The organism is Arenibacter aquaticus, from assembly GCF_003957295.1.
In the GTDB taxonomy this organism is placed as follows: domain Bacteria; phylum Bacteroidota; class Bacteroidia; order Flavobacteriales; family Flavobacteriaceae; genus Arenibacter; species Arenibacter aquaticus.
Genome location: NZ_RQPJ01000021.1, coordinates 392,237 through 622,922, shown reverse-complemented (window position 1 = coordinate 622,922; position 230,686 = coordinate 392,237). Strand labels below are relative to the sequence as shown.

At 39.9% G+C, this 230,686-nt stretch carries 178 protein-coding genes (2 of these 178 cut by a window edge); 102 read left to right on the top strand and 76 right to left on the bottom strand.

Features of this window, described 5'->3' with window-relative positions:
- Both EHW67_RS18475 and EHW67_RS18470 read right to left on the bottom strand, forming a co-directional pair.
- A protein-coding gene (locus EHW67_RS18475) for an MBL fold metallo-hydrolase (protein WP_126163863.1) crosses the window boundary here: on the bottom strand, positions 1 to 462 show its 5' portion. Its footprint begins 339 nt before the window's first position; the window shows 462 of its 801 coding nt (coding positions 1-462); its start codon is at positions 460 to 462; its stop codon lies beyond the left edge, outside the window.
- Positions 463 to 475: 13 nt separating this feature from the next.
- Complete coding sequence (locus tag EHW67_RS18470; protein WP_126163862.1) at positions 476 to 940, bottom strand: GNAT family N-acetyltransferase; 465 nt, start codon at positions 938 to 940, stop codon at positions 476 to 478.
- Between the two features lie 173 nt (positions 941 to 1,113).
- Here EHW67_RS18470 and EHW67_RS18465 point away from each other — a divergent pair, with 173 nt between their 5' ends.
- Entirely contained in the window at positions 1,114 to 2,001 is an 888-nt protein-coding gene (locus tag EHW67_RS18465; protein WP_126163861.1) for a hypothetical protein, read from the top strand.
- Between the two features lie 71 nt (positions 2,002 to 2,072).
- Here EHW67_RS18465 and fumC read toward each other — a convergent pair whose 3' ends face one another.
- The 3 genes from fumC to EHW67_RS18450 all read right to left on the bottom strand — a co-directional run bounded on the left by fumC (position 2,073) and on the right by EHW67_RS18450 (position 6,274).
- The gene (gene fumC / locus EHW67_RS18460) at positions 2,073 to 3,473 is read right to left on the bottom strand and encodes a class II fumarate hydratase (RefSeq protein WP_126163860.1); all 1,401 of its coding nucleotides are present in this window, start codon (positions 3,471 to 3,473) and stop codon (positions 2,073 to 2,075) included.
- Positions 3,474 to 3,669: 196 nt separating this feature from the next.
- Positions 3,670 to 4,083, bottom strand: a complete 414-nt coding sequence (locus EHW67_RS18455) for a thiol-disulfide oxidoreductase DCC family protein (protein WP_126163859.1) — start codon at positions 4,081 to 4,083, stop codon at positions 3,670 to 3,672.
- A gap of 10 nt (positions 4,084 to 4,093) precedes the next feature.
- Positions 4,094 to 6,274: an endonuclease MutS2 gene (locus EHW67_RS18450; RefSeq protein ID WP_126163858.1), complete on the bottom strand. Its 2,181-nt coding sequence runs from the start codon at positions 6,272 to 6,274 to the stop codon at positions 4,094 to 4,096.
- Positions 6,275 to 6,669: 395 nt separating this feature from the next.
- Between EHW67_RS18450 and EHW67_RS18445 the strand changes: the two genes are divergently transcribed.
- Both EHW67_RS18445 and EHW67_RS18440 read left to right on the top strand, forming a co-directional pair.
- Entirely contained in the window at positions 6,670 to 7,719 is a 1,050-nt protein-coding gene (locus EHW67_RS18445; RefSeq protein ID WP_126163857.1) for a DUF6340 family protein, read from the top strand.
- A 240-nt stretch (positions 7,720 to 7,959) separates the two neighbouring features.
- On the top strand, positions 7,960 to 8,919 hold the full coding sequence (locus EHW67_RS18440; protein ID WP_158285144.1) for a DUF6340 family protein: 960 nt from the start codon (positions 7,960 to 7,962) through the stop codon (positions 8,917 to 8,919).
- A gap of 71 nt (positions 8,920 to 8,990) precedes the next feature.
- On the opposite strand, the gene EHW67_RS18435 is transcribed toward EHW67_RS18440, so the two are convergent.
- Genes EHW67_RS18435 through EHW67_RS18420 form a run of 4 tightly spaced genes read right to left on the bottom strand, consistent with a single transcriptional unit; the run spans position 8,991 to position 14,081 of the window.
- Entirely contained in the window at positions 8,991 to 10,811 is a 1,821-nt protein-coding gene (locus tag EHW67_RS18435) for an ABC transporter ATP-binding protein (protein WP_126163855.1), read from the bottom strand.
- The gene (locus EHW67_RS18430) at positions 10,811 to 12,520 is read right to left on the bottom strand and encodes a phospho-sugar mutase (protein WP_126163854.1); all 1,710 of its coding nucleotides are present in this window, start codon (positions 12,518 to 12,520) and stop codon (positions 10,811 to 10,813) included. Before EHW67_RS18430 ends, EHW67_RS18435 begins: the two co-directional genes overlap by 1 nt.
- A gap of 44 nt (positions 12,521 to 12,564) precedes the next feature.
- On the bottom strand, positions 12,565 to 13,521 hold the full coding sequence (locus tag EHW67_RS18425; protein WP_126163853.1) for a glycosyltransferase family 2 protein: 957 nt from the start codon (positions 13,519 to 13,521) through the stop codon (positions 12,565 to 12,567).
- Between the two features lie 35 nt (positions 13,522 to 13,556).
- Positions 13,557 to 14,081: a DUF4199 domain-containing protein gene (locus EHW67_RS18420; RefSeq protein WP_126163852.1), complete on the bottom strand. Its 525-nt coding sequence runs from the start codon at positions 14,079 to 14,081 to the stop codon at positions 13,557 to 13,559.
- A 168-nt stretch (positions 14,082 to 14,249) separates the two neighbouring features.
- On the opposite strand from EHW67_RS18420, the gene EHW67_RS18415 reads away from it, so the two are divergent.
- From EHW67_RS18415 to mtaB, 3 genes are all read left to right on the top strand, one after another.
- Complete coding sequence (locus EHW67_RS18415; protein WP_126163851.1) at positions 14,250 to 14,501, top strand: type B 50S ribosomal protein L31; 252 nt, start codon at positions 14,250 to 14,252, stop codon at positions 14,499 to 14,501.
- Positions 14,502 to 14,568: 67 nt separating this feature from the next.
- Positions 14,569 to 15,744 (top strand): GlmU family protein, encoded by a 1,176-nt coding sequence (locus tag EHW67_RS18410; protein ID WP_126163850.1) that lies wholly within the window; start codon positions 14,569 to 14,571, stop codon positions 15,742 to 15,744.
- A 266-nt stretch (positions 15,745 to 16,010) separates the two neighbouring features.
- Entirely contained in the window at positions 16,011 to 17,342 is a 1,332-nt protein-coding gene (gene mtaB / locus EHW67_RS18405) for a tRNA (N(6)-L-threonylcarbamoyladenosine(37)-C(2))-methylthiotransferase MtaB (RefSeq protein ID WP_126163849.1), read from the top strand.
- An 87-nt stretch (positions 17,343 to 17,429) separates the two neighbouring features.
- Here the strand turns inward: mtaB and EHW67_RS18400 are convergent, their stop codons facing one another.
- Positions 17,430 to 17,723 (bottom strand): GNAT family N-acetyltransferase, encoded by a 294-nt coding sequence (locus EHW67_RS18400; RefSeq protein WP_126163848.1) that lies wholly within the window; start codon positions 17,721 to 17,723, stop codon positions 17,430 to 17,432.
- 164 nt (positions 17,724 to 17,887) lie between these two features.
- Here EHW67_RS18400 and EHW67_RS18395 point away from each other — a divergent pair, with 164 nt between their 5' ends.
- The 3 genes from EHW67_RS18395 (at position 17,888) to cls (ending at position 21,098) form a co-directional block, all read left to right on the top strand.
- The gene (locus EHW67_RS18395; protein ID WP_126163847.1) at positions 17,888 to 18,565 is read left to right on the top strand and encodes an alpha/beta fold hydrolase; all 678 of its coding nucleotides are present in this window, start codon (positions 17,888 to 17,890) and stop codon (positions 18,563 to 18,565) included.
- Positions 18,566 to 18,678: 113 nt separating this feature from the next.
- Positions 18,679 to 19,635, top strand: a complete 957-nt coding sequence (locus EHW67_RS18390) for a lytic transglycosylase domain-containing protein (RefSeq protein ID WP_126163846.1) — start codon at positions 18,679 to 18,681, stop codon at positions 19,633 to 19,635.
- Entirely contained in the window at positions 19,635 to 21,098 is a 1,464-nt protein-coding gene (cls, locus tag EHW67_RS18385; RefSeq protein WP_126163845.1) for a cardiolipin synthase, read from the top strand. The genes EHW67_RS18390 and cls overlap by 1 nt, the downstream gene beginning before the upstream one ends.
- 104 nt (positions 21,099 to 21,202) lie before the next feature.
- On the opposite strand, the gene EHW67_RS18380 is transcribed toward cls, so the two are convergent.
- A complete protein-coding gene (locus EHW67_RS18380) occupies positions 21,203 to 21,718 on the bottom strand; it encodes a DUF2892 domain-containing protein (protein WP_126163844.1) in 516 nt (171 codons plus the stop codon).
- 2 nt (positions 21,719 to 21,720) lie between these two features.
- On the bottom strand, positions 21,721 to 22,605 hold the full coding sequence (locus tag EHW67_RS18375) for a DUF6263 family protein (RefSeq protein WP_126163843.1): 885 nt from the start codon (positions 22,603 to 22,605) through the stop codon (positions 21,721 to 21,723).
- A gap of 207 nt (positions 22,606 to 22,812) precedes the next feature.
- Between EHW67_RS18375 and rpmH the strand changes: the two genes are divergently transcribed.
- Positions 22,813 to 22,974, top strand: a complete 162-nt coding sequence (gene rpmH, locus EHW67_RS18370) for a 50S ribosomal protein L34 (RefSeq protein WP_126163842.1) — start codon at positions 22,813 to 22,815, stop codon at positions 22,972 to 22,974.
- Between the two features lie 102 nt (positions 22,975 to 23,076).
- The gene (carB, locus tag EHW67_RS18365; protein ID WP_126163841.1) at positions 23,077 to 25,929 is read left to right on the top strand and encodes a carbamoyl-phosphate synthase large subunit; all 2,853 of its coding nucleotides are present in this window, start codon (positions 23,077 to 23,079) and stop codon (positions 25,927 to 25,929) included.
- A 163-nt stretch (positions 25,930 to 26,092) separates the two neighbouring features.
- On the opposite strand, the gene EHW67_RS18360 is transcribed toward carB, so the two are convergent.
- The 3 genes from EHW67_RS18360 to EHW67_RS18350 form a co-directional block, all read right to left on the bottom strand.
- Positions 26,093 to 27,940, bottom strand: a complete 1,848-nt coding sequence (locus EHW67_RS18360) for a Xaa-Pro dipeptidyl-peptidase (RefSeq protein ID WP_126163840.1) — start codon at positions 27,938 to 27,940, stop codon at positions 26,093 to 26,095.
- Between the two features lie 119 nt (positions 27,941 to 28,059).
- Positions 28,060 to 28,803: a YoaK family protein gene (locus EHW67_RS18355; RefSeq protein WP_126163839.1), complete on the bottom strand. Its 744-nt coding sequence runs from the start codon at positions 28,801 to 28,803 to the stop codon at positions 28,060 to 28,062.
- A 249-nt stretch (positions 28,804 to 29,052) separates the two neighbouring features.
- Complete coding sequence (locus EHW67_RS18350; RefSeq protein ID WP_126163838.1) at positions 29,053 to 29,739, bottom strand: arylesterase; 687 nt, start codon at positions 29,737 to 29,739, stop codon at positions 29,053 to 29,055.
- A gap of 71 nt (positions 29,740 to 29,810) precedes the next feature.
- Between EHW67_RS18350 and EHW67_RS18345 the strand changes: the two genes are divergently transcribed.
- Positions 29,811 to 30,500, top strand: coding sequence for an ABC transporter ATP-binding protein (locus tag EHW67_RS18345; RefSeq protein ID WP_126163837.1), 690 nt, complete (start codon positions 29,811 to 29,813; stop codon positions 30,498 to 30,500).
- A gap of 47 nt (positions 30,501 to 30,547) precedes the next feature.
- Positions 30,548 to 33,049, top strand: a complete 2,502-nt coding sequence (locus EHW67_RS18340; RefSeq protein WP_126164146.1) for an ABC transporter permease — start codon at positions 30,548 to 30,550, stop codon at positions 33,047 to 33,049.
- Between the two features lie 99 nt (positions 33,050 to 33,148).
- Here EHW67_RS18340 and EHW67_RS18335 read toward each other — a convergent pair whose 3' ends face one another.
- The 3 genes from EHW67_RS18335 to EHW67_RS18325 form a co-directional block, all read right to left on the bottom strand.
- Positions 33,149 to 33,610, bottom strand: coding sequence for a MepB family protein (locus EHW67_RS18335; RefSeq protein ID WP_238389986.1), 462 nt, complete (start codon positions 33,608 to 33,610; stop codon positions 33,149 to 33,151).
- 47 nt (positions 33,611 to 33,657) lie between these two features.
- Positions 33,658 to 34,620, bottom strand: a complete 963-nt coding sequence (locus EHW67_RS18330) for a metallophosphoesterase family protein (RefSeq protein ID WP_126163836.1) — start codon at positions 34,618 to 34,620, stop codon at positions 33,658 to 33,660.
- A 110-nt stretch (positions 34,621 to 34,730) separates the two neighbouring features.
- Positions 34,731 to 35,696 carry a D-2-hydroxyacid dehydrogenase gene (locus EHW67_RS18325; protein ID WP_126163835.1) on the bottom strand — a complete coding sequence of 322 codons (966 nt, stop codon included), beginning with the start codon at positions 35,694 to 35,696 and terminating at the stop codon, positions 34,731 to 34,733.
- 926 nt (positions 35,697 to 36,622) lie between these two features.
- Here EHW67_RS18325 and EHW67_RS18320 point away from each other — a divergent pair.
- Both EHW67_RS18320 and EHW67_RS18315 read left to right on the top strand, forming a co-directional pair.
- Positions 36,623 to 37,312, top strand: a complete 690-nt coding sequence (locus EHW67_RS18320) for an alpha/beta hydrolase (RefSeq protein WP_317126892.1) — start codon at positions 36,623 to 36,625, stop codon at positions 37,310 to 37,312.
- Positions 37,313 to 37,561: 249 nt separating this feature from the next.
- On the top strand, positions 37,562 to 39,040 hold the full coding sequence (locus EHW67_RS18315; RefSeq protein WP_126163833.1) for a potassium/proton antiporter: 1,479 nt from the start codon (positions 37,562 to 37,564) through the stop codon (positions 39,038 to 39,040).
- A 242-nt stretch (positions 39,041 to 39,282) separates the two neighbouring features.
- Here EHW67_RS18315 and EHW67_RS18310 read toward each other — a convergent pair whose 3' ends face one another.
- The 5 genes from EHW67_RS18310 to nirB all read right to left on the bottom strand — a co-directional run bounded on the left by EHW67_RS18310 (position 39,283) and on the right by nirB (position 45,223).
- Positions 39,283 to 39,657: a DUF7009 family protein gene (locus EHW67_RS18310; RefSeq protein WP_126163832.1), complete on the bottom strand. Its 375-nt coding sequence runs from the start codon at positions 39,655 to 39,657 to the stop codon at positions 39,283 to 39,285.
- Between the two features lie 94 nt (positions 39,658 to 39,751).
- Positions 39,752 to 41,590 carry a sensor histidine kinase gene (locus tag EHW67_RS18305; RefSeq protein ID WP_126163831.1) on the bottom strand — a complete coding sequence of 613 codons (1,839 nt, stop codon included), beginning with the start codon at positions 41,588 to 41,590 and terminating at the stop codon, positions 39,752 to 39,754.
- Positions 41,591 to 41,617: 27 nt separating this feature from the next.
- Positions 41,618 to 42,208: a DUF4202 domain-containing protein gene (locus tag EHW67_RS18300; RefSeq protein ID WP_126163830.1), complete on the bottom strand. Its 591-nt coding sequence runs from the start codon at positions 42,206 to 42,208 to the stop codon at positions 41,618 to 41,620.
- A 24-nt stretch (positions 42,209 to 42,232) separates the two neighbouring features.
- Positions 42,233 to 42,610 carry a nitrite reductase small subunit NirD gene (gene nirD, locus EHW67_RS18295; protein WP_126163829.1) on the bottom strand — a complete coding sequence of 126 codons (378 nt, stop codon included), beginning with the start codon at positions 42,608 to 42,610 and terminating at the stop codon, positions 42,233 to 42,235.
- Between the two features lie 96 nt (positions 42,611 to 42,706).
- A complete protein-coding gene (gene nirB / locus EHW67_RS18290) occupies positions 42,707 to 45,223 on the bottom strand; it encodes a nitrite reductase large subunit NirB (RefSeq protein ID WP_126163828.1) in 2,517 nt (838 codons plus the stop codon).
- Positions 45,224 to 45,348: 125 nt separating this feature from the next.
- On the opposite strand from nirB, the gene cobA reads away from it, so the two are divergent.
- The 11 genes from cobA (at position 45,349) to EHW67_RS18235 (ending at position 60,408) form a co-directional block, all read left to right on the top strand.
- Positions 45,349 to 46,119 carry a uroporphyrinogen-III C-methyltransferase gene (cobA, locus tag EHW67_RS18285; RefSeq protein WP_126163827.1) on the top strand — a complete coding sequence of 257 codons (771 nt, stop codon included), beginning with the start codon at positions 45,349 to 45,351 and terminating at the stop codon, positions 46,117 to 46,119.
- A gap of 199 nt (positions 46,120 to 46,318) precedes the next feature.
- On the top strand, positions 46,319 to 47,728 hold the full coding sequence (locus EHW67_RS18280) for an MFS transporter (protein ID WP_126163826.1): 1,410 nt from the start codon (positions 46,319 to 46,321) through the stop codon (positions 47,726 to 47,728).
- Positions 47,729 to 47,735: 7 nt separating this feature from the next.
- Positions 47,736 to 48,494 (top strand): Crp/Fnr family transcriptional regulator, encoded by a 759-nt coding sequence (locus EHW67_RS18275; protein ID WP_238389985.1) that lies wholly within the window; start codon positions 47,736 to 47,738, stop codon positions 48,492 to 48,494.
- Positions 48,495 to 48,820: 326 nt separating this feature from the next.
- Entirely contained in the window at positions 48,821 to 50,191 is a 1,371-nt protein-coding gene (locus EHW67_RS18270; RefSeq protein ID WP_126163825.1) for a CmpA/NrtA family ABC transporter substrate-binding protein, read from the top strand.
- Positions 50,192 to 50,210: 19 nt separating this feature from the next.
- Positions 50,211 to 51,317 carry an ABC transporter permease gene (locus EHW67_RS18265; RefSeq protein ID WP_126163824.1) on the top strand — a complete coding sequence of 369 codons (1,107 nt, stop codon included), beginning with the start codon at positions 50,211 to 50,213 and terminating at the stop codon, positions 51,315 to 51,317.
- Between the two features lie 16 nt (positions 51,318 to 51,333).
- Positions 51,334 to 52,179: an ABC transporter ATP-binding protein gene (locus EHW67_RS18260; RefSeq protein WP_126163823.1), complete on the top strand. Its 846-nt coding sequence runs from the start codon at positions 51,334 to 51,336 to the stop codon at positions 52,177 to 52,179.
- A gap of 17 nt (positions 52,180 to 52,196) precedes the next feature.
- Positions 52,197 to 53,024: an ABC transporter ATP-binding protein gene (locus tag EHW67_RS18255; RefSeq protein WP_126163822.1), complete on the top strand. Its 828-nt coding sequence runs from the start codon at positions 52,197 to 52,199 to the stop codon at positions 53,022 to 53,024.
- Between the two features lie 35 nt (positions 53,025 to 53,059).
- The gene (locus EHW67_RS18250) at positions 53,060 to 54,343 is read left to right on the top strand and encodes an alginate export family protein (protein WP_126163821.1); all 1,284 of its coding nucleotides are present in this window, start codon (positions 53,060 to 53,062) and stop codon (positions 54,341 to 54,343) included.
- Between the two features lie 198 nt (positions 54,344 to 54,541).
- Positions 54,542 to 55,213 carry a response regulator transcription factor gene (locus EHW67_RS18245; RefSeq protein ID WP_126163820.1) on the top strand — a complete coding sequence of 224 codons (672 nt, stop codon included), beginning with the start codon at positions 54,542 to 54,544 and terminating at the stop codon, positions 55,211 to 55,213.
- A 209-nt stretch (positions 55,214 to 55,422) separates the two neighbouring features.
- Positions 55,423 to 58,956: a nitrate reductase gene (locus EHW67_RS18240; RefSeq protein WP_126163819.1), complete on the top strand. Its 3,534-nt coding sequence runs from the start codon at positions 55,423 to 55,425 to the stop codon at positions 58,954 to 58,956.
- A 12-nt stretch (positions 58,957 to 58,968) separates the two neighbouring features.
- Positions 58,969 to 60,408 carry a rubredoxin gene (locus tag EHW67_RS18235; RefSeq protein WP_126163818.1) on the top strand — a complete coding sequence of 480 codons (1,440 nt, stop codon included), beginning with the start codon at positions 58,969 to 58,971 and terminating at the stop codon, positions 60,406 to 60,408.
- 23 nt (positions 60,409 to 60,431) lie between these two features.
- Here the strand turns inward: EHW67_RS18235 and EHW67_RS18230 are convergent, their stop codons facing one another.
- The 3 genes from EHW67_RS18230 to EHW67_RS18220 all read right to left on the bottom strand — a co-directional run bounded on the left by EHW67_RS18230 (position 60,432) and on the right by EHW67_RS18220 (position 65,078).
- Entirely contained in the window at positions 60,432 to 62,540 is a 2,109-nt protein-coding gene (locus EHW67_RS18230; RefSeq protein WP_126163817.1) for a PAS domain-containing protein, read from the bottom strand.
- A 106-nt stretch (positions 62,541 to 62,646) separates the two neighbouring features.
- A complete protein-coding gene (locus EHW67_RS18225) occupies positions 62,647 to 63,069 on the bottom strand; it encodes a response regulator (protein WP_126163816.1) in 423 nt (140 codons plus the stop codon).
- A gap of 356 nt (positions 63,070 to 63,425) precedes the next feature.
- Entirely contained in the window at positions 63,426 to 65,078 is a 1,653-nt protein-coding gene (locus tag EHW67_RS18220; RefSeq protein WP_126163815.1) for an ArnT family glycosyltransferase, read from the bottom strand.
- A gap of 489 nt (positions 65,079 to 65,567) precedes the next feature.
- Between EHW67_RS18220 and EHW67_RS18215 the strand changes: the two genes are divergently transcribed.
- The 12 genes from EHW67_RS18215 to EHW67_RS18160 all read left to right on the top strand — a co-directional run bounded on the left by EHW67_RS18215 (position 65,568) and on the right by EHW67_RS18160 (position 94,969).
- Positions 65,568 to 73,106: a PKD domain-containing protein gene (locus EHW67_RS18215; protein ID WP_126163814.1), complete on the top strand. Its 7,539-nt coding sequence runs from the start codon at positions 65,568 to 65,570 to the stop codon at positions 73,104 to 73,106.
- A 2-nt stretch (positions 73,107 to 73,108) separates the two neighbouring features.
- Positions 73,109 to 74,107 carry a PorP/SprF family type IX secretion system membrane protein gene (locus EHW67_RS18210; RefSeq protein WP_126163813.1) on the top strand — a complete coding sequence of 333 codons (999 nt, stop codon included), beginning with the start codon at positions 73,109 to 73,111 and terminating at the stop codon, positions 74,105 to 74,107.
- A 387-nt stretch (positions 74,108 to 74,494) separates the two neighbouring features.
- On the top strand, positions 74,495 to 75,103 hold the full coding sequence (locus EHW67_RS18205) for an RNA polymerase sigma-70 factor (protein WP_126163812.1): 609 nt from the start codon (positions 74,495 to 74,497) through the stop codon (positions 75,101 to 75,103).
- A gap of 71 nt (positions 75,104 to 75,174) precedes the next feature.
- Entirely contained in the window at positions 75,175 to 76,308 is a 1,134-nt protein-coding gene (locus EHW67_RS18200; protein ID WP_126163811.1) for a FecR family protein, read from the top strand.
- A 141-nt stretch (positions 76,309 to 76,449) separates the two neighbouring features.
- Positions 76,450 to 79,848, top strand: a complete 3,399-nt coding sequence (locus EHW67_RS18195) for a SusC/RagA family TonB-linked outer membrane protein (protein WP_202912009.1) — start codon at positions 76,450 to 76,452, stop codon at positions 79,846 to 79,848.
- 4 nt (positions 79,849 to 79,852) lie between these two features.
- Positions 79,853 to 81,523 carry a RagB/SusD family nutrient uptake outer membrane protein gene (locus tag EHW67_RS18190; RefSeq protein WP_202912008.1) on the top strand — a complete coding sequence of 557 codons (1,671 nt, stop codon included), beginning with the start codon at positions 79,853 to 79,855 and terminating at the stop codon, positions 81,521 to 81,523.
- A 13-nt stretch (positions 81,524 to 81,536) separates the two neighbouring features.
- A complete protein-coding gene (locus EHW67_RS18185) occupies positions 81,537 to 84,062 on the top strand; it encodes an alkaline phosphatase D family protein (RefSeq protein ID WP_126163810.1) in 2,526 nt (841 codons plus the stop codon).
- Positions 84,063 to 84,159: 97 nt separating this feature from the next.
- Entirely contained in the window at positions 84,160 to 85,722 is a 1,563-nt protein-coding gene (locus tag EHW67_RS18180) for a sulfatase family protein (RefSeq protein WP_126163809.1), read from the top strand.
- A 166-nt stretch (positions 85,723 to 85,888) separates the two neighbouring features.
- The gene (locus EHW67_RS18175) at positions 85,889 to 87,415 is read left to right on the top strand and encodes a sulfatase family protein (RefSeq protein ID WP_126163808.1); all 1,527 of its coding nucleotides are present in this window, start codon (positions 85,889 to 85,891) and stop codon (positions 87,413 to 87,415) included.
- 551 nt (positions 87,416 to 87,966) lie between these two features.
- Entirely contained in the window at positions 87,967 to 91,191 is a 3,225-nt protein-coding gene (locus tag EHW67_RS18170) for a SusC/RagA family TonB-linked outer membrane protein (protein WP_202912007.1), read from the top strand.
- 19 nt (positions 91,192 to 91,210) lie between these two features.
- The gene (locus EHW67_RS18165) at positions 91,211 to 92,986 is read left to right on the top strand and encodes a RagB/SusD family nutrient uptake outer membrane protein (RefSeq protein WP_126163807.1); all 1,776 of its coding nucleotides are present in this window, start codon (positions 91,211 to 91,213) and stop codon (positions 92,984 to 92,986) included.
- Positions 92,987 to 93,082: 96 nt separating this feature from the next.
- Entirely contained in the window at positions 93,083 to 94,969 is a 1,887-nt protein-coding gene (locus EHW67_RS18160) for a heparinase II/III domain-containing protein (protein ID WP_126163806.1), read from the top strand.
- A gap of 219 nt (positions 94,970 to 95,188) precedes the next feature.
- Here EHW67_RS18160 and EHW67_RS18155 read toward each other — a convergent pair whose 3' ends face one another.
- From EHW67_RS18155 to EHW67_RS18140, 4 genes are all read right to left on the bottom strand, one after another.
- Positions 95,189 to 96,208, bottom strand: coding sequence for a hypothetical protein (locus EHW67_RS18155; RefSeq protein ID WP_126163805.1), 1,020 nt, complete (start codon positions 96,206 to 96,208; stop codon positions 95,189 to 95,191).
- Positions 96,205 to 97,380, bottom strand: coding sequence for a M20 family metallopeptidase (locus tag EHW67_RS18150; protein WP_126163804.1), 1,176 nt, complete (start codon positions 97,378 to 97,380; stop codon positions 96,205 to 96,207). Before EHW67_RS18150 ends, EHW67_RS18155 begins: the two co-directional genes overlap by 4 nt.
- Positions 97,377 to 97,988 (bottom strand): flavin reductase, encoded by a 612-nt coding sequence (locus EHW67_RS18145; RefSeq protein ID WP_126163803.1) that lies wholly within the window; start codon positions 97,986 to 97,988, stop codon positions 97,377 to 97,379. Before EHW67_RS18145 ends, EHW67_RS18150 begins: the two co-directional genes overlap by 4 nt.
- A gap of 142 nt (positions 97,989 to 98,130) precedes the next feature.
- Positions 98,131 to 98,592 (bottom strand): Lrp/AsnC family transcriptional regulator, encoded by a 462-nt coding sequence (locus EHW67_RS18140; RefSeq protein WP_126163802.1) that lies wholly within the window; start codon positions 98,590 to 98,592, stop codon positions 98,131 to 98,133.
- Between the two features lie 171 nt (positions 98,593 to 98,763).
- On the opposite strand from EHW67_RS18140, the gene EHW67_RS18135 reads away from it, so the two are divergent.
- Both EHW67_RS18135 and kbl read left to right on the top strand, forming a co-directional pair.
- Positions 98,764 to 99,726 carry an NAD-dependent epimerase/dehydratase family protein gene (locus tag EHW67_RS18135; RefSeq protein WP_126163801.1) on the top strand — a complete coding sequence of 321 codons (963 nt, stop codon included), beginning with the start codon at positions 98,764 to 98,766 and terminating at the stop codon, positions 99,724 to 99,726.
- Positions 99,727 to 99,731: 5 nt separating this feature from the next.
- Complete coding sequence (kbl, locus tag EHW67_RS18130) at positions 99,732 to 100,922, top strand: glycine C-acetyltransferase (RefSeq protein ID WP_126163800.1); 1,191 nt, start codon at positions 99,732 to 99,734, stop codon at positions 100,920 to 100,922.
- A gap of 270 nt (positions 100,923 to 101,192) precedes the next feature.
- Here the strand turns inward: kbl and EHW67_RS18125 are convergent, their stop codons facing one another.
- The 5 genes from EHW67_RS18125 to EHW67_RS21035 form a co-directional block, all read right to left on the bottom strand.
- Positions 101,193 to 102,146: a 2-dehydro-3-deoxygalactonokinase gene (locus EHW67_RS18125; protein WP_126163799.1), complete on the bottom strand. Its 954-nt coding sequence runs from the start codon at positions 102,144 to 102,146 to the stop codon at positions 101,193 to 101,195.
- Positions 102,147 to 102,390: 244 nt separating this feature from the next.
- Positions 102,391 to 103,275: a dienelactone hydrolase family protein gene (locus EHW67_RS18120; protein WP_126163798.1), complete on the bottom strand. Its 885-nt coding sequence runs from the start codon at positions 103,273 to 103,275 to the stop codon at positions 102,391 to 102,393.
- 12 nt (positions 103,276 to 103,287) lie between these two features.
- Positions 103,288 to 103,995: a LytR/AlgR family response regulator transcription factor gene (locus tag EHW67_RS18115; protein ID WP_126163797.1), complete on the bottom strand. Its 708-nt coding sequence runs from the start codon at positions 103,993 to 103,995 to the stop codon at positions 103,288 to 103,290.
- The gene (locus tag EHW67_RS18110; protein WP_126163796.1) at positions 103,992 to 105,020 is read right to left on the bottom strand and encodes a sensor histidine kinase; all 1,029 of its coding nucleotides are present in this window, start codon (positions 105,018 to 105,020) and stop codon (positions 103,992 to 103,994) included. Before EHW67_RS18110 ends, EHW67_RS18115 begins: the two co-directional genes overlap by 4 nt.
- A gap of 77 nt (positions 105,021 to 105,097) precedes the next feature.
- Positions 105,098 to 105,334, bottom strand: coding sequence for a hypothetical protein (locus EHW67_RS21035; RefSeq protein ID WP_394343596.1), 237 nt, complete (start codon positions 105,332 to 105,334; stop codon positions 105,098 to 105,100).
- On the opposite strand from EHW67_RS21035, the gene EHW67_RS18105 reads away from it, so the two are divergent.
- From EHW67_RS18105 to EHW67_RS18085, 5 genes are all read left to right on the top strand, one after another.
- Complete coding sequence (locus tag EHW67_RS18105; protein ID WP_202912022.1) at positions 105,237 to 107,588, top strand: TonB-dependent receptor domain-containing protein; 2,352 nt, start codon at positions 105,237 to 105,239, stop codon at positions 107,586 to 107,588. The genes EHW67_RS21035 and EHW67_RS18105 overlap by 98 nt on opposite strands.
- 384 nt (positions 107,589 to 107,972) lie before the next feature.
- Positions 107,973 to 108,404, top strand: a complete 432-nt coding sequence (locus tag EHW67_RS18100; protein WP_126163794.1) for an SRPBCC family protein — start codon at positions 107,973 to 107,975, stop codon at positions 108,402 to 108,404.
- A 66-nt stretch (positions 108,405 to 108,470) separates the two neighbouring features.
- The gene (locus EHW67_RS18095; protein WP_126163793.1) at positions 108,471 to 109,460 is read left to right on the top strand and encodes a 2-hydroxyacid dehydrogenase; all 990 of its coding nucleotides are present in this window, start codon (positions 108,471 to 108,473) and stop codon (positions 109,458 to 109,460) included.
- A 174-nt stretch (positions 109,461 to 109,634) separates the two neighbouring features.
- The gene (locus EHW67_RS18090) at positions 109,635 to 110,522 is read left to right on the top strand and encodes an MBL fold metallo-hydrolase (protein WP_126163792.1); all 888 of its coding nucleotides are present in this window, start codon (positions 109,635 to 109,637) and stop codon (positions 110,520 to 110,522) included.
- Between the two features lie 52 nt (positions 110,523 to 110,574).
- Positions 110,575 to 111,513: a hypothetical protein gene (locus EHW67_RS18085; RefSeq protein WP_126163791.1), complete on the top strand. Its 939-nt coding sequence runs from the start codon at positions 110,575 to 110,577 to the stop codon at positions 111,511 to 111,513.
- Positions 111,514 to 111,579: 66 nt separating this feature from the next.
- Here EHW67_RS18085 and EHW67_RS18080 read toward each other — a convergent pair whose 3' ends face one another.
- The 6 genes from EHW67_RS18080 to EHW67_RS18055 all read right to left on the bottom strand — a co-directional run bounded on the left by EHW67_RS18080 (position 111,580) and on the right by EHW67_RS18055 (position 121,015).
- Complete coding sequence (locus EHW67_RS18080) at positions 111,580 to 112,830, bottom strand: mechanosensitive ion channel family protein (RefSeq protein WP_126163790.1); 1,251 nt, start codon at positions 112,828 to 112,830, stop codon at positions 111,580 to 111,582.
- A gap of 254 nt (positions 112,831 to 113,084) precedes the next feature.
- Positions 113,085 to 114,890: an acyl-CoA dehydrogenase family protein gene (locus EHW67_RS18075; protein ID WP_126163789.1), complete on the bottom strand. Its 1,806-nt coding sequence runs from the start codon at positions 114,888 to 114,890 to the stop codon at positions 113,085 to 113,087.
- A gap of 73 nt (positions 114,891 to 114,963) precedes the next feature.
- Positions 114,964 to 116,154: an acetyl-CoA C-acyltransferase gene (locus EHW67_RS18070; RefSeq protein WP_126163788.1), complete on the bottom strand. Its 1,191-nt coding sequence runs from the start codon at positions 116,152 to 116,154 to the stop codon at positions 114,964 to 114,966.
- 107 nt (positions 116,155 to 116,261) lie between these two features.
- Positions 116,262 to 118,652 carry a 3-hydroxyacyl-CoA dehydrogenase/enoyl-CoA hydratase family protein gene (locus EHW67_RS18065; RefSeq protein ID WP_126163787.1) on the bottom strand — a complete coding sequence of 797 codons (2,391 nt, stop codon included), beginning with the start codon at positions 118,650 to 118,652 and terminating at the stop codon, positions 116,262 to 116,264.
- Positions 118,653 to 118,684: 32 nt separating this feature from the next.
- Positions 118,685 to 119,116 (bottom strand): MarR family winged helix-turn-helix transcriptional regulator, encoded by a 432-nt coding sequence (locus EHW67_RS18060; RefSeq protein WP_126163786.1) that lies wholly within the window; start codon positions 119,114 to 119,116, stop codon positions 118,685 to 118,687.
- A 126-nt stretch (positions 119,117 to 119,242) separates the two neighbouring features.
- Positions 119,243 to 121,015, bottom strand: a complete 1,773-nt coding sequence (locus tag EHW67_RS18055; protein ID WP_126163785.1) for an AMP-dependent synthetase/ligase — start codon at positions 121,013 to 121,015, stop codon at positions 119,243 to 119,245.
- Between the two features lie 456 nt (positions 121,016 to 121,471).
- On the opposite strand from EHW67_RS18055, the gene EHW67_RS18050 reads away from it, so the two are divergent.
- Complete coding sequence (locus EHW67_RS18050) at positions 121,472 to 122,581, top strand: glycoside hydrolase family 10 protein (RefSeq protein WP_126163784.1); 1,110 nt, start codon at positions 121,472 to 121,474, stop codon at positions 122,579 to 122,581.
- A gap of 204 nt (positions 122,582 to 122,785) precedes the next feature.
- On the opposite strand, the gene purL is transcribed toward EHW67_RS18050, so the two are convergent.
- On the bottom strand, positions 122,786 to 126,469 hold the full coding sequence (gene purL / locus EHW67_RS18045) for a phosphoribosylformylglycinamidine synthase (protein ID WP_126163783.1): 3,684 nt from the start codon (positions 126,467 to 126,469) through the stop codon (positions 122,786 to 122,788).
- 614 nt (positions 126,470 to 127,083) lie between these two features.
- On the opposite strand from purL, the gene EHW67_RS18040 reads away from it, so the two are divergent.
- A complete protein-coding gene (locus EHW67_RS18040) occupies positions 127,084 to 128,895 on the top strand; it encodes an acyl-CoA dehydrogenase (RefSeq protein ID WP_126163782.1) in 1,812 nt (603 codons plus the stop codon).
- 106 nt (positions 128,896 to 129,001) lie between these two features.
- Positions 129,002 to 129,442: a hypothetical protein gene (locus tag EHW67_RS18035; RefSeq protein WP_126163781.1), complete on the top strand. Its 441-nt coding sequence runs from the start codon at positions 129,002 to 129,004 to the stop codon at positions 129,440 to 129,442.
- Between the two features lie 70 nt (positions 129,443 to 129,512).
- Here EHW67_RS18035 and EHW67_RS18030 read toward each other — a convergent pair whose 3' ends face one another.
- On the bottom strand, positions 129,513 to 130,730 hold the full coding sequence (locus EHW67_RS18030; RefSeq protein WP_126163780.1) for an RsmB/NOP family class I SAM-dependent RNA methyltransferase: 1,218 nt from the start codon (positions 130,728 to 130,730) through the stop codon (positions 129,513 to 129,515).
- Between the two features lie 71 nt (positions 130,731 to 130,801).
- On the opposite strand from EHW67_RS18030, the gene EHW67_RS18025 reads away from it, so the two are divergent.
- Entirely contained in the window at positions 130,802 to 131,833 is a 1,032-nt protein-coding gene (locus tag EHW67_RS18025) for a WD40/YVTN/BNR-like repeat-containing protein (RefSeq protein ID WP_126163779.1), read from the top strand.
- Positions 131,834 to 132,023: 190 nt separating this feature from the next.
- Here the strand turns inward: EHW67_RS18025 and EHW67_RS18020 are convergent, their stop codons facing one another.
- From EHW67_RS18020 to EHW67_RS18010, 3 genes are read right to left on the bottom strand one after another with little or no spacing between them, the layout of a single operon-like run.
- Positions 132,024 to 132,467 carry a hypothetical protein gene (locus EHW67_RS18020; RefSeq protein WP_126163778.1) on the bottom strand — a complete coding sequence of 148 codons (444 nt, stop codon included), beginning with the start codon at positions 132,465 to 132,467 and terminating at the stop codon, positions 132,024 to 132,026.
- Positions 132,460 to 132,972, bottom strand: coding sequence for a hypothetical protein (locus tag EHW67_RS18015; RefSeq protein ID WP_126163777.1), 513 nt, complete (start codon positions 132,970 to 132,972; stop codon positions 132,460 to 132,462). The genes EHW67_RS18020 and EHW67_RS18015 overlap by 8 nt, the downstream gene beginning before the upstream one ends.
- A gap of 33 nt (positions 132,973 to 133,005) precedes the next feature.
- Complete coding sequence (locus EHW67_RS18010; protein ID WP_126164140.1) at positions 133,006 to 133,548, bottom strand: RNA polymerase sigma factor; 543 nt, start codon at positions 133,546 to 133,548, stop codon at positions 133,006 to 133,008.
- A 223-nt stretch (positions 133,549 to 133,771) separates the two neighbouring features.
- On the opposite strand from EHW67_RS18010, the gene EHW67_RS18005 reads away from it, so the two are divergent.
- Both EHW67_RS18005 and EHW67_RS18000 read left to right on the top strand, forming a co-directional pair.
- Positions 133,772 to 134,449, top strand: coding sequence for a uracil-DNA glycosylase (locus tag EHW67_RS18005; RefSeq protein ID WP_126163776.1), 678 nt, complete (start codon positions 133,772 to 133,774; stop codon positions 134,447 to 134,449).
- A gap of 215 nt (positions 134,450 to 134,664) precedes the next feature.
- Entirely contained in the window at positions 134,665 to 135,084 is a 420-nt protein-coding gene (locus EHW67_RS18000) for a response regulator (RefSeq protein ID WP_126163775.1), read from the top strand.
- 34 nt (positions 135,085 to 135,118) lie between these two features.
- Here the strand turns inward: EHW67_RS18000 and EHW67_RS17995 are convergent, their stop codons facing one another.
- The 6 genes from EHW67_RS17995 to EHW67_RS17970 all read right to left on the bottom strand — a co-directional run bounded on the left by EHW67_RS17995 (position 135,119) and on the right by EHW67_RS17970 (position 139,963).
- Entirely contained in the window at positions 135,119 to 135,976 is an 858-nt protein-coding gene (locus EHW67_RS17995) for a substrate-binding domain-containing protein (RefSeq protein ID WP_126163774.1), read from the bottom strand.
- Between the two features lie 32 nt (positions 135,977 to 136,008).
- Complete coding sequence (locus EHW67_RS17990; protein ID WP_126163773.1) at positions 136,009 to 136,881, bottom strand: nucleoside phosphorylase; 873 nt, start codon at positions 136,879 to 136,881, stop codon at positions 136,009 to 136,011.
- A 1-nt stretch (position 136,882) separates the two neighbouring features.
- A complete protein-coding gene (locus EHW67_RS17985) occupies positions 136,883 to 137,815 on the bottom strand; it encodes a DUF1835 domain-containing protein (protein WP_126163772.1) in 933 nt (310 codons plus the stop codon).
- Between the two features lie 74 nt (positions 137,816 to 137,889).
- On the bottom strand, positions 137,890 to 138,216 hold the full coding sequence (locus EHW67_RS17980; RefSeq protein ID WP_126163771.1) for a translation initiation factor: 327 nt from the start codon (positions 138,214 to 138,216) through the stop codon (positions 137,890 to 137,892).
- 111 nt (positions 138,217 to 138,327) lie between these two features.
- The gene (locus EHW67_RS17975) at positions 138,328 to 138,933 is read right to left on the bottom strand and encodes a DinB family protein (RefSeq protein WP_126163770.1); all 606 of its coding nucleotides are present in this window, start codon (positions 138,931 to 138,933) and stop codon (positions 138,328 to 138,330) included.
- A 79-nt stretch (positions 138,934 to 139,012) separates the two neighbouring features.
- Complete coding sequence (locus EHW67_RS17970; protein WP_126163769.1) at positions 139,013 to 139,963, bottom strand: isopenicillin N synthase family dioxygenase; 951 nt, start codon at positions 139,961 to 139,963, stop codon at positions 139,013 to 139,015.
- 128 nt (positions 139,964 to 140,091) lie between these two features.
- Here EHW67_RS17970 and EHW67_RS17965 point away from each other — a divergent pair, with 128 nt between their 5' ends.
- The 14 genes from EHW67_RS17965 (at position 140,092) to EHW67_RS17900 (ending at position 153,652) form a co-directional block, all read left to right on the top strand.
- Positions 140,092 to 142,068 carry an alpha-ketoacid dehydrogenase subunit alpha/beta gene (locus tag EHW67_RS17965; RefSeq protein ID WP_238389984.1) on the top strand — a complete coding sequence of 659 codons (1,977 nt, stop codon included), beginning with the start codon at positions 140,092 to 140,094 and terminating at the stop codon, positions 142,066 to 142,068.
- Between the two features lie 13 nt (positions 142,069 to 142,081).
- Positions 142,082 to 143,173 (top strand): sensor histidine kinase, encoded by a 1,092-nt coding sequence (locus EHW67_RS17960; protein ID WP_126163768.1) that lies wholly within the window; start codon positions 142,082 to 142,084, stop codon positions 143,171 to 143,173.
- A 4-nt stretch (positions 143,174 to 143,177) separates the two neighbouring features.
- Positions 143,178 to 144,512: a sigma-54-dependent transcriptional regulator gene (locus tag EHW67_RS17955; protein ID WP_126163767.1), complete on the top strand. Its 1,335-nt coding sequence runs from the start codon at positions 143,178 to 143,180 to the stop codon at positions 144,510 to 144,512.
- 367 nt (positions 144,513 to 144,879) lie between these two features.
- Positions 144,880 to 146,163 (top strand): Glu/Leu/Phe/Val family dehydrogenase, encoded by a 1,284-nt coding sequence (locus EHW67_RS17950; protein WP_126163766.1) that lies wholly within the window; start codon positions 144,880 to 144,882, stop codon positions 146,161 to 146,163.
- A 21-nt stretch (positions 146,164 to 146,184) separates the two neighbouring features.
- The gene (locus EHW67_RS17945) at positions 146,185 to 146,604 is read left to right on the top strand and encodes a GreA/GreB family elongation factor (protein ID WP_126163765.1); all 420 of its coding nucleotides are present in this window, start codon (positions 146,185 to 146,187) and stop codon (positions 146,602 to 146,604) included.
- Positions 146,605 to 146,607: 3 nt separating this feature from the next.
- The gene (locus EHW67_RS17940) at positions 146,608 to 146,985 is read left to right on the top strand and encodes a hypothetical protein (RefSeq protein WP_126163764.1); all 378 of its coding nucleotides are present in this window, start codon (positions 146,608 to 146,610) and stop codon (positions 146,983 to 146,985) included.
- 335 nt (positions 146,986 to 147,320) lie between these two features.
- A complete protein-coding gene (locus EHW67_RS17935) occupies positions 147,321 to 147,818 on the top strand; it encodes a lipocalin family protein (protein ID WP_238389983.1) in 498 nt (165 codons plus the stop codon).
- A 114-nt stretch (positions 147,819 to 147,932) separates the two neighbouring features.
- Positions 147,933 to 148,628 carry an OmpA family protein gene (locus tag EHW67_RS17930; RefSeq protein ID WP_238389982.1) on the top strand — a complete coding sequence of 232 codons (696 nt, stop codon included), beginning with the start codon at positions 147,933 to 147,935 and terminating at the stop codon, positions 148,626 to 148,628.
- Positions 148,629 to 148,703: 75 nt separating this feature from the next.
- Positions 148,704 to 149,843, top strand: coding sequence for an NAD(P)/FAD-dependent oxidoreductase (locus EHW67_RS17925; protein ID WP_126163762.1), 1,140 nt, complete (start codon positions 148,704 to 148,706; stop codon positions 149,841 to 149,843).
- Positions 149,824 to 150,549: a methyltransferase domain-containing protein gene (locus EHW67_RS17920; protein WP_126163761.1), complete on the top strand. Its 726-nt coding sequence runs from the start codon at positions 149,824 to 149,826 to the stop codon at positions 150,547 to 150,549. Before EHW67_RS17925 ends, EHW67_RS17920 begins: the two co-directional genes overlap by 20 nt.
- Entirely contained in the window at positions 150,542 to 151,597 is a 1,056-nt protein-coding gene (locus EHW67_RS17915; protein ID WP_126163760.1) for a type III polyketide synthase, read from the top strand. The genes EHW67_RS17920 and EHW67_RS17915 overlap by 8 nt, the downstream gene beginning before the upstream one ends.
- Positions 151,598 to 151,673: 76 nt before the next feature.
- Positions 151,674 to 152,120, top strand: a complete 447-nt coding sequence (locus EHW67_RS17910) for a 3-hydroxyacyl-ACP dehydratase FabZ family protein (protein ID WP_202912006.1) — start codon at positions 151,674 to 151,676, stop codon at positions 152,118 to 152,120.
- Positions 152,113 to 153,399 (top strand): beta-ketoacyl-[acyl-carrier-protein] synthase family protein, encoded by a 1,287-nt coding sequence (locus tag EHW67_RS17905; protein WP_126163758.1) that lies wholly within the window; start codon positions 152,113 to 152,115, stop codon positions 153,397 to 153,399. Before EHW67_RS17910 ends, EHW67_RS17905 begins: the two co-directional genes overlap by 8 nt.
- Positions 153,389 to 153,652: an acyl carrier protein gene (locus EHW67_RS17900; RefSeq protein ID WP_238389981.1), complete on the top strand. Its 264-nt coding sequence runs from the start codon at positions 153,389 to 153,391 to the stop codon at positions 153,650 to 153,652. The genes EHW67_RS17905 and EHW67_RS17900 overlap by 11 nt, the downstream gene beginning before the upstream one ends.
- Here EHW67_RS17900 and EHW67_RS17895 read toward each other — a convergent pair.
- Positions 153,649 to 154,602 (bottom strand): TerC family protein, encoded by a 954-nt coding sequence (locus EHW67_RS17895; protein ID WP_126163757.1) that lies wholly within the window; start codon positions 154,600 to 154,602, stop codon positions 153,649 to 153,651. The two genes, EHW67_RS17900 and EHW67_RS17895, sit on opposite strands and share 4 nt — an antisense overlap.
- A gap of 243 nt (positions 154,603 to 154,845) precedes the next feature.
- Here EHW67_RS17895 and EHW67_RS17890 point away from each other — a divergent pair, with 243 nt between their 5' ends.
- Positions 154,846 to 155,187 (top strand): hypothetical protein, encoded by a 342-nt coding sequence (locus EHW67_RS17890; protein ID WP_126163756.1) that lies wholly within the window; start codon positions 154,846 to 154,848, stop codon positions 155,185 to 155,187.
- 105 nt (positions 155,188 to 155,292) lie between these two features.
- On the opposite strand, the gene EHW67_RS17885 is transcribed toward EHW67_RS17890, so the two are convergent.
- A complete protein-coding gene (locus tag EHW67_RS17885) occupies positions 155,293 to 155,595 on the bottom strand; it encodes an HPF/RaiA family ribosome-associated protein (RefSeq protein WP_126163755.1) in 303 nt (100 codons plus the stop codon).
- Positions 155,596 to 155,839: 244 nt separating this feature from the next.
- On the opposite strand from EHW67_RS17885, the gene EHW67_RS17880 reads away from it, so the two are divergent.
- From EHW67_RS17880 to EHW67_RS17870, 3 genes are all read left to right on the top strand, one after another.
- Positions 155,840 to 157,198 (top strand): DEAD/DEAH box helicase, encoded by a 1,359-nt coding sequence (locus EHW67_RS17880; protein WP_126163754.1) that lies wholly within the window; start codon positions 155,840 to 155,842, stop codon positions 157,196 to 157,198.
- 53 nt (positions 157,199 to 157,251) lie between these two features.
- On the top strand, positions 157,252 to 157,470 hold the full coding sequence (locus tag EHW67_RS17875) for a VF530 family protein (RefSeq protein ID WP_126163753.1): 219 nt from the start codon (positions 157,252 to 157,254) through the stop codon (positions 157,468 to 157,470).
- Between the two features lie 280 nt (positions 157,471 to 157,750).
- Entirely contained in the window at positions 157,751 to 159,310 is a 1,560-nt protein-coding gene (locus EHW67_RS17870) for a DEAD/DEAH box helicase (RefSeq protein ID WP_126163752.1), read from the top strand.
- 156 nt (positions 159,311 to 159,466) lie between these two features.
- Here the strand turns inward: EHW67_RS17870 and EHW67_RS17865 are convergent, their stop codons facing one another.
- From EHW67_RS17865 to EHW67_RS17855, 3 genes are all read right to left on the bottom strand, one after another.
- Positions 159,467 to 160,933, bottom strand: a complete 1,467-nt coding sequence (locus EHW67_RS17865; protein ID WP_158285143.1) for a c-type cytochrome — start codon at positions 160,931 to 160,933, stop codon at positions 159,467 to 159,469.
- A 220-nt stretch (positions 160,934 to 161,153) separates the two neighbouring features.
- Positions 161,154 to 162,035: a pirin family protein gene (locus EHW67_RS17860; RefSeq protein ID WP_126163750.1), complete on the bottom strand. Its 882-nt coding sequence runs from the start codon at positions 162,033 to 162,035 to the stop codon at positions 161,154 to 161,156.
- 62 nt (positions 162,036 to 162,097) lie between these two features.
- Positions 162,098 to 162,811 carry a pirin family protein gene (locus EHW67_RS17855; protein WP_126163749.1) on the bottom strand — a complete coding sequence of 238 codons (714 nt, stop codon included), beginning with the start codon at positions 162,809 to 162,811 and terminating at the stop codon, positions 162,098 to 162,100.
- A gap of 280 nt (positions 162,812 to 163,091) precedes the next feature.
- On the opposite strand from EHW67_RS17855, the gene EHW67_RS17850 reads away from it, so the two are divergent.
- From EHW67_RS17850 to EHW67_RS17835, 4 genes are all read left to right on the top strand, one after another.
- Positions 163,092 to 164,021, top strand: a complete 930-nt coding sequence (locus tag EHW67_RS17850; protein WP_126163748.1) for a nuclear transport factor 2 family protein — start codon at positions 163,092 to 163,094, stop codon at positions 164,019 to 164,021.
- A gap of 213 nt (positions 164,022 to 164,234) precedes the next feature.
- Positions 164,235 to 164,795, top strand: coding sequence for a LemA family protein (locus EHW67_RS17845; protein ID WP_126163747.1), 561 nt, complete (start codon positions 164,235 to 164,237; stop codon positions 164,793 to 164,795).
- Positions 164,795 to 166,489 (top strand): DUF2207 domain-containing protein, encoded by a 1,695-nt coding sequence (locus tag EHW67_RS17840; protein ID WP_126163746.1) that lies wholly within the window; start codon positions 164,795 to 164,797, stop codon positions 166,487 to 166,489. Before EHW67_RS17845 ends, EHW67_RS17840 begins: the two co-directional genes overlap by 1 nt.
- Before the next feature lie 192 nt (positions 166,490 to 166,681).
- Positions 166,682 to 167,623 (top strand): EamA family transporter, encoded by a 942-nt coding sequence (locus EHW67_RS17835; RefSeq protein ID WP_126163745.1) that lies wholly within the window; start codon positions 166,682 to 166,684, stop codon positions 167,621 to 167,623.
- 728 nt (positions 167,624 to 168,351) lie between these two features.
- Here EHW67_RS17835 and EHW67_RS17830 read toward each other — a convergent pair.
- Positions 168,352 to 171,210, bottom strand: a complete 2,859-nt coding sequence (locus EHW67_RS17830; protein WP_126163744.1) for a TonB-dependent receptor — start codon at positions 171,208 to 171,210, stop codon at positions 168,352 to 168,354.
- Between the two features lie 468 nt (positions 171,211 to 171,678).
- Here EHW67_RS17830 and EHW67_RS17825 point away from each other — a divergent pair, with 468 nt between their 5' ends.
- From EHW67_RS17825 to EHW67_RS17800, 6 genes are all read left to right on the top strand, one after another.
- Positions 171,679 to 172,134 carry a cold-shock protein gene (locus EHW67_RS17825; protein WP_126163743.1) on the top strand — a complete coding sequence of 152 codons (456 nt, stop codon included), beginning with the start codon at positions 171,679 to 171,681 and terminating at the stop codon, positions 172,132 to 172,134.
- A gap of 371 nt (positions 172,135 to 172,505) precedes the next feature.
- The gene (locus tag EHW67_RS17820) at positions 172,506 to 173,789 is read left to right on the top strand and encodes a serine hydrolase domain-containing protein (protein WP_126163742.1); all 1,284 of its coding nucleotides are present in this window, start codon (positions 172,506 to 172,508) and stop codon (positions 173,787 to 173,789) included.
- A 149-nt stretch (positions 173,790 to 173,938) separates the two neighbouring features.
- Positions 173,939 to 174,367 carry an FKBP-type peptidyl-prolyl cis-trans isomerase gene (locus EHW67_RS17815; RefSeq protein ID WP_126163741.1) on the top strand — a complete coding sequence of 143 codons (429 nt, stop codon included), beginning with the start codon at positions 173,939 to 173,941 and terminating at the stop codon, positions 174,365 to 174,367.
- 618 nt (positions 174,368 to 174,985) lie between these two features.
- The gene (locus EHW67_RS17810) at positions 174,986 to 175,432 is read left to right on the top strand and encodes a 3D domain-containing protein (RefSeq protein WP_202912005.1); all 447 of its coding nucleotides are present in this window, start codon (positions 174,986 to 174,988) and stop codon (positions 175,430 to 175,432) included.
- 39 nt (positions 175,433 to 175,471) lie between these two features.
- Entirely contained in the window at positions 175,472 to 176,128 is a 657-nt protein-coding gene (locus tag EHW67_RS17805; RefSeq protein WP_126163740.1) for a peptidoglycan recognition protein family protein, read from the top strand.
- 8 nt (positions 176,129 to 176,136) lie between these two features.
- Entirely contained in the window at positions 176,137 to 177,606 is a 1,470-nt protein-coding gene (locus tag EHW67_RS17800) for a M14 family metallopeptidase (RefSeq protein ID WP_126163739.1), read from the top strand.
- A 6-nt stretch (positions 177,607 to 177,612) separates the two neighbouring features.
- Here the strand turns inward: EHW67_RS17800 and EHW67_RS20420 are convergent, their stop codons facing one another.
- Positions 177,613 to 177,780, bottom strand: a complete 168-nt coding sequence (locus tag EHW67_RS20420; RefSeq protein WP_158285142.1) for a hypothetical protein — start codon at positions 177,778 to 177,780, stop codon at positions 177,613 to 177,615.
- A gap of 301 nt (positions 177,781 to 178,081) precedes the next feature.
- Between EHW67_RS20420 and EHW67_RS17795 the strand changes: the two genes are divergently transcribed.
- Positions 178,082 to 179,884, top strand: coding sequence for an alkaline phosphatase (locus tag EHW67_RS17795; RefSeq protein WP_126163738.1), 1,803 nt, complete (start codon positions 178,082 to 178,084; stop codon positions 179,882 to 179,884).
- Positions 179,885 to 179,956: 72 nt separating this feature from the next.
- Here EHW67_RS17795 and EHW67_RS17790 read toward each other — a convergent pair whose 3' ends face one another.
- Positions 179,957 to 180,784: an OmpA/MotB family protein gene (locus tag EHW67_RS17790; RefSeq protein ID WP_126163737.1), complete on the bottom strand. Its 828-nt coding sequence runs from the start codon at positions 180,782 to 180,784 to the stop codon at positions 179,957 to 179,959.
- 156 nt (positions 180,785 to 180,940) lie between these two features.
- Positions 180,941 to 182,032: a vWA domain-containing protein gene (locus tag EHW67_RS17785; protein WP_126163736.1), complete on the bottom strand. Its 1,092-nt coding sequence runs from the start codon at positions 182,030 to 182,032 to the stop codon at positions 180,941 to 180,943.
- Positions 182,033 to 182,323: 291 nt separating this feature from the next.
- On the opposite strand from EHW67_RS17785, the gene EHW67_RS17780 reads away from it, so the two are divergent.
- From EHW67_RS17780 to EHW67_RS17730, 11 genes are all read left to right on the top strand, one after another.
- A complete protein-coding gene (locus tag EHW67_RS17780) occupies positions 182,324 to 182,785 on the top strand; it encodes a (2Fe-2S)-binding protein (RefSeq protein WP_126163735.1) in 462 nt (153 codons plus the stop codon).
- Between the two features lie 87 nt (positions 182,786 to 182,872).
- Positions 182,873 to 185,101 (top strand): xanthine dehydrogenase family protein molybdopterin-binding subunit, encoded by a 2,229-nt coding sequence (locus EHW67_RS17775; RefSeq protein WP_126163734.1) that lies wholly within the window; start codon positions 182,873 to 182,875, stop codon positions 185,099 to 185,101.
- Position 185,102: 1 nt separating this feature from the next.
- Complete coding sequence (locus EHW67_RS17770) at positions 185,103 to 185,357, top strand: MoaD/ThiS family protein (RefSeq protein ID WP_126163733.1); 255 nt, start codon at positions 185,103 to 185,105, stop codon at positions 185,355 to 185,357.
- 29 nt (positions 185,358 to 185,386) lie between these two features.
- Positions 185,387 to 186,370: a GTP 3',8-cyclase MoaA gene (gene moaA, locus EHW67_RS17765; RefSeq protein WP_126163732.1), complete on the top strand. Its 984-nt coding sequence runs from the start codon at positions 185,387 to 185,389 to the stop codon at positions 186,368 to 186,370.
- 66 nt (positions 186,371 to 186,436) lie between these two features.
- Positions 186,437 to 187,030 carry an NTP transferase domain-containing protein gene (locus tag EHW67_RS17760; protein ID WP_126163731.1) on the top strand — a complete coding sequence of 198 codons (594 nt, stop codon included), beginning with the start codon at positions 186,437 to 186,439 and terminating at the stop codon, positions 187,028 to 187,030.
- Between the two features lie 33 nt (positions 187,031 to 187,063).
- Positions 187,064 to 188,134 carry a HesA/MoeB/ThiF family protein gene (locus EHW67_RS17755; protein ID WP_126163730.1) on the top strand — a complete coding sequence of 357 codons (1,071 nt, stop codon included), beginning with the start codon at positions 187,064 to 187,066 and terminating at the stop codon, positions 188,132 to 188,134.
- A 42-nt stretch (positions 188,135 to 188,176) separates the two neighbouring features.
- Positions 188,177 to 189,043, top strand: coding sequence for a polysaccharide deacetylase family protein (locus EHW67_RS17750; protein ID WP_126163729.1), 867 nt, complete (start codon positions 188,177 to 188,179; stop codon positions 189,041 to 189,043).
- 31 nt (positions 189,044 to 189,074) lie between these two features.
- A complete protein-coding gene (locus EHW67_RS17745) occupies positions 189,075 to 190,274 on the top strand; it encodes a molybdopterin molybdotransferase MoeA (RefSeq protein ID WP_126163728.1) in 1,200 nt (399 codons plus the stop codon).
- Between the two features lie 2 nt (positions 190,275 to 190,276).
- Positions 190,277 to 191,287 (top strand): XdhC family protein, encoded by a 1,011-nt coding sequence (locus EHW67_RS17740; protein ID WP_126163727.1) that lies wholly within the window; start codon positions 190,277 to 190,279, stop codon positions 191,285 to 191,287.
- A complete protein-coding gene (locus EHW67_RS17735) occupies positions 191,287 to 191,892 on the top strand; it encodes a nucleotidyltransferase family protein (protein ID WP_126163726.1) in 606 nt (201 codons plus the stop codon). Before EHW67_RS17740 ends, EHW67_RS17735 begins: the two co-directional genes overlap by 1 nt.
- A gap of 519 nt (positions 191,893 to 192,411) precedes the next feature.
- Positions 192,412 to 193,506, top strand: a complete 1,095-nt coding sequence (locus EHW67_RS17730) for an amidohydrolase family protein (RefSeq protein ID WP_126163725.1) — start codon at positions 192,412 to 192,414, stop codon at positions 193,504 to 193,506.
- Positions 193,507 to 193,525: 19 nt separating this feature from the next.
- Here EHW67_RS17730 and EHW67_RS20585 read toward each other — a convergent pair whose 3' ends face one another.
- Entirely contained in the window at positions 193,526 to 193,666 is a 141-nt protein-coding gene (locus tag EHW67_RS20585; protein ID WP_202912004.1) for a hypothetical protein, read from the bottom strand.
- Between the two features lie 297 nt (positions 193,667 to 193,963).
- Here EHW67_RS20585 and EHW67_RS17725 point away from each other — a divergent pair, with 297 nt between their 5' ends.
- Together EHW67_RS17725 and EHW67_RS17720 are read left to right on the top strand one after the other, a co-directional pair.
- Positions 193,964 to 194,422, top strand: coding sequence for a hypothetical protein (locus EHW67_RS17725; protein WP_126163724.1), 459 nt, complete (start codon positions 193,964 to 193,966; stop codon positions 194,420 to 194,422).
- A gap of 193 nt (positions 194,423 to 194,615) precedes the next feature.
- Positions 194,616 to 196,847, top strand: a complete 2,232-nt coding sequence (locus EHW67_RS17720; RefSeq protein ID WP_126163723.1) for a TonB-dependent receptor — start codon at positions 194,616 to 194,618, stop codon at positions 196,845 to 196,847.
- 217 nt (positions 196,848 to 197,064) lie between these two features.
- Here EHW67_RS17720 and recQ read toward each other — a convergent pair whose 3' ends face one another.
- Entirely contained in the window at positions 197,065 to 199,182 is a 2,118-nt protein-coding gene (gene recQ, locus EHW67_RS17715) for a DNA helicase RecQ (protein ID WP_126163722.1), read from the bottom strand.
- A 183-nt stretch (positions 199,183 to 199,365) separates the two neighbouring features.
- Between recQ and EHW67_RS17710 the strand changes: the two genes are divergently transcribed.
- From EHW67_RS17710 to EHW67_RS17700, 3 genes are all read left to right on the top strand, one after another.
- On the top strand, positions 199,366 to 200,445 hold the full coding sequence (locus EHW67_RS17710) for a metallophosphoesterase (RefSeq protein ID WP_126163721.1): 1,080 nt from the start codon (positions 199,366 to 199,368) through the stop codon (positions 200,443 to 200,445).
- A gap of 183 nt (positions 200,446 to 200,628) precedes the next feature.
- Positions 200,629 to 201,402, top strand: coding sequence for a hypothetical protein (locus EHW67_RS17705; protein WP_126163720.1), 774 nt, complete (start codon positions 200,629 to 200,631; stop codon positions 201,400 to 201,402).
- 533 nt (positions 201,403 to 201,935) lie between these two features.
- Positions 201,936 to 202,274 carry a hypothetical protein gene (locus EHW67_RS17700; RefSeq protein WP_126163719.1) on the top strand — a complete coding sequence of 113 codons (339 nt, stop codon included), beginning with the start codon at positions 201,936 to 201,938 and terminating at the stop codon, positions 202,272 to 202,274.
- Positions 202,275 to 202,498: 224 nt separating this feature from the next.
- On the opposite strand, the gene EHW67_RS17695 is transcribed toward EHW67_RS17700, so the two are convergent.
- Positions 202,499 to 204,073, bottom strand: coding sequence for a CHRD domain-containing protein (locus EHW67_RS17695; RefSeq protein WP_126163718.1), 1,575 nt, complete (start codon positions 204,071 to 204,073; stop codon positions 202,499 to 202,501).
- A 182-nt stretch (positions 204,074 to 204,255) separates the two neighbouring features.
- Between EHW67_RS17695 and EHW67_RS17690 the strand changes: the two genes are divergently transcribed.
- Positions 204,256 to 205,113, top strand: coding sequence for a DMT family transporter (locus tag EHW67_RS17690; protein WP_202912003.1), 858 nt, complete (start codon positions 204,256 to 204,258; stop codon positions 205,111 to 205,113).
- A 968-nt stretch (positions 205,114 to 206,081) separates the two neighbouring features.
- Here EHW67_RS17690 and EHW67_RS17685 read toward each other — a convergent pair.
- From EHW67_RS17685 to EHW67_RS17675, 3 genes are all read right to left on the bottom strand, one after another.
- On the bottom strand, positions 206,082 to 211,643 hold the full coding sequence (locus tag EHW67_RS17685; protein ID WP_126163717.1) for a hypothetical protein: 5,562 nt from the start codon (positions 211,641 to 211,643) through the stop codon (positions 206,082 to 206,084).
- A 569-nt stretch (positions 211,644 to 212,212) separates the two neighbouring features.
- Positions 212,213 to 212,812: a DUF6642 family protein gene (locus EHW67_RS17680; protein WP_126163716.1), complete on the bottom strand. Its 600-nt coding sequence runs from the start codon at positions 212,810 to 212,812 to the stop codon at positions 212,213 to 212,215.
- 332 nt (positions 212,813 to 213,144) lie between these two features.
- Positions 213,145 to 213,774 (bottom strand): hypothetical protein, encoded by a 630-nt coding sequence (locus tag EHW67_RS17675; RefSeq protein ID WP_126163715.1) that lies wholly within the window; start codon positions 213,772 to 213,774, stop codon positions 213,145 to 213,147.
- A gap of 395 nt (positions 213,775 to 214,169) precedes the next feature.
- On the opposite strand from EHW67_RS17675, the gene EHW67_RS17670 reads away from it, so the two are divergent.
- Positions 214,170 to 214,865: a hypothetical protein gene (locus EHW67_RS17670; RefSeq protein ID WP_126163714.1), complete on the top strand. Its 696-nt coding sequence runs from the start codon at positions 214,170 to 214,172 to the stop codon at positions 214,863 to 214,865.
- Positions 214,866 to 215,066: 201 nt separating this feature from the next.
- Here EHW67_RS17670 and EHW67_RS17665 read toward each other — a convergent pair whose 3' ends face one another.
- The 3 genes from EHW67_RS17665 to EHW67_RS17655 form a co-directional block, all read right to left on the bottom strand.
- Entirely contained in the window at positions 215,067 to 216,044 is a 978-nt protein-coding gene (locus EHW67_RS17665) for a phosphotransferase (protein ID WP_126163713.1), read from the bottom strand.
- Positions 216,045 to 216,052: 8 nt separating this feature from the next.
- The gene (locus tag EHW67_RS17660) at positions 216,053 to 217,036 is read right to left on the bottom strand and encodes a nucleoside hydrolase (protein WP_126163712.1); all 984 of its coding nucleotides are present in this window, start codon (positions 217,034 to 217,036) and stop codon (positions 216,053 to 216,055) included.
- 353 nt (positions 217,037 to 217,389) lie between these two features.
- The gene (locus EHW67_RS17655) at positions 217,390 to 218,178 is read right to left on the bottom strand and encodes a hypothetical protein (protein WP_126163711.1); all 789 of its coding nucleotides are present in this window, start codon (positions 218,176 to 218,178) and stop codon (positions 217,390 to 217,392) included.
- Positions 218,179 to 218,512: 334 nt separating this feature from the next.
- Here EHW67_RS17655 and EHW67_RS17650 point away from each other — a divergent pair, with 334 nt between their 5' ends.
- Positions 218,513 to 219,514, top strand: a complete 1,002-nt coding sequence (locus tag EHW67_RS17650) for an RES family NAD+ phosphorylase (RefSeq protein WP_126163710.1) — start codon at positions 218,513 to 218,515, stop codon at positions 219,512 to 219,514.
- A 335-nt stretch (positions 219,515 to 219,849) separates the two neighbouring features.
- Here the strand turns inward: EHW67_RS17650 and EHW67_RS17645 are convergent, their stop codons facing one another.
- Positions 219,850 to 222,054, bottom strand: coding sequence for a hypothetical protein (locus EHW67_RS17645; RefSeq protein WP_126163709.1), 2,205 nt, complete (start codon positions 222,052 to 222,054; stop codon positions 219,850 to 219,852).
- A gap of 756 nt (positions 222,055 to 222,810) precedes the next feature.
- Positions 222,811 to 223,356 (bottom strand): hypothetical protein, encoded by a 546-nt coding sequence (locus EHW67_RS17640; protein ID WP_126163708.1) that lies wholly within the window; start codon positions 223,354 to 223,356, stop codon positions 222,811 to 222,813.
- Positions 223,357 to 223,729: 373 nt separating this feature from the next.
- On the opposite strand from EHW67_RS17640, the gene EHW67_RS17635 reads away from it, so the two are divergent.
- Together EHW67_RS17635 and EHW67_RS17630 are read left to right on the top strand one after the other, a co-directional pair.
- Complete coding sequence (locus EHW67_RS17635; protein WP_126163707.1) at positions 223,730 to 224,590, top strand: sigma-70 family RNA polymerase sigma factor; 861 nt, start codon at positions 223,730 to 223,732, stop codon at positions 224,588 to 224,590.
- Positions 224,591 to 224,865: 275 nt separating this feature from the next.
- Entirely contained in the window at positions 224,866 to 225,117 is a 252-nt protein-coding gene (locus EHW67_RS17630) for a hypothetical protein (RefSeq protein ID WP_126163706.1), read from the top strand.
- Positions 225,118 to 225,137: 20 nt separating this feature from the next.
- On the opposite strand, the gene EHW67_RS17625 is transcribed toward EHW67_RS17630, so the two are convergent.
- Together EHW67_RS17625 and EHW67_RS17620 are read right to left on the bottom strand one after the other, a co-directional pair.
- A complete protein-coding gene (locus EHW67_RS17625) occupies positions 225,138 to 226,490 on the bottom strand; it encodes a transglutaminase-like domain-containing protein (RefSeq protein WP_126163705.1) in 1,353 nt (450 codons plus the stop codon).
- A 297-nt stretch (positions 226,491 to 226,787) separates the two neighbouring features.
- The gene (locus EHW67_RS17620) at positions 226,788 to 227,402 is read right to left on the bottom strand and encodes an SDR family oxidoreductase (RefSeq protein ID WP_126163704.1); all 615 of its coding nucleotides are present in this window, start codon (positions 227,400 to 227,402) and stop codon (positions 226,788 to 226,790) included.
- A 300-nt stretch (positions 227,403 to 227,702) separates the two neighbouring features.
- On the opposite strand from EHW67_RS17620, the gene EHW67_RS17615 reads away from it, so the two are divergent.
- On the top strand, positions 227,703 to 228,101 hold the full coding sequence (locus EHW67_RS17615; RefSeq protein ID WP_126163703.1) for a DoxX family membrane protein: 399 nt from the start codon (positions 227,703 to 227,705) through the stop codon (positions 228,099 to 228,101).
- 177 nt (positions 228,102 to 228,278) lie between these two features.
- Here EHW67_RS17615 and EHW67_RS17610 read toward each other — a convergent pair whose 3' ends face one another.
- Together EHW67_RS17610 and EHW67_RS17605 are read right to left on the bottom strand one after the other, a co-directional pair.
- Positions 228,279 to 229,754 (bottom strand): CotH kinase family protein, encoded by a 1,476-nt coding sequence (locus tag EHW67_RS17610; RefSeq protein WP_126163702.1) that lies wholly within the window; start codon positions 229,752 to 229,754, stop codon positions 228,279 to 228,281.
- Between the two features lie 351 nt (positions 229,755 to 230,105).
- A protein-coding gene (locus tag EHW67_RS17605; RefSeq protein WP_126163701.1) for an aspartate/glutamate racemase family protein crosses the window boundary here: on the bottom strand, positions 230,106 to 230,686 show its 3' portion. 175 nt of this gene lie beyond the right edge of the window; only the last 581 of its 756 coding nucleotides appear in the window; the start codon falls outside the window, past its right edge; the stop codon is at positions 230,106 to 230,108.

Here is a 230,686-nt window from a genome sequence, read left to right as displayed (position 1 = left end):
CTCCCGTAGGTTATACATGGGTATAGCTTCAATGGTTATCCCATAGCGCACTTTAGAGTTGCCATTATCCAATATATCCAACTGTGGTGTAAACTCGGCCGGTATCTTATCAGCAACAGCCTGTGGTACAACTATTTTAGCTTTTTGGGTATTTAGGGATTGTAAAGTTTCCAAACTAAAATGATCCCCGTGTATATCTGTAATCAATATTAAGTCAGGTTCCTTATACGAATCAAACGCTTCTTTACCTCCCACAGGATCGATATAAATAATTGTTCCATCCCAGTCCAACACAGCAGTAGCATGTTCTATTGGGGAAATATCAAGGTTAGTAGCTTTATTTTCAGCAATTAGGGGTACCGACTGATCCTTGTCAACGGTAGTTTTATTCTTCTCCTTACAACTTAGGCTCCAAAGAGCGTTGAGCAGTATAAAACAGATAACAAAATTTGAATAGCGCATAATTTTAAAATATTTAGTTAAGCAATAATTCCATTTTTATATCACTCCTAGCGTAGGGTAGGTTTTTCTCAATTGGGACTTCCTTAAACCCAAATTTTTTATAGATATAAATGGCGTTCACCAATTTAGTGTTGGAATACAATACTAATTTATTCCAACTATTTCCTTTGGCAAGATCTATGGCAAAACTTAAAAGGGCCTGGCCTATTTTTAACCCTTGGAATTTTGCCTCTACTGCCATTTTCCCCAATTCGTATTCCCCACTACCCAATTTTAGCAATGCAAAGCAACCTGCAATTTCATTATTGTACTGGGCAAAATAAATGAAACCATCTTTGTCTATAATATTAGCTTCGCTATTGTCCAAAAGCTGGGTGTCCTTTGGTTCAACATAAAAATATTTTTCCAACCACTCAACATTCAGCTCCTTGAACCTCTCACTGTATTCGGATGTAAAGGGGATTATTCTTAAGGACATTTTGTTAAGATCAGTGATTTCCTTATGTTAAGGTAATCATTTTGGAATTTTTAAGAGGTAATTTATTTTTTTTAACCCAAAAAATCTAAAATTGAACGTGGATCGTATATAAAATGATACAAACAAATACTATTTTAGACTTTAAGAAAATTAAATAATTAATATTTAGAATTATGACTGAAACAAAAAGTAATAATGGACTGAAGGTTATTGCAGGTTTATTAGGGGTAATTTTGCTTGGTGTGATTATCTACACAGTAAGTTTATACCAAGATAAACAAAAGACTACTGCCTTACTTACCAAGGAGAAAGAATTGGTAGTAGAAGACCTTACCAGTTTAAAGTCGGAATATGACAAGGCAATTTTAGAGAGCAATGCTACCAATGAGGAATTGGTATCTGCGAGGGATAATATTGCAAAGTATATAGATTCTGTTCAAACTATGAAAGCCGATATAGCAAGTTTATATCGTTACAGAAAGCAAGTTGGTATCCTGACCAAGGAACGCGAGCAACTATTGAGAAAGGTAGATTCCCTAACCAGGTCCAATACCTTCTTGGCCATGCAAAGGGACAGTACCTATGTAGAGTTGGAGAAGCAGACCATATTTAACGATTCTTTGGTGGTACAGAACACCCAATTGGCAGATGTTTTGGAGAAAGGATCAGCTCTAAATTTATCCAAGTTTTCTGTTGATGCCGTAAAGGAAAGATCCAGTGGTAAATTGGTGTCTACATCCAGAGCTAGGGCTACAGATAAATTAAAGGTTTGTTTCACGGTGGCCGATAATGTAATTGCACAAGCCGGTGACAGGGAATTCTACATTGAAGTTTTGGATCCCCAAGGAAATGTTTTGGGTGAGAGTTTTTCCAAGACTACCGATTCTGGAGCTTCCGTAACCTATAGTAAAGGAACCGATTTTTATTACGAGAACCGTTCTTTGGACGTATGTGATTTTATTGACAAGCCTGCCGGAGATTTTCAAAAGGGAAATTATATGGTAAATGTATATGACAATGGTTTAAAACTATTGGGAACTTCCAAGTTTCAATTAAAATAAATAACACTACCCATTAAATCAGAAAGGCCAATCACGAATGATTGGCCTTTTTTTATTGCATAAAAATATTGTTAGGAATTAAGGGTTCCAACCATATCCTCTGGTTTAACCCATTCATCATATTGCTCTGCGGTAACATAGCCAAGGTTAATGGCTTCCTCCCGTAAGGTAGTACCATTTTTATGTGCCGTATTCGCTATTTCTGCAGCTTTGTAATAACCAATTTTGGTGTTAAGGGCGGTCACCAACATTAAGGAGTTGTTCAATAGCTGTTTTATAACATCGTGATTCGGCTCGATCCCTACGGCACAATTCTCTTCAAAACTTACACAGGCATGACCAATTAATTCTGCTGACTGCAGTATATTGGCTGCCATCATGGGCTTAAAGACATTTAATTCATAATGACCCTGAGTACCTCCAACACTTACGGCTACATCATTGCCCATAACCTGCGCACAGACCATGGTAAGTGCCTCGCATTGGGTTGGATTAACCTTTCCTGGCATAATGGAACTTCCCGGCTCATTGGCAGGGATAATAATCTCTCCAATTCCAGATCTAGGTCCGGAAGCCATCATTCTAATATCATTGGCAATCTTGTTTAGGGACACCGCCAATTGTTTTAGGGCACCATGTGTTTCTACAATGGCATCATGTGCAGCTAGGGCCTCAAATTTATTTTCGGCCGTTTTAAAAGGCAAGGAAGTGAAACGGGCTATATATTGGGAAACAAGTACGTCATAACCGGCAGGAGTATTTAAACCCGTACCTACGGCAGTACCACCCAACGCCAATTCACTTAAATGGGGCAACGTATTGTTCAAAGCCTTTAAACCATGATCTAATTGGGATACATAACCGGAAATTTCTTGCCCCAAGGTTAGGGGAGTGGCATCCATTAAGTGGGTACGACCTATTTTAACCACTTTGGAAAATTCCTTTGCTTTTTTGGCCAAGGTATTTCGTAATTGTGTTACGCCAGGAATAGTAACTTCAATAATCTTTTTAAAGGCAGCTATGTGCATGCCAGTAGGAAAGGTATCATTAGATGATTGAGACTTGTTCACGTCATCATTGGGCTGTATGGTCTTCTCTCCTTCCCCAATTTTTTTACCTGCAATCTCATGGGCCCTATTAGCTATGACTTCATTAACGTTCATATTGCTTTGGGTTCCAGAACCGGTTTGCCATATCACCAAAGGAAATTGATCATCGTGCTTGCCAGCCAATATTTCATCACATACTTGGGCTATAAGATCTCTTTTTTCTACAGCAAGTACACCTAATTCATGGTTGGCATATGCTGCTGCTTTTTTTAAATATGCAAAACCATAAACAACATCCAACGGCATAGATGCTGCCGGACCTATTTTAAAATTGTTCCTGGAGCGTTCTGTTTGTGCGCCCCAATATTTATCGGACGGTACTTGAACCTCGCCCATGGTGTCTTTTTCTATACGGTATTCCATAATACAATTAGAGTTTATTGATTGTTACAAATTTACATTTATCCCCTTAAGTAATAAAATATCAGGCCATAGTTTGTCAAGTTACCGGATGCTTCCAAAAAGCTTTTCTTTATCCCCGTATCAAACAAGGATCAGCGACCATTAAGAGTTGAAGCTTCATGCACTATATGAAATTTTGTACGATACTAAATAGTTATTAATCCAAAAATTTATTTTGTAATTCTGGAGAAGGTATCATGCAGTTATCTTTCTTGCCATACCATGTGTATCGGTTTTTGGCAACATAATCATAAACCACATTGCCAATTTTTTCCGGTATCCACTGTAATATCCCTATCAATTTCCAAGCGCCGCCAAAGGATTGGGCAATTTTTAAGGCTGCGGCAGATTTGGTGTAATACGCCACTCCCGGTTCTATGAGGATTATGGAATCCGTCACGGAAATATCTATACCCCGCTCTTCTGTTAATTTTTTGCCTACTTCACTTTGCAGTGATGCAAACCTAAAAACATCTTTGGTATCGTGGGCAATAACAAATTGCACGGCATTGTTACAGAGGTTGCAAACGCCATCAAAAAGTATAATTTTATTTTTTGGTGCCAATTCCATTTAGATCCTGCTATTTTTTTGGATTTTTTCTTTCTACCAGTTCCAGCTGCTCTACTCCCACGTTAGTGGTAAACATGCCGTAGTTAACAATGGCCTTGTTTTTTTCCAAGCTGTCTATACTGCCAATAGCTTTACCATCCATAAGCCTTACCCTATCGCCAACTTTGAATACAGGGCGTGGTTTATTTTTTTCAATTATAGCAGCTTTCTTCTTTTCTACTTTTTTCTTTTCCCTGATTACCTCTACCTTTTTTATTACCTCTTGCTCTACCTTGGCCTTTTTTGCCTTTTGTGCCTTTACCTCCTTGGCCGACTGCTTTTTACGCTTACTGTTTTCAGTTTCAACAATACGCAACAATTCGGAAACCAAGGGGCGTTTCTTTTTGTCTTGAAAATATTTTTGTGCTACTGTGTTTACCTTATTCCCCAAATAGATCATTCGTTGATTGTGATCGTACAATTCCTGATAGTTTTCCAATTTGGTTTTAATTTTCAAATTAAGATCCTCCAATTTCTGGGCTTCCGTTCGGGCCTTGCTTTCTTCTTCCTGAAGACGGGATCCCGTTTTTTCCATCCTACTGCGTTCCTTTTGCAATTTGGCAATAGTAGCATCAAAACGCACCTTGCCACGTTCAATTTTTTTCTTGGCCTTATTAATAAGGCTGTAGGGAATACCGTTCTTTTGGGCCACCTCAAAAGTAAAGGAACTACCGGCCTGTCCTACAACCAATTGGTAGGTAGGCTCCAACGACTTGCCATCAAAAAGCATATTGGCATTGGTAACGTGCGGTAATTCATTGGCCAATAATTTTAGGTTGGCATAATGGGTAGTAATAACCCCATAGGCCCCACGATCGTAAAAAACTTCCAAAAAGGTTTCGGCCAAGGCACCTCCCAATTCAGGATCACTACCGGTACCAAATTCATCAATAAGAAAAAGGGTCTTGTCGTTACACTTGCGCAAAAAGTAATTCATATTCTTTAGGCGGTAGCTATAGGTACTAAGATGATTTTCTATGGATTGATTATCTCCAATATCGGTCAGCACGTTATCAAACAAACATACCTTTGATCGCTCGTGTACCGGGATCAACAAACCACTTTGCAACATAACCTGTAATAGGCCAATTGTTTTTAGAGTAATACTCTTACCACCCGCATTGGGTCCGGAGATAACAATGATCCTATTTTTTGGATGTAAGGTTATGGTTTGTGGATAGGTTTTTTCCTTTTTGTATTTATTGCTCAAAAACAATAGTGGATGATAGGCATCCCGGAGGTACAGTTCCCTGTTTTCGCTTATTTCCGGCAGTAGGGCATCCATCTCCAATGCGTATTTGGCTTTGGAGGCCGTGATATCCATATGCACCAAAAAATCCTGGTAAGCGTGCAAATCCTCGGCATAGGGTCTAATTTGATTGGTTAGGTCGTTAAGTATTTTCTGAATTTCCTCCCTTTCCTCAAATTCCAAGTTACTAAGCTCCCTACTGTACCTTAAAGTGGCCTCTGGCTCTATATAAACTATACTTCCGGTTTTGGAAGTGCCCATTACGGCTCCTTTGACTTTTTTTCTATACATGCTTTTTACGGCGAGTACCCTCCTGTTATCCACAACAGATTCCCGGATTTCATCCAATAGTTCGGAGGCGTGATATGTATTTAGGGCAGATGCAAAGCTCTGGTTTATTTTACCTTTTACGGCTACCATCTGGGAACGGATGTTTTGTAGATTACTGGAGGCGTTGTCCTTTATTTCTCCAAACTTATCGATAACGGAATCAATATGTCTTGGAATATCGGGATTTAGGATTATAGCATCCGATACATTAAATAATAACGGATAGTATTCTTTAAATTTTACGAAAAATTTTATATGTGTTGCAACTGTGTTACATAGCGCCCCAATTTTCTTAAAACCTCCAACTTCTAAAGTGGTATTCTCTATCTTTAATAGTTTTAGCTCAGGGTTTATGGTATCAAAATTATGGTTTGGTATTCGATTGTCATTGGAGTAGGAGGCTAAATATTCCGAGGTTTGCCCTAGGATATTTAATATATCCGACTTGGAGGATAGCGGTTCCAAAGTAACTACCTGCTCCTTGCCCAATTCTGTAGTACATCGGGCTCCTAGCTGTATTAAAACGGTATTAAATTCTAGATCCTGTAATGTTTTTGAACTTATTTTATTCATTTACCTTAATTTCCTATTATCTGGTTATACTACCCGTTAAAACCTATATTTATCAAATAGTACCAGTTTGTCCGAAGCCCTTTTTAAACGGCTTGGCAGCAACTACCAACAAGCTTATGCCTTCAGTCCCTTGAGTTATATTTACTTTATTTGAAGGTGTAATTCCCCTAAGGGTGGCACCTTAATTCTAAAACGCCTCAAAGGTACGGAATAGGGGCAATATTGAAGGACTTTACAAGTAAGTATTTAAGCTAGGCAATAGTCAATATCTTTCCTTTTAAACCCAAATTAGCTTATGGTAAACTAATTATCAAGCAATAATTATGGCACAGTATATGTTATACTATAAAACCAGTGCAATAACCATTAACCAAGCACCCCTAAAAAATAGCCTTATGAAAAATCCAAGTTCAATCATTGCCTATGTAGGAATTGGGTTGCTACTACTATCCTGTAGTGCAACCAATAATTTAACCATGGGCGCCACCGAACCGGCTATAGTACATCTTCCAAAAAGTATAAAGCGCATAGGTATCATCAATAGAAGTTTACCCTCTGAACCTAACCAGAAAATTGATAAAATAGACCGAATTCTTTCCGTAGAAGGCATTAATCTAGATGAAAAAGGCGCTAAAGCTGCCATATCAGCCTTGTCCGAAGAATTATATAGGACGGGGAATTATGAAGAAATAGTGGTTCTGGACAGCATAATGGAAATTCGGAAAGGCCTTAATGTTTTTCCGGCTTCCTTATCATGGGAAACCATAGAAAAACTTTGTAAGGCCAACGATCTGGATGCTATTTTCTCATTGGCATTTTACGACACGGACACTAAGATATCCTATAAGGGAACTATGATGCAATTACCCAATAATCTAGGTATTAAAGTGCCGGTTCCGGGCCACGAAGTAAAGCTGAATACCGTTATCAACAATGGATGGCGTATATATACCCCTTTAAACAAACAAATTGTTGATGAATTTACATACACAGATTACTTGGTGTCCTCAGGGAAGGGTATTAATCCGATCAAGGCCCTCGAAGCCGTGGCGCGCAGAAACGAGGCTGTTGAGGAGTTAAGTAAAAATATTGGTTATGCATACGGATCCAGATTGTCTCCTTACAAACACAGGATAAGTAGGGACTACTTTGTGCGGGGCACTGATAATTTTGTGGTGGCCAAAAGAAGGGCACAAACAGGGGATTGGGACGGTGCAGCCCAACTTTGGGAACGTGAGCTGGATAATTCCAAATCCAAAATAGCCGGTAGGGCATGTTACAACATGGCCATAATAAACGAAATAAACGGCAACATACCAGAGGCGATGGATTGGGCATCCAGAGCCTATGCAGAATATAATAATAAGGAAGCACTGCGATATCTGAATATTTTAAAATACAGGGCCTCTCAATTAGAAAAGCTGGAGCAGCAGGCATCCCGATAATATTGGTTTAGAATCCTAGGGATTTAATCTTTACCCCTCCATTCACCTAATTTTTCATTGATTGGACAATATTTTTACCTATAAATGAGTTTTAGGAGGGTTATGATATTACGTCTAAACCTTTTTTGTTTACACCTTTCAGGACAGAACATTGGCACGTTTTGTATGCGATTGCTTATTTTGGGCCACTTGGTTCTTATAGTAGCCTGTAGTCCCACCAAGTCAATTGTCCTTCAAACAATGGAACCTTCCCCGGTACATATTTCCAAAAACATTAAACGCATAGGTATCATCAATAGAAGTCAGCCCTCAGATCAGCTGAAGGACGACACCAGTATAAACAGTGTGGTTGCCATTGAGGAACAATGGCTTGAAGAAAAGGGTAGGAGTGCAGCCTTGACCGGCTTATTTCAAAAATTGTTAAAAGATAGTCGCTTTCAATCTGTTAATATACTGGATTCCATCCCCCAGGAGCTTATGAATTTTGAGATGGAAAATGATTCCATTTCCTGGGCAATGATCAATGATATTTGTAATACCTATGATGTGGACGCTGTATTCTCTATGTCGTTTTTTGATACGGAAACCAAAGTATCACTGAAGAAAACTTCCATGATGCAACCCAATCTAATGCGGGTAAAGGTAAAAGTAAAGGCCCAAGAGATTACACTGGAAACCCTTATTGAAAATGGTTGGAGAATTTATTACCCTAAAGGCAAGAAAATAATTGATGAGTTTGTATTAAATAATCAAATCGTATCCACAGGAAAAGGAGAAAACCCATGGGAAGCCTATAGGGCCATAGAAGGCAGAAGGGACACCCTGGTGAAACAGAGCAAGGTGGCAGGCAGCAATTACGGTCAACGTTTATTACCCTACGAAGATAGCGTTGAGCGACAATACTATGCAAGAGGTAGTCAAAACTTAGACATGGCTCACACATTTATGGAGTCTGGGGACTGGCAGGGGGCATTCCAATTATGGGAAAAGGAATTGGAAAATACCAATCCTAATATTGTGGGTAGAGCCTGTTATAATATGGCCGTCAGATACGAGATCAATGGAGACTTGGATAAGGCAATGGAATGGGCTTCAAAAGCGCATTCAGATTATAACAACAAGAATGCTTTGGCGTATTTGGACAAACTAAAATACAGGTCCTCCCAGAACCAAATATTGGAAAAGCAACTATCAAAGTAATCCTTTGGGAACCTTCCTTTTTCTACACAGACAATTGGCTAATAGCCTTATTTAAAAACAAACCAAGACAACTAAAAAGATTGCATACCTACCAACTTTTTATACATTCCGTCTTGGGCTAAAAGTTGTGTATGGGATCCCTGTTCCACAATCTCACCCTTTTGCAAAACTACAATTGTATCGGCATTTTGAATGGTGGAAAGCCTATGGGCAATTACAATAGATGTTCTATTCTGCATCATTTTTTCCAAGGCATCCTGTACCAAACGTTCACTTTCCGTATCCAAAGCAGAAGTAGCCTCGTCCAGGATCATTATGGGAGGGTTCTTAAGGACTGCCCTGGCTATGGACAGACGTTGTTTTTGCCCTCCACTCAATTTATTGCCACTATCCCCAATGTTTGTGTTATAGCCCTGTGGCAACTCTGAAATAAAATTATGTGCATTGGCAATTTTGGCGGCCTCAATAATTTCCTCCTCCGTTGCACCTTCTTTACCTAGTCCAATATTATTTTTAACCGTATCATTGAACAAGATGGAATCTTGGGTCACCAACCCCATTAGATTCCGAAGCGACTTCTTGGTTAGATTTCTGATATCAACACCGTCTATCCTTATTTCCCCTTCATTAACGTCGTAGAATCGGGTCACTAAATTAGCTATGGTACTTTTTCCACTCCCTGATTGCCCAACGAGGGCTACGGTCTGTCCTTTTGGCACCTGTAGGTTAAATTTTTTCAAGACGTATTCATCTTCATACTTAAAGGAAACGTTATTAATTTCTATTCCCTCATCAAATGTAGTCTTGGCAATAGCATCTTTATCTTCTATAATAGGATTATCGGTTTCCAATATTTGAAGCACGCGCTCTGCAGCCGAATTTCCCTTTTTTACTCCAAATGAAGCCTTGCTTATAGACTTCGCGGGCGTTAAAATATTATAAGCAAGTCCCATATAAGCAATAAACGAAGAGGCGTCCAATGTTTTCTCTATCAATACCATTTTACCCCCAAACCACAGGAGTACCCCTATGACCAAAATTCCCAAAAACTCCCCTGTTGGTGAGGCAAGATTTTGTCTGTTCAACAAGGTATTGGAGAAATTGAAAAACCTTTTGGTGGAATTGGAAAATGTTTTGTAAAATCTAGACTCGGAATTAAAGGCTTTTATTACCCGTAAACCACCTAAGGTCTCTTCTACGATGGACAAAAATTCCCCTTGTTCCTTTTGCACCCTGTCCGATTTCTTTTTTAGGGTTTTCCCAATCCTAGAGATAATCATCCCAGCAATTGGAATAAAGATAAAAACAAACAAGGTAAGCTTGGTACTAATACCAAACATTATTAGGATAGTAAATACTATGGTTAGCGGCTCCCTTACTATAAGCTCCAATATAGATAAAAAAGAATGCTGTATCTCCAGTACATCGGAGGTAATCCGGGCTATTACATCACCTTTTCTTTTCTCGGAAAAGTAGGATATGGGCAAGTCCACAATTTTGGCATACATCTTATTCCTAATGTCTTTTAAAACCCCATTTCTTAAAAAGGTAATAAAATACATCGCCAGATAGTTAAAGAAATTCTTTAAAAGAAAAAGTACTAAAACCAGCCCTATTACCAACACCAATCCTTTCATTTCGTCGTCTCCGGAATAGGCATTGACCCTGAAATTGATATAGTCCTGTAAATAGTCCTTTAACTGCCCTATCCCCGTGTATGTAGGCTCTTCCAAGACCTTCTTTTCTGGCTTAAAAAGAACATCCAACATAGGAATCAATGCCGCAAAGGATAGCGCACTGAACAAAGCATAAAGTATATTAAAAAAAATGTTTAAAAAACCGTATTTACGGTAAGGTTTCGCAAAGCGAAGAATTTTCTTAAAATACTCCATTAACCTATTTTAAGTTCTTTGAGGATTCTTTCAATTTTAGCATCCAGTTCGGCATCTACTTTTTTGTAATCTGCAGCATCTTTCAATTTTGTATTAATACTAAAATAGAACTTAATTTTAGGCTCCGTACCACTGGGCCTGGCCGCCATTTTGGTACCATCCTCGGTAATATAGATCAGTACGTTGGATTTAGGAATATCTATAGGTGTTACTTCCCCTGTTAATACATTTTTGGATGTTGCCGTGTTGTAGTCTTCAACAGTCACCACCTTGGAACCATCAATGGATTCAACCGGGTTATCCTTAAAATCGATCATCATCTGTTTAATTTCCTCAGCCCCGGACATTCCTTTTTTGGTCAGGGAAATTAATTTTTCCTTATAAAATCCATATGCCACATAGCAATCTATTAGATCTTTGTAAAAGGAACTGCCGTTGGCTTTTGCATTGGCTCCGATTTCACAGGCCAATAGGGTAGAGGTCACGGCATCTTTGTCCCGTACAAAATCGCCCACCATAAAACCAAAACTTTCTTCGCCACCACCAATAAATGGCTGGTCTGGAAAATCCTTGATCATTTTGGCAATCCATTTAAAACCGGTAAGGGCCGTCTTGCACTCAATACCATAGCCCTTGGCCAAAGAATCCATCATAGGGGTAGACACAATGGTAGAAGCAATAAATTCTTCTCCACTAATGCCGTCTTGCTTTCTTTGGTCCAATAAAAATTTGGTCATCATAATCATGGTCTGATTCCCGTTAAGGATTTCCATGTCCCCTTCCAAATTACGGACTGCAACCCCCAATCGGTCACTATCGGGATCGGTACCTATTACCATATCCGCCCCAATTTCCTCGGCCTTTTTAATGGCCATGGATAAGGCTTCGGGTTCTTCTGGATTGGGGGACACCACGGTTGGAAAATTTCCATCCGGTTTGGCTTGTTCCTCAATAACAGTAACATTTTTGTACCCAGCACGTTTCAACACTTCTGGTATTACTGTTATAGAAGTACCATGTAAAGAAGTAAATACTATCTTAAAATCATCCTTGCCCTTGGCATTGAAATTTCCATTTTTAACAGAAGCCTCTATAAAGGCTTCATCTACCTCCTTGTCTATTAATTCAATAAGGCTGTCATCTGCATTAAACTTTATGTCTTCAAAAGAAAGGCTATTTATTTCGCTAATAATCTCACCATCCTGTGGCGGTACAATCTGCCCTCCATCGGTCCAATAAACCTTGTATCCATTGTATTCTGGTGGGTTATGCGAAGCTGTTAGGACAATACCGGCATGGCAATTAAGATGTTTTACGGCGAAAGATAATTCGGGGGTGGTCCTTAATTCGGAAAAAAGGTATACCTTAATATCATTGGCTGCCAATACCTGGGCTACCGTTCTCGCCAAGGTATCGCTGTTATGCCTGCAATCATAAGCAATAACAACCTTGATCTGTTGCCCTTGGTATACTTGATTTAAATAGTTGCTAAGCCCTTGGGTACTCTTTCCCAAGGTGTATTTATTAATTCTATTGGTTCCGGCCCCCATTATTCCACGCATACCACCGGTACCAAATTCTAGATTCTTATAAAACCTATCTTTTAGCTCCTCAGTATTGGAATCCATTAATCCACGAATCTCTTTTTTTGTCTTATCATCGAAAAAATCGGTTAGCCAATTTTCGGCATTTTTTAGTACGGTCTCCATAGTTATTTGGTCTTAGATATTCTTAAAAATACGAATATATTCTATTATTTTTTAGTGATATTTATTTCTTCCGTGATATTGTAGCGTGTTTCATTTTTTCTGGACCTTACCATAATTTCCCCTAAGAAACCCGCGAGAAAAAGTTGCGTTCCTATTACCATGGCTACCAGTGATATATAGAACTGTGGACGCTCTGTAATGAGTCGGCCAAAAGGGTTTATAAAAACCTTGTCAATCCCCAAATAAAGAGCAAATCCAAACCCTATAGTAAACATTAAAACACCCAAGGCACCAAATAGATGCATAGGTCTTTTACCAAATGTAGAAACAAACCAGATAGTAATAAGGTCTAAAAATCCATTTATAAATCGGTCCATACCAAATTTGGTCTTGCCGTATTTTCTGGCCTGATGCTGTACCACTTTCTCATCTATTCTGGAAAAACCGGCACTTTTGGCCAGCACAGGGATATAGCGGTGCATTTCCCCTGATACCTCAATGGTTTTAATAACCTCCTTTTTATAGGCCTTTAATCCACAATTAAAATCGTGTAAACTGACGCCCGATGTTTTTCGAGCGGCCCAATTAAATAATTTGGAAGGCAAATTTTTGGAAATTATTGAATCATATCGCTTTTTCTTCCAGCCAGAAATAAGCTCATAACCTTCTTTTGCGATTAGCTCATACATTTCTGGGATTTCCTCTGGGTTATCCTGTAAATCTGCATCCATGGTAATCACTACATCCCCTTCAGCCGCTTTAAAGCCTGCATGTAATGCCTGCGATTTGCCAAAGTTTTTTAAAAAGCGAATTCCCTTTACATTGGGATTGGAGGCAGCCAACTTGCCAATTATTTCCCATGAGCTATCGGTACTTCCATCATCAATGAAAAGTATTTCATATAAAAAATGATTGGTGTGCATTACACGCACAATCCAATCATGAAGTTCTATTAACGATTCTTCTTCGTTGAGTAAGGGAATTATTATGGATATATTCATTCGGTACTAATGGAAAATCTTTTCAAAAGTACAAATTACTGAATAGTTTCTTGCTTTTTTAAAATTAATGCTGGAATTAGCGATAATAAAAAGCTGGCCACAACACTATAAATTAGACCAAACATGATTTGCATGGAGGGAGTGGTGAACTTTTTTCCCATTTCCATTTGTGCATCAATCTGCTCTGGAGTCATTTTTGTAGTTTCCATCAGCAATCCTTTTTGGTATTCCATGGCCTTATTCATCATTTCAGGGTCTATAAGACCTGCCATGACCTGATTGAAAATAATACCTATAATACCCCCTACCAAGCCTATACCAACACCTATCTTTAATCCCTGTCCAAAAGAAACAAAACCATTATTATCCTTTTTAAACTGAATAATTCCAATGGTAATCAAGGAAACGGTAATAACAAGGCTAACCCCCAGAACCAGCATCCCCCCTTGATAGTGCATATCCAAGGAATATAACATTAAGGCAAATACTACACTCAATGCTCCTAATATAAGCCCATAGGTTAAAGCATATTTTCCTGTTTTTGGTTTTGTTTCATCCATAAGGCGTACAATTTATTGGTTTAAAATAGTTAGTGGCAAAGTTGTTAAATTTGTTACATCTAAAGTTAAGATATTTTTATTTTTCTTTTTTAGGATTAAAAATTGTTCTTTTCAGAAAAATAATTAAATTTGCAGCCAGAAATTAAGAAGGAACAAACGTTTTTTACAATGAAAAAAGATATACATCCAGAGAATTATAGATTGGTAGCTTTTAAGGACATGTCCAATGAGGAGGTTTTTATTACCAAGTCTACTGCTAATACCAAAGAAACTTTAGATGTTGATGGAGTTGAATACCCATTGATTAAATTGGAGATATCCAGAACTTCACATCCATTCTATACTGGTAAAGCCAAACTCTTGGATACAGCAGGTCGTATTGATAAGTTTAAAAGCAAATACGAGAAATTCAAAAAATAATAATTTCTTTACAAAAGAGTTATTAAGTCACGCCCTTGCGTGACTTTTTTTGTTTTAAATTTATAGTATGAACTATATTCTTTTTGATGGTACCGTTAGAAGATCCCTACTGCCATTTACCTTTACCAGGCCAGTAGCAGATATTAGAATTGGCATTTTGACCATTAGGGAAAAGTGGGAAAAATATTTGGGCAATACCACTACTACGATAACCGAGGATTATCTTTCTGAAAGATTTCCGATGGTAGAAATGGAAGAAAACGTTCTGATCAATGCTTCCTTTCTGCCCAGTGCTGAATTAGTAAACCTGGTTGTAAATCTAAACCCTCAAGAAGCCGTATTTTACGAAGAGGAGGTTATTGCCTTCTATGCTGAAGAGACGCAGGATGATGTTGATCTGTCTACCTATAAGCATATTGAATATAAAGGTCACGTATTAAGAATAGAAAACACTTGGGACATTTTCTCTAAAAACGGTGAAGCCCTGCAGGCGGACTTTGACCTTTTGACCGAAGGCAGAAAAAGCGCACCCATTTCCAAGACCAATAGATTAATAAACCCCGAAAATATATTTCTTGAAGAAGGGGCTAGCGTGGAGTACAGTATATTAAACGCTTCCGACGGACCTATTTATCTAGGCAAGGACTCTGAGGTATGGGAGGGGAATCTCATCCGGGGAGGCTTCGCCCTTTGCGAAAAGGCGGTGGTTAAAATGGGTGCTAAAATTTACGGCCCCACAACAGTAGGCCCCTATAGCAAGGTGTGTGGCGAAATTTCAAATTCTGTTCTAATAGGGTATTCCAGTAAGGGCCATGAAGGCTACCTTGGCAATTCCGTACTTGGAGAATGGTGTAATATAGGGGCCGATTCCAATAATTCCAATTTAAAGAATAATTACGCCAAAGTGCGTTTATGGAATTATGATAGCGAGAAATTTGAACAGACTGGACTACAATTTTGTGGCCTTATGATGGGAGACCACAGCAAAACGGCTATTAATACCATGTTCAATACAGGGACGGTCATAGGGGTAAATTGTAATATCTACGTACCTGGATTTCCAAGAAACTTTGTCCCCAGTTTTAGTTGGGGCGGGGCTTCCGGTTTTACTACCTACCAACCCAAAAAAGCCTTCGAAGCAGCCAAGGTCATGATGGCCAGAAGGGGAGTGGAGTTCAATGATATGGATGCCAAAATCCTCAATCACGTTTTTGAGGAAACAAAGAAATGGCGCAAGGAATAACCGTCTAAGGGCCAAGTAATCAAACTATAGCTTATAAGGTATAGAGGTTTTTAATTATTGGTATATTTGCATTGTTTTTATGAAATAGGGCACAGCATTATGTAAGAGCAAAGAGCAGACGTAGGCTTAATAATTTAAACCCCTTAGGCCTAAATTATATGTTTTCAAGGGGCAAATTACCAGGTCAACACTTAGAAAACCTAAACTTACCCTAGTATCCTAAAGAACAATTGGGAAAATCCCAATAATAGAAAAAAAATAAATGCATGAAAAGAAAGGTCGCATTTTATACTTTGGGCTGTAAGCTCAATTTTTCGGAAACCTCTACCATTGCAAGGGATTTGGTTGACGAAGGCTTTGAGCGTGTGGATTTTTCCGAAAAAGCCGATATGTATGTTATCAACACTTGTTCGGTTACGGATAATGCGGATAAACGCTTTAAGTCTATTGTAAAACAGGCTCAAAAAATAAATCCCAATGCCTTTGTAGCTGCTATTGGGTGCTATGCACAACTTAAACCTAAAGAGCTGGCGGCGGTAGACGGGGTAGACCTGGTTCTTGGAGCCACTGAAAAATTTAAGATCGCCAACTATGTAAACGACCTTTCCAAGAACGATTTTGGAACGGTACATTCCTGCGAAATTCAAGAAGCAGATTTTTATGTGGGAAGTTATGCCATTGGAGATAGAACCAGAGCATTCTTAAAGGTTCAGGATGGCTGTGATTACAAATGCACTTATTGCACCATTCCCTTGGCCAGAGGAATATCAAGAAGCGATACCCTGCAAAATGTTCTTAAAAATGCAGCAGAAATATCAGCAAAGGGAATTAAGGAAATTGTGCTTACGGGTGTTAATATAGGAGATTACGGCAAGGGTGAATTTGGTAACAAAAAACATGAGCATACTTTTTTAGATCTAGTGAAAGCACTGGATACGGTTGAAGGCATTCATCGTTTACGGATATCTTCCATTGAACCTAACCTACTCCGAAATGAAACAATTGATTTTGTGGCCCAAAGCAATTCTTTTGTACCGCATTTTCATATTCCACTGCAGAGCGGGAGTGATGCTATTTTAAAATTAATGAGCAGGCGTTATTTGAGCAGTCTGTATGTAGACCGCGTAAAAAGAATAAAGGAGGTAATGCCCCATGCCTGTATTGGCGTAGATGTTATTGTTGGATTTCCAGGAGAAACCGATGAACGTTTCCTTGAGACCTATAATTTCTTAAATGAATTGGATATTTCATACTTACATGTTTTCACCTTTTCAGAAAGGGACAACACCAAAGCCGTGGAAATGGATGGCGTAGTACCCAAAAAAGTAAGGCAAAAAAGAAGCAAGATGCTACGTGGACTTTCAGTTAAAAAACGCAGGGCATTTTACGAAAGTCAATTGGGTAGCATACGCACCGTGCTGTTTGAGGCAGAGAACAAAGAAGGGTATATTCATGGCTTTACGGAGAATTACGTAAAGGTGAAAACTCCTTGGAATCCAGAATTGGTAAACACCTTACAGCAGTTGAAACTCAATGAAATTGATGAGGAAGGTATGGTGAGAGGTATAGCGATGCAAGAAATAAGTACAACTGCTTAACCCTTAAAGCCCTTAGATGCCGTAAATGAATATGGACAGAAATAAAAAAACCTCTCGCAATGGAGAGGTTTTTTTTAAAAAATCTTTTTAGATCCTTATCCCTACAGGTAGCATTTCTTTGTACTGCCTATTTTTACGTAAAAAACCCGCTATTTGTGGGCTGGTAGGAACAACTCGTAAATTTTGGTCTTGAATGTGGTTCAAAACACTTTTAATGAAACCTTCTTTAAAACCTTCCAATGTAATTTCTTCAGGAATAACAAGCTTGGTTAAAAAGACTTTGCGCTCTTGGGAAGAATACTCAATTTTAGCTAGGTGCCCATCTACCCTAGCTTCAAATTGCCTTAAGAAGCCATTGTCCTTAATTTCTACTCTGTTCATATAGTTTGATTTTAAATAATGATTAATTTTAGATCACAATGTTCTCCAGTTATAATCTAGTTATATAGTACAATTAAATAATTAAAGTAAACACATAAGAAGGGACAAATAAGCCAAGACTACGAAGTTAGTGAAAAAAAAGTAATTTTCCTATTTTATCTACCATGTCAAATTCAATCAAAGATCAACAAAAATTACATGTTTACTTTATGCCAGGTATGGCTGCAAATCCGTCTATATTTGAAAACATATGTTTACCGGACGATACTTTTGTCATACATTATTTGGACTGGATTATACCCGACAAAGGAATTAGCTTGGAAGACTATGCCTTAAAAATGTGCAGCTATATAAAGCATAATAATGCCGTTCTGGTAGGGGTTTCCTTTGGTGGCATATTGGTCCAGGAAATGTCCAAACATATTCAAGTTAGGAAGGTGATAATAATCTCCAGTGTTAAGGACAATACCGAACTCCCCAAAAGAATGATATTTGCCAAGTACACCAATATGCACAAGCTCTTGCCAACAGGTTTGGTAAACAATGTGGAACTCTTGGCAAAATATGCCTTTGGCGAAACGGTAACCAAGCGTTTGGCGCTATATGAACAATACCTATCTATTAGGGATAAGTATTACTTGGACTGGTCTATTCACAACATTGTTAATTGGAAGCAAAGTAGGCCCATGAAAAATACAATTCATATTCATGGTGAAAAAGATCCAGTTTTCCCAATTGGGCATATTAAAAACTGTATAAGTGTTAAGAATGGCACGCATACCATGATAATACACAGGTTTAGATGGTTTAATGAGCACTTGCCCACAATTATTTTGCAATAAGGCAGTTGTATTTAATATCTTTGGGGTATACCCATGTAGATTACTTTATCATTAAAGGATTTATTGGGGCGCAAGAAGATGGTGGTTTAATTTAAATTCTAATAATTGTACAAATGAAAATTATTAAAAATGTTTTAATGTTGTTAGGGGTTTTCTTCGTGGGAAGCACCTTGATATTTGCCGTGCAGAATCAGTATAAAGAAACAGATATGGTGTTGAAAAAGTCCGATCCCGAAAGTAAGGTTGGGAATAATGAGGGGTACCGCATAACGGCCATTGAAATCCCAGAAGATTTAAATTTTGCGGGAGAGCCCGTACCCTTTGATGATCCAGAAGTGTTGGAACGGGTAGACCGGGAGTTTCTAGTGAACACCTATTGGCAGTCCAATGCCCTATTACTTATGAAAAGGGCCAATAAATACTTTCCCATTATAGAGCCAATACTTAAGAAAAATGGCATACCTGATGATTTTAAGTATTTAGCATTGGCAGAAAGTGGACTCCAGAATGTAGTATCACCAGCAGGGGCTACCGGTTTTTGGCAGATTATGAGGGCTACAGGAAGGGAATACGGCCTAGAAGTGAATTCCAACGTAGATGAAAGATATCACATAGAAAAATCTACCGAGGTGGCCTGTAGGTATTTAAAGAAATCCAAGGAACGTTTTGGAAGCTGGACTTTAGCAGCAGCGGCCTATAATGCAGGTGCAGGCGGTATTAGAAAATATATGGGAATCCAAAAGGTAGATGGGTATTACGATCTGTTATTGGGAGAAGAAACAGGTAGATATGTTTTTAGGATATTGGCCATTAAAGAAATTCTTTCGAATCCAGAGAAATACGGATTCCATTTGGAAGAGGATGATATGTATACCGCAGTACCAACTTTTAATGTGGAGGTGGACGAGCCAGTGGCCAATTTTGCCGATTTTGCCAAAGAATACGATATAAATTATAAGATTTTAAAACGACACAACCCATGGCTAAGGGAGCCACACCTTAACAACGCCTCAAAAAAGAAATATACCATTGAGGTCCCCGTTAAAGGGTATTACAAAGTATCTAAATAATGTTGACCTTCCTAAATGACAACCTATGGTCATTACTTTTAGGAATTAATTACATATTGGTTATCGTTTTTTCGGTCTTGATCGTTCTTAAAAATAAGAATCCGGTCAAGACCTTATCATATCTTTTTGTTTTAGCAACACTGCCATTTGTAGGTCTATTGGTCTATTATCTCTTTGGACAGGACTACAGAAAGGATAAGATATTTGAAAAAAAGTATGTGGAAGACAATGAGCAACTAAAAAGGTGGCGAAATAAATTTAGTCTGGATAAAGAAGAAAGACAGGACCTTAAAGATGTTTTTGGAGAAGGTGTATACAAAATATACCGATTAATGAGAAACAATGAAAAGGCTGTACTAACTTATGACAATGAGGTGGACATCCTTATCAATGGAGAAGAAAAATTTAGATATTTAAGAAAAGACCTGGCCAATGCCAAAAAACATATTCACCTAGAGTATTTTGTTTTGTTTGACAGGGGATTGGGCAGTGAAATTATAGATATCTTATGTAAAAAAGCCAAAGAAGGGGTTAGCGTAAGATTAATTTACGACGATGTAGGTAGCGATATTTCAGCTGCTTCCAAAAGAAAACTGTCCAAAAACGGAGTGAAGCATTATCCCTTTATGCCTGTTTTATTTTCTAATTCTACCAGTAAATTAAATTATAGGGACCATAGAAAAATAGTGGTCATAGATGCTTCTATAGGCTACGTAGGCGGAATTAACATAGATCAGAAATACGACAATAGCTTTAACAATAAAAGATATTGGAGAGACACCCATTTACGAATAAAAGGTGGGGCAGTAGGAGCCTTGCAATCCTCCTTTATCTTAAGTTGGAATTTTGCTGCTGCCGATAACATGGAAATAGATACGGAATTATTGCCTCAGCACAAACCTGATCCGCATGACCCCATAGCTGTGCAAATGGCTTCAAGTGGACCGGATAGTGATTGGGCCAATATTATGGAGGCAATTTTCTGCGCCATAAATTCGGCCAATAAAAGCATTTTGATCACTACTCCTTACTTTATACCCAATAGCCAAATATTAACGGCCCTGACAACAGCAGCTAGAAGCGGTGTGGAAATTAAGGTGATTTTGCCCTATGAATCCGATTCTTGGGCTGCCCAATATGCAACAGATTCCTATATAGAAGAGTGTCTACACTCCGGAATAAAAATATATAGATATCGCAAAGGTTTTGTGCACGCCAAAACCTTGGTCATAGATGACGTACTCTCCAGTGTTGGAACCGCTAATTTGGATTATAGAAGTTTTTCTATGAATTTTGAGATCAATGCCTTGATCTATAACAAGGGAATTAACCGTAAGATGCGGGAACAGTTCAATGAAGACCTTAATGATTGTGATGAAGTTCTATTGGAGCGATGGAAGAATAGAAGCATAAGAAGAAAACTTCAGGAATCGTTTAGCAGATTATGGGCCCCATTACTTTAACAACTTCAGGTTATACTCCAAACGATTGCGGGGTATGCAACCATAAAAAAAGGACAACATTAATCCTATGTTGTCCTTTTTTAGTACTTATAAGATGTCTTAACTTAAATTTTCTTTAATTGCTGTTGCATCATTTTAATCTGTTCGGACAACATATTTTGCTTGTCCAACTTTTTGGCTTCATTCAAAAGGGTAGTGGCTTCCCGCTTTCTCCTTTTTTGCATTGCTATACCCGCTAAACTCAGCTTGGCCATGGCTACATCATAATCCATATTAAGACCAAACTTCAAAGCCTTTTTAAAATATTTTTCGGCCTGGGTAAGGTTGGTCTGCGAAAAAATAATACCGTTTAGATAATTATAGTAGCCATTCTGTTTCTGGGTAAGGGCCGTATCAGGATTTTTTATTTTATCGAGCCATTTTTTTGTTCCTTCCAAATCCTGTTTTCGCATCTTTAAAAAGGCTAAAAGGATTATTTCATTCCTAAAATAAAGGAAAATAAATATGGAGGACAGTAGAATCAAGGAAATTCCGTTTCCAATATTACCTTCTATAAATTGATAGACCGCATACGCAATAATAAGAGCTGCGATAACTAATTTTAAATTTTTGTTGAACATATTTAATTGTTAATTAATTGGTAAGTTACTTTAGATTTTATGGTTGTAGGTATTTCCTGATCTGGCATTTGAGGCATTGAAGATACTCCAGTTGATTCCCCTTCTACGGTCATATTGATAATAAAACCCGTAGATAAATCGGCAAGGATCTTGGTGGCCTGTGATCCATTTAGTTCCATACTAGTATTAGAGTCATTTATATTCATCAATACTGTGGCCTTTCCACTAATTCTTGCCTGATTGCCTTCTAGATCTTCCAAGGTCCAAATATTGACGGTCTTTAATTTACCCTCATAGGCATTCTCCCACTGATCATTTACTTCCACTTTCTTATCAGGATAAATAAAGGTCATTTGCTTATAGCTATTGGATAGGGCCTCTGATCCAAACTCATTTTCCAGGGATTTTTTCATCATATTAATGGAGAACTCGTCCTCCAAACCAGAAGCACGCGCCATTTTGGTTACCAAACTATCACCACCAACCACTTTAAGGATATTGCCGTTCTTGGCTAAAACAATTTTTACAGGATTGTCCAATATGGTATTGAATATTTTGGATTGCATATCCTCAGAATTCACCTCTTTAGCCTTTACATTCATCAATTCTCCCTGAATACTGGAGGTCATTTTCAAGTTTAGATCCTTAAAGGTCAAGGCAACATCATAGCCCGAGCCATTCAATTCAAGCACTTTAAATTCCAGAATACCATCAATATGGTTAATGATCTCGTGGGTGGCACCGTCCAAATCCTGTACAATCTTTTGTTCAGCATCCTGTTTAATATTAAAGACATCCCCTTTTTTTAAGTGATATTGTAATGTGGTCTGCCCAAAAACAACCGTTTGGCAAAGGATGCAAACCAACAATAATAGAAAGCGAGTCATGTTCAAGATTCATTCTGATTAAGCCCATGCAAAAGTAATAAAATCCTATTGGCCTAAAGGCTGGCAGTCATAAAAAAATATTTTTTTAATTAGACTTGTCAATGCAAAAACTCTTTGTATATTTGCACCCGGATTTTGCTCTGGATTAAAGCAAAATTCAAAAAAAGTAACAAAAGAAATATAAGCTGACTATAAAAATACGCTACGATGAGCAAAAGAACATTTCAACCATCAAAAAGGAAGAGAAAAAACAAACATGGTTTTAGAGAACGTATGGCTTCTGTCAATGGAAGAAAGGTTCTAGCTCGAAGAAGAGCTAAAGGAAGAAAGAAATTAACTGTATCTTCTGAACTGAAGCACAAAAAATAATGATTATATTGTTTTTTTAAAATAACAAGGTGTTACTTTTTCCAGAGTAGCACCTTTTTTTTGCCCAATTCCCTTTTTTTTATATTGTAAATTTTAAGTAACATGCCCAAAAGAAAAGATTTAAATTCTATTTTAATTATTGGTTCTGGTCCTATTGTAATTGGTCAGGCCTGTGAGTTCGATTATTCTGGTACACAAGCCTTACGGTCATTGAGAGAAGATGGTATAGAAACAATTCTTATCAATAGTAATCCTGCCACCATCATGACCGACCCTACTATGGCGGATCATGTGTATTTAAAACCTTTGACCACAAAATCCCTGATAGAGATATTGGAAATTCATCCCAATATTGATGCGGTTTTACCAACTATGGGTGGCCAAACAGCTCTAAACTTGTGTATAGAAGCAGACACCAAGGGAATCTGGGAAGATTATAACGTACAAATTATTGGTGTTGATATAGATGCTATCAACATCACCGAAGATCGGGAAAAATTCCGTGAACTAATGCTTAAAATAGGTGTTGGTATGGCGCCACAGGCTACTGCAACGTCATTTTTAAAAGGTAAGGAAATTGCCCAGGAATTTGGTTTTCCACTGGTTATTAGAGCTTCCTATACCCTTGGTGGAGCAGGAGCCTCTATAGTATACAAACCTGAGGATTTTGACGAACTCCTTAGTCACGGCTTGGAAATATCCCCAATTCATGAGGTGATGATTGATAAGGCCTTAATGGGGTGGAAAGAGTACGAATTGGAATTGCTTAGGGACAAAAATGACAATGTGGTCATTATTTGTACCATAGAAAACATGGATCCCATGGGAATACATACCGGGGACTCCATTACCGTAGCCCCCGCCATGACCTTATCTGATAAAACGTTCCAGAAGATGCGGGACATGGCCATTAAAATGATGCGTAGCATTGGTGATTTCGCGGGAGGTTGTAACGTTCAATTTGCGGTTAGTCCAGATGAAAAAGAAGATATAATTGCCATAGAAATTAACCCTAGGGTTTCTAGATCATCGGCTTTGGCATCCAAAGCAACAGGATACCCTATCGCCAAAATTGCTGCAAAGTTGGCAATTGGATATAATTTGGATGAGTTGGGCAACCAAATTACCAAATCTACATCCGCCTTGTTTGAGCCTACCTTGGATTATGTGATTGTTAAGATACCACGTTGGAATTTTGATAAATTTGAAGGCTCGGACAGAACCTTGGGACTACAAATGAAGTCTGTAGGGGAAGTTATGGGTATAGGTAGATCTTTTCAGGAAGCACTGCACAAGGCCACACAATCCTTGGAAATAAAGAGGAATGGCCTAGGTGCCGATGGCAAGGGGTATACCAATTATGATGAAATAATCAGCAAACTTACCATACCTAGTTGGGATAGGGTTTTTGTAATCTATGACGCCATACAATTGGGTATTCCACTCAGCAGGATCCATGAAATCACAAAAATTGACATGTGGTTCCTAAAGCAATATGAAGAACTATACCAACTGGAAAAAGAAATTTCTAACTACAATATAGAATCGCTTACCAAAGATTTACTATTAGAGGCTAAGCAAAAGGGGTTTGCCGATAGACAAATTGCCCACATGGTAGATTGTTATGAAAGCGAGGTGTACAATAAACGTGTAGCCCTGAACATTAATAGGATCTACAAATTGGTTGATACCTGTGCGGCCGAATTTAAGGCCATGACTCCTTATTATTACTCTACCTTTGAAGCAGAAATAGAAACTCCGGATGGAAATAAATTTGTTGAGAACGATAGTGTTGTTACCGATAAGAAAAAAATTGTAGTCTTGGGCTCCGGACCTAATCGTATAGGTCAGGGAATAGAATTTGATTATTGCTGTGTGCACGGTGTATTGGCCGCTTCTGAATGTGGTTATGAGACAATTATGATCAATTGTAATCCGGAAACAGTTTCAACCGATTTTGATATCTCGGACAAACTCTATTTTGAACCAGTATTCTGGGAGCATATCTACGATATTATTAGACATGAGAAACCAGAAGGAGTAATAGTACAGCTAGGAGGGCAAACAGCTCTTAAGCTGGCAGAAAAACTGGAAAAATACGGTATCAAGATTCTTGGGACCAGTTTTAGTGCACTGGATCTGGCCGAAGACCGTGGAAGCTTTTCCAATCTATTGGCAGAGAACAACATTCCATTCCCAAGATTTGGTGTTGCCGAAACGGCAGATGAAGCCCTTTCACTTGCAGATGAACTGGACTTCCCTTTATTGGTAAGACCATCCTACGTTTTGGGAGGACAGGGAATGAAAATTGTGATCAACAAAGAAGAGTTGGAATCGCATGTAGTAGACCTACTGCGTAAGATACCCAATAACAAATTGCTTTTAGATCACTATTTGGACGGAGCCATAGAGGCGGAAGCGGATGCAATTTGCGATGGGGAGGATGTTTATATTATAGGTATAATGGAGCATATAGAACCTTGTGGTATCCATTCAGGGGACTCCAATGCAACCTTGCCACCATTTAACCTTGGTGAATTTGTAATGCAACAAATTAAGGACCATACCAAAAAAATTGCCTTGGCATTAAACACTGTCGGGCTAATCAACATTCAATTCGCAATAAAAGATGATATTGTTTATATCATAGAAGCCAACCCTAGAGCTTCCAGAACAGTACCTTTTATAGCAAAGGCTTATAAAGAACCTTATGTAAATTATGCTACCAAAGTAATGCTGGGAGCTAAAAAGGTTAAAGATTTTAATTTTAATCCTAAACTGGAAGGGTACGCTATAAAACAACCGGTATTCTCATTTAATAAATTCCCTAATGTAAATAAGAATTTAGGACCTGAAATGAAGAGTACAGGTGAGAGTATTTTGTTTGTGGACAGCTTAAAAGACGATGAGTTTTACAACTTATATTCTAGACGAAAAATGTATTTGAGCAAGTAGATCACTTTATTTGCAAAGGTTTTTGGGGTTTTTCCCCTAATAACAGAAACTCCTTTTTCCGGTAATTAAACTGGAAAAAGGAGTTTTCTTTTTATGAAGGTTTGGATTTTTCTATCAAATTAACTGGACCAACAGTTTATCCAAAATGCCATTCTATCAATATCTATTCAGAAGCTTTTTTAAAAGCCTCCACTCCACCAACTATAGGTAAAGTTAGGGTAGTGGCATCAAGGTCCACGGTCAATTCAGTCCCTGGTTCTGGCCATAATGTAAATTCCCTATCGGTAGAAAAAATCATGAGACCTATCTGTTGCCCTTTAGGTATGATTTGATCATCTGGTATTAAATCAAATGATACCTTATAGAATTTACCAGGAACCAAGGGTTCTCCCTTGGTAATTGAGCTATGGTTCTGCGGATCGGCCCAGCCCCTTGTAATAATATTGTTGGTAATCTTTGCATTTTTACTGTCATCCCAAGGCAGGGAAACTAACCATACCGATAAATTGGCAGCAGCCTTACTACTAGATAATGAAATACTTATTTTTGGAGTCCCAGAGAGATGAATATCCTCTGTAAGCTTAGGCGAAACATAAAGTAAGCGATGATTCGTATTTTCGGCCTTTGCCAAGGTTGCCCCGGAAAATGAAAAATTATCCACTAGAGTTTCAACTCCTTGACCTATTTTCTTTTCAACACTTATAGCACCTTTTTCAGGAGCTCCTTGTTGTAGATAAAAAGTAACCGCTGAGGCTTCTGGGTTTGGGTAGTCCTCATAGGGGGTTGGATTTTTTTTATCGTCATTTTCCCGCACTATCCACGACTTCGGGTCCTCTTCAACACCATTTTGGATACCGTGAAGATACCTACTAAACCATCTGTTCATCATCTTTAGTGGTGGTTCTCCACCATGCCCGTTCTGATGGTAGTAAATCTGGGTTGGCAGCCCTTTGTCCTTGGCTGCTTTATAGATCCTATAACTATGCTCTGGCATCACATTCCAATCATTAAATCCGTGTGCCATCAATAAGGCAGCCTTCATAGGCTTCATATCATGTAAATAATCCCTTCCCTTCCAAAAATCGTTATAATCTCCGGTTATCCTATCCATACCGTTTTTCATCTCGGTATCCCTAACCACCTTATCACTGTAGGCTCGTTTGGATTCATCCCCACTATGTATAAAGTCGTACAATACATCTATATCTTCTCCCAAGTACCCCCCTGGTGAACGTACCAGACCATTGGACCGGTAGTAGTGATAGTAGGAAGTATTGGGAGCGATGGGGATAATGGCCTCCAAGCCTTTTACTCCCGTTGTAGCTGCTGCCAAAGGAATGGTCCCATTATAAGAGGTTCCTGTCATACCAACTTTACCCGTAGACCAATACGCCTTCACCTTTTTGTTACCATAAGGCTCTGTATAGCCCTTTCCACGACCGCACAACCAGTCAATAACCGCTTTTGGCGCCAAGGATTCATTGTCTCCCCCCACAGTAGGTGACCCTTGTGATAGTCCCGTCCCAGGGGAAGAGGAGTGCACCACTATATACCCTCTAGGAACCCATTTTTGAATATGTGAATTGGAGATAATAGGTCTTTCTCCAATTCGTGTTACAACAGGGTGCAGACGCTTTTTGGGAGTAGCTCCCAATTCATGTCTCACATCCCAAAAAATATCTTGCAAGTTGGGTGCAACCCCCGCAAAATAGGGGCTACTTATATAAATAACAGGTAATTTAAGACCTTCTGTTTCCGTTTGTTGCGGCCTAGTAACAGACACGTGCATTCTGTCCTTTTTCCCATCACCGTCGGTGTCAAATTCGGTTTCAACCCAAAGATCGTGACGTATCCATTTGGTTTCATCATTAAACCCAGGTACCACCTGGGCCTCACCATCCTTAAAAATAGGAACGGATTTTGCTTCCAATACAGCTCCCTTTTTCTGAGCACTTACAAGTGATAGGAAACCAAATAAAAAAATTAAAATTGCAATGTTGTTCTTTTTCATAAATGTATATTAATTAATGTGCTAAAGCCTTGTTATAGGCTGCAATTAGCGAAAATAAGCTCGTTTTGCCTAAGCTCCAAAAATAAGGGTAGTCTTGTTATTTATTTCCCATTACCTCTTCATGGTTTTCCAAATGTCTTTTTATAGGCATACTTTCTTCTGGCCAAAAGAACCTTAAATTTTATATGATCATAAACCAACCCTAAAACCAAAAGTAATGCTGCTACAATAAGGCCCCTGAATTTTATTTGGGAATACAGAAATCCTCCAGAAATCCCGCCCAAAAAGAAAAAACAAATAATATATAACCGCAGTTTTATGGTGGAAACTATATTCTTCCTATCCAAATACTTTTTCGGAAACATTAATTGTGACAATTCAATTCCCAAATCGGTAAAAAGCCCGGTTAAGTGTGTGGTCCGAACAACGGCCTTCGATATATTGGTAACAAAGGAGTTTTGTACCCCCATTGCAAACAACAGTAAACAAGCGATTAAATTAGGGGAGGCCAACCATATAATATCGGCCAATACCGCAATGAGCAAAAGTGTTCCTATTTCCAAGGTAGCAGGCAATACATATATATTGAACTTTTTGCCTCTATAGGTCAGTTCAATTAATACACTGGAAATAAAAGACCCCAAAAGAAAGGAAAGTATATAAACCAAATAAACACTACCACCCCAAAGTTCCCATTTAAATATTTCATCAATAAAAAAAGCAAAATGGCCTGTCACATTGGTCGTAAGTTTTTGTAGGGATAAGAACCCTGTAACGTTAACCATACCAGCAACAAATGACAAAAGGGTAGCAATTCTAAGATTGTGTTTGGCTGTTCTGTTTTTTCCTTGATGTCTGAACATTAATGCTACTGCTTCTTAAATGATTGCCAAATGTAATTGATTTCTCCAGGACTTGCACTCCAAACTAAAGACCAAAGACAAACAAGACACCTAAACCTGTATTGATACCAACCACCAACACATGCCCGCTAAAATTCCATCCCAATAAAAATAGGGCATTAACGGTATGGTTTAGTTAGGTAAAGTTATAGCTTTTTTGGGGATTAACTTATAGGGGTAATTGTAAAAAAGAAGCCCTTTACCAGAAGACTATTTTATGGCCTTAAGGATAATCGGCCAGATATTATCGGCTATAATTTTCTGACCTTCGGCAGTAGGGTGAATACCGTCTGCTTGGTTTAATTCTGGATTTCCAGCAACATCCTCAAGTAAAAAGGGGATCAGACCTATTTTATTCTTCTGGGCCAATGATGGAAATATCTCCCTAAATGTTGTTGTGTATTCTTTTCCCATATTGGGCGGAATCTGCATTCCAGCCAGAACAATGGCTGCATTGGGCCTTTTTTGCTTAACTACATCTATTATATCCTGTAAGTTTCTTCTTGTTTCCTCAAGAGGAATACCCCGTAACCCATCATTGGCCCCCAATTCCAAAACAAAGAGATCCACATTTTCGTTTAACACCCAATCAACCCTATTCTTGCCACTTGCAGTAGTCTCTCCACTAAGGCCTGCATTTACAACTTCATAGGCCAAACCCATAGAATCTATTTTTTGCTGTATCAATGCTGGGAAGGCTTCATTGGGGTCGAGCCCCATTCCCGCAGTTAGGCTATTGCCAAAGAACATGATTACCTTTTTAGGGGTGGTTAGTTGCTCTTTCTTTGTACTGCCATTAACTTTCTTTTCATCCGCATCTACCTTCTTATTGGACAAATTGCCGCAGGATGCGCATAAGATCAAAAATAAATAGCAAAAGTTTAACAGGGTTCGCATGTGATATTGGTTTAAAATCAAAATGATTTCCTTATTTTGATCTTTTGTGAAAAGTTTCAATTTATAAATTTATGGCAAAGATATTAAACGTTCATAATTTAGGGAAGGTCTATACCAATGGATCTAAAAAGCTCACCGTATTGGAAGATATTTCTTTTGCTGTAGAAGAAGGGGCCACTTTTTCCATTGTTGGGCCTTCCGGTAGTGGAAAAACCACCTTATTGGGATTATGTGCTGGTTTGGATCAGCCAGATTCCGGAACGGTATCATTGTGTGGTACGGAGATTGGTAGTCTAAATGAAGATGAAAGGGCTGTATTAAGAAATAAAAATATAGGTTTTGTATTTCAAGACTTTCAGCTATTGCCTACCCTTACCGCTTTGGAAAACGTAGCCATTCCATTGGAATTACAGGGCGATAAAAACGCCATGAATAAAGCAATGGAACTCTTGGTCAAGGTAGAGTTGGGAGATCGCATACACCATTACCCGTCCCAACTATCCGGGGGAGAACAACAACGAGTAGCATTGGCCAGGGCTTTTTGCAATAATCCTTCCGTTCTTTTTGCCGACGAGCCTACCGGTAATTTGGACGCAGAAACAGGAGAGAAAGTAATTCAATTGCTTTTTCAGTTAAATGCCGATGCCGGAACAACATTGATCATTGTAACCCACGACTTGGAGCTGGCAGAAATGACCCAGCATATTTTAAGCTTAAAAGGTGGTAGGATTATTGCCAATCAAAAAACGGCCGTACTGTGATAAATAAAGAACTCCCTTTCCAGACAGGATTTCAATGGCTGTTAAAAATGGCCTGGCGGGACGGCAAGGCCAGTAGCCGAAAATTAATGCTTTTTATGGCCTCCATAACTATGGGTATAGCGGCCGTGGTGTCTATTCAGTCATTTGGTGACAATCTGAAAAAAAATATAAATACGCAGTCCAAATCACTAATGGGTGCCGATTTTATTGTGGACAGTAAAAATCCACCTAATGCAAGGGTACAAGAAATCATGGACTCACTTGGAGGCGCTGATGCCAAGGAAATAAAATTTCCTTCTATGGCAGCATTTCCCTCTTCTGGCGAATCCAAACTGGTTCAGGTCAGGGGAATGCATGGCCCCTTTCCGTTCTATGGAAGCTTGGAAACCACCCCAACTTCAGCTGCTTCTACTTTTCAGGCGCAAGATGCCGCATTGGTAGATGCCACGGTAATGGTACAATATGATCTAAAAGTAGGGGATAGCATAAAAGTAGGGGACATTACCTTTCCCATAGCGGGAACATTGAATTCAATACCAGGAAGTTCGGGCATTTTTAGTTCCGTGGCACCTCCTGTATTGATACCCTACCAATTTGTTGAAAAAACAGGATTGATCCAAAAGGGAAGTAGGCTGGAATATGAGTTTTATTTTGTAGCCAAGCCCGATACGGACCTTAAGCAATTGGACAAGATTTTAGACCCACAATTGGATGCAGAGGGTGCAGATTTGGACACCCACACTTCAACCAGTGCCAGTCTGGGCCGTAGGTACAACAATTTTGGGAAATTCTTAAACTTGGTAGGTTTTATAGCATTATTGTTGGGGTGCGTAGGAATAGCCAGTGCCATAAATATTTACATTAAAGGTAAATTGCGTTCTGTTGCCGTTTTAAAATGCCTTGGGGCAACCAAAAAACAAACATTTTTGATTTTTCTTCTGCAAATAGCAGCACTTGGCTTGTTGGGCGGTTTTGTTGGTACTGTTTTTGGCCTAGTGTTACAACAGCTGTTTCCCCTGCTGCTTAAAGGGCTGCTCCCTGTAGATGTGCAATTGTATATGGCTCCGCAAGCTATTGTTATGGGGTTGTTACTGGGATTATTCATGTCTGTTTTGTTTGCCCTATACCCATTGACAAGCACCTTATATGTCTCTCCATTACAGGCCCTGAGGGTACAGGAAGTGACTAGGGCCAAATCTAAAAAATGGGCTTTGTTGGTGATGGGAGGAATTTTTATATTCTTACTACTATTCTCTTTTTTATTGCTAAAGAATTGGAAGTATTCACTTTCCTTTATGGCCGGAATAATTGTTACGTTTTCTATTCTTACAGGGGTGGCATCCGGAATAATGAAGTTAATTAAGAAGTATTTCCCTACCTCTTGGAGTTTTGGGGCGAGACATAGTTTATTAAACCTTTTTAGACCCAACAATCAGACCTTGACTTTGGTTCTCGCCATAGGCATAGGTACATTTTTAATTAGTACCCTGTATTTTACCAAAGATTTTCTGTTGGCGAAGTCTTCTTTAGGAGAACAAAACAATAGTCCTAATATGATCCTTCTGGATGTCCAAACAGGGCAGAAAGATGCCATAACCGCTACTATTAAGGACAAAGGCATTCCCGTTTTAAGTGATATCCCCATAGTTACTATGCGGGTCAATAGTATAAATGGAATGGAAGTAAATGCTATTCGCAAGGATTCTACCACCAATATCCGTAACTGGATTTTAAATCATGAATTCAGGGTTACCTATAGGGATAGCCTTATTTCCTCTGAAAAGCTGAATTCGGGCAAATGGGTATCCAGTGCCAATATGGAGCAGAATATTCCAATTTCTATCAGTGATAATTTCGCCAGGGATGCAATGGTAGAAGTAGGTGACAAATTAACCTTTAATGTTCAGGGGTTAATTCTGAACACAGTTGTAGGCAGCATTAGGGCGGTGGATTGGGGAAGGATGCAACCTAATTTTTCAATTGTTTTTCCATTGGGCATTTTAGAGGAAGCTCCTCAATTTAGAGTTCTTACAACTAAGGTAGCCAACGAGGAAGATTCTGCATCCTTACAACGCGAATTGGTTAAAGCCTTTCCCAATGTTTCCATCTTGGATTTAAGACAGATACTACAGGTAATTGAAGGCTTATTGAATAAAATTTCCTGGATCATTAATTTTATGGCATTTTTTAGTATTCTTACAGGAATTATTGTGCTATTGGGTGCGGTAAGAACCAGTAAATATCAGCGATTAAAGGAAAGTGTACTATTAAGGACAATAGGGGCCAAGACCAAACAAATATTGAAAATAGTAGCCTTGGAATATCTATATTTGGGGGTATTGGGTGGACTTTCGGGCATATTACTGTCATTGGTTAGCAGCCAACTTCTTGCCTGGTTCGTATTTGAAACTACGTTTACCCCATCTGGTTTTCCTTTTTTGGTACTGTTCCCTAGTATAACACTCCTTGTTTTATTAATTGGACTCCTAAATAGCAGAGGGGTAATAAAAAGTCCGCCTTTGGAAGTATTGCGAAAGGAAAGCAGGTAATTTCAGGAATATGGGTTGATTAACTAGGAATTAATTTTAACACACCTAATCCTATATATGTCCAAATAACACCTTTGCTCTTTTATCCTTTGTTACAATTTATTTCTCACTGTATATAAAATAATTCTTTTGCCACCTCTGGGTACTTTGAGCTGTCTTGTTCATGGGTTTGCTCCATGGTGGATATACACGAAAACCGCGTTTCCCACGGTTTTTGCTAGATGCAATTATTCCCTTTTCAACCAGTATACTTTTAGGAAAAATAAATTGACCCAGAAGGGAACCCTGGCACGAGGTTATTACCAATAAGTCTATACTGTCCGAATCTTTAAAAGGGGTGGTTTGTCCATTTTCATCCCTTTTCCAGACGGTAACGAACTGTCCACATTTTTTGGGTGTAATTTTGGATCGCCTCGCCCGTACCTTCAATGTGCCCAATTCATACGAGCATGCTTCATAGGTTTGGCCCTCCTTTTCCATTTCAAGCTTTGTTATGTATAGGTCACAAGTATCAATGGGCATCAAAATAGCTGATAGATTGGCATTTTGTATTATTTTCATACTAACAAATCTATACCAAAAAATGGTTCAGGCAATGCTTGGCAATACTAAACACTTTTGTTGGCCATTTTAAGTCTTTCTGCCTCCCATCCATGATCAATGTACTCCCAAGAAAAGTCATTTCCCTTTACCTTAATTTTTACAAATCCTTCCTTGGTGTTGTGCCTTCGTCCTTTCCATCCGTTCCCAGCGATAGATCCTCCGGTTAAAAAGTGAAACCTATCATTTACAAAGCCGTATTCTTTCCAATGAATATGTCCTTGTAAGACCAATTTTAGATTGTGGTTTTCCAATATTTTAAAAACCTCAGAAGCATTGGCAACCGACCTGCTACCAGATCCCCCGTTTAATTGGATATAGGTACAAATCATTGGAATATGAGTGGTAATAACTATTGGGGTAGCTTTATCCACTTTGGCAATGTCCTTCTTTAACCACTCCAATTGTTCCTGGTGGTAAAAACCCTTATATCTTTTATTATCCGTAACCTCCAAGGAATTTAGGGTTATAAAATGCCAACCCTTATGATCAAAGGAATAGTAGGTCTTGCCAAAATGCCGCTCCCACATACCGTATTTGTAATCTGGGTGATCTTCAGATTCCGGACTTTCTTCATAAATGGCAAATAGGTCATGGTTGCCTATACAGTTGTATACCGGCATGTTAAAGCCCTTGCTCATTTCCTTGTACAAAGAGAATAGCGATTCGCTTTGTTCGTAATTACCACGCATGGTATCATAGACAAGATCCCCGCCTGTAATTACAAAATCAGGGTTCAATGCATTGACCTTGTTTATGGCCATTTGAAATCCTTTTGGTGCATTCATTTCGGGTTTTATATGGATGTCCGTGAGAAATGCAAATTCGAAGGAGTCTTCATTTTCTACTTCTACTACCTTATCCTTTGATGGTTGACAGGAAACCTGTGTGAATGGAACAGCCACGGCGGCCAACCCCGATTTTATCAAAAACTTTCTTCTGCCAGAAATATTACCGTTATTTTCTTCCATGATTATAATTCATTGGATAATGATACTCTTTGCTTACAGAATCCCCACCTAAGAAGCCCCTATCATATTCATAGCCCCAAGGCATAATAAAGTAGTGCAATCAGCAATTATTATTTATTCACAACATTTATCGGATTTCCATTTAAGTAGGATTCCAGATTTTCAATAGCCGTATTCAACAGTCGCTCTCTAGACTCTTTGGGCGCCCAGGCAATATGTGGGGTAATAATACAATTATCCGTCTCTAGCAGTACATTATTACTGTCTATAGGTTCTTTGGAAACCACATCTAGGGCAGCCCAGGCAATTTTACCCTTATCCAGTGCCTCCTTTAAATCCTGTTCTACTATCAATAGTCCCCTAGAGGTATTTATTAGCATGGCACCATCCTTCATTTTTGCAATATTGGTAGCATTGATTATACCTTCTGTCTCTGGGGTAAGCGGACAGTGTAGGCTGATGACATGGGAAGTCGCCAACAGTTCATCCATATCAACCTGTTTAACCGGACCAAGCTGGGATTCAGGTTTACTACTGCTCCCTGAAGTTATTACTTTCATACCAAAGGCCAATGCTAATTTTGCCGTTGCCTGTCCTATTCTTCCAAAACCTATGATACCCATAGTTTTCCCTTCCAACTCGATAAGGGGGTAGTTCCAAAAACAAAAATCCTTGCTCCTGGACCATTCCCCTGTACGAACCGCTCTATTATGTTCCCCTACATGATGGCACATTTCCAAAAGTAAAGCCATGGTCATCTGGGCAACGGCAGTAGTACCGTAACTTGGAATATTGGTGACAGTAATTCCTAGGTCTTTTGCCGCTTCTATATCTACCACATTAAAACCTGTTGCCAATACGCCTATATATTTCACATTGGGAACCTCCGTAAGCACCTCCTTGGGCAAAGGGGTCTTGTTGGTAAATATTATTTCCGCCTCCCCAATGGCTTCAATGATAACTTCGTTGTTGAATTGGGTTCTATCATTGACCGTCAACGATCCCAATTCTTTTAAATTTTCCCAACTTAAATCTCCGGGATTTAAGGTATACCCATCAAGAATAACTATTTTCATATGCAATATTTTTTGCCATTTAATTGGCATTTATAAGCCATAAAAATAAGAACATAGTTCAATTTCCAAAGCTTAAACATAGGAATGTTACTCCCCACAACCTTACTCAAATGACAACTAAATTATTAAAGTAATAGTTAACGTAATACACATTAATAAACTGGTTTTTAATTATATATTCTCTATATTTAAATTACATTTATAACTAAAACAACCCCCAACAATAAAACTATGATCAACCTATACTTTAACCAAGCACAATGTCATGGCAAATGATTGTTATTATTGCCTCATAAAGGTTCTCCACATGAATTTATACACCGTTCAATCCACAGTAAGCCAAATACTTCAAAAGCTAAAAGGTGTCTTAAACAAATATAAGGTTTGTTGTTGCTGATACACCCCCTAAATGTTATCGGAAATACAGCATATGTTAGCGGTTTAGCTGTTTTTTTTAAGGTTCCTCGTCTGCAGATTTTCATTAAGCTGTAAAAAACAACGTCAAGACCTATACCAATAATTATTGTCCTTATACAACCTTTGCCCAACACTTAGAGTCAAAACCATTGCGAAGGCCAAACTTAATTACAAAGATAAATTGCATGACTCTGTGATCTGCATAAATCCTTTACTAACCCCCCATTTAAGGCTGTAGATCCGTCCCTTAAAATAATTTAAAGAACCACTGGGGATTGACTTTTTCTGTTGCCGTAAATGCCTTGTGACATTTTACCAAAAAAAACAATAATTCCTGTATCTTGTACTGCATATTACATTAACCAAAATACTGAAAACCAATGCTAAGGGCTACTCTTTTTCTTATCCTAACGGTTTTACCGCTATGCAATCATGCTCAGACTGTACGGTACAGCACATCTGAAAACCTATTTTACTACGATTCCAAAACTTCTGACCAGACCAGTTATATGAAAGAAAAAAACCTTTTGGATGTTTACTATCCGGAAGTTGACACCAGGGTGCCAGTGATTATTTGGTTTCATGGGGGTGGATTAACCTCAGGGCAAAAGGAAATTCCCTTAGCCTTAAAAAATAAAGGGTTTTGCGTAGTAGGAGTGGGGTATAGACTTTCTCCCAATGTACCTGCAGAAACTTGTATTACTGATGCTACTGCTGCCATAGCATGGGTATTTAAAAATATTGAACGATTTAATGGCGACCCCAATGCTATTTTTGTCTCTGGACATTCGGCGGGAGGCTACCTAGCCTTAATGTCAATTATGGACAAAAGTCGGCTCAAAAAACACGATTTGGATTCGGACCGGGTAGCTGGCCTAGTACCCTTTAGCGGTCATACAATTACCCATTTTACAATAAGGAAAGAGCAAGGTATTCCTGGAGAACGCCCCCTCATTGATAATTTGGCTCCCCTGTACCATGTCAGGAATAACGCACCACCCATTTTATTGATAACAGGCGACCGTGAAAAAGAATTGTTAGGTAGATATGAAGAGAACGCTTATTTCTATAGAATGATGAAGGTTAACGGACACCCAGATGTAACCCTATACGAAATGGATGGTTATGGCCATGGCATGACGGAACCAGCCTTTCCGCTTCTGGTTGATTTTGTAAACCGGAAAACCAACTTAAAATAGCCTTCTTACAATAACCACCCCTATCTGCCCCGTGATCCACAATAATACGTTTGTCATTTTTTAGAGCAATATCAACGACTAAGGTATATCAATAATATTGAGATTTTTTTAATTCCCATAATGTAGTTCGTGTCTTACTTTGTAAGGCCAAATGAAATAATCCCCAAATACCGGAACTCAAGATCAATTTTAAAGTAAAACCAATAATAAGAACCATTATTTTTGCAATAACCTATTTTCCCTTTTACTATGAATTTAACTATTGAAAACATATTATTGGTTGGCTCCATTTTGCTATTTATAAGCATAGTAGTTGGTAAAACTTCATATAAGTTTGGGGTACCAACCTTATTGCTCTTTCTAGCAATAGGTATGCTGGCAGGGTCCGATGGTATTGGCGGAATACGTTTTGATGATCCAAAACTAGCCCAATTCATAGGAATTGTATCCTTAAATTTCATTCTATTTTCAGGTGGCTTGGATACCAATTGGGATACGGTTAAACCCATCCTAAGGGAGGGACTATTATTGTCTACCTTGGGGGTCTTGCTAACAGCCTTATCACTTGGAACATTCGTTTGGTTTGTAACCGACTTCACTATCTACGAAAGTATGCTGCTGGGGTCTATTGTATCCTCTACTGATGCCGCTGCGGTTTTCTCTATACTCAGATCCAAGAGCTTGGCTCTCAGGACCAATTTAAGACCGACCCTAGAATTGGAAAGTGGTAGCAATGATCCTATGGCCTATGTACTTACCTTGGCATTTTTAACCTTGGTAATCCATCAGGACAAAAGTGTTTATTCCATTATCCCTTTATTTATACAACAAATGGCATTAGGAGCAGCTGGCGGCTTTGCCTTTGGAAAATTAAGTAAATTGGTGATCAACAGAATTAGCCTAGGCTTTGAAGGACTTTATCCTGTTTTGGTCATTGCCCTTATGTTTATAACATTCTCCGCAACAGACTTTGTAGGGGGCAATGGATTTTTGGCCTTATATATTTGTGCCGTGTATTTGGGAAACCAAGATTTAATACACAAAAAGACCATCTTAAAAATGTTCGATGGTCTGGCCTGGTTAATGCAAATAGTACTATTCCTTACCTTGGGGCTACTTGTTTTCCCCACCCACATTATCCCTTATATGGGAATTGGCCTCCTAATTTCATTATTCTTGATTGTTGTAGCCAGACCAGTAGGGGTGTTTATTAGCCTTATGTTTTTTAAGATGAGACTGAGGAGGCGTTTTTATATCTCTTGGGTTGGTTTACGGGGAGCTGTCCCTATTGTGTTTGCCACCTATCCATTATTGGCGGGTATTGAAAAGGCAGACATTATTTTCAATATTGTTTTCTTTATTTCGGTTACCTCTATTTTAATTCAAGGCACCACACTAACGGTCGTGGCCAAATGGTTGGGCGTGGCCATACCGGAACAAGCCAAAAAATTAACACCGACCGATCTTTTATTATCCGACAATCCCAAAACCATTATGAGGGAAATTTCCGTAGGTTCCCAATGTTTTGCCGCCAATAAAAAAATAGTGGAGTTGGGGTTTCCTAAAAATGCTATTATCGCTATGATTAAAAGAGGGGATAAATACATTACGCCTAGTGGTTCTACCAAAATAGAAGACGAAGATACTTTGATTGTGCTCACCGATAAAATGAAAATTCTTGATGAAGTGTACAAAACCCTTAAAATAGAGGAGGAGCTACAAGTTTAAAAATAGAGCATAACAATCAAGAAAAACGGCAAATTTCCTTCTACAGAAAATGATGGTATTATGGGTTTTACTTCAGTAAACCTATGCAATATACGGGACTTAGACTGTAACCGTGTTCAGCAGCCCTCATTTTATTTCACGGTATTTATCTAACAAATCTGAAGACTGCCATATACAACAAACACCCTCAAATTAACAAATATAAAAGGCATCAAGCTGCTGCTTGCCCTGTTTAGACACATCTATTTCTTTTTCTCCAATAAGGGATTGGGGTAATTATCAGACTGGTCTTCAATAGTCTCATCAAGGCAGACAAAATCTTTTTCCAGTACAAGAAGAAGCTCCTTACCATTGCCTAGGGGAAGAACATGCTTAAATCCCACTAAATCGCTAGTTGCCCATCTATCCTTATCATTTTCTGGGAGATACATGGTAATGGTATCACTTTTAAAGTCGGCATTCATATTAAAAATATCCTTTCGAGACCTTAATTTATATGTAAAACATTGATCCTTAAACTCGGTTTTCTCCTCATAGTAACCCTTCCTGCAAAAAGTTTCTACCTCCGTTTTGGTTAATCGGTAGCGTATAGAGTTTCCTTTAATCCTTATTTTCATGTTTACAATTATTGATGTTATATCCAAAGCAGCCTATACCACTACTAATTTGTGTTGCTATAAAATGTACAACATGGTATCCGGATAATTAACCCTACGCTTGCCCTCGCTCTCCTATATTGGTCTTATAGTTAATAGTAACCCTAGTACCTTTTCCTGGAATAGAATTAATAAACAAGCGTCCATTGATGTAATTTATTCGCTCCTTCATAAAAAAAAGCCCCATACCCCCTTCACTATTATTTTTTGGCACCTTGTTAAGTATGGAATCATCAAACCCCTTACCGTCATCATCTACCACTACACTTAACACATTGTCATTATAGTTCAAGGCTACCAAAATATAATTGGCCTCAGCATATTTTATGGCATTGTTCACAGCCTCCTGTACCACCCTATAGATATTAGTTTCTGCCAAAGAATTAAATCTAATATTATCTTCGGTTCTATTTTCAAATAATATCTTTTTACCTGTTAGCTTGGAAAGTTCAGCAGTCATTTTTTGTAGGGCCGGAAAAATTCCGTGATCACTGAGTTCTGGAGGAGTAAGATTAAAGGTTGCGGTCCGCACCCCCTTTATTAGGTCGCTGGCCAAACCTTTTATGTATTCTATCTTCTCGGCCGTTTTTTCCTTGTTTTCTAAATTGATAGACTCTATGTTAAACTTCAATGCCGTTAGCATCTGACCAATCCCATCGTGAATATCTTTGGCAATACGCTTGCGCTCCTCTTCCTGCCCCTCAACGATTTGACTGGCCTGCAGTTGTTTTTGCCTCATAGTTTCCTCGTAATTCTGCTTGGTCAATTCCGCAACTTTTAATTGGTTGTGCTTGCGTTCGGTAATATCCGAACAAAGGATAAGTATAGATTGTTGCCCGCCGGTTTGATGCATTGGAATAATGGACATGTCAAGCCACAGTGATTCTTCATTGGCGGTTTTTATCCTTATTTCTTCCGATCTAATATTTTTCCTGTTACTCTTTAGTATTTCCATGAGGTATTGCTGCTGTCCCTCATCCGTCGTAAGTATTTCGTATAATGGCTTATTGATATACTGTTCATTATCACGTCCTAAAAGCTCATTAAATTTTTTACTGATAAAAACTACATTACCATCCTGTTTGGTACTTGCAAACAGGGCAGCGTTATCTATAACAAAGTTTAGCTCCTGCAATTCCTGTAAGGACTTTTCTTTTTCCCGGTACAGTTTTTTTATTTCCTGATTATTATCTTCGGATGTTCTCTGTGCTATAATCAAATTCTTTATGGTATTTCTAATTTGAAGGGAAAGCGGCTTAAAAATGAAAAGAATTTCCAATAACAAAATCAGCAAAGAGATACCCAACAAAAAATACTCTTTATACTTTAAGTTTTTCAACTGGGTTTTACTAAGGGAATCGTATTTATTAACGATGGTATCCATTACACTTAAAAAATCCCTTTCGTTTTGCAGAAGAATATTAACATCTGTTTGGTCCGGGAGGGCATTTTGATCTGTATTCGCCAAAATTCGCTCTACCGCTCCCACCATATTGTTGTGATGTGGGTCTAATTTCTTAAATAGTGCCTTTATATCATCGTTATCTCCTTTGGGAATTCCATAATCAAGATCACCAAACTGGAGTGCCTGATGTGATTTTTTCCATGTGGCCAGTGTTTCCCTTAGTTGGGTAAGTACCAAATTCCGCTGTACAATGCCATCGGTTTCTTTTAGCAAAAGGACCTCTTTGGTCAATTTTTGACTATATGCCCTTTGTCGCCCTGCTACATTAATAACGCGGAAATCATCCAATTGGGAGTTTAAATGATGTTGAATCAGGATTTGGGCGATAATAATCGTCAAGGCAATGGTCGCCAAAGCCACAAGATACCATTTTCTAACCCTTAAAAAGGTGGTGGTATCCAATGGTGAAATCAAATTATCGTTGTTCATTTCCCTAACCTGTCATGGTAAATAGATCTAGCTATTTTTAAGAGCCTTCCCTATCAATTCAAGGGAATCCTTGGAGAGCGGAAGTTCTAAAGCGGCCTTATGCCCTTTTTCCGACATTTTTCGCCAAGTTTTTTGTAGAATATCCAATAATTTTTCTTCCGGATATTTATGGGAAAAGGGCTCAAAGTAAAATTCCAAAAAAACAAGACAGATTACATCTTCCAAAGTCTGAGTTTCCGAATTCTTTTTGAGTTGCTTCTTTTCCAACAAAAACGCGACTTGGTCTATCATATCTTGACTATAGCCCACTTCCTTAAGAATATCACCTGCAATTCTCGCATGAAACTTTTTAAGATCCTGTCTCCATTTGAGATACCCTGCCCTGTTCATCTCGTAGGATTCCCTAGGAATTTCCCATCTCCTAATATGCTGGCACCTTGCCGTAAGTTGCAATGCTTCAGAGGCCTCAGGGGCAAAGGTGTTTAATTTCTTGGTCATTCTTATGGCGTACAACAATTCCTTGGGGTATTCTTTCCCCTCCCAAACTTCAACATTGGGATCCTCTTCATTTGCAGCATCAAAAAGACGGTAGGCATTTTTAAGTTTGTCTGTAGCCATGACTATGTTGGTTTTTCTCCAAAGCTATTCAGAAAAACCAATATAAACAAAGCCATCCTCTATTTTAATGGGATAAGTGGTTATGGGACTTAGATCACCATTTAAGTGCTTCCCTGTTTTTAAGGAAAAAGAATTTTTATGCAACGGACAGGCTACTTTTGGCTCTCCGCCTTCTTCCCCAATTAAGCCACGGGAAAGCACCATCTCCATTTTATGGGGGCATAAATTTTGGCAAGCGTACCAAGCATCTTCCCTACTATGGTTGAAAACGGCAATTTGTTTATCCTTATATTTTACACAAGCCCCGCCATTAGCTGGAAATTTGGTCACTGGAGCAGCCTTGAACCAGATGCTCACCTGATCTGCCTCTACAGTTTGGTAAATATTTAAGTTAGGTATCATCTTTTTTATTTTAATAGGATCCTAAATTAGGAGTCCTGGGGTTGGACAATATTGTTAATTTTGAAAAGGCTCATTGTAAGAAGTTTTGGGTAACCATCAGGCCCAGGCCTTGGGCATTTTTTGTTCTCTTAAAGAAACAAACTCAATGGTATCATCCTGTTCTTCCGAATTTACAAAATGGGTATATCTAGCTCTTATTTCCGGGTTCTCAACGGCCTCTTTCCATTCGCATTTATAGGTATCCACCAAATTCTGCATACCCTGATCCAACTCCTCTGCAATTCCTAAACAATCATTGATAACCACATCCTTCACATAATCTATTCCTCCATCCAGTTTTTCTAACCAGGCTGCTGTTCGGGTTAGGGGAGGTGCTGTTTGTATGTAATACATTAAGAATCGGTCTACATATTGGGTTGCTGTTGCTTTGTCAACTTTTTCGGCCAATAGTTGGGCGTGTTTGGGGTTGGCCCCGCCATTACCACATATATAAACGTTCCAGCCACCTTCTACAGCTATAAACCCAAAATCCTTGTTCCTGGCCTCGGCACATTCACGTATACAACCAGATACACCTCCTTTAATTTTATGGGGTGATCGGATACCCTTATACCGATTCTCTATGTCTATGGCAAAGGTGACGCTCTCGTCCATCCCATAACGACACCAGGTTGAACCCACACAACTTTTCACTGTCCTGAGGGATTTTCCATAGGCCTGACCAGTTTCAAAACCTTCAGCAATCAATTCTTCCCAAATAAGTGGCAATTCGTGCAATTGGGCACCAAACATATCAATACGCTGCCCCCCGGTTATCTTGGTATACAGGTCATATTTTTGTGCTATTCGGCCTATCGCCAAAAGTTGTTTTGGGGTAATTTCTCCCGCTGCCACCCTAGGTACTACCGAATAAGTTCCATTTCTTTGAATATTTGCCAAAAACCTATCGTTGGTATCCTGTATGGTTTCCTGCCTATTGGCGGTTTCATTATAAATACTGGCAAATATGGAGGCAATTGCCGGCTTACAAATTTCACATCCGTGCCCTTTGCCCACTTCATCCAATAAGGTATCATAGTCCGATACCTTTTTTAGTTTTACAATATCATATAATTCCTGTCTGGAGTACTCAAAATGCTCACAAATAGATTCCTTTACAACCTTACCAAGCGATTTGAGACTCTCCTTTACCAAGTCATTTACCATTGGCTTACAACCACCACAACCTGTTGTAGCCTTTGTGGCTTTGGCTATTGCCTTAACAGATTCATTGCCATCATCCTTTACCGAACAGCATATTTGGCCTTTGGTCACGGCCTCACAGGAGCAAACTACCGCTGCATCTGGCAAATCCATGGCACTTCCAAAAGAAACATCTTCGCCGCCCCGGCTTCCTAAAATTAAATTTTCGGGGTTTTTGGGCAAGGGCATTTCATTGAGGTACATCTGCAATAACATATTATAATCGTTGGCATCGCCTACGAGAATACCACCCAAGAGTTTCTTGCCATCATGACTTACGTTGATTCGCTTGTACAGGCTTTCCGTTTTATTCTCAAAAATGATAGAATGCCCTTTTTCGGCAGGCATAAAGGGAGTACCAAAACTAGCTACATCAACACCTATCAATTTTAATTTGGTAGACATATCTATCTCCTCGGCCATAGTAGTACTTTGCTCACCTAGAATTTGGTCCACGGCTACCCCTGCCATCTCATAACCAGGAGCCACTAGACCATATATCATTTGATTGTAAAGAGCTATTTCCCCAATGGCAAATATGTCAGGGTCAGAGGTTCTCATTTTATTATCCACTACAATACCACCTCTGGTACCCATTTTTAAACCACAGCTTTTCCCAAGTTCATCCCGGGGCCGTATTCCAGCAGAAATAATCAACATATCCACATTGAGTACATCATCCTCACCAAATTCCATTCCTATAATATGACCGTTGCCTAAAATTTGATTGGTGGCCTTACTAAGGTGAACATTGATTCCCATTGATTCCAGTTTTACCTGCAACACCTTGCTACTCCTTGTATCCAACTGTCTTGGCATAAGCTTAGGGGCAAATTCCACTACGTGGGGTTCCAGCCCCATATCCATAACGGCTTTAGCTGCCTCCAGGCCTAATAACCCACCACCTAATATGGCAGCTTTGGGCAAGGTCACTTTTTCTTTTATTTTTTTGGCATAATCTAGGGTCTCTTCCAGATCTTCTATAGTTCTATATACAAAAACGCCCTCCTTATCAACACCATTAATTTGGGGAACAAAAGGAGTAGACCCAGTGGCCAAAACCAAATAATCATAGTTAAAGGTTTTTTCACTTAGGGTAGTTATGGTTTTAGAACCCCTATGTATATCCGTTACCCGTTCATGGGTATACAACTCAATATTATTCTCCTCATACCATGACCTCGGAGCCATGGATAGTCGCTCTGCATCTGCATTTTCAAAATATTCACTTAAATGCACCCTATCATAGGCTACTCTTGGCTCTTCCCCAAAAACAATTAGTTTAAAAGATTCCTTGTTTACCTTGGCGACAAATTTCTCACAGAATTTGTATCCAACCATCCCGTTCCCAACTACTATTATGGTCTTCATACGTATACATTTATGATTACAGAGCAATATTACGTATTATTACGTAATTATTAAGTGTTTTTATGGAAATAAATACGTAGCTTTGTTGCGAAATCCTTAATGACATCACTAAAATATCGGAAATCATGAGCAAATCTAAAGAACCAAAAGTAAGCTTAGTAGGCGCAGGACCGGGAAGTAGCGACCTTATTACTCTTCGCGGTTACAAGACCTTGCAAAAGGCAGACATAATATTGTACGACGCCCTGGTAAGTACAGAACTACTAAAAGAATTTGACCATATACCTAATATATACGTAGGAAAGCGATGTGGAGAACATTCCTTTACCCAGGACGATATAAATAGGCTAATTGTAGATAACGCTTATCAATACGGTCACGTAGTACGTCTAAAAGGGGGAGATCCTTTTGTATTTGGAAGGGGAAGCGAGGAAATGGACTATGTGGAATCCTTTGGCATCCCCGTTGATATTGTTCCAGGGCTAAGCAGCTCCATTGCCGTGCCGGCCAGCCAAGGAATACCGGTTACCCGAAGAGGATTAAGCAGTAGCTTTTGGGTCATGACAGCCACTAAACGAGACGGTACATTTTCCGAAGACCTTAGCTTAGCCGCACAATCCTCTGCCACAATGGTAATTCTAATGGGTACTCGCAGACTCCTTGATATTGCTAACATAGTTGGTCAATATAGAAGTGACAACACTCCTTTGGCTATTATTCAGAATGGCACCATGAAAAAGGAGTCCTGCATTACGACCTTGTTAAAAGACACCAAGTCCATAGTCAATAATATAGATTTATCACAGCCCGGAATAATTGTTATAGGGGAAGTAGTAGCTGAGCATCCTTCCTTTTTTGAAGAGGAAATACAAAGAGCTTTGTTTTCCCACAGGTAGGGGAGATAGTTTTATTTAGATATATGTAGGTATAGGACAACTAATTTATATAAATCCCTAATATTGGCACCCATTTTTTCCTATTTAGACAAAAATTAAATCAAATCCGGTAATTACGTAATAAATTTACGTAATACTACGTAGAAATACTTAATTTTGAATTGTACCAAGTAACTTGAACTCTTAAAACAATTCAGATATGAAGGAATTAACCTCTACAAAAGCAACCAAACTGGATCTTTTAAACTTTAAAAGTTTACCAACCCGAACTTTTTGGATAACCTCAATTGCCTTTTTCACCTGCTTCTTTGCGTGGTTTGGCATTGTTCCTTTTATGCCCGATGTGGTTAAAGATTTGGGATTAACGCCCACCCAAAAATGGAACTCCATTATTTTGGCGGTGTCCGGTACTGTATTTGCCCGTTTACTTATCGGGAAACTTTGTGATAAATACGGACCAAGACTATGTTATACCTATTTATTAATATTGGGTGCCATCCCGGTCATACTGTTGGGTTTTGTGCAAACTCCCCTTCAATTTTTGGTTTGTAGATTATTTATTGGTTTTATTGGAGCTTCTTTTGTAATCACCCAATTCCATACCTCTATTATGTTTGCACCAAATATTGTAGGTACCGCCAATGCCACCTCTGCAGGCTGGGGTAATCTAGGTGGGGGAGCCAATAGGTTGGGCATGCCATTGATTGCCGCTGCCGTGGTAAGTTTTGGTATATTAGAAGAAATAGCTTGGCGATACTCAATGGTTATAGCTGGGGTAATATGCTTTTCTATGGGAATCATTTATTTTTATTTTACCCAGGATACCCCGGAAGGAAATTACAAGGATTTGAAAAAGGAAGGTAAAATGCCAAATCTTAAAAAAGATGAAGTACCATTTTTGGATACCTTAAAAGACTATAGGGTATGGATTCTTTTCTTGGTATACGCTGCATGTTTTGGCATTGAACTTACCGTATACGGCACTATGGACGATTATTTGCAGAATAGATTTGGATTGAACAGATCCACTGCAGGGAATTTGGTGCTTTCATTTGCATTAATGAATATTTTTGCCAGGACCTTAGGTGGTTTTTTTGGTGACTTGTTCGGAAAATTAAAGGGTTTACGGGGAAGGGTTATTTTTCTCGCACTCATTATGGCTATTGAAGGGCTCATGCTTTCTATTTTCTCCCTTACCAGCAGTTTGGTTATCGGGATGATATTCTTAATAGCCTTTAGTCTTACAGTGCAAATGGCAGAAGGGGCCACTTTTTCGGTTGTTCCTTTCATTAATAAAAAAGCCATTGGCTCCATTTCGGGTATTGTTGGAGCAGGAGGTAATGTTGGTGCGTTTTTGGCCGCCATGCTTCTCAAGTCCAAGTCGGCCGTAGCCGAAAGTGCCGCTATAGCCGCCAATAGTGAATTGGGCCAGCAGGCCATTAAAGCAGCACAAACCACTGCTTCGGCAACCGCCGTTTCCAGCGGATATTTTATTATAGGTGGATGCATAATCACCGCGGCGGCATTATCCTTAACCATAAAATTTGCGACCTCCGAAGAGAAGCGGGGAGATATTGGTCAAATGACCCTGTCAACTGTTGAAAAATAAATTTATTTTGGAAAACACGACCCTTTACAGACCAATAAAAAAGACCGCTAAGTATAGCATAGCCGGTAAGGATTGTAATAGCTGCGAAAATATTAACTGCCTCATTAATAAGAACATGGCTTCTTCCGCAGTAAGAATTTTTGTAGATAAGAAAACAGAAATCCAATGCAAAAAAGGACAGCAATTTGTTATTGAAGGCGCACCTGTAAACGGGCTGTTCTTTATCTTACATGGCAAAGTAAAAGTCTACAGAACCGGTATCAATGGCAGGGAACAGATTGTGCGTTTTGCCAAAGCCGGAGAAATTATAGGCCATAGAGGTTTTGGAACAGAAGAATATTATTCCATTGGAGCTATTGCCTTGGAAAACACCAGCCTTTGCTACTTTTCAAAAGAACTGCTTCAGCAAGTATTGAAAAGTGACCCTTCCTTCACTTATGACCTCATGCTATTCTACGCCAACGAACTCAACAAAAGTGAAGCAAAGGTAAAATCAATATCCCAAATGACTGTTAGGGAAAGGGTCATTGATACATTATTATACCTACATAGAAAATTTGGCAATGTAAACGGGTATATAGATTTGGCATTGAGTAGGAGGGAATACGCCGATTATGCCGGTACAACCGAGGAACAGGTAATCCGCATATTTTCAATTCTAAAAAAAGAAAAATTGATCACAGCCAATGGAAAAAGAATAGGGTGCCCTAATATTGAACTGCTAAAAAAGGAAATATCCGATCACAATTTTTTCCTTGATGGGTAGATTTCTTTAACCCCACTGAATATAAAAAATAGCTGCTTGTTGCAGCTATTTTTATTTGGAAAAATGATTAATGTAATCCCAATAACATTAAAAGAATCGCTGCAAAAAGCTATCACTATACGTACTATTACCTGATTATCATAGACTTGTTGTTCAGGTATTTTATTGAATAACAGGTAGATAATCTATTTCCCTGTGTTTTCGCAGTTTTGCCTATGGTCAAAAAAGTGGTTTTTATATGTGCTATAACATACCACCTAAGTTGTATTACGTATACATTTGTAAAATATAAGTATTAGTACGTAGAATAACTTAAAATGATAGATATGAAACCACTACTTAAAACAACCACTTTAATTCTTGTCTTATTCCAGATCCTTACCTCTTGCGGGGATAAGGTTAAGAAAACATCAGAGACGACTACCGGATTATCAAAGACATCCCTGGAAATTGAAAAACCACAGTTAACCTTTGGGTTCATAAAACTCACCGATATGGCTCCATTGGCAATTGCCAAGGAAAAAGGCTTCTTTGAGGAGGAGGGGCTATTTGTGTCCGTAGAGGCGCAATCCAATTGGAAAAATATTTTGGATAGAGTTATAGACGGACAATTGGATGGGTCACATATGCTAGCAGGTCAGCCAATTGCTGCTGGGGCTGGCTTTGGAAGACAAGCTGAATTGGTAACCCCATTTTCCATGGATTTAAATGGAAATGGCATAACCGTATCCAATGATGTTTGGTCTAAAATGAAACCAAATGTCCCCAAGGACGAGGGCGGTAAGCCTATTCACCCTATCAAGGCAGATGCCCTAAAGCCTGTTATAAAGGAGTATAAAAACAGTGGTAAGCCCTTTAAAATGGGAATGGTATTTCCTGTTTCTACCCATAATTACGAGATCCGATATTGGTTGGCGGCAGCTGGTGTTCATCCTGGGATGTATACCAAGGATAATGTTCAGGGTCAAATAGGAGCAGATGTACTATTGTCCGTTACCCCTCCACCACAGATGCCAGCTACCTTGGAAGCCGGTACTATATATGGGTATTGCGTGGGGGAACCATGGAACCAACAGGCCGTTTTTAAGGGTATTGGCGTACCCGTAACTACCAATTATGATATTTGGAAGAACAATCCGGAAAAGGTCTTTGTGATGACCAAGAAATTTGTTGAAGAGAACCCCAATACGGCTATAGCCATTACCAAAGCTCTAATACGTGCTGGTAAGTGGTTGGATGAACCAGACAATAGAGCAGAAGCGGTCAAGATTCTGTCCATGCCACAATACGTTGGAGCAGACGAGGTAGTATTGGCTAACTCCATGACAGGAACTTTTGAATTTGAAAAAGGCGACAAGCGGTCTATGCCCGACTTTAACGTTTTCTACAAATATAACGCAACCTATCCCTTCTACTCAGACGGTATATGGTTCTTGACCCAAATGAGACGATGGGGCCAAATCCCGGATGCCAAACCGGCAAACTGGTACAAAGAGACGATTTCAGAAATCTATCGACCCGATGTATGGAAGAAAGCTGCTGAACTATTGGTTGCCGAAGGACATATTCCTGCTTCGGATATCCCCAATACCGACGGTTATAAACCGGTTACGACCGACTTTATAGATGGGAATTCCTATGATGCAAAGGACCCTATTGGATACATTAACAGTTTTGCTATAGGAAACAAGGACTAAACAAATAAAACCACAGAAGATGAAACAGAGTCTAACAATGCAGAAGGTTACACAGCTAATAGGTCTAGGAAGCCTAAAAAGCCTATCCAATCTTTTTTCCGGAAAAATTGGAAAGGACGGGGTTACGCTAATGCTGAAAAAGGTAGTTGCCCCATTGGCCTCGATATTGTTATTTATAGGGCTTTGGCATTCCGGTGCCAAGGCGCTGTACAATATGGAGGCCGATTTCAAAATTGAAAAGGCCCTCAATGATCAGGGAGAAAAGGCCGCAGATGAAATGAGGGCCTGTATTGCAGCCGGTGAAACTGGCTGCCAACCAAACACCTTGCCCTCCCCGGCACAGGTTTGGGCTTCCTATAAATCCTTACTTAAAGATCATAATGCTATAAGAGCCGATAAACTGGCCTTTAAGGAAAAAACAGCTGCCATGAATGCCAAGCGAATTGCAGAAGGTAAGGATGCCATAACCTATACGGGTCGTCCATCATTTGTAGATCAAATAATGACTAGTCTAAAAACAGTTTTTGCAGGATTCCTCTTGGCCCTATTGATCGCGGTGCCCATCGGTATTCTAATAGGTCTTAGCGATACCCTTAGAAGCTCGGTAAATTGGTTGATCCAAATTTTAAAACCCGTTTCCCCAGTTGTTTGGCTATTGCTGGTCTTTATGATCGTAAAAACAATGACCAAAAATTCAGAGTCGGACAGTGCCTTTATTATTTCTTTTATAAGTGTAGGACTATGTGCCATGTGGCCAACATTGGTCAATACCGCCATGGGCGTTGCCTCCGTGGACAAGGATTATATTAATGTGGCCAAAGTATTAAAATTGGGGGCGGTACAAAAGGTGTTCAAGGTAATCCTCCCTTCTTCCTTACCGCTAATTTTTACCGGACTTAGGATAACACTTTCGGTGGCTTGGATGGTTCTGATAGCCATAGAACTTTTGGCTCAGAGCCCAGGGTTGGGGTCATTTGTTTGGGAGGAATTCCAGAATGGTGCCATGGACTCCAACTCAAAAATTATAGTCGCCATGTTTGTCATTGGTATCATCGGTTTTTTATTGGATAGAATAATGTTGACCATACAGCAGATGGTCTCCTTTAATAAAAATGAAGGCGTTTAACCCCTAAAACAGATGTATGGCGTATTTAGAGCTTAAAAATGTATGCAAGACCTATGGTCAAGGAACCGCAAGTACCGAAGTACTTTCAGATATAAACCTAAAAATTGAGGAAGGTGAATTTGTTGCCATTGTTGGATTTACGGGTAGTGGCAAGACCACCTTGGTAAATTTAATCAACGGACTGTTGAAACCTACTAGTGGCGAAATATTGTTCAAGGGAAAACCTGTTGTGGATACCAGCCATGAAAGGGGAGTGATTTTTCAAAACTATTCATTACTTCCTTGGCTTACCGTTGGGCAAAATGTAGCTATGGCCGTAAAAGAAGCCTTTCCTACAGAAAGTAAGACCGAACGCTCCAAGAGAGTGTCCAATTATGTAGAGATGGTAGGGCTGGGCCCCGCAATAAATAAACGGCCCAAGGAACTATCAGGAGGCATGAGACAACGTGTATCAGTGGCCAGAGCCCTAGCCATGAAACCGGAAATGATCATCATGGACGAACCTCTGGGCGCCTTGGATGCCCTAACCAGAGGGAATCTCCAGGACGAAATTCTTAATATCTGGAGTAAGGACAAACGCACCGCACTCTTGATTACGAACGATGTGGATGAGGGAATTTATATGGCCGATAGGATTATCCCCTTAAAACCAGGCCCTCGTGCCACCCTGGGACCGGAGTTTAAAATAGATATTGAACGTCCCAGGGACAAGACAGCACTAAATGACAATGCCAATTTTATGAAGACGAGAAATGCTATAATAGCCTATTTGATGGATATTGGAAATAAGCGAAAATCGGTATCTAATGCCATTTATACGCTCCCGGACCTAACACCTAAAAACTTTGTTGGGCAATTTTAACATTAAGAAATAACAACATGAATACACCAACTATAAAAGAACAATCAACCTATACAGAAAATGGAATTATATATCCTTCCAAAGTAATGCTGGATCTCAACAAACTTAAGAAAGTATATCCTACCCCTAAAGGTGAGTATGTAGTCCTTGAAGATTTAAACCTTCAGATCATGAGGGAAGAATTTGTGACCATTATAGGGCATTCTGGTTGTGGCAAAACAACCATGTTGTCCATGATAGCGGGATTAAACCCAATTTCTGGTGGAAATATTTCTGTACTGGGAAATCCGGTAAAGGGCCCTGGACCAGACCGGGGTGTTATTTTTCAATCGCCCAGCCTAATGCCTTGGATGACCGCACTGCAAAACGTGATGCTTGGTGTGGATCAAGTATTTTCCCACGCTACCAAGGTGCAACGTAGGGACATTGCCAAATATTATTTGCACAAGGTTGGTCTGGAAGGAGCCTTTCACAAAAAGGCTATAGAACTATCACAAGGGATGCAGCAGCGCGTTGGAATAGCCCGCGCATTTGCCATAAAGCCCAAGGTACTTTTACTGGATGAACCTTTTGGTATGTTAGATTCGCTAACAAGGGGGGAATTACAGGATATCCTAATTGAAATCTGGAACAAAGAAAAAATAACCGCGGTCATGATCACCCATGATGTGGATGAAGCAATTTTTTTGGCAGACCGGGTGATAATGATGACCAGTGGCCCCAAAGCTAAAATAGGGGATGTGCTCAATATCAATTTTGAAAGGCCAAGAACCCGCAAGGATGTTTTGGAACATCCAGATTACTACCAATACAGAAAACACTTGATCGACTTTCTAGAACATTAATAATAAAATAATAACAACCCCCTAAAAAATAGATTATGAAAAAAAGACACTTATTAATCGGACTATTGTGTTTATCCGCACAGTTCATCAGTGCACAATTTACCCTGGATGGAGAATTTAGACCCCGTACCGAATATCGCCATGGCTTTGGCAATCTTATTGCCGACGATGCCGATGCCGCTTTTGCTATAAGCACTAGGGCCAGGCTAAATGCCGGATATGCCGTGGACGCTTATAAATTCTATCTAAGTATACAGGATGTCATGGTATGGGGTGAGAACCGACAAATTTTACCCGATGACCAGAACGACTCCTTTGCAGTTTTTGAAGCCTGGGCCGACATTAACCTAGGCGAGGGATTTTCAACCAAATTGGGGCGACAATCCATTATTTATGACGACCAACGAATATTTGGCGGTTTGGACTGGGCACAGCAAGGAAGAAATCACGATGCGGCTATTTTAAAATATGGGAAGGAAAGCTTTCAACTGGACCTTGGGTTGGCATTCAATCAGGATTTTGACAATCCAACGGGGTTTCAATCTGTAGGAACCACATACAATACCACGGGATATTTTAGCTATAAGACCATGCAGTACCTCTACTTAAAACAAAAATGGGCAAATATGTCGGCTAGCCTATTGGTGCTTAACAACGGCTTTCAAAATTTTGAAGCCGATGGTACCACTGCAGATGGAACAAGTAATTTACAGACCTTTGGAACCCACTTGAATTATTCGAAGGGAAGTTTTGGGGCAGCAATGAATGCCTTTTTACAAACAGGGGAACGTCAAGGTTCTGCTAAAGTTTCCGGGGCTTATCTTTTAGGGCTCGATCTCACTTACAAAGCCAGCAGCAAAGTGGGGCTAGGGGCAGGAATAGAAATAATTAGCGGCAATGATGCGGAAACCGCAAATAAGACCGAGGCCTTCTTCCCCCTATATGGAACCAATCATAAATTTAACGGGTTCATGGATTATTTCTACGTAGGTAACCATGCCAACTCGATAGGATTGTTTGATATACACCTAAGTGCTAATTTAAAATTGGGAGAGAAGTCTAGCCTGTTAATAAAAGCCTTGAACTTTAGTGGAGAGCAGGAACTTGGAAGCGGGAATAAATCCTTGGGCACGGAATTGGACCTGGTCTATTCCCAGACTTTTAAGGGATATGCACTCAAGTTAGGGTACTCCCAACTATTTGCCAATGACGGTATGTACCAATTAAAAGGAACTACACAGGATATTGCCGCTTCCAGTCAGAACTGGGCCTGGGCCATGTTGGTCATAAAACCAAAATTCCTTAATACTTCTAAATAAAAACCTATTAAGGCCCCGTCCGTTGCGGGGCCTTAAAATATAGAAATACTCATTGGGCAGTATAATCAATAGCTCCCCCCAAGACTTTCATAATAAACGAAACAGCGGTACAATACAGCAAAACCAATATGCAATTGTCACCGTATGAATACTTAGTTTTTAAATTTATCCTATATTTGTTCAAATAGAAATAAAATTTTGGAAAAGACTACACGTATCGTTTTAGCAGATGACCATTCCCTAGTAAGGGACGGAATCCGTGCCCTATTGGAAGAGGATAAAAATTATGAAGTTATAGGAGAAGTATCCAACGGGAAGGAAGCCGTTGAAATGGTGCTAAAGAAACATCCGGATCTTTTGATTATAGATATACGTATGCCCGAAATGAATGGAATAGAGGCGGTAGAGGAATTAAAAAAACACCATTCCACTACCAAATGCATTATACTTTCCATGCACGACTCAGAAGAATATATCTTAAAATCAGTCAGTGCCGGTGCAAGTGGGTATTTACTGAAAGATACCGGAAAAACAGAATTTCTTAAGGCCATATCCACTGTTGAACAAGGTGGGAAATATTTTAGTGGGGACATCTCCAATGTTTTGGTCAATAATTTATTGGGGCAATCACAGGTACAAAAGGAGAACAAACCCACCTCCAAAAATGCCAATAACTCCTTCGGAATTACAAACAAGGAGTTACAAATCCTAGAATTGGTACTATCAGGACTCACCAACAAGCAAATCTCCGAAAAGCTAAAAAAAAGCAAGCGTACCATTGAGACCCACCGTTTTAACCTAATGCGCAAATTGGGCGTGAACAACCTAATGGATCTAGCCAAAAAGGCTCAAGAGTACAATTTGGTCTAAGGTTTATTATTTTAAGGAGTTTGGGCCTATTATATATTGATTAATGCCCGTTAGGATGGTCTTATTTCTGTTTTAGCCAATTATTATTGCTATTTATTGCCTTTTCATCAATAATAGGATAAACTATTATTAATAAATTACTACGTATTTATACTTAATTTGGTAATTTTATACTTTCAATTAATAGGTATCTTTATTAAAAGGATTTTATGCAGAATAGAAACGAACATAAAACCATTTGCTCCTATTGTGGGGTGGGATGTGGTATAGTGGTGGAAAAGGACACCAAAGGTACTATAAGTGTAAAAGGAGATCCTGATTATCCCGTTAATAAAGGAATGTTATGCTCCAAAGGGAAAAACCTCAACTATGTAGCCCAAGATACCAGTGATAGAATTTTATTTCCTGAAATGAGATGGAGTAGGAACCATCCGCTACAAAGAGTATCTTGGGATACCGCTTTGGATAGGGCTGCAGCCGTGTTCAAGAGCATTATTGAAAAACACGGTCCGGATAGTGTTGGTTTCTACGTTTCTGGTCAATGCCTTACCGAAGAGTACTATTTAGTGAACAAACTAACCAAGGGTTTTATTGGCACCAATAATATAGACACCAATTCCAGGCTCTGTATGAGCTCTGCAGTAGTGGGCTACAAAAAGATGCTTGGAGAGGATTCGGTTCCCATAGCCTATGAGGATATAGAGCTTTCAGATTGTTTTTTGATTGCTGGGGCAAATCCTGCTTGGTGCCATCCAATTCTTTTTAGGAGAATAGAGAGTCATAAAGAGAAAAATCCAAATGTAAAGATTATTGTGGTAGATCCCCGTAAAACCCAAACCTGTGCGGGGGCTGATCTACATTTACAAATATTACCCGGCACAGATGTAATTCTCTTCAATGCCATAGCACGTTGGTTAATTGAAAAGAAAAAAATTGACAAGGACTTCATTAAAAAGCATACGGTAAATTTTGATGCCGTTAAGAATAGTGCCTTTGAGCTTTCCCTACGGAAAGCTTCGGAACTTTGCGGTATTACGGTAGACGATATAAAGAAGGCCGCGCAGTATATTGGAAATGCCAAGGCCTTTATAAGTATGTGGACAATGGGACTTAATCAAAGTGTAATTGGGGTATCCAAGAATGTGGCCTTAATGAATTTATCCCTACTCACCGGACAGATAGGAAAACCTGGGGCAGGTCCTTTTTCCTTAACGGGACAGCCCAACGCTATGGGCGGTAGGGAAGTTGGTGGAATGGCCAGTCTTTTAGCCGCCCACAGGGAGTTGGGTAATCCCAAACACCGTAAGGAAGTAGCTGACTTTTGGGGAGGAAAGGAAATAAAATCGGAACCGGGCTATACCGCCACGGAGATGTTCAATGCTTTGGAAAGTGGTAAAATGAAGGCTGTTTGGATTATCTGTACCAATCCTATAGTTAGTATGCCCAATGTACACAAGGTAGAAAAAGCACTTAAGAATGCTAATTTTGTAGTAGTTCAGGATATTTCGCACAATGCCGAAACCACAAAGTTTGCCGATCTTCTTTTGCCGGCTGCCGGATGGATGGAAAAAGAAGGCACCATGACCAATTCAGAGCGAAGGATAAGTTACCTTCCCAAGATTATTGATGCTCCGGGTGAGGCGTTGGCAGATGCAGAAATATTATGGAGGTTCGCCCAAAAAATGGGTTATAACGGATTTAATTATGGCAGTGCCTCTGAGGTATATGATGAGCATTGCCTTTTAACCAAGGGAACTCAGATAGACATTTCAGGTTTGTCTTACGAACGCTTAAAGACTGAAGGCAGTTTTCAATGGCCCGTACCCCATGACAAACATCCCGGAACACCAAGATTGTTTGTAGACAAGCAGTTCTTTACCAATGATAGCAAGTCGCATTTTAACGCTCCAATGTCATTGTATAACCGCTCTGAAACAATAACTCCGGAGTACCCGTTGGTACTGAACACTGGCAGGGTAAGGGATCAATGGCATACACGCACTAAAACAGGGAAGGTAAAACGGTTGCTTACCCACATTCCCGAGCCCTATCTGGAAATGAACAAGGTAGATGCCTACCTAAGACAGTTAAAGGATGGGGATATTGCAGTAGTTAAAAGTAGGCGGGGAACAGTACGCGTAAAGGTAAAGGTGAATTTTGATATTCGCGAAAAGGTAGTGTTTTTGCCCATGCATTGGGGAAAAGTGCTGAACAATGATTTTGGAAGGGCCAATAATCTGACCAACGACTTGGTTGATCCCGTTTCCAAGGAACCCGATTTTAAATATTGTGCGGTTGAAGTGACCAAATACGAAAAGCCAAAGCAAAAGATTGTGATAATAGGGGCCGGTGCCGCGGCCTATCGTTTTATACAAACCTATAGGGAAAAGAACGAAATAGACACACTACATGTGTTCTCCAAGGAAAAGGATCCTTTCTACAATAGGGTATTGCTCCCAGAATATGTTAGTGAGGAGCTCTCATGGGAATCTCTGGAAAAACTAAAAAAAGGAGAACTTCAAAAATTGGATGTTACCCTACATCCCGGATTGGGAATAACCAATATAGATAGGGTAAATAAAACAGTACAGGACGCCAATGGCTTTGAGCATGCCTATGATATTTTGGTCTTGGCTACGGGCAGTAGAGCTTTTGTTCCAAGTGAGGTACAAATAAATATGCCAGGACGCTTTACCATGAGGGAACGGGGAGATGCCGATAAACTTCGCAAATATCTGGATGATACCGGACTTCCCACAACAGAACAACATGTGGTTATTGTTGGGGGCGGACTCTTGGGACTGGAGCTTGCCGCAGCATTAAAGAACCGGAATGTAAATATCAGCATTATACAGCGTGCCCCAAGATTAATGGAGCGTCAATTGGATAGTATTGCCAGTAGACTATTGGCAGAAGATGTTAGTGAAAGAGGTATAAAAGTATATTTTGATAACGAGGTAAGTACTGTCTTTGAGGAAAGAGACTATAAAAATTCCTTGTCGGTCACCCTAAAAACGGGCCGAACCATAAAATGTAATGCCATTGTCTATGCCATTGGAACACGTCCCAATATAGAATTGGCCAAGCAATCCGATCTTAAAACCGGAAGGGGGGTGGTAGTGAACGAATACTTACAGTCCAGTGATGAGCATATATTTGCCCTGGGTGAAATAGCAGAGTTTAAAAATGCCCTTTTCGGGATTACCTCTGCTGCTGAACAACAGGCAGACACGGCTGCCAAATTTATCCTGGGCGATTTTAGCAGTATCTATAATGGGTCTATACTCATGAACATCCTTAAGTTTGAAAACCTTGACCTATGCAGCTTGGGAATGGTAAATGCTCCTGCTGGCGACAGTAGTTATGAAGAAATTATACTGATGGACGTTAGCAAGAAATACTATAAAAAATGTATTGTTAAGGACGATACCCTAAAAGGGGCCATTCTGATGGGCGATAAAAATGAATTCGCAGAATTCAAAAGACTTATAGAAGAGGAAATAGAACTATCCGAGAAACGAAATGAATTGCTAAGGGGGCAATCCAATTCTGTGCCACTAAAAGGAAAATTGGTTTGTTCCTGTAGTCAGGTTGGGGAAGGCAACCTTCTAGAAACCATCTCTGGGGGCTGTGACGATTTTTCCAAACTGTGTTCCGAAACCGGGGCTGGTTTGGGCTGTGGAAGCTGCAAGCCAGAAATTCAGGACATACTAAAAAAACAATTACAAACCGTAACCTCCTAAATTGTAAATATTATGAACGATGATTTACACCGTATATTGATAAAAGGTGGGGTTACCTCCCCTGGAGAATTAAAGGACATCATAACCATGCTGGAAGCTGGCGGACTTAAAGAGGTCTATTTTGGGTCTAGACAAGATTTATTGTTTCCCTTACAGCATGCCCAAGAGGAAAATCTGGAAGAGATCTCCAAGTTTAATACGGATATTGTAGCGGACAGAAGTTATCAAAATATTGTTTGCTCCTATATATCGGCCGATATTTTTGACATGACCCATTGGCTAAAGGGGTCCACCTACCTCTACATATTGGAAGGGTTTGATTACCAACCTAAATTAAAGATCAATATCACCGATCCAAAGCAGCGATTGGTTCCTATTTTTAGCGGTAATCTTAATTTTATTGCTTCAGAAAGTGAAGACTATTGGTATTTGAACGTTAAACTTCCGCATTGGAAAAAATCGGTCTATTATCCAGTTTTAATATATAGTTGGGATATCTGTACGGTTGCCAAAGCCATTGAAGAAATCTATCAGGATGTGGAAGACATAGACGAGTTGTTTTATATCCTTACAAAAAAACTGGATACCAATAACCGAACCATAGAGAGGGAACTGGAGATACCCTATATAAAATTTCCGTATTACGAAGGCATGAATAGAATGGGAATAGACCAATATTGGCTTGGGCTCTATTGGCGCAACAATAGGTACGATCTTGATTTTCTAAAGGAACTATGCGGGTTCTGTTTGGACAATAGCATTGGGAAAATATGTATTACACCATGGAAATCTTTTATTATAAAAGGTATTAAAAGTTCCAGTAGACCAGAATTGGAGCGCTTTTTAGGACAAAGAGGAATTAATATTAGGCATTCCCAATTGGAAATGAATTGGCATCTCCCAGTAGATGATTTGGAAGCCTTGGAATTAAAAAAATTCTTGGTACTTAGCTTTGATCAGAATGATATCAGTACATACGGCCTTACTTTTGGTATAAGCAATGAAACGGGAAAACGCACCCATTTTTCATCGGTAGTCATAGAAAAAAATACACAACCCAGCATAGTAAAGAATTTTGAGGTTAGGCCAACATACAACGTCTTACATTTTAAGAATTTTGATCCCAATACACAAGAATATAAAATATATGCCCAAGATGTGGATAAAATTGAGCTCCCTGGACTGTTAATGGAACTGAGTAGAAAATACTTTAGCCAATTGGGGAAGGCTGGGATAAAGAAAAAGGAAAGTGCAAAGCAGGATAAACTTGATTTAGAAAGGGAAGTGTACCAATGTACTTCGTGTTATACAGTATATGATGAGCAATACGGGGATGCCAAGTGGAACATACGCAGTGGAACACCTTTCAAAGATGTTTCAGAAGCCTATACCTGCCCTGTTTGTGCTGCCCCAAAATCCCTGTTTTCAAAAATAAAACTGGAAATAATTTAATTATAGGGCAAATTTGTAGAAGTTCAATGTGCCAAAAGCTTCTTTTCCATGGCGTTTAGCAATAGATTGATAGTGAAAATACTGCCCTCTCCATTTTTGCTCTCTACTTCAATAGAACCGTTCATGGTCTCTACTTGGGTCTTAACCAAATATAGACCAATCCCCTTACCGTGGGTGCTTCCACTTAACTTACCGTACATATTAAATATTTTTTTTCTTCTTTCCTCATTCAGTTCCATGCCCTTCCCATTGTCCGATAAAACAATCTGGATTCCACCTATAGGGGTTGTATTGGAATAGATTACGACATGTGGATCACGCTCTGGGGACCTATGCTTTATTGAATTCATAATTAGATGATAAAATATATTGGAAAAATAGCGTTTCATTCCAAAGGCAGTAGGGGCCTTGGCAAAATCAAATTCAATTGTAGCGTGATACTTTTCAATTTCATCGGAAATTAGGATGAGAATATCTTCCATAACCCCCTTGAGGTCTACCTGCTCAAAGTCGATCGTAGCAATATTTTTTAGTGTCAATGAATGGTTAAGGTCCTTAATGGTACCATCCAATTTTTGCACCGTATTACCCATCAGCAATATTATATCCTTGTGATCCCTGTTATCATTGTGCTCCAACAAATCTATTAAGCTCAGAAGAGTAGAAATGGGCCCTCTAATATTATGGGAAATAATATATACAAAGTTCTGAAGCTCCCTATATTGTTGAAGAATACGTTCCCTGGCATTTTCCATTACGGTAATGTCCTGGGTGGTACCGGCCATTCTTACAGCGGTGTTGTTTTTATCAAAAAATACTTTTCCCTTTTGATGAACATGGCGTAAATGTCCATCTTCTAAAATAATTCTATTTGAAATGTCAGGGTCTTCCCTATTTTCTAGGCTATACTGCACATTGCTATCAAAAATTTCCCTGTCCTCCGGATGAATTAGCTCCAAGAGGGCTTCATAGGTAGGGGTGAATGTTTTTTGATCCTTTCCAAAAATACTATATAACTGATCGGACCACTTAATTTCATTGTTTTTAATATCCCATTCCCAGTTTCCTATATTGGCAATTCTCTGTGCCTCCTTTAACGAACTTTCGCTTTCCTTTAATTCCTCCATGGCCCTAATTCGCTTAGTGATATCACGTTGATAAACACTACACCCAATAATTAGCCCATGATCATCAATTATAGGGTTAAACGATAACTCATAAAATATTTTCCTTCCCTCTTTTTCAATCTCAACTTCAGTTAAAAAGCTCGTTCCAGACAGAACCCTATCGTAATAGTCTTTGGTCTTAGATTTATTTTCCAAAAAATATCCCGCTTCCAACACATTCTCGCCCTTGATAGGGGCAATACCTCCATCATCCAACCTGCCTTTTGCGAATACAGAATTATAGGCGATGAGCGTATAGTTTTTATCCACGGTCCAAATACGGTCCGAAGTATTCTCCAGTATAGATGCCAAATGTCTGGATTGACTTTCCATGTTTTTTGAAAGTACTCCAACGGAATCGATAATACGTTTGATAAAAAAATGATATAACAGCCATATGAAGATTAAGAACAAAAAGGTTAAAATACCTAAGACATAGGTAAGATTGCCTATTGTATTATCAATATGCAGTTGCAGGGCCTCAACCATATGATCCATTCCGGCTAAATATTTTCGTTCCCAAATACTTAGTTCCCTTAATTCGGCTTTACTTAAATTTGCTAAGTTTAACTGCTTTGAAATTAATTCAATGTTTTCCTGGTAAGGCGAAATTGCTTTAAGAATACTATCTACGGTTCTATTTTCTATTTTTGGAATATCAAGGGCTTCATGGCCATTTTGGAACCCTCTATGAACGGCACTCCACAATGCTACATCTTCCGATATTTCAATTTGATTTTGTTCACTAGTTTGTAGGTAGTAAATACTTTTTGCTATTTTCTGGCTTAGCATTCGCTGTCTCCCAGCTAGGTTGATAATACTAGACTCGTATTCACGTAGATTGGTAGTTAGGTTTATACCAATTGCCAACAATATTGCAAAAATGAAGGTTAGTGCAAAACTGCTAATAATAGACCTTCTTATTTTGCCGAAGGAAGCATTTTCCTTAAGGGGGTTTATTTCCATTTATATCGTTTATATCCATACCTTGGGTATTGCCTTGAATGGATAGCTTACTAAAAAACAATAGCTATGAACAATGTCCAAAAAGTTCATTGCTCCAGAATTTCAATTAGGGTGCAGGCGTTAAACGGGAACTGCTATGAACAAAATTTATTATCTCATTATATTTCAATGGCTTGGTGATATATTGATTGATCAATGGATGGGAGTTTCCCTTGGCCATATCCTCATAATCTATGGAGGAGGTTATCATTAACAAATCAAATACTTTTCCCTCTTTGGCCAATGTATTGGCCTTGTCCAAGAATTCAAATCCGTCCATTTCGGGCATGTTGATATCCAATAAAATCAAAATTTTTATATCGTTATCAACCAATTTTCTACGCAGCTCCAATAGGGCCTCCAATGGATTCAGGAATATTTTAATCTCTTTGGCAATACCAGTTCGCTTAATAATATGATGGTGAACAAGATTTATTACACTATCGTCATCAACTAGCAATACCAAATCGTAGGTTAAGTCATTTTTCATGCTTTGGGATTAAAGTATAATACTTTAGGGACTAATACTTATGTTTATAATTACTAAAGTTGTTTCATTTCCTTTATTGTGACTAAAAAATCCACTTAGAAATTCCTATCATGTTTATTATCATACTGAAAAATGAACTTTTATAAGTTTGGATCTTTTAGCAATTGATATTTTATTAAATCAATAGATTTAGGAATGCCCTAGTTTATAACCTAAAACTAGGTAAAATATTATATAAATGTAAGAAAATACCTCCAGTTTTAAGGTTTTATTAACAATTTAAATATATATACAAAAGAGTAGTTTACTAAACAGTAGTATACATTATAAAACATTAAAGAGAACAGCTTAAAAGCTTACTTATTATATAACAACAGCCATTTAGGATAATCTTTGGAACTATTAAAGTTATTCCTAAGATAGTTCAGACTGTCATCCAAGTCCCTTTTTTTACGAATGAGTAAAAATGTGTTTTTATGATGGCTAAGAGAGTCGAGTCTATACAAAACCGCTGAATTATTCACATCCCAAAGTCCCTCTACCCACTCCTTGTCTTTTTGGAACTGTACTTCACGGGATGTTGTATTGTGGTTACATTTCAAGGTAATAAGATCAGCATCGGAATAAAAAGGAATGGAAGAGAGGAGGTAGTCATACACCAAAATAGTTTTGTGCTTAATAGGGCCTGTACCGTTAATAAAAGTAACGATGTCCTTAGTAGAATTTATAGTCCCAGAGTTATGCGACATCAAAGATGTTACAATCAGGATGAGGGAGGCCCCAAAACATCCAGCCAATAACGCTGGCTTATAGCTACTGTTATTTTTAATAAGAAAGAATAAGGTTCCAAAAACTATAAAACAACTAAAACTAAGCAACCATGTCCCTAGGCCAATCTGAAAAAGTGAAGGGTATATTAAAGAGAGTCCAACTATGGAAATTATCAATACTCCCATTAGTATGGAATAGGCCAAGCTCAATAACTTACAGGTTACATATGATGCCCTGAATAGTTGTGACCCAATTAGAACTGCCAACATCCAAAAAATGGGTAGAATATACAGTATAAGCTTAGACTTAAAAACGGAAAAGAATAAAAAGGTACATAGAGTACTGGCCAGTAAAACCCGGTCCTGTTTTGATAATTTAGCCCAAATCCCAGAAATCTTAAAACTACGTTTGTAAAACATTAACCACCATGGTACTAACAAGCCAATCACCAAGGGTAGGTAAAACCAAAAAGGCTTACTTCTATTGAACGTATTTAACGTTATCCGTTCCACAATTTGTTCCCCTAGAAAATAATCCCATAATCCCGGAGTGTTCACGGTCACTACAAAATACCAACTACCGCCTATTACAAGAAAAAGACAAATTCCTAAAAGGTGATGGATATTTATTTTGGAACCCATATTGTAAATTACCTTGTAAACTATTATATAGGTGAAGATAAATAATAATGCTACTGGACCCTTGGTAAGAAAAGCCATAGCCGATAGCAAATAGAAGAGGTAAAGGCTCCAGATACGGTACTTGGAGGTGTAGTACTGCCAACAATAAACAGCACCAAGAATAAAGGCGGTTAAATAAGCATCTGTGGTTAAGTTTCTACTGGATATCAGTACAATGGGCATTGAAAAGTAGATAAGACCGGATGTAAAGGCTATTTTGCTATTATTGTAAAGTAACATGGCAATACCATACACCAGCAATAACTCTACTAAAAGGGCTATTTGGAGAAAGAATCGAGCACCAAATTCGTTGATGCCAAAAATGCGATAACCCAAAATTGTTATATAATAGGTTAAAGGTGGTTTGTGATAGTGAAAAACCCCTAGTAGTTCCGGATTAATATAATCCCCAGATTGTAACATTTCCCTACTAATCTCAGCATAACGTGCTTCACTAGTTTCCGCAAGGCCATAGGATCCCAAATTAACAAGAAGTACAAATAGGGCTATCGCCAGGAATAAAAAATAGTATCGAATGCTCGTTATTCCAGATAACATGACTGCGATTTAGTAATTAAAAATACAAACATTTCCCTTTATACAACAGGAAATCAAGGGTTTATTTAATGTCATTTCAGCCTTGCCATATTCAAGATAAAGAGGGTATAACCGTTCGTTTTAATAATAATCCAGCTCCCTAGGGCAACTCATTTTATAATCGCATTTATCACCTAAGAATATACTTTATAGCCCATTATTTAACTAGTCCATGAAGATGCCATCTGTATACATCAATAAAAAATTTAAGCTCCTCACAAATAGCTTCCAAAAGCTATAACTATCCAAAATTAGCTGAAGAATAAACTCTTATAAATTTTCCTAAACCACAGATAAATACACTTACACAACAAAATTGTGGCATCCCGTTCATTTAGTTGAAAAAGACCACAATATTTTAAGGGTCTAAGCCGTTATAGGGTCTTTCCTACAAAATGGGGAAAAACAGTACTGTTTTATAATCCAATTATTACCTAAAAGGGGCATATCATGATAAAATTTACCGCTAAGCTGGTCCTATTCACCTTGTTGTTTAGTTTTAGTATTTGGTTAGGTTCGGCTCAGGTTTCAACCAGTTTACAGAATAGTAATTTTTATTCCTGTGGTTCAGATATACCGCAGACCCAATTAAGTTTGGGAAACCTGCTGTTATCCGAAACCGCTTCAACAGATTTTACTACAGGAAGTTTTACCTTTTATATTCAGGCTCCTTCCAATTTTGAAATCAATGCGGCTAGCATCTCCGAAACGGGAACCGATATCAGTAGTGCAAGTGTAACCCAGGATCCTAGCGACCCCACTAGGTTGCAAATCTCTATTACCACCACTTCACAGGCTACTTTAGATGTGCTTACCGTAGAAAATATAAGTATACAACTACAGTCAGGGGCCAATACAACGGACGGTCTTTTTAAATATGTGTTGGATGGCAATCCCAATGGAGTTAATGGAGTAGGGGATAACCAAGATATAGCAACGGTTACCTTTGAACAGTTACATGGAGGTACTGGGGTAAATCAGCAAGTATGCGAAAAATCTGATTTACAAAATATTAGTGTAACAGGATCCAATATAACCCAAAGCAGAACATTTGAGTGGGAAAAAGAAGAAAATGGAAGCTGGACGGCCATTCCAAATTCCGATACCGAAATTCTCGTAATAGACAAGCCTAGTATTGCCAATGGTATTAGTAAATACCGTCGTTTAACTACCTTTACCATTAACGGGGAGGTATGTACCCAAACAAGTTCTACAGCCACCATTACGGTCAATGAAATATACCCAGGAAGTATTACCGAAGGTACGGGCCAAAATGTTTGTGCCACCCAAATTCCCCAGCAATTGAGTACATCTGGAGATGTGGCCGTAACCCCTGCCGGTGAAAACACTTACCAGTGGTATAAAAACGATTCCGGACCTTGGGAACCTATTGACGGTGCAACAGCTAATTTTTATCAACCCCCAGCGCTATCCGTGACTACTTCTTTCAAAAGAAGAATTACGAATGTGCTGAACGGTTTTAGCTGTTTTAAAGAAACAGCTGCAGTAACCATCTTGGTAAATGCCACTGTAGTGGGAGGTACTGCTACAGACCAAAACATATGTTCATTGGATGATTTGCAGTTACTTACAGTAAACAACGGTGAAAATAACGGCAGCTACCAATGGCAAAAAAGAAACGGGGATAATTGGGATGATATCACCGGAGCCACTCAAGGCACTTACAACGCAAGCGGAAACCTAAATCCAGGCATAGAGGAATTTAGGAGGGTTACCACCGTTTCCGGAGCTAGCTGCCAAGGAGTAAGTTCTGTGGCCACCATAACCTATACCAATTTTATGGTTGGGAGTATTGCAGGCGAGCAAACCGTATGCTATAACGAAGCACCTAGTATTTTTACTTCCAGCACCAATGCCTCCGGGTCAGGTACAATTTCCTATCAATGGGAACAATTTGATGGCAGCAATTGGGTTGCCATATCAGGAGCCAATAATGCAGACTACCAAGCCGCGGCATTAACGCAATCTACCAGCTTTAGAAGACAGGACAACATATTTTTAAACGGATTTAGCTGTTCTGATTATACCAATGAAATCCAGATAACCGTTCTTGATGAAATATACGGGGGTAACGCCAGTCCGGATCAAACAATTTGCGAAGGAGAAATTCCTAATTCCATAACCGTAGACAATGGAACTGCTATAGGCCCCAATATAAGCTACCAATGGCAATCCAAAACTACGGGCACATTTACTAATATTAATGGGGAAACCGGTGACATTTTAAGTTTTGCCAATGCCCCAACCACTACAACACAATACAGAAGACAGACAATTATAACCAATAATGCAAAGGTCTGTATCCAAAACTCCACTACGAGCACTGTTTTTGTCAACAGCATTAATCTGGGTACCATTGGGAATAACCAAGATGTTTGTGCCGGGAGTAACCCCGCCACGATAATAAATATCAACAATACATTGGCCGCAGGTAGTCTATCCTATTCTTGGGAGTCTTCCACTGATAACGGTGCTACCTGGAATACAATTCCATCGGCTACGGGAGCTACCTATACCCCCGGAGTGCTGGCAACCTCTACAAAATATAGGAGATTGGACAGCAGCACCCTGAACGGCAAGGTATGTATGGAATATACCAATGAAGTTACTATTACCGTCGCAGCTACAATTTCCGGAGGGGACGGTTCCGAGGACCAGGTGGTTTGTGAGGATGAAGCTCCAAGCACTATCAGCGTAGCTAACGGTACCCCAAGCGGACCGGGAGTAAACTTTCAATGGTATGCCTCCACGGATAATATAAATTATACCCCATTAACTGGGGAAACGGGAGAAACCCTTAGCTTTTCCGAAGGTCTTTCGGCATCCACCTATTTTAGAAGAAACGTTACACAGACCAATAATGGGAACACCTGTGAGGCTTCCAGTACACCTACCTTGGTTACCCTGATCTCGCTTTCTGAAGGTACCATTTCCCAGACACAAACTGTTTGTGGTACGGACAACGTTCCCCCTATAACAAGTACGGCGGATGCCAGCTCCAACGGTTCTATAAACTATACATGGCAGAGTTCACCAGATGGAAATACCTGGACCGATATAGCTGGTGCCAATCAGGCTACCTACACCCCTGCCAACAATGGCGAGCTTGAAACCTATTACAGAAGAAAGGCTACAGCCAGTTTACAAAGCATTACTTGTGAGGCCGTGACAACTGCGGTAATCGTATATCTAAACAAATTTGATGACGAAATTAACCATAAAATAACCTTCGTCTCTGGAGATTGGGGAAGTACCGAAGTATGTAATGGTGGCGATCCCCAGCCATTTAGTTCCAATTTCACCCTAATAGCATCAGGTGATCTTAGCTATCAATGGCAAATAGCCGATATTAATGATGAGGCAAGTTTTACAGATATTCCCGGCGCCACCGATATATATTATGACCCACCCGCGGTAACCCAGGATAACTACTATAGAAGAATTACTACTTCTACCCTAAACGGACAGTCCTGTAGTGTAACCAGTAATGTTCTGGAAATCATCAATGGCGGAAATGCCACGGGAGGTACTATTGGTACCACACATCCCAATGGCGAAATTAGTAGTCCCAACGAGGAAGTTATTTGTGAAGGTGGCGACCCAAGTTTAATAGAAGAGTTGGACCCCTCTACAGGAGATGATACCTTAACTTATCAATGGTATGCCAATGGTGTTGAAATTAATGGAGCAACCGGAACCAGCTATGACCCGCCCTCGGGCGTTATGGAAACCACAACCTATATTAGGACCACTACCAATACCGACATCTCTGGGGTTGAATGCAATGTGGATAGTAATCCTGTTGTGGTCCTAGTCCCAAATGCTGATTATATCGGAAATAGTAGAACCCTATGTTACAATACAACCACAACAGAATTAGGTGATATAGCCGATGTGGAAGGACTTCCCTATTTAACTTTTCAATGGTATGAATCCACTGACGGAATAACCTTTACCCCCATAACAGGGGCTACGGATGCTACCTATGACCCAGGTATGGCATTTACGACAGACAGATATTATCAAAGGGGCTATATCGCTACGGTGGATGGAACACAATGTGGCCCTGAAGAATTTAGCAATGTTTTAGGAATCTATGTAAATGATGTAAACGGGGGATCCATTTCTGGAGATCAAAAAATATGCTATGGGGACGACCCTGGAATATTGGGCAATACTTTAGACGGTACTGCCGATGGAGTGCTAAAATACCAATGGTATTCCTCTGTGGACAATAGTAACTGGGGTATTATCAATGGAGCGGTGAACAGCACCTATGATCCGGAAGCGGGCGACTTCCCTACCACGTATTTTAAAAGAACCACATCTTCAACATTGAATAATGTGGTGTGTTCCGAAGACAGTAATACGATAGTAGTAGAGGTGGCAGATCAAATTTTACCGGGAACCTTGCTCAATGACCAAACAATTTGCGAAGGAACGGTACCTGCAGCTTTGACCGTAAGTGGTAGCAGTACGTATTCCGATCAAACATACGACTGGTATTCCTCTACTGATGGGAATATTTGGGCCGACCTGGAAATACATACGGCTTCATATACGCCACCTATTCCTACGGAGACCCTATATTACAAGAGAACCATCACGAGGACTACTCTGGTAGATCAAACCTGTGTAGTGGAAACCAATCCTATAAAAGTTACACTTAATTCCGTCAATGCCGGTGAGATTACAGACAATCAATCGGTATGTGAGGGCAGTCAGCCTGATGCCATAGTAGAGCTGGAGTCGGCCACAGGAGCTGGTGTTCTCAGCTATCAATGGTGGTCATCTTCGGATAATCAGACCTATTCGGCTGTAGCAGGTGCCACGGAGCCAAATTACACCCCACCCAGTAACCTTACAACGTCCACCTACTTTAAAAGGGTGGTTACCAGTACTATTAACGGAGTGGCCTGTACAGACGAAACATCCCCAAAACTCGTTACTGTAATTCCTTACCCAATCATAGATAACGAGGCCATTATTGCCAATGACATTACCAATGTAAGTTGTTTTGGTGGCACTGATGGAAGCATTATAATTCCGAATGAAAGGATTACTGGGGGTAATTCGGCACAAAAACAGATTAATACCATTTCCTTTTATGGAACTCCCCAATTAGACAATACCTATACAGTACTAATAGACGGTAAGGAATATGAGCATCAAGTAACCCTGAACGGTCTTAATCAACCCCAGGACAATAACGAGGTGGCTGCAGCTCTATCACAGAAAATTAATTCGGCAACAGGAGCTAACCTTAGCCCGGTAATAGCAACCTCCAGTTTTAATGAGCTAATATTGACCGCAAAAATTGAAGGAATTGCGTTTACCGCTTATGTAAGCACGGGAAGTGATCCCAATGCCAGTGCCTCCAATGTGGTTACCCAGCCCAATGCCGTTGCCAATACTTATGAATGGACAAAAATTGGGGATACCAGTTTTTCTGCCTCTAGCCTTAGTATCAGTGACCTAAGTGCCGGTGCATACCAACTAACCGTTTATAATGAATTCTGTGGAACAACATCCTCTCCGTTTATTGTTACAGAACCAGAGGAACTTACATTGAATATTGGCGATACCTGTAATACAGCGATTTCCGCATCCAGTACAGGGGGAATAGCCCCGTTTACCTTTACCCTTACCAGACCAAACGGGACTACTTTAGAACAGACATCCAACAACCCTAATATTACCTATACCAATTTAACAGGAGGAGCCACTTATACCATAAGCATTAAAGATGCCAGTTGTGGGCAATCCGTATCAGAAGCTGTAACCCTGCCCATGGGCCTTCAGTTTAACGAGTCGTCCGTAGTAGTGGACAACGCAAGCTGTTTTGGTCAAAATAATGGTAGCATTAGTTTAAATATTGGGGCAACGACCGTAACCGGTGGTTACCCACCTTATAGCTTCAATTGGACAGGTCCGGACAATGTAAATTATTCAACTGAGAATATTTCCAACCTGGCACCTGGCGTTTATGAATTGTACGTAACAGATCAAATAGGTTGTTCTGCAACCTTTACCGCCAATGTTGCCTCCAAGGCTGCCTTGGAAATTAGTAGCGTGCAAATAACCAACGAACAGTTACAGTGTGCCGGTGATACCAATGCCGAAATAAGCATACAGATAAGTTCTGACCCCAGTAGCCAAATACAAATAAACTGGTATAAGAACGGTACCAGCTTTACAACCAATAGTACCAATCTTACCAATTTAGGTAGAGGAAGCTACGAAGTAATTGTAACAGATACGAATAGTGATCCCAATAGCCCCTGTACCGTTAATCAGACTTTTAACATAACAGCGCCAGAAGTATTTAGCGCCACAGAAGTCGATACCGGAAACGCAAGCTGTGTTGATGCCAGCAATGGCCGGTCATTTACCTTTAGTGTCCAAGGCGGTACCGCCCCTTACCAATATTCTGTAGATAACGGAACTCCAGTGTTCTTTAGTGAAACACAGACCACAATAGGATCACTTTCAAATGATGGTCATGTAATTAATATTACAGATGCCAATCAATGTGTTGTTCAAACCTTTACCATGGACCGTTATGAAGCACTTGGATATATGGGCACACAATCTTTTACAATTGCCCCATGTGAGACTAGCTACTCATTTACATTGGACACCGCTCAGGTTACAGGAGGAAATCCGTACATAGACGGAAACAATGACTCCTATTATTTATATGATTGGAGCGGCCCCAATAATTTCGTTGCACAGGATATCACTAGTTTTGATGCGGTGCCCGGTACCTATTGGCTTACTATAAGTGATAGTAACAATTGCTTTTCCGAAGCTATAGAGTTTACTTTTGGCACTACCTATGACCCTATTACCGTAAGCAAGGATATAGGGCTTGTAAGCTGTGGAGCCACTGCAGATGGTGCTATTTCAATAGCTATCAATGGAGGCCTAAGACCATATAACATCTTATGGGAAAAGGAAGTAGCCGGAACAGCCAATAATCCAGATCCTGTTTTTACATCCATGGGACAAAATGTAACCCAATTAAGTGGATTGGAAGAAGGACGTTATAGATTAACGGTTACAAGCAATATTAACGGATGTACAAAGGAAGATCCTTCCTACTACTATCAAGAGATCATTACCCTGAATAAAACGGAGTCCCTAAAGCTGGTTGATGGCCCCTACTTGGACGAAGCCCTATGCTTGGGGAATCCAGGAAGTATTTCTGTAACTCTATTTAACAGCCAGGGAGGTGATTTGAGTTTTTACTATGATAATGCGCTTATGCCATCTGTTAAAACAGGAACGGACACCTATTCCATTCAAATAGCCAACCCTATAGACAGTGCTTCCCTTAATGTAGTAAACGATCAGGGATGTGGATTTACTATGCCTATTAGTTCAGGAGTTAGCGATCCAACTTTTACCTATAGTTCTGAAGAATATGAGATTACAGGGCTATTATTGGCAAAAGAAGACATAAGGTTCAGTATTGCGGCCGAAGAAGGATATACATCTGCTTCGTGGGACTTTGGAGATGGCAGCCCGATAATCAATGTAGATCCTGAAACAGACGGAATCCAAGTAGCCCATAAATATAGTTACCCCGGAACATTTGATGTAGCCCTAACCTTGTACAATGAACAAGGTTGTAGCAAAACCTATGAAGAAAGTGTACAAATTGGCAATGGGTATGATGTAATGTTCCCCAACGTTTTCTCTGCCAATGCAGATGGGATCAACGATTATTTCCAAGGTGAATTTACGGGAATGGCCTCTTTTACCTTCCAGATTTATGATATGTGGGGAGGCTTGGTCTATAGTGTTGCCTATGATTACGATGATATGCCAGTAAACTGGGGATGGAACGGGACCTACAGTTCTGGAAAGCCGTATAAAAACAAATCCTTCCGCTACTTGTTTGTAGGAACCACGAAAGACAATAATCAAATTACCAAAACTGGCGAAGCCTCAATATTAAGATAGTAATGAAAAAACAAAATATAATATTCCTTTTACTTATTCTTATTTCGTTGGGAGCTTCTGCCCAAGAGAAATTTGTACATAATCTAAGTAAGGTTCCCGCTTCCTTAAATCCCAGTTTTCATGCCTTTAAGGACAAAACCCGAATAGGGGTATTGGCAGAATTCGCCAGTCAAAGTCAAGGTACGGAATCCCAGCACAAATATGCCTTTGGTTCCACTGCTTTTGAGGAATACAACTTTCAATTGGGATTGGACCTGTTCAATAACAATTTAAACAATTCAGGCTATAATTACACCTCGGCGGCATTGAGTTATATGTACAAATTGGTACTGCCCAACGATTGGATCTTGTATCCAGGTATAACGGGTGGATACAGTAACTATAGGTATGACTTCAACAATCTTACCTTTCAGGATCAAATAAATATATTTACTGGGCAGATTAGTGCCAATACCATAGATCCCATTACTGCTTCAGAAAATATTGGGTACTTGGATTTAGGAGCTTCCGTATTGATTCATAACGATACCAATATGCTATTAGGTCTATCTCTTAAGCATCTTAATAGGCCCAAAATATCCTCGAGACAAAGTGAAAACAATGTAAATTTGAATATGTTGGTCTCCGGTCAGTTTGGTTATGAGTTGGATATCAATAAATACGGACAGGCCAAGTTGCCAGAGTACTCTTATTTGTATTTATTCAATGCCGTATCGGTGCAAGGTCCCAATACCAGACTAGACTTTTATCAAGACGTTATTCTTGGTAACTTCAGCATAGGAGTCAATGAACATGTTAATTTTATGGAAAATGCATCTTTTTCTGAAATTGGCTTCGCCACAAGTCTTACCCTGGAGACCTTTGAATTTGGTCTCAACTATAGACTCCCCTTTGGTGCCGAGGCAAAACAATTTATACCCAGTTCCCTAGAGCTGTTTCTGGTTTTTGATATCTCCCGTTTCAAGGAGAGAAGAAGATCTAACTATAGTCGTTTTTACTAGAATAATACCATCTAAACAGATATCGGTGCAAAACTGCATAACACCTCTTTATGGATGAGCCTAGGCCTATGTTTTTTATATAAAACTAAGTCTGGGCTATTTCTATTCCTCGCTATTACCACCTATAACTATATTCTTGAATTGTCTTTTGAGCTTATAAGGTTATTACACTTATAGTTACTTCATACAAAAGTGTAGCAGGGTACATATCTGAAACTCAAACACAAGTGAAGCACCTCCCTATAGAGATCATTTTTTTATATAATAAGAATAGGCCATAACCAAAGCAACTATTTACACGTACATTATACATTTAATAAAAAAATGTATATTTATATCCAATAATTACATTTATACTTAAATAAAATTGTGTAATTACCAATCAATATGGATAAAAAGCTTTTAAGTTTGGCTGCATTGCGCTTTCATCAATTCAAGGAAGGTGACCGTCGTGCATTTGAGTTTTTCTTTAAGCAACATTTTAACAATTTGGTTGGTTTTGGTATTCAGTTTATAGGCGATGAGGATAAAGCCCGTAGTGTAGCCCAAGATGCCTTTATAAAGTTATGGGAGAACCGGGAAAAAGTACAAAAAATAAATGGGATCAAAGCCTTTTTGTACAGGTCTGCCAAGACCGATTGTTTAAACCTTCTTAGACATCACAAAGTGGTTCAAAAATATAGATCCAAAACCCTGCACGATAGGGAGTGTTCCCTACACATTGAAATATTGAACTCCATGGAGTTCGATTCCGTTACCCTTTCGGAATTGGAGCAACACATTGAAAAGTCGATCGAAGAATTACCAAATAAGTGTAAGCAGGTGTTTGTAAAAAAGCGATTGGAGAATAAAAAAAATAAGGAAATAGCTGAAGAGCTGGGAATCACCATAAAAGCCGTTGAAGCCAATATAACCAGGGCTACCAAATTCCTTAAATTACGCCTATCAAATTACGTTTACCTAATATTAATCTATTGTATTTTACGTTTTCTGTAAAAAAAGTAAAAAATTAATATAGGGTATATTACTTTTTAGGTGTACTTAATTGGAATACTAAATTCCAATTAATGGATTACGATTTAATTTCAAAATATTTTTCCGGTAAGGCTTCAGAGGAAGAAATTGCATTGATCTTTCAATGGATAGATCGTTCTCCTAAAAATAAAAGAGCATTTATTCAATTTAAACAGTCCTATGCCTTAGATGCTAAAAGCGACGAAGATTTAGAAAAGGCTTGGCTTTTACTAGAGGAAAAATTGGACAAGGGCAAACCCTCCAATTATTTTTCAGGCTTTCTAAGATATGCTGCAATCTTCCTTCTCATAGGCTCCCTTGGATACCTCTTAACAAAACCTAATGTACCTTCAGAAGTGCTGGTATTTGATAAAAATGCCATTATCCTTAAAATGGGTGATGGAAGTATTGAAACAATTACAGAGTTGGGCGAACGTACCATAGTTGAACAAAACGGAATGGTCGTTGGCAAGCAACAAGGGAGTGTCTTAAACTATAGGGGTGAATCCGATAAGGCTTTTCATTCCAAACCCATTTATAACGAATTGTCCGTTCCCTATGGAAAGTCGTTTAAACTAGTACTCTCCGATGGCACAAGGATTCATCTAAATTCCGGGAGTTCCATAAAATATCCGGTAAAATTTACCAATAGTACCAAAAGGCAGGTTTTTCTTAGCGGGGAAGCATTTTTTGAGGTTACCAAAGATGCCTCCCATCCCTTTGTAGTAAGGGTAAACGACTTAAATGTGCGGGTGCTTGGCACAAAATTTAACGTTTCCTCCTATCCCGAAGAGGATGATGTTAACACCGTCTTGGTTGAAGGGTCGGTTGCATTGCATCAAAATATGAGCGACTTTAATCTAGAAGGTGCAGTTTTTCTGGAGCCTGGAAATAAAGGGGTTTGGAACCCAAATTCAAAAGAAACCAAAATAGAAGAAGTAGATACGAATCTATATACCAGTTGGATGGAAGGACGACTTATTTTTAGAAATACCCCTTTCAAGGTAATGCGAAAAAAGTTGGAGAGACACTATAATGTATCTATCGTAAACCGAAATAAAATTTTAGAGGAAAAAACCTATAATGCGGTTTTTGATGTAGAAAGTATAGAGCAAGTATTCCGAACGTTACAAGAAATCTATGCTATAGAATATGTTATTAATGAAAACAACATAATAATTAATTAATCAACAAACTCAAACCAAATGAATTGAAAATTAATAAGCTTACAAATTCCACTTTTTAAAAAAACCAGAAAATGTTGCGAGCATTTTCTGGTAGATAAAGTGATTAAAGAAAATTAACCACCAAAACTGTTTTACTAAATTATGAAAAAAACTAACAAACCACGGAATCGTAGTGGTTGGTCATGGCGATTCGATTTGAAAATGAAATTAACCACTCTATTATTTGTAGTAGTACTCTTTCAAGTAAAGGGGAATACCTATTCCCAAAACACAAAAATAAATCTGAATCTAGAGGATGTAAGTGTTTATGAGGTACTCAATGAAATTGAGTCGAAAACAGCGTTTAAATTCTTTGTGGACACCAAAGAAGTTGACTTGGAACGTAAAGTTACCGTAAAGGTTAAAAGGGTAACAGTAAAAAAAATATTGGAACATGTATTTAGCGGAACCAATATTGGCTATAAGGTATTGGATAAACAAATAGCCTTGAAACCAATAGATGGCAAAGTTCAAAAAACTGACCAAGACAGTGGTCTAAAGAAAAAGAATGAAACCCAGCAACCTACCATATCGGGAACAGTATTGGATGAAGCGGGTATGTCGCTCCCTGGAGCCAGTGTAGTTGAAAAAGGCACTACCAATGGTACTCAGACCGATTTTGACGGAAATTTCACATTGGAACTAACCAGTTCCGAAGCTGTTCTGGTTGTTTCTTACATCGGATTTTCCACTAAGGAAATTCCAATTTCCGGGCAGACAACCCTTAGCATTACTCTTGAGGAGAGTGCCGCAGGCTTGGATGAAGTTGTGGTGGTGGGCTATGGCACCCAAAAGAAGGTCAATGTAATTGGTTCCATTTCTCAAGTGTCATCCAAAGACATAGAAAACAGGCCAGTTACACAGGCTTCCCAAGCCATTACAGGGCAAATGCCAGGAGTAACGGTAATACAAAGAACAGGAAGACCTGGACAAAGTGGTGGGGATATTCGCGTTAGGGGTGTAGGTTCTTTTGGGGCCACTCCAAATGCCCTGGTGCTCATTGACGGTATTGCCGGTACCTTGAACGATATTAACCCGGACGATATCGCATCAATTTCCGTTTTAAAGGACGCTTCCTCCGCAGCCATCTACGGTGCTAGATCGGCCAATGGAGTAATATTGATAACAACCAAAAGCGGTAACAATAAGAAGTTTTCTATTAGCTATAACAGTTATATAGGTGTCAATGAAGCCACTGAACTTCCAGAATTTGTCAACTCCTGGGAATATGCAGAAATGTATAACATTGCTTCGGGGAGTAATAGTTTTAGCGCGGAGGACATTGAGCGATATAGGGCCCAAAATGATCCTGACAATTATCCGAATACCAGATTCCTGGAGGACCTATTCTCAGAAAACGGAATCCAAACCTCCCATACACTTACTGTAAATGGAGGTGATGAGAGAAATAAATATTATGTTTCCGCAGGTTTTATGGATCAACAAGGTATTGTACCTAAAAATAGCTTTAACCGCTATAACTTTCGTATGAACCTCAATAATAAATTGGGAGAAAAATTTGAATTGAACACTAGATTCTTTGGTGCTTTGGAAGAACGTAAAGAACCACAGGCCACGGCAAATAAAGGGGGTGGATTTTTAGATCAATTGGTTCAAAATGCCGTGCGCTATCCTGCCACTTTTTTAGGGCGGGATTCCCAAGGTAATTATGGCATTGGACCAGAAAGCGGAGGAACACCAGTTGCTTGGTTGGACTCCCAATCCTATTTAAACAATCCAACCACCAGAGTAGGGGTAAACCTTAAATTGGATTGGAAACCTACTGATGATCTAATCTTTTCTGCTATAGGGGGGTATAACTTTACCCTTGATGAGCAACGTTCCTATTTGGCCTCCCAAAGACTAAATGAAGATGTGTTCTTGGGACAATCCTACCTTGATCAATACAGCAACAAGACAATTTTTAAGACCATGCAGTTTACAGGAGAGTATACCAAAGAATTTGGATCCCATGATTTTAGTCTGTTGGCAGGATACTCTTTTGAAAATGAAGAAATATCCTTATTTAACGGCTACCGTCAGGATTTTGCCAGTAATGATTATACCGTAATGGATCTAGGGAGCGCAGAAAATCAGCAATCCGGGGGCTATGATGCAGAATGGGCCTTACAATCATTTTTCTCACGTCTAAAGTATAGTATCAATGAGAAGTATTTGTTTGAAGCTACCATGCGATATGACGGGTCTTCCCGTTTTCCCGAAAATAATAAGTACGCCTTTTTCCCATCTGCTGCTCTGGGCTGGCGTATTTCACAAGAACCATTTATGGAGCAAGTATCTTGGATGTCCAATTTAAAACTTAAAGCATCTTGGGGTATATTAGGTAATCAGAATATAGGAAATTATCCATACCAAACTGTTTTGGCCTCCGGCAGGGATTACTCATTGGGAGGTGGACTAGCCACAGGAGCGGCATATGCCAATTATAAGGATGCCAATATTAAATGGGAATCTACCCAGACCACGGATATAGGGATAGAATCCGGTTTCTTTGATGGCAGGCTAAGTTTTAACACCACCTATTTTAACCGAAATACTACCGATGTATTGTTTAAGCCTTCTGCCAGTATTTCTTCTGTTTTAGGGGTAGGCATTAGTGAAACCAATACCGGTGAAGTAAAAAATACCGGTTGGGAGTTTGATCTTGGCTATCGTGGAAACAAAGGGGATTTCGGATATTCAATAAACGCAAATTTCTCTATTATCAATAATGAAGTAATCACCTTGGGGTTGGGTAATGTAGAGCAACCCAACGGTTTAGTTGGGAACGGATCCAACCTATTTATAGGCTATCCCATGCATATGTACTATGGTTATGAGACCGATGGTGTTTTTTTAAACGACGGTGAAGTAGGCAACTGGCCCGATATGACCGCCGTAAACCCAACAGCTCAGGCTGGAGACATTAGGTACAAAGATATTAGTGGCCCGGACGGGGTTCCGGATGGAAAGGTAGATCCTACTTATGACCGTACTTATTTGGGCAGTAGAATTCCAAAATATACTTTTGGCGCCAATCTAGGGTTTAACTATAAGAATTTTGACCTGTCCGTCCTGCTTCAAGGAACAGCTGAGGTTAAAGGACAATTGGACGGTTATGCCGGTTATGCATTTTTTAATCTAGGCAATATACAACGTTGGCAAATGGAAGGTAGGTTTGATCCGGAAAATCCTGTCCGTTACCCAGAATATCCAAGGCTGGAAGTATTGACCAACAGTGGCTCGGCCAATACGGCTACCTCAGATTTTTGGGTTGTCAACTCCGGCTATCTTCGTATAAAGAACATACAACTCGGATATAATTTTCCAAATACACTTACCAATTCCATGGGGATTGATAACCTTAGATGTTATTTAGGGGCAGAAAATCTGCATTCCTTTAATTCCTATAGACAAGGATGGGATCCTGAAATAATCGGGGGTGGCGCGTATTACCCCATTTTAACCACTTACACCTTTGGAATAAACCTAAAATTTTAAGATCATGTTCAAAATATATAACAAACAGTCATCTAAATCCAACTTCCTTAGATTCCTTATCATTGGGAGCCTTAGTTTGGGAACTATGGTTTCATGCGATAAGGAGCTGGAGCAATTCCCTAGCAACGCTTTTGCCGCGGATAATTTCTGGACATCAGAGTCCAATGCCAATATTGCCCTTACCGGAGCATATAGGGGCGCCATAGAATATGGGACACAGGTTGTCCCGTCAGATTGGTGGACCTATTGTGGTATAGTATTTATGGAATTTGCAACCGATAATGCATATGACCGTAGAGGTGACAACTCTACCCAGAACCGCTTAACAAACGGTACCCTTTTACCCAATAACAATGTAGTAAACGGATATTGGAAGGGGTCCTATAAACGGATAGCTATCTGTAACGATTTTCTGGAGAATATTGATGAGGTAGCAATGGAACAGGCCAAAATAGATAGAATGTCCGCGGAAGTTCAGTTTTTAAGGGCCACACAGTATTTTTATATTTCCCAATTTTGGGGCAGTGCTCCCCTTGTAACCACTACCTTGACTCCTGATGAAGCCAATAATGTTGATAAGGCTTCCAAAAGTGAATTGGTTGCTTTTGTGGAAAACGAGCTTAAGGCTGCCGCTGCAGTTTTACCTTCTTTTGGTGAACTCAAAGCTGATGAAGCTGGTAGGGCAAGTAAACAGGCCGCATGGGCTTTCTTGGGAAGACTTTATCTAGGTGAAAAGAAATTCAATGAGGCGTCGCAGGTCTACAAACAAATTATAGATGAGGGCGATAATATCATTGACCCGGATTATCAATCGTTGTTTACGCCGACCAATGAGGCCAGTAGTGAGAATATTTTTAGTTCCCAGTATTTTGGAGGACAGGCTGGCAATGCTCTGCCACAGCATGCTTACCCCGCAGTTGCCTCGGGCTGGCATATAGTAAACCCCTTGGGAAGCTTGGCCGATGCCTATGGTTTTGATGATGGAACGCCATTGTCCTATGACGATCCCAGATTTGACTATTCTGATATGGGAGCCAATAGGGATCCAAGATTTAGATATAACTTTATATGGGACGGGTCAACCTTTGCTGGTAAGACCTATGATTGTCATCCAGATTCCACCGGATCTGTAGATCAATTGACCTATTCCAAACAGGCAACTAGAACGGGATATGGATTGAGAAAATTCTTTGACGAATCTTTTAGTGGCAATCTGAGGTCCGACTATGGTGGTAATATTCCAATTATTAGATATGCCGAAGTATTGCTTAGTTATTTGGAAGCGGAACTAGAAGCTGGAAACCCAATAACCCAGGAATTATTGGACCTTACCATAAATGCTGTGAGAGGAAGGGCCTCTGTAGGATTGCCTCCTATAACCGAAACCGATGCTGATCTCTTAAGGCCAATCTTACGAAATGAAAGAAGAATTGAATTAGCGTTGGAAGGTCAGCGATTATGGGATATATTTAGATGGGAAATTGGTGACGAAGTATTGGTAGGTGATTTTTGGGGGGCTCCCTTCCCAAATTCAACCTTGTATCCAACTACCTCCAAGAAAATAGACGCCCAGTCCAGATGGTATGTCACCACTAAAAATTTCCGGGAAGGAGTTGATGACGTTTGGCCAATACCAGAAACAGAGGTAAACGTAAATCCTAAATTAGGAAATTAAATTTATAAAGCACATGAGCTTAAAAAGAAGAAAATTTATTCAAAAAGCAGGATGGGCCATTCCTATAATGGCCCACCCTTTCCCTAATATACTCGGCCAAAATGAGTTATTGGAAGAAAGTAGTAAAAGAGAAATTTCAATATCGGCCGAATTTAATTTTGAACGCCTAAATGATAGAATATGGATAGGCAAGGATTTCTGGAGTATTCCTATGGAGGATTGGGAAATAACAAACAATAGACTACAGTGTAAGAGTACCAAAAAGAACACGCGTTTAAATCTATTGACCTACCTACTTAAAAAGGATAAAGGAGATTTTAAGATAAAAAGTAAGTTGGGGCTGTTGGGAAATGACAAAACCAAGGGCAGCGTAGGCTTTACTGTGGGTATACAGGACAGTACGGACAGGAACAGCATAAAGGCCGCTTGCTATTTTGGCCAAGGGCTAGCCATGGGTGTCAGCTTAGAGGGCAAGTTGTTTGTAGGCAAAGAGGAAGTTACTTTACCCAGAGGATTTGACTATACGGAATTTGAATTGCAGTTAGAGACAGCTCCTAATGATAATGGATATCAATGCCAGTTGTCCGTGGTAGATCTCAAGGATCAGAAAGCCCAATTAACCTACCAACATTCTGGTGAATTGGCCGGTTTGGTGGCTTTGGAGCAAAATATGAACGAAAAGGGAGGCAGCACCTTTTGGTCCAAATACTTGAGTGTTGAAGGCAATAAAGTAGAATATAATCCTTCCAACAGTTTTGGGCCAGTGCTATGGGCAATGTACACCCTATCCAAAAACACCTTAAAACTAACGGCTCAATTCCCACCGGTAGGAGAAAAAGATTCCCAAAAAGTAGAACTACAATTCCGTAGAAATAATAGATGGGTGAAAGAAAAAACTTTAGAAATAGATACTGTATCCTATACCGCCATATTTCAGATAACAGATTGGAACTCCACCGAAAACACCAATTACCGCTTGGTATATAAGATAGATGGAAAAAAACAATTTTATGAAGGCACTATTAGGCAGGAACCCATTGGAAAACCACTACGATTTGGAGGGTTGACCTGCCAGGAATGGGCCGGATATCCTTATAGGCCTCTAGTGGAAAACCTTGAAAAAACAGATCCCGATATGCTCTTTTTTTCCGGGGACCAGTTATATGAGGGGAATGGGGGATATCCTATTAAAAGACAACCAGAGGACAGTGCTATCTTGAATTATTTGGGCAAATGGTATATGTTTGGATGGGCCTTTGGCAATATTATGAGGGATAGGCCTACCATTTGTACCCCGGACGACCATGATGTATATCAAGGGAATTTGTGGGGAGAAGGCGGACAAGGAATTTCGTTTGAAAAATGGAAAAAAGTTCAGGACGCCCATGGGGGACTGGTTCAAACCCCTAACATGGTAAACGTAGTTTACCGTACACAGTGCGGTCACCTTCCCGATCCCTATGACCCTAAGCCGTTACCTTCAGGAATAAATAATTGGTATACGCAAATGGTATACGGCAGGGTGAGTTTCGCCATTGTAAGTGACAGGCTATTTAAATCGGGGCCGGAAATGCTTAGACCGGGGAAAGGACGGATTGATCATCTTACTGCACCTGCTACACCAGAGGAATTGGATGCCCAAAACCTGGATTTTATTGGCAACCGGCAAATGGAATTTCTAGATAAATGGATTGAAGATTGGGAAGGAACAGACATGAAGGTATTATTGAGTCAGACCCTATTTTCTAACGTAGGTACCCACCATGGTCCTAGAAAGCAATTCTTGTTTGGGGATTTGGATTCAGGTGGATGGCCCAAATCCAAACGCGATAAAGTTATTAGAACCCTTAGGAAGGCAAGTGCCTTTCATATAAATGGGGACCAACATTTACCCTTTATGGTACAATATAGTGTAGATGGGATACGCGATGGGGGATGGACATTTTGTACCCCGGCTATTTCAACAGGGTACCCTAGATGGGGGCAACCGGATTCGGTCAATATTCCTTTTACAGACAGACCGGAGCACGCATTGCCCAATACGGGCTGTTATCGCGATGGTTTTGGTAACTATAATTATATCTACGCCGTTGGGAATCCGGAAGACGATTTTAACGAAGAGAAAAATAGATATCTAAAAGCTCAGAAAAAGGCATCTGGTTTTGGTATTGTCACCTTTAATACCAAGGCCAGGACCATTACTATGGAAGCCATTCGGTTTTTGGCAAATTTGGATATCGATTCAAAGGAAAATACCTATCCCGGTTGGCCATTGACCATAGATCAAAATGATAACGATGGAAGAAGACCCCTGGGCTACTTGCCAAAATTACAATGCAAGCAAGCCAACCAGCTTATTAGGATAATAAATGAAGAAAACAATGAAACGGTAAAGGCCATGCGTATAAAAGGAAAGGAATATGTCCCAGCCGTATTCTCCTTGGGAAAGTACACTTTGATAATAGGGGAGGGGGAAGATGAAAAAGTAATTAAGTCTGTCCAAATAAGTACGGACCCAAAAGAAACCGTAATAGTTTAACACCTTATTAAATGGCTTAAAAAAGCTAAAAGACATAAGTAAATTGTATATTTTTGGCTGATAAAGCCCATATTATTAAAATCAACTAATCAGAGAAATGAAAATTATTAGAAGGAATTATTTCCAGGCCGCCATAGCCATCTTGCTTTTGGTATCATGTAAATCCAAGGAGGAGAAAACAACTACTGTTACCGAGACTGAAAAAAAACCCAATATCGTATTTATATATATGGACGACTTGGGATATGGTGATATGAGCGCCTATGGTGCTACTGAAATCAGCACCCCTAATATGGATGCACTGGCAGAGGGAGGTGTGCAATTTACCAACGGCTATGCTACCTCGGCAACATGTACCCCCAGTAGGTACGCCATATTAACAGGACGGTATCCATGGCGCAATAAAGATGCCAAAATATTGCCGGGTACCGCTCCCTTGATAATTGATACCAAACAAATGACCGTCCCTAAAATGTTACAGGAAGAAGGCTACTCCACAGGTATTGTTGGCAAATGGCATTTAGGTTTGGGCAGTGGAATGGTAGACTGGAACGAGAGGGTTTCTCCGGGCCCCAATGAGGTAGGGTTTGATTATTCCTATATCTTGGCTGCTACCCAGGATAGGGTTCCTACAGTATACATTAAAGATGGCCGTGTAGACGGACTAGACCCCAATGACCCAATAGAAGTAAGTTACAAGAAAAATTTTGAAGGGGAGCCAACAGGTCTGGACAATCCGGAGCTCACTACCATGAAATGGCATCATGGACACAATAACAGTATTGTTAACGGTATACCCAGAATAGGCTTTATGAAAGGAGGGGAAGCCGCCAAATGGAGCGATGTTGATATGGCCGACCACTTTTTGGCCAAGGCCCAACAGTATGTGAAAGAACACAAGAACAAGCCTTTCTTTCTGTACTACGCCCTACAGCAACCCCACGTACCACGGACACCACACCCTCGCTTTGCCGGCAAATCCGGAATGGGACCAAGAGGTGACGTTATTTTGGAAGCCGATTGGGTTATAGGTGAATTTATGAAAACCTTGGAAAACGAGGGCCTACTAGAAAATACCTTAATCGTATTCTCCAGTGACAATGGCCCAGTCGTAAATGATGGATACTATGACGACGCCGTGGAAAAATTGGGAGACCATACCCCATCCGGTCATTTAAGAGGTGGCAAATACAGTTTGTTTGACGCCGGCACCCGTGTGCCATTCATCACCTATTGGAAAGGCAAGATAACTCCAGCAAAGTCGGACGCCTTGGTATGCCAGGTAGACTTGCTAACCTCAATGGCCGCCTTGGTAGGAAGCGATAGAACAGGAGAGGACAGTAAAAACCTCTTGGACGTATTTTTAGGTAAATCCAATAATGGTAGGGAACAACTGGTGTTGGAGGCCACATCCAGAACAGCCTTTAGAAAAGGTGATTGGGCAATGATTCCACCGTATAAAGGAGCTGCAATTAATAAATGGGTAAATATTGAGCTGGGCAATTCAAACGAATATCAACTGTATAACCTGGCCAAAGATCCTAGTCAAAGAGAGAATTTAGCTTCCTCCAACCCGGAAAAACTGCAGGAATTGATCGCTGATTTTCAAGAAATTAGGGGTAAATCCGGTAAGGATGTGCAAGCTTTGGAACTTAAATAAACTGATATAAATCCCACAAGAAATTGGCCAAAACCACATTGTGCCTGGATCATTTTCCTTTTAATCTGCGGATATAGCAATACTGTGTTTTAAATTTTAAAAACTGTGGATAGAAGCCATATAGTTTAATAATCCTTATTCATGGAATCCAAGTAAATAGTATCATATGAGAAGTAGAAAAATAGTCACCTTGATATTTGCGGCTGTTTGTCTAAGCCAATTAGTCAATGGTCAATCCAATATTAAAAGACCAAATATTCTATTTTGTATCGCAGACGATGCTTCCATGAAGAGTTTTGGGGCTTATGGCGACACCTTTGTAAAGACTCCTTCCATAGACAGCATAGCCAAGGAAGGAGTTGTCTTTGACAATGCCTATAATGGTAACCCCAAATGCTCCCCCGCAAGGGCTTGTATCCTTACAGGCAAGTATAGTTGGCAACTCAAAGAAGCCGCTGACCACAATGGTAGGTTTCCTACCGAGTTTAAAACCTATCCACAATTATTGGAGAAACAAGGGTATAAGGTAGGTTTCACTGGAAAAGGATGGGGTCCTGGCGTCTATGATACACAAGACAATCCTGCAGGACCCCAATATAACCGCATACGAACAGCCCCCCCTTATAAAGGAATTAGCGACATAGATTATGCTGCCAATTTTGAGGAGTTTCTAAATAAAAAGGGAAAAACTGCCCCGTTCTGCTTTTGGCTGGGAGCCAAAGAACCACATCGGTCCTATGAATTGGATTCGTGGAAAAAAGCTGGTCGGGAATTAAAGGAAGCAGCAGTACCTCCCTTTTATCCGGACAACGAAATAGTCCGCGGAGATCTATTGGATTATGCCAATGAGGTGGAATGGTATGACACCCAGGTAGGACGTGCAATTAACATACTAGAGGGTAGGGGACTGTTGAACAATACCTTGATAGTGATAACCTCGGATCACGGCATGCCTTTCCCTAGGGTTAAAGGGCAAATCTATGAGGAAGGCTTTCACATCCCATTGATAGCGTATTGGAAGGGTAGAATAATCCCAGGGCGCAGGGTGAACGATTTTGTTAGTTTTTCAGATTTGGCACCCACCTTCATGGAAGTAGTGGGTAAGGCCCCACACCAACAAATGACCGGTACAAGCCTTATGAAACAATTACTATCCAAGAAGTCGGGGCAAATAGACCCTCTAAGAGACCATGTCCTTTTGGGCAAAGAACGTCATGATGTGGGCCGTTCCAATGAAGACGGAAAAGATTTGGCATATCCAGTGCGTGCCATACGTAACGATTCCCTCTTATACGTTCACAATATAAAACCGGAAAGATGGCCTGTTGGTAACCCGGAATACGGTTTCTTGAATTGTGATGGTTCACCCACTAAAAAATATCTTACAGATTTAGTACCGGAAGATGAAGAGTATTTCTATTTTGAGATGAATTTTGACAAAAGGCCAGAGCACGAACTCTACAATATACAAAAGGATCCCCATTGCATAAATAATCTCGCTATTCTTCCGGAATACGCTGGCCAAATTGCCAAACTACGTTCCCAAATGGAAGCGGAGCTTATAGCACAGGGAGATCCCAGGACATTGGGTAAGGGTGATGTCTTTGATAATTATATCTACTACGGAAAGCGATTGGATTACAAGACTGGTAAGCGCATATCTTCCTTGAAATATGTAAAAAAGCCAGAATAATAATGGCTTATCATAGTTACTACTATGTATGAATTACCTCAATTCTATTAGGATATGGGGTTGAGTAAGGCCCAAAAGAAGCGGGTTCTAAAACAGCATAAGATGCTCTGAAATTTTAAATTTAAGTATTGGGTATTAGGAAAAGTGAGAATTCTCTAGAACTGCTATATATGCCATTTAGTCCAATTCCAATCCAAATTATTAAGTTTATATAATTCAAAAGAAGCACCCATAGACCTCCTGTATAATCACCAATGCACCCTTCTTTTTAATTGGAACACCACTAAATCACTTCACTAATAGAGTTGAAAAAATATTTTTTTATTCCAAATCTATTCTTATATTCGAAAAGTTAATTATTTGTTAACACGTAATTTATGACATAAAATTGTGCCAACTACCCACTAAATCTGTAACACAACTAAGATTCTCATAAACTTTTAAGTTAATATTTAGGTTTATGGAATTTGGCTTTAAATTGAATTTTAAATTACGAGGGGACAAATAATAACAGGATTAACAACTATTTTAAAACCAACTAAATTATTATGATGAAAAATCGCTTAGACAAATTGATGCCTAAGGCAACGGGATTCCTATTACCCGTCATGCTTTTTTCCATGGGCATTTCAACCACAGCTGTCCATGCAAATCTAAAGGACAACAGTATTTTATCGGAAAAAATACAATCGATTGTACAAGGAACGGTAACCGATGAAGATGGCATTCCCCTTCCCGGTGCCAGTGTAATAATAAAGGGAACAACAACCGGTACGGTGACAGATTTTGACGGAAACTATAGCCTGGAGGCTCCCTCTGACGCCATTTTGGTATTTAGCTATATAGGTTATAAATCCACTGAAGTACCAGTTGATGGAAAATCTACCGTAAATGCCAGTATGCCTATTGATGCAGGCCAACTTGAAGAAGTGGTGGTTGTAGGGTATGGTACCCAGAAAAAGAAAAACCTAACCGGTTCTGTGGGTATTGCAGATGCCGAACGTCTGGAGAACAGACCTATTACTTCTGCGGGACAAGGGCTACAGGGTGTTGTTCCCAACCTAAACATATCCATCCGAAACGGGGATCCAACAGGGAGCGCGGATTTCAACATTCGGGGCTTTGAATCTATTAATGGTGGTAGTCCACTTATTTTGGTAGATGGGGTTCCAATGGACTTAGAACGTATTAATCCCAATGATATTAAAAGTGTTTCCGTCCTAAAAGATGCATCCGCAGCAGCTGTTTATGGAGCAAGAGGTGCCTTTGGTGTAATCTTGGTAGAGACAAAAAAAGGTAGGGTTGGTAAAACCAGTATCAATTTCAGTACACAGCAATCCTATGCCAAACCTATTTTTCATATAGATCCGGTAACAGATCCTTATGACTTGGTGACCTACATAAATAAGGCTACCATTCGTACCAGTGGACAACCGGCATACGATGACGATTATGTTGCCGGAGCCAAAAGATATTCTGAAAATCCAATTCCCGAAAACGAATGGGGTGTTAAAAACGGTACCTTACGGTATTTCGGAAATAACGAATATAACGATAAAGCCATCGCAGATTTTAGTCCTCAAAAGACCTATGACTTTAGTATTAGTGGAGCCACGGAAAAGGCATCCTATTATGTCTCATTTGGATATTTAAGTAAGGACGGATATATTAATAATGCCGATAAAAACGAGAAGTTTAAGCGCTACAACATTTTAATGAAAACCGACTATCAGGTAAACGATTGGTTAAACCTGGATTCTAAAATTGTGTACAATAACCAAAATAGTGACAAGCCCCACTTTTACAATTGGGACGTTAACATTAACACAGTGGCTAGGGTAACCTCTATTACTCCCTTGAAATTCCCAGACTTACCCTACTACCAAACTCCTGGTGACCGGGCAACCTACGAGCCATATATAGGTATGTATTTTGGTACTTTTTTGCCCTATTTGGAAGACGGCGGACGCGATACCTTTGTGGCAGGCGATATCTGGCTAACCCAAGGAGTAACCTTGGATCCGGCTCCTGGCTTAAAAATTAGAAGTGATTTCTCCTATAATTCCTTTAATAGAAATGACAGGGATGTTGCCAGCAAAATTGAAATTGTTAGTACAGATCTAAATGCCGACCCCATTATCACTAACGGCCTTAGTGGTAACGATTATATCCAAGAGACCAACAATCGCAATGAATACTATGTTTTTAACGCCTTTGCTGAATATGAGTTTAATGCAGATAAGGCCAATAAAGACCATTTTCTTAAAGCCATGATCGGCTTCAACCAAGAATGGGGCCATAAACGCTATTTTTCCGCTAGAGCACAGACCTTGATCACTCCACAGATCAATAATATTAGTGCAACCACTGGTGCACAGACCACGAATGGCAATGAAACAGCTTTCTCTTTAAGAGGTGGTTTTTATAGACTGAACTATATTTTCAAAGACAGGTATCTGTTTGAGGCCAATGGCCGATATGACGGTACTTCCCGTTTTCCAACTGATGATCGTTTTGGTTTCTTTCCTTCCTTTTCCGCAGGTTGGAATGTATCCGAAGAGTCGTTCATGAATAGTGCAGCCGGCTGGTTGGATCAATTTAAAATTAGGGGGTCCTGGGGATCCTTGGGGAACCAGTCTGTGGAAAGTAATTACGGTAATTATCCTTACATCACCAGTTTGGGATCCAATACCTCGCCCTTTATACTTGGATCTGGAAGAACACCTTACGTGAGTCCAGGAGGTTTGGTGAGCCCTAGTTTAACATGGGAAACCGTGGTCTCCAAGAACATTGGTTTGGATTTGGCCCTGTTCAGTAATAAGTTGGCTGTTACTGCTGACTATTATACCCGTGATACCAAAGACATGTTAATGTCTGTTGACTATCCCGGTCTTTTGGGTACCGGCGCACCAGCTAGTAATGCCGCAGATTTACGTACCAATGGCTGGGAGCTATCCGTAACCTGGCGGGATACCTTTGGTGAGCACGGACGTTGGGGCTTGAACCTCGCCCTATCCGATAATCAGACTGAAATTACCAAGTATGACAATCCATCGGGCTCTTTGTCCGAATATTACGTTGGGCAAAAAATTGGTGATATATGGGGATACGAAACAGTTGGGATTTTTCAAACTGATTCCGAGGTAGCTGCCGCTCCTGATCAGTCACCCATTGGGAATAACTGGTCCGCAGGAGATATCCAGTATGCCGATTTAAACGGTGATGGTAAAATAGACCGTGGAAGTCAGACATTGGATGATCCAGGAGATTACAAAATAATAGGTAATACCACGGCGCGTTATTCCTTCGGAATTAACCCGGATATAAAATATAAAAATTGGTCACTAGATCTATTTTTTCAAGGACTGTTCAGGGATTACCTACCCAGTAACGGAAACTGGAATGCCTTTTATCCCAGTAATTCCAATCTTGTTGAGAAGTACTACATAACCGAATCATGGAGCCCTGAGAACCCGGATGCCTATTTTGCAGCCCCTTTGGTGGGTACCAACGACAAACGTAACATTCTTCCACAATCACGCTATGTACAGGATGCTTCTTATATCCGTCTTAAGAATGTGACACTTAGTTTTAATTTGCCCAGTACCTTATTGGATAACTTGGGCATGACCAAGGGCCAGTTATACCTTGCGGGACAAAATCTTTGGGAATCAACTAAAATGCACAAGCCTCTAGACCCAGAATCGGTATTTACCGTTACCCAGGAATACTACCTGCAGCGAATCTTAACATTTGGAGTGAATGTGTCCTTTTAATCAAAAGAAAATATATACTATGAAAACAAATAGAATTAACAATATAATGTGGTTTGCAGCAATTCTCCTATTGTTCGGCTGCAACGATGACTTTTTAGAAAGGGTACCATTGGATAGTGTAAGTGATGCAACTTTTTGGTCTACCGAAAGTGACCTAGAGGTGTATAACAACAACTTTTATAATCTTGCCAGAAATGATGACAATGTACCTATTATGATGGGGCATTATGACGGGTTCAATAGTCACCGTTTCGGTATCTGGTATTTGGACGAGGCCTCAGACAATATTACTGCCCAACACAGTAGGCACAATAGGTATAGATCATTACGTGCTGGTATTCATGTGACCCCAGATGGACCACAATGGTATGGTTATAAGGGGTGGAATTTTGTACGCTCCTTGAATATTGGGCTAAAAAACTATGACCTAGCAAATGTTTCCGAAGAAATTAAGGACAAGTACAGGGCAGAAGCACGACTATTTAGGGGTTGGTTCTATGCCGATAAGGTTTCCAAATTTGGAGACATAACCTGGATAGATCAAGAACTTTCTACAGATTCCGAAGAACTGTTCAGTGCTAGAACCCCAAGAAGTGAAGTTATGGCAAACGTTTTGGCCGATATAAATTTTGCCACCCAAAACCTACCTGAGGCATGGGGGGATGGTGGTAATCATGGTCGATTAAACCGTTGGGCCGCTCTTCTTATAAAATCCAGGATTTGTCTTTTTGAAGGTACCTGGCAAAAATACCATGGCGGCAGCAATAGTGAAATGTGGCTTACAGAAGCGGCCAATGCGGCCAAGGAGCTAATAGAGAACGGTCCTTATTCACTATATAGCACTGGTGACCCCGAACACGATTACAACGCCTATCACCGTCAATTGGACTTGGATGGCAACCCAGAGGTTATTTTATGGAGAAAATATGATCCGGGACAGTATACCAATCATGTAATGTCCTATTGGAGAGGTTATAACGGTGGCGCTACCAAAAGTATGGTAGAAGATTACCTCTGCACCGATGGCCTTCCCATTACCCTTTCCAATGAGTATCAAGGTGATGCCCAGATTGAAGACGTTTTTGTAAACAGGGATCCCCGTCTTAGACAAACTGTATTACACCCTGAAGATAGGGAGTTCTATAATTTTGGCAATAGTGCCGATTTCACTTATCCCCGTGTAACCGGAATGGTAGGGGGCGCAAAGAGCGCTACCGGCTATCACATTATAAAGGTATATGATGTAGAGGCTGCATACCGTTCCTATAATACTTCATGGACCCCGGCCATTACCTTGCGGTTAGGGGAAGCCTTGCTTAATTACGCCGAAGCCGTAGCCGAGTTGGGAACCATCACCCAGACCGATTTGGATATTACCATCAATGCCCTAAGGGATAGAGTGGCCATGCCACATTTAGACATTGACAATGTTCCGGTTGATCCACGCTATACAGGTGACGGAATTTCGCCACTGATAGCCGAGATTAGAAGGGAACGCCGCGTAGAACTATTTATGGAAGGATTTAGATATGACGATTTACGACGCTGGAAACAAGGTTCCAAACTACAGAAAAAAGATTTGGGGCTGTTGTGGGATGACGCTGCCGAATCTCGATATGAAGGTGCTACGGTTAAAACAGCTGTGGATCCAGATTCTGGGAAAACCTATATTGATCCCTATGGGGGCTCAGATTGGGAAAATCCCCAATTTGATGAAGACAAACACTATTTGTGGCCTATTCCCCTTTCCGAAATTTCACAAAATCCTGACCTAGGCCAAAACCCTAATTGGTAAGGACCTGATAATTTTATAAACAAAGCCATCCTCTTACGATGGCTTTGTTGTTTAAAGAACTATAATACCTTTAGTCATTAATTAAACCCATACCAAATGTCAATAAGTACAATACATAAGCTGCTATTTACCATATCACTTTGCTTACTATTATCTACGCAGTTTGTAAGGCCGCAAGAAGAAATAAACACTACTATTCCTAAACTACAGAATCCTATTAGTGTACAGTACCTTCAAAAAAAATTAAAAAAAACAGGGCCCAAGCTAGTACTCAATCCAAAAATTGAAAAAAATCTTAAAAAGAAACTCAAAACGGACCCAGTGGTACAGAACCTGTACAAGGCCATCAAAGCCAATGCAGCTAAAATCCAAAATAAAAACCTACTGATCAGGGAATTGGAAGGGAGGCGATTACTACACATATCAAGAGAAATGTTGTACCGTATGAATATGCTGGGGATGGTTTATAGAATAGAAAAGGACCCAGTGCTACTGTCCAGAATTAACGAAGAGATAATAGCCGTTTGTAACTTTGTAGATTGGAACCCCTCGCATTATTTGGATGTAGCAGAAATGTCCATGGCAGTTGCCATTGGGATTGATTGGGCCGGAGACGCACTACCTGCTACTACCATTGAAATGGCCAAGACGGCCCTAATAGAAAAAGGAATAAAACCTAGCTACAACGAAAAAGGCAATACCGGCTGGGTGGGCGGCAATAACAATTGGAACCAAGTTTGCCATGGAGGTATGGTGGCAGCCGCTATTGTCACAGCCGATAAGGCTCCGAAATTGGCGGCAAAAACCATTGGCAGGGCATTGGACAGTATTCCACAAGCCCTTGTTTCCTATGGCCCTGACGGGGTATATCCCGAAGGTTCTACCTATTGGTCCTACGGCACCTCTTTTACGGTAATGACAGTTGCTATGCTGGAAAGTGCATTTAATACCGACTTTGGACTTTCCCAATTTCCCGCATTTATGGAAAGTGCTAATTTTAGATTGCTTTCCAACACCCCTTCAGGTGGTTATTACAATTTTGCCGATTGTGGTGATAAACGTAGCGAGCAAGGGGATATTACATTGGCTTGGTTCGCTGCCAAAACAGGAAATAAAGCCTTTTTTGAAAAAGATCGTTTTTTAGCTCCCCCAGAGGATATGGGGAAACTAGCAAGAAATGCCGGTGCCGGATTGGTTTGGGTTTCCCAATACAAAGAAAAGAATGAGGTTAAGACCCCAATGAACTGGAAAGGAGACGGCGAGAACCCAATTGTAATTTTTAGATCTTCCAATAATGACCCACACCAGTACTATTTTGGTGGTAAAGGGGGTAGGGGAACCGTAAACCATGGGAATATGGATGCTGGCTCCTTTATTTTTGAACTCAACGGAGTCCGCTGGTCCATCGATGCCGGTAATCAGAAATATCATACGCTGGAAAAAACAGGCTTCGACCTATGGCACAGGTGCCAAGATTGCCAACGATGGACATTATTGACCAAAAATAACTTTGGTCATAGCACACTAACCGTGAACAACCAACATCATCAGGTAGATGGTATGGCCTTTTTTACCAACTTTCAAAACGGAGAAGTACCTGAGGCCACAATTGATCTTAGTGCTGCCTTTGAAGGCCAATTAAAAAGTGCCCAACGTAGATTTGTTAAGGACAGTCCAACATCCCTCCTCATAGAGGATAGGTTAGTGGCTTCCGATTCAACAAAGGTGGTAACTTGGCAGCTACTTACAGTAGCCGATGTGGAGATTGTAAAAGGCGGGGCAGTCTTGTACCAAGACGGCCAACAACTAAAATTGGAAAATTTATCACATCCCGAAATATCCGTATCCGTGATATCCTTGGATCCCGCACCCATGGAATTGGACCGACAAATTAAAAACCTTAAACGTATCGAATTACGACTTCCAGCATACATTATAAAAGAAGGTGAAACTACGCTTAGAGTCCGACTTTCTGGAGCTTAAAAATAAATTGATTCCAATTTTTAACACTTAAATTTAAACAGTAATATCCCCATCTTAAAATGACCCTGAATAAGAACAATTTTTCAGGGTCATTTTTTTAAGGTTATGGTCATTTATTAATTATTCTCTATTATACCATTCCGAATTTATCTTTAAGATCCTATAGATGGTTAAGTTTTCCAGATTGTAAAATAAGACCTTGACAAAACGCTGTCTTCATCATAATTTAAAACCAGAAGTTTTTTGTAGTATCTCTTTTAATTCCCCTGTAGTGCTAGCATCTATAAGATTCAAGGTTTTTACATTGCAAAGTTTCTCTACCATTTCCTTACCTGCCAAAGTATTGGATGCTATACCGGTTACCACATTGGGAACACGTTCAAATGCTTTCATAAGGCCATAAACTGCGTAAGGGTCGGATGCGGCCAGAATAATGCATTTAATTTGTTCTCTTATAGCCTGGATTGCTATATCTCCATTATAAGGCTCCAAGGGTGAGGCACCAATTTCTATGATGGCCACATCCCCATGCTCATGTTCAATTTTACTCAGCAGTTGTTGCAATTTTTCTTGGAAACCTTCCTTTGGATAAATGGAGGAGGGGAGCCCCACATCCACAAAGTCGAACACAGCATCAGCTCCTACATCCTTAATGGCCAAAATATCCTTATACCTACCAGCTCCCGTTAATTTTGCTCCAACCACCTTATAGCCTGCCTGCTTAAAAAGGTGGGCTACAATTCTTGCTGAAGTAGTTTTTCCGGCAGACATTGAGGTTCCCGCAAAAAGAATAACTGGAGTAGTAAAGGCAATGGGCAGGGCAGGTGTAACAAAATCCTGCATGTTTAATTTTATTCCATTTCGTTGCACATGTCCTTTATAGCCCAATTCCATCATATTGGGTAGAAAGGCAGATTTGGAAGTGAGTTTTCCAAAGAGTCCGGCTCCCGTAAGTACGTTCATTCTTAAATCGTCCCCAACTTTGCGCCAGGTACCGGTAGCCTCCAAGGTAGCAAAGCGTTCACCCAAGGCCCCTATTATCAACTCGCCACCTATTACACCGCGCATCCGTCCATTGGGCAATTCCAAAAGCAGTGAGCTACTTCCCGGATCCAAAATTTTACACACCACATAATCACCTGTATTCCATTGGGTTTTGGGCAATTCCTTTAATGTAAAGTGCTTCTGGTCCAAATCGGAAATACGGGTCAAGGAGGTAAGTATATATTTATTATTCATGACTTACTGTTTAAGGGTTCGGACAAGAGCAGAAGTGTCAACAGAGTGGTCCGCTCTATAAGTTTATTCTCAAAAATGTACTCGTGGGGGGCATGCGCCCCGTCCCCAGGGGTTCCCAAGCCATCCAATGTAGCTGTATAAATACTGGTCGTATTGGCATCAGAGCCACCACCGGCGGTTGCCTGTTCCAAACTTAAGCCTAATTTTCTACCATGTTCTTCCGCCAATTGCCACAGTTTTTGGTTTCGCTTTGTCCGTTCCATGGGTGGTCTTCCTATACTTCCTTCAATAGCAAGGGTAACATTGGGCAGAAATGGCTTTAATCCCTTTATTTTGTTCGTTATAAATATGCCGTCGGCCTCGTTTAAAACCCTAACATCTATTACGGCTTTACTTTTCGGGGCTACAACATTGGGGGAAATCCCCCCTTCAATCATACCTACGTTAACGGTTATACCCCTGTCAAAATCGTTCATAGCATACAATTTTTGTACTTGTTGGGATAACTCTACGATGGCATTGATCCCCTTTTCCGGATCTAATCCTGCATGTGCGGCCTTTCCAGTAACAGTTAGGGTAAAACGTCCCAATCCTTTCCTAGCGGTCTTTAGTTTTCCCTCCAGCCCCAAAGGTGGTTCCAACACATAAGCCCTATTCGAAATTTTTGCCAGTCTTTTGATCGAATTTGTGGATTCCCGACTTCCAATTTCCTCGTCCGAATTTATCAGAATAACCGGAGTTACTGGAAGCGGTACTGATATGGACCTGATGCACAGTAAGGCAAAATACATTTGTGTAAGTCCTGCCTTCATGTCATAGACCCCAGGACCCTTTATAACCCCTTTTTTATAGGAAATTGGCATAATTTTTATAGTTTCTGCAGGCCAAACTGTATCACAATGACCAATTAACAGCTGCAAGGGCAAACTCCTATCCCTTTCTTTGGGGCAGGCGTACAAATAGCCGCCAGTTTGTTTGCCAGGTACCAAAATCACTCTGTAGCCAATATCTTCAAACTTAAACTTTAAAAAATTAAGTATCTTATGCTGTCTTTCTATTTCACGAGAAGGAGACTCCAAAGAAACCAGATCTTTTAGAAAATGGATTATACGTTCATGATGCGACTCTAAAAATCCCTGAATATTCTCCGCTACCTCTTTATGTTCCTTCATTTTTTAAAACCTTTGGGAAATGGAAAGTTGTAGGTTTGGGAAATTGAAGCAAACCTACCAGCTGCCAAATAGGCCAATAATGGGTTTTCATTGATCTGTTCCTGTTCATCACGTTCCGAAACCCTAAGATAATCCTTGTGAACGAAGGCGGTTTTTACCTTGCCCGTTATAAAACTATGCGCATCAAATCCGTCTATGATTTTAAACAGCTCGCATTCCAGAAACAAATAGGAATCGGCTATAAATAGCGCATCAATGAATGTAGCCTTGAGCGTTGGCAAGGTAGATAATATATAGTCCGATTTACTCAAATCGGCGTTTCTCGGACTTGCCCCCAATGATGCCAAAAGCACTTGATCCGGGAGTGGGAAGCTTATGGAGAATTCTTTGTTCTTCTTAACATTATGATAAGTAGAATGGTTTGGGGTACACACAAAACCAAAGTAATTGGAGGGACCTATGGGTGTAGCCATGTGTTTGGGTGCCAAATCATAACCCTCTCCTTCCTTAGTCCCCACTATGATTAAAGGGGCAACCGTAAAAAAATGGTCCCAAATAGGAGAGGTGGTAGTAAGAGGCACATAATGGTCCTTTAATTTTTTTTCCATGGCTATCACATTGGGTGATAACCAAATTTACTAAGGGACAAAGGATTACAAACTGATATTGGTCATATGACCCACCCCAAAAACCTGCGACTACCACATTGGGGGGTAACTAGGAAATTTGTTTTTAAATGGACAATAACTATCAGATAACATATTCGGTGCTTGAGGTTATTTCCTTTAGCACAAAATAACTTTCCAAAACTCCTATATTCTCGATCTTGGATAATTTTAAGCGCACCAATTCATGGTATTCATCAAGACTACTAAGGTTAATTTTCAAGAAAAAATCAACTTTCCCGGCCATATGATAGCATTCCTGTACTTCTTTTAAAGCCTTTATCTGCTTTTCAAACTTATCTATAAAACCTTCATGGTGATAGCGCAAGGACACCATACAAATTGCCGTTATAGGAATATTAACCAGCTTTTTATCCAGTAAAGCAACGTACTTTCTAATATACCCTCCCTTTTCCAACCTCTTAATTCGCTCGTAGACCGGAGAGATTGTCAGGTTAAGCATTTCGGCTACTTCCTTGGTTGTCTTTTTTGCATCTTGTTGCAAAATCCTTAAAATTTTCAGGTCTATTTCATCAAGTTTTTCCATGTGAAGATAAAATTTCTTTTTCCGGTACAATTTCCGATACAATAAAGTAAATATTTCTCTATTATCAAATTAATAAAAACAAATTTACTTTATTTTTTATTATTTAAAGATATTTTATGTCAAAATGAGCTGTAATTTATAATTTTAATCTTTAAATTAAATAATTCGGTTATGAATCAAGAAGTCGTTTTAATAACAGGTGCTGGCGGTCAATTGGGTACTGTTTTAACGAAAGAACTACAGCAAATATATGGTATTGACAATGTAGTGGCAACAGATATTAGACCCCAAGACAACTTTAATGGCACTTTTGAGATATTGGACGCTACCGACCTTAAGGCCTTAGAAGATCTGGTTAAAGAATACAATATTACCCAAATTTATCATTTAGCAGCTATTTTATCTGCAAAAGGTGAACAGGCCCCCATGCCAACTTGGGATATCAATATGAAAACTTTTTTCAATGTACTGGAAGTAGCCCGTCTATTTAATGTTGACAAAGTGTTCTACCCCAGTTCCATAGCCGTATTTGGAAATAATATTGAAAGGGTAAAAACTCCCCAATCCTCTTATTTAGTGCCAGAAACGGTATATGGCATTAGTAAAGCAGCTGGTGAACAGTGGGCCAACTATTACTTTAAAAAATATAACCTGGATGTACGTTCCTTACGTTATCCGGGCATAGTAGGATACCAGTCTTTGGGGGGAGGTGGTACCACGGACTATGCAGTGGATATATTTCACAGTGCCATCAACCAAGAAACGTTCCAGTGTTTTTTGGAGCCTAACACCATATTGCCAATGATGTTTATGGACGATGCCATAAGGGCCACCATAGCATTAATGCAGGCCCCAAAGGAAAACCTTAAGACTAGAACCTCCTATAACATAGCAGGCATAAGCTTTAGTCCAGAAGAATTGGCTTCTGCAATCCAAAAAACATACCCCAATTTTAAGATAACCTATAAACCAGATTTTAGGCAATCCATTGCCAATTCGTGGCCAATGAGCATTGATGATTCAGAGGCGCGACGCGATTGGAATTGGCAGCCACAATACAATTTGGAATTATTAACGCAAAGCATGCTTACTAATTTAAAACTTAAATATTCAGATAACACTATAACCCTATAAAAAATATGTACGGTACTCTAAAAAACGATTTAATAAAGGAATTGGAAGCCATAAAAGCTAATGGCCTTTACAAAAACGAACGTATAATTACCACCAAGCAAGGAGCTTCAATAAGTACCACTGTACAAAATGAAGTGCTAAACTTTTGTGCCAACAATTATTTGGGTCTGTCCGCTGATCCTGCAGTTATAGAAGCCGGAATTGAGGCTATTAAAACACACGGTTTTGGTCTTTCTTCGGTAAGATTTATTTGTGGCACCCAGGATATCCACAAAGAATTGGAAAAAAAGACCGCTCAATTTTTGGGAATGGAAGACTGCATTTTGTATGCTGCCGCATTCGACGCCAACGGAGGTTTGTTTGAACCCCTTCTTACTTCGGAAGATGCCGTAATTTCCGATGAACTTAACCATGCATCCATAATAGACGGTATTAGACTCTGCAAGGCCAAAAGATTTAGATATAAACACAACAATATGTCCGACCTGGAAGAACAATTAAAGTCGGCCGAAGGCAGCAGGCGAAAATTGATTGTTACTGACGGCTCTTTTTCTATGGATGGTACCATAGCCCAATTAGACAAAATATGTGACCTGGCAGATAAATATAATGCTTTGGTCATGATAGACGAATGTCATTCCACCGGGTTTATAGGACCTACTGGTAGAGGATGCCATGAATATCACAATGTAATGGACCGGGTAGATATCATTACCGGTACTTACGGAAAAGCATTGGGCGGAGCCTCTGGAGGCTTTACGGCAGCGAGAAAGGAAATTGTGGATATATTAAGACAAAATTCCCGTCCATATCTGTTTTCCAATACCTTGGCACCAGCAATTGTTGGGGCTACCTTAAAGGTTTTGGATATACTTTCGGGTTCTACCCAGTTGCGAGATAAACTGGAAGAGAACACCAAGTATTTCCGTGCCCAAATGTCGGAAGCCGGATTCGACATCGTTTCCGGATCCCATCCCATAGTTCCCATAATGTTATATGATGCTACAGTTGCCCAAGAATTTGCCAAGGCATTATTGGACGAGGGTATTTACGTCATAGGATTCTTTTTCCCTGTGGTACCGAAAGGAAAGGCTAGAATAAGGGTTCAGTTATCGGCTGCACATGAAAGGGAACATTTGGAAAAAGCCATTCAGGCTTTTATAAAAGTAGGCAAAAAACTAAATGTGATATCATAAGCTATAAGTGGTATAGGTTAAATATCCCTGTACCCAATAGTGCAGCTTGTCACAATTGTCTATTGCAAAAATGATATGAGTAAAGCACCTAAGGGGACCAAAATAGTGGTCCCCTTATATTTTGCACAATCAGCCTAACCTAAACAATAACTAAAAGTTATCTGTGAAAGCTAACCCCAAGATGTACCTTTACAGTTCAATTCTTAAAGGGGTTGTAAACGAGTAGGGGTTGATCAAAAAGGATATTCATTAAAGAAACATAATAAAAATCTAAATTGCGTAAGTCGCCAATACCTTCCTTTGACCCAACAACAAAGCCTTCTCCAATACGTTGGCACTAAAAATCTTAATACGCTCCGCTGGCAATACAGCTTCCAAGGCCATTTGGTACAAACTATTGGTAATACCTGTGGCCCCCAAATAAACTGTTTCATCCCTTTCTTTGAGGTATGCCAATTCACCTCCTATTAAAAGTCCGGATAAAAAATAATAATTTTCAGATGCTGGGGTATTCTGGAGAAGCGTATTGGCCCTAATGGAAAAAAATGATGCCATTTGTTTATTATCAATTCCTTTCTGAAGGCCATCCAAAAATACGTTTTTAAAGCACGCATCCCATTTAACAGCTTCCAAGGAAGCTGCCAACACACTATGTTGACCAATAACCTCAAAAAGTTCACCTGTCATAAAAGTGATAAAACTATTAAACTTTCCACCATCAAAAAAAAGATGCTTGCTATGGGTTCCCGGTAATATAAGCAGGCCTTTTCCCTTTCTCGGAAGATGACCAGACATACCTATCGCCTGTGTTTCTTCTCCACGCATCACATCAGCATTCGTTTTTGCGCCGGATACCAATATAACATCTAGACTATTATCCAAATTAATATATTTACTTATAAGATCATTGCCCTGAAAGTCAAGGGGCAGTGGACTATAGGGCAATTCCCGCATTCCTATGGAAGAGGACAACATTCCCGAAGCTATAATAACCAGATTCTTTTCTCCTTTTAATTCCAAATTGCCGAGCTGCTGTACTAGGTAATCGGTAAAAAATTGCTCCTGAGAACTGTTGTCTTGAGCTTGGAATGCCAGATATCGCTTTTTAATACCCATATTGGTGGTATGCTCGGATAAAACCGCTAGAGAATCAGTCTGCACCAAGCGCAGCCTAAAATTGGATGTGCCCCAATCACAACTAATAAATTTTTCTGGAAGCCCCATATATGATACTATTTAAAAAAATCCAAGGACTAAATAATGGTCCCATCACAGTGATGACCTAATGTTTGTGCGAAAAGATACGATTCTAAGAGCAAGACCAAAATTTCTTTTTTAAAAACATCATACTACCCCAATAATTAAAATGGGTAATTTCAAATTAAAGACATGTCCTACACCAAATTACTAGCAGACATAAAGAGCTTTAAAACGCGATGTGCAGTTTTAACTGTTGCCATAATAAGCCTTACCCCAAATGCTCCCGTAAAAATTCTATGGTCCTCTTCCAAGCAAGTTCCGCGGCATCCCTATCATATCTAGGGGTAGTATCATTATGGAACCCGTGATTGGCCTTGGGATATACGTAGGCCTTATATTCCTTATTATGCTCTTTTAAAGCTGTTTCATATGCGGGCCAACCTTGGTTAACACGCTTGTCCAATTCCCCAAAATGGAGCAGTAGGGGCGCCTTTATCTTTTCAATATCCTCAGTAGGCTGACCGCCATAAAATGGAACGGCTGCACCCAGATCGGGCAATTTAACCGCCATCATATTGGAAATCCAACCCCCAAAACAAAAACCAACTACCCCAACCTTACCACTACACTCCGGATGTGATTTAAGGTATTTAAAGGCAGCCATAAAATCTTCCAGCATGGCATCACGATCTCGCTTGCGCTGTAATTCCCTTCCATCATCATCATTGCCTGGATAGCCCCCCAAAGGAGTAAGAGCATCCGGTGCCAGCGAAATAAATCCCGCCAAAGCTGCCCGTCTCCCTACATCCTCTATATGTGGATTTAAGCCACGGTTCTCATGTACTACCAATATACCCGGAAGCTTCCCCTTGGTCTCCGAAGGCCTGGATAGCAAACCCTTTATTGTACCTCCGCCCTTTGGCGAATTATAGGTAATATATTCAGATTTCAATTTTGGATCGTCTGGGCTAACCTGTATTTTTTTTACATAGTCAGGGGAAATAAACCCAAGTAAAGCCGGTACAGTTATACCTCCCACAGCGTAAATAGACAGCTTATCCAAAAACAGCCTTCTACTTAGCCTGTTATGTGCGTAATCATCATAAAGGTCGAACACCTCTTGTTTAACGTCTTCTTTCTTTAGTTTTTTCATAATAACCCAATTTTATATTAATAACAATTTCATAAAATTTTCCTTGTAGGCGCGACCCACGGGCAGGGCAATTTTTTGATGCAAATACACTTGATTACCTATAATTTTATCAATTTTGGTAATATTGATAATGAAGGACTTGTGTATTCTAACAAACTTATTCCGCTCCATATGGTCTTCCCAATGACGGAGGGGTTCTTGGGATAAATATTTTTTTTCCGAAGTAACTATTTCCGTATAATCAGAATCGGATTGTATATAATAAATATCGGAAGTATCTATTTTTATCAATTCATAACCAGATTTAACAAAAATGACTTCTTGCAAATAAGATTTCCCATTACTGCCATCAGACGTGGAATTGTTGGGTATAGCCTGTGGTAGCTTGGACACGGCCTGTACAAAACGTTCAAATGAAAAAGGTTTCAACAGATAGTCCACCACATCGTATTCATAACTCTCCAGGGCATATTCAGAAAAAGCAGTGGTCAAAATAACATTCGGTTTTTGCGTTAAGGCCTTTAAAAAATCAATGCCCGAAATCTTTGGTAAATGAATGTCCAAAAAAATCAAATCTATAGTTTCGGTTTTTAGATAGTCCATTGCCTGTATTGCATCTGTAAAGCTTGCCTTCAGTTCCATATTGCCCAGATCGGCAATAAACTTTTTAAGCACCCGCTGTGCAGGGGGCTGGTCCTCTATAATAATGCAGCGTATCATTCCCGCTCTGTATTTAATTGTAACACTAAAAATACAACATAAAAACCATTACTTTCCGATATCTGCAGGTCATGCGCATCGGGGTACAAAATCTGCAAACGCTTCCTAACGTTCTGCAATCCTAGACCCTTTGTAAGCTTTTCTGTATTCCCCAGTGCACGGAACGAATTCTTGCACTTAAATTCCAAACGCCCCTTACTGGATACCTTGATTCTAATGTCTATGAAAATATCCTTGGACTGACTGGCCGTGCTGTGTTTAAAAGCGTTCTCTATAAAAACGGACAAAATTAAAGGAGCAATCCTATAACCAGATGGAATATTTCCAGTAATAAAGTTAACCTTTCCCCTTTCCTCAATCTGCAACTCATTAAGTTGTGTAAAGTTTTTTAAATGTTCCAATTCCTTGGACAAGGCTACAAAATCCTCCTTACAATCGTACAACATATACCGTAATACAGAGGAGAGCTCCAAAATTATTGTTGGGGTTTTGGGCGATTCCGCTATGGCATAGGAATACAGATTATTTAAGTTGTTGAATAGGAAATGGGGGTTGATCTGTGATTTTAGAAACTGTAGCTCACTTTCTTTTACCGAATTTCTAAGTTGGTCCACCTCCCGCTGTTTTACCGAAGCATCCCAAGCAAATTTAAACCCTACTAGAATAATAATTACGGGCATAACATCCAGCAATCCATATATAACTCCCTGAAAATGCATTCCTCTGGTATCAGGGTAATAAATTTTCTCCAGCACCAATTCTTCAATAGCAATAATACATGTCACAATGAATAATAAGGACATAAAAAATTGCAGATACTTCTTTTTATAAAAAAATCTGGGTAGTAACAGATAATTAATGATCAGGGCCCCAAACGCATAGTTAATAAAGGCGGCCAACTTAAATGCCTCTACTTGGGGCTTATATCGATCAAAGGAAAAGAACAAAAACAAAACAATATGCAATAAAACCTGAAAGAAAACTTCGGTAGCATTGCTATTAAAAAGTCGATGTTTCTTGCCCATAATCCAAATTTAACCTTTTATGGCCAGTGAGCTAAGGAAAAACCGTCATCGACAAAATTGATAGGGTGAACGTCTTTTTAGGTATAGCTGTCGTTTACAGGACAACCTCTGTCGTTGACAGAAAATACTAACTTTGGGTGGTGAAAAATTCTAAATTTTGAAGTACACAAACTAAATTGAATCATTATGACCCGACACCTTTTTTCTTTTCTTTTTATGGCATTATTGTTTTTTAAGGTCGATGTGCTCATCGCCCAGAACGAAACGGTAAAAATCATTGGAAAGGTATATGAAGAATCAGGGGATAGACCCATTGAATTTGCTACCGTGCTTATTGCCGATAACGAAACCAAAAAACCCATAAAGGGAACCACTACCTTGGAAGACGGAAGCTTTGTTTTGGAAACCCAGGCCAGCAATTTTTATATTGAAGTGAGTTTTATTGGTTTTAAGAGTAAATCTTTTGGGCAGCCCGTTACTCGCGGCCAAACCATAGATCTAGGAACTGTTCGTTTGTCCGAGGACACTCAGCAACTGGAAGAGGTAGTAGTACAGGGGGAGGTTTCCAGAACGGAATTTAAACTGGACAAAAGAGTCTTTAATGTAGGCAAGGACCTGAGTACCACCGGTGCCAGTGCCTTGGAAGTATTAAACAATGTACCCTCGGTAAATGTTGATATAGAAGGGCAGATAAGTCTAAGGGGGAGCCAGGGCGTACAGATTTTGATTAACGGAAAGCCCTCTGTCATTGCCAGCGAACAAGGCAATACTTTGGGCACCATTACCGCTGATATGATAGAAAAAGTAGAGGTGATTACCAACCCCTCGGCAAAATATGATGCCGAAGGTACTTCCGGTATCATCAATATCGTCATTAAAAAAGAGGAGAAGAAAGGTTTAAACGGCTCCGTTTCTGTAAATACAGGGGCCCCCAACAATCACAGTGTTGGAGTGAGCCTGAACCGCAGAACCGAAAAATTCAATCTTTTTAGTCAGCTTGGCGCCGGATATAGAGAATTGCCCAACGACCTGGAAAATAGAAATGTTGACCTAATGAACAATACGGCCATATTGAGTTATGGAGAGGAATTTAGAAACGAGACCTTCTACAACTTTATACTTGGAACGGATTATTATATCAATGAAAACAATGTACTAACGCTCTCCGGTAACTTTGCCCTAGAAATTGAGGACCAGCCCTCCAATACCAGTTTTACTTCCCTAGATGCCAATGAGGATATTGTTTCGGAATGGGAACGTACCGAAGTTACGGATGCTACCAACCCAAAATTCCAATACGAGCTACAGTATAAAAAGGATTTTGAAGACCATGAGGACCACACCCTTCTCTTTAGTGGTCTAGGTAATTTTTTTGGAAAAGACCAGTCTTCCAAATTTGAAAACAGCACCATTTCTGGAGAGGACAACGATGCTAACCAACAGACAAGAACCGATTTCAAGGAATCTGTATTTACCTTTAAACTGGACTACACCAAACCATTTTCTGACAAATGGACCATGGAAACCGGGGCGCAATATGTCCTTAACGATGTTAGTAATGATTATGAGGTAAACAATTTGGTGAACGGTAGCTATGTTAACGACCCAGGACTTACCAATGTATTTGAATATGACCAAAAAGTATTGGGCCTTTACGGTACCGGTTCTTATGAGGGTGCAAAATGGGGGCTTAAAATGGGGGTTCGTTTGGAGCAGACAGACTTAAATACGTTGCTTACCAATACCAATGAGGCAAACAGCCAAAAATACACCAATCTGTTCCCCAGTGCCCATTCCTCCTATAAGATTACCGAAAAGATATCGTTACAAGCCGGTTATTCCAAACGTATATACCGCCCAAGACTATGGGATCTTAATCCGTTTTTCAACATTCGTAACAATTATAGCGTACGCCAGGGAAACCCTGAATTACTTCCAGAATTCACGGACTCCTATGAGCTGACCAGTATTTATATTTTAGGTAGGACATCTATAAACATGGGTATATACCACCGTTACACCACTGATGTAATTGAGCGTGTCTCCACTTTTGAAGACAATGTAAATACGGTAAGACCAGAAAACATTGGAACCAATAGGGCAACCGGAGTTGAATTCAACGCCAAATACAGTCCCATTAATTGGCTGGTTCTTAATGCCGATTTTAATTATAGCACCTTTGCAAGGGAGGGAATTTTTGAGTCTACCAATTTTGATTTTAGTGGAGATCAGTATTCCTCCAAGCTTATGGCCAAATTAAAATTACCGGCCGATATAGACCTGGAAGCCACCGGTAATTACCAATCTAGCTACGAGACCGTGCAAAGTGAGGTAGAGGATCAACTTTTTATGGATCTTGGAGTTCGCAAAAAACTCCTAAAGGGCAAGGCGGTACTAAGTCTTAGCGTTAGGGATGCCTTTGCCTCCAGGGTAAGTGAGAGTGCTATTGCACAAACCGACTATTACATTTATAATAGGCGTCAAAGAGGCCGTTTTGTAGCATTTGGTTTTAGTTATGGCTTTGGTAAGGGCGAGGCCATGGAATTTTCTGGAGCAAAAAGACGATAAGAGCCGGGACCAAGTAAGAACTTGAATTAGTAATTCTACCGCCCTTCACATCATTTCTATGAGGGGTTAGGAAGGCCATTGGGCCTGTCCTTGCGTTGGCTTTGTTTCTAACCCATTTTTGTTCTATACATTTACGCATACTACTGCTGAACAAAACTTTTTACGAATTCTAAGATTTGCTATCTTGGGGTAATAAAAACATATAGGTTCTGTTCTTAATAGATTATGGGCAAATGATGGAATACAAATGGGTACAAATTCCATCAGAACACCTGAGATATTAGTTAAACCATGAAATATGTTTAATTAATTGTATTAGCCCATCCTCTAAATACAGGAAACACGGTTTATTTAAAGTAATCGCCAAACTTTAACTCAAAGAAAATGGGATCGGGGAATAAAACAACGATTGTGGTTGAAACAACTGTTGCGGCAGCTGTTGATAAGGTTTGGGATTGCTGGACCAATACGGAGCATATAATTCATTGGAATTTTGCTTCGCCGGAATGGTGCTGTCCCAAAGCTGAAAATGACGTTGTTCCCAATGGAAAATTTTCATGGAGAATGGAAGCCAAGGACGGCAGTATGGGTTTTGATTTTACTGGAACCTACATGAAAATCATAAAAAACCAATGCATAACCTATCTCATGTCGGATGGTAGAGGTGTTAGAGTCGACTTTTTAAAAAATGGAGATCAAGTCACCGTTCGCGAGACTTTTGAAGCGGAAGGCAGCCATTCAGATGAACAGCAAAGAGCTGGGTGGCAAGCCATTTTGGACAACTTCAAAAACTACCTGGAATCCCAAAAACAATAGGCATACTATTTACAATTGATCTAATAAAGTCGCTAACCATAAAAATAACCACTTAAGTTTTACTTTATGAAAATAGGAGTATTTAGCACCAAACCATACGATAGAGAGTACTTTGAAAAATATGAAAATACCCATCACTATAGTGTAACCTATTTTGAAACAGCCCTGAATAGCCATACAGCCGGACTTACAGTAGGATTTGATGTAGTCTGTGTTTTTGTAAACGACAGTGTTGGCAAGGACACCATAGAACAATTATCCAAAAACGGAATTAAGCTAATAGCACTTCGTTGTGCCGGTTATAACAATGTAGATCTTAAATCGGCAAAAAAACACAATATAAAGGTGGTAAGGGTACCGGCGTATTCACCAGAGGCCGTGGCAGAGCATACGGTAGCACTGATTTTAACCTTAAACAGGAAAACACATAAGGCTTACAATAGGGTAAGGGAGGGCAATTTCTCCTTAAAAAATCTTATCGGTTTTAATCTATCCGGTAAAACTGTAGGCGTCATTGGTACCGGACAAATTGGTATCGCCTTTTGCAGGATCATAAAAGGTTTTGGATGTAACATTGTAGCCTTTGATATTACCAAGTCAGAGGAATTGGTAAAACTGGGGGTACAATACCTGCCCCTCAACGAAGTCCTGCAACGTTCGGATATTTTATCCTTGCATTGTCCCTTGAACCCCAAGACCAAGCACTTGGTAAACGAAGAATCCATAGCTTTGATGAAAGATGGGGTAATGGTTATTAATACCAGTAGGGGAGCCCTGATCAATACCGTTGATGTTATCCAGGGACTATCCGATAAAAAAATTGGATATCTGGGAATTGACGTTTACGAACAGGAGGAAAATCTTTTTTTTGAGGATTTATCGGAAAGCATTATCCAGGACGACCAAATTTTGCGATTAAACAGCTTCCCTAATGTATTGATTACCTCCCATCAGGCCTATTTTACCAAGGAGGCTATGGAGCAAATAACAACAACTACACTAAATAATATTGAGGCATTTGACAAGGGTCTGGAATTAAAGAATGAGGTAACATAACCAATACGGCTTAATTAGGCAATTCTCCTGCAATGATTGCCTAACGAAAGAACTGTACATTTATAAGTAATTGATATTTATTATCTTAGATTAACAAATGTATATGAAGGGCAGTTAAACAAATTTCGGGGACCCTGGACAAGAACCGGAAGTTGAAACACAAATTACAGGACTATGATCAAACACTTCTTAATTGAGATCATTTTAATATTGCTGTGGATAAATCCCTGCCCACTAATCTCACAAACTACAGCGTTAAGCCCGTTAAATACTGGCATTTCAGAAAACAGTAATGATAGGGAAAATGTCCTACAAATTTCATACATAGGGAATATGGGAGTTTTATTGGAGGCTGGCCAACACACTGTGTTGGTAGACGGATTGCATCAGAACTACAAACCTATCTATGAACACCCAACCCATGAAACCGTTCAGCAACTTATAAAAGGAGAATATCCCAGCTTTTCGGAAATTGAATTGATCCTTGTTACCCATAAGCACAAAGATCACTTTAGTCCCAAGTACACATATGACTTTCTAAGGTATAATTCAGAGGCAATTTTGGTTGGTTCCGCGCAGTTAAAAGAAGAAATAGAAAAAGTCTCAAAAGGAAAGGAAAAGAAATTAATAGATAGGGTAGAGGTAGTACCCTATAGTTATAATATTAATCAGGTAATCCATAAGGGTATAGAGGTGGAATCGTTCCGCTGTGACCATACCAATCCTGCTAGACACAAAAATATTGAAAATATAGCCCATATAATATCAATAGACCAATACAATGTACTTCATCTAGGGGATACGGATATTGAAACATTGAATAACCTATTTCATAAAATTAACCTGCTCAACCGGGATTTGGATATAGTAATTCTTCCCTATTGGATGTTATTGGAAACATCTTCCCTAGCTGATCCCATAAAGAAATTGAACCCTAAAAAAATAATTGCAACTCACATAGACCCTACCAATTGGTCCAAAACAGTTGCAAACATTGAACAAGATATTCCCAATGTGATATGCTTTACCAAAGTGAACGAAAAAATATATTTAAGAAAATAAAAAATATTTATACTGCCTAGGAGGCGGTTAACCGTTACATACAATAAAAGATATGAAGCTATCCCTAACTGCAATCCTACTACTCCTTATGAGCTCCTGCAAGCAGAATAATTCGGACTGGATCGATCGATCTAAACATGAAGGCTTATACAATATTGGATATTCAGAATTATTTGAAACCTATGCAACCCAAGAGGAACCAAAAAATATTAAAAAGACAGTAGAAAACTTGGAACAAGCAAAGCTTTATTACGATAAAGTTTTTTCGGAGGACCTTGCTTTTGCTGTGCTTTTTGTGGACAATGAAAATTGGAACGACTATGCTTTTTCACCTCCTCCTGGAATGCCTCAAGCTTATTACGAGGGGAATATAGTCTTAGGTCTTGGCAAATCGGCTATTGCCATGAGGGCGGAACAGGGATTAAAAGAGATGCCCAAAGATAACTTAGAAGCCTTAAAGGTCCATTTGGGAAATAATATAGATTTGGACTTATTTTATAGGGATGCACTTTCTCTTCACGAGTTGGCACATTTATACCAGTTTTATAGAACTGGTAGAAACTTCCAGAGAAGGTGGTTTAATGAACTCTTTGGAAATCTGTGCCAAATAGGAGCCTCTAAAAACTTACCTACTCAAGAGGTTTTTAATCAAATGGATGCCTACCAAATGTTCCTGATCAAGGCAGATCGCTGGGGAGAGATAAACTATACAACTTTAATGGAATTTGAAGAACATTACTTTGATATAATGAAGCAAGGTCGAAATTACGGTTGGTACCAAACCCAGTTTTACGAAAAGGCCAAAGCTCTATATGCCAATTTTGGTGATGATTTCATTGATAGTTTTAGAGATTTTTTGATTGAAACCAAGCCCGAAGAAATTGGTAACCTATCCGATGGGGAACTACAAAAATTAATACGGCAAAAATTTGGTCCAGAAGCCAGTGAAATGTTGAAATGGAAATACAATACCGAAGTGGCCCACAAATAGTTATAACCAAGGAATGATAACTATATTAAAGCCTCTAAATAGAATCAAATCTTTATTGAGGCTTAATTACTGAGAAACAGCGGTCAGGTTGTTTGGCAGTTCAAAAATCTCCAAATCAAAATAACCAATGGCGGCCATTAGGTGATCAAAGATATCAGCCGTGATATACTCGTAATTCTCCCAGCGCTTATCCGCACTAAAAGCATAAATCTCTAAAGGAATTCCCTGAGGGGTGGGACTTAATTGCCTAACCATCAAGGTCATTTTTTTATTAATGGCCGAGTGATTGTTTAAATAGGTCTCCGCATATTTCCGAAAGACACCAATATTTGTGAGGTTCCTACCATTTAGGGGCAATTCCTTATCAATTTCATTTTGTTGGTTATAGGCATCTATCTTTTGCCCCTGTGATTCCAAATAGGGCGCTATAAGCTGCACTTTCTTTAAGAAAGCAATATCCTCATCCGTTAAAAAGCGAACACTTTTCTGGGTAATTATAATAGATCGTTTAATGCGCCTCCCCCCAGAGGCTTCCATTCCCCTCCAGTTCTTGAACGAATCGGATATCAAGGCATAGGTAGGTATGGTGGTGATGGTCTTGTCAAAGTTTTGAACCTTAACTGTGGCGAGTGTTATTTCTTCAATATTACCGTCCGCTCCAAATTTTTCAAAGGTTACCCAATCCCCAATACGTACCATGTCATTGATACTGACCTGAATGCTGGCAACCAGGCCTAAAATTGAATCTTTAAAAATCAGTAAAATAACTGCCGAAGCAGCCCCAAGTGCTGTTAAAAAATTCCATACGGTTGTATTGGTAAGCACGGCAAAAACCGTTAAAAATCCTACAGCCCAAGCTATTATCATGAATACCTGTAGGTAACTGTCCATAGGCTTATCCTGAAAACGTGGTATGGTCTTAAGATAATGGTTTACACTTTTAAAAATATTTTTTACAATGATCAAAGCCAGTATTATACCACTGATCTTCATTAATTTAACTGCAATTTCCCGAGCATAGGGAAAATCTACAAAAATTACAGGAATAAATTCTACAAAGACAACTAGGGGAATAATGTGGGCCATATATCTGGGAACCTTATGGGCCACTAGAAAATTGTCAAAATTGGTCTTCGATTTTCTCGCTATTTTAACGGACAGCCCCCTTAAAATCTTCCAAATAAAAAAATCCAGTAACGCCACCAAAATCAAAACCGCCACAAGTAGTAGAAATAAGTTAAGATATGCGGCAAGATTGTCGTCTACACCTATTTCTACAAGATAGTTATGTATTAATTTCCCCCAGTTCTTATTCATAGTCAAAATTTTGCATATTCCCATGCAAAAATAGGGCTTGTACAAGGTTTGCTGAAATATATTTAGCGAAACCTTAACGCTATAAATTGTTTTTTTCGGAGTTTGCCATATACTTCTAATTTATTAAGGAAGGGTTTACGTTTCCATCAGTCTTGTTGTGCTGTTATAAACACAAAAAACCGCACTCTTAAAGGGTGCGGTTCTTTGTATTGGCCCTATTACAAGGCCTACAATTGAGTTAGTGTATTATTTTTCTAAAAGCAATATTTGCCTTCAGCGGTAAGTTTGTCGGCAATTGTATTCCTTAGTCCTACTACATTGGGCTGATTAACATACTTGGTAAATCGTTTTAATCCCATTAGCATCATGCGCTGCTCATCGCCCTCAGCAAAGGACACTATGGCTTCCTTTCCGTTTTTTATAACTATATCCACTGCATTATACAGGTACAATTGGGACATCGCTATCTGTTCTTTCTGTGAATCTTCCCCAAAACGCTTCACATTTTTCTCTGTTCTAAGTAGAGCCGATTCGGCCAAATAAACTTCTATTAAAATATTGGAGGCGGCCAAAAGCAACATTTGATGTTTGTCCAATTCCGGTCCGTATTTCTTAACTGCGGCACCTGCAACCATTAGGAATACCTTTTTCAGTTTTGTGATCATCTCTTTTTCCTCTGCGAACAACTGGGAATAATCCGGAGTTTCAAAGGAGGGAATGCCCATAAGTTCATCGGCGACAGCCGTGGCAGGCCCCAATAGGTCTACATGCCCCTTCATGGCCTTCTTAACCAACATTCCTACAGACAACATTCTATTTATTTCATTGGTCCCCTCATATATACGGGCTATACGGGCGTCTCTCCAAGCGGCCTCCATGGGAGTTTCTTCCGAGAATCCCATACCTCCAAAAATTTGTATTCCTTCATCGGAGCAGTTCTGTACATCTTCTGAAACCGCTACTTTTAAAATAGAGCACTCAATGGCATATTCCTCTACTCCCTTTAATTCGGCTTCCTGATGGCTGTTACCGGCTGCCATCCGCAGAGCGATACGATCCTCAATATTTTTTGCGGCCCGGTAAGAGGCAGATTCTCCGGCATACAGACTACTTGCCATTTCTGCCAATTTGCACTTAATGGCCCCAAAATTGGCTATGGCAGTTTTAAATTGTTTGCGTTCATTGGCATAGTTGATCGAATTGGTTGTTATTCTCCTTTGTGAATCCAAGCATGCCGCGGCCAATTTGATTCGACCAATATTTAAGGCGTTCATGGCAATCTTAAAACCATTGCCCCGCTCAGACAACATATTCTCCACAGGAACCACCGTGTCATTAAAAAACACCTGTCTTGTTGAGGAGGCACGGATTCCCAATTTGTGCTCCTCTTCCCCAAGGGTTATCCCGTTATCCGGATCGTTTTCAACAATAAACCCAGTAATATTCTTATCATTTTCTATACGGGCAAATACAATAAATAATTTGCAGAAACCCGCGTTGGAAATCCACATTTTTTGTCCGTTGATCTTGTAGCTCTTGCCATCTTCGGATAGGGTAGCGGTGGTCTTACCGGAGTTAGCATCACTACCGGCACCCGGTTCGGTCAAACAATAGGCTCCAAACCATTCACCACTGGCCAATTTGGGAACGTATTTCTGTTTTTGCTCCTCTGTACCATACAGAGTGATAGGCATAGTCCCAATACCCGTATGGGCCCCAAAGGCGGTACTAAAAGATCCACTTCCACTGGATATATATTCACAAACGATCATGGTAGAAACAAAGCCCATTTCCAACCCGCCATACGCTTCGGGCACGGCTACGCCCAAAAAGCCCATTTCCCCTGCCTTGGTCATCACCTCTTCGGTCAGAGCATAATCCTTTGCTTCAAAACGTTCCCTGTTGGCTACAATTTCACGATCGTTAAACTCGATTACCGAATCGCGCATCATTATTTGTTCCTCAGAAAAATCTTCTGGGGTAAAGATATCTTCACAATTGGTCTCTTTAACAAGGAATTGTCCTCCCCGTAATATATCTTTTGTTGTTTCTGTTTTCATTCTTCTTGATATTAAGTTAGCAATAGTGGGCACATTAAGGACGTCTTTCAGTGCACCTGCAATGAGGTAAACCCTAGTTTAAAAATTCGAATATTCCGGCCGCGCCTTGTCCTGTCCCCACACACATGGTAACCATGCCGTATTTACCTTTCATATTTCTCTTTCTCATCTCGTCAAATAATTGGACCGATAGTTTAGCACCGGTACAACCAAGAGGATGCCCAAGGGCAATTGCACCTCCATTGACGTTGACTATATCATTATTTAAATCTAGCTCCCTAATTACTGCCAAGGACTGGGATGCAAAGGCTTCATTTAATTCAATCAGCTCCACCTCGTCCTGTTTTAGTCCGGCCTGCTTTAATGCTTTTGGTATAGCTTTCACCGGGCCAATTCCCATAATTCGCGGTTCTACGCCAGCTACCGCATAATTTACCAAACGGGCAATGGGTTCCAAGTTTAGTTCCTTGACCATTTCCTCGCTCATCACCAAAACAAAGGCGGCTCCATCACTCATTTGGGAAGAATTACCTGCCGTAACACTACCTCCTGCGGCAAAAACAGGACGCAGGCCTGCCAAAGCTTCCAAGCTGGTCCCTTTTCTAGGCCCTTCATCCTTGTTCACCGTATACTTTCTGGTGGCTTTTTTGTTGTTTTCATCCACATAGGTCTGTTCTACTTCTATTGGTACGATCTGACTTTGAAACCTGTCTTCGGCCTGGGCCTTCAAAGCTTTCATATGGGAGTTATAAGCAAATTCATCTTGGTCCTCTCTAGAGACTTTAAACTGTTTGGCAACTGCCTCGGCAGTATTACCCATTCCCCAATAATAATCCTCATGACCTGCTTTGGCCAGATCGTAATTAAGTTCCGTCTTGTATCCCGTCATAGGTACGGCACTCATACTTTCGGCCCCTCCAGCAATGATACAATCTGCCATCCCTGTTTGGATCTTGGCAGTGGCAATACCGATGGTTTCTATTCCCGAAGAGCAAAACCTGTTTACCGTAACTCCAGGCACATCAACTATATTCAGCCCCATCAGGGATATTAAACGAGCCATATTAAGCCCTTGTGATCCTTCTGGCATAGCATTGCCCACAATCACATCATCAATACGTTTCTTGTCCAGTTGTGGCAATTCTTTCATCATAAAGTGGATGGTCTCAGCAGCCAGTTCATCAGTTCTCTTAAACCTGAACACACCTTTTGGTGCCTTTCCAACTGCGGTCCTATATGCCTTTACTATATATGCTTGTTTCATTTTTTTTGTATTGATTTTTTATTATTCCACACAAGTTTCATCCTAACTTGCAAAATTTCAATCACTTAAAATAATGTTGCCCCAAGAGGTGCAATTCCCATGGTCTCCTAATTCCGTAATGGCTTTCCTGTTTTCAGCATATGTTGAATACGCTCCAAAGTTTTTCTTTCTGTACAGAGCGACAAAAATGCTTCACGTTCCAGGTCCAATAAATATTGTTCGCTAACCAAGGTAGGCTCCGATAAGTCGCCCCCTGCCATTACATAGGCCAATTTATTGGCTATTTTATGATCATGCTCACTTATGTAGTTACTATCTTCCATAGCATCCGTTCCTACTAGGAACATTCCCAAGGCCTGTTTCCCCAACACCTTTACATCTTTACGTCTTGGGGCCTGGGTATATCCTTGTTCTGCCATTAGTTTGGCGTAGGCCTTGGCGGTGGCTATCTGTCTGTCTTTGTTTACCACCACAATGTCCTTTCCTTTTTGTAGCACCCCCATATCAAAGGCCTCATAGGCAGATGTAGACACCTTGGCCATCCCAATGGTGAGGAAGTATTCTTGAAGTACATTTAATTCCACATCGTTTTTCCTAAAAGTGTCCGAGGCTCTCAATGTCATTTCCTTGGATCCACCACCTCCAGGGATTACCCCAACTCCAAATTCTACCAACCCAATATAGGTTTCGGCCGCAGCTACAACCTTATCGGCGTGTAGGGACAATTCACAACCACCGCCAAGAGTCATTCCGTGCGGGGCTGAGATTGTAGGGATTGCTGAATAGCGCATCCTCATCATTGTATCCTGGAACATTTTTATGGCCATATTCAACTCGTCATATTCCTGTTCAACAGCCATCATAAATATCATGCCAATGTTGGCCCCAACCGAAAAGTTGGGAGCCTGATTTCCTACCACCAAAGCTTGGAATTCCTTTTCTGCCAAGTCGATCGCTTTGTTCAGTCCGGCCAATACATCCCCGCCTATGGTGTTCATTTTAGACTGGAATTCCACATTAAGAATACCATCGTCCAAATCTTCTATAACTACCCCCGAATTTTTCCATACCTCTTTGGATTTTCTAATATTATCCAATATGATAAAGGAATCCTGACCAGGAATTTTTGTCATTTCCTTTTTGGGAATATCATAGAAATAGGTAGCGCCATCCTTAACGGAGTAAAAGGTTTTATTTCCCGAAGCCAGCATATGGGTTACCCAATCTGCAGGTTGAAAACCCTCTTCCTTCATCATTGTTATTCCCTGTTCAACGCCTATAGCATCCCAAATTTGAAACGGACCGTGTCCCCATCCAAAACCAGCCTTCATGGCATCATCTATTTTATAGAGTTCCCCCGTTATTTCCGGAATCCTATTAGAGGAATATGCAAATAGGGAGGAGAATGTCTTTCTATAAAAATCACCGGCTTTGTCTTTCCCGCCCACTAAAACCTTGAACCTATCAACTACATTTTCTATAGTCTTTGTAAGCTCAAGGGTAGAAAAACTGGCTTTTTTTCTAGGTCGGTATTCCATTGATTTTAAATCCAATGCCAAGATCTCACGTCCTTCTTTTTTATAAAACCCTTGTCCTGTTTTACTACCGAACCATTTATTTTCAATCATTTTACCAATAAAATCCGGAAGTTGAAATACATCCCGACTTTCATCGTCTTTGCAATTTTCAGCAATACCGTTGGCAACATGGACCAATGTATCAAGTCCTACCACATCAACCGTCCTAAAAGTGGCCGATTTAGGCCTACCTATGACTGGGCCGGAAAGCTTGTCCACTTCCTCAACGGTAAGCTCCAATTCTTGAACCGCATGAAACAAACTCATTATCCCAAAAGTACCAATTCTATTGCCTATAAAAGCTGGAGTATCCTTAGCTACTACAGCGGTTTTTCCCAAAAATTGTTCTCCGTATCCATTTAAAAACTCCAATACATCTGGAGAGGTCTTGGGACCGGGAATAATTTCAAAAAGTTTTAAATATCGGGCCGGATTAAAGAAATGGGTTCCGCAGAAATGCTTTTGAAAATCCTCACTTCGGCCTTCACTCATAAATTTTATGGGAATACCAGAGGTGTTAGAGGTAATCAATGTGCCCGGTGTCCTGTATTTTTCCAAGTTTTCAAAAACGGACCTCTTAATGTCCAATCGTTCTACGACCACCTCAATAATCCAATCTACCTCTCCTACTTTGGCAATGTCATCTTCCAGATTACCAGTGGTAATTCTTTGGGCAAAACTTTGATGGTAAATAGGGGAGGGTTTGGACTTTAAGGCCGTCACTAGGGAATTGTTTACCAAGCGGTTTCTAACTACCTTGTCTTTTAAGGTTAGCCCCTTGGCCTTTTCCTTATCGTTGAGTTCTCTTGGCACAATATCCAAAAGCAAAACTTCTACTCCTATATTGGCAAAATGGCAAGCAATACCACTACCCATAATCCCCGAACCAATAACTGCTACTTTTTTAATGTGTTTGTTCATCAATAAAAACGTATTAATTAGTTTTTTAATTTTTAATAGATTTTCTTTTCTGCAATAAGATGATTGATAATATCGGTTACCTCAAAAAAAGTATCCAACTTCTCATCGGACACATGTTCCCGTACCACTTCATTAAATCGCAAAACCGTAGCCTTGGAGTCGTTTCTTTTTTCCAGTCCAAATGCTGTTAGATGAATCAATACACCTCTTCCATCATTTGGATTGGGTTTACGCTCTATAAGCCCTTTTTTTTCCATACTCTTAAGGATCCTGGACAAACTGGTAGCTTCCATGCCCATTTTAGGCCCCAATGCCGTAGAAGGAGTGCCGGTTTTGGGATCTATACTCAGCAATGTAAACCCTACAGCCATGGTACTCCCAAATTTTCTAGCTTCTTCATTATACATCTTGGTCACCGCCTGCCATGTGGCCCTAAGCGCATAATCTATTGTAATATCTTTCATGTTTTGTTGTTGGTTGTCTCAAAGATAACAAAATTTACTATGCATGCATAATAAAACAACAAAAAAAGTTACAATACAAAAACAGCCCCTAATCAAAGAAGCTGTTATCAAAAAGACTAAATTTTCTTATCTACCATAGATATCGTTATACAGCCCGATATATTTTCCCTTTACTATTTTTCGTTTTAGTTTTAGGGTAGGAGTGAGGTGCCCTTCTTCTATGCTCCATACATCTGGGGTTAGCCTAAATTGTTTGACTTTTTCCCATTTGGCAAAACTATCATTGGCCTGGTCTACTTCTTCCTGTATCCTTGCATATACCTTTTCATTTTTCACCAAGCTCTCATTGTCTTCCAACTTTATGTTATGTCTTTGGGCCCAGCTTCGTACAAAGTCAAAATCGGGTTGTATAATGGCGGCTGGCATTTTCTCCCCTTCACCTACTACCATTATTTGTTCTATAAATCTAGATTGTTTAAACCTATTTTCCAATAACTGTGGGGCCACGTACTTTCCTCCTGAGGTTTTAAACATCTCCTTCTTCCGATCGGTAATCTTGAGGAATCCGTCAGAATCTATTTCCCCAATATCCCCAGTATGAAAGTAGCCGTCTTTTATAACTTCCTTGGTTTTTTCTTCATCCTTATAATACCCCATCATTACTTGGGGCCCTTTAACACAAATTTCCCCGTCATCGGCAATTTTGACCTCGGTATTGTTCAGTAGTTTACCTACTGTACCAATCCTGAACCCGCCGTTCCTCATATCATTAACGGAGACCACAGGCGAAGTTTCGGTAAGACCATAGCCCTCCATAACACCAAGTTCGGCCGCATTGAAAATTCGGGCTAACCTAGGTTGTAGGGCAGCACTACCTGAGGCGATAAGTGATAAATTTCCTCCTAAACCTTCTTTCCATTTACTGAATATCAGTTTCCTTGCAAGGGCCAATTTCTGCTCATACCACCAACCACACTGCCCGTATGGTTCATATTTCAATCCCACTTCAACAGCCCAGAAAAATAAATTCTTTTTTATCCCCGTCAATTCCGCTCCCTTGGCAATAATCTTATCATATACCTTTTCCAAAAGCCTTGGTACTGCAGTCATAACATGGGGAGCGCACTCCTTAATGTTTTCACTAATCTTGTCCATAGACTCGGCAAAGTGAATACTTACCCCCGCATAGAGGTATAGATATACCAGCATTCTTTCATAAATATGACATACGGGCAAAAAACTTAAACATGTAGTATTACCGTGCTCAATTGGCAAACGCTCTACGCTTTCCTTAACATTGCTTACCACATTATTGTGGCTCAGCATCACCCCTTTAGGTCTACCTGTGGTCCCAGAGGTATAGATTAAGGTAGCCAAATCCTCTGGTTTAACCCTCTCTTTTAATTCTTCTACCTCTTGTTGGTTGGAAGTATCCTTACCAAGTTCCAGTATTTCGCTCCAATTTTTACAATTATCCAATTCGTCAAAGGAATAAACATCCTTCAAATGCGGTGTATTGGCCTTTACGGCATTCACCTTTTCATAGACCTCCTTACAGGAAACAAAACAAAAGGTAGCCTCTGAATGATTTAGCACATATTCATAATCCTCTTCGGATATAGTTGGATATATAGGTACATTCTGGGCTCCAAGCTGAAGTATTCCTATGTCCATAATATTCCATTCCGTACGATTGGTCATGGAAATAAGTGCTATTTTATCATTGGGCTTAACACCCAAGCGAAGTAACGCCCTACTAACGGCATTAGCCTTGTCTATGAATTCTTGTGTAGAGGTAGCAACCCACTCCCCGTTATATTTGGTGACGAGGGATTTTTCTAAATTGAATTTCTCTAGTTGATAATAAGGAAAATCAAAAAGCCGCGTAATTTCTTGCATATGTTCTTAACTATTCGTCTTCGCAAATTAAGAAAAGGGAACGGTATTTTAAAATCACATTCGTATAAATGATATAAAAAAAATGAGAGGTCCATATTTTTTGGCTCAATAAAAAGGTAAAAATTAAATCTCCCCCATTAATTTAACCTATACACAGCTAGAACATTGACCTATTTTTCTATTCCTTTAATGCGCCCTGCACCAACCCATATAATACAATTAGATTTCCCCTTAAATATATTCATAGAAAACATAATACGCACTTAGAACCCCATTTCCATGTTGTTTATATTATTTCTAGGGTTACTTAGCTAAGTTTTATATATTAAAATGTACAAAATGATTAAGTTCAAAGTTTTAACTAATTTTAAGATAATGGCATGGAACCTCCTAGTAGTAAAATAGCTGGGGAACATGCTGTTTATATCCAATTATTAACACAAACAAACTAAACGAATGAAAAAAATTCTGGCAACTGTAGTAACTGTCCTTACTATGATTTCATGCGCGGAAAAATCCAAAATTCCGGTTTACGCATGGACAGGTGGTCCTGGCAAAGCCAGTGATCAGGAAATCCTGGAGAAATTTATGGATTACAAGGAAAAAGGAATTGATGGCCTTATGTACAATGGGGGGCATGACCCGGAAACCTACAAGCGGGTAGGTAAATTAGCAAAGGATGCTGGGATGGAATTTCATACCTGGGTACCAACAATGGTACAAGGTAAAAATCCAAAACTAAGCAAAGATCTCTATGCAGTGAATAGGAGGGGGGAGTCTGCTTTGGACAAGCCGGCATATGTTTCCTATTACAATTTTCTTTGCCCTAATAAGGAGGGAACTTTCAAGTTTTTGGCTGAATTGTACGGGGGCATTGCCGATGTAGAAGAGGTAGACGGCATCCATTTGGATTATATCCGTTTCCCGGATGTGATCTTGGCAGAAGGCCTATGGGATAAATATGGACTCACCATGCACGAGGAATACGATGTGGCCGATTATTGCTACTGTGACAAATGTGTTTCCGATTTCAAGGAAAAATCGGGAATCGACATCAAGGAGGTGAAAGACCCTTCACAAATACAAGAATGGAAACAATTTAGATATGATCTAATTACCAATGTAGTAAATGGTTTGGCCAAAATAGTTCATGAAAAAGGCAAAGAAATAAACGCTGCTGTATTTCCAGGACCTAGTAACGCAATGAAAATGGTACGTCAAGAATGGAACAAATGGGATTTGGATGCCTTTTACCCAATGAATTACAACGATTTTTACTTAAAAGGTCCGGAATGGGTTGGCGAAATCACCAAGGAAGAAGTGACCTCTGTTAATGGTGAAAAGCCTATTTATAGCGGACTTTTTATTTGCCCTAATCCAGAAAACAAAACAAATGAGAACGATCCCGAGAATCACGGTCTTTTACCTTCAGAGATAGAGACTGCTATTAGGGCTTCTATGGAAAATGGTGCTGCAGGTATTTGCCTCTTTACCCCAGAAAGAATGAAACCTGAACATTGGGAAGCATTTGACAAGGCTATCCATGCCGATTATTCCAAAAAGTAACAAACACTCCTACAGTGAAACCTTCCCCATTATTTTGGCTCCGGGAAGAAATCACAACTAAAAAGCCGTTGTTCCCCTACCAAGGAACAACGGCTTTTTTTACCTTCCACAATTAGAAGCAAAAAGATCTCTTTTTAATTAGGATGAATTAATTTAAAACCTGACAAAAAGCAAAATTATTCATCGCAATCCCATAAAATATCATTACTGCTTTGCCTCAAGCCATTTACGGGCATTGACGAAAGCTTCCAACCACGGTGTAACAGCATCCTTTCTTCCTGCAGGATAATGGGCCCAGTTCCATTGAAAAATAGAACGTTCTATATGGGGCATGGTCACCAAATGCCTACCGGAGGAATCACACAACATGGCAGTATTAAAATCGCTGCCATTTGGATTGGCAGGATAACCTTCATAACCATAATTGGCCACAATATTATATTGATCAGGTGATAAGGGCAGTTTAAATTTACCTTCCCCATGGGATATCCAGACTCCCAGCGTAGCTCCTTCCAAAGTGGAAAGCATTACGGAGTTGTTCTTCTGTATAGCCACTGAGGTAAATCCACTTTCGTGTTTATGGGAATCGTTATAGGTCATTTTCCCGTGTTCTGAATGCTCCGGATTAATCAATTCCAATTCCATAAATAATTGACAACCATTACAAATACCTATAGATAGCGTATCGGGTCTTGCAAAAAACTTCTTTAGGGCCAAATTTGCCTTTTTGTTGTATTTAAAGGCTCCTGCCCATCCTTTGGCACTCCCCAAAACATCGGAATTGGAGAAACCACCTACCGCACCAATAAACTGAATATCTTCCAAGGTTTCCCTACCTGAAATTAAATCGGTCATGTGTACATCCTTTACCTCAAAACCGGCAAGGTACATGGCATTGGCCATTTCACGTTCAGAATTACTGCCTTTTTCCCTTAGGATTGCGGCTTTTGGTCTAGTTGCTGGTTTACTAGGTAACGTACCCTCAAAACTTCTTGGAAAGATATAGCGCAATGGTTGCTGCTTATAATTGCTGTACCTGTCCTTGGCCAAGTCGTTGGCGGTTTGTTGTTTATCCAAGAGGTAAGAGGTCTTAAACCATGTATCGCGCAGAGATTCTATGTTCAATCCCATTTCCATGCCCTGGTTCTTAATGGTCAAGGTAGCATTTTCACTTACCGATCCAATTTTATAAAAGTCGATTCCACTGTCTACCAGTGTCTTTTCTACCGTGCTATCTTTTGCTTGAAAAACAATTCCCGCATTTTCCGAGAACAACAATTTTATACTATCTGCCTCGCCTATTGCACTCAGGTCCAAATTGGCCCCTAAATTAAGATCGGCGAAGCATAGTTCCAAAAGGGTTGTGATCAATCCCCCGGAAGCCACATCATGACCAGCAACAATCTTTCCTTCAAGAATTAATCCTTGTATGGTATTGAAAACCTCTTTAAATTTTAAAGCATCCATTATGCTAGGTGCTTCATCCCCAATAGTATTTAAAACTTGGGCAAATGAAGATCCCCCCAATTTAAAAGTATCTTGGGATAAGTTAATGTAGTAAATGTCCCCTGCATTTTTTTGCAATACGGGTTCTACCACCTTATTTATATCTATACAATTGGCCGCAGCAGATATAATAACCGTTCCCGGGGCTATAACTTCTGCATCCTTATACCGTTGTTTCATGGATAGTGAATCCTTTCCGGTAGGAACATTGACTCCCAAGGCAATGGCAAAATCCGATACAGCCTCTACTGCCTCGTACAACCTGGCATCTTCTCCAGGGTTTTTACAGGGCCACATCCAGTTGGCAGAGAGTGACACAGCGCTCAATCCGTCTTTTAAGGGGGCCCAGACCAAATTGGTCAAGGCTTCAGCTATACTATTCTTACTACCCGCGGCGGGATCTATAAGACCAGAAATTGGAGAATGCCCAATAGAGGTAGCTATCCCTTCCTTACCCTTATAATCCAAGGCCATTACACCACAATTGTTTAGAGGTAACTGCAAGGGGCCAGCGCACTGTTGTTTTGCTACTTTTCCGCCCACACAACGATCCACCTTATTTGTCAACCAATCCTTACTTGCCACAGCTTCCAATTGCAACACCTGGTCCAAATAGTCGTGAAAATGTTCCAAGGAATAGGAAGGAGCTGCGTATGTTCTATTAATAGACTGGTCTTTCATTATCGTCTTTGGAGAGCTTCCAAACATATCGGACAGCTCTAGGTCCATAGGACTTTCGCCCGTTTGGGCAGATTTAAAGGTAAATCGCTGGTCACCCGTTACATCTCCTACTTCGTACATAGGAGATCGCTCCCTATCGGCTATTCTGTGCAATTGCTCAACATCCTCTTTCCCTATTACCAATCCCATACGTTCCTGGGACTCATTACCGATAGTCTCTTTAGCGGATAGGGTAGGGTCACCAATGGGCAATTTGTCCAAATCTATTTTTCCTCCCGTTTCTTCTACCAATTCCGAAAGACAGTTTAAGTGTCCGCCTGCACCATGATCATGAATGGAAACAATAGGGTTATGATCATTTTCTACCATACCACGAATGGCATTGGCTGCCCTTTTCTGCATTTCTGGATTGGAACGCTGAATGGCATTTAATTCTATGGTGACCCCAAATTCTCCCGTATCGGCACTGGACACTGCTGCCCCTCCCATACCAATTCGGTAGTTGTCTCCACCAAGTATAACTATTTTATCACCTGTTTTGGGAACATCCTTAAGGGCTTGTTCAGCCTTACCATATCCAATACCCCCAGCTTGCATTATAACCTTATCGTAGCCCAATTTCCTATTTTGGTCCGCCCCAGAAGTATTGCCAGCCTCATCGTGTTCAAAAGTAAGTACCGAACCAGCAATCAAGGGCTGACCAAATTTATTCCCAAAATCAGAGGCTCCATTGGATGCCTTTATCAAAATATCCATAGGGGTTTGATACAACCATTCCCTTTCCTCCATGGCTTGTTCCCATGGCCTGTTTCCTTCCAACCTAGAGTAGGCCGTCATATAAACCGCCGTTCCTGCCAATGGTAAGGACCCCTTACCACCCGCCAAACGATCCCTGATCTCCCCACCGGCACCAGTGGCAGCACCATTGAAAGGTTCAACCGTAGTAGGGAAATTATGTGTCTCGGCCTTTAAAGAAATAACGGATTCAAAATCTTTTTCTTCATAAAAATCCGGTCTGTCTGCACTTTTGGGGGCAAACTGTACCACTTTGGGACCTTTTAGAAAGGCTACATTATCCTTGTAAGCCGATACAATGTCCCCTGGATTTTCTTGCGCTGTTTTTTTGATTAGCTTAAATAGGGAGCTGTTTTTTTCTTCCCCGTCTATTACAAACGTACCATTAAATATTTTGTGCCTACAGTGTTCGGAGTTTACCTGGCTAAAACCGAAAACCTCAGAATCTGTAAGTTTACGTCCTATTTTTTTTGACATCTGCTCCAGATAATCAACCTCTTCACTGCTTAATGCCAATCCCTCCTGTTCGTTATATTGTCCAATATCATCTATTTCCAGAATTGGGGCCGGTTCTACATTCACCGAAAATACGTCTTGCGTTAGCGCAGTATATTTTTGGGAAAGCATAGGGTCATAATCTTTATCGTCTTTTCCCACCGCCGTAAATTCCTCTATTCTAACAATACCTGTAATACCCATGTTTTGGGTTATTTCGGTTGCATTGGTACTCCATGGGGTAATCATGGCAGCCCTGGGACCAACAAAAAAGGCGTCTAATGACGCCGCGTTTATTTTAGGTTGGTTGCCAAACAACCACATAAGTTTTGCACTATCTTCTTGTGAAAGGTCGTTGTTGGTCTGTACCGCAAAAATCTTGTAGCTAAGGTCTCCGAAGAAATGAATCATCTAATTTGTAATTGTATGTTTTAGAAAGCAGCAAATTTACGGTTTTAATGTGTAATTTTTCAGTAGAATAGTTAACAGTTTTGTTTGTTGATTGTTAATTTCTAGCCCCTGTGTGCATTCGGCCCATAAAAATCCAATAATTACATGGGTTCCAAAAAGATCAAATCACATCCAATATTGTGTATCTCCCTGAAAGGAAAATATTTAAGCCCCTTAAGCAATTATCATCTTACCACATAAACAACGGCCTTTGTATGTAATTGCCCCTAAAAAGTCCATCATATAACTGCCCTGAAAGAAGTTTTCTTGTCTGTGAAAATACAAATGCGAACTTCTTGCGCCTGCCTATACTGTATACAGCGATTAAAATAAAATTTTATATAAGATGACAATGGCCAATCAAAATAGCATCCACTTTAGGGAGAGCCCTCCCACAAGAATACCGGTCAGGTACTAAGGCCATAACACTTTAATTGATACATAGCTTTCAAATTAAATTGTTCTAAATACACTGAAAAAGAGCAAATTTGATTTATGCTATGCTTATTTAAGGGCTGTTTTTTGTACCTTACCTAGGTGGTTACCCTAACTCTCTTCTAACTAAACAACGCTCTATGGCCAAGGAATATGTCGACATATATACATTAAAATATTTGTTATACCAGGTTCATGGACTGGACAAGCTTCTTGAAACAGAACGCTACAAAGATCACGACTTAGCTTCCCTGGACTTATTTTTGGATTCGGTCAAGGAGTTTTCCGATCGTGAGCTATACCCTTATTTTAAGGAGATGGATCAAAACCCGGCCCAATACCAAAACGGGACGGTAATGGTCCATAAACAGGTTGATGTAGTAATGAAGAAGGCTGGGGAAATGGGAATAATCGCAGGACCTTTGGACTATGATGTGGGGGGCTTACAAATACCCTTTATGATCCATACAGCCTCTACATACATTCAGGAGGCAGCCAATAATCATTTACCTGGGTACCCTGGTCTAACACAGGGGGCCGCGGAACTGATTGTTCATTTTGGTGATGACTACCTAAACAAAACCTATGTTCCCAACATGTTGGCGGGCAAATGGGGAGGCACCATGTGCCTTACAGAGCCCCAAGCCGGTAGCTCCTTGTCCGATATAACTACCAAAGCCATTCCTACCCAAGAGGGACATTACAATATCGCGGGACAAAAGATATTTATTTCCGGAGGCGATCATCAATATGCAGAAAACATTGTGCATTTGCTATTGGCCCGTATTGAAGGGGCCCCTTCAGGAACAAAAGGGATTTCCTTGTTTGTAGTTCCTAAGAATAGGGTAAACAAGGATGGAAGCTTAAGCAAAAATGATGTTCATACAGTAGCCGATTTTCAAAAAATGGGACAACGCGGCTACACTACCACCCATTTGGGTTTTGGTGATAGCGGTGACTGTCGGGGCTGGTTGGTAGGGGAGCCCCATAAAGGCTTAAAATATATGTTCCTAATGATGAACAGTGCTAGAATAAGTGTTGGAAGAGGAGCTGCAGCAATCAGTATGGCAGCCTACCACGCATCCCTGCAATACGCCAAGGAACGACCACAGGGCCGAAAACTCTCCAGCGACGGCAAAAAGAACCCGGATGAAAAACCCTCCCTGATTATTGAACACCCCGATGTGCGGCGAATGTTGTTGCTGCAAAAGGCCATTGCCGAAGGATCCCTGAGCCTGGTATTGAAAGCTGCCAAATATTATGATCTCATACAATCAACCGCGGACAAGGCCGATAAGGGAAAATATAGGCTGTTATTGGAAATGATTATCCCTATAGTAAAGGCCTATCCTACAGAGGCGGGAGCAATTGCGGTGAGTAACGGACTGCAGGTATTGGGGGGATATGGGTACTGTAACGATTTTATATTGCAGCAATACTTCCGAGATATAAGGATCTTTAGTATTTACGAAGGTACCACTGGCATACAATCACAAGATTTATTGGGAAGAAAAATACCTCTTGAAAACGGAAAAGCCCTAGAGCTATTATTAACCGAAATATTGGGAACCATAACGCTGGCAATGACATTTAAGGATTTGCATTCCCAAGCGAAAATTCTGGGGGATAAAATTAAACTAACCAGGAAAGTACTGGAGTTTTTAACCCCCTTCGCCAAAAAAGGTAATTATGAACGCTATCTGGCCGATGCCAATTTGTTCATGGAATTTTTTGCCCATGTAACAATAGGATGGATATGGTTAGAAATGGCCGTACGGGCACAACAGAGTTTGGAGGAAAAAAATCAGACCTATAGCAAGGAGTTCTATGAGAGTAAAATCCACTCTATGAAATTCTATTTTAAATATGAGTTAACCAAGACCCTTAGTTTAGCAGAATCCTTAATGCATGATGACACACTGACAATCAGTGATATGCGAAACATATTCTAATAGACTCCATTTTTTTTCTGCACTTAAGGTAGGGTGAAATACAAGTAGGTTGTTTTATATACAAACAGTGACTTTATAATTACTGAAACAATAAAACGACTTAGTTATGAAAAGAATACATTTTTTTAGTTTGGCCGCAATGTTTTTTATGTCTGCTGGATTATCAGCACAGGAGGTAGCACCATCAGAGGATGAAAAACTTTCTTATTACGAACAAAGAGCCAAGGAGGATGCACAATTTGAGCAATCGCAAGAATTAGCCGCTGAAGAGGAGGAAGAATTCTGGGAATCGCAAAAGGAATATGAGCGCAAACTTAAAAAAAGGGATAAAAAGGCCTATAAAGCTTATATGAAAGGTAAGCGGGATGCCTATGCCGAACACAGGAATCATTGTGATGATCATTGTCACCATAGCTCGCATTATCATGCCCATGCAAGTTTTTACTACTACAATCACAACCATTACCGCTATAGGAGTTACCCCAATCGTACTACGGTGCGCACCGGAATTGGGATAAGCGCTCCAAGTGTCCGAATTGGACTGTAAATATATAGCAAAAGCAAAGAGGCTGTTCACTAATTGGAACAGCCTCTTTTTTATTTTCCTCCACAAAGGTTTAGGCCAACTTTCTCTCCAAAAGGGCCATATAAAATCCATCGAAACCGGTCTTACAGGAAAATACATTATTATCCTTTACCAAGCTAAAATCTTTTCCAGCTTCCGATTTTAAAAATTGTTTTACCTGCTGTATATTTTCCTGAGGTAAAATAGAACATGTGGCATAGACCAACTTGCCTCCAGGCTTTACAATTCTACTGTAATCCTGTAAGATTTGTTGTTGCGTAACGGTAATCTTATCCAAGAATTCGGGCTGCAATTTCCATTTAGCATCCGGATTTCTTTTTAACACCCCTAATCCTGTGCAAGGGGCATCTATAAGAACCCTATCTGCTGAACCATATAACTTTTTAATAACTTTGGTAGAATCTATGGCTCTGGTTTCCACATTATGCGCACCATTTCTTTTGGCCCTACGCTTTAATTCCTTAAGCTTGTTGCCGTATATGTCCAGTGCAATTAATTGACCCTTATTTTCCATAAGCGCCGCCAGGTGTAAAGTTTTACCTCCTGCACCCGCACAGGTGTCCACTACACGCTGCCCCGGTTTTACCTCCAAAAAGCGAGCCACCAATTGGGATGAGGCATCCTGCACTTCAAACCATCCGTTTTTAAACGCTTCTGTTATAAATACGTTGGATCGCTCTTTTAACCTCAGGGCATCTGGATATCCTTTTATGGCTTCGGTCTCTATGCCAGTCTCCTGAAGGGCCCTTTTAAGGTTTTCTTTGGTAGTTTTTAGGGTATTTACCCTAAGGATTACCTCGGCTTGTTCATTTAAGGCATGTATTTCCTTTGTCCAAAGGGCTTCTCCCAAAGCCTCTACTCCTAGATCATCCATCCAATCCGGAACAGATTCCTTGTATTTACGTATTTTTGAAAGTTCATCAAATTTCCCTTTGATCCTTCTTTCCGGAGTAGGTTCAATTTGCTTCCAATCTGGTAGCTTTATTCCTTTAAGTACTGCCCAAACGGCAAACATTCTAAAAAGATTAGGCCTGCTATAAGGTGCCTTTACTTCGGCTATCTCGGCATATAACCGTTTCCACCTAACCATTTCGTAGGTGGTCTCCGCAATAAACCCCCTATCACGGGCTCCCCATCGTTTATCATACTTTAACACCTTTTCCACTACTTTGTCGGCATACTCACCTTCGTTAAATATGTAGCCTAAGGCATCAACAACGGCAAACACTAGATTTCTATGTAATCGCATTTTTAAAAATTAAGATTGCAAAGGTATTGTATTAGACGCTATTCCTCTTATTTTTGGGGAAAATTATACATATGCGCAATTATTTGGTGATTGTAATTCTATTGTTTCTGGCTTCATGCGTAGATAATAAGCAAACAGGCAAGTTCAATACTGTTGAAATCCAGACTGTTTTTACCGACTCCCTGAGTATCAGGACTATTGAAATCATGGGGGCTAATAATGTGGCTTTTGCTGCCAACAAAGGGGCATTTGGCCTACTAAATCCCGAAAATGGTCAGGTTAAGGTAAATACTCAGCTTTATGATAGTATAGTGCCAGAATTTAGGGCAACTTCCCATAACTCTTCCGACTTCTTTATGCTCTCCATTGGGAGTCCGGCTTTACTGTACAAAACCGGGGATCAAGGAGAAATGCAACTGGTGTACCTAGAAGAAGACGAAGATGTATTCTATGACGCCATGACCTTTTGGAATAATCAAGAAGGCATAGCCGTAGGGGATAGTATGAATGGATGCCTGTCTATTATAATTACAAGGGACGGAGGTTATAGCTGGAATAAGATCCCCTGCTCTTCTTTGCCAAAAGCCGAAAAAGGCGAGGGAGCCTTTGCCGCCAGCAATACCAATATTAAGGTATTGGGCAATAAAGCCTGGATAGGAACTAGCAAGGGAAATGTTTATTATACCGAGGACAAAGGCTTTAGCTGGCAAAGTATTAAAACTCCCATTGAAAGTGGCTTGGATACCCAAGGAATTTTTTCCGTTGATTTTTATAATGAAAATATAGGTTTTGCCATTGGTGGTGATTATACCCAACCCCACATTAATGTCGCAAATAAGGCTATTACAACGGATGGGGGCAAAACCTGGCAACTGATAGCCAGTGGAACGCTACCCAACTTTAGAAGTTGTGTACAATTTGTTCCCAGTGCCAACGGGGAACAATTGGTTGCTTTAGGTTTCAAAGGAATTGCCTACTCCCATGACTCCGGTGCCACTTGGAAACAACTGTCCAATGAATCTTTTTATACAATGCGATTTCTGAATGATAGCATTGCCTATGCAGCCGGAAAAAACCGAATAGCAAAACTCCTGTTTAAATAGGCACAGAACCTACTAATAGAAGGGTACACCATTTAAGATTGCTAGGATTATCCATTACTTCAAGTTTTATTAATGGTGAAACACGCCTTGTTAGGTGATATTTTTTTTAGGGCGAAGGATAATTGTCATCGCTGTTACAAAACAATGTTCTACAGAACTAACTAATGGAAGGACAAACTAATAGTATCCTCTAATTATTTCTTTGCCTGTATTGTTTTATCAAGTGACGCTTAAAGTCTTCTTCTGAACGCATCAGCAAAATAGTTTTTTTCGCAGAAATTGTTTTGGACACTTTTTCTATAAAGTCTCTTTGAGCCAACCGTTTTTCCTGTTCCAATTTTTTAATACGCATTAAAAGATCATTAGCTTCAGCATCAGTGAGCTCATCCAATTTTTTGATATCCTCACCTATATCAAAGCGTTCGGTCTTGTAATAGCCTTCTTTTTTACTCTCGTAATCATTATAAATCGGCCAAAATACTTGAGCCTCTTTAGGGCTGAGTTCCAAGCGCTCTGTTATAAAAGCCACTTTAAGTGCTTTTATTTTTTCCCAATTAGGGCGTTTCTGTGCCTGGAGTTCAGTACAAAAGGTAAATAGAAATATGGGGACTAATATTTTAAAATATCTATTCATTGTCATGTAAGTTTAATTCTTCAAAATCATCAATATTGGAATTTATATAATCTACAATATTTTCATCTTCTATTCTATATTTCAGCATATCGTTCATATCCATTTCCTCTATTGGCAGCATTTCGGCCAACTCATAGGAACTTATGCCCAAATCATCAAATTCCAAATAGTTTTCTATGTCAGTATTGGCCAGGTCCGAATAAGTGGGGGTGCCGTCTACATTCCATTGAACGCCTAAATATACTAGTATTACAGCTGCTACGGAAGCGGCTATATAGTAATATTTTTTATATGGGTTAAGAGCGATGACCTGAGTATCACCCTCATTTAATTTTCTATATATTTTGTCCTCCAGACTGTCAAAATAACCTTCGGGCACCTTAAAGCCTTCATTTTTAGACTCAATAGGCGCCTCCATGGCAACCTTGTCCATAATTTGATCCGTCAGGGAATCAAAATATCCCTCGGGAACTTTAAAGTTATTATTTTCGTTAATTTTTTCCATTACAATATTTTGACGTTGATCTATTCAAAAGGTTTAATTATCCTTTAAAAAGGCTTCTATCTTTTTTGATGCCAAATGATAAGACGCCTTTAGGCCACCTACGGAGGTCTCCAAAATTTCGGAAATCTCTTCGTATTTCAATTCTTGAAAGTACTTCATATTAAAAACCAACTTTTGTTTTTCGGGAAGCGAAGCAATGGCCTTTTGTAGTTTATGCTGTATTTCATCACCTTCAAAATAAACATCCGCCCTTAAATTCTCGACTGCCTTGTTCACCAAGTGCTCATTGCTTACCTTTAACTTCTGGGATTTGGATTTAAGGAAAGATAATGCTTCATTAGTCGCTATACGATACATCCACGAGTACAATTTACTATCTCCTTTAAAACCATCTATATTCCGGAACACTTTTATAAAGGTATTCTGCAAAACATCATCGGCATCATCATGATTTAAAACAATACGTCTTATATGCCAATACAACCGTTCCTTGTAGGTGTTTATCAACACCTCAAAGGCTTTCGCCTGCTGGTCTTTTTGTTTTAATTGTAATACTAATGTTTCTTCTTCAATCAACATAGTTAACTTAAGTTCCATTATAAGACAACAAAATAGTCAAAAGGTTTATTTTGCCCCATCTAGAATTAACTAATATATAGAATCTAATTAAAGCTTGGAGGTCATTTCTATATTTTGATATCCTTTTAAACCGTTTAAAACAGCTGTTTTTTAGTACTTTTGGAATTATAACAATCTAAAGGTAAACAATCTTAATACAAGCTTATAGCCATATAAATTTATGCGATCTGACCCCATATTTACCATACCAAAGAGCTGGCAATCCCTTATACTTCCGGAGTTAGACAAACCCTACTTTAAAAACCTACAATCTTATGTAACACAGGAATACAGCCAGCACCAGTGTTACCCAAAGAAGGCAGACGTCTTTGCTGCATTGCAACATTGTCCTTTAGAAGAAACAAAGGTGGTTATTATAGGTCAGGATCCATATCACGGTCCCAAACAGGCCAATGGGCTTTGCTTTTCGGTAAATGAAGGAGTGTCCCATCCACCCTCCTTGACCAATATTTTTAAGGAATTGGAAAGCGATATAAAAAAGGCATACCCTAGCAGTGGTAACTTAAAACCATGGGCAGAGCAGGGGGTGCTTTTGCTCAACGCTACCCTAACCGTTAGGGCCAACCAAGCCGGTAGCCACCAGAAGCAAGGGTGGGAGACATTTACCGATACCCTTATCCAAAAGCTCTCCCAAGAACAACAAAATCTGATTTTCTTATTATGGGGAGGGTTTGCAAAAAAGAAATCCAGGTTGATCAATGTCAATAAACATCATATTTTAAGCTCTGGTCACCCTTCCCCTTTGAGTGCCAATAGAGGGTATTGGTTTGGTAACAGGCATTTTAGCAGCACCAACAAAATTTTGTCCGATAATGGCAAGAGCCCTATTCTATGGTAAATAGATTTTATTCCTAATTTTAGGACTAAGTATTATCCAGTTTTAAAATTACACAAGTCAATAGTTGTTTTTTAACATTTCATTCACATTAAAAATCACAAGATTTTTACTTAAAAGCATCTATGAACGAGCAAGTAAATTTATATTTGTATTTTTTGTTAAAATTTATATTTCAAATAAAAAAACTACTTTTAGTTTAAAACAATAAAAGGTTAATGAATTCTATAAAATTAGAAAGGGTATTATTGGTAGATGATGATGGCACTACCAATATGTTAAATAGACTTTTTTTAAAGAAACTTATTCCCGATCTAGAAATAGATACCGTAATGGATGGGCACAGGGCATTAGACTTCATTGAAGCCAATATTGACGATATAGAAAAAGGTAGTTTTTTGGTAATCTTGGATATAGAGATGCCCATAATGAACGGTTGGCAGTTCCTGGAAGCCTTTAACATCCTTTTTAGACAAGAGGAAAAAGAAAAGATCATCATTGCAGTACTAACCGCCAATGCCTGTGAAGAAGTAACCTACAAAGCACTTTCCAACCCTAGGGTTAAAGAATGTTTGCACAAACCTTTATCCGATATAAATTTCAGGAAAATAATCCAAACTTATTTCTACGAATCCTAATTCTTCCCAAAGACGCGCTTATTAACGGATATCTTTATTCTCTTGTAGAGTATACTAGATTGGCTACCGCTAATTTCTTTTCTAGGAGATTTAGATCCAATAAGGTGTTTTGGACCTGTTCCAGAGTTTTTGCTTTTATATTGCTCTGGCCCCATTCTGTTAAGCTCAACCAGTGTTGTATATCTTGTAGCTGCTGATTGTAATTTATGGACAAACTCCTGTCTATACTGGGTATTAATTTAAAATCGGAGGTATAAATATTAATTACTTCCAAGATATGGGATAGGGTGCCTGGGTTTTTGGCTATGAATCTATCTGTTGCCGCAACCACAAAACACGGCCATGGAGTAGGGCAATCTGTTATTCTTCTAAAAACGCCTTGATCAACCAGCGGCTTGGTGGTAAAGCGCTCCCACATAAAATAATCGGCTCTTCCATCCGTCAACGCAGAAATAGCGCCTTCTAAATTATTGACTACTTCAAATTTTAGGTCTTGGGTATCCCAACCATTGTTCTTGGCATTGACAAAGGCCATAAGGTGACTGCCACTTCCAAATCTGCTTATGGCAGCAACCTTATTCTTCAGATCCCCTAGTTCTGTATAATTACTTTTGGCAGCCACATGTATACCCCAAAATAAAGGGGTAGCTATGTATTCCTGAACAATTTTAGAAGGATTACCTTCTGATATACTCTTTACTAAACCCTCTGTAAGAATGATGGCCAGATCTGTTTTACCTTCCTCCAATAGACTGGCCATTTTACCTGTGCCTTCCGGAATATCCTCCCATTGCAAATCTATTCCTCGAGCTTCAAAAGCCCCTTCTTCAATGGCCAAATGCCATGGAAAATTAAAGTGTTCCGGAACGCCTATTATTTTTACTTTTTTCAAAACTTTTCTATTAATTGATTTTACTGATACCCTTAGGCATTTACTATCCTCTCCAGAGTATAAGCAATTAACTTGTCTATATGCTTGTTGGGATTATTGGAGAACTCTGTTGTTGCCCTGTTAGCTACTATGGCATTAAGGCTTACCGCTCTATGCCCTAATAATTTTGCCAGTCCATATATCCCTGAGGTTTCCATTTCCAGATTGGTTATCCTTAGGTCACCATATCTAAATCTGGCTAATTTGTCATTCAATTCGGCATCCCCTAAGCCAAGTCGCAAGCTTCTTCCTTGCGGACCGTAAAAACCTACATTAGTAGCGGTAAAACCCAATTGCATCGTGCTGGAATTAAAGCGGCCTGCAAGGGAAGCATCACATTGAACCACATAGGGATCTGATAGCCCACCAAACCAATTGCTATTCTCCAGAAATGCCTTTTGGATCTCCATATGTTGAATGTGCCGACTGTCATAAAAATGCAACAGGCTATCCAGCCCCATGGCGTATTCGCTCAATATAAAAGAATCCACTGGGATATCGGGCTGAATTGCTCCAGAGGTACCAATACGTACAATATCCAAGCTAGTCTTCTTGTCCCTAATAGACCTTGTTTTAAGATCTATATTGACCAGGGCGTCCAACTCATTTAATACAATATCAATATTGTCTGTACCTATACCTGTGGATATCACACTTATGCGCTTGTTATTTATACGCCCAGTATGTGTAATAAATTCGCGCTTGCCTTTTTTTAGCTCAACATGGTCAAAATGTTGGGACACCAATTTAACCCGGTCTGGATCACCAACGGTGATAACGGTATCTGCTATATCTTCAGGTAATAAATTAAGGTGGTAAATGCTTCCATCAGCATTAAGGATAAGCTCGGATGAACCAAAATTCATTCTATAATTTTAGGATGCGATTTGTTTCGGAATTGTAAAGGAAATTATATTTCAAGGCACCTCCCAAATAAGCGTCATTTTCTTGTATACAGGAATAGTAGCTGGTTTTCCCCTCTAAAATTTCCTTCCCTTTTTTAGAAAGCCTTACGGGGTTAAAATTGGAGAAAAGAGGTTTTAATTTGGTTATCACCCTTTCATACTGTGTATCTCCAAAGCCGTAAACTCCTTGATTGTTCAATACGGCGTTCATTAAAGCCAACTTTGTTTTAGGCTTGGTATCAACGGCCAACTTCAGAATATTATTTTCTACCGCATTAAGTCCGTTTTTAATGGTAGGAAAACGCAATAAATGGGCTTCTATGGCCCCAGAAAGATGGGCAAATTGAAAACTGTCAAAGTCTTTCAAATTTTCTAATCTAATAGGGTTGTCACTACAATACAGTTGCCAAACATAATCCGCGTATTCCACATCATCTTGGGTTAAAAGCGTACGATTATTGAATACTTTTCGCAATTGATCGTCATTTAAACTGCCTAATCCCAATAAATTATCAGTTTTAACCTCCTCATCACCGCTAACCAAGGAAATTTGGGCATAGGGCCTATGGCTCTTTAACCAACTAATAACCGCCAACATATTTATTTGATCAAAAAGATCATTTTCAAACCACAACACTATGTGGTCCTCTTGTTTGTGACTACAAAGGGTACGGTATTCTTTTAAGGTTTTATCTATAAACCAAGATTTGGAGATTTTATAGTTTTTATTTAAAAACTCGAATCTAGTTTTCCAAAAAGATTCACTCCCCACGTTGGTTTCAGTCTTACCCTCGCACAACATTTCGCGCCAGGTAATGATATCACCCTGTAAATTTAGGGTCCTTAATTTTTCGGTGAGTACATCACCGTTCGTTATGTGTAATTGGGAACTCATTGTCTTTGGTGGTTTAGGTTGTGACTAATAAATGTAGTGTTTTCTCTTAAAAACCAAAAATAATTAACAAAAATCTAACCTCCAACCCGTTTTACCTTGAATCCTTTGTCTTGTAGTATTTTCATGATTTTATCCCTATAATCCCCTTGGATAATAATGGAATCGTTTTTAAAGGTGCCACCTACACTAAGTTTGGTCTTTAATTCCTTGGCCAATTTCTTAAAATCCTTTTCTGCTCCGTTATAACCTTCCAAGATGGTGATAGGTTTCCCTTTTCTTTTTTCGTACTTACATATTATAGGCTCGTCCTGCAGCCATATATCACTCTTTTTTGTAGTTTTTTCTTCTTCAGACGGCTGATGATCGGGAAATAGATTTTGTAATTGATCTTTTAAGTCCATTATAATCTTATTTTATTGTGCTAATATAGGCTCCATACATTAAAAAAAGAAACCCATCCTATCCATTTACGGATTTATACTGATGGGTTAATCATTGTTGCTATTATATTACTATGACTTGGGAAAGCCAGGGTCTTCCTTTATTTCTTCCATTTGCCGAATATGCCGTTCCGTATGAGCCGACATAAATAGAACCATTTGATAGGAATCAATTGTCCCGAACGGAAATTGTTGATAACGGTTTCTTAAATCATCCTGGGTTGTCTTAACATACTCAATATGTTCCTTCCTCTTGGATTTAAATTCTTCTACTGTTTCCTCAAAGCTCCCGTATTTACCGGAAGGCTCAAAAGCCTTGCTAGTCTTCACCTTATTACTCCGATCTACTATCATAGCAATAATCTGTTCATCTGGCAACTTAACTTCATCCCTCCTAGAGGGATCGGCCTCTGTATTTAATGACTGCATCAACATGTCAAATATTGAGTTCTCTGAAATAGCCAGGTGCTCTGCACATTCGGCAATAGACCAGGAGTCAGCCACGACCTTATAATTCAGTTGTTCCTTACTTAATCCGTCCAACGTACTGGTAAAACGATCGTGTGTTTTATTCAATTCGTCAATAGCAAACTTTCTTTCGGCATTGGTCAGGGTAGTGTCTACCAGGCTAAATGCCATTACTACCAATACCACCGCGGGCAACATAATTTTTTTCATAGTGTTCTGTATTATATGTTAACTAATTTGGGCACATAGGTCCCAAGGCACATGAACTCTATAAAAAATTGGATTATGCCTATTTTTTAATGAGTCCCAACTCAATCAGCCGCTCGTGTAAAAACTCCCCTGCAGTGATGTCCTCAAATTGTTTTGGATGTTCTTCATCCACACAATTGTCCAAACAATTTAGTGGCATCTCACTAATGGGGTGCATGAAAAACGGCACGGAATATCTAGAGGTTCCCCACAATTCTTTTGGTGGATTTACCACTTGATGTATGGTCGATTTTAGTTTGTTGTTGGTTAAGCGAGATAGCATATCGCCCACATTGATCATAAGTTGATCCGGTTTGGCTATGGCATCTACCCATTCTCCCTCATGGTTTCTTACCTGTAGTCCCTTTCCATGGGCTCCCATAAGCAAGGTTATTAAATTAATATCCCCATGGGCCGCAGCTCTAACGGCATTTTTGGGCTCATGGGTAATTGGAGGATAGTGAATAGGTCTTAATATGGAATTTCCGTTCTTAATATACTCGTCAAAATAGGTTTCTTCCAATTCTAAATGTAAGGCCAGGGCCCTTAATACATATTGGGCTGTCTTTTCCAGCATTTTATAGGTCTCCTTACCCACTTCATTAAAATAGTCCAACTCCGCCACCTGAACATTTGAAGGGTATGCCTTTTCCAATTCGGGATCATTTTCAACATACTGTCCAAAGTGCCAAAATTCTTTTAAATCGCCCTCTTTTCTGCCTTTGGCATGCTCCTTTCCAAAAGAGGTGTACCCACGTTGCCCACCAATACCTTCAATTTCATATTTATCCTTGGTCTCCTGGGGTAGATCAAAGAATTTTTTGATTTCAGAATACAGATCACCAACTAATTTTTCAGATAAAAAGTGACCGCTAAGTGCCACAAAACCAATATTCTCAAAAGCACTGCCAATTTCTTTTATAAATTTTTTCTTTCTTGTTGGATCGCCGGATATAAAATCTTCTAGATTTACACTGGGTATTGCACTCATCGTCTTACATTTTTAGATAAACCAAAGTTAATAATATAAAGACAATCTTATTGCCATTATATGCTACTTTGTTTTTGCCTTTTGTTACATTTATGCAATATTATATAGAAAAAGCAGAAAAACATAACATGCAATACAGAGCAGATAGTGTAGATAAGGCTATGCAATTACAGCTTTATCAGCGTATGCTAAAACCCCGTTTAATAGAAGAGAAAATGTTAATTCTCTTACGCCAGGGAAAAATTAGCAAATGGTTCAGCGGAATTGGTCAGGAGGCCATATCCGTAGGGGTGACCAGTGCCTTGAGAAAAAACGAGTATGTTTTGCCCATGCACCGTAATTTGGGAGTTTTCACCACTAGGAACATTCCCTTACACCGATTGTTTGCCCAGTGGCAGGGAAAGGGGAGTGGTTTCACCAAAGGTCGGGATAGAAGTTTCCATTTCGGAAGTCAGGAATACAGGATAATTGGAATGATTTCCCATTTGGGACCACAATTGGGGGTAGCAGATGGCATTGCTCTTGCAGATGTCCTAAATAACAGAAATAGGGTAACTGCTGTTTTTACGGGTGAAGGCGGTACCAGTGAAGGAGATTTTCATGAAGCCATGAATATTGCAGCTGTATGGGATTTGCCGGTATTGTTCTGTATAGAGAATAACGGCTATGGCTTGTCCACTCCTACCTCCGAGCAATATAAATGTACAGATTTGGCTCAGAAAGGGGTTGGTTATGGGATGGAGTCGCACATAGTGGACGGGAACAATATTTTGGAAGTGTTTTCAAAAGTAGATGAACTATGTAAAAGCATTCGCAAAAACCCTAGACCGGTACTAATCGAATTCAAAACTTTTAGAGTGCGGGGGCATGAGGAGGCCAGTGGCACCAAATATGTGCCGACGGAATTGCTGGATACCTGGTCTGAAAAAGATCCATTGGTTAATTTCGAAAAATTTTTGGTGGACCAAAATATTCTTACCCCCGATCTCATAACAACTTTTAGGAATGAAATATATTCTGAAATTGATTTCAACCTAAAAAAAGCCTCTGAGGAACAGGATATAGTCTTTGATGAAAAGAGGGAACTATACGATGTTTACAAAGCGTTCGACTATACAGATCACCATGCTGGCGAGGAAAAAGAAAACATAAGAATGGTGGATGCCATTTCCCAAGGGTTGAGACAATCTATGGAAAAACATGGGCATCTAGTACTTATGGGTCAGGATATTGCCGAATATGGCGGAGTATTCAAAATAACAGATGGTTTTGTAGACCGCTTTGGCAAAGAAAGGGTACGGAACACGCCAATATGTGAATCGGCCGTTGTTTCCACCGCCATGGGATTATCTATTAACGGAATGAAGTCGGTTATGGAAATGCAATTTGCAGATTTCGCCAGTACCGGATTTAATCCAATTGTAAATTATTTGGCCAAGATCCACTATCGCTGGGGGGAACATGCAGATGTAGTGATTAGAATGCCTTGTGGAGCAGGGGTGGGAGCAGGACCATTTCATTCACAGACCAATGAGGCTTGGTTTACAAAAACACCGGGATTAAAAGTGGTTTACCCTGCTTTTCCCATAGACGCCAAGGGCCTATTGGCTACTGCCATAAATGATCCAAATCCCGTACTATTTTTTGAACACAAAGGTCTCTATAGAAGTGTATACCAAGACGTCCCCACAGATTACTTCACTACACCCTTTGGAAAAGCCGCCCTGTTACGCCATGGGACAGAGGTTACCATTGTCTCCTACGGCCTGGGAGTGCATTGGGCCCTGGACACCTTAGGGAAAAATCCCCACATAAAAGCAGACCTTTTGGATCTTAGAACATTGCAACCCTTGGATATAAAGGCTGTTTACGATTCCGTGAAAAAGACCGGAAAATTAATTATACTACAGGAAGACAGTCTATTTGGTAGTATTGCCAGCGATATTTCGGCCATGGTAATGGAGAACTGTTTTCAATATTTGGACGCTCCTGTAAAGCGAGTGGGAAGTTTGGAAACACCTATACCATTTGCCAAAAACCTAGAAGACCATTACCTCCCCAAAAACCGTTTTGAGGAAGAACTTATTAAGTTGTTATCCTATTAAAAATTATAGATAGATGATTTCAGCAGAAGAAAAGTTAAACGAACGCATTAAGGAGCTCACCTGTTTATATGAGGTAACCTCCATAATTGTAAATTGCGATTACAACCAAATAGAAGACGCCCTTAAGGGCATTCTACACTGCCTACAGAAAGCCTGGCGATATAATAAGGATGCACAGGTAAAGTTAGATGCCAGTGGCTACACCATAGTAACTTCCAATTTTCCAAAAAATCCCATTTGCCTGGAGTCGGGCATAAAAGTATTCAACAAAAAAGCAGGAATAGTACAGGTGGCATATCCCAACGACAAATACTCCGCGTCCGATTTTTTAAGGGAAGAAAAAAAATTGCTGCAGAACGTGTGCTTGGAAATAGGGAACCTTTTGGAAAGAAAACAGATTAAAGACAATGAAATAATTATCAAACGAAAGATGGAACGGGCAGACCGACTTGGGATACTGGGAGAAATTACTGCCGGAATAGCTCATGAGCTAAATACACCATTGGCCAATATTTTAGGGTTTGCTGAATTACTGAAAAGTAGGATCATGGAAGACACACAGGCCGTTCAAGATCTTGACAAGATTATAAATAGCGCCATATTCTCTAGAGAGGTGGTAAAAAAGCTTATGTTTTTTGCCTGCGAAATGCCACAACAGATGTCCCTGGTAAATATTAACCCTATAATTACGAGCGCCTTGCACCTCATGGAACCCAGTTTAAAGAAAAAGAAGATCATTCACCAACTGGATTTTAGTAATCCAGAGGTCTTTCTAAGGGTAGACACCATACAGCTTACCCAGGTAATCTTTAACCTAGTGCTCAATGCCATTTATTTTTCACCCGTAAAGGGTAGAATAACAATTTCCGTTAAGGAAGAAAAGAAACAGGTAAGTATCAGCATAACAGATCAAGGTCCCGGGGTTTCTTCAAAAATAAAAGACAGGATTTTTGAACCTTTTTTTAGCACCAAGCCTGTAGGAGAGGGCTCTGGATTGGGACTTAGTGTGGTACATGGTATTATTAAAAGCCATAAAGGGATGATAAAGTTCCGATCCAATACCCCCAAAGGAACTATATTTACTATTGATTTTCCGAAAATTTAAGGCTATGGGATTAAATAAAGAGAATGTATTGATTGTAGATGACGATATAAATATTTTGGAGCTTATCCATAGGCACCTTCAATCCTTTAATTACCATTCTTATAAGGCTGTATCCGTAAAAGAGGCTCTGGCTATACTGAAAGATTCTAAGATAGATCTATTGATTACAGACTTAAAAATGCCCGATGTAGACGGACTGCAATTAATTAAATACGTATCCGAGCATTATCCACAGTTGCCTAAATTAGTGGTTACAGGTTATCCCTCTGTAGACGATGCACTTAGCGTGATAAAATCTGGCGCCATTGACTATCTGGTAAAACCTTTTACCAAGGAGGAATTAAAGAATGCTGTCCTAAAATCATTTTCGGGTAGGATACATCACCAAATTAGCCCAAATAAGACCTTAAAAAATAAATTGGATAAACCAGAGGCCTATGGAGAATTAATAGGCAGCTCCCAAGCCCTTAAGAAGGTTACGGAAATAATAGACCGGGTTAGGGACAATAAGGCCACGGTTTTGATAAACGGGGAAAGTGGTACCGGAAAAGAATTGGTTGCCCGGGCCATACACTATATGGGAAAGTATTCGAGGGCTCCGTTCATTGCGGTTAATTGTGGTGCCATACCTGAAAATTTATTGGAAGCAGAATTATTTGGCTATACCAAAGGAGCCTTCACAGGCGCTAACGAAAACCGCAATGGTTTTTTTCAGGCAGCCAATAAAGGTACGCTTTTTTTGGATGAAATAGGCAACGCTTCCGCTGCTGTACAATCCAAGCTATTAAGGGCCCTTCAGGAAAAGGAAGTGGTAAAAGTAGGCTCTCAAAAAGTCGAGAAAATTGATATTCGAGTCATTGCCGCAACCAACAATAACCTATTGTCCCTTGTAAAGAAAAAAATATTTAGGGAGGATTTATACTACCGCTTAACGGTGGTGGATATTGAAGTACCGCCCTTGAGGGACCGGAAAGAAGATATTCCAGCACTGGTAGACAAATTTCTATTAAAATACGGTGTAGAGTACAAAGACCAACTTATTTCCATTTCTGCCAGCGCCATGGAATTATTGAAACGCTATAACTGGCCAGGAAACATAAGGGAGTTGGAAAATGTTGTTCAAAGAGCCGTCATTATGTGCGACAAAAAAATTGAAATAGATCAATTACCCAACAACCTAAAATACAAAATAGATTTTCCGGAAGACACCATGCTGCCCTTACACGAAGTGGAAAAACGGTATATCCTAAAAGTACTGGAGGCAACCGGGCACAATAAAACCAAAGCGGCCGAAATATTACAGATAGACCGCAAAACACTACGGCAAAAAATAAAATGATTTCCGCCTCATTTTCCTAGCTGGGGAATAACGCCCCAGCTGGGGAAATCCTCCCATTTAAACAATAAACTTCCAGTATAGAAAATTACCTTTAATTATCTGATTGTTAGATTGTTAAAAATAATTCTAAACTTTCTTTTGTTTTTTGGCATCCTACTTGCCATAGGTATATTTCTTAATTATATCGCTATGAGAAATTATGTTAGCCTATGCCCAAGTTGTAAGTATTATAAGTCTTGCGTGCTTACTAAAAACAAAAATCGCATATGGAGTTGTAATGAATTTCATATGGCCGATTCTGGTGCTATGCACCAAAAAAATGATTTAAATATAAAAGCCGAAGCAAGCTTAATCTAAATTGAATTATATGTTAACACAATCAAAATTGCCATTAAAACAAGGCATGCTGGAGAACGTTATGCGTCAATTTAACCATGCGGCCGATATCATTGAACTGAATAGCAACATTAGAAAAATACTGAGCATTACCAATAACGAACTACTCATCCATTTTCCAGTAAAGATGGACAATGGTGATGTTGAAGTCTTTACCGGATACCGGGTGCAACACAACAACGCATTAGGCCCTTATAAAGGCGGACTGCGTTATCATCCAACGGTAGATATAGATGCTGCAAAAGCCTTGGCTATGTGGATGACCTGGAAAACCTCTTTGGCCGGGTTACCGTATGGGGGAGCAAAAGGGGGAATTCAAATAGACCCTTCAAAATATTCCAATGCAGAATTGGAGCGGATTACTAGGCGTTTTACGTATGCCCTGGGTGACAATATTGGCCCTGAGCATGATATTCCAGCTCCAGATGTAAATACCAATGCACAAACAATGGCGTGGATCGTAGATACTTATATGTCTACAAAATCCCCGGCGGAAAGATCAAAAAACCAACATGTGGTAACTGGAAAGCCTTTGGGTTCTGGTGGATCGGAAGGAAGGGACAGAGCTACTGGGTACGGTGTTTTTCTTAACATCAAACTGTGGGCACAAAAGAAAAAAATAGCCTTAAAGAATAAGCGGTTTATAGTTCAAGGATTTGGTAACGTAGGATATTGGACTGCACATTTCCTAGAAAAGGAAGGAGCTAGATTGGTTGGGGTACAGGATGCCAATGGCAGTATAACAAACCAACAGGGTATAGAAGTGTCCAAATTGTTCCATTATATGCAACAAAACAAAGGAAGCATCGTAGACTATCCACTATCACAAGCCATAAGCAACGATTGTTTTTTTGAATTGGACTGTGATATCTGTGTACCTGCCGCCTTGGGAAATCAAATCACAGCTGGAAACGCTGGCAAAATAAAAGCCTTTCTTATCGCAGAAGGAGCTAATGGGCCAACGGACGTAGAAGGGGAGGAGATATTACTGGCAAATGGTGTTGGGATTATACCAGATATACTATGCAATTCTGGTGGAGTTATCGGCAGTTATTTTGAATGGCTCCAAAATAGAAACGGGGAACTATGGCAAATGGACGAGGTATTGGCCAAATTGGAAAAGAAAATGAAGGAGGTCTTTGAAAAAGTCTATGAAACCGCTGAGAATAGGGACGGGGACATGAGAACTGCCGCCTATATCATCGCAATAGAACGGATTGAAAAAGCCTATTTGCAACGAGGGATTTTCCCATAAATAATTGAAAAAAATAAATTTATGAAGTACGGAAATTTAGTGCTGGAAAAAAAGGAATTTGTACTGTTAAAGCAATTGGTAAATGTATCCGGGTTTTATACGGATAATACCTATAAGAATTCAATCAAAAAACTAACCGAAGAACTGAAGTCGGCCATCGTTTACAGTGAAGAAGAAATGCCAAAGGATGTTATTCGCTTTAATTCCATGGTGACCATCTCGGCAGGCAACGGTTGGTCCAAAACATTTCAGTTGGTAATTCCTTCATTGGGCGATTTTAAAAACAGTAAGATTTCTATCTTAACCCCCATGGGTGCGGCCGTAATGGGGTATGCCAAAGGAGATGATATAATTTGGGAATTTAGAAATGGGGAACAGACCCTTCAGGTTTCCAATGTAGAACAGCAGCACAACACCATTAACTCTGATATATTGTTATAAGCTATGCAGGTATTTTATGAACATGATTCAGACAACAAGCTAATTGCCAGAAAAAATGCGCTGGAGCTCAATAATTGGATACAACATTTGGTGAGTACCGGAGAAGAACTGGAACTTTTGGTCAACATAGCCAAGAAACTACCAGAGGCCCAAGACATGGTAACTAGCTTAAAGGAATTGGCACTGGACAACAAATTACAACTTGCAGTTCTCTACAGATACAAAAATTCCATGGTAAACATTCACGAGTGCGAGGATATGGAATGTGATACATATTATGTAAACAAACATGAGGAATATCGAGCCGAATACCGCTCTATCTTGCACACATTTTCTAAAATAAAAATTGATCTCTATAATATGATATTATTGTTGATTTAAAGTTGGTTTTTTAACAGTCTGTTTGTTGGTTAAAATTAGAGTTTTTTGACTGTTAATGCACAAGGGAAAGCACTGCTTTCCCTTGTTTTCTTTATAGCTTTTCCCATTGAGCCTTTTCACATTTAAATTCTCCACCCTGGAATGTCAACATAACCTCTTAGGTTAAAAATATTTGTATTGCAGCAAAACGGCGCACAAGCAATAAGGTAATTTTGACCATAAACAATTATGTCATAGTTCTGTGCCATAACATCTTAGCAAATAGGTTAAGATTATTTTGGTTTCGGCTCATACTTTTTTTAGCTATGGCACGTATATAAAAAGGAATATTAAATATGAAAAATATGTATTTAAAAAAGTTTTTGTTCTTAGTGTTGATTACCACTGGATTGGTAATATCCTGTTCGGTTTCCAAGTCGGCCAGACAGGACCGGAGTATTATTAATGGCAATTGGGTCTTAAACAATGTTTCCTACGAAGGAAGCTCGGGGAAGTTTTCTTCTGTTCTCTTCAATGATGCCGATGCCAGTTGTTTTGAAGGCAGTAGTTGGTTTTTTAGAAACAACAATAGCACAGGTAGCTATATGTTGACCGATGCTACCAATTGCAATGGCGATGAACGCTTTATCCGCTGGTCCGTTGTAGACAGGGAAGGCATGTCCAGTCAACTTCAATTTAAGTTTATCAACGAGAAATATAAGGACATCTCCGGAGGTTTGGGCTATAGATTGGATATAGAGGCTCTGACCGAACAATATATGAAACTAACTTCAAAAGTACAGGTAGAGGGAGATCCGGTGACCGTTGTATACGAATTTTCTAAAATAGAGTAAGGCAAAATTTTCATTTTAGATGGGGGAGGCCACATATAGTTTCTAAATATGGGTTTGCCAACAGTATTAGCGAGGACATGAAATAACAATTGCATTAATTAAATAATAAAAGAGATGAAAAAAATAATAGTAAGTAGTTTATCAATTTTAATGGTTTTGGTCACCTTTAGTAGTTGTCAGGCAATTAAAAACACCAACAACAAACAAAGGGGAGCTGCTACGGGCGCTGCCGGTGGTGCTGTTGTTGGGGGAGTCATAGGCAACAACGTTGGAAAAGGCAATAATACCGCTTTAGGCGCAATAATTGGTGCCGTGGTAGGGGGAGTTGCCGGGGGTTATATTGGCGACAGAATGGATCGCCAGGCAGAACGTATTGAGGAAGAAATCCCTGGGGCAGAGGTCACTAGGATTGGTGAAGGAATCAACGTTACCTTTAACGAGGATGCCGGTGTTTATTTTGACACCAATAAATCTGACGTTAAGGGAACCTCTGCGACCACACTGGATAACTTGGTGGGGATCTTAAAGGAGTATCCAGACACCAATATTTTGGTGGAGGGCCATACCGATAGCGCCGGACCAGAAGATTACAATATGAACCTCTCCAAACAACGTGCACAGTCTGTCACCAATTACCTCATTACACATGGTATTTCAGGTAGCAGATTAACAACTGCATGGTATGGCGAGAACCAGCCCAAGGCTGATAATGCTACCGCGGAAGGAAAGGCAAAAAACCGTAGAGTAGAGCTGGCCATCGTGGCCAATGAAGAACTACGGCAGGAGGCCATTCAAAAGGCGAAACAATAAAAACAACATTGTAAAGATTCTTAAAACCCGACGCAATCCGTCGGGTTTTTTGTTTATTTTCTGTACCTTTTAGTAATGGAATCATTTGATGTCATAATTGTTGGGGGCGGACTAGCGGGTTTAACTGCCGCTTTGCACCTGAGAAAGGAAAATTACAATGTGATTCTTTTTGAAAGTCGAGAATACCCTAACCATAAGGTCTGTGGCGAATATATTTCCAATGAAGTGGTCCCCTATTTGGAGTTCCTAGGGGTTTCCTTGCCCAAAACCTGTGGGTTAAATAAACTTTTGGTGAGTACTGCCAAAGGAAAAACTTTGCGTTCCAAATTACCCCTAGGTGGACTTGGTATTAGTAGATACACCTTTGATCATTTGCTATATAAAAAGGCCCTTACCTTGGATACTACTGTTTTACATGAACAGGTTACCAATATCTCCTATGATAAAGACGAATTTAAAGTATCAACAGAATCAGGAAAAATATTCAAAGGTAAAATTGTCATTGGCGCCTACGGCAAAAGAGGAAGTTTGGACAAGCAGCTGAAGCGCGACTTTATCTACAAGAAGTCGCCTTGGCTGGGTGTAAAGGCCCATTATAAAATGGATTCATTTCCGGATGATTTGGTGGCTATCCACAATTTTAAGGGAGGCTATGGCGGATTATCCAAAATAGAGAGTGGATCCGTTAATTTTTGTTATTTGGTCAATTACAACAGTTTTAAAGAGGAAGGTGATATGGTAAGTTTTGAACATAATGTAATTAGGAAAAACCCTTTCTTGAACAGTTTTTTACAGGGCGCCAAAATGTTATTTGATAGACCCCTGGCCATTGGGCAGATTTCCTTTTGTAAAAAAAAGCCCGTTGAAAACCACATACTCATGTGTGGTGATACGGCCGGGCTTATTCATCCGTTATGTGGAAATGGCATGGCCATGGCCATACACAGTGCTAAAATTGCCTCAGAAATAACACATAGTTTCTTTAAAATTGCATCCTTTGATCGACACAAATTGGAACGGGAGTACCAAAGCAGCTGGCAAGCTATGTTTAGACAAAGATTGTGGGTGGGTAGGCAATTACAACAGCTTATAACACATGAAAAGTTATCCAATTATGCCATGGGGGCCATGGCCCGTTCCCCATATATATTAAAAAAATTGATAAAGAATACCCATGGTCCAATAATCCAAGCCAATGAATTTCAAAGAACGTAGTACCGAGCCCGAAGCTATGGATAGTCCCAAAATGGACCCATTGCTATTAAAAAAAATATATGCCGATATTAATAAGGTAAACAAGGTACTTCTCGGCTTTTCCATTACCATCAAGGCTATTAAAAGAATAATGAAAAAATATCCCAGAAATAGCTACACCATTTTGGACATGGGTTGTGGGGATGGGGCTATGTTACGGGAAATAGCTCTTCACTTTAAAAACAAGGCTGTCGTTTTAAAGCTAGTGGGTATCGACATAAATTCCAAGTCTATTGAATTGGCCAAGGAAGCTTCAAAGGATTACCATAACATACAATTTAAATTGTGCAATATTTTAGATGTGGATGAAATGGGGCTACAATGTGATATTTTATTGTGCACCTTGACCCTGCATCATTTTAAATCAAGTGAAATACCCATATTTATAGATCAATTTACAAAACTTAGTAGATTGGCAACAATTATCAATGATTTACAAAGAAGTAAGGCATCCTACTACCTTTTCATTCTCTTTAGCCTTATTTTTATAAAAACGAATATTGCTAAAAAAGATGGATTAATTTCGATAAAAAGATCATTTACCAAAACGGATTTGGTTGCTTTTTCAAAATCAGTACCCAGCCATATTCATGAAATAAAATGGAAATGGGCGTTTAGATACCTATGGATAATACGTAAACAGCAGAATAAAGTAACTTATGAATAACGTCAGGATAGTAACCGCTGCCAAGGCATTGCCCAATTTCTCTAGGGAGACCAAGGATATATTACCCTTTGTTCAGAATTGGCTAAAGGACCAGGATAGTAGGTTTCAGCGTAAGGTCCTTAAAATTTTTGAGGGTGCCGCTGTAAATAAGCGTTATAGTATAATGAGCCCCGAGGCCGTATTTGGCGTTACCTCCTTTGAGGAGAAAAACAATGTTTACATCCGTGAAATTAAAAAATTGGGCAAAAAAGCCATGGAAAAGGCCCTTTTAAAAAGCGAATGGCAACCAGAAAGTTTGGACTATATCATTACAGTAAGCTGTACTGGCATCATGATCCCTTCACTGGATGCCTATTTAATAAACGATTTAAACCTGAGACAGGACATTGTACGTTTGCCCGTCACAGAAATGGGGTGTGCAGCAGGTATTTCTGGCCTAATATACGCCTCTAACTTTTTAAGATCCAACCCAGAAAAAAGAGCTGCAATCGTTGCTGTTGAGAGTCCAACCGCAACCTTTCAACTCAATGATTTTTCCATGGCCAATATGGTAAGTGCCGCGATATTTGGCGATGGCGCCTCTTGTGTTCTGCTGTCTTCTGAAAAGGAGGCCAAAGGGCCTAAAATAGTAGGGGAGGGGATGTACCATTTTTACAATGCAACCCATATGATGGGTTTTGATTTGACCAATTCTGGCCTAAAAATGATTTTGGATCCCATGGTGCCACAGACTATCGCTGAACATTTCCCCAAAATAATCCATCCCTTTTTAAAGCGTTTCAACAGTTCCATTGAAGAGGTTGATCATTTAATTTTTCATCCTGGGGGAAAGAAAATTGTTGAGACCATAGAAGGGCTGTTTGGCGAGTTGGGCAAAAATATAGATGATACGCGCGAAACATTGTGCCTTTACGGAAATATGAGCAGCGCAACCGTACTGTATGTACTGGAGCGATTTTTGGATAAACCAATTCCGAAAAGTGACCAAGGCCTAATGTTGAGTTTTGGACCTGGTTTTTCGGCACAACGGATATTGTTGGAGTGGTAATAATAGATTTAAATCCCTCTCAAGCTGCAGTTTAAAGATGTGGCATTAATTAAAACAATAATTATATTATAGGCTGATGGTAGATAGAATAATCAAAAAATTGCCATACACGGATCCTTTTCTCTTTGTTGATAACATTGAGTCGGTAACCGAGAATTCAATCGTAGGCAACTATACATTTAATAAAAACGAGTCTTTCTACCCAGGCCATTTTAAAAATAATCCTGTAACACCTGGGGCAATACTAACAGAGTGTTGTGCACAAATTGGTTTAGTATGCTTGGGAATTTATTTATTGCAGAAGGAGGGAACAAATATTCAAGAAATGCAAATCGCCCTTAGTAGTTCGGAAATGCAATTTTTATTACCGGTTTATCCCTTGGAAACTGTTACGGTTACCTCCTCTAAAATCTATTTCCGGTTTAATAAATTAAAATGTTCCGTAAAGATGCATAATAAGAAAGGGGCAGTGGTCTGTACAGGCATATTGTCCGGGATGTTAAAAGAAAAAAACAATGAATAATAGAGTTGTTGTTACCGGGCTTGGCGTATGTGCTCCAAATGGGGTGGGTTTAACCAATTTTTATAATGCTTTGTACAACGGCAATAGCGGAATACGCTTTCAGCAAGAATTGGCCGATCTGGACTTTGGTTGTCAGATAGCAGGAAAACCTTCAGTGTCCACAGCCTTAATGGAAAATTATTTCACCCCGCTACAACTTAAAGGGTTAAACTCCAGTGGTATCGTCTACGGGGTCTTGGCAGGTACCGATGCCTGGATGGATGCGGGTTTACAAAAGGCAGATAGATTAGAACCCTCTTGGGATAGCGGCATTGTATTTGGCACAGGTTTATTGGGAGTAGATAAATTAAAGGAAGCTATTCAGTTAATAGACAACCATAATTGCCGCCGATTGGGCAGCAATAGTGTTATGCAGACCATGGCCAGTGGCATAAGTGCCTATTTAGCCGGTATTTTAGGATGTGGTAACCAGGTGACCTCCAACTCCTCGGCATGTGCCACTGGTACAGAAGCGGTAATTATGGGAATGGAACGTATTAGGTGTGGAAAGGCCTATAGAATGCTGGTAGGAAGTTGTAATGATAGCGGCCCCTATATCTGGGGAGGTTTTGATGCCATGCGCATACTACCTTCTTCCTATAATGATAGCCCTCATATGGGAAGTAGGCCCATGAGCAAAAATGCCTCGGGATTTGTTCCGGGAAGCGGGGCAGGGGCCTTGGTCCTAGAATCCCTGTCCAGTGCTTTGGAAAGGGGCGCTTACATTTACGCAGAAGTTTTGGGAGGTGCGGTCAACAGTGGAGGGCAACGGGGTAGTGGCAGCATGACAGCCCCCAACCGCGAAGCCGTTCAACGTTGCATCTTGGATGCCCTATTTGACGCCAAGATAAAAAAAGAGGAAGTGGATGTTATTAACGGACATTTGACCGCCACCTCAAAAGACGTTGAAGAAATTGCGAATTGGGCCGAAACCTTGGACAGATATGGCAAAGATTTTCCGCTTATAAACTCTACAAAAGGTATAACCGGACACTGTTTGGCGGCTTCGGGTAGTATAGAATGCGTAGCCTCCCTACTACAGTTCCAACAAGAGGTGGTTTTTGGCAATATAAACTGTGATCCCCTACACCCAGAGATCACAAAATTGTGCCACCCCTCCAGAATACCCCTAAAAACAATAGCCTATAAGCCAAATGTCACGGCAAAGGCAAGTTTTGGCTTTGGTGATGTAAATGCCTGTGTTATCTTTAAATCATATAAAAAAACGGATGATGGATAAAAAAGAGCAGTTTAAAAAAGTAAAGGAAATAGTCACTGTATACCTACCGGAAGATGTGCCAAAAGAGGCTATTTCCAAAGAAAGCAATCTAATCAATGAATTGAACATAAACTCCGCCAATATGGTAGATATTGTTCTGGATGTGGAAGATGCCTTTGGAATTAGACTAGAAAACAGTGACATGGATCAAATACATACCATTGAGGATGCCTTGAACATCATTAATCAAAAAGTAGTAAACAAAAATAATTAGACACCCTCAGAAACTTCGGATTGTGGAATTAAAAGGGAGGAAACAATACCAGCTACCAAAGACATTGATATTACTGACAATGAAACCCATTCAGGAATCTCAATATGATGAGAGAACAACATTTTTAACCCTACAAAGGCCAATATAACTACTAGACTATAATTAATATACCTAAATTTTTCCAGCATTCTTGAAATAAGGAAATACATGGAACGCAGCCCCAGAATAGCTAAAATATTAGAGCTAAAAACAATAAATGGGTCGGCGGTAATGGCCAAAATAGCGGGAATACTATCCAAGGCAAATAATATATCGGTTAATTCTATAACCACCAAGGCAACAAAAAGGGGAGTAGCAGCGGTAACCCCCATACGTTTTACAAAAAAATCGTGTCCTTTTATTGCTGTGGTAATGGGATATAATTTTTTTATATTCCGAAAAACCATGGATTTTTTCGGGTCAAAAGTATCGTCGTCGGACCTGAGCATTTTAAAGGCCGTATACAGTAGGAAGACTCCAAAAACATAAATAATCCATTCAAATTTGGTTATTAGGGCAACACCGAACACAATCATTAAGGCCCTAAATACAATGGCTCCTAAAATCCCCCAAAATAACACCCTGTGTTGGTAAATGGGAGGAATCTTGAAAGCCGAAAATATTACGGCGATCACAAATACGTTGTCCACGCTCAGGGAAAGTTCTATAAGGTACCCGGTAATATATTTAAGAACAGCACCCTTGGGAGTAAGTCCTGTGGGATTGTCTATGATACCACTGGCAAACAGCCAATAAATAACCGCACTAAAACTTAAGGCAACAGTTACCCATATAGCGGTCCATATACCAGCTTCCTTGGATTTTATGACATGTTCATTTTTGTGAAAAACCCCAAGATCCAAGGCTAAAAATATAAAAATCAAACAAATAAAAGACCCCCAAACCAGCATATGATATTATTTTGAAGCCACAAATGTAAGCATCATTTTATAGGAATTAAAGGAATAAAGGACATTCTCCAAGCCTTCCAATTTGGCCATCCATTTTGCATCATATTGGTGTGAATCCCGGGTGAAAAGGGAAAAAATAGACGCAAGATTCAAAAAACACGTTGAATGGTACTCTTAACCAGCGAAATAGGTTTTAATTGGTTAAAAAAAATCTTAACTTGGAGGGAACACTATTTATAAAAGATGAAAAAGGGAATATACAGCACTGTAATGCTGTTGTTTATGTTTTTTTACCTTACACAGGCTATGGCCCAAACTAAGGTAAAGGATACCCTTGGAAAGAAACCTAATATTGAAGAATTCACCGTATTGGAAAAATATGAGCCCACTATGATTGTTTCTGCCAAGGACAGGATCCGTTTAAAAAAAGAAAGAATACGGGAGACCAAAAGAAAAAGACGAATTTTGGATAGCTTGGATATTTCTGATAGGAAAAGGAAAAAACTGCTAAAGGACCTTTACCGAAATCCGTTTTCCGAACGCCTGGCCAAAACCCTTGCGGATGTGGAATTTCAGGATAGGTAGTTTTATGGAGTGCAATAACGTAACTTAATTCAGGCTAAAAAAAATGCCCCGGCAAGCTTCAGGGCTTGTCGGGGCATTTTTTGGCGCCATTGATTAACAATGTAGCTAATGGGTTTTCATTTTACTCTTTCTTTTTTCCAATTGACGTTCCAAATCTTGGACCGATGCAGCAATGGACATTTCAAATTTACCGTTATTGGACTCCGCAAACAATCGGGGTCCAGGGGCACTAAGTCTAATATTGCAGATTAGCCCAGTATCTGGGGAAGAGGTGTTTTCTTTTTTAAAGAATACATCCGCTCGTACTATAAAATCATATTTGTCCTCTAATTTATCCAATTTTTTTGCCGCTAATTCTTCCAGTCTGGCACTGGCTTTTACATCATCATATACAAAATTGATATTCATACTTTAGGGTTTTTAGGTTAACAGATCCCAGTTGGATCAGGATTATATTCTGGAAATTAAGTTAGTCTTTATTTTTTACAAAGCAAAGGGAAATTAATGGTAAATTCTTACAATACACAATATCAGATCCTTGGGAATTAATAGGCATTGGGGATCTTTTTACCCCCTACACGGATCATCAACATTTGGATGCAGGGCCGTTATAAAGATTATAAACTTTACCTTTGCTTCAAAATATTTAAAAATGAGCAGCTTTAGTGATTTCAACCTATCAAAACAATTACACTATGCCATTGAGGATTTGGGGTTTAAGGCTCCAACTCCCATTCAGGCAGATGCTTTTTCGGTAATTATGTCGGGAAAGGACATGGTAGGCATTGCACAAACAGGTACAGGAAAGACCTTTGCCTATATGCTGCCTATATTACAACAACTGAAATTCTCCAAACAATTGAGCCCAAGAGTCCTGGTTATGGTACCAACCAGGGAATTGGTATTACAACTAGTAGACAATATTGAAGCTTATTCCAAATATTTAAGCCTTAGGGTATGTGGTATATACGGCGGAGCCAACATCAATACCCAACGACAGGCAGTTGCACAAGGTTGTGATATTTTGGTTGCCACTCCGGGTAGACTGTACGACCTTAGCTTGGATAGAACTGTGAAATTAAAGGATATCAAGAAGTTGGTAATCGATGAAGTTGATGTAATGCTGGATCTGGGATTCCGATTTCAAATAACCAATATATTTGACCTGATACCTAAAAGAAGGCAGAATATTATGTTTTCTGCAACAATGACGGAAGAGGTCTCCAGATTGATTGACGACTATTTTATTGCTCCGGAAAAAGTATCCGTTGCGGTTAGTGGAACTCCACTGGAAAATATAGAACAACAGCTGTATGCCGTTGAAAATTACTATACCAAAGTAAATCTTTTGGCTTATCTGCTAAAAGACAAAACAATCTACCGTAAAGTTTTGGTGTTTGTTTCCAATAAAAGAAGTGCCGACAGGTTGTTTGAGGCTATGGGAGAGAAGTTTGGTGCTGAGACTGCCGTTATCCATTCCAACAAAACACAGAATTACAGAATACGCTCCATTAAACAATTCGATGAAGGAAAAAATAGAATACTTATTTCTACCGACGTTATGGCCAGGGGATTGGATTTAGAGGAAATTACACATGTAGTTAATTTTGATACCCCGGTCTTTCCTGAAAATTATATGCACCGGATAGGAAGAACAGGCAGAGCAGAAAAGAAAGGTAACGCCATATTATTTTACACCAAAAAGGAAGAGGAATACAAAGAGGCCATTGAAAATCTAATGGATTACAAAATCCCCCAACAGCCCTTTCCGGATGCTGTACAGGTATCCGAGGAACTGGCTCCAGAGGAACGTCCTAAAAAAACGGAGCCCAACAATCCTATAGGAACATCCGAATTGGACGAGCGTGGCCCTGCTTTTCACGAAAAATCCGAAAAGAACAAAAAGGTTAACCAGGGCGGATCGTACAAGAGAACCATTGCCAAGAAATACAAAAAGCCTATTACCAGAGGGGATAAAAGATTTGCAAAAAAAAATAAGAAAAGAAAATAATATATTTCTAAAATATATCATTTTAGGGTTATTTATTTAATGTAATACTTTAGATGAACAACAACAAAAATCCGCTTCACGGAATCACCTTGGCCACCATTCTGGATACCTTGGTTGAAAAATACGGCTGGGAAGAATTGGGCTCCAGAATCAACATACGTTGTTTTAACCACGACCCGTCTATTAAATCCAGTTTAAAGTTTCTAAGGAGAACGCCATGGGCCCGGGAGAAAGTAGAAAAATTGTACGTGAACTCCTTAAGAAAAAAATAAATCTTTTTTCTAACAGCCATCATGCATCCTGGACTTGGAACAGCAACAATATTATATTAAAAGGCCTATTATTACCCAATCTCCCATCGCCCAGGAACCAGATTAATTAAAAGTGGTTGCCATAATTCATTTCCTAGAAATTTCACAATACCAACTTAGGGGGGATACTAAATTAAGTTGTGCGGTAGGGTGCCGAATAAAAAAAATCGAGAGATTTTTGAAAATTATTCGTTAAACACCCCACAAAGAATGTAATTTTGCAATCTTAAAAATAGAGAATATGTCGGAGACTTTGATTGCAAATGCTATTGTTGAAAGAAAAACGGATAAGGAATTATACAGCTATCAAAAGGGAGCTATTGACCAGATTTTTGAAAAATTTGAAACCGCTCCGGACGACTATCATCTATTATATCAACTACCTACCGGTGGTGGGAAAACGGTAATTTTTTCAGAAATAGTGCGGCAATACCTGAAGAACCACAACAAAAAGGTATTGATCATGACCCACCGTATTGAGCTATGCAGACAAACCTCATCCATGTTGACCAGTTTTGGAGTAACCAATAAAGTGGTGGACAGCAAGGCTAATTTGGATGATCAGGATCAATATAGCTGCTTTGTGGCTATGGTAGAAACACTGAACAACAGACTACAGGATGATAAATTGGACATCTCCGATGTAGGACTGGTCATTATAGATGAAGCCCATTATAATTCATTTACCAAACTGTTCAAGTTCTTTGAGAACTCTTTTATTTTGGGAGTTACGGCAACCCCATTGAGTTCCAATAAGGATTTGCCCATGAAGGATAATTATGATGAATTAATTGTTGGGGAGACCATTGAGTCGCTCATAGAAAATGAATTTTTGGCCAGAGCGGAATTTTATTCCTACAACATGGGACTAACCTCCCTGGAAGTGGGATCCAATGGTGATTATACCGTAAAATCTTCTGAAGACCTATACAACAACAGTCAAATGTTAAGTAAGCTTTTGGAAGCCTATGAAAGACATTCCAAGGGCAAGAAAACCTTGATCTTCAACAACGGGATCAACACTTCCCTCCACGTATATGAAACCTTTAGAGCTGCCGGGTACCCCATTGCACATCTAGACAACACCGCCACTAAAAAACAGCGTAAAACAATCCTAAAGTGGTTTAATATGACGCCAAACGCCATTTTGACCTCTGTAAGTATCTTGACCACCGGATTTGATGAACCCACTATAGACACCATTATTCTAAATAGGGCAACTAAATCCCTAACCCTGTACTACCAAATGATTGGACGGGGTTCAAGGATTTTGAACAACAAATCCACTTTTTCGGTAATAGACTTAGGAAACAATTTTCATAGGTTTGGACCGTGGGGAGCGGACCTGGACTGGCAAACTATTTTTAAATCCCCAAATTTCTATACGGACAGACTCTTAACTGATGAAGAACTTGAAAGTAACTTCAAATGGGAAATGCCCGAAGATTTAAGAGCGGAATTTGCCCAATCGGAAGAAGTGTATTTCGACATTAAACAGACTTATGTAGATTCTGTAAAGAATGGCGAATCGTCTAAGGTTGTTTTGGAAAGATCCATTGCGCAGCACGCTCGAATTTGTGTTGAAAACAGCGAAGATGTGTACGATGCCCTTGCGCTTTCCAAAATGTTAGGGCCTGATATTGATGACCGTATACAACGCTATGCAAAATGCATTAGTAAAAGCACCTTTAACTTCCTAAAGTGGTTGACCGATGACTACAAGAAAAAATTGAGCAGTCATTTACGTCAAAATTTTGACACCATTTACGAGGATATTCACGGTAGACCACCGGAAGAATAATATCAGTTTTATATTCTTTTTCAGTACACACAAGTCACATGACAATAGTCCATTACATTGTTTAAAACATTATACGGGCTTTCTGGGGCCATGCCGTTTAGAACGAGGCTTCTGAATAAAGAACTACCCCATCTTGTAATATAAAACAGGCTGTTTTTACAGTGTTTTTAGATATTCCAGAACAGCCGTTCTTTCATTCTCTGTAAACCCATCTCCAAAGGTGTGCCCGGAATTTCCATGCCCCATTAAGTTAGTATCGTAGGTGTTCTTGTCTACCTTGGTTTCTTGGGCAGTGTAGTTCCAACCTACTTTAGATTGGTCGTAATCCGTATTATCAAAGCTCCGGCTCCATCTAAGGGGCCTTCCCTTACTATTTAGCACATCGGCTATAGTAGGTACGGATCCATTGTGAAAATAAGGGGCTGTAGCCCATATACCGTCCAAAGGAGGAGCTACATAGCCTCCTTCCGCCTTTATGGACAAGCTGTTTTCACTGCTGCCAAACCAGCCTGTATTGAACCAATCCATAAAATAATCATTTACAGCAGACGAGGTAGTGTAATGATTAGAAAGCTCGGGATCTGTTCCAACCGATTCCAAGCTTACCAATAAATTGGGATAAGTGGAATTTTCACCATAGGTACCGTGACAGGTTGCACAGGTATTCTCAAATAATCGTTTTCCTTGCGCTGCCAAATCATTATCAATGGAAAATGGATAATCTGGCGCTTCCAAACTTTTGATATAAGCCAAAACATCTACCATATTCGCATCTATTTCTGCTGCTACTGAAGCATTTCCCAAGGTTAAAAGACTGGAACCAATAAATAATTTACAAAAATCCAATCTCCCAATAGCATGATAAAACATGGCATTCTTCTTTTTTAACAGCCACCAAGCCGGTACATCGGTTGGTATCACCTCATCAGGTACAGTCACCAAAGGGGTGTCTTGCCACTCCAAACTGTTTTTGTCCCTATGGGCCAACAAAACCTGGGTAATTTTATCAGCTGGATTGGAACCTCTGGTTTGGGTCATTGTTTTAGGGCCGATAGCTTCCAGGCCTTTTCTAAACTGATCATAAGCTTCCCATTCTGCACTTCCCTCACCTCCATACATGGCTCTTATTCCTGAATTTATCAAAGATAAATTAGCAGCCCTATTTACCGTAAAGTCGGCATCATGGCTTCCTAATCCAATTATAAACTCATTGTTAATAGTACTGGCATGACAGGCCATACAATTGGGTGCAACCACCCTTACACCATTGGGTGCAGTTACCGCCGTGTAATCATATGGAATATTGGCATTGTCCCCACTTCTATTTAGACGGTTGTCCGGATTTTCATTTGTTCCCAGTAAAAAAGCATCATAAGGAATGCCCGAGCTCATATATTCACCAGCAATGAGATACTCATACCCCATAGCCGCATCACCAGATCTCTGGGGATTGTTCGGCAAGGGAGTAGTTTGAATAAGGGGTTCTTCTTCCTCTGGTTCTTCTGTAGACTGCTCAGGCGGATCTTTATCCACCACAATGTCCACAAGATCCTCTCTATCGTTCTTTGAACAGGAACAGAGAAGGACGAGAAAAAGAACATAAAGAAGAATATTTTTTTCCAAAACAAAAGGCATTTATCTACGATACTTCACTATTAATTTAATAAATATGCGCGACAAATAAGGTGCCTTCCTCTCCCTATTCGATAAAGCACCTGGCAACTCGGCAAAAAGCTGAATAAATACTGACACAAACTATCAATTAAGGCAGGGAATGGTAATAAGGGGAGTATTATCATCGGTCATGCTGCGGGAATACTCCATGGATTACCGGTCCGCCTTCTTATTTAAGATTCTGGTTAGGAAGCGGGACAAAATCGGTTTCCCCGGGAACTTTAGGGAATTTCTGACCTTTCCAATCCTGGCTAGCCTTTTCTATACGCTTCTTATCGGATGAGACAAAATTCCAAAATATATGTCTTTCCTCAGCAAAAGGTTCTCCTCCAAAGATATAAACGGTTGAGCCTGCCTTTAGTTGAAATTCGCATAACCTGCTTTCCTTGGCTATCAAAATTTGCTGCGAAGCATAGGTATTTCCTTCACTAATAATACTCCCTTCCAAAATATACAACCCACTTTCCCCATATAAATGTTTTCCTATTGATACGTATTGATCGTCCTCCGTTTTTAACTCTAGCAAATAAAGTTTACTGTGGACCGGTACTTCTGATGCTTTCCCCATAGCCTCACCGGCAATAAGCGTATAAGAAACACCCATATAATCCCATTTGGGGATATTTTCCTTTCCTACGTGGGTGAAGGTAGGCTCCATATCTTCAAGCTCTTTGGGGAGTGCAACCCAGATCTGAAGTCCATGAAGGGACTTTCTCTCTCCCCTTAGGCGCTCTGGACTGCGCTCTGAATGAACAACACCTTTCCCGGCCGACATCCAATTTACACCTCCTGGCGTAATTTCCACTTCGTTGCCAAGACTATCCCGATGTACAATAACCCCTTCAAAAAGGTAAGTAAGGGTAGAAAGTCCAATATGGGGATGTGGGGGCACTTGTAGTTGTTCCTCTTTGGCCAAGGTAACTGGCCCCATATGGTCAATAAAAGCAAAGGGGCCAACCATTCTTTTTTGTCTAAAAGGCAGTAATCTACCTACCATAAAATTACCAATGTTCGCTGCTCTTTCAGGAATCACGAGGTTAAGGTTGGACATGGTGCTATGTATTAAAATAGTATCCTAAATATAACTATAATCTATCAAATTTTTACCGGGTCTTATAGGGCCATAGGGACTTCCATTATCAAAACCTTGGTGGCTGTACCAGTGGCAAAGGATATTTCATTGGTATCCCAAATCCCCATTCCGTCACGGCTATCCAAGGATTGCTCTCCTATTTTAAGACTACCTTCCAATACAAAAACATATACCCCATTGTCAGCTTTATTTAAAGTATAGGTAGCAGAGCGATCGGCATCAAAATCACCTAATGAAAACCAGGCATCCTGATGTATCCACACTCCCTGTCCGTCTTTGTTTGGGGACAAGACTTGGTAAAGAGCGTTTTTTGTAGCTATACCACTCGTAGCAATTTGATCATATCTTGGGGTAACATTTTGCTTATTTGGAAAAACCCAAATCTGTAGAAATATAACCGCTTCTTCCTTGTTCTTATTGTACTCGCTATGAAATACACCTGTTCCGGCACTCATCACCTGAATGTCGCCTTCCCTAATAACAGTAGTATTTCCCATACTGTCCTTGTGCTCCAAATCTCCTTTCAGGGGAATGGAAATAATTTCCATATTCTTATGGGGATGCTGTCCAAAACCCTGTCCTCCTGCAACCACATCATCATTTAGCACCCTTAACATTCCAAAATTCATTCTACTCGGGTCGTGGTAATTTGCAAAACTAAAACTGTGATATGACCTAAGCCAACCATGATCGGCATGTCCTCTTGTTTCCGATTTATGAAATATTGTTTTCATGATTTTTGTTTTTCCAAAATTAGTCTTCTTTACCAACTTGGACATTGATGTATGATAAGTCATCCAAACAAGGTATTTCCCTCCACTACAATCAAATGGTCCAAATTCAATAATAAAGAACAAATAGAAATGAATTATTCTGTAGGATAAGAAATACCCTTATTTCGGACAAAAAAAAGATGACTTCGTCCTTACGAATATAGAAAATTAACACAATCTAACTTACTTACAATTGAAACGGACCTTTTTCCAATAAACAATAACCTAAGAATAATTTGATATGAAAAGAACACTTATTTTGACCTTAATGCTCAGCACAGTAATAGGTCTTTCACAAAAGAAAAAGAACGGTACTATTTATTTGGAACATCCTGCAATTGAGACCGTCAATGCCATGACGACGGCATTTGTGGCCGGGGATGTAGAGAAAGTAAGCACCTATTTAGCAGATGATTTTATGTCCTACAATGGGTTTAGCACGGACAAGGACGACAAAGGGAGAAACAAAGAACAGTATCTGGAGAGCGTTAAATTCTGGAAAGACAATATCTCCTACCTTCAAATAGAGCCCACAAAAGGAGCTTATCCTGATGCCTTGGAATATAAGAAAAGTGGAATATGGGTACAGACATGGGACCATTTAAAAGGCATGCACAACAAATCCGGGGTAAAGCTTGATATGCCCTACCATACATTGTACAAACTTAATGAGGACAATAAAATAAAAACCCTCATCAATTACTATGACAATAATGTTATTTGGGAAGTACGTAGAAGTTTTAATGATCGGCAGAATGGTATAATTTATAACCATCATGATAATATTAACACCGTACGGGTAATGATGCATGCCTTTGAATTTAATGATTTGGATACCTATTATAGTTTTTTTGATGAAAATGCAGTTTTCTATAGTCTTGAACTGCCCGATGGGGAGTCCATGGATCTGGAGCAGGCTAAAGAAAGAAATAACCAAATACTGGAAACCTACAATATTGATAGTGTTGATGAGCAGGGCTATCCAGATTATTTGGAATACGATATGCAAGACGCGAAGGTGGTGCAGTCTTGGTGGAAATTTAGGATTACCAGAAAATCCGATGGCAAAAAGTTTATATTACCCGCCATGTATACCCATGATTTTAACGATGAGGGAAAAGTCATAAGAACAATCGCATATGTCAGCACCAAAATTTTGGACAGCAAATAAGTAGTTAAGAACACAGAACATGAGGCACCTATGGTGCCTTTTTTATTTGGGTTCCCGTATGAAGTATATAGAATATTGGATTACCCTTTCAGATATTTCTTGTCTACAAAAATCAATACGGCCATAAATAGCCCCTACATCTATGCCATTCCAACAAAAAAATAGGTAACTTAGTCCTAACCATAACTAATATATCATCTAAACCACTAAACCATGATCGCTTTGTTTGTTTTTTTGGGTATTGTTTCCTTACTAGTACTCTTTCTAATAAATGTTTACAATCGCTTTGCCAAATTAAGGAACTTCGTATTGGATGCCTGGAGTAATATTGATGTGGCCCTGAGAAGACGGTATGACCTTATACCTAATCTAGTAGAAACGGTCAAGGGCTACGCAGAGCATGAAAAATCTACCCTAGATTCGGTCATCCATGCCCGTAACGCTGCCATGGCGGTCCCTACAGGGGATATCAACGCACAGATTAAGGCCGAAAACCAATTACAACAAAGTCTACGTAGCATATTTGCCCTAAGTGAAGCCTATCCAGACTTAAAGGCCAATGCCAGTTTTTTAGATCTTCAGCAAAAATTAAATGAAATTGAAGAAAATCTTGAACGAGCAAGGCGCTATTATAATGGTTCTGTTAGGGAGAACAATACCTATGGGGAAAGTGTCCCAGGTGTATTGGTAGCCAGTATGTTCAAATATCGAAAATTCGATTATTTTGAAACTGATGAGGCAAGCAGGGCCAATGTAAAAGTGGATTTCTCTTAATGAAAAAGATATTTTATTTCCTACTGCCGTTCTTAATCTCTTTTGTGGGGAGAACCCAGGACTTTACGGTAAAAAATTACACTGTGGACATTACGCTGCATCAAGAGGGCTACTTTGATGTGATTGAAAAATACGACATCAATTTTGAAATACCCAAACATGGCATTTATAGAACCATTCAGACAGAATACGACTTGGTTGATTCTACAGGGGGCCATTCCACAAGAAAAATCCTTATAAAAAAAGTTGACGTTCCAAATCACAAATATGACGTCCCATTTGATTTTGTGCAAAAACTACAAGACAAAATGGATATTAAAATAGGGGATAAGGATATTACCGTAGTAGGGCCCCAGCATTATGAAATAAGTTATCGGGTACACAACGCCCTTCTTTTTGAGAATTCTCAAATCCGTTTCTATTGGAATATAAAACCTGAGGGTTGGCAGGCCGATTTTCACCAAGTAAATTTTAAAGTACGCGTCCCCGACAATGTAACACTTAACCAAGAAAATAGTTTTGTATACTCTGGGGATAGAGGAACCAATACCCTAAGCAGGGATATGCAATTATACTATACGGGCAATGAGTTTTCCGGAACAAGCAAGGCTGGGTTTATATCCCATCCAGGTCAAAGTGTAACGGTATTGATAAACCTTCCCCCAGGTACTGTACAGGAAGAAAAACCATTTTGGCCTTTTTGGGACCAGTTCGGTTGGATAATACTAATACTAATACAGTTCTTTGCATTCTTTAAGGTTTGGTGGGATTTTGGCAAGGACAAGAGGGTAATTGCCACCACTACCTATTTCCCTCCAGACAATATAGATCCGGCCATGGTAGGATTCCTGATCAATGACAGGGAGGACAATTCAGATTTAATTTCCTTATTGCCCTATTGGGGGGCCAAAGGGATTATCCGAATCCAGGAAATGCCCAAGAAGGGCCTTTTCGGATCCAAAGACACCAAAATTATTCGCTTACAATCCTTGGGCCCTGATGCCCAACCATATGAAATGGAAATATTCAAGGGCCTCTTTGGAGATAACAGCAATATAGCCGGTACAGAAGTCCTCGTCTCCAGCCTTAAAAATAGCTTTTACATAAAAATGGCAGAGGCCCGCAGCCAATTAAAAGAAGAAGCCCAACTCTATTACGAAGCGAAGTCCAAAAAAATGCAGGGTATAATGTATTTTATATTGGTAGTTTTGGCCATTGGGCTAACCTTGACAGGACTATTCTTTTGGGGACCCTTGGCGGCCGTAGCAATAGTAATTTCCTGTATTTTATTACTTTTTGTTAATAGCTACATGGTAAAAAAGAATGCCAAAGGCAATGAGCTCTTATCCGAATTAAAAGGATTCAAGAGGTTCATAAAGGTTGCCGAACAAAACAGACTAAAAATGCTCCTACAGGACGACCCCCATTATTTTGAAAATACATTGGGTTATGCCCTGGCCTTTGGGATGTTTGATAAATGGTCAAAAAAATTCAGAGACTTAAATATCCCTCCCCCAGACTGGTATACTTCTAGTTCTCAAAGCCATTTATCCATGAGCCAATTTTCTAAATCTTTCTCCAGTGCTATGAGCAGCACAAAAAATAATATGGTAAGTTCCCCGTCCAGCAGTAGCAGCTCAGGAGGAGGGTCCTCAGGGGGCGGCTTTGGAGGAGGAGGAGGAGGAAGCTGGTAACTTGTAGCCAAATCCCCAGCCTTGGTAGGGTCCATGAAATTTCATCAATGCCTTAACACGTCTCCCATAGTTTTAATACCTCATTCTGGTTTCACAGCCCTCTGACACAAGTAAGTGATTGCGGAGTTACAAATGAACTCAGATTGTAAAGTTATACCTACTTTTGTGACCTAATGCTAAAGCATTTTTTCTATGGCCCAATCCCGAAACACCATTCTGATCGTACTTGCATTTTTTGCCATATACGTTATTTGGGGTTCTACCTATCTTCTAAACAAAATAGCAGTACAGGAATTGCCTCCCTTTATGCTTGCATCCATTCGTTTTACTATTGCCGGCCTGTTAATATTTTTGATTTGTAAATTAACGGGAATACCCCTGGGAATTACTAAAAAACAACTGATCAACACGAGCATTGCCGGATTCTTATTCCTAGCTTTTGGGAATGGATTTGTAGTCTGGGCACTGCGATATGTAGATAGCGGTTTTGCCGCGCTGGAGATATCGGCCCAACCCTTGGTCATTTTATTAATGATGCGCATCCTTCAGGGAAAAAAGATACAGCCCTTGTCCTTGATTGGGGTAGCCATAGGTATATTGGGCATTTATTTATTGGTTAGTCAGCAACAGCTGTTAAACAGGGAGAATTCAGTTTTGGGAATGGTCATGATTTTCTTTTGCATGATTAGTTGGGCCTATGCCAGCTTATTTGTGGGAAAAGCAGACCTCCCCAGCAACTATTTTGTGAATACTGGATTTCAAATGTTCGCGGCAGGTATCATTTTAATGATTGGCAGCCTACTTATAGGAGAGCCCTGGACGTCACCTACAGACTGGAGCAATCCTGTTCTCTATTCTATGTTATTATTGATTATTTTTGGAAGTATTGTGGCCTTTACGGCCTTTAATTATTTACTTAAAGTGGTTTCTCCAGAAAAGGTGGCCACCTCTACCTATGTGAACCCAATTATAGCTTTGTTGTTGGGTTGGTTTTTTTTGGAAGAGGAAATTACCACCCAATCGGCCGTAGCAGCAGTAGTACTGCTAACAGGGGTCTATTTTATAAATACCCGCAAAAAAATTGTTTTGTTTACAAGGTTTTCCGGTAAGTTCGGTACCAAAGATGAACTTTAAAACTCAAAGGGAAGGGTAGTGTAGGTTTTAGGAGAATTAAAAAAATGCGGTAGACCTTCTTATCCACCGCATTTAAAAAGAAGAATGGGCCTTAAAACAAGCCTCATTAGTTTAAATAAATTCTACGTTCTGCCCACCTATTTTTTTTGATACTTCTGAAGTTTGCGAAAAAGATACTTTCCCCGCTTAACTTAAAATTAGATACTTCCGATTCTGATTTATGAATGAATGATTTCATGATGTCTATTTTTTAAAATTCATTTTCGCCCTTACCTGAAGCGCCTTTTAGTATTCCAAATATTGCTTTTCGAATGTTGAATCGTCTGCTTTACGTGATGCTTGTTAATAGTTTCCATGATGTTGATTTTTTTAATTGATGTTATTTAATTTAAATCCCCTAGACAGTTTATAAATTTTTTGCCCATTGCTTTTCCAAATGCCATTTGTTGACAATATCAATATTTGTATGAAATGGTATTTATCTGATATTTTCATCCCTGTTAATTTAATATTGTTGCTTGCAATTATAACTAGAAGACGAAAAACAGCAGTGAATGTTACGCTACTATGTATAATATAGTACTATTTTAAACAAAATTTAACATCCAAATGATTTTAGGCCCCGTAGAGGAAATGACTATTGACCTTCCTAATCTTCGAAAACAATTAGCTTAAGCAAAAAAAAGCCACTTAAACGTGGCTTTTTACAATTGAAAAGGGTTTGGGTTTTATTTTAAGGTAAAATTCAACCTGGCAAAAAGAAATCTTCCTCCAATACCAAACTGTTGTGCCCTACGTGACCAATCAAATCGTCCGGAACTTCTATTGCCGAATTCATCTTCGGCGCGATCTGGATAAATATCAAATAAATTATTTGCTCCCAAGGTCATGGTTAGTTCATCTGTTACTTTATATCCTACAGAGAGGTCAGTCACCAATTTGGTTCCAAAAACTTGTTGGTTTGCCACAATGGTAGTGGCCTCGGTGACTTCCCCAAAATATACATTTCTCAGAAATATGATGAATTTTTCAGAGGTAAGGCTATTGGAAAGATTTATTTTTGTCCTCGGCACGGCCTCTTCTAGGTAAACCCTGCTATCTTCAGGGAAATAGGTGCCTACTAAACCGGCATTCCTCAAAACATCGGACGCATTAATATCCCCTACTTTTTTTGTTTTGGACAAGGTACCTGCAAGATCCGATTTTAATCGCCAATTATCACCAAGGTTGGTGTTATGGGTCACAACAATATCCAATCCCTTGGACTCGGTATCTATGGCATTGGCAAAGAAAGAGGCAGCTGTGGCATTTGCCTGTCGTAAAAGGTTATCCAATTCCGTTCCTGTTCCAGGACCTGAGAACTGTCCTGTATAAACCACCCTGTCATTGATTTTTACAAAATAACCATCCACGGTCACCGTAATATTGGCATCCGGGATTTTAGCGGTAAGCCCCAAACTTACACTATTGGAAGTTTCTTCCTTTAGCTGTGGAATCCCCAATAATTTGGCCGCCCTGCTGTCATTGGCAAAAGTACCTACTTCTTGTGGATTTCCCTGGTTGTCAAAAATAGTAGAGGTAGAATTAAAATTGATTTGGTGCAGGGAAGGTGCCCTAAATCCAGTATTTAAAGCCGCCCGGATATTTAGGTTATCGGATGCTTTTAACCTCCCTGCCAATTTAAAATTGATGGTTCCTCCAAAATCGCTATAATTCTCATATCGCGTAGCAAAACTGGCCAAAAACGCTTCCGAGAAGTCGGCCTCCACATCAAAATAACCGGCCACACTACTGCGCCCTCTAGACAATTCATTGGCGGGAGAAAATCCGGGAAAAACCTGAGAACCTCCTGGCCTAGCTGCGCCAAAGAAATCCTGGGACGGTTGTTGTGATGCCAAAGTTATACGTTGTCCATTTGCCGTGTATTGGGCATAAGAAGCTTCCTCACCTGCAACTATATCGTAATTCTCCACTCTATATTCCGCCCCAAAGGCAATGTTTAAGCCCGACATGGTATCTGGAAAAAATTGGGTAATGTCCAAATTGGTGGTGTTTTGAAGAAATGAAAATCCACCAGCATCAAAAAAGGTTGGGGAGGCATTTTGCATAGAGGCATTAAAAGTGTTTCCTATGGTATACAGAAATGAATTCTTACCATAGGTATTGCTAAAATCTACGCTCCAATCCCCAATCATCCCCTTAACACCTAGGGAAATGGACTGATCTTTAATGTTGGAATTGATTTCCGGCAGAAAGCCATTTATATAAGCAGGGGTATATGTTCTACTTTGGTTTGGCAACCTGTAAAATCCGGCTGAATTTCCAGTTCTAGAGCTAATGCCCCCAAAAGAATACAAAGTAGTACCTACCTCATCCAAGGGCAGGGAGAAATTTAAAAATAAACGACCTCCCCGTAAGGCCGATTGCCCTACCCGCATATTATAATCACTTCTTTGTTGACCCCTGGCTGTAAGCTCCGCTTCCGTTGCATCAGCACTGAGAACGGTTCTCAATTCCTCCTTGGTAGTTGCTCCGTTTCTATCTATCCCAGCTTGATCCGCGTATTGTATAACATCGGCCACATCATCATCCAATAAATTTGCGATGTCATATCCATCTGAATTAGCTACACGTTCAACAGTATTATACAAGTTGAATACTTCACCTTCCCATTCCTTCATCCGTCCGTAATCTTCACGCACATCAAAGTCACCCGAAAAGTTAATGAATCCGCCATTATCACCCAGGGGGATACCGTAACTTGCCGATACATTGGTGGTTTCCCCATCTACACCACCTGTTTGATCGTTGGCATTCTTAGTGAAGTTGGCCCCCGTTGTCACGGTAGTTGTTAGTTCGTTTACGCTTTTATTAAGAATAATATTGATTACCCCTGCAATGGCATCCGATCCATATTGAGCGGCTGCACCGTCTCGCAACACCTCTATACGCTGTATGGCAGCGGCAGGAATGGCATTTAGATCGGTGCCCACACTTCCCCTACCAAAAGTACCGTTAACGTTGATCAAGGAGGAGGTATGTCTTCTTTTTCCATTTATGAGAACCAATACCTGGTCTGGACCCAACCCCCTTAATGAGGCAGGATCTATATGGTCCGTACCATCGGAAATGGTCTGGGTATTGGAGGTGAAAGATGGCGCTACATAATTCAAAATCTGATTAAGATTTACCTGGGGAGCCACATTATTCAACTCCTTCATATCTATGACATCTACAGGCACCGTACTCTCCGTAGCCGTTCTATTGGGATTACGGGAACCTACAATAATCACCTCGGACAATGCTACCCCAGAGGTTAAGCGAATTATCATTTGGGTACTATCCACCGGAACCTCTAAGGTTTCAAAACCAATATAGGAGACCACTAGAATATCCCCCATGGCAGCCTCAATGATAAAATTACCATCAAAATCCGTCGTGGTGCCCATAGTACTTCCCTTGATGACAATAGATGCACCGGGTAAGGCTCCTCCATCTTCATCCATAACGGTACCGGAAATCTGGGCGCTGGCAAAACCAATCACTCCAAACATTAAAATCACAGTAATAAAGTAAAACTTTTTCATATATGTGTTTTTTTAAGGTTTATATCCAATTAAATTAAGGAATTTTATTGTTGGATGTAAGAAAAGAGGGTAAAAATTAATTATAACTACCTTAAAAACAAAAATTTACAATACCAGTCACGATTAATTTAACAGCTTTAAAATAACTGTAAAAACTAGCTCATAAACTACATTTAATCAACCCTAGGACCATTAAAAACTATCCACCATTAACATGCCGCAGCGGCCATTTTGGAAATCATTAGTAAATAATTGAGGTAAAAATTAGGCGGATAATATCAAAATAATTGAAATACAAGCCCTATATTTGCTAAAGTATATAGAGTATCGCTTTGACCTGCAATGACCATTGCTGCTACTAAGCCTCCGGGTAGATAAAATGGATTCATTTTTCTTTTTCACACTCTCGTTTAGTATTCAACCGCTACTCAAGTAGGACTTTCTAATTAAAAATTTGTATAAAAATCTATGGCAAAATCGCAACAAACCTATAGTAAAAGCGAAAAGGAAAAGAAACGCTTAAAAAAACGTGAGGAAAAACAAAAGAAAAAAGAGGCTCGTAAATTAGAGGCCAAGGAAAAAGGGACGGGCATTCAATTTGCCTATGTTGATCACGACGGAAACTTAACCGATACGCCGCCAGATCCAACACAGAAAGTGGACATTGATGCCTCTACAATAGAAATAGGTATTCCTAAAAGGGACGATAGTGAGGTTGAGGAATTTGACCCAGTTAGAAACGGCAAGGTTTCGTTTTATGATTCTTCCAAAGGATTTGGATTTATTATCGATTCTGAAAATCAGGAAAAATACTTTACCCATGTTAGTGGACTTATAGACGAAATTGCTGAAAATGACAAGGTTTCCTTTGAACTTGAAAAGGGGATGAAGGGAATGAATGCTGTTCGTGTAAAAAAGATATAACTTCCTTTAACCAGCTTATTACTTTATAACTATTGAAGCACAATACCATATGCTTCTATTTGGGTATGGCCATTGGTTTAGTATATGTAATTCCTATGCTGGCATTTCCCAACTAGACAGGATACGCCAAAGATTATTTTAATATAACATGCCAACAATTGGTATATCTTGCTATTATACATAAGATATAACTACCAAACCCATATAGGTTTTACTGTTTGCAATAAATGCACTTTACAACGAGTTAATTAGCGTAGCCATTAAACCAAACATCCTGTTTGTTCTGTATCAGGAATTATATTCTTCATTTTTTATTTAAAAACTATATCTTTTACCAAAATAAACAACTATCAACTTAATTTTTTGGTACCATGATTAGACTATTAAAAAGAGGCAGGGTATTCCTTGCCTGTATTTTTTGGATTTCCCTTACACAGGCACAGAGTTTGCCAACAGCATCTCCCGAAGCAGTAGGCGTGTCTTCTGAACGCTTAAACCGACTTTCTACTACCTTATCACAATACGTACAAGACGGAAAAATGGCCGGGAGTGTTGCCCTTATTGCCAGAAGGGGCAAAATAGTATATCATGAAGCCTTTGGGGATAGTGATATGGAAGCCGATAAAAAAATGACCCCGGACGCCATGTTCAGAATAGCGTCCCAAACAAAGGCCATTGTTAGTGTGGCCGTAATGATATTACAAGAAGAAGGTAAACTTTTAATCAAAGACCCTATTGGGGATTATTTGCCCGAATGGAAGCAAACAACTGTTGCCAAAACTACAGAGGATGGAGGCTATGAGGTGGTAAAAGCCAAGAGGGCCATTACCATTAGGGACCTACTTACACATACAGCAGGTATTGGCTATGGTCATGGTCCGGCGAAAAAGGAATGGGAAAAGGCCAGTATACAAAATTGGTATTTTGCCCACCGTGATGAGCCCATAGCTGCAACCGTTTCACGTATGGCTAAATTACCCATGGATGCCCAGCCCGGAGAAAGATTTGTCTATGGTTACAACACAGATATATTAGGAGTTATTGTAGAAAAAGTATCTGGAAAGCCGTTGGATGTTTTTATCAAAGAAAGAATTTTAGACCCCTTGAATATGGTAGACACCTATTTTTATCTGCCTAAAAATAAAGCGAATAGATTGGCCACTTCCTATATGGCGCACAAAGGCAAGCCATTGGAAAGATCTCCGAACCCGGGGTTGGGAGTAGGACAGGGGCATTATGTTGAAGGACCTAGAAAAAGTTTCTCCGGAGGGGCCGGTCTGGTTTCAACTGCTATGGACTATGCTAAATTCTTACAAATGATGTTAAATGGAGGGGAACTTGCGGAAAACCGTATACTCTCACCAAAAACGGTGGAATTAATGGTTGCAGACCATGTAGACGTAAGGGGTATTCCCTATGGCAGTAGGAAAGGTTCTGGCTTTGGTCTTGGTTTTTCTATAACCAAAAACGTAGGCGAAAGGGGAGAAGCTGGTTCCGTGGGCACTTTTGAATGGGGTGGAGCCTATGGTTCAACCTATTGGGCAGATCCGGTAGAAGAATTAGTGGTGGTATACTTTAAACAGCTTATACCAACCAACGGCTTGGATGACCATGCCAAATTGAGAAGTTTGGTATATCAGGCCATAATGGAATAAAAATGTTGTTAATAGTCTAATAATTAAGGTGAATAATGTTAAGATTTTGCAAATTATAACGGTTTTATGACGATCTATTCTTCTAAGAAATCTATAACCCATAGGTTTGCACATTATATTTTTAATTAAGATTAGAGAAATAGGATTTTATGAGTAGAGCAAAGGTCAACGACACTGTAAAAGTACATTACACAGGAAAATTAAAAAACGGACAAGTCTTCGATAGCTCATTGGAAAGAGCCCCTATAGAAGTTACTCTTGGACAAGGTCAGCTTATTCCAGGTTTTGAGAAGGAATTGGTGAATATGGAAATAAATGAGAAAAAGACCATAAACATACCAAAAGAAGAAGCTTACGGAGATATTAATGAAGAGTTGTTTCACGAGATTAAGAAAGAAGAGCTACCAAACGAGATCAAGCCAGAAATTGGCATGACATTGGTTGCCAAAAATCCAGATGGAACAGAAAACCAATTACGAATTACCGATGTTAAGGAAGATAGCATCATTATAGATGCCAACCATGTTCTAGCAGGACAGGACTTGACTTTTGACTTGGAATTGGTAGACATACTATAAGGCTACATACTAGGTTGGCAAACAACCTAAGGGCCATTATTACAGCAAGACCACCTATTTAAGGTGGTCTTTTGCTTTATATACGCTCTGATTTTTAGTTTACTCCAGATTATGTGGAAAGCCCGTAGATTTCAAGAAAGAAGAAATAAGCCTAGATTTTTTTTAATATTTCTTTCATTGATGGAAAAATATTGAATGGCCTGATATTAGGTGGAAAATTGTATTGGTGTTTACCTGACAAATTATTACTACACACAACTTTTGCGCCTTATCCAAGACTATCCCTAAAAAAGTAGCGTATTGTTTTATATGAAATGCCCTTAAACTAAAAAGAGCTCTATCTTGTGGATAAAGCCCTTTTACGAGAACACTATATGAAAATGAAAAACTTATTACTTTCTTTTTTATTACACTGCTAAAGTATAGTGCTTGTACGGTTCAAAGAAATTAATGTTGGGAAATAGACATTATCTGTGGTGAAAATGACTTTTTATGATATTTGCGGAATCCTATCAAGAGCTAATTTGTAGATTATTTTAAGTTAGCTTACGGGAACCTTTTTACTAAAATCTTTCTTTTATTATATTAGGATATAAAGTTGACCGTTATCCTATGCACATGATCCCATCTAAAAAAAAGCTTAGAGCACTAGGTTTTATTATTCTAGGGAGCTGTTTTACGCTATACTTTGGTTGCCGGGAAAATAAAGTTGATGACCATTATATTTGGAAATCAATGGAGGTAACCGCTACTGCCTATAATTCCCTTCCCGCCCAAACCTCCAAAATTCACCCAAACATAACGGCTTGGGGAGATTCCTTAGCACCGGGCATGAAAGTAATTGCAGTATCCCGGGATTTAATTCCCTTGGGACTAGACCACAACACCCCTGTTAAACTGCAAGGGGACTCCACTACATATATAGTTAAGGATAAGATGAATCCTAAATGGACAAATAGAATAGACATTTATATGGGCGAGGATAAGGAAAGGGCCTTGGAATGGGGGAGGAAAAAAATTACCATCCATTTCAGGGTCAGGAAAGACTCCACTAAAATAGAATGAAATTGTATCTTTGGTATGTTAGTTTAGATGCTTTTTAAAATGAAATACCGCATTCTCTTATGTTTGCTTTTACTTGTTTTGTCCTGTTCCGTGCAACGGGAAATCATAGACAAGCCCATCATCTTTGACCAACAGCGAACAAATCTTACGCTAGAGTATTTATCGGACCATTACGGAATAGAACAGAGTGAGCCTACCATTGAGCCCAGGATGGTGGTCCTGCACTGGACAGTGATCCCCACTTTGGAAAAATCATTCGAAGCATTTTACAGTCCCACCTTACCAGAATGGAGACCGGAAATAAGCGGAGCCAGTGGTTTAAATGTCTCTTCCCAATTCTTGGTAGACCAAGATGGAAAAATTTACCGATTAATGCCGGAAAATTATATGGCCAGGCATGTAATAGGCCTTAACCACTGTGCCATAGGTATAGAAAATGTAGGAGGAACCGGGGATACAAAACTTACCCGTGCCCAATTAAGGGCCAACAAATGGTTGGTAAAATATTTAAAGAAAAAATACAACATAGACTACCTAATAGGCCACTATGAATACACCCTTTTTGAAGGCCATCCGCTTTGGTTGGAAAAAGATGAAGGCTATAGAACCCATAAAACAGATCCTGGAGAAAAATTTCTTAAGAGGGTCAAAAGAGCTAGCAAAAAACTTAATTTTGCCCCTACACCAAAAGGCTAAAAAATATTATGATGCTACAGAAGACCGTCCTATTCCTATTTGCGATCCTAACCTTGAGTTGCTTTGGGCAAGACAAGGATTTTACCAATAGCCTATATACTTCTTATGAAAAATACAGGGAGCCCTCCTTGGAAAAAAGAAGAATAAAACATAGAGATATTCAGCCCTTGATAAATAAAATATCGACTAATCCTTTGTTCCAAGTAAAAGTTGTAGGGCAATCCATTGAAGGTAGGGACCTATCCCTTATCAGTGTAGGTAAAGGGGATATCAATGTTTTTTTATGGTCACAAATGCATGGGGACGAACCCACTGCAACCCAGGCCATATTTGACATTTTTAATTTTTTAGGAAGTAACGATTTTAAAGAAGAAAAAGAAAGCATCCTAAAAAAACTTAGATTACATTTTTTACCCATGCTAAACCCAGACGGTGCGGAGGTATACCAAAGAAGGAATACTTTGGGGATAGATATCAATAGGGATGCCCTTAGCTTACAATCACCTGAGGGGAGAACCTTGAAAAGGGTAAGGGACAGTTTGGAGGCCGACTTCGGATTTAACCTTCACGACCAAAGCACTTATTACAATGCAGAAAGAACGGACAAGCCCGCTACCATATCCTATTTGGCCCCTGCCTTTAACTATGACAAGGACATTAATGAAGTACGGGCCAATGCCATGAAGGTCATAGTTTATATGAACCAAATAATACAAAAATACGCCCCAGGACAGGTAGGTAGGTACAACGACGATTTTGAGCCCCGTGCTTTTGGCGATAACATTCAAAAATGGGGGACAAGCGCCATACTCATAGAATCTGGTGGTTTTAAGGATGATCCAGAAAAACAGGAGATCAGAAAGTTGAATTATGTCTCTATTCTTTCCGCCATATACAGTATAGCCAATGGAAGCTACAAGGATATACCTATTTCCGAATATGAAAAAATTCCAGAAAACGACCGTAAATTGTTCAATTTGAAGATAAAGAACCTCAGTTACTTCTTATTGGGCAAGGAGTACACCTTGGATGTAGGTATACAGCACTTTGAAATAGACAATGCCCAGCACAACGACTTCCATTACAGAAGTAGCATTGTAGATCAGGGGGACCTATCTACCTACTACGGCTATAAAACCTTAGATGCTAAAGGTTATAGCGTAACACAGGGTAAGGTTTATCCAAAAACCTTATCATCCCTGGGAGAACTAGGACAACTTAAGCCCATGGATCTTCTTAAAGAAGGCTACGCCTATATAAGGGTAGCCAATATTCCCAAGGACCAAACCTTTGTTCAATATCCCCTGCACGTAATTGTCAAAGACTATAAATTACCTGAATTAAAAATGCGTGTAGGCATCAATCCTACCTTCTTTTTGGAACAGCAAGGCAAACTTCACTATGCCGTGATCAACGGTTTTTTAATCGATTTAAATACCGATGAGGCGGACATTAAAAATGCCTTGATAATTAAATAGGGAACCCTAATACCCAAAGCTGGGGTTAAGTTTATCCCCATGTATGAGTATCACATATAGCATTACCAATAATATACCTACGATAAGAGTAAATATGGTTAGGGTTATACCCTTTAACCAATTGGAAAGTCCGTTAATGGCACTGTAACGGAAAATGTCGTGTATTACAACCATGATATGTATTTTTAGTTCTACAAAAATTTAAACTATAGGCTGGCCAATTGATGGTATGTTGTTGAGGGCTGTTAACTATATAACAACCAAGTAGCTATAAACCCTACCTTGGTATATGGAATATGACTCAAAAACCTCATTTTAAGCCATAGTTATCTTTAACCTATTAAACCATTAACAATTTGGAAATCTATATATTTGGCTTGGTTTAAAATGGGATATTCCATTTCTTTACCAAGCCAACAGCTTAAATTGACCATAAAAACCAATAATTTATCTATTGAATTAATTATACCTTTCCATGAATAGAACAAACTTCATTTTTTCATTTCTCTTTCTTATTGCTACTCCCTTTTGCATTGGACAGCAAACAAATGAATTTAAAATACACTCACATAACGACTACTTACAAAATGCGCCATTTTGGGGGGCATACGACCATGGGGCCAACTCTATTGAAGTGGATGTGTTTCTTAAAAATGACACCCTCTTTGCTACACATGCAGAGGAGGATATCATCAGTAATCACACCATAGAGAGTCTGTATTTGGAACCTTTGCAACGGGCATTGGACCTTAGGCTGGGAAAACAACAGGAAGTTCAACTATTGGTAGATATTAAATCTGAAACCTATTCTACCCTGGACAAGATCGTTTCGGTACTGGAATCCTACCCCAAAATTATTAAGAACCCCAATCTTTCATTCGTAATATCAGGGAACAGACCAAAACCTGAACAATACCAAAACTACCCTAACCATATTTTATTCGACTATCAGAGCTTGGAAAATATTTCTGACCAAAAAGCCTGGGACAAAGTTGCCCTCATAAGTTTACCGTTTCACAAATTCTCCCAGTGGAACGGAAAAGGTAGGCTTACGGCAAGTGATCTACAAAAAGTTAAAGCTGTAATAGAGAAAGCCCACAGTTACAATAAACCGTTTCGATTTTGGGCCACTCCAGATTCCAAGACGGCTTGGAAAGCCTTCCATGACCTAGGGGTGGATTATATAAATACCGATGTGCCAGACCTTTCCTCGGCCTATTTAAACACCTTGAACAGTAGGGTTTATTACAATACGAACAATTCAGCGGTATACACGCCCAGTTATCAATACGACCAATCCAAAAAGAAGGTCAAGAATGTAATTTTACTTATTGGGGACGGTAACGGACTTACCCAAATATCTTCCTCTGTTTTGGCCAATGGAGGTAGCACCACCCTTACACAACTTAAAAGTATTGGGTTCATAAAAACACAATCTTCGGACGATTTTACTACGGATTCCGCCGCTGCGGGTACCGCCTTGGCCACTGGTGAAAAAACCTATAACCGATCTATAGGCTTGGACAATAACCAACAGCCATTGCTAAACATTACCGAGCTTTTACATCAACATCAGTACGTTAGTGGTTGTATCACTACAGATAAGGTAGTAGGGGCCACTCCCAGTGCTTTCTATGCGCATCAAAAAGACAGGGATGACATTCCGGGTATTACAAGGGATTTGTTGAAAAGTAAGCTATCCTTGTTTGTTGGAGGGGGTGCATCCAATTTCAATAAGCAGGAATTGGAAGAACATCACTTCACTATGCTAGAAGATCTGGATAAAATAGGAAGTAGCAAAAAAGATAAAATAGGGGTGTTTATTGCAGAAAATGAGGTTCCCAGCATTTTGGACGGAAGAGGCCCTGTATTGGCGAAGGCGACTAAAAACGGATTACAATACTTGGACGCTAAAAAGCAACCTTTCTTTTTAATGGTAGAAGCGGCACAAATAGATTCCTACGGCCATAAAAATGAAGTTTCCGGCATAATTTCAGAGGGGCTGGATTTTGATGAGGCAATAGCGGAGGCTATAAAATTTGCCGATAAAACTGGTAATACCCTGGTAGTAATAACCGCAGACCATGAAACATCTGGCTTTACCATTCCACAAGGGAATATGAAAACCGGAACTATAGAGGGCGACTTTACAACTTCGGACCATACTGGTACCATGGTTCCCATTTTTGCTTATGGTCCACAATCACAGGAATTCCAGGGAGTTTATGAAAACAACGAAGTATATCATAAGATACTCAGAGTGTTGCGGGTAAAATAATACAAAAAAAAGGTTGCCAAACACTATGTGCAGGGCAACCTTTTTTATTAAACCTTTAATTTCTACTGCTGACTATAAAGTTTCAGCGTCCAACAAGGCAAAAAACTTATCCAAATTTGGAATAATTACAATTTTGGTACGTCTATTTTTGGCCATATTTTCCTTACTGTCGTTCTCTACCAATGGCAGGTAACTACTTCTACCGGCAGCAATCAAATTAGCAGGGTTTACATTGTACTTGTTTTGTAATAACCTTACAATGGAAGTGGCCCTCTTAACACTAAGGTCCCAATTATCCTGGAACATTGCTGTATTGATAGTTCTAGAATCGGTATGTCCCTCTACCATAACTTCCATACTAGGCTCGGAATTAATAACCTCCGCTAATTTTTCCAAGATAGCATTGGCTTTATTGCTTACCCTATAACTACCAGAATTGAACAATAATTTATCAGAAATATTGATCATGACAACGGTCTTGTTAATATCAACCACAATATCATCCTCCTCATCAGAGATCGATTTCTTAAGGTTGTAGGATACGGCAAGATTCATGGAATCTTCCAAGGTTTCTGCTTTTGCCAATTCACTAGGGTCAATTTTTGCCAAAGTAGCCCTCATCTTTTTCTTTGTATTGTTGCTCATTACAGCAACATCACCAACCGAAGCATATTGGGAATCGTTTATATCTTTTAAGGAATTTATTTTTTGGTTGTATTCGGTTACCCTGGCTTCTATTTTGGCAACTTTGGATTCCAATTCCTCTTTCTCTACCTGCGTTTTGGTCAACCTACTTTTGGTATTGGACAAATCGCTTTCAAGAGCCACATATTTCTTTTTGGATACACATGATCCCAATATGGTCATTGCCATTAAACCAACTAACGTTACTTTTTTCATTTCTTTTTGATTAAAAAATTTACAAATAGTTTCTGTTAGGTTATACGTTGAAATGCTAAAAAAAGACGTTGAAATACAAATAAAACCTTAAAAAAAAGAGCATCAACATAAATTGATGCTCTTAAACAACTGTTTCTTAAGTAGTTTATACCTTAATTATTCACAACCACCGGTGAAGCCTTTTGCGCTGAATTTTGTTTGTACTGCTCCCTGTCTGTTACCTTCCTTTACCTGTATGGCCAAATTGCTTTCACCACTTCCATCACGTTTTGGACTACAATATTCAAAAAGATAAAAGCTATTGGCTTGTTCGGAAACCCTAAAGGAAATATCGTTGAAGGTAGTTTCCAACTCCTCTTTATTACCAGCAAAAACACTAAAGGTTTTCCCTATTTGCCCTAGAATTTCGGCATCAATTTCAGCTCCCAATCCAATACTGAAGAAGGCAATATTCTTATTGGCATCCGTTACCTTTTTAAGGGCAGTACTTTGGGAATAACGGGAAGCCTGGTCCGTACCATCGGTAAAGATTACAACTGAAGCTGCTCCAATTCTGTCATTTGTAGTGCTTTCTGCCAACAACTTCTCCGCTTTTTCCGTTGCCTTAATTACGGCACCATATAGATCGGTTGATGGGTCATTACTGATATTTTCATCAATACCCTGGATAGAATTTATTAAATCCTGTTTTACATGGGTAAGCTCATTTAATGCATGTAGTTCATCTTCCCCATCAAACCAATAGATGGCCATCTTAAAGGATTCTGTGTCCGAAGCAGGCATTACATTGTTCACAAAACTTACAGAGGCCGTCTTCAATTCCTCCAAACTGCTTTGCAATACACTATTACTAAGGTCCAATACCAAAATAGTATTGTTGTTGAAAATTTGTGAATTTGGTGAAATTCGCGCAAAGGATTCAGAGGTGGAGATGGTATTGAAACACTCGTCATTTCTTCCCTGCTCATAAATCGTAAATTGATCTGCCGTTAGGCCGGGAACCGGATTACCATCGGTATCCGAAACCTTGAAAAATATGGATACTTTCCCAGGAAGGGTAGTGTATTGGTCTTGAATGGATAAAACCAATTCGCCCTCTCCCAGATTCAAGCAATCATCCACAGGACTCCCTAGGCCCAAATCACCTCCCGGATTCACCCCGAACTCAACATCATCGTCGGCATTTCCACAAGAAACAAACAAGGCTATGCCAAAGCATATAGCCGCTATTTTGGTATACAATTTCATTTTCATAATATTTAACGTTCAACTAGCAGAACGCTCAAAATTATTTAAAATTATATTCAATAATAAATTCGGTGTTAATATTTGTTAAAGACTTTATCCACATTTTTTAGCTCCAAATAACTCAAGGAAAGTTTAAGTGGATAAGGGATCAAAACCGGGCAGTTAGTCAAAAACCACAGCAAAACCATTAAAGACCATAGCAGATTAATAAACTGTTAAATTGATGCATTCTTTCCCTAAATTTGGTACCTTGTAGGGTATTTTAAAAAATCAACTTTAAAACTATTAGCTATGCCAAAATATAACATCAACGTAAATGGAGTTTCTAAAAGTGTGGATGTGGCGGAAGACACCCCTTTATTGTGGGTCTTGCGCGATCATTTGGATTTGGTAGGGACAAAGTATGGATGCGGCATTGCCCAGTGTGGTGCCTGCACGGTACATATAGGGGGCGCTGCAGTAAGAAGCTGTTCACTTCCAATAGCATCGGTTGGCGATAAGGCCATAACCACTATCGAAGGGCTGTCCGAAGATGGCAGTCACCCTGTACAACAGGCCTGGAAAGAGGTAGATGTACCCCAATGTGGCTATTGCCAAGCAGGTCAGATCATGACGGCATCGGCATTATTGGACAAAAACCCCAGTCCCAGTTCTGACGAGATCAAAACGGCCATGCACGGTAACATTTGCCGATGTGCAGCCTATACACGAATCCACAAGGCCGTGGAAGTTGCAGCCAGTAAACTAGGGTAGAAGTTTTTCATTAAACCCTATGCACAATGTTCCTTTACCGCTTTCAAAACTAATCCTTATACTATACAGGATCTAAAACTAACAACTATGTCAACATCATCAATAACATTTAGCAGAAGATCGTTTATAAGAACTTCGTCCTTGGCCAGTGGCGGCCTGCTCATTGGTTTCAACCTATTTACGGCCTGTAAGCCCAAGGTGCAACCACCGGTGGATATTTCCAAGTTGAATTTTAATGATTTCAATGCATTTATAAAAATTGCAGATAATGGTGCAGTCACCATTTTTTCGCCAAATCCAGAAATAGGACAGGGTGTAAAAACGGCCATGCCAATGTTGATTGCCGAGGAATTGGACGTTGCTTGGAACAATGTTTATGTACAACAGGGTATCTTGGACACGGAAAATTATACCCGACAGTTGGCAGGGGGCAGCCAGTCTATACGTCTTGGCTGGGAACCCCTTAGGCAAACGGGGGCTACGGCACGCCAAATGTTGGTAAATGCCGCTGCAGCAAGATGGGGCGTAGATCCCTCCGAATGCAGCACCTCAGAAGGAGTCATCACCAATGCCAAAGGAGAGACCTTGGGATATGGAGATGTGGTTAAAGAAGCTGCTACCGTGGAAGTTCCGGAAGGTGTTACCCTCAAAGCCCCAAAAGACTTCAAGATTATAGGCACGGATGCCAAAAATGTGGATATAGACAAGATTATTACGGGCAAACCCCTATATGGTCTGGATTATAAGGCCGAAGGTATGGTATATGCCAGCGTATTACGTCCACCCGCTTTTGGCAAAATATTGGAATCCTATGATGATACCGATGCCAAGGCCATGCCAGGTGTACTGGATGTAATCAAAATAGGGGAGAAGATAAACAAGCTTACCGAGGAGGGGAAAGGCAACTGGACAGTAAATATGGGCCAAAGCGACAAAGTAGTGGTCATAGCAAAATCTACTTGGGAAGCCCTTAAGGCAAAAGAGGCCATTAAGGCCAAATGGGTAGACGGAACCCCCTTGGAAAGTACCCAAATGCAGGACAAAAAATTATTGGACTTGTTAGATGGCAAGGAGTTAAAGACCATGAGAAAAGATGGGGACATCAAAAAAGCCTTTGCCCAAGCCGATAAAATATTGGAACGCACCTATGAGTCGCCATTTCTGCCCCATAATTGTATGGAGCCCATGAATTTTTTCGCCAATATTACTGCAGATAAAATACATTTGGTAGGTCCTGTACAGACTCCGGAATTTGCTGCTACTGCCGTTGCAGATATGCTGGGCAGGGATGTGGACCAAGTACATCTGGAAATGACCCGTATGGGAGGCGGCTTTGGAAGACGCTTGTATGGGGATTTTGTATACGAGGTGGCCGAGATTGCCGATGCCATCAAAAAACCAGTAAAACTGGTCTTTTCAAGGGAAGACGACATGAATGCAGGAACCTATAGGCCTGCCATAAAGTACAGAATAAAAGCGGCGGTCAAAGACGGGGAAGTTACTGCTTATCAATTAAAGGAAGCTGCGGTAAACGGCAATATGTACGGATTGATACCCAATTTTTTCCCAGCAGGATGCATAGAAAATTATCAGGTGGATGTAGCCAATTACAAGAGTAATATTACTACCGGAGCATGGCGGGCACCCTATACCAATTTCCTGGCCTTTGCCGAACAAAGCTTTTTTGATGAATTGGCAGAAACAATGGGGGTAGATCGCATTCAATTGCGATTGGATCTATTGCAAAAAGCCAAAGGCTCTACTGATGAGCGTATGGAATATTCTCCCGAAAGAATGGAGAACGTAATAAAAACAGCAGTGGAAAAGTCCGGTTGGGGGAAACAGCCAGATGGGACATATCAGGGCTTTGCAGCATATTACTGCCATAATTCACACGTGGCCGAGGTTGCCAATGTGGAATTGGAGAATGGCCTGCCTGTGGTTAAAAAAGTAACCTGTGTGGTAGACTGCGGTATAGTGGTCAATCCATTAGGGGCCATAAACCAAATAGAAGGGGGAGTAATAGATGGTGTGGGCCATGCCATGTACGGGGAACTCACCTTTAATGAAGGAAAGCCACAGTCCGAGAATTACGATACATACCGACTGATTCGCATGCGGGAAGTGCCCAAGGTAGAAACCCATCTTATACAAAATGAACTGGCACCAACAGGCTTGGGAGAACCTACATTGCCCCCAGCGGGAGCAGCAGTGGCAAACGCCTTAAAAGCGGCCACAGGAAATAGATTTACACAACAACCGTTTACAAAATTCCCGGAACTTATGAAGGTACCGGCTAAACCCATTTTAGGATAATATGACCATATTGCTTTTTGGCATTACAAAAGATATCGTAGGAAGTAATACACTTTCCATGCCCAGTTCCAGCGAATTTGGGACCACAGGTTCCAAGACCGTTAAAGAACTTAAAGAATACTTGGGTAAAATGTACCCAGAACTTAAGAAATTATCGTCTTTGGCAGTAGCGGTAAATAATTCTTATGCCCAAGATGATACCGTTATCGATAATTTTGATGAAATTGCACTAATTCCACCAGTAAGTGGAGGATAAAAGTAGGGTATAATAGAAAAAGAGGATTAATGTTGATAGATAATCATAATAGAAAAATAAACTATTTACGCTTGGCCGTCACCGATCGCTGCAACCTGCGCTGTAACTATTGTATGCCGTCGGAAGGTATAAACTTTGCCAAAAACGACAAACTGTTTACCATAGATGAACTTTGTAGCTTAAGTGAAATAATGGTGGAGCAGGGAATAGACAAAATTCGCATTACAGGAGGAGAGCCCTTTGTAAGAAAGGACTTAATGATTCTACTGCGTAAACTTGCTCAATTAGATGGTTTAAAAGATATCTCCATTACAACCAATGCCACACTCATTGGTCCGTATATACAAGAATTAAAAAGCTTGGGCATAAAAAATATAAATGTAAGCTTGGACGCCATTGATAAGGAAACCTTTGAACGTATTACCAGGAGAAATCAGTATGATACCGTATACGGCAATTTAATTAAGTTGGTTACGGAGGGTTTCAATGTTCGCATAAATTTCATCGCCTTGGAAAATCAAAACACACAGGATATTCTACCTATTTTGGAGGTGATGAAACACTATCCCGTTTCGGTTCGTTTTCTGGAAGAAATGCCATTTAACGGAGGTAGTAAATCCTTTAATACTATCACCTGGGACTATAAGAAAATATTGAGCCATATACTTGAGCAATATCCAGAGGTTACTAAATTGGAATCTCCCAAAACCTCTACCTCTATTAATTACAAGATAAAAGGGCACCAAGGTACGTTTGGACTTATTCCTTCCTTTACCAGAACATTTTGCGGCAGTTGCAATCGTCTAAGAATATCGGCTACCGGAGATGTAATCACCTGTCTCTATGGCAAGCCCAGAATGAACCTTAGGGATGTGATGAGGGGCGAAAATAGAGAAGAGAACATTAAAAAACATATTCAGAAGGCCATAGGAAATAGGGCTAAAACTGGTTTTGAAGAACAGGAAAAATACGATGGAATATTTGAAAATTCCATGACTTCCATAGGAGGTTAACCCTGTTGCCTGCTGTTGACTACGCTAACAACAACTTACAAAAACGAAAAACATTTAATATTCATAATGAGCTTCAGTAAACTATACGGTCTTGTTCTCAGTGGAGGAAAAAGCACTAGGATGGGAACCGACAAAGGATTGATATCATACCATGGCATTCCCCAACGGGAATACTTATATGCCCTTTTGCAGCAGGTCTGCGAACAATCCTATATGAGTATACGTCCAGAGCAGGCGGCCGAATTTTCAGACGATAAAAACCTTGTCTTGGACCAAAACCTATACAAGGGGCCGTATAACGGACTATTAAGTGCACATGCCTATAATCCTGATGTGGCCTGGTTGGTTCTGGCCTGTGATTTACCGTTAATGGACCGCCAAGCCTTGGAAGAGCTGATCCTAAACAGAGATCCGAAAAAATATGCCACTGCCTTTGCTACCAAAGAAAGTGCACTTCCAGAACCCCTTTGTGCCATTTGGGAGCCTGAGGGACTACAGCAGTCTGTGGCATATATGAATTCTGGAGTGGGTAGCTGTCCCCGTAAATTTTTGATTAACGCGGACGTTAAATTGGTGTTTCCTAAAAATGAAGACGTCTTATTGAACGCCAATTTCAAGGAAGATTATGAAAAGGTGTTGCATAAGCTAACCCCAAATTAGGGGAAGAGCAAAGATTAGAAAGTACAAACGAAAATGGACAGATACCAAAGACAGACCGTTTTAAAGGAATTTGGACCGGAAGCCCAGGAAATGCTAAAGGATGCAAGCGTCCTCGTGGTAGGCGCAGGCGGACTGGGGATTCCCGTCTTGCAGTATCTCAATGCCATGGGAGTGGGCACCTTGGGTATTGTAGAACAGGATGTAGTAGAAATAACCAATCTACAGCGTCAAGTACTGTACACAGAAAATGACTTGGGCAAACCCAAATTGGATGTTGTTCTAAAGCGTTTACAAACCCAAAACTCCAATACCCGGTTCAAGGTATTTGACACCTTTCTTAGCAGACAAAATGCATTGGACATTATTTCTGAATTTGATGTGGTGGTAGATGGAACCGATAATTTCCCTACCCGCTATTTAATTAACGATAGCTGTGTTATCCTTAAAAAACCATTTGTTTCTGGTGCTATTCAGGGGTTTGAAGGTCAACTAAGTGTATTTAATTTCCAAGATGGCCCAACCTACAGATGTTTGTTTCCCAACATGCCTGGGCAAGCAGAAATTCCAAATTGCAATGAAAATGGAGTTTTGGGCGTAGTCCCGGGTATTATTGGCAACCTTCAGGCCTTGGAGGTGATAAAAGTAATAACCGGAAGAGGTGAGGCTTTATCCGGCAAACTACTGCTGTTCAACGGATTATTACAGTCTTATCAAACCATTAGTTTCAGCCGTTGTCCAGAAAATATGGCAATAACCTCTCTTCAGGAGTCCTACGGTATGGAACTATGCGATGTTTACAATACCCTTAAGCTGGAAGACCTTGAAAAACTATCAAAAGAAGGAACTACCATTCAACTCATAGATGTTCGGACGGAAGAGGAGTATACCAACTATTGCTTGCCCCATATTAAATCTAAAAACATACCTCTTGATGAATTATTGGCACGCACCCAAGAACTGGACCTCAATAGCCCCATCTATATACTTTGTCAGTCCGGAAAAAGGAGTGCTGTTGCAGTAAAGCAACTTGAGGAACTAAACCTGGGACCAACACTATACCATATTGAAGGGGGTATTAATAGATTTCTTACGCTTTCCCAATAAAAGGTTATTGTTTCCCTTTAAACCTAATAAAACCTAAATAATATGACCAAATATTACGAATTGGAACAATTGGGGCACCACAAGGATGATATTCTTTTAATGATTCATGCAGATGATGCCGGACTATCCTGCTCCCAAAATGCTGCTACTATAGAAGCCCTGAAAATGGGAATCGTAAACTCTTACAGCATCATGGTACCCTGCCCTTGGTTTTGGGACATGGCCAATTTTGCCAAAAACCACCCTCAATATGATTGCGGCATACATCTTACCCTGAGCTGTGAATGGAAATCCTATAAATTTGGCCCTGTTCTCCCTGCCTCGGAAGTACCCAGTCTGGTAGACCAATATGGTTATTTTCATGGCAGCCGTGAAACAATAAAGAAATTAGCCGATCCATCTGAGGTAAAAAAAGAGCTAAAAGCACAGATAGAACTGGCTCTGAAGGCCGGAATACAACCCACGCATTTGGATTCGCATATGTATACCCTAGGTTTAACCAACGAGCTATTAAAGGTGTATAAGGAATTGGGCGAGGAATACAAACTACCTATTTTTTTAAACAAAGAATTGTTGCAGAGCGTTGGAAATTTTACACCAATACCCCAATTGGGCACAATGGTACACCAGGTGCATATAGGGAATTTCAATGCCATGAAAAACGAAGGTCTTAGCGCAAAATATAAGGAAATTATACAAGATCTTGTCCCTGGACTACACATATTGCTAATCCATCCGGCTTTTAACAATATGGAAATGAAACAAGTGTGTTTGGACCACCCCAATTTTGGTGCCGAATGGCGACAAATGGATTTTGATTTTTTTACCGACCCCAATACGGCGACATTGCTAAAGGAAAGAAATATAAAACCCATAAGCTGGAGAGAAATTCAATTGTCTTCCCTTTAACCATTATCCTATAAATTGTAACTTGTGTTCCATGATTTCCTTTAAAGATGCGTATCAAAAAGTTTTAGATCATTGTCAGGACTATGGCGATGAACAAATTCCCTTATCACAGGCAACAGGCAGAATACTGGCCGAAGACATAGTAGCCGATAGAGACTTTCCTCCCTTTAATAGGGCTACCAAAGATGGCATAGCCATTAACTATAAAGCTATTGAAAAGGGTCAGACCACTTTTAAAATTGAAGGGGTAGTGGCTGCTGGAATGCCATCCTGCTCACTGTCCGATACAGCCAACTGTTTGGAAATAATGACCGGGGCCGTGCTACCTGAAAATGCCGATACGGTTATCATGTACGAGCATGTGATTATAGAAAATGGCTGGGCTACCCTAATCAAGCCCCCTTCCAAAGGACAGGATATCCACCCCCAGGGAAGCGATCAAAAAAAAGGGAACGTAGTTTTGCGAAAATTCTGTACCATAACCCCGGCAGAAATTGGTGTATTGGCAGCCGTAGGCAAAGCTACCCTAAAAGTAAGAGCACTTCCAAGTACTGCCATAGTCTCTACGGGTAATGAGCTGGTAGACATATCGGAAACCCCATTACCACACCAGATACGTAAATCGAACATACATACCCTATTTTCCGCCCTAGGGCAGGAAGGTATAGAACCTACACCTCTGCATTTAGCAGATGATAAGGAAAGCATCCGAAAGGTACTGCGGAAATCCTTGCAAGAACATAAGGTAATATTACTTAGTGGAGGAGTATCCAAAGGCAAATACGATTTTATTCCAGAGATACTAAATGAACTACAAGTAGAGAAAATCTTCCACGGAGTAAAGCAAAGACCGGGCAAACCATTTTGGTTCGGGGTGCAAAAGGAAACAGGGACAGTAGTTTTTTCCTTCCCTGGAAACCCAGTTTCCACCTTTGTCAACTATACTACTTATTTTAAGGATTGGTTAAAACAGTCACTGGGCATCCCACTATCTGAAATTAAAGTAGCCCTTAAGGAAGAGGTGGTTATAAAAGGGGAACTAACCTTACTGCTCAGGGCAAAACTACACCTCTTGGACGGTAAACTACAAGCTTCCCTAGTTAAGGAAAACGGCTCAGGAGACCTAAACAGTTTAGTGCCTACGGACGGATTTATAGTGGTAGCACCCAATAAAGAAGTGTATGAAATAGGGGAATATGTAGTGTTTATCCCCACTAGAAGACTGCTGTAATTATGACACATGAATTAAAACAGATCATTGAGGAATACCAATCGGCCAAAAGCAAGGGACTCAAGACGGTACTGGCCACAGTAGTAGCCTTGGACGGATCGTCCTACAGAAGGCCAGGGGTTAGAATGTTGATCAGGGAAGACGGATATATGGTAGGCGCCGTAAGTGGAGGGTGTGTGGAAAAAGAGGTGGTAAGACAGGCCCAATCCGTATTTGCGGACCAGCTGGCCAGGGTCATGACCTATGACGGCAGGTACAGATTGGGCTGCGAAGGGGTACTCTATATTCTCCTGGAGCCATTTCTTCCAGATAGCACTTTTTTACAAGCTTTTGAACTAGCACTAAAGGACCGGGACCACTTTACAATGCGTTCTTATTTTGAGAAAAAAGAAAGCCTCAATTCAACTTATGGGTCGGTTATATCACTGAAAAACAAAGAACTTCCTTTTTTCCCGGACTATACGGCCACTGGTGAGCATCTGGTTTTTGAACAACAGATGCAACCCTGTTTTAAGCTATTTATCATTGGAGCCGAACACGATGCCGTACAACTATGCGGTTTTGCCGCGAGATTGGGTTGGGAGGTAAGCGTTGTTGCCGACCCGACCGAGGAAAAAAATATCTCGGATTTTAATGGGGCCCATGAATTCTTGGGCATATTGCCGGAAGATTTTCCGACAGACAAAATAGATGAGAATACAGCCATTGTATTGATGAACCACAGCTACTCCAAAGATCTTAAATATTTACTTCAATTAAGTCGTGCTAATAGCATCTACTTAGGTTTATTGGGACCGAATACTAGGCGAGAAAAACTATTTAATGAACTCATGGAATTAAACCCAGAGGTAAGTTATGATTTTCTAGATAGTATTCATGGCCCGGCAGGGCTGGATATTGGAGGGGAAACACCCCAGGAGATTGCAGTTGCCATTGTATCGGAGATATTATCCGTTATAAGAAAAAGAGATCCTATTCCCTTAAAAGATAAGGAAACCGGTATACACGATTAATGAAGAAGAAAGACAACATCGCCATTCTTGTCATGGCAGCGGGAACTTCTTCCAGGATGAAGGGCATTAAACAATTATTACCCTGGGGAGAAAGTACCCTATTGGAAAACGCCCTAAAAAATGCCACTGCTTCCAAGGCCCAAAGGGTGCTAACGGTATTGGGAGCCTACAAAAAAGAAATACTCGATTCTATTTCACTGGGTAAACAAGACTATGTATACAACCCAAATTGGAAGTCTGGCCTGGGAAATTCTATCGCCTGTGGAACCCGTCATTTGCTGGATAGCGATAAAGAATATAAAGGGATTTTAGTGCTTTTGGCCGATCAGCCCTTGATTGATTACCACTATTTGGACTCCCTTATAACCCAATTTCTGGATTCCCGCAATAGTATTGTGGCCACAGATTATGGCAATAGAGTGGGGGTTCCGGCTATTTTTGCTGCCACCCATTTTGAGGCCCTCCTACAGCTGAGGTCCGATTTTGGAGCCAAGGAAATCATAAAAGCACACGGTAACGAGGTCTTGAAAATATCTGCAGACGGCAAAGAACTGGATATTGACACCCTAGAAGAGTACGAGCGGGTAAAAAAACGTGAACAGTAAATAATTGGCCAACAAGTCGTTGCGATCCTGTCTATCGACAGATAGGGAGCATAAGCAAAGAAGCAATCTCACTCTTAAAGAGCCTACAGCAGCATAACGAAACTCCCACCATCAACAAAAAGATTGCCACGGTACGCCCACCTAGCGGTAGCCTTCCTCCCAATGACCCATACCCCAATACGTCATTGCGATACTGCCTATCGACAGATAGGGAGCAAAAGTGAAGAAGCAATCTTACTCTTAAAGTGACTACAGTGACAAAAATACCCCCATTAACAAACAGATTGCCACGGTACGCCCACCTAGCGGTAGACTTCCTCGCAATGACCCATACCCCGATACGTTATTGCGATCCTACTCGGCGGTAGCCTTCCTCCTAACAATCCTTCCCCAGGGAGCCCAAAGGAGAATTAGAACATCATAATACAGCAAAAAAATAATGCCCTGCATATTTTTTTTACTTCATGCTTTAGCTTGTCCACTATATAGTATAAATTTAGATTTTAATATAACGATCTAATGACTTTAAAGAATTTAGCCTATCTCTGTTTTTTATTTATTAGCTTTTCCCATGAAGCGTTTTCCCAAAACATGAGTTTTGAGGAATACAATCCGGTATCTACCCTTAAAGTGCCCGGAAAGGAAGTTAAGAGCGCTAAGTTTCCTTTTATATATGTTCATGGGCATCAATATCGAATGCCCACCCAAGATCTTTCACTTCTAATTGCCGACATGGATAAACTTAATATGGGTATTATGGTCAACCTAAGTGGGGGTTCCGGTGAACGTATCACGGGAGCATTGGCCAATATCAAGAAAAACTACCCCAATAGATTTGCCGTATTTGCCAATGTAGATTTTGATGGCGTAGGTACCCCGGGGTGGACTCAAAAAGCAGTGGCACAATTGGAAGCCGATATAAAAAACGGGGCAAAAGGACTAAAGGTATTCAAGAGCTTGGGCCTTAGGAATACCGATGTATCCGGAAAGCGATTGGCGGTAGACGATCCGCGTTTAAGTGCTATTTGGGAAAAATGTGCTGAATTGGGCGTTCCCGTACTCATACACTCTGCCGATCCGAAACCCTTTTGGGACGAGGTAAATGCCAATAATGAGCGCTGGCTGGAATTAAAGACACATCCTCGTAGAAAAAGATCGGAAACCGACCCGGCATCCTGGGAACAAATTATTGGAGAGCAGCACCGAATGTTTAAAAAACACCCCAATACCAAATTTATCAATGCACATATGGGCTGGTACGCCAATGACTTGGGGACCCTAGCCAAGTTATTGGACGAGATACCCAATATGTATGTAGGTATAGGGGCAATTATTGCCGAATTAGGCAGACAACCTAGAAATGCCCATAAATTTTTTGTGCAGTATCAGGATAGGATCCTATTTGGGAAAGACAGTTGGAAACCTGAAGAATTCCCAACTTATTTTAGGGTGTTGGAATCTGATGACGAATACTTTCCGTACCACAAAAAATATCACGCCTTTTGGGCCATGTATGGCTTGGACCTCCCGGATGAAGTCCTTAAAAAAGTATACTACAAGAATGCCTTAAAACTTATTCCGGGACTGGACAGCAGCCTCTTCCCAAAAAATTAGCACAATTGTAGCCATTGGCCTATTTACTCTTCTTAGGCTTTTGAAACTTTTCCAAATGACCGTATTCTTGAAAAATACCACAAGAATTAGGTTTTTTAATAAGAGATTGCTCTTTTTTTCTTTTGGCCAAGGCTTCAATTTGCGGTGATAAAAATGACATATCTATCTTTTTTTGTGAAATAAAATTACATTTTTAATTAAAACGTTACATGCATAAAATTGTTGTTTAAATGTTAAATTTTTAATGCCCAAATGGGTTAAATATCAGGATAGCCTACTAAACCTTGACATTTTTTTAACAAATCCCAACACTTAGAATTTCTATTTTGCAAGCTTAATAAAACCTAGACTCCCTAGGCAAACAGCCCTTGTATTGCAAACCAACCAAAAAGGCTTTAAGCCATTCCTGTTCAAAAGCATAACCTGCTGCATTGCTGTCTGTTATCTAATGAGTCCCATGAAACACGAACTGACAGATCTGATACATTTGCTATCGCATTGGGTACACCAGGAACAGATTCAACACAGCCATTCCCATTATAACAATAATAAATCCCATGGCGCACTATGGCAGCATGCAGAAGATCAAGCAAGCTCCCATGGGCCTCATTTAAGTGTTGCGCCTCATCAGCACCCCCATAAAAACGGGCCCGGCCAAGATATGGAACCGGAACATGATCATAAGGTAATAGCATTCCTTAATCAGATGTTCCAAGATACAGACCCGGAACAAGAACCTTACAAAAAAGTAACAGTAGAAATGGATGTAGACAAACACCTGGCTGAAGAACCTGGAGACCTGCCCACACCAATCTACTGTATAAAAAACAACAATTTCCCTTCAAGGAACAGGGACAGTTTTAAAAGTGATTTTCCCCCTTTGACCCCTCCGCCAGATCATTTCTACAGAAGTTGAAGTTTCAATAGATTATAGGGGGCTTAAACATATCTTATTACCCCCTAAAGGTACATTGCAGGCCATTAGCACATTACTATAGCGCCATACCGCTACATAATTCTCCTACCTAAACCATTGGTTTAAGTAGTGATGGCTACTGCTTTGTCGTAATTAAATAATGGCCTAGGCCGTTGACATATAATTTTAAAGAATGATAAAAAATACCATATACATAATAAGCTTATTATTTTTCGGCTTCCTCCAGGCCCATACCATCACAGGTAAAATAGTAGGGGAAGACCTAACCCCGCTAGGTGGAGTAGGGGTTTACAATAAACAATCTGGTGATTACACCTATACAAACAATTCGGGGGTTTTCCGTCTGGCCAACGTAAGTATAAATGACCAAATACATTTCTATAGTCTTGGGTATAAAAACCAAACGATTACCCTGAACAACAACCACTTAAGCACTCCCTTGCATATAGTTTTAAAGGAAGCTGCGGTCTCCTTGGATCAGGTAGTCCTAGTTTCCCATATCAATGCTATGAGCAGCATTATAAACGTGGACATTAAATCCAATCCTGTTAAATCTGCCCAAGAAATCCTTAGAAAAGTCCCTGGGCTTATGATAGGCCAGCATGCCGGAGGAGGAAAAGCAGAACAGATTTTCTTAAGGGGCTTTGATGTAGACCATGGAACGGATGTGGCCATCAATGTAGATGGAATGCCCGTAAATATGGTCTCCCATGCCCATGGGCAAGGGTATGCCGACATGCATTTTATAATTCCTGAAACCATAGATCATATAGATTTTGGTAAGGGTCCCTACTACGTAGACGAAGGTAACTTTAACACGGCCGGATATGTGGGACTCACTACCAAAAAGATTTTGGACAAAAATTTGATGAGCATGGAAGTAGGGAAATACAATACTTTAAGGGGCTTGGGCATGTTTAAATTGTTGGAGGGCGATACCAACAATGCATATATTGCCTCCGAATACATGCTTTCTGACGGCGTTTTTGAGTCGCCACAGCAGTTTAACAGATTAAATTTAATGGCCCGTTACAATCATAAGGATGATGAGGGTAACGAGCTTAACCTAAGTGCTTCGCATTTTCAAAGCAAATGGGATGCCTCGGGACAGATACCGCAACGCGCCGTAGACAATGGCAGTATTGGAAGGTTTGGGGCTATAGATGATACCGAAGGTGGTAATACCAGTAGGTCTAACTTTCTAATAGATCACGAAAAACAATTGGACCCGCACAGCCGACTAAAGTCGAAACTTTTTGTGTCCCAGTACGATTTTGAGCTCTATTCCAATTTTACTTTTTTCTTGGAGGATCCCGTTAATGGGGATCAGATAAAGCAGAAGGAAGATAGAACCATTATAGGTGGGGAAAGCAGCTATGAGCAAACCCTGCATTGGGATCGGCATAACGCTCAATTCCAATACCATACCGGAATTGGGTTTAGGTATGATGACATTAACGAAGTAGAATTATCGCATACCCTGAACAGACAGACCACTTTGGATAGGTTGGCCTTTGGTAATATAGACGAAATGAATGTCTATACCTTCCTGAACCTGAATTATAAGGTAGATAAATGGAATATTAACCCAGGGGTTCGCCTGGATTATTTTCAGTTTGATTATGAAAACTTGCTGACCAACACTTATGACAATCAGGGGAAAAATAAGCTTATCGCCAGTCCCAAACTAAACCTCATTTATCAAGCCTCTCCGAAGGTACAGTTGTTTGCCAAAACAGGATTGGGCTTCCACTCCAATGATACCAGGGTAGTGGTGGCCAATAACGGGGAAAAGACATTGCCCAAAGCCTTTGGGACCGATATAGGAACCCTTTACAGGCCTATGGACCAGCTTGTATTTAATATGGCCTTTTGGCAGCTTCAACTACAACAAGAATTTGTGTACGTAGGGGATGCGGGCATAGTAGAGCCCAGTGGCAAAAGTAGTAGGTATGGAATAGATTTTGGAGCGCGCTACCAAATTACCGATTGGCTGTATGCCTATGGGGATATCAATTATACCTATGCCAGAAGTACGGAGGAACCCAATGGACAAGACTATATTCCCTTGGCCCCAGATCTTACTTCCTCTGGAGGAATTAGTTTTAAAGGCTTAAAAAATATTTCTGGCGGACTCAATTATCGCTATATAAAAGACCGTCCCGCAAATGAAGACAATTCCATTGTGGCAGAGGGCTATTTTGTGACCGATTTCAATCTAAATTATACCTTGAAAAATTGGAGCTTCGGGCTTATAATCGATAACCTTTTTGATACCGAATGGAACGAGACCCAATTTGCTACGAACAGTAGATTATATGATGAACCGGAAGCTGTTGAGGAAATCCATTTTACACCGGGAACACCATTCTTCGCCAGAGCTAAAGTGTCCGTTAGCTTCTAAGTAGGGAGGGTAGCGCCTTTTTTTTATTATTGCCAGGTCATAACTAATATTATGACCTGGCAATATTTTTTATATGGTCTAGTTTTCTTTACAAGATGCTTAATAGACTACAAGCGCATTACTATTTTTAACCATTGAGTGGTTTATAGAATTGATTTAGTTGGGCTTTTCTGTTAAAAGGATTCGATTAGATTAAACAGGTAGCCAATTGCCTCTTTTAAACTATCTTCTCCTTTGCTATAACACTAAGCGCCAATCTAATTGTAGAATACTCCAATTTTTCCTCAAAATGCTCATAATAGGGCTTCAGGGCATCGGGGTTCTCTAGGGCTTTCTTGGCCTTGGCTACCTTGTCAATGGTTTCTTTATCCACAAACTTATATATGTCCACATCCTTGCCATCGGCATACAGTTTTGCCAAATGGGAATAGATGGTCGTGGATTTTAGTTTTCTGGAACGGGCAATTTCCTCAATACTTTTCCCGCTCTTATACAAGGTATAGGTCTCCTCATAGGTGTGCGACTTCCTTATTTTCTTGGCCTTCTCTTCTTGAAAAGCCTTTATCTCTTGAATAAAAAGGTCTCCATATACTTCCATTTTTCGCTGTCCTACCCCATTTATGCGCATAAATTCTTCCTCACTGCTAGGACGTTCAGCTTCCATTTCCTTAAGGGTTGCATCGTTAAAGACCAGATAGGCAGGAATATTTTCATCCAAGGAAATTTGGAATCTCAGACTTCGCAAACGCTCAAACAAGGTGTTTTTTACCTTTGGCTTCTTGGTTTTTTGTTCTTTTTGCAAGGCTATTCTATCCTCTTTTTTCAATGGTTTGCTCAGCATTACCTTGGTATTGCCAAACAGCACTTCTTTGGAAAAGGAGGTGAGCTGTAGCACATTATTTTTATGAAAGGCTATTTCACAAAATCCCTGATTGATCAACTGAATGGCATAATGTTGCCAATCGTTCCAAGAAATATCCTTACCGATGCCATAGGTTTTTATTTGCTGATAATTCTTTTCCAGAACACGGGCATTGTGGGCTCCGCGCAATACATCGATCACGGTACCGGTGGCTTCCGCTTCTTTTAGTCGGGCTATGGTAGACAATATTTTTTGTGCGATAATGGTCCCGTCAAAAAACTGTGGCGGATTTTTACACACATCGCAGTTACCACAATCTTCCTGTAAAAATTCCCCAAAATAACTCAGCAATATTTTTCTCCTACAGGTTGATGCCTCGGAAAATTGCTTCATACGCTCTAGTTTGGCCAGCTGTACCTCCTCATTGGCGGCACCTGATGCAAACCGCTGCAGTTGTATTACATCCCCATAACTATGAAACAACAGTGCATGGGCAGGCAATCCGTCCCTTCCAGACCTCCCTATCTCCTGATAATAGCCCTCAATATTTTTAGGCATATTATAATGTATCACCCATCGCACATTGGACTTGTCTATACCCATTCCAAAGGCAATGGTAGCACAGACAATTTGGGTTTTATCGTAAATAAAATCTTCTTGCACCTTATTACGACTCTCAAAATCGAGTCCGGCATGATAGGCTGCTGCTTTAATACCGTTATCTTGGAACTTTTCTACCAGACTTTCGGTAGATTTCCTGCTCAGGCAATAGATAATCCCTGATTCCCTAGGCCTTCGCTCTATAAAATCCAATATTTGGGAAACCCTGTCATGGGCAGACCTCACTTCCAGGGCTATATTTTTTCTATCAAAAGAACTTAGGAACTGCTTTGCAGCCGGAATACGCAACTGAGTCATAATATCTTGCCTAGTAGCCTTGTCCGCCGTAGCCGTAAGGGCTATGACGGGAGTATTGGGCAGACTGGCCTTTAAAAATCCCAATTGCTGATAGGATGGCCTAAAATCATGTCCCCATGAAGATATACAATGGGCCTCATCCACAGCCATACAACTTATATATTCCTCCTTTAAAACAGGTGAGAGTCCCGGGAGACTTTCAGGAGCAACATATAACAACTTTAATTCCCCTTTTGCCACATTGTCCAGAATTTTCTGCTGTTCTTCGGCAGACTGACTGCTATTAAAAAAAGCGGCCGATATACCGTTGGCCTTTAATCCGTCTACTTGGTCCTTCATTAAAGCAATTAAAGGGGAAATTACCAATGTGGTACCTTTGAATAGCAGGGCCGGTAATTGAAAACAAATAGATTTCCCCCCTCCAGTAGGCATAATCACCAAACAATCCTCCTTATTTAATACCGCCAATACAATAGCCTCTTGTTGATGTCTAAAGCTATCAAAACCAAAGTATTTTTTAAGAAACGGATATAGTTGGTCAACTGTTTGGGGCATGTTATCATGAATTGTATTCCGAGGCCGAAATTAATGATTATTAACGTGCCATAACAACTTTCACCTCCTGAAAATATCCACACAACCCATTCCGGTTATTGTGGTTGTGGACAGACTAAACTATGGCTGAAAAATGTTACATTTAGTCCTTATAGTCATTTAAAAATTAAACCCTTATTAAAAATGAGCTTTTTAAAAAATACTTTTTTTCTTTTTTACGGACTGCTTTTCCTAAGTACCGTTTCCCAGGCACAAGAAACGTTTGAACCCCCACAATTGACACATCCGGACTCTTGGTCCATTATTTTGGTTCCCGACACCCAAACTTATGTAAAATTTGAAAGAAACCAGGGCATTTTAGAAACCATGACTTCTTGGATCAGTGAAAATATAGATGCCCTAAATATAAAGATGGTCCTCTGTACCGGGGACTTGGTAGAGCAAAATGAACTGCTGGTACCCGACCAAAGCAATGGTAATATGCCCAGTAGGGACCAATGGCTGGCCGTGTCGCATGCCTTTGAACGTTTAGATGGTAAGGTGCCCTACATTTTGGCAGCAGGAAACCACGATTTTGGTTATAAGAATGTTGAAAACAGGAATTCCAATTACAATACTTATTTCCCTGTCCATAAAAATCTATTGAATGCCCAAGCCTTACGGGCTGCCGGAAAGAACTTGGACGGATTGCCCTCAGTGGAGAATGCCGCCTATGAACTAATCTCTCCACAAAACAGAAAGTTCTTATTTCTTAATCTTGAATTTGCCCCTAGGAACAGTATTTTGGATTGGGCCAAGGAGGTGACTTCCCAAGAAATGTATGAGGACCATACGGTGGTGGTGCTTACCCATTCTTATTTAAACGCCCAAAATAAGCATATAGAAAAAGAGAACTATCCTATTGTAGACGGCAATTACGGCAAGGCCATTTGGGAGAAGCTGGTAGCCCCATCTAAGAACATTCAGTTGGTTTTCTCTGGTCATATAGGCGCTCCCAACAATTTTAAGGCACATACGGCCTTTAAGGTAGATAAGAATGCTGCAGGAAAAAAGGTGACCCAAATAACATTTAATGCCCAGGCAATGGGTGGAGGATGGCATGGTAATGGGGGAGACGGCTGGTTACGGATCATGGAATTCCTACCGGATGGAAAAACCGTTATCCATAGAACGTTTTCTCCCTATTTTGCGCTCTCTCCCAGTACACAGGAACTGGCCAATCAAAAAGATGCCTACAATAACTTTGAAATACAATTGGATTGATTTTTCAGGCCATGAAAATGGATAAACCACTAGGGAATAGGGGGTTTAAAGACAAAAAACGGTTATTTTTATAGGAATTTTCTGGTTAATACATGCGAATAGTCGATTTTTACCATTTACTTAACATAATTTTAGTATAAGGGACTATTTTAGCGCCTGCAAATATTATAAAACCCCATATAAATGAGAAAATTAACTTATTCAGTTTTAAGTTTAGGAACGTTTTTGTTTGTTTCCTGTAGCAATGATGCTTTAAACAATTTAAATAATGAAAGTTTATCTTCAGAACAGGTAAAATCACAAATGGAGATCAACAGCATTTCGGACGGACTGGACGAGCAGCTTTCACAATTGTTGTTAGAAGACAAATCAGGAACTGGTAATAAAACAGAAGCTGAATGTGCCAGCATCGAATTTGCGGAAGAAAGCATGACGGTTGTTTACAACCAATGTTTGGTGCATGGAAAAACCATTGATGGTACCTTGGTATTTTCTGGAAACAACGACGGTGACAACGGCAGTTTTGAGGTAAGTTTCAGCGATTTCACCTTTAATGATCACCTTATAAACGGAACCAAAACCATTGCTTTCGACTTTTCGGATGCCAACAGTCCCGTTTTTACGGTGAGCACCAATGTAAGTTTTGAAAACGAAGCAGGACAAGTAGTCGACTTTAAGGGTAGCAAGGAGATCACCTGGTTTATAGACCACATTAATGCAGAAGGAGCAGATTTTACCTGTACCGGTGCATGGGATATTACCGTTGACGCTACCACCTATGCCTTTACAACAACCAAACCCCTTGGTGGTGATTTGGGATGTCCTTTTATTAGCAGTGGTGAATTGGAATTGGAAATGAATGGATTAACTGCATCCTTGGACTTTGGCGCCGGTACCTGTGACCAAGAGGGCACCGTTACCTATCCCAATGGAGAAAGTGAAGAGATAAGCTGGTAGGCAATTTATATTATAATAAAAATCCTCGGTGAAATTTCATCGGGGATTTTTTTTGCGCTGCAAGTTTGTTTTTAGGAATCATAACTAAATCAAGTGGTTTCCACAAAGGGCAATGGAAGCCCTGTCTACCGGCGAGGCAGGCCTATCTTCCGACGAGGCAGACTGAAGGAGAAAATAACATGAGCTTTAATTAGCTCTAATACCCTCCATTTTACATATTATTCCCTTTTCCTTATACAAAACCAATAGGAGGGAAGTGGTTTACTGTTTTTATCTAGGGTCAAGGCAATCAAGTTGTTATGTTAGAAAAATCTGTTTCATAAGATCCTAAGTACCCATATTAAACGTATATGTAAAATAACAGTATACTTCCCCCATAATAGCTGCATGTTAATTTTGGTTTAAACTAATGTTAACGAGGCGATTATCCTACAAATTATTAGAAATTTGTCGTACCTTTTAAATGCAGAACAAAAAAGTACCCCCTATAAGAGCATAACTATAAAATCATTAACCCCTTAAAAGCTTGTCCTATGGAAACTACCCCAAAAATGAGTAAAAACTTACTTTACAGGCCTTCCAAAAGTGGCTGTATCCTTAAGTTGGAACGTACCAATAATGATTTATCTTATTTGGAAAAAAAAATGACCTCCTATGTATGCGAACCTAACACCTACACGCTGTTTATAAAATCTGAATCCCTACGACAAACTTTACGATCCCTAAAACATGCCAATGCGGAATTGATCAAGGCCCTAAAACGGGAAAAAGATTTAAAAATAGACCTATTTGAAAAGACAATGGACCAAATTCGTTCGTACATGGAACTTCAGAAATCGGTAGAGGAGTACAGTAGTATGTTGCGGTATTAAGAATTTCCTAAATTGTTTCCAATTAACAATGTAAACCATAGTAGGAAGGGACTGAGAAGTAATTGGAAATTAGGAAAGAAAAGCTCTGGATATTCTTATTCAGAGCTTTTTTTTAGATTTTTAACTGTCTATTGCCTTTCAATAAATGATTACAATTTCCTTTAAAAGAAAACCCTGAACCTTTTAGATCCAGGGTTTTCTTTTTAAATCCACTTCATTATACCTTAATCCACATTGGCACCTACATTTCCTTGGGCCACAAGGGTACCTAGGTTTTCTGAGCTCAAGTGAACATTAATATATCCATCAATGTCCAATAGGGCATCATAGTCCAGTGTTCCACCGGCATCCAATTGGGTTACATTGGTAACGCTAACACCTGTATCTCCTATAACATTGGATAAACTAACCAGTATATCTCCGGGAGCATCGGCTACGGCACCACTGTGAATATGTGCCGGGTGAATTGCACCGGCAGTGGTCCCCACCAGTTCCAAGGTCACAAGGGTCTCCTTATTTACGCGCTCGGAAAAGGTAGCAGTACCAAAAATTGTGGCATCGCTAACGGCAGCCAAATCGTAGGATACCTCATTTCCAGTTAGTTCGTTTTGGCCAATATCGCCTTGAGCAACCAAAACATCCAGTTCGGATATGGATTTATGAACGTTTATATAGCCATCAAATTCCAACAACTGCTCATAACTAACCTCTGCACCAGCATCATCTGCCTCAATATGTGTCCAGCTCTTGCCACTGGCACCGGCAACTGCATTCAGGGAAATAGCAATATCACCACCTTCAGCTGCGGTATTGGCATGAATATGTGCAGGATGTTCCCCGTCTGATGGAGTGCCTTCCAATTCTAGTTCCAAAAGGGAAGCCCCACTAAGACGTTGGTGAATGGTAGCCGTACCACTTATGGTTGGCACCAGCACACTGTGTAGTGCATATTCCTTGGATTCCCCTGTAAGTACATTGATTCCTATATCGCCCTGTGCTACCAAAACATCCAACTGATTGGCAGATAGATGTACGTTTATATAACCGTCCATTTCCAATAGATCCTCGTAAGTTACGTCAGTACCTGAATCATCTGCCTCAATATGCGTCCAACTTTTTCCACTGGCACCGGCAACTGCATTCAAGGATATAGCGATATCACCACCTTCCGCAGCAGAATTTAGATGGATATGGGCAGGGTGTTCCCCATCATCGGGGGTACCTTCCAGTTCTATCTCCAAGAGGGAAGCCCCACTTACACGTTTGTATATAGTGGCCGTTCCGCTAATACTGGCATCAGAAGCGCTGCTAAGCTCATATTCCCTAGAATCTGCTGTAAGTTCATTGACTCCTATATCACCTTGGGCGATAATGGTGCCGAGGTCGCTGGCAGATTGATGCACATTGATATAGGCATCCAATTCCAATAGTTGCTCATAATTTATGGCCGAACCCTCATTGGTGGCCGAGATGATTGTGGTACTTTCACCAGTAGCCCCGTCCACTGCATTAAGATCAATTAAAATATCCCCAGTTTCTGCCGCCGAATTGGCGTGTATATGTGCTGGAAAAGTTCCAGCAGCGGTACCCGATAATTTTAGGTTAACAGTAGCAGTTCCGTCCTCGTTTTCAACAACGGTAGCCGTTCCGGAAACATCCGCATCCGATTGGGATTGCAATTGGTAGGTTTTGCTTTCCCCATCAAAAACGCCTGGTGGCTGATCCGTGCTATCATCATCACTACAACTCATGACAACAATCGTTGATGCGGCCATGAATAAATACATTATCTTCTTCATATTATATAATTTAGGGTTTTAATATGATGCAAAATTACGGGGATGGCTTTGGAAGGATTGATTGAAAAACGTAAAAGATTGACACATTTACCAGTAACCCGGTTAGGGACTTACAATAAGTAGATAGGGTGTGTTGCCCTTAGAAATGGTTCCATTATCTTTGTGCTGCCAACCCAATGTTAATGAATACCAAGAGGGCTGTATTTTTTATGTTATTGAGTGCCTGTGCCTTTACGGGCATGAACGGCCTCTTGAAATACCTAAGCGGATATAGTTCCTACCAAGTGGTATTCTTCAGGGCCCTTGGCTCACTTTTTTTTACGTTTGGCTTTTTGTGGAGCAAGGGTATCCCTATGCTGGGAACACATCGTAAGCTGTTGGTTTTAAGAGGGGTAGTGGGGTCTATTTCCATGCTATTATACTTTACTGCATTGCACTATATGCCCTTGGGCTCGGCAGTGGCCCTGCGTTATATAGCGCCAATATGGGCAGCAGTCTTCGCCATTTTTATATTAAAAGAAAAGATAAAATGGGTGCAGTGGCTCTTTTTTATCCTTGCCTTTATGGGGGTAGTGGTCCTAAAGGGCGTAGATAGGAGCATCCCGACCATAGGGCTGGCCCTAATCTTGATGTCGGCCGTATTCAGTGGTCTGGTATATATTACCATCCGCAAGATCGGCAGCCGGGAACACCCCGTGGTGATCGTTAACTATTTTATGATTATTGCGCTTATGTTTGGGGGCAGCATGTCTATTTTTAATTGGAAAACCCCGGTGGGAACCGACTGGCTATTGTTGTTAAGTCTCGGCGTATTTGGATATTTTGGGCAGTTGTTTATGACCAAGGCCTTGCAATGGGGCGAAACCAACGTTATAGCGCCCTTAAAATATGTAGAGGTACTTATGGCGGTAATGGTAGGCGTAGGATTTTTTGGTGAGGCCTATTCTATATGGAGCTTTGTGGGCATGGCCATGATCATAGGGGGCTTGCTGTTAAACATATGGTATAAACAACGGTTGTTGAAGAAAACAAAGCACTAAGATAAACTAGGAGAAGAGCCACTTCCAGAAAGTCTATTTTACATAATGTAAATTATAGAACAAACTATGACGTTTTGGTGAATAGCGCATTTTTGCGCTATTTTATATAATTGTGTTATGGGGCTTTAGTACCATAACGTACAATTATGTAACATGCAATCCCTGACGGGACAATTTCTTTTGACATCTAGGTAAAAGACCTTTTACGGATAAGCTAACTTATAACTCATGCAATGTAATCCCTTACTAAGTAATTCCTTTTTATCGCATTCGTCCGGTGCACCATCTCGCCAGCCATTATAAATTTTCCCTAGACATATATAATTGATTGCCTTCCATAATTTTAATATTCCGTACCAAAGCCCAGGAATTTTTAAATATGCGAATTATGGACCACATGGCCTAACACACAATTTATGTAAATAAGACAAAATAGTGTTGTGCAACTGATTCTTATAATTTCCATATTCCGTACTAAAGCCCAGGAATTTTCAAATACGGGAATTTTGGACCACATGGCCTAACACTCAATTAATGTAAATAAGACAAAATAGTGTTGTGCAACTGATTCTTATAATTACCATATCCCGTACCAAAGCCCAGGAATTTTTAAATACCCGATTCTCCAGCAATACAAATATGCTATATCAGTCGCTGCTAAGTTTAATTAGTCTCCAGTCCATTCCAGAATAATCCTTAACGAGCCTCGACTTCATAGCACTACCGGCATGCTGTAATTGAAGCTTTACTTTAGGTAGCACTAACATTATGTAAAATACGGCTTAAATTCTGAAGATCTAGATTCTTTGGAATTTTAAGCGGATTGATGTCGTAAGTAAGTCATATAGCCATCTCGCCAGCAAAAACAATTATCCACGGTATCCATGTAATTGAATACTGACCATAGTTTCAATATTTGGACAAAAGCCCAAGAGTTTTTAATTACCTGAATTACACACCGCATATAATTATTTAAACGCGCTTACCCGAGTTCCCGGTACCGGGAAATTGGCATCCATCCTGGTAAGATTTAAGGCTTGTAACCTGTTAATGGCTCCTATGCCATTATCCGAGAAATTCACTGGATCCACCGGACTTTGATGCGCATTGTCAACAAACCCTGTACGTTGGGTAAAGGTACGTTGGCTTCCACTATTCATAATGTCGTTATTGATTTTAGGGTCATTATGTCCATCTTTAACTACAATATCCCATAATAACGCATGAACTATTTCATGGGCCAAAGTCTCCCCTATCAGGCGTCCATAGACTTCTACAGCAAAGGATTCAAGTGCGGGATCCCCTCCCACTCCTTGTGATTTCAACTGTATCATAAGCGCCTGGGTCTCTGTATCAAGTTCCGTGTCGCTTAATGCACCACCACCCATTGGTTCATCATAAGCACCTGGAAAAACATCAATCGTTCTATTTGGTACTATATTCCCTACTTCGCCTGGTGCCGGATTGGTCTGTCCAAAAGTTCTTTTACCTGCGGCCAATCTATTTTTAATTGTCGCTACCGTAATCATATTTGCCGGAATATGTGCTGGCGTTACCTCAGTAAAACTTCCCAATTGCCATATGGTTCTTACGTTTGCATCTACCAAAAGAGCATCACAAACCTCTTTGGCTTTACTAATAAGATCATTTTTTAAAGCTACTAGCGACAAATCGGCCAAGACCTGATCAAAAGCAACAGCGTCTTCTTTGATGGTCACAAATTGAGGGATGCTCAATGGTAGTTTCATACTTTGTACCACTATATCGTTTACATCCCTTACTTCCACATCAATATTACTCAATCCTGGTTTTATGCCTTGGACGGTAACACTTTCTCCGATCACAACGGACGGACCATTTTTTATGGTAAAGTCACCCGAATTGCTTGGCGGAACACTCCATCGCACCAACCCCCCGGCAGGCATACTACTCACACTAACCGAGAATTTGGTCTCCCCGGTTTTACTGCCCGAGCCTGGTGCAGCTGCAGTAGCCGGATTAAAACTTCTTGAGGCTGCATTTAGATCCGGATTTTCAATAATTCGTGGAGTAGCTTCATTATCACCTTTGGAAACCGACACCGACTCGTTGCCCAACGGGGTGGTACGAGATACGTTAATCCTCCCTTTCTCTGATTGACTAGCATCGGTAATCGCTTTTTTGATTTCTGGCGAACTGGTCAGGGGCTGTGAATTACTCGAATCCTTTTTGCCCACAACACTGTCTGCAGCATCCGTATAGGAATCCAATACTTTCTTGATTTGATTGCTCGCCTCGGTATCATTTAAAAAGCCTTCTTTATTCAACTTTTTAATCTGCTCAATTTGTTTGGCCCCATCTTCTTTTTGATTGGCCATTACAGCCAAACTTGCAAAGTCCTTGGAAATACTTGCCAAATCCGTCACACTTTTAGAGGTCGTCTGCAGGGCGCCCAAAGCATTGGCTTGGGTACCTGCCAGTCCGGTAAAGTCATTAAAGGCATCCCCTTTGCCCAGCAGTCCATAAGCCGCAGCCAAACCAGTAGGATCTGGTGCAGCGGGGGCATTTTGCATATTGATAATGCTGCTTGGAAAGTCCTTGGCCTGCAAGTCGCCCGGATCGCTACGTCTACTTGCCGTAGATACTGGCTCAATAGCCGTTGGCGAAGAACCACAAGGCTCATCGGAAAAACGCCAGTGCCTGGTTTCGTCAATCTCTTCACAGCTGTTGCACTGCCCCATGACCGATTCAGCATATACGCCCTTGGTGGGCACACTGATCCTGTATGGGTCCGGTTTGGTGGTTGGCTGATAATATTCCAATAAATTCTCAACGTTTTTGAATACTGGATCTAATCGCTCGCCGGGAATTACCTTAAGCACCAAATTATTACCAACTATGCCCATTACCCTGTTTTCTACCACACTGGCAACGCTCCTACCTCCGCTGTGCGGTGCAATATAGCCATCAAGAAGGCCAAAAAGCCGACTTGAATCGATACTTGACCAGATGATTTTATGTGACATTTCCAAATACTCATTTAGGAAAGACACAAGGGCCCTGGCAGCGTCCCTATCTTCCTTTCTTGGGTTCCGTTCTTCCCTGCTGTTCATGGGTGTGAACATTAGCGCCGCATCGGTAACCACTCCAAGTCCGCCCAAATTTAAGGTCCTTTTGTTAATGATGTCGTTTTGTATCCGATTGTTCTGTACAATGTACTCGCTCAAGTGATTGGTGCGATAATGTAAATAGGCAGAACGCAATATAATCTTAGAGGTGGGTTTGACGAAAGTATTTGCCCTGAACCGCAAGTATTTAATCTGCCTTCTGGTGATGCTGGGCATACTTCCCGTATTAATACTAACGCGCAAAGGCACCCCTTTTTTATAGTTGGTGAGTAAGGTAACATCAAAATCCAGCGCTACCTCCGTTCCATTATCCGATATGGCGTAAAAAAGCAAAGTGTCTATAAAGCCACGTACGATATCAGGGGCATATTGTTCTTCAAAAATAGCATCCTTTTCTGCCTCGGTCAAAGGCACTTCCCGCTCCAGATGAAATTTCATTTTTCCGAAAAACCATGGGAATGGAATATTTAAATCGTATTCCTCGGTCTTGGTGGTCTCATCAATTTCTTTAATAAAAGGTCGCTCCAACTCAAACGAGATGGTAAAATGTCCTGTAAATTCTTGGATCATTTCATCCGCATAGCTGCCAATGGGCAAATCGGAGTCGGCATAATTTGATTCTATACGTTCAATAGCATCAAAGCCTCGTCGCAGTTTTCTTCCATACACCGCTCTACTAAGGGTATTTTTCCAACGTAGAACTTTTTTGAAATCAAAATGACCTAATGGCATGGGTACAAAAAGACATTCTTGAACATCTACCAATTCCTGCTCTATAGCATAGTGCTTAAGAACCTCAAAATACTCAACGGTCACGGCATGGCAGTGATTGTTGTTCTTGATTACCTCTGTCTGAACATTTACGGATTCGTTTTGCCCCACAGTCTGAATCACGGTGCTACGCTGACTTCTAAGACTGGATGCCGACTGCGAAGTGTTGTCCTGAAGGCTGTTCAGGGTATTTGCCGACAGGTTGCGTGACGAATTTTGGTTTGCGGTCGACTTGGAGGAGGCTCCTGAATGTGAAATGCCACCGGCGACCCCAAAGACCACACCACTGACAAAACCTCCAACCCCTCCACCAATCCCCGCACTTGTGGATTTGGTCTTATTTGTTGAAGAGGCAGTAATGGATTCACCAAAAGATGAATTCATAATCTCGGTAATATCCCTATCCCTTGATATTTGAGCCTGCAGCTCATCTGAGGCAATTTGTTCCTCTGTTCTTGATCCCACTTCCTTCCTATCCCAATCAACAATCGCTATCTGCTTTTCTTGACAGGGAGCCAAAGGAAGGCTATACAATAAATCTCCCAGTGAGTAACCCGCAGCCTTCCATTTTTGTTTAAGATGTAGGATGTGGCCATGGGCTATGGTTGTATTCTCATAAATGGTTGGTGTCTCATCCCAATCTATACTATTTTCAACGGTCAAATCTACCCTACCTGGATGATTCTGTATATAGGCCCGCTCAAGCTCTTCAACCCTTCTAATGGCACTATAAATTTGTCTTCTTAATGTGGTAAGGGTGCTTTTTATTTCATCGTAATTTTCAAAAAAATAGTCGTCGTCAAGTTCAGTGGCAAACCTTAGGTGGGAGGTGTAAAACGTATAAAACTCATCCAATAAATCAAGGAAGGTAGAAATACTGTGTAAAAAAATGGTATAGTACGCACGTATTTCCAAGATCTCTGCCAAGGTAAATATTGACTTGTTTTTTAAGGTTTCCTTAAGTTCGTTGAACTTTTGGATAAGACATAAAATGCCCATTGTATCTGGCTTGTTCACCGGCGTACAAGGTTCAAAGTTAAGATTTGATCCTTCTTCTGCCTTCGCAAGTTCAACGATTATTCGACGTAAATAACCCAACATACTTTCCTTAAGTCGCCCTGTCAAATTAGCACTATCGATACCCTGAATAAGGGTTTCGATTTTTTTCATGGTTGTTGAAAGTATTTTTTTATTTACAGTATCACTCTCAACAAGTTTGTCGAGCTCAAGAAGGGCAGTGTTGTACAACTTTTTTAGATTGGCCGCTAATTCCATTTGCGATTTTATTCCCTCAACATGACCTAATATCGCCCTAAGTTCTTCCCTATCAAGACTGCCTTTTGCAGTCAATTCTTCACAATAGCTCTTCGCTGCTTGCACCCCTGTTTTACCACAATACGCCGCAGCCAATTTTTTATGCAGGGCAAGTAATTTTTTCTTTTTCTTTAGCTGTTCCGAAGCCAGTTTGATAATATCAAAAGGTCTTAGCTTGTCATTAACCGCAATAAGATCATTGGTCTTTATTGCAAATTTTGATTTAAACCCAGTATCAATTTTTAGCATGTAATTGGGAAATGCGGATACTTTTTCCATGCTGTTCCCCTCAGCAAAACTAATATCGGACTCCTCGCGTTTTTCCTCCGCAGTATCCTCTTCAATGGTATACGACACCATTGAAAGTGAGGTAAATGAATTGTTAAGCCGGCCTATGACCTTAAAGGCTTGATCAGAGATATCCAACAACTCATTTTTGATGTTTCTCGATTGCTTTGAATTTATGGTAAGCCCACGAATTTCAGGTTCGGTGGTACGTACCGTATGAAAGAAACTGAATTCTTCAAGAGTTCTATTGGGAATGGTAAAATCTACACATTTGCCACCAATATCCTGTGAGAACGCATTCGAGTTTACTAAATCATCTCCATCAGGAAGCACCGGGACTTCCTCTCCACAACCACAGCCATCTTCATCTGATAAATTGGAAAGGTCAGCAACAAGTATAATATTTTTGGGCAACTTATTGTTATCAAGAGGAATACTAATAGGCTGGCCCTCATTACCTGCGATTACACCAAAAGCCTGCTGAACACTTTTGTTAATTACTTGTCCGTAAAAATAGCCTCTGGCATCAGTAGTTGCAGTAAAGATGGCTTCAAACTTGGCCACATCAAATACTGCGGCAGCTTCATTACTGACCATAACCAATATTTGTAAGCCCGAAGTTTTGGAATCACCGGAAATATCAATGACACGACCACTCAATTTTTTAGAAGCTTGTTCGGCAGGGGATGATTGATTAAAAGTGACTTCTTTTGGGTTTACCTTGATATCCAAGGTTTGGCTATCATCATCTGCTCCAATAGGTATTTCTGCAGTTTTTAAGGCTCCATGGGTATAGCCCTGCCTGCCTAAAAGTTCCCCATCCGGGGCATAAACCTCTACGGTTACTAGATCGTTTGCCAACAATTCTTTCTTGGGCACAAATAATCTGAAACGTCCATCGGGTTCTACATCTGCACGATCTTTACTGAAAATGGCATGACCGGAAATCTGTTGGGTATAGCTCACTTTTAAAAAGTGGCCTGTGTACTGATTGGTGATGGCGGAGCCATCTAATGGGACAAGTTTACCATTGGCACTTACTCTTTCCATGTTGTTGTAGATTAACTTTTGTATATTTTACGAAATCTTCACTTGGAGGGAACTGCCTAAGGGCTTATTATGTGATGAGGTGCAATTGATCTCAATTACCCCTATTAAAATCACTTTTAATATACTTTTTAAAACAATTAAATGTAAGATAATTTGTACAATTGGTAGGGAAATTTGTGTCAGCTACAAAAATAATGTGTTGATTCATTTGTAAGTTTTGCGATAGCAAAATAGTGCAACTGGCAATAAGGTATATCCATATGGAATAATTGGCTTCTAGTTGATGTAACTACTCCACACCTATTCCCCTACCCCTTCGGGAAGCGAAAAAGTGTTTACTCATTAGATTATATTGTTTTAAAGGTATTCACAAACCTCGTACTTCGATTCCATACCTTTTGAAAAGTAAATTTTTAGAAGACGACATCATTCCTCAATTTACCCCGCCATGGAGGCCAGGCGGGTGCTAGAGGGGAACATTATAGTACATTTGGTATTATTGGTTTAGCCAGTGTTAGTTCAACTTTCAATGCTTGTGTGTCTTACTGACTTCTCAAAATTGAGTTTCACTAATAATACAATCTAAAATCGAGCAATTTGCAGACATTGTAATGTCTTTGGTGCAACTCTTCTACCACATCAAACATATTGTCATCTTCCTTAAATAGGTTGAAGAATGCCTTATCAAGATTTGCGCTACTTATTCCCTTAAATGCATTGCCATAGCCAGAAACAGCTTTTGCTCCGGTGATATCCAAAAAATATTGTGCTTCCTCTTCGTCTAGATCGAGGATTTTTGCATTGGAAAAATGTAGAATCTTTCCTTTTAACCTTCCTTCAAAAATTTCTGCAATTTCCTGTAAACTGTAGTAGTAGTCGTTTAAACATATACTATTTGCTTCACCTGTCATGACCAGGTAGATAATTTCATAGTCCTTAAAATTATGATCATCCAAGACCAGTGCATTTAAGCTAGCCTCCAGTCCTTCAATAGTGTCGCAGGTTTTATAAATACTGGCTATACCATATTTCATGGCCAATTGTTCCAAGTTTTCTTGTGCCTCGGTAAGCTTGTCCGTTTCTATTTCTTGGACCCCTTCTAAACAATAGATGAAATAATCTGCATCTAAATATTGTTCTTGGGGCAATTGTTGTCTCTTCTCTAACAAGTTTCTGAAATTATATAAAGTATATTCAACACAAAATTACTGCAACTCGTCTAGTTTTTCTGTGTTTTTATACAAATTTCCATTCCATACACATTACCTACCCTCCTGCTGTCAGTCAGCTAACACCTGTTTAATCATGCCGGTTTTTTGATTTTAAAGGTACTCATGAACCGCGTTCCTCGGTTTCATTACCATTACAGAAGTAACTTTTGAGATAAAATTATTTCAAAAAACTATAGTAACAACTTTGCCAAAGCACCAGCTCGCCAGCGCTTATAAATATTCACCGGATATTTATAATTGACTACCGTCAATAATTTCCATATTCCGTACTAAAGGCCAGGAATTTCTTGTCTCCCTTCTTCTTCTTTATTGTCATTGCGGGGCTTACTAGGACCCTGGGAAATTTTCCGATGCCTTATTTCAATGGAATCTAGCCGTACATAACATTCAAAATAATCGGTGCCATGTTGTACACCATAATAAATATCCCCACCAGAGTAGCTTTTTTTATAGTTTGTTTCCAACTCCTCCAAGGGCTTATGGTACCGTTTACTTACTTCTTGTTTACATTCTTCAAAAATCGCCACCAGCTCTTGCTGGCCCTTTTCTTTTTCATAGTAGCTGTTTACATACATTCCTGTAAAAAGCCCTTTGTACAAAATATCTATCATTACCACAATAATGGCCAAAGTACTAAATAGTGAACTTGTACTGTTTTTTCGGCAGCGTATTATACTTGTCCAAGCGAAAAGGCGATGGACCCCAACAAAAAGGAAAGAGTAAAGAAGAAATGTTTCAAAATTGAGCGTCTGGCTTTGTAAAACAAATACCATAATCAGAAAAATAAGAATGGCTGGCACAAGGCCAATCAACCAAAAGGCAGTAGATAAGGGTTGTGTACCCTTTAGAAATCCTAAAAGTCCTCCTCTTGCAGGTATTTGATCATCAGATTGCAGCATAATTCACAAGTGATTTGATATTTACAACGCTTTTCTTTATTAAATCTTGCGTGTCTATAGTAAGCTTCTACTACTTTTATTTAATTCGTATCTAACCATGGCATACAATCCGCACACCTATACTAAGTGTTTGCTTATATACTTAAGAGGTTATTGCTTTTAAAGCAACATCTGTTTAAAACCACAATAATACCCCATTCGGTGGCGTTAGGTAAAGACTGTTCGGAATCTTAAATACGATTGATTTCGGACTACTGACAACCTAAAGCCGTACTCGAAGAATATAAGCATCGGTTAATAGACAATGAAGCATTTTTCGGTAACACTTCCGTTCATGACATGAACTTAGCCCTGTACCCTAAATACGATAATAACCTAACACCAAATCCCATCTTATGAAAATCCTATACCTATTCCCTGTTTTTTTACTCTTATTAACCAATGTCAATATACCTGCTTCCTACGATGCGGGTAAGCCGAAATTAACAGCCGAAGTAAAAGAAGAAATAAAAAAGACCAAAGTTTTACTGGTACGCTACGAGGCACCACCCTTAAGTTTTATGACGCCAAAAGATGCGGTTGGTAATGGACTTATCGCAGATCTCACGCAATCAGATATTGCCGATAACAGGGAAAGGCACCGGTTTTACCCGGCAAAGTTGGTGCAGAACAATCTGGATAGTCTACTACGGGCCAATAGTATTGTGAGCTCTATTGAAGTTAAAGAGCAAGCATCTGAATTTATGATGCCGTCCGAACTTAAAGACCTTTCAAAATATGCAGATATAGATGCCGATTATATTGTGGAAGTCATTGTGCCATTAATGGGCTGGCGAGCTACCTATGGCGCTACCAAGTGGAGAACCTATAATCTAAATCTTGCCGTGGAAGTTAGAATAATACGCAGGAAAGATCTGGCTAGAGTTTGGAAAACAAATGTAGGGTACGGTGGTTTAGAAGATAAAGAAATGAAGTTTCACATAACCGAATTGGAGGACAATGGAAAAGAATTGATATCGGATAAGCTAAATATAATGGCCTTGAAAGCAAGTGAAAAAGTTATACAGAAGTATATCAAGGCTAAGAAATAAGTTGATTGCGTTCATAGTCCCTTAAACACACCTGCCTGTCCCACAAGCAGGCTATTATTCAAAGCTAGGTATTCTAAAAATAGGTATTCATGCACCCCGTAACCCGGTTCAATTACCTTATAGAGGGCGTTTATCCTTGGAATTCTAACCCAGTTGATGTCCTATAAATAGCTCAAACTATTTATTTCTTAACAAAAACTCTTAATATCTTTTATCCATAATCAAAGCACGGGCCATCTCCAAAAGCAACTTTTTTTCTGGAATGGATCTTTCCAAAGGCAGTTGGGCCAAACCTATTATCCTGCGCATCACCTCTATTCCGGCTACTTTAGCAAGCAATAGTGTGTTCAGCGTTCCTGCATACCCGCTTTCTATTGATTGGAGACAGTCTATATTCATTGTAATCATAATACTATGTGCCGCCAGTACCCCCATATCAAATTCAGCAAATCCCATAAAACTGAATTCTGGATCAATGACGTAGATATGGTCTTCTTTTGTCATCCAACTCCCGGGATAATAATCACCATGCAAAAGAACATTGCCCTGGGACAGGTACTGTTCCCCCACCTTTGCAATCTCCTTTTTTAATGTTTCATCAGTTCTATAGCTGAGAGCCAGTTCCTCTAGTCCATCCTGAATGGCATTCAGTGAGAAATCACTTTCCTTTAAAAAAGGCAGCACAAATATGTGTTGGTGATTAAGTAATTGCAATTCCCTATTTTCAGGATATTCTATGGGCTTGGATGTATGGATCTGGGAAGCAATATCCAAAAGCTGTTGCAATTGGGCGGTGCCAATATTTCTTTTATCATACAGGTAGGACATGTCCTTACAATCCCCTAAGTCGTCCAGGATTAATAAATGGCTGTCTGCATTATACGCTAGAATTTTAGGTATATGTGGTTCAATAGCTTTATTGGTAACTGCTTTGTAAAATTGGTACTCTACATCAATACGCTCAATGGGCGCAGTAATCTGCGGGTACTTTTGAACAAAGGGACGGGATTGCTTTACAATAAAAGAACGCTTATTGGTACAGATTCTAAGGACAACGTTCATGTTTCCCTCACCGGGCTTTTCTATAGAGCAGATTTGTTCCTGTTTTGGATCTAAAAATCCAATATTGCTTAAACAGTTCTCAAAATCTGATATTGAAGTAGTAGCATTTAGATACATACTGTATTTTATAATTTATTTAAACTTTGCCAGAAATCCGTTTTCATATTTTCCACATCTATTTTTGTATGGATGTTTATAAGGCGTTGCGCATTTTCCTTAGGCGTTAAAAAAGTTTCGGTTTTTGAAAATTCGGGACGGGCCAGTGCTTCTATGATAGCAACATCCCACATTATCCAACTGCTCTTTTCCGGATCTTCTTTGGTCCACCAGCGTTCATAGGTTTCCCATCGGTTTATCAGATAATCGGCGATACCTCCCCTATTTTTTAAATTGGCATCTACTTCTGTTTTTGTAAACACAAGGTGCTGACTGGTAGTTGCCGTCATTACAGTAAGGTCGAGACCTTTAGTGTTTAAAAGAATTTCAACCGCTTTTGGGTCATTTCCGGAATTGAATTCCTTTTTGTTATAGGTATTGGTTTCCACGTCATGCCAAAAACCGAGATAGTGTACTTTCAATTTTGATATAATGGATGGGTCCTCCAAAATGGCACTGACAATATTGGTACAGGAACCTAGAACAACTACATTCAATTTTTGATCGGCAGGCAATTTATGCGCCCTATCAACTATAAAATTGGAAGCGGGAGAACTGGCAGGCTCTGCACTATTCTTTATGGGAACATTACTCCCCAAAGGAAGCGGAATAGCATCCTGACCCATTAATTTTAGTATTCTTTCATTAATCCGTTGGCTTTCATAAACACTACTATCCGTTGCCAATGGCGAGGTATGAAACTGCGCTGAAGTTATACCCAGAATATTGAATTTGGGATCTGCAATGGCTCGCACAATGGCATAAAGATCATCTACTTCATTTGCCGTATCTGCATCAATTATGATGGGTAAAGGCCTATCATTAGCCTGTGCTTCTACAGGGATATATACGAAAAGGAATACTGGAATTATAAATTGAAGCAAAGCGATGTGAATATGGTTACGAAAATTTGGGTTTTTACATGTACGGAGTTTATTATTTTTCTTCTGCATTCATTCTTGCTATAACGGTTCATCCTGCGTTTGGTCGTACAAATAGGAAGAACATTACCTATCGTAAGATTGAAAAGCCCGTGAATTTTGAAAAAAGTGGTTTAGGGGCACTATAATTCTGAATATCAGCCACAGCTTAGTTTAATTTTTGTCCAATGGTTACTATGTTTATATAAATTTTTAAAAGAAAAAATAATTAAGATTTTATAAATAAGCCAACGCACCGCTTGATTGCCTTCGGGACACAAAAAAAAGGGAAAACCTACTGGCCTTTCCCTTTTTAAACTGTTTGACCGACTTGGCAACGGGGGCCAATTTCCAAAACCCTCCTACTACCTCACAATAGAATTAATTTAGTCCGTTACCTCCGCCTTAAACCAAAAATCTATAGTTACTATTTCTGGGCGCTGATCCTGTTGTGCAGATCCTCCCTGACCCCCACCACGCGAGCCACCGCCCCGTCCGCCTTGACCGCCACGGGATCTACCACCCTGACCTCTTCCGCCGCTTCGGCCACCGCCACCAATACTGATATTGGAGCTTTTACCTCCCGATTCCTGTTCCATTTTTGGGGTAACCACACCGATGGCTAATTTTGAGAAATCCATCCCAGCATCTGCAATGTTTTGTTTGGGCATCTTAATTTCATATGCCAATAGGTTTGCTTCCTCATCGTAGTTGTAACTGATGACGATACCCAATTTATTAAGATCTAGATGAAATTCTTCTTCATAGTCAAGGTTAATATATTGGGCTTTTTTGGGCATAGCCCCCAACATCATCGTTATATACAGTTCTTTACGATCCCTATCTTCCCCTTCACCAATATTTGCTCCTTCTAATTTATTTCTACCTTGTCCTCTTTGTGGTGCTTCCGTTTCCAAAGGATATTGAACGGAAACCTTCTTTTTTTTCTTCCCCTTAACATCAAAATAAACAAAGAACCCACGGCGCAACATAGAAAGCATAGTGGGGTGGTCTGCCGTACTAAGCTGTACATAAATGTTTTCGGCATCCATAAAACTATGATATTCAATATTGTCCTCAATATTTTCTGTTTGTTCTTGAGCATAACTGCCCATCACTACAAAAAGACAGCCTAAAGCAGCTATCTGTCTACTATACTTAAAAAGGCATCTCATTATTCAAGTCGTTTTTTTATTCACCATTTGTACAAACCTATCAATAAACAGTACGTCACTTTTTTACTTTCTGTGAAAGGTGGTAGGTACTAAGTGTATGATAAGTATTATTCAACAAAGCCTTTTAAAGCTTAAGCTTTGACATGGCAATTGGAGCTGCTTTACATAATAGACCCCATATGGTTCTCCCTCCTATCTTTAAGCCCTAGCTAGGGCAAGCACAACTAAAGAACAATTAACTAAATTAACTGAAATTACTTTTAACAAACTTTTAAAAAAAACTAACCTACTATCCATTAAATTGAATGATAAGGCATTATAAATTTTCATCGTCATGGATAAGGAGAGTATTTTAGCTGGATTAAACCCTACGGAAAGGAAATATTTGGATACCGTACAGGAAAAAATTTATTATTGTTCCTATGACCAAACCTACGACGAAGGAGAAGTGGAATGGATTTTTGGCAACAAAATAGCACTCAAAGAATTGCTTAATAATTGTAATATACCCCCAAAATATTGGGACCATATAGTTTCCCTTCTTGTATGTCCCAGCTGTGGACATTCAAATTTTAAATTGGACGAAGCGGTTGGACTTCAGTCAAATTTTGATAAGGAGGTAGAAGGTCATGTAGAAAAAGCCAACAAAATACACGGGAAACAAATAAAGGCATTTGAAAAGCATCTCGAAGACAAGCCTATGCTTGGATACCAACACCCATTCGGTCGTAAATTATTTAAGGAAATTCAGCAGGAATCTTTGCCTAAAACAGCTATTAAGGGAGTATTTTACCGAGCCAGAACTGTTAAATCTGCCGAAGTTCTTACCTCCAAGAAAATGTATAGCGCCCCTAGGGGCAGACCAACCGAGGGCAGGTTTAATCATTCCGGACAGAGTCATCTTTATCTTGCTAACGATAAAGAAACTGCATTAAGGGAAGTGGTATCAACAGAGGACCCCCTAATTGTTTGGTGTCAAAAATTTACGATAAAAACAGAAGTAAATAATATATTGGACCTTACTTTTAATTGGTCAAATTTATCGGTATCAACTTCCACACTACTGGTGTCCTTAAAGGTGAATGAGGCCATTTTTAAAAGCGAGGGCAATTCAGAGTTTTGGCGACCAGACTACCTCTTAACCCGGTATATAATGGATTGCGCCAAGAATGCGGGGTATAAAGGTATAAAGTACAACTCCATCAAGTCCTATTCTGGTTATAACTTAGTGCTGTTCTATCCTAACAAAATAAAGATTAAAGCAGTTGGCAACCCCTTTATAGAATTGCTGCCCGGTATCGCCAAGGCAGATGATGAACTCTCTGATATAATGTAATGGCCCTTCTAAGATCCCTAAAGGAGCATTCTAAAAAAAACAAATTTTTAGGCAGCTAATTTAATAATAGCGGAGCCGAGGAATGTCAGGTCAAGCGGAGCCGAGACCTCAATATAAAGTTGTAATAATCTGCAGACTGCGACGGGCTTACGCCAGGAAGGCTACGGGTGACAGAAACACCACAATTTATCTTGAACCTGTTAATCCCTGTCCACTTTTCTACCAATCATGAAGAATTTAAAAAAAGGAAAAGCCCATGAGACTCTTCCTTTTTTAGTGACTGTGGGTTAGATTATGGCCAACCCCTTTTTAAGTATTGGTTGTTGATTACTAATTTACTTCGCCTGCGGCGCACTTATGGCTTCCACATACCTCCCTGCCCAATAGGGCAACAAATAAATATAGGGGGCATATTCACGTTTGCCATCGCTACCACCGTTATTGCGGTAAGCCCCATTGTGCAAATGCAGTCTGCGCTCGTCACCTGGCAACACCTCCGTATAGGTCTGACTTCTAAAATTAGGCGCTATTTTGATCAGGTCTTTACGGTGGTCATTATCTATTTTCCAATCTATAAGGTCCATAGGAAACTCGCGCAACCACCAAGCGGACTCCTCGCTATCTATGTTTTCCCCTCCAGCCAGGGCAAAAAGATAATTCCACAAGGGATTCTTTTCAGAGCGCTCCACTTCCCAATGGCTTTTAACCGCATTAAAATGTGCTTTTTTCTGTTCTTCTGAAAAGGAATAATTCACAAAGGCGGGAACGGTCAAGAAATACATCTCATCATCGGAATGGTTCCATTTATCGCTTAAATCCTCTCCCTCCACATAACCAATAACAGTGGCCGGACGGTTGGCATTCTCATCATATCCATATTTTTTTATCAACTTTTCCGCTGCCTTTTTATATTTTTTGTCCTTGGTAAAATGATAGGCGGTTTGAAGAAAAGACAGGATAAGGGTGGAATTCAGCCTGCGATCCCCAACATTGGTAGGGAAACTATTTACGTAATCAGGGTTCCATCTTCCCCAGGCGGTGGGCTCCCCGTTCCAATCTACCAGGTACCAATCGTTATTCATAATATGGTCCATCTGGATTTTTATTTGATGAATGGCCCGGTCACGCCACGCCTTATCCGGTGCCAATTCGGCAAAAAGGGCGTACACAAAGAAATGTCCACAAGATTCATCACTACTTGTGGTTGACTTCCATCGCCAAATTTCATCATCTGACAAACGCCAAATTCTTCCATTTTCCTTTACATATTGTTCCCTCCACTCTTCAGAAAATCCGTTAGCGTGTAGTCCCACTTCATAGCCGTCCCTTTCAAAAGACCTTGCCGGAAACCCGTTTAAATCTGGAAGTGCCGTTAAACGCTCCATGGCTTCAAAGGCTTCGTAGGCATTTTGCTTGGCGTCTTCAGACTTGGTAACGGCATAGCGGAACAACTCCCCTGCCAAATACATGGATGTCCATAGCCCATCATTATCGGTATCATGAAAGTAGCCTGTAGAAAGGTCTCCTGGTGTTTTCATGGCCAGATCAGAAGTAAAACCGTAGCGTATATGTCGCAATCTTTGAATCTCTTGAAAATAGTCGGCTTTTTCCGCCAAGGTCATGGGTACAAAGTTGATTTTGCTCATCCCCTTTTGGGTCAAGATCAGTACACTACTGTCCGGACTTGCCGCCAAATCTACCACCTCATCGTCTACCAGCCATCGCTTGGAAGCGTAATAATCGTATTTCCCATCTTTACGCTGTTTAAAGGCTCCTTTGGTAGATCCAAACCAAAGGCTCCCACTAATATTTTTTACTGCAGTAATGGCTGTCCAAGGTAGTTTTTGGTCTATCTTATTCAGCCCAAATGTTTTGCGGTCCAAAATCTGTATTCCGTTGCCAGTCCCCAAAACAAGGGTATCCTCATAAAAGTCGAATGCAGTTGCATTGTCCACTTCAAATACTTTTTTTGCGGTTTTCAAACTACTATCAACCTGGTACAGTCCCGTTGCAGAAAGTAGTATAAAGGTAGCGGAATTGGGATCGTATAGTACGGATAGTGGATTTAGGCCGGCTATAGATGAGCGCCATACCTCTTGTTGGTCCTTAAAAATAACAAAATCGTTATCTCCTGCTATCATAGTTAAAAAATCGGGGCCCATACCAATGGCCTTAGGAGAATTTATCTTATGGTCAATGTATAACTTACCTGCCCATGCATTACTTAAAACCGCCTCCTTGGTTAAATAAACAAACTGATCTTGGTAGCGGGTCAGGGCTACAATATCCACATCCAATAGGGGTCGGTATTGTAAGTCCTTTCGAAGGTTTTTTTCATAAGGATGCAATAACCCTTGGCTGGAAAGTACTTTAATGACCTTATTTCGGTCACTGCCAATTTGAAGTAAACCTACATCCCCCACTCCATCTCCTAACGGGAACTTCTCTGCACTATCTTGAAGAAAGGGCTTATCGGCAACCGTTTGTGCATTGGTAGCGAATCCTACTAGTAAACAAAAACCCAAGAATAATTTTTTCATATAGTAATATTTATTTTTTCAACTATTAACCTGCGGATACGCTCCGTACAACTTTCTATACTTTCACAACTAGAGGCAGTTACTTATATCGTTATAGATATGGACAACCCTTTTCCTACATGCTCCCTGATATATTTAAGTAGCAATTATAGAAGCGATAAAATTAGATGTATATAGAATAACTCTTATCACTATTCTTGATGAATACTTATGGAATTTTAACCTATGCAGTTTTTTGCATTTAAAAAGATGTAATGGGGTCTTGGCAGTACCTGGGCTTTTTTTAAAAAGGATCACATAGTCACCTTATCCAAATAATGGCGCATACAGTTCATAAAGCATGGTTATTCTAATTTTCAACCTCTATAAAAAATGGATTTCAATAGCTAACATATTGATTTGGGCGCAAAAGCCCTATTGTATTACGGGATAATATTCTATGTATTTTAATTGATAATGTAGAATCAATGTGAGGTGGTGCACCTAGTTGAAAATAATTATTGTTTACATAGTACATACCCCTAAACGCTCCCAGATCTGTATCACAAAAAAAGGCCGGAAAGCCTTTTTAAACAATCTTCCAGATTAGAATGCAAATTCTGTACCCTGGCCATATCCGGTTATACAAGCCAAGAAATAGTACTTTCACAACAACAGATGAAATACAAGGACCTAGCCAACAATGATATCCCAGCCCAGTGAAATATACGGGGGCAAGAAATACAATGCAAGAGTCAACAACTTACATGTAGCGCATTATTTCCTCATTATAATGGTGCCACTCCAGCTGTGATGTGAATTTGGATCTAGACTACTGTTATAATCGTCAGATATTCCACTACCTGTAGCTCCTTCGTACCTACCGGTTCCACCAAGAATTTCAAAGGGGTCTTGCCAATATGAAGTTACATATTCAGGCATATCATCCAATCTACCTTCTATCACCTTTCCGGAGATTGATATAAAAAGAGAGTCCCCCTTCTCTGTTACCATATATGCTTCGGTTTGCCCATAACCACCTTCTGGCCCAACACAGAAATCAAAGTTTCCCGTAAAATTTCCTACAGGGGTCCCACTGCCCTCAAAATCAACAATAACCCGTGTAAATTCACACTTAGGCTCTAAGCCTGTAGATTCCACATTATCAGGTCCTACATAGATATAATCACCAATAAATTCGGCCTCGAATGGCACTGTTACGAATTTAGTACCGTGATGTCCAAAAAAATCATCATAGTGGTTACAGGACACCAACATGGCCATAACAGCCAACAACTGAAGAGTTTGTTTAATAGTTTTCATAGTTAATGGTTTTAAATTAATATTTAATTGGGGAAGTAACTTGGTAAACTAATAAACTAAACCTAATCGCACAATGACCCAAATCAGTTAACAATGGGATATACAATAAAGTAAGAAAAGTATAAAACACGCTACCTCAGCTATTCACTTAAGCTCAAATACGTAATGCAGCCATATTCTTTTCTTCTTTTATCAAGGCCAAAGGAGTTTTATGGAGCTATTCCTTGATTTATCAAAAACAACCTCTAACACTTCAAAAAAACCCTTGTTTTAGTTGATTTTTTTGAATAAAATATTAAATAATTACAAATACATTAGGAATTATGTAAAATATATGTATATTATTTAGTCACATTAATAAATTTATAAACATATGAGGCAACTTAAGATCACTAAACAAATTACGAACAGAGACACAAAATCCTTAGAAAAGTACTTTCAGGAAATATCAAAAATTGATATGATCAGTGCAGATGAGGAGGTGGAACTGGCCAAAAGAATACGTAAGGGAGATCAGGTTGCACTAAATAAATTAGTAAATGCCAACCTACGCTTTGTGGTGTCGGCCGCTAAACAATATCAGGGAAACGGATTACGGCTTTCCGATCTCATCAACGAAGGCAATATAGGATTGGTAAAGGCAGCCCAACGTTTTGACGAGACCCGGGGTTTTAAATTTATATCCTATGCGGTATGGTGGGTACGCCAATCTATTTTACAGGCCATGTCCGAACAGTCGCGTATGATTAGGCTCCCATTGAACAAAATTGGGGAAATTAGTAAAATAAACAAGGTATATTCCTATTTGGAACAGACTTACCAACGACCTCCGAATGCCATTGAAATTGCTAGGGAATTGGATATGAGCCCTTCACAGGTTAAACTGGCCATCAAAAACTCCGGAAAGCACTTATCAATGGACGCCCCTTTTAAAGAAGGAGAAACTTCCAATTTATACCATGTAATAAAGTCCAAAGAAAACAACAGTCCAGATGCCCAAGTAATGAAAGATTCCCTAAAAACCGACATTGTACAGGTCTTAAAAACACTGCCCGAAAGGGAACGCAATGTAATTAGCCTTTACTACGGCATTGGAGAGGACACCCCCATGAGCTTAAGGGAAATAGGCGAACTATTTGGTATTACCAGAGAACGGGTAAGACAAATTAGGGAAAAAGCCATTAGGATTTTACAGCACAAATCACGGAACAAAATTTTAAAAGCATATTTGTAGGTTAAGCCCATCCATATATAATTTGTAATCAGGCCAACTCCCAGGAGTCGGCTTTTACTTTTTGTTACGCTAATTCTTAGATGGCAATTACCACGGACCTTTTATTTTGTTGAATGGCATTTTAACCACTCCGTAATAGTCTAGTACGCCCCCTACTGCAATAACTATAAATGTACCAATGTCCGTCCTTTACGGCTAAAAATTTGTATCTTTAATATTATCAATTATTTAGCATGCGTTTTATCTAATTATTCAATTTAAAAACAGTAGCTATTATGAGCCGATTAAAAGAATTAAAATATCTTACATTGGTAATCCTCCTTTTTGGTTTTGTCGCAACCGCTACCTTGAGCTCTTGTAGGGAAACAAAAAAGGAAGAAAAGACCGAACAGCAAGAAGAACAAATGATGAAGGAAAGTGAAGTTGATGAGGAGCATCATGAAGGGGATGCCAATGAACATCCTAAAAAGGAAGAAGATGAACATCCAAAAAGTGAAGAACATCCAAACGATAACGATTCAGAATAAACCTATATTCTAACGCCTCTTCATTCTTGGTTTTTCCTGAAAAATGAAAAAAAAGTTTTGGGAAAGGCCGGTTCATCGCCTATTTCCATTACAGGGTAGGCCAAAAAGTTTATGGAACCTATTTGGGGTCCTGGATCCAATTGCAGATCTCGTCCCTTACTAAATTCTATTCTATTGGCCGGGTGCCGACCAAAGTAATAGGTAGACAGTGCCGTGTATTTATTGGCTTCACTAATATCTACAGGCCACCACTTTTCTTCCGCATAAAACTCGGCCCAACAGTGATATCCATCTATCCCCCCCTCATTACGATCTGAGGGAATGGAAGCCCCTACGGCAAAGCGTGCCGGTATATCTGCAGACCTGGCCAGGGAAATGAACAGGGAATGGAACTCCGTGCAATTGCCACTTAGGGCGTCACAGGCATATGTGGCATCACCTGTACCGTATTTACCCGCCTTTATATAGCGCATATTATCTATCACATAGTCGTATAGCGCCCTAGCCTTCATAATAGTGCCCGCTTTATGCTTATCCCCAATAATTGAATCGGCAAGGAGCTGAAACCGGTCTCCTACCGGCATCAGTAAATTGGCATCCAGATACCTGCTGGGTGAGCCCTCCTCCTCATAGGGCTTTTTTTCCTGCCTTACCACATCATAAACCAGTTCTACCTCCGCCCCACTGTGCTCAGGGAAAAGTACCATATACAATACAGTATTGCCATAATAGGTTTCATAAAGTAGCTGATGTTCCGTTGGCACCTTTATATCCCTTAATACCACGGATTGAAAACGATCGGTCTTGGGTACAGGGATCCAGATCCTGGCCTGTTCCTTCAATTCCGGAAGGGTCACCATATAGTGAAATTCAAAGTTGTCTTCCCCTTCTTTGACTCCCAATAGATCTGAAGATGCATTTTCCATGGGCATCCTGTACCAGGTCTTATCCTTGCGCTGTTTCCAAGAATAAAAGGGTTTGCCATTAAGCTTGTGCAAGCTGGTCTGGGTAACATTCATACTCCCCGGATCACCATCTAGGAAAAAATCCACATCATAGACATCGCCACTAATATCGGCCAGATCAACACAGGCAAAATGCCTTTGAGGCCCCAGATTGGAGAGGTATTCGGTATGTACGCGTACCAGTTGTAGCCGCAATTCCTTACCTTCTTCTGTGGTCATATTAAAATATCCGCCCCCTTCTTCCACCTTTTCGGCTATATTGGCCTTAATACCCGCCTCTATATCGGCCGTAACCACCTTGGGAACATTCTTGACGGTCAAAGCGGACTCCTTTTTTTGCTTGGCACCAAAATTACAGGCCACTAATGTGCAGAATAAAGCCAAAAGAACAATCCGGGAATATTTCATAGCATCATAAATAAAAGGTTCCCAATAAGTTACAATAATTTTATGATTCATTATAAAACCCTTTCCCTTTTAAGAGGCTCATTATAAACTGTAATCCATTTCAAAGCCTCTGGGCGTGTCCCTTCGGGCCGGGCTATCCGCTACTACTCCTCGCTATGCTGTGGGGTACCGCTGCTATCCCTCACGCATACCCCATTGGTTAAGACTGTTTTTATTTTTATTAAAAATTAAGGCGGGAGGTTTTCTGAAAAAGCCAGGAGAAATACCATACATCGCCACAAATAGTTATAGGATGTTTTAATCCCAACTAATTAAATCATTGCCCGCTATTATTTCAAAAACTTCGTTGATGGGCCCGTCATCGTTCAAGGCCTTTGTTAACACTTTGGCCACATCCTCCCTGCTAATTGAACCTTGGTTATCCAAAGAATTGGCCATTTGTATCCTTCCCGTTCCTTTCTCATTGGTTAAACTGCCCGGTCTAATTATCACATAAGGAACAGCACTTGCCTGAAGATATTCATCCGCATTTTGTTTGGCCACAAGGTACTCCTTAAGCGCTGGCACCTTTCCCGGTTGGTCTGCTCCCATAGAACTGAGCATTACAAATTTTCTAATGCCTCCGGCCTTGGCGGCATCAATTATTTTCTTGGCTCCCTCTTGGTCTACCTGAACTACATTTTCTCCCCCGGACCCTGCCGCAAATACAATCTTATCAACATCCAAAACAGTATGTGATACATCTTCTGTTAGATCCCCCACAACGGTTTTAATATCCTGAACCAAAAATTCGTCAACCTGACTTTCTTTACGCACCATTGCAACAGGCTCAAAATACTGTGATGCTTTTAACAAACTAACCACTTTTTTTCCCGTGGTGCCCGTAGCACCTACAACTAGTATATTTTCCATATCGTTATTTTTTTACAAAGTTCCCCTAATTACCCAAAAGAAATTAATAGGATATGGATTATCATTGACCCATTTACCCTAAGCCAGGAGAATAAAAGAAGATTTAAGACCATCACCCATTTTTCTAAGCTACTCTATAATCACCCTATTTCCCCAAGATACTCCAAACTCTTGTAACCATTGAGCCCTATGCCATTTTAGAGCAACCTTTTACCGCCGTTGTATAAAGAAGCCAAATCGGCTGTAGATATTTGAATAATTCCATGCCCCCTATTTTTATATATTTGCCCTAAAAAGTTTATGAATACATATAGTTTTTTAATGCTACGCCTAGGAATTGGCCTAAGTATGTTTGGGCACGGATTGGTACGTTTGGGGAAACTTTCCGGCTTTAGCAAATGGATGGTCGGTAATTTTCAAAATTCCATACTACCTGAGGCCCTTGTTATTCCTTTTAGCTATGCTCTCCCTATTCTCGAATTTTGTGTAGGCCTTCTACTAATTATTGGCCTTTTTACAAAAAAGGCCCTTTTATTGGGCGCCCTAATCATGTTGCTATTAATTTTTGGAACCACTTTGATAGAGAACTGGGACGCCCTGCCATCACAACTCATACATCTGGGCTTTTTTGCGGTACTCCTTAATTTTATAAACCACAACAGCTGGGCTTTGGATGTAAGCCTTAAAAGCAAGGGCTAATTCTTGTTGAGATATTTTCCAGATTCATAAATTCCATATATTTCCCTTAATTTACCTAGGTCCTTATGGGTGATATTCGCAGCTGCTAAAACAAAAAGAGGCCGCCTTAATGGCAGCCTCTCTTAAATTGGGGGAACACTTAATTAATCAACCTATAAGGTTCATCAACAACATTATCTAATTATTTAGATAATTACTTACTGCAGTGGCACGTGCACTAACATGACTGTTTAACTGACTTATGGCAGCCTGAAAATCCGAACTGGAATTCAGAAAGGTATACCCATCTATCTCCGTGGTTGCATAGGGTTCCAACAAAGCACTGTAAAGAGAGTATTTAGCCTGCATGCTACTCACGTTAAAAGCGTTGTCCACTACTTCCTGCACATAGGCATCGTACTGTGCCCTATAGGTGTCATCCTGATACAAATAACCTATCAATGGCCATGATGCACTATTTAAATCCGAGAAATCCAAGTTTAATGCCCCTTGCTGATTCCCTTCCTGCAAAGCCTCGTTGTTATCCCAAGGTATCCAGGACAGTTTTTCCGTATCCGGATTGTTATACAGATAATAATTATGAGTCATTCTTCCATAGGTGTCCCAATTTTGGATTACCGTATTTACGGCCAAATATTTTAGAAAGGTATCCGTATCAAAGACGGCCTCTAAACTGGTCCGCCATGTTACGGGATCCGTTAGCCTGTTATCGGCATGTAAGGCAGTAAACACACTTTGTATGTCGCTAAAGTCGACCTCATCCTCATTGGTTTTCTTAACAAATACATCTTCTGTAAAGGTACCCTCGGCAAAACTGGCGCCAGTACCATCCGGTTTATACAAATTGCCATCGTTATTGGAAAATTGGGTGTCTATCACCGTATCGTCCACCTCTTCAACCATGGTATATACCCCAAAATACTCGGGGCCATCTCCGTGATCTACATAAACAGTATAAAATGCTGCATGTGAACTAGCTATACCTGCATCCCTAAAAACATCGGTGGCCACTTTTTCCCGTAACATGGAATTGTCATTGTAGTTATTCTTTAAACTCAATTTCTTGAAACCATAGAATCGCTGATTATCAATTTGAGGGTATTCATCCTCAAACTCATCAAAATCGAGCTTAAAAGATAATTTTAAAATACCGCTGGACCAGCTAGACTGTAAACTGGAGTTACCCTTAAAGCGTACCCCTACCCTATACCATTCCTTGTTATTATAAATCACCTCTCCTGGCACAAAAATAGGATCCTCATCAGTCTCAATCAATCCGCCTCCGCCGAGGCCGCCACCACCTGGACCACCTCCTCCTGGTCCGCCTCCGGCTCCCACAGTCCCTCCAAATGCCCCGTAAAGAGAGGTCATATCATCCAACATACTCTGCCACCGTTCTTCTGTAATCACAATATCCAATCGTTTTACGGCTTCATCCTCAAAAACCTCATCAAAGTTGGGATCTGCCGATTTACTATGGGTATCATCGATCCAATCCGTTGCTTCAAAATCGTTATCGGAATAGGTTTCAACATAGGTTCCGGTTTCAATTGCCACTTCCCCTTCGTTAGTGCTGTCCACAGCATCCTCCGAACAAGAAAAAACAAACAAGAGTTGCACGGCCAAAAATATCAGTATGCTAACTTTTTTCATGATTAAATTCATTATTAGTTGTTATTACCTTACAAAGATGTGGATTGCAACAACATGAATTTAATGGAATCTGTGAATGGCCTATACTTTTAAGCGAATGAAGGAATATTGACTACAACTAAGATTTGAAGATGACTCAGAACGGTAAATTATAACTAAAAAAGGATGAGTGTCATTCCTTTAATGCCTAGGGTGTTATTCTATTTAATGAGAATAATATTGAATCTATACCAATTCTTAACGCTCTTTCTTAAAACAGTAAAAGCGCAAAATGGATAATTTTCCACAGCAATAATTCAATTTAAAAGCTCTCACAAAGTTTAATGGCCTTTCAATACACCTTGCTTATTATTAAGGCCCAACTTCCTCCATCTTTCTAGACTCCCTGATCAAGGCACTTGCCAAAACTGTAGTTGCATCAATAATTAGACTATCCTCAATTTTTTCATATTGTATGGCCAAAGGAATCTCTGTACACCCCAAAATAACGGCCTGTGCCCCTTTTCTGGACAAATAGGTTGCTGCCATTCCCAGGTTTTCCTTTGCCTTTTCGTTCACTGGATTGGAAAAGGCCTTTATGCCATAACTGGTATCATAAATAGAAGGGTGCACAAACAAATCCTGAATGTCCTCCGAAGGCTGTATAACTTCTATATTGTACTTGGATAAAACCTCGGGATATACCTTTGCAAGAATGGTCCCAGTGGTTCCCAAAACCCCTACCCGGGAAATTTCCGGATGTTTTGTTGAGATATGCATACCTACTTCCTCTATGAGGTTTACCAAGACACAAGATTCCGGTATGCTCTTTTCTATTAAGCTTAAAATAGGTCTGGCATGTGCCGTATTACACGGAATACCAATAATACTGGAACCACTGGCTATCAAGGACGCTATAATTTCGGAGATGGCAATTCCGGGGTTTATATCCG

What these genes read in the sequence shown, in the direction of transcription:
- EHW67_RS17955 (WP_126163767.1), top strand. Translation starts at nt 143,178, where the DNA reads ATGGGATTAAATAAAGAGAATGTATTGATTGTAGATGACGATATAAAT.
- EHW67_RS18225 (WP_126163816.1), bottom strand. Translation starts at nt 63,069, where the DNA reads ATGAAAAATGACTTAACCTACGATTTGGTATTGCTAGTTGATGACGAT.
- EHW67_RS17700 (WP_126163719.1), top strand. Translation starts at nt 201,936, where the DNA reads ATGGAAACTACCCCAAAAATGAGTAAAAACTTACTTTACAGGCCTTCC.
- EHW67_RS17825 (WP_126163743.1), top strand. Translation starts at nt 171,679, where the DNA reads ATGGCAAAATCGCAACAAACCTATAGTAAAAGCGAAAAGGAAAAGAAA.
- EHW67_RS17940 (WP_126163764.1), top strand. Translation starts at nt 146,608, where the DNA reads ATGCAGGTATTTTATGAACATGATTCAGACAACAAGCTAATTGCCAGA.
- EHW67_RS18060 (WP_126163786.1), bottom strand. Translation starts at nt 119,116, where the DNA reads ATGAAAGATATTACAATAGATTATGCGCTTAGGGCCACATGGCAGGCG.
- EHW67_RS17710 (WP_126163721.1), top strand. Translation starts at nt 199,366, where the DNA reads ATGAGCTTTTTAAAAAATACTTTTTTTCTTTTTTACGGACTGCTTTTC.
- EHW67_RS18380 (WP_126163844.1), bottom strand. Translation starts at nt 21,718, where the DNA reads ATGTTCAACAAAAATTTAAAATTAGTTATCGCAGCTCTTATTATTGCG.
- EHW67_RS17610 (WP_126163702.1), bottom strand. Translation starts at nt 229,754, where the DNA reads ATGAAAAAAGTTAGCATACTGATATTTTTGGCCGTGCAACTCTTGTTT.
- EHW67_RS18115 (WP_126163797.1), bottom strand. Translation starts at nt 103,995, where the DNA reads ATGATACGCTGCATTATTATAGAGGACCAGCCCCCTGCACAGCGGGTG.
- EHW67_RS17650 (WP_126163710.1), top strand. Translation starts at nt 218,513, where the DNA reads ATGGATAAGGAGAGTATTTTAGCTGGATTAAACCCTACGGAAAGGAAA.
- EHW67_RS18320 (WP_317126892.1), top strand. Translation starts at nt 36,623, where the DNA reads ATGAAAGAAAAAAACCTTTTGGATGTTTACTATCCGGAAGTTGACACC.
- EHW67_RS18075 (WP_126163789.1), bottom strand. Translation starts at nt 114,890, where the DNA reads ATGAAAACAGAAACAACAAAAGATATATTACGGGGAGGACAATTCCTT.
- EHW67_RS18065 (WP_126163787.1), bottom strand. Translation starts at nt 118,652, where the DNA reads ATGAACAAACACATTAAAAAAGTAGCAGTTATTGGTTCGGGGATTATG.
- EHW67_RS18280 (WP_126163826.1), top strand. Translation starts at nt 46,319, where the DNA reads ATGAAGGAATTAACCTCTACAAAAGCAACCAAACTGGATCTTTTAAAC.
- EHW67_RS18415 (WP_126163851.1), top strand. Translation starts at nt 14,250, where the DNA reads ATGAAAAAAGATATACATCCAGAGAATTATAGATTGGTAGCTTTTAAG.
- EHW67_RS17925 (WP_126163762.1), top strand. Translation starts at nt 148,704, where the DNA reads ATGGAATCATTTGATGTCATAATTGTTGGGGGCGGACTAGCGGGTTTA.
- EHW67_RS17985 (WP_126163772.1), bottom strand. Translation starts at nt 137,815, where the DNA reads ATGAGTTCCCAATTACACATAACGAACGGTGATGTACTCACCGAAAAA.
- EHW67_RS17745 (WP_126163728.1), top strand. Translation starts at nt 189,075, where the DNA reads ATGATTTCCTTTAAAGATGCGTATCAAAAAGTTTTAGATCATTGTCAG.
- EHW67_RS17775 (WP_126163734.1), top strand. Translation starts at nt 182,873, where the DNA reads ATGTCAACATCATCAATAACATTTAGCAGAAGATCGTTTATAAGAACT.
- EHW67_RS17795 (WP_126163738.1), top strand. Translation starts at nt 178,082, where the DNA reads ATGAATAGAACAAACTTCATTTTTTCATTTCTCTTTCTTATTGCTACT.
- EHW67_RS17615 (WP_126163703.1), top strand. Translation starts at nt 227,703, where the DNA reads ATGAATACATATAGTTTTTTAATGCTACGCCTAGGAATTGGCCTAAGT.
- EHW67_RS17655 (WP_126163711.1), bottom strand. Translation starts at nt 218,178, where the DNA reads ATGAGATGCCTTTTTAAGTATAGTAGACAGATAGCTGCTTTAGGCTGT.
- EHW67_RS20585 (WP_202912004.1), bottom strand. Translation starts at nt 193,666, where the DNA reads ATGTCATTTTTATCACCGCAAATTGAAGCCTTGGCCAAAAGAAAAAAA.
- EHW67_RS18325 (WP_126163835.1), bottom strand. Translation starts at nt 35,696, where the DNA reads ATGAAAATAGTTATTCTTGATGGGTATACCTTAAATCCCGGAGATTTA.
- EHW67_RS20420 (WP_158285142.1), bottom strand. Translation starts at nt 177,780, where the DNA reads ATGGTTGTAATACACGACATTTTCCGTTACAGTGCCATTAACGGACTT.
- EHW67_RS17695 (WP_126163718.1), bottom strand. Translation starts at nt 204,073, where the DNA reads ATGAAGAAGATAATGTATTTATTCATGGCCGCATCAACGATTGTTGTC.
- EHW67_RS18255 (WP_126163822.1), top strand. Translation starts at nt 52,197, where the DNA reads ATGAATACACCAACTATAAAAGAACAATCAACCTATACAGAAAATGGA.
- EHW67_RS17630 (WP_126163706.1), top strand. Translation starts at nt 224,866, where the DNA reads ATGAGCCGATTAAAAGAATTAAAATATCTTACATTGGTAATCCTCCTT.
- EHW67_RS17635 (WP_126163707.1), top strand. Translation starts at nt 223,730, where the DNA reads ATGAGGCAACTTAAGATCACTAAACAAATTACGAACAGAGACACAAAA.
- EHW67_RS17725 (WP_126163724.1), top strand. Translation starts at nt 193,964, where the DNA reads ATGAAACACGAACTGACAGATCTGATACATTTGCTATCGCATTGGGTA.
- EHW67_RS18050 (WP_126163784.1), top strand. Translation starts at nt 121,472, where the DNA reads ATGAAAAAAATTCTGGCAACTGTAGTAACTGTCCTTACTATGATTTCA.
- EHW67_RS18190 (WP_202912008.1), top strand. Translation starts at nt 79,853, where the DNA reads ATGTTCAAAATATATAACAAACAGTCATCTAAATCCAACTTCCTTAGA.
- EHW67_RS18035 (WP_126163781.1), top strand. Translation starts at nt 129,002, where the DNA reads ATGAAAAGAATACATTTTTTTAGTTTGGCCGCAATGTTTTTTATGTCT.
- EHW67_RS17885 (WP_126163755.1), bottom strand. Translation starts at nt 155,595, where the DNA reads ATGAATATCAATTTTGTATATGATGATGTAAAAGCCAGTGCCAGACTG.
- EHW67_RS17835 (WP_126163745.1), top strand. Translation starts at nt 166,682, where the DNA reads ATGGCCCAATCCCGAAACACCATTCTGATCGTACTTGCATTTTTTGCC.
- EHW67_RS17840 (WP_126163746.1), top strand. Translation starts at nt 164,795, where the DNA reads ATGAAAAAGATATTTTATTTCCTACTGCCGTTCTTAATCTCTTTTGTG.
- EHW67_RS18455 (WP_126163859.1), bottom strand. Translation starts at nt 4,083, where the DNA reads ATGGAATTGGCACCAAAAAATAAAATTATACTTTTTGATGGCGTTTGC.
- EHW67_RS17960 (WP_126163768.1), top strand. Translation starts at nt 142,082, where the DNA reads ATGATTTCAGCAGAAGAAAAGTTAAACGAACGCATTAAGGAGCTCACC.
- EHW67_RS18430 (WP_126163854.1), bottom strand. Translation starts at nt 12,520, where the DNA reads ATGGAGACCGTACTAAAAAATGCCGAAAATTGGCTAACCGATTTTTTC.
- EHW67_RS17945 (WP_126163765.1), top strand. Translation starts at nt 146,185, where the DNA reads ATGAAGTACGGAAATTTAGTGCTGGAAAAAAAGGAATTTGTACTGTTA.
- EHW67_RS18350 (WP_126163838.1), bottom strand. Translation starts at nt 29,739, where the DNA reads ATGCGAACCCTGTTAAACTTTTGCTATTTATTTTTGATCTTATGCGCA.
- EHW67_RS17830 (WP_126163744.1), bottom strand. Translation starts at nt 171,210, where the DNA reads ATGAAAAAGTTTTACTTTATTACTGTGATTTTAATGTTTGGAGTGATT.
- EHW67_RS17965 (WP_238389984.1), top strand. Translation starts at nt 140,092, where the DNA reads ATGCAATACAGAGCAGATAGTGTAGATAAGGCTATGCAATTACAGCTT.
- EHW67_RS17850 (WP_126163748.1), top strand. Translation starts at nt 163,092, where the DNA reads ATGAAAAGAACACTTATTTTGACCTTAATGCTCAGCACAGTAATAGGT.
- EHW67_RS17860 (WP_126163750.1), bottom strand. Translation starts at nt 162,035, where the DNA reads ATGTCCAACCTTAACCTCGTGATTCCTGAAAGAGCAGCGAACATTGGT.
- EHW67_RS18205 (WP_126163812.1), top strand. Translation starts at nt 74,495, where the DNA reads ATGGATAAAAAGCTTTTAAGTTTGGCTGCATTGCGCTTTCATCAATTC.
- EHW67_RS18125 (WP_126163799.1), bottom strand. Translation starts at nt 102,146, where the DNA reads ATGGGGCTTCCAGAAAAATTTATTAGTTGTGATTGGGGCACATCCAAT.
- EHW67_RS17660 (WP_126163712.1), bottom strand. Translation starts at nt 217,036, where the DNA reads ATGCAGAAGAAAAATAATAAACTCCGTACATGTAAAAACCCAAATTTT.
- nirB (WP_126163828.1), bottom strand. Translation starts at nt 45,223, where the DNA reads ATGAAGACCATAATAGTAGTTGGGAACGGGATGGTTGGATACAAATTC.
- EHW67_RS17910 (WP_202912006.1), top strand. Translation starts at nt 151,674, where the DNA reads ATGGTAGATAGAATAATCAAAAAATTGCCATACACGGATCCTTTTCTC.
- EHW67_RS17950 (WP_126163766.1), top strand. Translation starts at nt 144,880, where the DNA reads ATGTTAACACAATCAAAATTGCCATTAAAACAAGGCATGCTGGAGAAC.
- EHW67_RS17855 (WP_126163749.1), bottom strand. Translation starts at nt 162,811, where the DNA reads ATGAAAACAATATTTCATAAATCGGAAACAAGAGGACATGCCGATCAT.
- EHW67_RS18465 (WP_126163861.1), top strand. Translation starts at nt 1,114, where the DNA reads ATGACTGAAACAAAAAGTAATAATGGACTGAAGGTTATTGCAGGTTTA.
- EHW67_RS18120 (WP_126163798.1), bottom strand. Translation starts at nt 103,275, where the DNA reads ATGAAAAAACTAAAGAAAGAAGACGTTAAACAAGAGGTGTTCGACCTT.
- EHW67_RS18085 (WP_126163791.1), top strand. Translation starts at nt 110,575, where the DNA reads ATGAAGCTATCCCTAACTGCAATCCTACTACTCCTTATGAGCTCCTGC.
- EHW67_RS17705 (WP_126163720.1), top strand. Translation starts at nt 200,629, where the DNA reads ATGAGAAAATTAACTTATTCAGTTTTAAGTTTAGGAACGTTTTTGTTT.
- EHW67_RS18425 (WP_126163853.1), bottom strand. Translation starts at nt 13,521, where the DNA reads ATGAATATATCCATAATAATTCCCTTACTCAACGAAGAAGAATCGTTA.
- EHW67_RS18100 (WP_126163794.1), top strand. Translation starts at nt 107,973, where the DNA reads ATGGGATCGGGGAATAAAACAACGATTGTGGTTGAAACAACTGTTGCG.
- EHW67_RS18390 (WP_126163846.1), top strand. Translation starts at nt 18,679, where the DNA reads ATGAAAATTATTAAAAATGTTTTAATGTTGTTAGGGGTTTTCTTCGTG.
- EHW67_RS18250 (WP_126163821.1), top strand. Translation starts at nt 53,060, where the DNA reads ATGAAAAAAAGACACTTATTAATCGGACTATTGTGTTTATCCGCACAG.
- EHW67_RS18355 (WP_126163839.1), bottom strand. Translation starts at nt 28,803, where the DNA reads ATGTTCAGACATCAAGGAAAAAACAGAACAGCCAAACACAATCTTAGA.
- EHW67_RS18300 (WP_126163830.1), bottom strand. Translation starts at nt 42,208, where the DNA reads ATGGCTACAGACAAACTTAAAAATGCCTACCGTCTTTTTGATGCTGCA.
- EHW67_RS18210 (WP_126163813.1), top strand. Translation starts at nt 73,109, where the DNA reads ATGAAAAAACAAAATATAATATTCCTTTTACTTATTCTTATTTCGTTG.
- EHW67_RS18080 (WP_126163790.1), bottom strand. Translation starts at nt 112,830, where the DNA reads ATGAATAAGAACTGGGGGAAATTAATACATAACTATCTTGTAGAAATA.
- EHW67_RS18360 (WP_126163840.1), bottom strand. Translation starts at nt 27,940, where the DNA reads ATGAAAAAGAACAACATTGCAATTTTAATTTTTTTATTTGGTTTCCTA.
- EHW67_RS18400 (WP_126163848.1), bottom strand. Translation starts at nt 17,723, where the DNA reads ATGAACAGAGTAGAAATTAAGGACAATGGCTTCTTAAGGCAATTTGAA.
- EHW67_RS18410 (WP_126163850.1), top strand. Translation starts at nt 14,569, where the DNA reads ATGAACTATATTCTTTTTGATGGTACCGTTAGAAGATCCCTACTGCCA.
- EHW67_RS18005 (WP_126163776.1), top strand. Translation starts at nt 133,772, where the DNA reads ATGCGATCTGACCCCATATTTACCATACCAAAGAGCTGGCAATCCCTT.
- EHW67_RS17665 (WP_126163713.1), bottom strand. Translation starts at nt 216,044, where the DNA reads ATGTATCTAAATGCTACTACTTCAATATCAGATTTTGAGAACTGTTTA.
- EHW67_RS17810 (WP_202912005.1), top strand. Translation starts at nt 174,986, where the DNA reads ATGATCCCATCTAAAAAAAAGCTTAGAGCACTAGGTTTTATTATTCTA.
- EHW67_RS18160 (WP_126163806.1), top strand. Translation starts at nt 93,083, where the DNA reads ATGTCAATAAGTACAATACATAAGCTGCTATTTACCATATCACTTTGC.
- EHW67_RS18140 (WP_126163802.1), bottom strand. Translation starts at nt 98,592, where the DNA reads ATGGAAAAACTTGATGAAATAGACCTGAAAATTTTAAGGATTTTGCAA.
- EHW67_RS18315 (WP_126163833.1), top strand. Translation starts at nt 37,562, where the DNA reads ATGAATTTAACTATTGAAAACATATTATTGGTTGGCTCCATTTTGCTA.
- EHW67_RS17685 (WP_126163717.1), bottom strand. Translation starts at nt 211,643, where the DNA reads ATGGAAAGAGTAAGTGCCAATGGTAAACTTGTCCCATTAGATGGCTCC.
- EHW67_RS18015 (WP_126163777.1), bottom strand. Translation starts at nt 132,972, where the DNA reads ATGGAAAAAATTAACGAAAATAATAACTTTAAAGTTCCCGAGGGATAT.
- moaA (WP_126163732.1), top strand. Translation starts at nt 185,387, where the DNA reads ATGTTGATAGATAATCATAATAGAAAAATAAACTATTTACGCTTGGCC.
- EHW67_RS18445 (WP_126163857.1), top strand. Translation starts at nt 6,670, where the DNA reads ATGAAAAATCCAAGTTCAATCATTGCCTATGTAGGAATTGGGTTGCTA.
- EHW67_RS17805 (WP_126163740.1), top strand. Translation starts at nt 175,472, where the DNA reads ATGAAATACCGCATTCTCTTATGTTTGCTTTTACTTGTTTTGTCCTGT.
- EHW67_RS17895 (WP_126163757.1), bottom strand. Translation starts at nt 154,602, where the DNA reads ATGCTGGTTTGGGGGTCTTTTATTTGTTTGATTTTTATATTTTTAGCC.
- EHW67_RS18450 (WP_126163858.1), bottom strand. Translation starts at nt 6,274, where the DNA reads ATGAATAAAATAAGTTCAAAAACATTACAGGATCTAGAATTTAATACC.
- EHW67_RS18105 (WP_202912022.1), top strand. Translation starts at nt 105,237, where the DNA reads ATGGCATTATTGTTTTTTAAGGTCGATGTGCTCATCGCCCAGAACGAA.
- EHW67_RS18020 (WP_126163778.1), bottom strand. Translation starts at nt 132,467, where the DNA reads ATGAATAGATATTTTAAAATATTAGTCCCCATATTTCTATTTACCTTT.
- EHW67_RS17730 (WP_126163725.1), top strand. Translation starts at nt 192,412, where the DNA reads ATGACTTTAAAGAATTTAGCCTATCTCTGTTTTTTATTTATTAGCTTT.
- kbl (WP_126163800.1), top strand. Translation starts at nt 99,732, where the DNA reads ATGTACGGTACTCTAAAAAACGATTTAATAAAGGAATTGGAAGCCATA.
- EHW67_RS18330 (WP_126163836.1), bottom strand. Translation starts at nt 34,620, where the DNA reads ATGGAAGAAAATAACGGTAATATTTCTGGCAGAAGAAAGTTTTTGATA.
- EHW67_RS17620 (WP_126163704.1), bottom strand. Translation starts at nt 227,402, where the DNA reads ATGGAAAATATACTAGTTGTAGGTGCTACGGGCACCACGGGAAAAAAA.
- EHW67_RS17920 (WP_126163761.1), top strand. Translation starts at nt 149,824, where the DNA reads ATGAATTTCAAAGAACGTAGTACCGAGCCCGAAGCTATGGATAGTCCC.
- purL (WP_126163783.1), bottom strand. Translation starts at nt 126,469, where the DNA reads ATGATTCATTTCTTCGGAGACCTTAGCTACAAGATTTTTGCGGTACAG.
- EHW67_RS18230 (WP_126163817.1), bottom strand. Translation starts at nt 62,540, where the DNA reads ATGGAAATAAACCCCCTTAAGGAAAATGCTTCCTTCGGCAAAATAAGA.
- EHW67_RS18135 (WP_126163801.1), top strand. Translation starts at nt 98,764, where the DNA reads ATGAATCAAGAAGTCGTTTTAATAACAGGTGCTGGCGGTCAATTGGGT.
- EHW67_RS17990 (WP_126163773.1), bottom strand. Translation starts at nt 136,881, where the DNA reads ATGAATTTTGGTTCATCCGAGCTTATCCTTAATGCTGATGGAAGCATT.
- EHW67_RS17735 (WP_126163726.1), top strand. Translation starts at nt 191,287, where the DNA reads ATGAAGAAGAAAGACAACATCGCCATTCTTGTCATGGCAGCGGGAACT.
- EHW67_RS17785 (WP_126163736.1), bottom strand. Translation starts at nt 182,032, where the DNA reads ATGAAATTGTATACCAAAATAGCGGCTATATGCTTTGGCATAGCCTTG.
- EHW67_RS18030 (WP_126163780.1), bottom strand. Translation starts at nt 130,730, where the DNA reads ATGCGATTACATAGAAATCTAGTGTTTGCCGTTGTTGATGCCTTAGGC.
- fumC (WP_126163860.1), bottom strand. Translation starts at nt 3,473, where the DNA reads ATGGAATACCGTATAGAAAAAGACACCATGGGCGAGGTTCAAGTACCG.
- EHW67_RS18055 (WP_126163785.1), bottom strand. Translation starts at nt 121,015, where the DNA reads ATGCAAGAAATTACGCGGCTTTTTGATTTTCCTTATTATCAACTAGAG.
- EHW67_RS18070 (WP_126163788.1), bottom strand. Translation starts at nt 116,154, where the DNA reads ATGAAACAAGCATATATAGTAAAGGCATATAGGACCGCAGTTGGAAAG.
- EHW67_RS18175 (WP_126163808.1), top strand. Translation starts at nt 85,889, where the DNA reads ATGAGAAGTAGAAAAATAGTCACCTTGATATTTGCGGCTGTTTGTCTA.
- EHW67_RS18310 (WP_126163832.1), bottom strand. Translation starts at nt 39,657, where the DNA reads ATGAAAATAAGGATTAAAGGAAACTCTATACGCTACCGATTAACCAAA.
- EHW67_RS18395 (WP_126163847.1), top strand. Translation starts at nt 17,888, where the DNA reads ATGTCAAATTCAATCAAAGATCAACAAAAATTACATGTTTACTTTATG.
- EHW67_RS18345 (WP_126163837.1), top strand. Translation starts at nt 29,811, where the DNA reads ATGGCAAAGATATTAAACGTTCATAATTTAGGGAAGGTCTATACCAAT.
- EHW67_RS17790 (WP_126163737.1), bottom strand. Translation starts at nt 180,784, where the DNA reads ATGAAAAAAGTAACGTTAGTTGGTTTAATGGCAATGACCATATTGGGA.
- EHW67_RS17670 (WP_126163714.1), top strand. Translation starts at nt 214,170, where the DNA reads ATGAAAATCCTATACCTATTCCCTGTTTTTTTACTCTTATTAACCAAT.
- EHW67_RS17815 (WP_126163741.1), top strand. Translation starts at nt 173,939, where the DNA reads ATGAGTAGAGCAAAGGTCAACGACACTGTAAAAGTACATTACACAGGA.
- EHW67_RS18090 (WP_126163792.1), top strand. Translation starts at nt 109,635, where the DNA reads ATGATCAAACACTTCTTAATTGAGATCATTTTAATATTGCTGTGGATA.
- EHW67_RS18195 (WP_202912009.1), top strand. Translation starts at nt 76,450, where the DNA reads ATGAAAAAAACTAACAAACCACGGAATCGTAGTGGTTGGTCATGGCGA.
- carB (WP_126163841.1), top strand. Translation starts at nt 23,077, where the DNA reads ATGCCCAAAAGAAAAGATTTAAATTCTATTTTAATTATTGGTTCTGGT.
- EHW67_RS18150 (WP_126163804.1), bottom strand. Translation starts at nt 97,380, where the DNA reads ATGAAGGAACATAAAGAGGTAGCGGAGAATATTCAGGGATTTTTAGAG.
- nirD (WP_126163829.1), bottom strand. Translation starts at nt 42,610, where the DNA reads ATGATACCTAACTTAAATATTTACCAAACTGTAGAGGCAGATCAGGTG.
- EHW67_RS17890 (WP_126163756.1), top strand. Translation starts at nt 154,846, where the DNA reads ATGAAAAAGGGAATATACAGCACTGTAATGCTGTTGTTTATGTTTTTT.
- EHW67_RS17970 (WP_126163769.1), bottom strand. Translation starts at nt 139,963, where the DNA reads ATGAGTGCAATACCCAGTGTAAATCTAGAAGATTTTATATCCGGCGAT.
- EHW67_RS17880 (WP_126163754.1), top strand. Translation starts at nt 155,840, where the DNA reads ATGAGCAGCTTTAGTGATTTCAACCTATCAAAACAATTACACTATGCC.
- EHW67_RS18155 (WP_126163805.1), bottom strand. Translation starts at nt 96,208, where the DNA reads ATGAATAATAAATATATACTTACCTCCTTGACCCGTATTTCCGATTTG.
- EHW67_RS18340 (WP_126164146.1), top strand. Translation starts at nt 30,548, where the DNA reads ATGGCCTGGCGGGACGGCAAGGCCAGTAGCCGAAAATTAATGCTTTTT.
- EHW67_RS17870 (WP_126163752.1), top strand. Translation starts at nt 157,751, where the DNA reads ATGTCGGAGACTTTGATTGCAAATGCTATTGTTGAAAGAAAAACGGAT.
- EHW67_RS17760 (WP_126163731.1), top strand. Translation starts at nt 186,437, where the DNA reads ATGAGCTTCAGTAAACTATACGGTCTTGTTCTCAGTGGAGGAAAAAGC.
- EHW67_RS18435 (WP_126163855.1), bottom strand. Translation starts at nt 10,811, where the DNA reads ATGGAGTATTTTAAGAAAATTCTTCGCTTTGCGAAACCTTACCGTAAA.
- EHW67_RS18180 (WP_126163809.1), top strand. Translation starts at nt 84,160, where the DNA reads ATGAAAATTATTAGAAGGAATTATTTCCAGGCCGCCATAGCCATCTTG.
- EHW67_RS18220 (WP_126163815.1), bottom strand. Translation starts at nt 65,078, where the DNA reads ATGTTATCTGGAATAACGAGCATTCGATACTATTTTTTATTCCTGGCG.
- EHW67_RS17755 (WP_126163730.1), top strand. Translation starts at nt 187,064, where the DNA reads ATGGACAGATACCAAAGACAGACCGTTTTAAAGGAATTTGGACCGGAA.
- EHW67_RS18215 (WP_126163814.1), top strand. Translation starts at nt 65,568, where the DNA reads ATGATAAAATTTACCGCTAAGCTGGTCCTATTCACCTTGTTGTTTAGT.
- EHW67_RS17875 (WP_126163753.1), top strand. Translation starts at nt 157,252, where the DNA reads ATGAACAACAACAAAAATCCGCTTCACGGAATCACCTTGGCCACCATT.
- EHW67_RS17975 (WP_126163770.1), bottom strand. Translation starts at nt 138,933, where the DNA reads ATGAAAAAAATTATGTTGCCCGCGGTGGTATTGGTAGTAATGGCATTT.
- EHW67_RS18470 (WP_126163862.1), bottom strand. Translation starts at nt 940, where the DNA reads ATGTCCTTAAGAATAATCCCCTTTACATCCGAATACAGTGAGAGGTTC.
- EHW67_RS18025 (WP_126163779.1), top strand. Translation starts at nt 130,802, where the DNA reads ATGCGCAATTATTTGGTGATTGTAATTCTATTGTTTCTGGCTTCATGC.
- EHW67_RS18145 (WP_126163803.1), bottom strand. Translation starts at nt 97,988, where the DNA reads ATGGAAAAAAAATTAAAGGACCATTATGTGCCTCTTACTACCACCTCT.
- cls (WP_126163845.1), top strand. Translation starts at nt 19,635, where the DNA reads ATGTTGACCTTCCTAAATGACAACCTATGGTCATTACTTTTAGGAATT.
- mtaB (WP_126163849.1), top strand. Translation starts at nt 16,011, where the DNA reads ATGAAAAGAAAGGTCGCATTTTATACTTTGGGCTGTAAGCTCAATTTT.
- EHW67_RS17930 (WP_238389982.1), top strand. Translation starts at nt 147,933, where the DNA reads ATGAAAAAAATAATAGTAAGTAGTTTATCAATTTTAATGGTTTTGGTC.
- EHW67_RS17740 (WP_126163727.1), top strand. Translation starts at nt 190,277, where the DNA reads ATGACACATGAATTAAAACAGATCATTGAGGAATACCAATCGGCCAAA.
- EHW67_RS17900 (WP_238389981.1), top strand. Translation starts at nt 153,389, where the DNA reads ATGATGGATAAAAAAGAGCAGTTTAAAAAAGTAAAGGAAATAGTCACT.
- EHW67_RS17720 (WP_126163723.1), top strand. Translation starts at nt 194,616, where the DNA reads ATGATAAAAAATACCATATACATAATAAGCTTATTATTTTTCGGCTTC.
- EHW67_RS18240 (WP_126163819.1), top strand. Translation starts at nt 55,423, where the DNA reads ATGCAGAATAGAAACGAACATAAAACCATTTGCTCCTATTGTGGGGTG.
- cobA (WP_126163827.1), top strand. Translation starts at nt 45,349, where the DNA reads ATGAGCAAATCTAAAGAACCAAAAGTAAGCTTAGTAGGCGCAGGACCG.
- EHW67_RS17800 (WP_126163739.1), top strand. Translation starts at nt 176,137, where the DNA reads ATGATGCTACAGAAGACCGTCCTATTCCTATTTGCGATCCTAACCTTG.
- EHW67_RS18095 (WP_126163793.1), top strand. Translation starts at nt 108,471, where the DNA reads ATGAAAATAGGAGTATTTAGCACCAAACCATACGATAGAGAGTACTTT.
- EHW67_RS17640 (WP_126163708.1), bottom strand. Translation starts at nt 223,356, where the DNA reads ATGAAAACTATTAAACAAACTCTTCAGTTGTTGGCTGTTATGGCCATG.
- recQ (WP_126163722.1), bottom strand. Translation starts at nt 199,182, where the DNA reads ATGCCCCAAACAGTTGACCAACTATATCCGTTTCTTAAAAAATACTTT.
- EHW67_RS17845 (WP_126163747.1), top strand. Translation starts at nt 164,235, where the DNA reads ATGATCGCTTTGTTTGTTTTTTTGGGTATTGTTTCCTTACTAGTACTC.
- EHW67_RS18440 (WP_158285144.1), top strand. Translation starts at nt 7,960, where the DNA reads ATGGAACCTTCCCCGGTACATATTTCCAAAAACATTAAACGCATAGGT.
- EHW67_RS21035 (WP_394343596.1), bottom strand. Translation starts at nt 105,334, where the DNA reads ATGGGTCTATCCCCTGATTCTTCATATACCTTTCCAATGATTTTTACC.
- EHW67_RS18420 (WP_126163852.1), bottom strand. Translation starts at nt 14,081, where the DNA reads ATGGATGAAACAAAACCAAAAACAGGAAAATATGCTTTAACCTATGGG.
- EHW67_RS18375 (WP_126163843.1), bottom strand. Translation starts at nt 22,605, where the DNA reads ATGACTCGCTTTCTATTATTGTTGGTTTGCATCCTTTGCCAAACGGTT.
- EHW67_RS18235 (WP_126163818.1), top strand. Translation starts at nt 58,969, where the DNA reads ATGAACGATGATTTACACCGTATATTGATAAAAGGTGGGGTTACCTCC.
- EHW67_RS18000 (WP_126163775.1), top strand. Translation starts at nt 134,665, where the DNA reads ATGAATTCTATAAAATTAGAAAGGGTATTATTGGTAGATGATGATGGC.
- EHW67_RS17625 (WP_126163705.1), bottom strand. Translation starts at nt 226,490, where the DNA reads ATGAAATATTCCCGGATTGTTCTTTTGGCTTTATTCTGCACATTAGTG.
- EHW67_RS18110 (WP_126163796.1), bottom strand. Translation starts at nt 105,020, where the DNA reads ATGGGCAAGAAACATCGACTTTTTAATAGCAATGCTACCGAAGTTTTC.
- EHW67_RS18305 (WP_126163831.1), bottom strand. Translation starts at nt 41,590, where the DNA reads ATGAACAACGATAATTTGATTTCACCATTGGATACCACCACCTTTTTA.
- EHW67_RS18165 (WP_126163807.1), top strand. Translation starts at nt 91,211, where the DNA reads ATGAAAACAAATAGAATTAACAATATAATGTGGTTTGCAGCAATTCTC.
- EHW67_RS17935 (WP_238389983.1), top strand. Translation starts at nt 147,321, where the DNA reads ATGAAAAATATGTATTTAAAAAAGTTTTTGTTCTTAGTGTTGATTACC.
- EHW67_RS17780 (WP_126163735.1), top strand. Translation starts at nt 182,324, where the DNA reads ATGCCAAAATATAACATCAACGTAAATGGAGTTTCTAAAAGTGTGGAT.
- EHW67_RS18185 (WP_126163810.1), top strand. Translation starts at nt 81,537, where the DNA reads ATGAGCTTAAAAAGAAGAAAATTTATTCAAAAAGCAGGATGGGCCATT.
- EHW67_RS17645 (WP_126163709.1), bottom strand. Translation starts at nt 222,054, where the DNA reads ATGAAAAAATTATTCTTGGGTTTTTGTTTACTAGTAGGATTCGCTACC.
- EHW67_RS17675 (WP_126163715.1), bottom strand. Translation starts at nt 213,774, where the DNA reads ATGCTGCAATCTGATGATCAAATACCTGCAAGAGGAGGACTTTTAGGA.
- EHW67_RS18200 (WP_126163811.1), top strand. Translation starts at nt 75,175, where the DNA reads ATGGATTACGATTTAATTTCAAAATATTTTTCCGGTAAGGCTTCAGAG.
- EHW67_RS18170 (WP_202912007.1), top strand. Translation starts at nt 87,967, where the DNA reads ATGAAAAATCGCTTAGACAAATTGATGCCTAAGGCAACGGGATTCCTA.
- EHW67_RS17980 (WP_126163771.1), bottom strand. Translation starts at nt 138,216, where the DNA reads ATGGACTTAAAAGATCAATTACAAAATCTATTTCCCGATCATCAGCCG.
- EHW67_RS17915 (WP_126163760.1), top strand. Translation starts at nt 150,542, where the DNA reads ATGAATAACGTCAGGATAGTAACCGCTGCCAAGGCATTGCCCAATTTC.
- EHW67_RS18270 (WP_126163825.1), top strand. Translation starts at nt 48,821, where the DNA reads ATGAAACCACTACTTAAAACAACCACTTTAATTCTTGTCTTATTCCAG.
- EHW67_RS17770 (WP_126163733.1), top strand. Translation starts at nt 185,103, where the DNA reads ATGACCATATTGCTTTTTGGCATTACAAAAGATATCGTAGGAAGTAAT.
- EHW67_RS18040 (WP_126163782.1), top strand. Translation starts at nt 127,084, where the DNA reads ATGGCCAAGGAATATGTCGACATATATACATTAAAATATTTGTTATAC.
- rpmH (WP_126163842.1), top strand. Translation starts at nt 22,813, where the DNA reads ATGAGCAAAAGAACATTTCAACCATCAAAAAGGAAGAGAAAAAACAAA.
- EHW67_RS17750 (WP_126163729.1), top strand. Translation starts at nt 188,177, where the DNA reads ATGACCAAATATTACGAATTGGAACAATTGGGGCACCACAAGGATGAT.
- EHW67_RS17820 (WP_126163742.1), top strand. Translation starts at nt 172,506, where the DNA reads ATGATTAGACTATTAAAAAGAGGCAGGGTATTCCTTGCCTGTATTTTT.
- EHW67_RS18265 (WP_126163824.1), top strand. Translation starts at nt 50,211, where the DNA reads ATGAAACAGAGTCTAACAATGCAGAAGGTTACACAGCTAATAGGTCTA.
- EHW67_RS17690 (WP_202912003.1), top strand. Translation starts at nt 204,256, where the DNA reads ATGAATACCAAGAGGGCTGTATTTTTTATGTTATTGAGTGCCTGTGCC.
- EHW67_RS18260 (WP_126163823.1), top strand. Translation starts at nt 51,334, where the DNA reads ATGGCGTATTTAGAGCTTAAAAATGTATGCAAGACCTATGGTCAAGGA.
- EHW67_RS17905 (WP_126163758.1), top strand. Translation starts at nt 152,113, where the DNA reads ATGAATAATAGAGTTGTTGTTACCGGGCTTGGCGTATGTGCTCCAAAT.
- EHW67_RS18335 (WP_238389986.1), bottom strand. Translation starts at nt 33,610, where the DNA reads ATGAAAATAATACAAAATGCCAATCTATCAGCTATTTTGATGCCCATT.